Below are 230,686 nucleotides of genomic sequence, written 5' to 3'. Positions count from 1 at the left end.
GATGGCGGCCCTGTACGCGGCGGGGCCGCTCGCCTCCTCCGTACAGCCCGGAAGCCGGGCGGGAGCCGTGTGGCTGGCGGGTCTCGGCGCCCTGTGGGCCGCGCTGCTGGTCCTGTCGCCGGACGCCCTGTGGGTGGCCTTCCCTCTCTACTTCCTCCAGCTCCACATCCTGCCGATGCGGTGGGCGCTGCCCGCCGTCGTGGTCACCGCCGGCGCCGCGATCACCAGCTTCGTCGTGCACCGGCAGGAGATCGAGCCCGGCGCGTTCATCGGGCCGCTGATCGGCGCGGCGGTCGCCGTCGCCACCGTCCTCGGGTACGACGCGCTCTTCCGGGAGAGCGAACGGCGGCGCGAGCTGATCGTGGAGCTGGTCGCCACCCGTGCGGACCTGGCCGAGGCGGAACGCACGGCCGGGACCCTCGCCGAGCGTGAGCGCCTCGCCCGGGAGATCCACGACACGCTGGCCCAGGGCCTGTCCAGCATCCAGTTGCTGCTGCGCGCCGCCGAGCGTTCGCTGCCCGAGGACGCACCGGCCGCCGCGCATGTGCGGGCCGCCCGCGAGGCCGCGCAGGCGAACCTCGCCGAGGCCCGTTCGTTCGTCCGCGCGCTGACGCCGCCGGACCTGGAGCACGGTTCGCTGGCCGCCGCGCTGGAGCGGCTCTGCGCCCGTACGACCGCACCGGACCTGACCGTACGGTTCGCGGTGAGCGGCACCCCGGTGGAGCTGCCGACGCCGTACGAGGTGGCGCTGCTGCGGACCGCGCAGTCGGCGCTGGCCAACACCGTGCGCCATGCGCGGGCGGGACGGGCGGAGATCACCCTGAGCTTCATGGACACCTCGGTGGCGCTGGACGTCGTGGACGACGGGCAGGGCTTCGACCCGTCGGGGGCGCCGGTCCACGAGCGCGGCGACGGCGGCTTCGGACTGCCGGCGATGCGGGCGCGCGCCGCGTCGCTCGGCGGTGCGCTGAGCGTGGAGTCGGCGCCGGGACAGGGCACGGCGGTGGCGGTCACCCTGCCGCTGCCCGTCACGGAAGCGGAGCGTGCGGCATGAGCGGGAGCGGGGACGGGGACGCGATTCGGCTGCTGCTCGCGGACGACCATCCGGTCGTCCGGGCGGGGCTGCGCGCGGTCCTGGACACCGAGCCGGACTTCCGGGTCGCCGGTGAGGCCGCCACCGCCGAGGAGGCCGTCGCCCTGGCCGCGGCGGGCGGCTTCGACGTGGTCCTGATGGACCTCCAGTTCGGTGCGGGCATGCACGGCTCGGAGGCCACGGCGACGATCACCGCCGCACCGGACGGCCCCCGGGTCCTGATCCTCACCACCTACGACTCCGACGCGGACATCCTGGCGGCGGTCGAGGCGGGTGCGAGCGGCTATCTGCTCAAGGACGCGCCACCGCAGGAGCTGGCGGCGGCGGTGCGCACGGCGGCGGCGGGCCGCTCCGCGCTCGCACCGTCGGTGGCGCACCGGCTGATGGACCGGATGCGCACCCCGGCCGAGGCGCTGACCCGGCGCGAGCTGGAGGTGCTGCAGCTGGTCGGGGAGGGCCTGTCGAACCTGCAGATCAGCAAGCGGCTTTTCCTGAGCCAGGCCACGGTGAAGTCCCACCTGGTGCACATCTACGCCAAGCTGGGCGTCGACTCCCGTACGTCGGCGGTCGCGGCGGCCACGGCCCGCAGGCTCATCCGCCGCTGAAGCCGGGCTCGCGCACCGCGGGTCAGCGGCGCGGGGGCTCCCCGAAGAGGTCGACCGCATTGCGCACCTCGCGGAGGGCCGCGGCCACCGCGCTCACCGAGCCGATCGCCCCCGCGATCAGCAGCAGGGAACGGCGCATGCGGGGGATCTCCGGCACGCCGCTGACGGCCATCGCGTCCAGGGCCGCCAGCTCGTCCTCGGCGATCGGCCGGTCCGGGAATTCGGTGCGCAGCCCGGCCAGTTCGCGGCGCAGCCGGGAGACGGCCATCCGCAGCTCGGCCACTCTCGGGTCCTCGTCGCTGCCGGTCAGCCGCTTCTGCCCCACGCTTCGCAACACAGCACTCCCCCTCCGCACATCCTTGTGCCGGTGTGACCCCCGACCCGGGCTGTGGCCAAGTCCCCGGGTGTGCCCGCAAGTTAACGCCATGACAGGCAGTGCGCGCCAGCCCACGGAAAGAAATCGGGGTTACCCCTGAGGGTGACATGCGTGTCGCATGTGCGAAGGGCTCAGTGGTATCCAGACCCCATGGTTACGGACACGACTCAGGGCACGGCGACGGAGAGGACCGCGGAGATGGCTTCCGCCGCGAAGAACCCCGAGGTCGCGGGGGTACTCCTGGCCGCCGGAGGGGGCCGTCGGCTCGGCGGGCGCCCGAAGGCGCTGCTGGAGCACCGGGGCCGCCCGCTGATCGAGCACGCGGTGCGCTCCCTGCGCAACGGCGGCTGCGGCCCGCTGCACGTGGTGCTGGGTGCGGCGGCCGAGGAGGTACGGGCCCGCGCGGACCTCTCGGGCTGCGCGGTGACGGTGAACCCGGGCTGGGAGGAGGGCATGGGCTCCTCGCTCCGCCTGGGCCTGGCCGCCCTGAGCCCGACGGACGCGGACGCGGCACTCGTCCTTCTGGTCGATCAGCCAGGGATCGGGGCGGAGGCGGTGGCGCGGGTGCGTCTCGCGTACCGCTCGCGGACGAGTCTGGCGGCCGCCTCGTACGGCGGGGAGCGGGGACATCCGGTGCTGTTCGGGGCAGAGCGGTGGGCGGACATCGCGGCGGGGGCGGTGGGCGACCGGGGCGCGCGGGCGTATCTGCGGGAGCACCGCGATGCGATCACGCTCGTGGAGTGTTCGGATGTGGCCGAGGCGTACGACATCGACACCTCGCAGGATCTGCGGCATCTGGAGTGACCGTGCGGAGCCCGCCCGTCGCGAACAGTCCGTGGCCGCGGCGGCACGCTGCGCCGCCACCGGCCCGTTTCTGTCGACCCGGAGAATCTCGACATCAACAAACCATTGAACTTCCACCATGAGGAAACTACTATCCACTGGTCAGAAGCCCTCTGAACCTCAGACGGCACCCACGGCCGTATCTCGGAGCCATGGCACGCCGTGCCGTCTCAGGCGACCCGGCGGCCATGAGACGCCGCCGCCCGCTGAAGGAGTGACAGCTCATGTCCGCACCAGCGCCGTCCACGCTGGCCATCGTCGATGCCGAGCCCCTGCCCCGGCAGGAAGAGGTCCTGACCGACGCGGCCCTCGCGTTCGTGGCCGAACTGCACCGCCAGTTCACCCCGCGCCGCAATGAGCTGCTCGCCCGGCGCGGTGAGCGCCGCGCCGAGATCGCCCGCACCTCCACGCTGGACTTCCTGCCCGAGACGGCGGCGGTCCGCGCGGACGACTCCTGGAAGGTCGCGCCGGCTCCGGCCGCGCTGAACGACCGCCGGGTGGAGATCACCGGTCCGACCGACCGCAAGATGACCATCAACGCCCTGAACTCGGGCGCGAAGGTCTGGCTCGCCGACTTCGAGGACGCGTCCGCTCCCACCTGGGAGAACGTGATCCTCGGCCAGCTCAATCTGACCGACGCCTACGAGCGCCGCATCGACTTCACCGACCCGAGGTCGGGCAAGTCGTACGCGCTGAAGCCCGCCGACGAGCTCGCCACGGTCGTCACCCGCCCCCGCGGCTGGCACCTGGACGAGCGCCACATCCAGCTGGACGGCACCCCGGTGCCCGGCGCGCTGGTCGACTTCGGCCTCTACTTCTTCCACAACGCCCAGCGCCTGATCGACCTGGGCAAGGGCCCGTACTTCTACCTGCCGAAGACGGAGTCGCACCTGGAGGCCCGCCTCTGGAACGACATCTTCGTCTTCGCCCAGGACTACGTCGGCATCCCGCAGGGCACGGTCCGCGCGACGGTGCTGATCGAGACGATCACCGCCGCGTACGAGATGGAGGAGATCCTCTACGAGCTGCGCGACCACGCCTCCGGGCTGAACGCCGGACGCTGGGACTACCTCTTCTCCATCGTCAAGAACTTCCGTGACGGCGGGGCCAAGTTCGTCCTCCCGGACCGCAACGCGGTGACGATGACCGCCCCGTTCATGCGGGCGTACACCGAACTCCTGGTCCGCACCTGCCACAAGCGCGGCGCGCACGCGATCGGCGGCATGGCCGCCTTCATCCCCTCGCGCCGCGACGCCGAGGTCAACAAGGTGGCCTTCGAGAAGGTCAAGGCGGACAAGGACCGCGAGGCGAACGACGGCTTCGACGGCTCCTGGGTCGCCCACCCCGACCTGGTCCCGATCGCCCTGGCCTCCTTCGACGCGGTCCTCGGCGAGAAGCCCAACCAGAAGGACCGGCTGCGGGAGGACGTCTCGGTGGCCCCGGGCGACCTGATCGCCATCGACACCCTCGACGCCAGCCCGACCTACGACGGCCTGCGCAACGCCGTCGCGGTCGGCATCCGCTACATCGAGGCCTGGCTGCGCGGCCTGGGCGCGGTCGCCATCTTCAACCTGATGGAGGACGCCGCCACCGCGGAGATCTCCCGCTCGCAGATCTGGCAGTGGATCAACGCGGACGTGGTCTTCGAGAACGGCGAACACGCCACGGCGGACTTGGCCCGCAAGGTCGCCGCCGAGGAACTGGCCGCGATCCGCGAGGAGATCGGCGAGGAGACCTTCACCGCCGGCAAGTGGCAGCAGGCCCACGACCTCCTGCTCCAGGTCTCCCTGGACCAGGACTACGCGGACTTCCTGACCCTGCCGGCGTACGAGCAGCTGCGCTGACCTCTCCGCACGAGCCCCGCCCCCGGCACCGCGAGGCGCCGGGGGCGGTGGTGTGCCTGCGTCTGCGCGGCACGGGCCTCGCCCGCAGTGCCGGTGATACGAGAGGGTTCTCTCGGTCCACGTCACCGGGATGTGCCCAGGGAGGAGCGTACGGAACGTGCTGCGACGACAACGGCCAGGCATCAGAGTGCCGGTGGGGCGCGCTGTTCCCCCTCCTCGCTCCGGTGCCGCGGGCCCGCCCGGCGAGCCTGCGGAAACGGCGTCCTTGCCGGTCGAGCCGTTCAACCGCCGGGTCGAGGTGCTCATCGCGGTTGTGGACAGTCCTGACGAGACAGTGCTCGCAGCACAACTCCTGGAAGGCCGGGGCTGGACGGTACGGCCATGGCTCCCGGAGGCCGAGCAGCAGGCCGCCGAAGGAGGGCGGGATACGGCAGCCGCGCTCGGTTTCGGCAGAGCGGGACTTCTCGTCGAGGTACGTCTTCACGGGGCACGATTCGGGGCTGTACGGGCGGCGACCTCCGAGATCGAGGCCCTGGCCCGCCGTCATCACGCGGGCATGTGGGTGGTGGACGCAGCACTGATCGAGCACGATCTGTCACACGACTACCGCACCGAGCTGCACGCTCATCGGCGTCTGCCGAACACATCGGCCCGTTCGGGTTTCGGCGGCCGGTTCGCCGCCTTGCGTACCGCTCTGGGACTCATCACCACCGTCCGTATTCTCAAGTTGCCCGGCCGCCCGTCCGTCGAGGAACTCACCCGGCGCTTGGAACGCGGAACGTTGACCGGGCGTCACTTCAACGCGGAAGATCTGCGCCTGCGTATTCCGATGGGGATGGAGGGCAGGGCCGCCGACGCCCCGCCGCCGGCTCCCGTGCCCGCCTGGCGTCTGGCCGGGCCGCTTCTCGCGGGGCTGGGCATCGCCACCGCGAGCGGTTTCGCGACCGCCACGCTCGACGGTCTCCAGATGCTCGTGCCGCTGATCTTCACGTGCGCGCTGGTCCGCCCCGTAGGCCGTCAGCTGACCGACCGGCGGCAGGGCCGGCCATCGATCGTCGTCGCCGCCTGGGGTACCGCATCCGTCGGCACCTCAGCGGCTCTCGGTCTGATGCTCGCTCTGACGGCGCCCGGGCCACCCGAGCAAGCCGGACGCATCCTCGCGTACACCGTGGGCGTCGGCAGCGCCCTCGCTTTCGTCCTCTACGGACTGGGCTATGCCCTCGTCCACTCCTGGTTCAGCAGAAACGCCAACTGGGCTGTACCGGCGCTCGTTCCCGCACTCGCTCTGAGCCTGCCCTGGTTCGGTGGGCTGCTGCACACGATGTACCTCCAGTCCGGATTCGGGGTTCCCTCCGACGCGATCCATATCTCGGTGTACTGGACCTACGCGGCCTCACTCAAGCCGGTCGGCCTCGCTCTCGGGCTAGCCGCCGTGGTGCTGGCCCTTGCCGGTTGGATGCGCCACTACCACCAGTGGATCCACGCGCGGGGCATGGTCCGGATCGGTGTCCCCCTGATGAGCCTCTTCGTCATCGGCATCTCGCTGGCAGCCGGACTCGCCGAAGCAGAAGCAGCGGCGAACCGTGCGCGAGCCGCCGCGACGGCAGGGACTGTACCGGCGGCGTACTACGGGGCTCGGGCCAGACTTGTCTGCGTCACACCCCTGGCCGAGGAGACTCCGGTCTTCAACGGTCCGCTCGCTACCACACGCCCTCTGCTCACCTTCGGGACGTCCGGTGATCGCGTATGGCTGTGGGACCCGCGGCGCGGGGAATCCCTGTCCGTCCGGCTCGAGGATGTGTCGGTCACCGAGGCCCGGGCAAGGACAGTGAGCAGGGCGGCCCCGGACGGACCGGGGAAGTGCCCGGGCATCGCTATCGACAGCGGCACCCCGTGGGAAGGGTCGCGGGCGCGAGGTCCCGCATCGCCGTCTGCTGGGACTCCGTCAGACACGGCAGCTGACCGGCCATGACGTCGAAGTGTGGAAGACCGCGCCAGGGGTCGTGGTCACCGACGACGAACAGGCGTCGCCGTGCACGGCTGACCGCCACGTTCAGCAGGTTGGGAGCGGAAGCCGCCCAGGACCGAGGGCCGGACTTGTCGCCACCCGCTCCGAGAACGAGCAGGACGACGTCGGACTCCTTTCCCTGCGTGGTGTGCACGGTGCCCACCCGGTCCCGGGGTACCACCGAACAGAGGTGCCGGCGCAGCCCCGTCACCACGTCCCGGAACGGGCTGATGACAAAGAGCCCTTGTTCCGGGTCCAGGCCCTGATCGACCAGCCGGTGCACAATGACGTTCGCGCACTCTCCCTCGTCGGGTGACCACTTGCCCTGGGCCGCGCGCCCGCCGCTCACCGGCCACCACACGCTGCGGCGTGCCACCGTGTAGTCGTCCGTGCGGTGGACACCGTGCACCATGAGCCCGTCGTAGGCGATGTCGTTGCTGATCGTGAACATGGGATCGTCACAACGGCGGTGGACGCGCAGCGGCGATCCCACCCACACCCGATCCGCCTCCGCACCCTGGGGAGCGGGAAGCCATGTGCCGTACGTGTTGAGCCGGTCGGCCACACGCTGGGCCGAGGTGCGAGAAGGCTCCCACTCCTCGGCGACACCGAACGTGCGGCGCAGGGCCTGCTGGCCTGTATGCGGCAGGGTGACCACAGGCTCCAGCTGGAGCGGGTCGCCCACGATGACGCCTCTGCGTGCCCGCCACAGCGCGCCCACCGGCATCTGCGCGGTCGCCTGTCCGGCCTCGTCGATCAGCATCCAGCCCAGGGACCGTGGCCCGAGGCCTGTGAACATCCGGTCCAGTGACGCGAAGGTCGTGGAGACCACGGGCAGGGCGAGGAACAGGCTCTGCCAGGCGGCCTGTACCACATCGGGCCCAAGGGTCCTGGGAGCTTCGCCGCACAGCACGTCCATCGCGGCGTCGAGGTTCTTGCGCATCCGGTCGGCGGCACCCTCGATGAACGCACGGTGCAGGTCCATAGCGGCGAGGAAGAGCCGGGTACGGGCCCGGGTGAACTCCGGATCGGACCAGGGTGAGGAGAGCTCGCGCGCCTCTTCCCGCGTACGTCCGTCCAGGTCCTCGCCGCCAGGCAGATGCGGCCCCCACCGTTCACGGGCGTCGCGCAATCGCTCCTGGAGACGTGCGTGGTGGCGGTCCGCCGAGCTCAGGGCCCGCCTCGCCTCGCCCAGAAGGCGCCGACGCTCGCCCTCGGCCCGGTCGAAGGCCGCGGTCGCCCGCGTGTGTTCCTCGTACGCCGTGCGGGCGCTCTGTTCGGCCGCGGCCAGCAGACGGTCCTCCGCCTGCCAGTCACGTTGGGCCGCGCCGAAGGTGAACAGGCCCGCGGCGAGACCAGGGCGGTGCTCTCGGTGTTCCGCCCTGCGTTGTGCGGGCCCGGCCAGGGCATGCTGCGCCTGGTCCCGGGCTGCACGGACCTCCCGCGCGGGTTCCACGAGCGCCGTCAGCTCCTGCTCCGCCGCTCGGACCGCCCGTCGGGCCGCGGTGACCGCTTCCTGGGCACCGCTGAGATCCCGCAGGGCCTCGAATGCGGGCTGGCGCTCCTGGCGCAGGGTGAGCACCTTCTGTCGGGCCTCGCGGAAGCGGACCACGGACTGCCGCCAGGCCGTCTCACCCCCGGGTCGACCCGCGGCTGCCCGAAGCAGGTCCCGCATTCCCTCGCCGCGCTCGGCCCGTTCCTCGAGCGGCGGGCCGAACCAGTATTGACTGCGGAAGTCCGAGCGGTTTCCCTTGTTGCCGAGCTTCGCGGCAATGGTTCCCCACGCGGGTGCGCCGTCCAGGATGAGACGACCCTGTTCCGGAAAGAAGGCAGCCTCCTCACGCCACTCCTCCGCAATGGAGTCGAGGGCGGGAATTTCCGTGGAGATGTTCTCGACCGCCCCGTTGTTGGCGGACGCGATCACCATCTCGTAACCGGTCAGCTCGGCTTTCAGCGGGGCAACGGAACGCTGGTACGTACCGGTGTTCCAGCGGTACGCCGTGCTGGCGAACGCGTCCTCCGGCCGCCCCAGTCCGGACAGGGCCTCCGCCCTCATGACCAGGATCGCGGCGATGAGGTCGCGCAGCTGGGTGGTCTTGCCGGTGCCGGGCGGGCCGTTCACCGCGTACAGACCGTCCTTGTCCGCGAGCTGCTCCACGATCCGGTTGACGGCGAACTGCTGGCTCAGCACCAGGGGATGTTCCGTCTTCGCGGGCCACCGGCCCAGCGGGATGTTCACGGGCTGCACACCGTTCAGCACCGCGTCCGGGTTTTCCTTGAGATCGACCCTGGTGCGGCCGAGCAGCGCGGTGGCCGAGGTCAGGTAGTCGCGCAGGGCCGCTCCCGGCTCCTCGCCACCGAGGCGGTCGGAGACCAGCGAGAGGTCTGACGCGATGAAGCTGTTCAGGAAGTCCGTGCCGCCCGACCGCCCTGCTTTGCGACGCGCCACCGTGCGGGTCTGCACCCGGATCGCCTCGGAGCGAAGGTCGTCGCCGACACCGAAGTGTTCCGTCACCCACCGGGTGACGGCGGACAGATCACGGACGGTCAGAGGCATCTCCCCGAGCCGCGGCGGAGCGTCGTCCCCGGTAGCGTCCGTGTCCGGCTGGCCTCCGCCGGGCTCCGCATCCGTTGCCCGTCCGCCGGACACCGCGTCGGCCGCGCCGGACAGGGCTCCGGCCGCCAGATCGCCGAGGACAGGCCCGAGGGCCGCGTTCAGCGCGCCACCGACCGCACCCATCGCGATCTCGCACACCAGCCCGGCGAACGGCCGCGACCGGCTGCCGGGCGCCGTGTCCACGATGGGCAGGTCGCCGTCCCCGACGCCGAGGACGACCCGCTCGCACACGGCGACCGCCTCGTCGAAACCGTCCAGCCACCCCCGGGCCCCGGGTCCCGGCTTGCGACTGCGTCCCACGGCCCAGCCACAGGCCGAGAAAACCAGGGAGTCCTGGACCAGCAGTCCCTCGTCCGTGACCTCGAAGGCCAGCAGGGCGCTGTCCCCGTTCACCCGGCCGTCGTGGTCCTCGTCGCTGCCACCGAAGACATCGAGGAGGACGTCCCGTACGGCAGCGACCGGATACACACCGCAGTAGACGGTGTGCTGCCTGACCATGTTCCGGGCCGGGAGCCGCCGCCGGACGGGGTGGCCCTCCTCCCAGGGCAGCGGGGCCCCGGACTCGACGGGGTACATGTCCTTCGGGCGCGAGACCGGCTCCACCTTCTGCGGGCTGAACATCTCCACCGCCCGCCAGTACCGCACAACATCCGACCTGCGTCGACGCTCACCACCAGCCGCCATCCGGCCCGCCCCCTCGTTCCGGTTCGCCAGGAACAGCCACCTTAACCAGCGCGGTCCGACGTGCCGAGTACGCCCGCCGACGCTGCGGGCTTCCCCTGTGCGGTAGCGCCTCTACGCCCTCATTCGCTCGGGTTACCTCCGCTCGGGTTACCTCCGCGCACGACGCTGATGCGGTCCGGCCCTCCCTGAAGGCGGCCCTGCCGGTACAGGTCCGAGATGTCGCTCTCCAGGGCGGTGCGGATGTCCGCACCAGTCCTGCGCCATCCGAAGAACTCGCAGGCCTGCCGGATCAATTCGTCCTGAGACATGCCGGGGCATTCGGCCGCGAGCTCACTCAGGGCGAGCTGCCGCTCGGCGGGAGCGATGAGCGTGACCTTGCGCGGGGTTTCCCCGGCCTCCGGCGTCCGTGCCGTGTCGGGGCTCCGCCCGCCGGCCCGGTAGAAGCCGTCGTCGCAGGCGAGCCTTCCCGAGCGGACGAGTTTCTGTGCCACCGTACGGACATTGTCGCGAATGCGGTTCCCGGCTCGTGCGACGCCCCATGCCTCACGGGCCCGCTGTACCAGCAGCTCCTCGTGGACGGGTCCTTCGGCGGCGACGATCCGGTCGAGGGCCTGTTCCAGTTCCCTCCTGGCCTCCGGCGTGTGGAGCTCGTGAGGGGAATGGACCGTGATCCGGCAGGCCCGGTAAGGAGCGCTCCACTCACGGCGCGGCGCGGTGTCGACCAGCACCCTTTCGTAGGTGGTCCCGGTCGGCCCCGTCGCCTGAGCCGGCACGCGGACCGCAGCCTGATCCCCGGATGCGGTGCCGAACGCTTCCCCATCGACAGCAGGCGACGGAACGGCCGGAGACGGTTCGAGGTCCGGCTCGACAGGGGCCGGAGGCCGCGCTGTCTCCGCCGTGAGGGGGCCCTGCTCGATGGCCTGCTCGACCGCTTCCTTCAGCCGCAGTTCGGCTGCCGCGCGTCCCCGGTACCAGTCCGTGCCCCAGATCCGGTAGAGGCGCCAGCCGAGCCCGTTCAGCACCTGCTCCCGCAACCGGTCGCGGTCCCGGGCGGCCTTGGAGGAGTGGTACATCGCGCCGTCGCACTCGATCCCCAGTGCATACGCGCCAGGGTGCTGCGGGTGGCGCAGCCCCAGGTCAATGCGGTACCCAGCGACGCCGACCTGCGGCTGCACCGTGTAGCCCCAGCCGTCCAGAACGGCGAGCACCGACTCCTCGAAGGGGCTGTCCGGCTCCGCGTCAGACTGGACGACGTCGCGGGCCAGCACCGCCGGCCCGTTCTCCGCGTATTCCAGGTAGCGCTTCAGGTGCTGGACGCTCTTGTTGGCGCTGTCGGGCAGGCTCGTGCCACGGAACGAGGCGACGACCTCCATCCGGTAGCGCGCCCGGGTGACCGCCACGTTCAGACGTCGCCAGCCGCCGTTCTTGTTGATCGGGCCGAAGTTGAGCCCGAGCTTTCCGTGTTCGTCAGGTCCGTATCCGACAGACATGATCATGACGTCGCGCTCGTCGCCCTGCACCGATTCGAGGTTCTTGACGAAGAAGCCGTTCAGACGGTCCTCGGTGAAGCAGTGGTCGAGGTCGGGCCGGTCCAGCCGGGCCTGCTGCACCGCGAGGTCGATGGCCGAGGCCTGCGCCTGGGAGAGGGCCACCACGCCAAGGGACCGGCCGGGGCGGGTGTCGAAGTGGTGGATGACACGGTTGGCGACGTACTCCGCCTCCGCCCGGTTGTCCCGGCGTCCGCCGCGGTCGTACGTGCCGTCGGCCTCCAGGAAGGCGACGCCCACGTCATTGCCCTCGTCGAAAGCGCCGGGGAAAGTCACCATCGAGTTCCGGTAGAACGACCTGTTGCTGAAGGTGATCAGGTCCTCGTGCCGGCTCCGGTAGTGCCAGCGCAGCGGCAGCTCCCGCATGGCGCCCGCCTTGCAGGCGTGCAGCAGCGATTCGAAGGAATCGGGGATGTCCGCCTCGTACTCGTCGCCCTCCTCCTCCCCCGCGGAATCGAAGAACGAGGTGGGCGGCAGCTGCTTGTCGTCGCCGGCGACGATCAGTGTCTGCCCCCGGTAGATGCAGTTGATCGCGTCACTGGGACGGACCTGCGAGGCCTCGTCGAACACGACGACGTCGAAGCGGTAGTCAGCAGGCAGCATTTGACTGACCGTCAAAGGGCTCATCATGAAGCATGGCTTGACGGACTGCACGACTTCACGGGTACGGTCGAGCAGTTCCCTGACGGGCATGTGCCGGGTCTTCTTCTCCGCCTCCCTGATGATCACTGCGGCGCCTCCACCGCCGATGCCCCTGGGCCGCCGGTTGTTGCAGGCCTCGATCACGGCACCACCTGCGGCGGCGATCAAACGGCGGTCGGCTTCCCGGTAGTCGGCCACCCGGGCGTCGAGGTCGTCCGAACGGGTCGTGCGCAGCCGGCTGTCGGTGGCAAGGATCCCGTCCGCCCAAGAGGTGAGCACGGCCCGTTCGACGATCTCCGGCAACTGGTCCGGCTCGATGCAGCGCTCGGCCGCGCCTGCCACGAGCGCGTCGGCGCCCTGGCGGGCGAGGACTGCGATGCCGTCCCGGTACGCGTACCACTCCTCGGGGCCCTGCTGGTCGGCGAGCAGCGCTCCGACAGCTTGCCCTGCCTGGTCCAGAGGTCCCATCAGCAGAGGGGAGAGCTGGACCTGGCGCTGCGTGCCGAAGAGGCCAAGCAGTGCCGTCACGGACGCGGACCAGCGCTCGGCCCGGCGCTCGGCGACGGCACACCAGTCACCGAGGGAGCGTCGCGCGTTCTCCGCCAACAGGGCGGGAAGGCGGTCGGTGTCGACGCCGTCGGCCAGCTGGTCGACCAGCAGATCGCGCCGTCCCACCCCGCCGGCCAGCTCGATGATGCGGTCGGCGGTCGCCAGAGCGTCGGTGAGGGCGGGTACGTCCTCCTGGGTGCGGGGCATGTACCGGCCCAGCAGCACGGCGTGCTCCCCGTGAAGCCTGCGCACCTCGGCAGCGGTCCGATGCCACTGAAGGGCGTCGCCCAGGCGCCCGACCAGCGACTTGGTCCAGGTGCCGTCATGTGTGAGGCTGGCGACGGCCGTACGGTCGGCCTTGTACTGGGCCGAGAAGCGGGCCATCAGCTTGGCGTGCGGGCCCTCGAAACGGACGACGAGCTCGGGCAGGTCCGTCAGTTCCACCGTCTGCTCGCCGAACACACCCTCGGCCGCCGCCCGCGCTTCGGCCTCCGCGGTCAGGGCTTCCCGCAGTTCCTGTGCGGCCCGATGCGCTCCACGAAGCTTTGCGTCGTCGAACCAGTCGCCCGGCGGGGGGTTCCCGGCCGTCGTGAGGTCGGCGAGTGCACACAGGGCTGCGGCCGCCTCGCCATCGTCCGGCTTGGGCATCCCGAACAGGTCTGCGAGCTGAGCCAGCTGGCCGGAGGCGTCTTCCTGCAGAGTTGCGTCTCCGGAGCCGAAGCCGTCGGGCAGGCCGGCGCGGATTGAGCGTACGGTCTGGTGAAGTTCGCGGACGGACCGGGGCTCGCCCTGCGTACCGTCGAACGGACGGCGGGCGGTCGCCGCACGCAGGGCGCCGAGGGCATCGGACGCCTCGGTGGCCGCCTGGTATGCGGAGGCACCCACGAGCCCATGCCAGGCAAAGGAGTTGCCCTCTACTACAGGACGCCACGCCCTGCTTACGGCTTTGGCCGCCACGGAAAGGTCCTGCAACGCCCCGGCGCTCAATGTCCGGACGGTCTTCGCGTTCTCCGCGGACAGAGAGAGTTGTGGCGTTCCCGCCTGATCCAGCTGGACCAGGCGCCCGAGGACGTCGTGCAGAGTCCGCCCGAGAGGCTCCCTGACCTGGTTCATGCCCGCCGCATAGGCGGAGAGTTCCTCACGCAGATGCCGGGCGCGCTCACGTTCGTGTTCCGCGGCTCCGTTGACCCGGGCAACTGTGGTCAGTACCCGGGCGAGCTCGGTGGCGACAGCCTTCTTGCTCGTATCACCGCTGTGCAGGGTCAGCACGAAATCTCCGAGTCCTACCCCGCGCAACCGGTTGCGCACGACGTCGAGCGCCGCGGCCTTCTCACTGACGAACAGCACACTGCGCCCTGCGTGCATCAGAGCAGCGATCAGGTTGGTGATGGTCTGGCTCTTGCCGGTGCCGGGCGGGCCACTCATCACGAAGGAGCGGTGCTCCAGAGCCGCCGCGATGCACTGGCGCTGGGAGGCGTCCGCGTCCAGCACGAGCGGCGTCCGCTCAGGCAGCTGGACCTCGTCGATCCGGTCCAGCTCCGGGGGCTCGAACCCGATGAGGTCATCGGGCAGACCCGCGTCCGGTCCCAGGGCGACGGCGCGCACCAGAGGATGGGCGAGGATGCGGTCCTCGTTCTGCTCCAGGTCCTTGTACATGGCCTCCCGGTGTGAGGCGAACAGACCCAGCACGGCGCGATCGTCGACCGTCCAGCCCTGTTGTCCGGCCGCGACGGCGCGAGCGGCCGCCATCAACGCCGGCAGATCACCGACGTCGGTGCCGGTGACCGGGGACCAGTCGGCCCCCAGACGTTCCGCCTTCACGGCGAGAGCCGGGTTGTGCACGCGGTCCTGGCCGTCGGCCGGACAGAGGCGATAGCGGCGGCCGCTCTCCCTCCGCAGTTCCACCGGGACGAGAAGCAGCGGCGCCGAACTGGTCTCGTGCGCCCCCTCCTCACGCCAGTCGAGCATGCCGACGCCCAACCAGAGCACCCACAGACCGTAGTCGTTGAACATCTGGCCGGACTTCTGGCGGAGCTGGTAAAGGGCCCGGTCCAGTGTCACCTGCGTGGCCTTCTGGGTCACCAGTCCGGGACGGCCGCGGGGAGCGGGCACCGCCGGGGCCTCCTCGCCGTCCGGGGCCTCCGCCACCGGGGCGAAATCCCAGCCCCTGGCCAGCTCGGCCAGTAGAGGGCCGGTCTCCGGAGAGGTGATTTCCAGCGTCGACGTACGGGTGTGGCGGAAGTTCAGCAGGCGGTTGCGGCCGCCCATGTCCAGCAGCGAGGATCGCCAGCCGTCCAGTACGGCTCTCAGCCTGTCGAGACCGGGGTCATGGGCTGCCGAGGGCTGGGAACGGGGCGGTCGGGGCATGGGGCGAGTACCTCCTGAGCACGGCGCACAGGGGTATCCACGCTCACAGGTCCCCCCTGGAGATATGTACTTATCAGCCCGCGACCATCGACACGCCAGGGATCAGCCACACGATATGTATTTGTTGTGAAGGCCCAGGTGAATGGCGGGAAATGGTCAGCTCCTGGCCTGAGTCAGCCGCCGCTGAAGGCTCTCGGCCGACGCCCGGTACCCGACAGACTCCGCTCTCACGTCCACACCGCCCCCAGCGCCACGAACCCGCAGATGAGCGCGAACAGGATCGCCAGCAGCGGCCAGACGAACCGCAGGTACTTGTCGTAGCCGATCTTCGCCAGGGCCACCCCGCCGATGGTGACCGCCGTCGTCGGGACCCAGAGGTTCATCCAGCCGCTCGCCGCCTGCCACGCCGTGACGACCACGGCGCGGGAGACGCCCGCGAAGTCGGCGAGGGGGGCCAGGATCGGCATCGCCAGGGTGGCGTGGCCGGAGGTGGAGGGGATGAGGAAGGCGAGCGGCAGGTTGACGATGAAGACGAAGACCGCGAAGAGTGCCGACGAGGTGCCCGAGACCACGCCCTCGATGGAGTGCAGCACCGTGTCGGTGATCTGCGAGTTGTTCATGATGACGGTGACGCCGCGCGCGAGGACGATGACCAGCGCCGGGGAGATGAAGTCCGCCGCACCCTGGATGATCGTCGCGCTGAGCCTCTGCTCGCCGAACCGGGCGACGACGCCGACCAGGACCGCCGCGACCAGGAACAGGGCGGCCAGGTGGGGGAAGGACCAGCCGAGTTCGAAGCCGTACGGGGTGGCGTCGGCGTCGCCCGTGAGGGCGCTGGACCAGGGGACGACCGAGAAGATCATGAAGCTGAAGACCAGGGCGACCAGGACGAGGATGGTCCGGTGGAGACCGGTCAGCTCCGGGGGTTCCTCGGCGTCCGCCGCGTTGTGCTCGCGGTCGCCGGGCAGGAAGCCGGAGAGCGAGCGCTCGGGGTTCTTGCGGACCCGGCCCGCGTACCGGATGACGTAGGCGATCGTCACCGCCGTCAGGACCACCCACATGATCGCGCGCAGCACGATGCCGTCGCCGAGCGAGATGTCGGCGGCGGAGGACGCGACTCCGGTGGCGAAGGGGTTCACCGTGGAGCAGAGCACTCCGATGCCCGCGCCGAGGATGATCGTGCCGGTGGCCACCATGCGGTCGTAGCCGAGGGCCAGCATCAGCGGGATGATCAGGCCGTAGAAGCCGAGCGTCTCCTCCGCGAACCCCTCGACGGTGCCGAGGAGGGCGAAGACCAGCATCACGCCGGCGATGAGCAGCGCTCCCCGGTCGCGCAGCCGGTGCGCGAGGCGGCCGATGCCCCGGTCCAGGGCGCCGGTCGCGAACACCACCGTGATGAACGCGCCGATGGCGAGCACGAAGAGGAACACGCCCGCGCTGCCGTACAGCTCGCCGGCCAGGTCCGGGCCGACCTCGCCCGTCTTCGCGTCCTGGACGCCGTAGAGGCCGTTGACCGGGGAGAGGAAGAGGTCGTTCAGGCGGTCCACGAAACTCTGGTCGGAGTCGACCCGGTGGTACGTGCCCTGGACCGGGGCCCCCTCCTCGTTGCGGTCGTAGGCCCCGGGCGGGATCAGGAAGGCCAGCGCCCAGACGGCCAGCGTGACGACCGCCAGGATCGTGAGGGCGCTGGGGAAGGTGAACTTCTTCTTGGCCGGGGGCTCTTCCTCCGGGGCGGGCTTCGTGTCGGCCGCGCTACTCATGCCGCGCCCCCGCGGAATCGGCGTGCGTGGCGGTGTCGCCGTACGTCTTCGCGTACTCCCGCAGGAAGGCGGCCTCCGCGATCACCGCCGACCGCAACTCCGAGAAGAGGACGCGCTCGTTCGGGGCGTGCAGGTTGCACATGCCGTCCTGGGCGCCGAAGAGAAGGACCTCGGCACCGGGGACAGCCTTGGCCAGGCCGTTGACCAGGGGGATCGAGCCGCCGCTCGCGACGAAGGCCGGTTCGCTCCCCCAGCCCTCCCGCAGCGCGGTACGGGCGGCGCGGTACGCCGGACCGTCGGTCGCGGGTTCGAATCCGGGGCCCGTGTCGCCCGGCGTGACGGAAAGCGGGATACCGAACGGGCGCAGGGACTCCAGATGGGTGACGAGGAGGTCCCGGGCCTCCCTCGGGTCCTGCTCGGGGTGGAAGCGCAGGTTCAGTTTGGCGCGGGCGTACGGGACGACGGCGGAGGCCGCGTGGTCGACGCTCGGGGCGTCGATGCCGATGACGGTGATCGCCGGTCCGCTCCAGAGGCGCTCGCCGAGGCCCCCGGAGCCGATGAGGGGCATGCCCTCCTGGACACCGGCGAGGGAGCGGAACTCCTCCTCCGTATACGTGGTGCCGGTCCAGTCCTCGCGGCGCAGGCCCTCCACCGCCGCATCGCCGTGGACGTCGTGGAGGGTGGCGAGTGCCTTGAGGAGGGCGAGCAGGGCGTCGGGGGCCGCGCCGCCGAACTCGCCGCTGTGCCGGGGTTCGGCGAGGGTACGGACCTCGACGAAGACCTCCGCCGCGCCGCGCAGCCCCGTGGTGAGGGTGGGGCTGCCGGGGCGGAGGTTGCCCATGTCCGCGATGACCATCGCATCGCAGGCGAACCGGTCCGGGTCGGTGGGCGGGTAGTCGTCGAAGGCGCTCCCGTACTCCTCCTGGCCCTCCAGGACGATCTTCAGCCCGACCGGGGGGCGTCCCGTGAAGGCGCGGAGCACCCCCAGGTGGACGATGATGTTGGCCTTGTCGTCGGCGATGCCCCGGGCCCGCAGCCCGCCTTCGACGGGGGTCGGTTCGAAGGGCGGTGAGAGCCACAGCGCCTCGTCGCCGGGCGGCTGGACGTCGTAGTGGCCGTAGAGCAGGACGGTCGGCGCACCGGGCTCCGGCGGCGGGACCTCCGCGACGACGACCGGCGCGGTATCGGGGAGGTCCAGCCTCTCCACCTGCTCCACGCCCGCGCCGCGCAGCAGGTCCACGAGGAGGTCGTGGGCCTCTCGCACGGGCTCGGGCGGGAAGCCGGGGAAGGCGACGGACGGGATGGCCGTCAACCGCTTCAGGTCGGCGACGAGACCGTCCATCAGTGCGTCGACCCGTGTGCTCAGGTCGTCTCCCAGGTCCATGGTTCAGCCCCTTCGGTCCGCCGGCTTCTGGGACCACGGGACCATGGGAGGCGGCGCGCCGCACGCCTGGGAAACGGCGGTCGGGCGGGCCTCAGCCCGTAAGGACGACCGTCCGCTGGGCCGAGAAGTCACCCCACTTGCCGTCCGGAAGCTTGGCCCTGAGCTTCACCGAATAGCGGGTGCCCGCCGGGTCGGAGAGGTCCAGCCGGTAGGTGGCCCGCCCCTGGGGAGGTGTACCGCCCCAGACGATGGTGGTGGTCAGCCTGCCGTTCAGATAGAGCTCGTAGGCGGGAACCACTCCGCCCGTCTCGGGCTGGTCCCAGGACAGGTCGAGGGTGAACTCGGCGCCCTCCTTGCCGACCTCGGTCCGCAGACCGGTGGGGGCGGTGCTCGCGGGGGCGCCGGGGGCGGACTCGGTGGTCAGGTCGAACGTGTTGCTGTCGGCCGAGGACTTGTCGGAGGCGTCCCGGGCCCGGACGGTGAAGGTGTAGACGGTCCCCGGGCGCAGCCCCGTGAGCTTCGCCGTGGTCTCGGAGGCCGGGACGCTGTGGATCCGGGAGTCCTCCTGGTAGATGTCGTACGAGGTGACGCCGACGTCGTCCTTGGACGCGCCCCAGCTGAGGGTGGCGGCACGTTTTCCGTCGGCGGTGCCTGTCAGCTTCGCCGGGACGGTGGGGGGCGTGTCGTCCTTGGGCGGGGTGGCCTGGGTGGTGACGGGGACGGCCTTGCTGGGGGCGGAGAGGTTCCCGGCCGTGTCCTTGGTCCGGACGCTGAAGGTGTAGTCCGTCGAGGCCGTCAGCCCGTTGACGTCGATCATGGTCTTCGTCGCCGGGACGCTCTTGACCTTGGCCTTGCCGCGGTAGACCTCGTATCCGGCGACCTTCTTGTTGTCGGAGGCGCCCTCCCACATGACGTGCACCGAGGTGGAGCTGCTGGCCTGAGCGGTCACGCCCTTGGGGGTGCCGGGAGGCTGCGTGTCGGCTTCGGCGGTCCCACCGCAGGCGGAGAGGAGGGGGGTGAGAAGCAGGGCGGAACAGGTCAACGCGGCAGAGATGTGGGGGCGTTGCACGGTGGTGCCTTCCATCCGGACAGCAATGGTCCAGACCTGTATGCCATGGCGCGGGGGTCGCCGACAAGAGGACGGCGCGGAACCTTCCGCTATGTGATGGTGTGCGCCCGCCCGCGCGTCATGGAGCGATGAGTTTTCGGTGGTCGAGGTGTCTTCCCTGTATGGACGCTCAGGAGAACCCCGTGTCTGAAGCCGCCGCCCTTCCGGACCTGGAGCCGGCCACCCGGCGGATCGCCGCGCTGCTCGGTCAGGTCGACGACGGCCGGCTGGACGGCCCCACCCCCTGCCCCGACTACGCCGTGCGGGAGCTGCTCGGCCATCTCACCGGGCTGGCCACCGCCTTCCGCGACGCGGCCCGCAAGGATCTCGGGGCGAGCACCGCCGTCTCCCCGGACGCCGCCCTCCCCGTCCTCGACGACGACTGGCGTGAGGTGCTGCCCCGGCGGCTGGAAGAAGTGGCGGCTGCCTGGCGCTCGCCCGACGCCTGGACGGGCATGACCCGGGCGGGCGGGGTGGAGCTGCCCGGCGAGGTGGCGGGGGCCGTCGCGCTCAACGAACTCGTCGTCCACGGCTGGGACCTGGCCCGGTCGACCGGGCAGCCGTACGCGGCGGACGAGGCCGAACTGCGGTCCTGCGAGGCCCTGCTCGCCCCGGCGGAGGACGGCCCGGACGGCTCCCCGGAGGACGGCTCGGGTGACTCACCTGAGGATGGCCCTGACGGCGACAGCCTCTTCGGGCCGCCGGTCCCTGTGCCGGGTGACGCCCCACTGCTGGACCGGGTGATCGCCCTCAGTGGCCGCCGCCCGGGCTGGCAGCCGGGCAGCTGAGAGGGAGCGGTCCCGCCACCTCACCGGGCCGGACGCACCGCTCGGTTTCCTTCAGGTTCCTCTCTCACCGAAAAGTGCGTTCTTCCCGTTCAGCACCGAGCTCGCCTACGGTTTTCCGCAGACCGGACGAGACGGCTGGGAGCGCCCTCATGACCATTCTCAAGACGTACGCACGCCTGTGGGCCGACGACCTCGACCAGGCGCTGCCGCTGCTGGAGGAGCTCACCGGCGAGCGGCCCCATCTGCGGATGGCGTTCCAGGAGATCGCCCTCGCCGCCATCGGCGATTTCCTGGTCGTCGCGGGCCCGGCCGAGGAACGCGCCCGCTACAGCCATGCATCGGCGACCGTCGTCGTGGACGACCTGGAGGCCCTGCAAGCCACGCTGAAGTCCGCCGAGGCCACGATCACCACTCCCGCGACCGGCGGTCCGACGGGGCGGTTCCTCTACGCCCGCCACGCAGGCGGAGCGGAGATCGAGTACGTCGAGTGGACTCCGGATCTGATCCGCAGGATCATCGGCTCCTGATCCTTCGCCCCTGATCCTTCGCCCCTGATCCTTCGCTCCTGATCATTCACCCTTGGCCATTTGTCCTTGGCCATCGTCCTTGGTCATTCGTCCTTGGTCATTCGCCCCTGACCGCCGCCCGCACCCGGGCGCGCAGCCGTTCGTCGGCGATCTCGACCGTGCCGTCCAGCCCGGACCTCACCACTCTCCTGTCCCGCTCCCCCAACGCCGTGAGCCGTGCCCGGTGCTCGTCGGACAGGGCGTCCGTGCCGAAGGCCACCAGCGCGTCCACGGCCTCGAAGGGGGCCGTGCCCGCTTCCGCCGCGTCGAGCAGAAGACCGGCCACGTGCCCGGCGTCCAGGTCGTCGGGGGCGACGGCACGGAGGGCGAGGACGGCCGACGGCGTCTGCCAGGGGTCGCCGAGCAGCGCCTTCAGTTCGGGGACGAGCGGTCGGGCCGCCGGGCCGAGGCTCCCCGCGGCCGCCGCGGCGCGGACCAGCGTCCAGCGTCGCCAGAGCCCGTCGCGGTCACCGAGCACTCCGGCCAGCACCGGCACCGCCTCCGCCGCGTCGCCGGTGATCCGGTGCAGGGCGACGGCGAGGGCGACGTCGTCGTCCATCTGCGGGTTGTTCCGTTCGGCGCCGGGGCTGTTGAGCGCGGCGAGCAGTGCGGGTACGAACGACACGGCGGCGGGCCCGACAGCGGCGGCGGCCTCCGCCGTCTCGCGTACCTCCTCGGAGGATCCCCCGCCTCCCCCGGCGCTCCCCACGAGCCGCTCCGCCAGCAGGGGCAGCAACGGCCCGTGGTCACCGGTCAGTTCGTGGAGCGCACGGGCCGCCTCGATCCGCTCGCCGGCCGGGCCCGTCCCGGTCCGCGCCCGCAGCGCGTCCGCCACCTCGGCCCGGCGCCCGGGCGGGCAGACGGCGACCAGTGCCTTCGGCAGCACCCGGGGGTGTGCCGGCAGTGCGGCGAGCAGTTCGGGCACGGCGTCGGACGCGTCCGGGCCCCAGGACGCGAGCAGCGCCGTGAGCCGGAACGGGGTGGTGCCGCCGGGTTCCATCGTGGCGAGCCGCCGCCGGACCGCGGCCAGCAGCTCCGGGTCGTACGGCACGACGGGGAGCGAGTCGGCGAGCCCGCCGGACGCGGCCTGCAACGCCCGGGGCCACCGCTCCAGGTCCCGGGCGAGCAGGGACGCGGCCCGCACCGGATCGACGGCGACCAGGGCTTCCAGCGCGCGGTCCGCCGTGTCACCGTCGCCGCCCGCGCGGGCCGCCAGCAGGTCGGCGGCGGGAGCACCGGACGGGCCGAGCCGGCCGAGCGCCGACAGTGCGCCGGTCTCGTCGTCGGGCCCGTCCTCCGCGGCCGCCGATATCAGCGCGGGAGCAAGCCGTGCGGGTGCGGACCGGGAGAGCTCGCACGCCGTCGTGACCACCCATACCGCCTCGGTGCGGGCTTCGGGATCAGCGCTGCGCAACGCGGCGTCGAGCAGCGCGAACACCGCCTCGCGGTCCGCCTCGGTGTCCCGGTCCAGCAGGGTCAGGCAGATGTCGTGCAGGGGTTCGTTCCGGGAATGGTCGTACCGGTCGGCGGCGAGGCGGTCCAGGGGAAGCAGGTCCAGCACCGCTGCGTGGTGGTCGCGGGTCCAGGGAAGCCCGATGTCCGCGCAGGCCATGACGGCGGCGATCCGCAGCTCCGGCGGGCTGTCCGGGCCGACCGCTTCCGCCGCCGCGGAGGCGCTGCCCTCGGGGTCCAACTCCACCAGGGACATGAGCAGTTCGGCGCGGACGAGGGGATCCGTCTCGATCGCCGCCCGGTCGCGGAGGGCCGGCACGGCGAGGGCGGCTCCGGCCGTTCCCGTCCACCCTGCGGCCCACGCCGCCGCCTGGCGTACGGCACGGTCCTCATGCTCCACGGACGCCAGCAGCAAAGGCAGTTGCGCGACGACGGCCCGCCGGCAGGCCGCCTCGTCGCTCTCCCGGACCGTCCCGCCCCCGGCGGGGTCCGGCCCGGGTTCCTGCCCGGGTTCCGGGTCCGTGCCGCCCTCCGCGATGCCGCCGATCAGCAGGAGCACATCGGCCGTGCGGATGCCCGCCGCGGCGATCCGGGCCAGGAACGGCACCGCCTTCGCGGAGGCTTCGTACACCGAGCCCTGGTGCAGGATGCTGCCGTACAGCTCGCTCTGCGCCTCCTCCGCCGCCGCGTCGTCGTCCCCGGCGAGTGCGCGCAGGCAGCCGGGAACGTCCTCGGCGCTGCCGTAGGCGTGGGTGTACGACGCCCAGGGCCGGGCGTCCAGCTCGGCGCGGAACAACTCGGCGTGGAACAGCTCGTCGCGGAACAGGGCACGGTCGAAGTCCATGGCGTCGATCATGGCAGCCGCCACTGACAACGCCGCCGGCGCGGGAGCGCCACGGCCGCCGAGGAACTCCGTGGCGGCAGCCCCTCGGCCGGTGACGAACTCCGTGACGAAAGAAAGCGCCTCAGCTGGTGAAGAACTCCGTGATGTGCGCGGCCACCTGGTCCGCCCGGGTCTCGTGCATCCGGTGGCCGCCCGGGACCGTGATCAGCCGGCAGTCCGGGATCAGGGAGGCCACGTCGGCCTGGCGGTGCTGTTCCATCGTGCTCTCCGGGCCGCCGGTGATGATCAGCGTCGGGGAGACGATGTCGCCGAGGGCCTCGTCGGCGTCCGGTCCGGGGTCGGCGAGCTGATCGCGTACGGCGGGCACCGCGTTCTCGTCGTAGTCCACCGGGCCCTCGGCCCGGCCCGCCGGACCCGGGTCGCCGGGGAACGGGGCCGGGGTCTCCACCAGCACCAGCCGCTCCACGCGGTCGGAGTGCTCCTGGGCCACCAGCCGGGCGACGACGCCGCCCATGCCGTGGCCGACGAGGCCGACCCGGTCCAGCTCCAGTTCGTCGAGGAAGCCCACGACGTCCTCGGCCATCAGGTCCAGGTCGTAGTCGTCGGGCCAGTCGCTCTCACCGTGGCCGCGCAGGTCCAGGGCGAAGACCCGCCACTCCTGGCCCAGCAGGGGGCCGGCCGCCTCCCAGTTCGCGGCCGAACCGCCGAGGCCGTGCAGCAGCACGACGGGCGAGCCGAACGCGTCGCCCCAGGTCCGGTACGCGAGGCGCACATCGCCGACATCCACAACAGACTGATCTTCCATGCCCCTGACGCTACAGCCGACCGGCGCCGGCCGGCTCCAGGGGCCCGGGCCCGGCCTGGCAGGCTGGGCGGGTGAAGCACACCGTCCGGGCCCTCCGCCTGCCCCTCGCCGTCTCGCTCCTCACGGCCGCCGCCCTGTCCGGCTGCTCCGGCCCCGCGCCCGGAACCCCGGACGTGGGGCTGAACGACCCGGCGAAGAAGCGGATCGCGATGCGGCTGGTCTCCAGCGCGGAGAACTCCTCGCTGGACTGGGAGGCGCAGTACCCGTACATCGAGGACATCGGCGACGGCCGGGGGTACACGGCGGGCATCATCGGGTTCTGTTCCGGCACCGGTGACATGACGGAGGTCGTGGAGCGGTACGCGAAAGCGCGCCCCGGCAATCCGCTGGAGCGGTTCCTTCCGGCGCTGCGCGCGGTGGAGGGCAGCGACGCGCACACCGGGCTCGGGAAGCCGTTCACCCGGGCCTGGGCGAAGGCGGCCGAGGACCCCGCCTTCCGGGCCGCGCAGGACGCGGAGCGCGACGCCGTGTACTTCGGCCCGGCGGTGCGGCAGGCGGAGGAGGACGGGCTCGGCGCGCTCGGCCAGTTCATCTACTACGACGCGTACGTGATGCACGGCGCGGGCGACACGGAGGGCACGGTCGGGTTCCGGACGGTGCGCCGCGAGGCGATGGCCGCGGCCCGGACGCCCGCGCGGGGCGGCGACGAGAAGGCATATCTGAACGCGTTCCTCGACGCCCGGGTCGCCGCGATGGCCGAGGAGCCCGCGCACAGCGACACCAGCCGGGTGGAGACCGCCCAGCGGGTCTTCGTACGCGAGGGGAAGCTCGGGCTGGAGACACCGTTGCGGTGGAAGGTGTACGGGGACGCCTACCGGATCGAGAAGGGCTGAGGCACGCCGCGGGCCCGGTGGAGCCCGCACGGGGCTTCACCGGGCCGCGGTGGCGGACAGGGGCGGTGGATTCCGACGTCAGGGGAATCCGAGTCGGTGGACCCCACGTCAGTGGAATCCGATGTCGGTGGACCCGGACGTCGGTGGAATCCGACGTCAATGAACTCCGACGTCAGTGGACCCCGACCCCGGCGGCGGCCGGCACCACGTGCTCGCCCGGCGCCTGTTCCTCGTCCGCCGCGTCGGGCTTGCCGCCGAAGTGGTTGAAGGCGAGGTTCAGCGCGATCGCCACCACGCAGCCGGTGGAGATACCCGAGTCGAGGACGACCAGCAGGCTCTCCGGGAAGGCGTGGTAGAACTGCGGCGCCGCGATCGGGATCAGGCCGATGCCGAGGGCCGCCGCCACGATCAGCGCGTTCTCGCCCTTCTCCATGGCGGCGGTGGCCAGGGTCTGGATGCCGCTGGCCGCGACCGTGCCGAAGAGGACGATTCCCGCGCCGCCGAGCACCGGCAGCGGTACGAGGGCGATGACGGAGGCCGCGACCGGGACCAGGCCGAGCACGATGAGGATGCCGCCGCCCGCGGCGACGACGAAGCGGCTGCGGATCTTCGTCATGGCGACGAGGCCGACGTTCTGGGCGAAGGCGCTGCACATGAACCCGTTGAAGAGCGGGCTGATGGCGCTGCCGAGGGTGTCGGCGCGCAGGCCGCCCTCGATGATCTTCTCGTCCGCCGGGCGGCCGACGATCTTGCCGAGGGCCAGCATGTCCGCGGTGGACTCGGTCATGCAGACCAGCATCACGATGCACATCGAGATGATGGCCGCGATCTCGAACTGCGGGGCGCCGAAGGCGAACGGCGTCGGGAAGCCGACCACGTCGGCGTCCTTGATGGCGCCGAAGTCGGTGATGCCGGCCGGGATGGCGATGAGCGTGCCGATGACCAGGCCGAGCAGGATGGCGATCTGCTGGAGGAAGCCGCGCAGGAGCTTGCGCAGGGCCAGCACGATGACCAGGGTCACGGCGGCCATGGTGATGTTGGTCATCGAACCGTAGTCGTCGGCCGTGGCGTTGCCGCCCTGGGACCAGTTGAAGGCGACCGGGAGGAGCGAGACGCCGATCAGGGTGATCACGGTGCCGGTGACGACGGGCGGGAAGAAGCGCACCAGTTTGCAGAAGTACGGGGCGAGGACGAAGCCGAGAAGACTCGCGACGATGATCGCCCCGAATATGACGGCTATCCCGTCGTGTCCCCGGTCCTTGCCTATCGCGATCATCGGAGCGACCCCGGCGAACGAGACGCCGTTGACGAAGGGCAGCCGGGCGCCGACCTTCCAGAAGCCGATGGTCTGGAGCAGGGTGGCGATCCCCGCGGTGAACAGACTCGCCCCCATCAGGAAGGCGGTCTCCTTGGCGGTGAGGCCGACGGCCGGCCCCACGATGAGCGGCGGGGCCACCACGCCCGCGTACATGGCGGCCACGTGCTGGAGGCCGCTGGTGAACATCTTCAGTGGGGGGAGCGTTTCGTCGACCGGATGTTTCCGGTCGTCTCCCGCTTCGGCGGCCGTGTCGGCCGTCGTGTCGGGGGCGGCTGCATCTGCGTCTTTGCGAAACCTGGGCTTGGCGGCCACGGCGGTTCCTCCGGTCGGTTACACGTCGTCGGCGACGTGGGATTCAGGGAGGTGGTGCGTAAGTGGTGCTGCGGTGCGGCTCTCTCAGGTGGTGCAGGTCGTGCAGGTCGTGCAGAGGGGGGTGCGGGGTGGGCGCGCACTGGGGGTGTGTGCGGGCAGCGTTCATCACCGGTCCGGCGGGCGCGCACCATGCGCGCGTCCGCCGGACCGGCTGCCGTGGACCCCGCTCGGGTCCACGGCGGCCGGTCTCGGGCCGTCCCCCTCGACCGGCCGGTCGGGGTCACCGCGCGGAGTCGGGCTCCGGCGGGGATACCGCTCGGAGTCGGACTCCGGCGGGGTCACCGCCCGGAATCAGGCTCCGGCGGCGATCTGCGCGAGGCGGCGGGCCTCGTCGCGGGTGACACGGGCGATGGCGTCCTCGTCCACCGTGGTGAGGTGGTTGCCCTCGACGACCGGCTTGCCGTCGACGAGGGAGAGGGTCACCGGGGCGGCCGCACCGAAGATGAGCGCGGTCACCGGGTCGGCGATCGAGGAGTGGGCCAGGGTGTCCAGCTTCCACAGGACGAGGTCGGCGAGCTTGCCGGCCTCCAGGGAGCCGATCTGGTCGGCGCGGCCCAGTACTTGGGCTCCACCGAAGGTCCCGAGGCGCAGGGCCTGACGGGCGTTCAGGGCGGCCTCGCGGTGGGCGCCGAGGCGGTTGATGAGCAGGGCGTTGCGCAGCTCGGTGTGCAGTTCGCCGGACTCGTTGGAGGCGGTGCCGTCCACTCCGAGGCCGACCGGGACGCCGGCGGCGAGCATGTCGGGGACCCGGGCGATGCCAGCGGCGAGGCGGGCGTTGGAGGACGGGCAGTGGGCGACGCCGGTTCCCGTACGGGCGAAGGCGGCGATGTCGGAGTCGTTCATGTGGACGCAGTGGGCCATCCACACGTCGTCGCCGAGCCAGCCGGTCGACTCGAAGTACTCGGTCGGGCCCATCCCGAACAGTTCCTTGCAGAACTGCTCCTCCTCGACGGTCTCCGAGCCGTGGGTGTGCAGCCGTACGTTCTTGCGGCGAGCCAACTCCGCGCCCTGGCGCATCAGTTCGGTGGAGACCGAGAACGGCGAGCAGGGCGCGACGGCGACCTGGGTCATGGCGTCGAAGGAGGCGTCGTGGTGGGCGTCGATGGTGGCCTCGGTGGCGGCGAGCGCGCCCTCCAGGGTCTCGACGGCGAAGTCCGGGGGCAGGCCGCCGTCCTTCTCGCTGCGGTCCATGGAGCCCCGGGCGAGGGTGAACCGTACGCCCATCTCACGGGCGGCGCCGATGATCGCGCCGGACAGGTCGCCGGAGCCCTTCGGGAAGACGTAGTGGTGGTCCATGGCGGTGGTGACACCGCCGCGGGCCATCATGGCGAGCGAGCCCTGCGCGGCGGCACGGGCCATCGGCTCGTCGATGCGCGCCCAGGTCGGGTAGAGCGCGACCAGCCAGTTGAAGAGGTTGTGGTCGGTGGCCAGGCCCCGGGTGATCCACTGGTAGAAGTGGTGGTGGGTGTTGACCAGGCCGGGTGTCGCGAGGTGCCCGGTGGCGTCGATGCGCCGGACGACCCCGGCAAGGCCCTCCGGCGCCTTGCCGGCGCCGATGGACTCGATGCGGTTGTCCGCCACCACGATGTACCCGGACGCGTACTCCGTGTCGTGGGCGTCGACGGTGGCGATCGAACAGTTCTCGATGATGGTGCGCTGAGGGTCTGCCGAAGCTGCCATGGTGCTTCCTTCTTCTCTCATCGGCGATGTGGGCACGGCAGGACCCTAGGAGGATTTGAGTGCCACAGCGGTGCGGCTGTGGGTGCCGAGATGGTGGAAGAACAGATTGAGCACGACCGCGACCAGTGCTCCCGCGCTGATCCCGGAGCCGAGGACGGTCTGCGCCCAGGCGGGGAATCCGGCGTAGAAGGTGGGCGCGGCGAGCGGGATGATGCCCGCGCCGAGCGCGACGGCCACCAGGATGATGTTGGAGCTGTCGTCCAGGCCCGCCTCGGAGAGCGTACGGATGCCGCTGACCGCGATGGAGCCGAAGAGGACGATGCCGGCGCCGCCGAGGACGGGCATCGGGACGAGCGAGACGACCGCGCCCAGCACCGGGAAGGCTCCGAGGATCAGGAGCGCTCCCCCGGCGGCCGCGACGACATACCGGCTGCGTACGCGGGTCAGCGAGACGACGCCGACGTTCTGGGCGAAGGCGCTGGTGGGAAAGCCGCCGAAGACCGGGCCGAGGAGGGTCGCGATGCCGTCGGTGCGCAGGCCGCGGGTGATGGTGCGCCCGTCGGTGCGGCGGTCGCAGATCTCACCGAGGGCGAGCATCCCGGCGGAGGACTCCGTCATCAGGACGAGCATGACGATGCAGAGCGAGAGGATGGCGGCCGGCTGGAACTCCGGCGCGCCGAAGGCGAAGGGGGTCGGCAGGGCGGCGAGCGGTGCGGACTTCAGCGCGGAGAAGTCGGCGAGTCCGAACGGGATCGCTGCCAGCGTACCGACGAACATGCCCATGAGCAGGGCCACCTGCTTGAGGAAGCCGCGGCCGAAGCGCTGGATGAGCAGGATGACGACGAGCGTGAAGGCGGCCAGCGCCAGGTACTTCATGGCGCCGAAGTCGGCGGCGGTGGCGTCGCCGCCCTGCGCCCAGGCGACCGGCACCGGCATGAGGGTGACGCCGATGAGGGTGATGACCACACCGGTGACGAGCGGCGGGAAGAAGCGCAGCAGTCTGCCGAAGAAGGGGCCGACCGCCAGACAGAAGACTCCGGCGACGAGCACCGCCCCGTAGATCGCGGGGAGTTGGTGGCCGGGTGCGCTGGTCTCGGCGATGGCGAGCATCGGCGCGATCCCGGCGGAGGAGGCGGCGTTGACGAAGGGGAGCCGGTTCCCGGCGAAGGGGCCGAGACCGATCGTCTGGAGGATGGTGGCGAGTCCGGCGATCAGGAGGCTCGCCGCGATGAGCCGGGTCATCCCGGCGGTGTCCAGGCCGACGGCCTGGCCGATGATCAGCGGAGGGGTGACGACGCCCGCGTACATGGCGGCGATGTGCTGGAGTGCGGCGGGGACGAGCCGCGCGGGAGGAAGCTTCTCGTCGACCGGGTGAACCGCCGTGTCGGCGGCGGTGGCCGGTGAGGTGGTGCATGGGCCTTCTGCCGGCCCCGTTGCAGGCTGTGCCATGGGTGTTCCCTCCGGGATGACCGGCCCCCGCCCGTCGTTGGGCGGACGGGGGCCGGTTCAGTGCCGCGTCAGAGGTTGGTCATGTCGACCGGGATCTTCGGCTCGACGCCGTCCCGGAGCACGGTGGCCTCGATCAGACCGTAGGGACGGTCCGCCGCGAAGTAGACCTCATTGTCGTTCTTGAGGCCGAACGGTTCGAGGTCCACCAGGAAGTGGTGGTTGTTCGGCAGCGAGAACCGGATCTCGTCGATCTCGCTGCGGCTGTTGATGATGCGCGAACCCATCTGGTACAGGGTCTGCTGGAGCGAGAGGGAGTACGTCTCGGCGAAGGCCTGGAGCATGTGCTTGCGCGCCTGCTCGTAGGACTTCTCCCAGTTCGGCATGCGCTGCTCGTCGCTGGTCCAGTTGTAGCGCCAGCGGGCGGAGACGTCCGTCGCCAGGATGCGGTCGTACGCCTCCTTGAGCGTCGTGTACTTGTCCTTGACGTAGCCCCAGAACTCGGAGTTGGTCGAGTTCATCACCGTCAGGTCCTTGAGGCCCGAGATGACCTCCCAGTTCTCACCGTCGTAGGTGATCTGGGAGACGCGGGTCTCCATGCCCTTGCGGGCGAAGGAGTGCCTGACCTCGTCGGCGCCGATGAACTTGGAGTTGCCGTCGGAGGTCGCGATGCGCTCCCAGCTGTACTCCTCGATCCGGATCCGGGCGCGGTGGATCGGCTCCTGGGAGGAGACGAAGTGCCGGGCGAGGTGGATGCCGAACTGCTCGGCGGACTCGATCCCGTGCTCCTTGGCGAACGCGAACACCGTGTTCTTGGTGGTGTCGGTCGGCAGGACGTTGGCGTTGGAGCCGGAGTAGTGCACGTCGTCCATGTCGCCGGAGAGGGCGACCGAGACGTTCAGGTCCTTGATGTGGTGGGTGTCGCCGTCCCGCGTGATCTTGACGACGCGGTTCTCTGCTTTGCCGTACTGGTTCTGGCCGAGAATCGTGGGCATGTCGGTGCTAGCTCCCTCGGTAAACGGAGTAGCCGAACGGGTTGAGCAGCAGCGGTACGTGATAGTGCTCGCCCGGGGCGACCGCGAACGCGATGGTCACCTCCGGGAAGAACGCGCCGCTGTCCCTTACGCGGGGGGCGTCCTGCTGCGCCTCGGCTTGCTTCTTGGAAAAGTACGTCTCGGTGTCGAACGCGAGACGCACGTGGGTGGTGCCCTCCGGCAGTGCCGGGAGGTCCTTGCAGCGCCCGTCCGCATCGGTCGCGGACGCTCCGAGCGTCACGTACGGCGCGTCGCTTCCGCTGCGGGCGGCGAGCGAGACGGCGACGGACGCGGCGGGGCGGCCGATGCTGGTGTCCAGGATGTGGGTGGACACCGATGCGGTCGTGTCGGTACTCAAGACCGTCACTCTCCTAGATCTCAAGAGTCCTGTGCAGGAGCGCCCTCTGCGAGGGTCTCCGTCACGAGACGGGTCAGCCGGATGCGGTTGATCTTGCCCAGTTCGGTGCGCACGATCTCCTGCTCCTGCTCGGGCGAGTTCCCGATCCGGGACTTCACCGCGTCGCGCATCTGCTCACCGGTGGCGCCGGTGGCGCAGATCAGGAAGACATGTCCGAACCGCTCCTGGTAGGCCAGGTTCAGTTCGAGCATCTCGGTCTTGAGCTCCTCGGAGGCGCCGGCCATCCCCCGCTGCTCGCGGGAGGAGGTCGGGTCGCCGGGCTTCGGGCGGCCGATCGGCGGGTGGCCCGCCATCGCTTCGGCCAGGTCCTCCGCGGTGAGCTCCGCCATGGCGGCGTCACTCGCGGAGAGCAGGGCTTCTTCGGTGGCGTACGGGCGCCCGGCGAGGATGGTGTTTCCCCAGGTCGCACTGGCACACACCTCGTGCAGTGCGGGAGTGGCCTCGCCGTCCGCCAGGGTGTTGAACCGGGTGAGGCCCGGTGTGGAGCTCGAAGTCACGGGAGCCTCCGTGGCTGTTTTTCGCTGTGCGTTGTTCGGGCTGCGGATAGCTAACGCCCTCCGCAACACGACGTCAACACTTTGTTGAAATCTCGCGAACGAAGAAAGCCGCCGTCCCGGCATGCGGACGGCGGCTTTCCTGTGTGTTCGGTGTGTTCGGCCAACTACTCACCCTTGGCCGCATGTTCCCGGTTCAGGTAGTTGTACACGGTGAACCGGGAGACGCCCAGGGCGCTCGCCACCGTCTCCACTCCGTGCCGTACGGAGAAGGCACCGCGTGCCTCCAGGGTCCGGACGACGCTCTGCTTGGCCTTGCGGTCCAGGTCGGCGAGCGGCATCCCGTGCCGTCGTTCCATCGCAGCGAGGATGTGGTCCAGCGAGTCGGAGAGCTGCGGCAGGCGTACGGCTATGACGTCCCGGCCCTCCCAGGCGAGCACGACATCGTCCGGCTGGGCCTGATCCGGACCCAGCAGCTCCGCGCCCATCGCGTCGACGAGCGGCTTGACCGCGGACACGAGGGGGTGGTCGACCGTTGCCGAAGGGTTATCCGCCGCTGCCGGAGGGGCGCCGGCCGCTGCCGCGAGGGTGTCGGCCGCCGCCGGAGGGTGATCGACGGATTCGGTCATGATGCGTCCCCCTCGATCACGTTCACCTGGAGCGAGACCCGGGTGGCGCCCGAGGCCAGGGCCCGCCGCAGCAGGGAGTCCACGGCGGTGAGCACCTCGTCCGCGCCCCCTTCCGCGGTGTTGCCGAAGGGGCCGACGTCGACGGCGTCGAGCCCGGCGCCCTGGATCACCTCGCGGGCCACCACCGCATGGGTGGGCGCCTCGTCGAGATCGAACGGCTCGGTGGTGAATTCCACCCTCAAGCGCACTGTGCCTCCATGATGTCCTCGCCCCGGGTGCGGGCTCCCGCGGCTCGGCCACGACTGTAACCGCTGGACGGGACCCCGCTCCGGTGCGCGCGGGGCCCCGGCCGCGGGGCTCACGGGAGCGGCAGGACGCAGACCGCGACCGGCGCCGGGAAGGGGGCGCCCGCGCCGGTGAGAGAGCCGTCGGGGCCGACCCCGAAAACGGTGACGGTGGAGGAGCGCTGGTTCGCGGCGAAGAGCAGGGAGCTGTCCGGGGACAGGGCGAGCTGGCGGGGCCAGTCGCCGCCGACGGGCACGGTGTCCAGCAGCCGCAGGACCGCCCCGCCGCCCTCCACGGCGTAACGGGTGAGGCTGTTGTGGCCCCGGTTGGCGAGGTAGACGTACGCCCCGTCCCCGGTGACCACCGGCTGGGCGGGGTAGTTGACGCCGGACCCCGTGCCGGTGGACTGCCCGGGCCCCGGGGTGAGGGCGCCGGTTGCGGGGTCGTACGCGCAGACGACCATGGTGTTGTCCAGTTCGCAGGCCAGGTAGGCGAAGCGCCCGCCGGGGTGGAAGGCCAGGTGGCGGGGGCCGGAGCCGGGCGCCAGAGCAGCCCGGGAGACCTCGGTGAGCGTCCCGGCGGACGCGTCGAGCGCGTACGTGTACACGGTGTCGGTGCCCAGGTCGACGGCGAGGACGTGACCGCCGTCGGGCGAGGTGACGATCTGGTGGGCGTGCGGTCCGCCCTGGCCGGGTCCGGGCGGCGGCGAGCTGTGGGTGACCAGGTCGGTGCACTCCCCCAGTGAGCCGTCCTCCGCGATCGGGTGCACGGCGACGCTTCCGGAGGTGTAGTTGGCGCTCAGCAGCCAGCGTCCGGACGGGTGGACGGAGAGGTGGGTGGGGCCGGAGCCGCCGGTGGGGCGGCTGCCGAGCACCTCGTACGTCCCGTCCGGCCCGACCGCCACGGCGGTGACCGCGCCCGCGCCCTGCTCGGCGACCGCGTAGACGGTGGCGCCGGAGGGGTGCGGGGCCAGGTAGGAGGGGTTCTCGACGCCGGTGATCACCGGCCCGGGGGTGATCGCGCCGGTGCCGGTGTCGTACGCGGCGGTGCCGATGCCCGTACCGCCTCCCCCTTCGGAGGTGTACGTGCCGAGCAGCAGCGGGCGGGTGGCGCGCGGGCCGGCGGGCGCGGGGGCCGGGCGGGCCCCCGCGCGGGCGGGCGCGGCGAGGGCGGGGACGGCGGCCAGGGCGGCTCCCGCCAGCAGACCGCCGAGGAGACCTCGGCGGCCGGGGAGGCCGGGAGCGGGACGCGGGTGGGGGGCTGGGTTCATGCGAGGCACCTCGTGTGGGGGGTCGGCTGCTTCGGATGCGTCCGCCACCCTGGCCCGCCGACGCCTGTTCGACAAGAGGTGCAACCGGAGTTGCACCCTGCGCAACGCGGTCGGCGGCCGGTGATCAGCCGCCCGTCTGGATGTCCCCCCTGGTCGAGGAGGCGATGGCGTCGCCGTGCGCGAAGTCGCCGGGCGGGATGCCCGGGTGGTGCCCCTCCGGGTCGGGGGCGACCTCGGCCGCCGGGCCGAGCGCGAGCCGGGAGACGATCCGGTAGCGGTCGCCCCGGTAGAGCGAGTGGACGTACTCCACCGGGCGGCCCGTGGTGTCGGAGGTCAGCCGCTCGAAGAGCAGCGCCGGCGACAGCTCCGGAACGTCGAGGAGCCTGGCCTCGGCGCGGGTGACGACGGTGGGCTCGATGGCCTGGACCGCCTCGCGGACGTGCACCCCGTGCGTGGAGCGCAGATGCTCGTACAGGTCGCCGCTCTCCAGCTCCTGGGCACTGAGGCCCGGCACCAGCTCGGCGCGGATGTGCAGGTGCTCGATGGCCATCGGCGCACCGTCGACCAGCCGCAGCCGCGCCACGTAGACGATCTCGGCGGCGGGCGACATCCGCAGCTTGCGGCCGACGCGGGCCCCCGCCTGGAGCGTGGTGAACTCCAGCAGCCGGCTCGACCAGGCGCCCGCCGCCTGCGGCACGCTCAGCGCCCGGTCCCCGGCGACCAGTTCCTGGGTGATCTTGGCGGGGGCGACGAACATGCCCCGGCCGTGCTCGCGCACCAGGAGCCCGGCGGCGACCAGCTCGTCGGCCGCCGCGCGCACGGTGGGCCGCGACACGCCGAGCAGGGCGCACAGGGCGCGTTCCGAGGGGATGGCGTCCCCGGGGCTGCGCGACTCGATCAGCTCCAGTACGGCATCGCGGGTCCGCTCCCGTTTGAGCACCGTCCCCGGCACGTCCGCGTCCACGTGTTCCCCTTCCGACGGATCGAATTTTCTTACCAGTTGACGACCACTGCGGCCGAACTGGCTTGCTGGTCAGGCGAAGTGTAGCTCCATCTGCAGGCGACATCAGTGGCCCGGCTACGGGCAGATCATCAACTCGCCCTGATACGCAGGGGGTTGACGACCTCATTGGTCTATGCCACCTTCAACCCCCATCGAGAGGCGAACTGTCCAGTGGAGACAACTGGTCAGGTGGTCAGGCCTCGTCGGGTCCGTCCGATCCATTCTGCTTCCGAGGTGAACCGTGAAGTACCGCTTGCTCGCCGGTGGGTCCGTGCTCGTCCTGACCGCCGCGCTCAGTGCCTGCAGTTCGTCGTCCGGAACGGACTCCGGCAACGGGGACGGCCGGACGACGGTGGACGTCTGGCTGATGCGCGACAGCGTCTCGGACGGGTTCCAGAAGGAGTTCACCGCGGACTTCGAGAAGCGCCACCCGGCGATCGACGTGAAGATCCAGATCCAGGAGTGGGACGGGATCGGTCAGAAGATCACCGCCGCCCTGGCGAGCAACGACGCCCCCGACGTCATCGAGGCGGGCAACACCCAGGTGGCGCAGTTCGCGGAGAGCGGCGGGCTGCTCGACCTCAGCGACCGCACCGAGGAGCTGAACGGCGAGGACTGGCTGACCGGCCTGGCCGAGCCGGGGTCGTACGAGGGCAAGCAGTACGGCATCCCGTACTACGCGGCGAACCGGGTGGTGGTCTACCGCACCGACCTCTTCGAGAAGGCGGGCGTCGACGCGTCGGCGATCACGACCCGTGAGCAGTGGATCGACGCCACCGCCAAGCTCGACAAGGGCGGCACGCAGGGCATCTACCTGCCCGGACAGATGTGGTACGCGCTGGCCGGGTTCATCTGGGACGAGGGCGGCGACCTCGCCGTCGAGTCCGGCGGGAAGTGGTCCGGCGCGCTGGACAGCCCCGAGGCGCTGCGCGGCATGGCGTTCTACAAGAAGCTCCAGGCGCTCGGCAAGGGGCCCAAGGACTCCGACGAGGACGATCCGCCGCAGGCCGAAGTGATGGCCCAGGGGCAGGTGGCGCAGATCATCCAGACCCCGGGCGCGGCCGGGGTCATCGCGGAGCAGAACCCCGGGCTCAAGGACAAGCTCGCCTTCTTCCCGATCCCGGGCAGGACGGCGGACACGCCCGGCGCGGTCTTCACCGGCGGCTCCGACCTGGTCGTACCGGCCGCCGCGGCCCACCCCGACGAGGCGGTCGCCTTCATCAAGGAGCTGACCGGGGACACCTGGCAGAAGAAGCTCGCCGTCGCCATGAGTTATGTGCCGAACCGGACCTCGCTGGCCTCCGCCGTGGCCGACGACCCGGGGGCCGCCGCGATGGCGGCCGGCGCGGCCAACGGGCACGCGACGCCCAACACCCCGGGCTGGGCGGCGGTCGAGGCGGAGAACCCGATCAAGGACTACATGACGGCCGTGCTCACCGGGGGCGATCCGGCGAAGGAGGCGGCGAAGGCCTCGGCGGACATCACCCGGGCCATGAACGCCGGTTCCTGACCCGATCCGCCCCACAGCGGCACGAGCCGCAGCAGCACGAGCCACCCCAACCGCACGAAAGGAGGCCTGCCATGCCGGTCGTCGACCAGCGGAGCGCACCGCCCGCACCCCGGCGGCGCCCCGCCCCGCGCCCCGCCGGGCGCAAGGCCCCGTCCCCGCGGGGCAGGGTGCACGGCCTCTGGCCGTACGCCCTGATCGCCCCCGCCGTCGGCGGCATGCTCTATCTGCTGGTCTACCCACTGGTGCGGGCCGTCCTGATCTCGTTCCAGGACTTCCGGCTGCGCCAGCTGATCGCCGGTGAGGCGGAGTTCGTGGGGCTGCGGAACTACCGGACGCTGCTGTCGGACCCCCGGTTCTGGGAGGTGGTGCGGCGCACCTTCCTCTTCATGGCGGTCAACGTCGTCCTGATCATGGTGATCGCCACCCTGGTCGCGCTGATGGTGGAGCGGCTGGGCCGGATCGGGCGGACGGTGGTGCTGTGTTCGCTGGTGCTGGCCTGGGCGATGCCGGTGGTGGCGGCCACCACGGTCTTCCAGTGGCTCTTCCACTCGGAGTTCGGCATCGTCAACCGGTCGCTGACCTCACTCGGCCTCGACTCCTTCGACCGCTATCCGTGGTTCGCGAACGGGACCGCCGTCTTCGCGATCCTGGTGACGCTGATCGTCTGGCAGTCGGTGCCGTTCGCCGCGATCACGCTCTACTCGGCGCTGACCACCGTGCCCCTGGAGCTGTACGAGTCGGCGCGGCTGGACGGGGCGGGCGCGGGGCGGGTCTTCCGCTCGGTCACCTTCCCGATGCTGCGGCCGATCTTCCTGCTGGTCATCTCGCTGGAGGTGATCTGGACGTTCAAGGCGTTCGTCCAGATCTGGGTGATGACCCGGGGCGGCCCGGGTGACGCCACGACGATCCTGCCGGTCTACGCGGTCCAGACCGCCCTCTCCGGTCAGCGGTACGACCTGGGCTCCGCCGCATCCATGGTCACCGTGGTCCTGATGTCCGGGGTGCTCGTCCTGTACTTCCGCCAGATGCTCCGCCAGGAGGACGAGACCCGATGAGTCCCCGTACCGCACGTCCCCGCAAGCCCGTACGCCCCCGGCTGCGGCGCCTGCCACTGAACATCGCCGCCGCCGTGACCGTCGCCGTCTGCCTCTTCCCCGTCTACTGGATGATCGCCACGGCCTTCAAGCCGTCCAAGGACATCCGGTCCGCCGACCCTCAGCTCTTCCCGCACACCTGGACGCTCGACCACTTCCGACGGGCCGTGGAGGCCGACGGGTTCGCCCTGTTCTGGCGCAACAGCATCCTGGTCACGCTGGGGGCCGTCCTGCTGGCGCTGCTGGTGGCGCTGGGCGCGGCGTTCGCCGTGGCGCGGATGCGGTGGAAGGGCCGGCGGCAGTTCATGCTGATGATCTTCATCGCGCAGATGGCGCCCTGGGAGTCGTTGATCATCCCCGTCTACATCATCTCCCGGGACACCGACATGCTCGACCGGCTGCCGACGCTGACGTTGATCTACTTCATGATCACGCTGCCGTTCACCGTCGTGGTGCTGCGCGGGTTCATCGGGACGATCCCGCCGGAGCTGGAGGAGGCAGCGCAGGTCGACGGCTGTACGCGGACCGGGGCGTTCCGGCGGGTGGCGATGCCGCTGCTGGCGCCGGGGCTCATGGCGACGTCGCTGTTCGGCTTCATCACCGCCTGGAACGAGTTCGCCTACGCCAACTTCCTGATCATCAAGCAGCAGGACAATCGGACGCTCCCGGTCTGGCTGTCGTCCTTCCAGAACACCTTCGGCACCGACTGGGGCGCCACGATGGCCGCCTCCACCCTCTTCGCGCTGCCCGCACTGGTGATCTTCCTGCTGCTCCAGCGCCATGTCACGTCCGGCTTCGCCGCCGGCGCCGTCAAGGGCTGAGCGGTGGAGGAGGCCCGCCGCCGCCCGCCCGCGAACCGCATCCGGAGGCCCCCCGTGCCCGCATCGCGTCCCGATCTCGCCCTTGTCCCCCGGCCCACCAAGGTCTCCTCGCTCGGCGGCCGGCTCACCCTCGACCGCGACACCGCCGTCCGGGCGCTGCCGGGCGCGGAACCGGCGGCGGACCTGCTGCGCTCGCTGGTCGGCCGGGCGGCCGGGCTTCCCCTCGCCCCGGCGTCGGACGGCCGGGTCGTCATCGCCCTGGACGACCGTCTCGGCGGCCTCGGCGAGGAGGGGTACGGGCTGACGGTCGCCCGGCAGGCCCTCCAACTGCGTGCCGCGCACCTCACCGGGCTGCTCCGGGGCGTCCAGACGATCCGCCAACTCCTGCCCGCCGAGGCCCTGTCGGGGAGCTCCTCGGCCACGGGCACCTGGGAGCTGCCCTGCGTCGAGATCACCGACGTGCCGGACCGGCCGTGGCGCGGGGCGATGCTGGACGTGGCGCGGCGCTTCCAGCCGGTCGGCTATCTGCGCCGGTACGTGGACCTGCTGGCGCTGCACAAGCTGAACGTCCTGCATCTCCACCTCACCGACGACCAGGGCTGGCGGATGCCGGTCGACGCCTACCCCCGGCTGATCTCGGTCGGCTCCCGGCGGGCCCGGTCGCAGAAGGGCCCGACCGGCCCGGACGGGGCCCACTTCGACGCGGTGCCGCACGAAGGGGCGTACACCAAGGCGGAGTTGCGGGACCTGGTGCGGTACGCGGCGGAGCGCGGGGTCGCCGTCGTACCGGAGATCGAGATGCCCGGCCATGTGCGGGCGGCGCTCGCCGCCTACCCGGAGCTGGGCAACCGCCCCGGCCGGGAGCTGGACGTGTGGACCCGCTGGGGGGTGTGCGACACGATCCTCGGCGTGCACGAGGGGGTCTTCGACTTCTGCCGGGCCGTGCTGGAGGAGGTGCTGGACGTCTTCCCGTCGCCGTACATCCACATCGGGGGCGAGGAGTGCCCGACCACCGAGTGGGAGGAGAGTCCGGCCGCGAGGGAGCGCGCTGCGGCGCTGGGGCTCGCGGACCCGGCGGCGCTGCACGGCTGGTTCATGGGCCGGGTCGGGGCGTTCCTGGTGGAGCGCGGGCGGATTCCGCTCGGCTGGGTCGAGAACGGCGCCGAACTCCCGCCGGAGTTCACGGTGATGACCTGGCGCGACTCCTCGCACGCGCGGGCCGCCGCGCTCCGGGGCCATCAGGTGATCGCGGCTCACCACCGGGCGACCTATCTCGACTACGCCCAGTCCGGCGATCCGTCCGAGCCGGTCGCCCAGCCCGGCGCGCCGGTCCCCCTGCACACGGTCCACGGTTACGAACCGGCGCCGGGGGACTGGCCGGAGGCGGACCGGGCGCGGGTGCTCGGCACCCAGGCCCAGGTGTGGACCGAGTACGCCCGCACCCCCGAGGAGATCGAGTACCTCAGCTACCCACGGCTCTGCGCGCTGGCCGACCGTTCCTGGTCCGGCGGGCGCGGCGACTGGCCGGGGTTCGTCGAGCGGCTGCGTCACCACACCGCCCGGCTGGACGCCCTGGGCGTCCCCTACCGCCCGCTGGACGCGCGGTCGCTCGCGACGGCCGCGTACGCGTCCCCGTCCTCAGGAACAGCGCGACCCCACTCGTAGCCACTCCCCCACCACCGTTCCGGAGAGGAACACGCCCGTGAACACATCACGCAGGAATCCGCGCAGGTCCAGGCTGCGCACCGCCGCCGCCTCGGCCGCCGCCGTGGCGCTGGCCGCCACCGGTCTGGCCGCCCTGCCCTCATCGGCGTCCGCCGCGGCGGACGGGATCGTCGTCCAGTACCGTACGAGCGCGTCCGGCGCGAGCGCCGACCAGAGCGAGCCGTGGCTGAAGGTCCGTAACGCCGGCTCCACCTCCGTACCGCTGAGCAGCGTCAAGGTGCGCTACTACTTCAAGGCCGACTCGGCGTCCGCCGCCTACCGGTTCGCCTGTTCCTGGGCGGTGAAGGGGTGCGCGAACATCACCGGTACGTTCGGGACCCTCGCCGAACCGACGGCCACCGCCGACCGCTACCTGGAGATCGGCTTCACCGCCGGGGCGGGCTCGCTCGCCCCGGGCGCGGACTCCGGGGACATGCAGCTCCGGTTCCACCAGGCGTCCTGGGCCTCGCTCGTCCAGTCCGACGACTACTCTTTCGGCGCGGACAGGACGGCGTACGGCGACTGGTCCAGGGTGACCGCTCACGTCTCCGGGGCGACCGTGTGGGGCGAGGTGCCCGGGGGCAACGGCCCGACCGACCCGCCGGACCCGACGGACCCGCCGGGGGACGCGCCGACGCTGTTCGACGACTTCGACTACAGCTCCCACACCGACCCGGAGATCAACGCGAACGGCTGGAGCGTACGGTCCAACTCCGGCGGTCCGGGGGTGCCGGGCGCGACCTGGGCGCCCGAGAACGTCACGTTCGCCGACCAGGGCGGAAACTCGGTGATGAACCTGGAGACCTCGACGGCCGGGACCGGGGCCTCGACGAAGCACACGGAGATCCTGACGCGGTCGATGAAGTTCAAGAACGGGACCTACGCGTCCCGGGTGAAGTTCAGCGACGCGCCGCGCTCGGGCCCGGACGGCGACCGGATCGTGCAGACGTTCTTCACGATCAACGACCTCAAGGCGCCGATGGCGGACGACTACGCGGAGTACGACTTCGAGTATCTGCCCAACGGCGGCTGGGGCGAGCCGGCGAACATCCTCTACACGACGTCGTGGGAGACCTACCGGCCCGACCCGTGGGAGGCGGTCAACGCGCACAGCGAGGTCCGGCAGTCGTACGCGGGCTGGCACGACCTGGTGGTGACCATCGACGACAACCGGATCACGTACTACGTCGACGGTCAGCACTTCGGGACGCACGGCGCGGCCTATCTGCCCGAGCGGCCGATGTCGATCAACTTCAACCAGTGGCTGATCGACCTGGAGGGGCAGCCGAGCACCACGCCCCGCGCCTACGACCAGCAGGTGGACTACGTCCTGCACGTGAAGGACCAGGTGCTCACCCCCGCGCAGGTCGACGCGATGGTCGGGGCGTACCGGGGTGCGGGGACGAGCTTCGAGGACACGGTTCCGGCCGGATAGCGAGGCGCACACGGCGTGGGAGCCGGGCGGGGCGGGGGCCGAGGGCGGCCACCGCCCCGCTTTCGTATGCCCGGAGGCACCCGTGCCACCGATTCCGTACGCCGGCGGCCGGGGCGAATTTTCCGGCACCCCCTTGACAGCCCCACCACCCTCCGGGCAATCTTCCGTTAAGCAGAAACTAACTTCCGCAATACGGAAGGAGCGCCGACATCCTCATGGGATACCCGGACCAGCGCTTCGATGTGAACCTTTCGATCCTCTTCACGGAACTCCCGCTCCTGGAGCGTCCCGCGGCAGCCGCCGCGGCGGGCTTCACGGCGGTCGAGCTGTGGTGGCCCTGGATCGAGACCCCCACCCCTCCGCAGGCGGAGCTCGACGCCCTCAAGAAGGCGCTCGACGACGCCGGCACCCAGCTGGTGGGGCTGAACTTCTACGCCGGACAGCTGCCCGGCCCCGACCGCGGCGCGCTCTCCGTGCCCGGCACGGAGTCGGACCGCTTCCGGGCCAACATCGAGGTGGCGGCCGACTTCGCCGCCTCGGTCGGCTGCACGGCGCTCAACGCGCTGTACGGCAACCGCGTCGAGGGCGCGGACCCGCAGGTACAGGACGCACTCGCCCTGGAGAACCTGGTGCTGGCCGCCCGCTCGGCGGACCGGATCGGGGCGATCCTCCTCGTCGAGACCCTCAACAAGCCGGAGTCGCCGCTCTATCCGCTGGTCGGCGCACCGGCCGCGATCGAGGTCGTCGACAAGGTCAACGCGGCGACGGGACTCGGGAACGCCAAGTTCCTGCTGGACCTGTACCACCTCTCGATGAACGGCGAGGACCTGAGCCAGGTCATCAAGGCCTACGCGGCGAAGACCGGCCACGTCCAGATCGCCGACAACCCGGGACGCGGCGCGCCGGGCACCGGCTCGCTCCCGCTGGAGCGGCTCCTCGACGAGCTGAAGGACGCCGGGTACGCGGGCTGGGTCGGCCTGGAGTACAAGCCGGGCGACCGGCCGAGCGCGGAATCCTTCGACTGGCTCCCGGCGTCGGCCCGAGCGGCCCGCTGACCGGCTGCGGACGGGCCGGGCCGACCTCCGGTCGAGCCCAACCCCCTTACGTACAAACGTTTTTCAGGAAGGCACCCTCATGAGCAACAACCTCCCCAAGGTTGCGTGGATCGGCCTCGGCATCATGGGCTCCCCCATGTCCGAGAACCTGGTCAAGGCCGGTTACGACGTCACCGGATACACCCTGGAGCAGGACAAGGTCGACCGGCTGGTCTCGGCCGGCGGCAACGGCGCCTCCTCGATCGCGGACGCGGTCAGGGACGCGGACGTCGTCATCACGATGGTGCCCGCCTCCCCGCAGGTCGAGGCCATCGCCTACGGCCCCGACGGCATCCTGGAGAACGCCCGGCGCGGCGCGCTGCTGGTGGACATGTCCTCCATCACCCCGCAGACCTCCGTGGACCTCGCCAAGAACGCGGCCGAGAAGGGCATCCGGGTCCTGGACGCGCCGGTCTCCGGCGGCGAGGCCGGCGCCATCGAGGCGGTCCTGTCCATCATGGTCGGCGGTGAGCAGGCGGACTTCGACGCCGCGAAGCCGCTGCTGGAGGCGCTGGGCAAGACCATCGTGCTCTGTGGCCCGCACGGCTCCGGCCAGACGGTGAAGGCGGCCAACCAGCTGATCGTCGCGGTCAACATCCAGGCCTGCGCCGAGGCCGTGGTCTTCCTGGAGAAGTCCGGGGTCGACCTCGCCGCCGCGCTGGACGTCCTCAACGGCGGACTGGCCGGCTCGACCGTGCTGACCCGCAAGAAGGACAACTTCCTGAAGCGGGACTTCGCCCCCGGCTTCCGGATCGACCTGCACCACAAGGACATGGGCATCGTCACGGACGCCGCCCGCAACGTCGGCGCGGCCCTGCCCGTCGGCGGCGTGGTCGCCCAGCTGGTCGCCTCGCTGCGCGCCCAGGGCGACGGCGGACTGGACCACTCGGCGCTGCTGCGCTCGGTCGAGCGGCTGTCCGGCTCCCAGGTCTGACCATCCCCCGGCCCCGCGAAGGGGCGGCCGGCCACGATCGCCGGTCCGCCCCCGGGGCCACGGCCCGCACGACGGGCCCCCTGATCTCCGGGCCGCGGTGGCGCTGACACCTGTCCTGTCGCGCCCAGGCGCTGCCGCGGCCCGGAACCACATACTTCGTTTTCAACAAACTGTTGACGTTGCCTCGCGGCGAATCTACGCTCCTCAAGCCGTCAGCAGCTCGTACGAAAGGTCATCCCGCCACATGGCTAAGCGTGTGCTCACGACCGAGTCAGGCGCCCCGGTCGCCGACAACCAGAACTCCGCCACCGCCGGTGTCGGTGGACCGATCCTCCTCCAGGACCAGCACCTCCTGGAGAAGCTCGCCCGCTTCAACCGTGAGCGCATCCCGGAGCGCGTGGTGCACGCCCGCGGCTCCGGCGCGTACGGCTACTTCGAGGTGACCGACGACGTCACGGGCTTCACCCGCGCCGACTTCCTCTCCGAGGTGGGCAAGCGCACCGAGACGTTCATCCGCTTCTCGACCGTCGCCGACTCGCTCGGCGGCGCGGACGCGGTCCGCGACCCGCGCGGATTCGCCCTCAAGTTCTATACCGACGAGGGCAATTACGACCTGGTCGGGAACAACACCCCGGTGTTCTTCATCAAGGACCCGATCAAGTTCCCCGACTTCATCCACTCGCAGAAGCGCGACCCGTTCACGGGCAAGCAGGAGCCGGACAACGTCTGGGACTTCTGGGCGCACGCCCCCGAGGCGACGCACCAGATCACCTGGCTGATGGGCGACCGAGGCATCCCCGCCTCGTACCGTCACATGAACGGCTACGGCTCGCACACTTACCAGTGGACGAACGCCGCGGGCGAGGCCTTCTTCGTCAAGTACCACTTCAAGACGAACCAGGGCGTGCGGTCCCTCTCCGCCGACCAGGCCTCCGAGCTCGTCGGCAAGGACGCCAACTCGCACCAGACGGACCTGCTCCAGGCCATCGAGCGCGGCGTCAACCCCTCCTGGACGCTGCACGTCCAGGTGATGCCGGCCGCCGACGCCGCCGACTACCGGTTCAACCCGTTCGACCTCACCAAGGTGTGGCCGCACAGCGACTACCCGCTCCAGCGGGTCGGCCGCCTGGTCCTGGACCGCAACCCGGACAACGTCTTCGCCGAGGTCGAGCAGGCCGCGTTCTCCCCGAACAACTTCGTGCCCGGCATCGGCCCCTCCCCGGACAAGATGCTCCAGGGCCGGCTGTTCGCCTACGCGGACGCGCACCGCTACCGCCTGGGCGTCAACCACACCCACCTGCCGGTGAACGCCCCGAGGACCGCCGTCGTCGACAACTACGGCCGCGACGGCGTCCACGCGACCCGCAACGGCTCGCGCCACGACAAGAACTACGAGCCCAACTCGTACGCCGGTCCGGCGCAGACCGACGCGGCGCTCGCCGCACCGCTGGCGATCCACGGCTGGACGGGCACGCACGAGGCGCCCGCCCACACCAAGGACGACGACTTCTTCCAGGCGGGCGAACTCTTCCGGCTCATGTCGGAGGACGAGAAGGGCCGCCTGGTCGCGAACATCGCCGGAGGCCTCTCGCAGGTCACCCGTGACGACGTGATCGAGAAGAACCTCGCCCACTTCCACGCCGCCGACGCCGACTACGGCAAGCGCGTCGAGGAGGCCGTCCGCGCCCTGCGCGAGGACTGAGCCTCCCCCTGGACCCTGCCCGTACCGCGCACCCGGATGAGGGGTGCCGCGCGGCACGGGCAGGACGACGAGGCCGCGGCGGTCGAGCGATGCCAGTGCGGTGGTGAAGGACCCGGGGACCGTCTCCTGACCTGAAGGAGACGCCCTCCCCCGGGCCGATCGCCGCCGCCGCGGTCCCTGTCACCCGGCGACACCTCTGTCGCTCCCTGAACGAGGGCGCGGAGTACGGATACGGTCCCGTACTCCGCGCCCTTTCACGTACCCGCACCTGGCGCATGCCGGCCCGGTGGGCCCTCACCTCGCAGCCCGTCCGGTGAGCCAGCACCTTCCAGCCCGTCCGGCGCTTGAGGAACCGTGGCCGTGGCCCGGCTGTGCCCGCACCTCGCAGCCCGTCCGGCGCTTGAGGACGGAACCGTGGCTTAGGTGTGCCGGCACCTTTCTCAGCCCGTTCGGCACTTGAGGACCGAACTGCGGCTTAGGTGTGCCCGCACCTCTCTCAGCCCGTCCGGCGTTTGAGGACGGAACCGTGGCTCCGGAGCAGGCCGCCCCCTGTGGGAGGGACACGCCCTGACGCCCTGCCGGCGGAGTTCGGCCCCTCCCGCGCGAGGGTTCCGTCCTCAAACGCCGGACAGGCTGGGATGGCACGGGACCACCGTCCCGCGGGTTCCGTCCTCAAACGCCGGACGGGCTGGGACGGTGCGGGACCACCGCCCCGCAGGCTCCGTCCACGCCGGACGAGCTGGGGCGGTGCGGGTGGAAGGGCCCGTACGCAACGACGCAGGCCCCCGCCCCGGAGCGGAATCCGGGGCGGGGGCCTGCGGTCGGTGCGGGTGGGTCAGGACGCCGTCAGGGGGCGGATCGCGGTGGGCGCGTGGGACGCGTCCGTGGCGATGTCCTCGAACTCGTTGACCGACGCGATGTCACTGCCGCTCATCGCGATGTTCGTGACCCGCTCCAGGATCGCCTCGACGACCACCGGCACCCGGAACTCCGCGGCGAGCTTCTTCGCCTCCTCGAAGGCCGGCAGCAGCTGGTCCGGCTCAGTCACCCGGATCGCCTTGCAGCCGAGGCCCTCGACGACCTTGACGTGGTCGACGCCGTAGACGCCCAGCTCCGGGGAGTTGAGGTTCTCGAACTCCAGGTTGACCTGGAAGTCGATGTCGAAGTTGCGCTGCGCCTGGCGGATCAGCCCCAGGTAGGAGTTGTTCACCAGGACGTGGACGTACGGGATGCGGTGCTGCGCGCCGACGGCCAGCTCCTCCAGCATGAACTGGAAGTCGTAGTCGCCGGAGAGGGCGACGACCGTGCCCTCCGGGTCCGCGGTGGCGACGCCCAGCGCGGCCGGGATCGTCCAGCCGAGGGGGCCCGCCTGGCCGCAGTTGATCCAGTGGCGCGGCTTGTAGACGTGCAGCATCTGCGCGCCGGCGATCTGGGAGAGCCCGATCGTGGTGACGTAACGGGTCTCGGGGCCGAACGCCCGGTTCATCTCCTCGTACACGCGCTGCGGCTTGAGCGGCACGTTGTCGAAGTGGGTACGGCGCTGGAGGGTCGCCCTGCGCTCCTGCGTGGACGCGGCCCAGGCGGAACGGTCCTTCAGCTCGCCCGCGGCCTTCAGCTCGCGCGCCACCTCGACGAAGAGCTCCAGCGCGGCCTTGGCGTCGGAGGCGATGCCGAGGTCCGGGGCGAAGATCTTGCCGAGCTGGGTGGGCTCGATGTCCACGTGGACGAAGGTGCGGCCCTGGGTGTAGACGTCCAGCTTGCCGGTGTGGCGGTTGGCCCAGCGGTTGCCGATGCCGAGGACGAAGTCGGACTCCAGGAAGTTCGCGTTGCCGTAGCGGTGCGAGGTCTGCAGGCCCACCATGCCGGCGTTCAGCTCGTGGTCGTCGGGGAGGATGCCCCAGCCCATCAGGGTCGGGACGACCGGGACGCCGGTCAGCTCGGCGAACTCCACGAGGAGTTCGGAGGCGTCGGCGTTGATGATGCCGCCGCCCGCGACGAGCACCGGGCGCTCCGAGGCGTTCAGCATCTGGAGCGCCCGCTCGATCTGCTTGCGAGAGGCCGCGGGCTTGTGGACCGGGAGGGGCTCGTACAGCTCGGGGTCGAACTCGATCTCGGTGAGCTGGACGTCGATCGGCAGGTCGATGAGGACCGGGCCGGGCCGGCCGGTGCGCATCAGGTGGAAGGCCTGCTGGAAGACGCCGGGGACCTGCGCGGCCTCCAGGACGGTCGTCGCCGCCTTGGTGACCGGCTTGGCGATCGACGCGATGTCGACGGCCTGGAAGTCCTCCTTGTGCAGGACGGCGGTCGGGGCCTGGCCGGTGATGCACAGGATCGGGATGGAGTCGGCGATGGCGGAGTACAGACCGGTGATCATGTCGGTGCCCGCCGGGCCCGACGTGCCGATGCAGACGCCGATGTTGCCGGCCTTGGCCCGGGTGTAGCCCTCGGCCATGTGGGAGGCGCCCTCGACGTGCCGGGCCAGCGTGTGCTGCACCCCACCGGAGGCCTTGAGGGCCGCGTAGAAGGGGTTGATCGCCGCACCCGGCACACCGAACGCGTTGCTGACGCCTTCGCGCTTGAGGATCTCAACTGCCGCTCGGGCAGCGGTCATACGAGGCATTGAGTGCTCCTGCTCGGGATTGGTGGAGTCGGGCTCTGTCGCGCCACCTGAGAGCACCAATTCCGCATTACGGAAATTCAGTTCTGCTATACGGAAGCAATCTAAAACGTGGGGCGACCCCCGTCAAGGGCGTGGACGCCCGCCCGCCCCTATGAAGTCCGCCAACCCCCTCCCCAGAGCCTCGCTCCTGGTGGACGATGGTGTGACGAGGGAGGCACGGAGCGCAGTCGGCCGCGCGTCCGTGCCGGAGGGAGACGATCGTGGAGTCCGTGCCGGTACGGTGCCCTGTCTGCAGCCGGGACCACGCCTACAGCACACCGGCCTACCCCTGCCCGTGCGGGACGCCCACCGCCCCGCCGCTGCTGCGGGACGCCCCGGCGGTCCTGGTCGGCCACCGCAGCTGGAACGACGTGTGGGTCACCGTTCGCTGCGCGTCCTGCGAGCGGGAGAACCAGTGGCCCCAGCCCGAGCTGTGCTGCCCGTGCGGGACCGTTCTGCGGATACCGGTGCGCCCGGTGGCCACCGGGCCTGCCCCGGCCGCGCCGGTCTCCCCCGCCCACATCCCCCTGCCGCGCACCGCCGCGCACCCACGCCCGGCCTTCCGGCCGATGACGATCCGCACGGGCCACGACGTGGTGAGCGCGGCCGGTCTCTATCTGACCTGGCTGGGCTTCCGCGACGTCGGCCGGCCCGGAGCCGGCCCGGCCTCCGGGATCGACCTGCGGGCGGACGGCCTGATCGCGCGGGTCGACTCCAGCACCCGGCCGACGACGCTGCGCGCGGTCGAGACCCTCTGGCTCAACGCGCTGGGCGCATCGACGACCGGGGTGTTCTTCTCCCTCGCCGGATACGCGACCGACGCCCGGGCCCGCGCGGACGGCGTCGGACTCCCGCTCTTCGTCATGGATCTCACCGGGGCCCCGCGGCCCGTGAACAGCCCTGCGGACGAACTGGTGAGCACGGGCGCCTGAACGTCGCCGTGCGCGAGAAGCCCTGGGGCTCCGGGAAGCGCGTGCCGGGCCATCGGCCGGACATCCTGATCCGGCCACCGCGTACCGGACCGGCGTCCGGCGCGGCACACTGAGTACATGCGTATCCGCTCCGCCAGACGCTCGGATCTACCGCTTCTCCAGGACATCGAGCGCGCCGCAGGGGAACCGTTCCGGGCCCTGGGCATGGCCTTCGTGGCCGACGACGATCCGCCCCCGCTCGACCTGCTGGAGAGCTACCGGCTGGCAGGCCGCTGCTGGGTGGCCACCGACCCCCTCTCCGCCACCGGCGACCGGCCGCTCGGCTATGTGCTCGCCGACCCCGTCGACGACGCCCTGCACATCGAGCAGGTCTCGGTCGACCCCGCCGCCGCCCGCCGGGGCATCGGCCGGGAGTTGATCGCCCACCTCGCCGCGCCGGCCGCGACCCGGGGCATGGCGGCACTCACCCTGACCACCTTCACCGATGTGCCGTGGAACGCCCCGTACTACGCCCGTATCGGCTTCCGGGTCCTGACCGAACGCGAACTCACCGAAGGACTGCGCGCGATCCGGGCCGAGGAGGCCCAGCACGGCCTGGACCGCTGGCCCCGCGTCTGCATGCGGCGCGAACTGGCCCCCACCGTCCGGCCGTCGGGTGCCACGGGGACCGTGAAGATTCCGCGTATGCCGGATACTTCGGGGGCCCCGGACACTTCGGAAGCCGTGGCTGTCAGTGGTGGCACGTAAGCTGTGCGCATGGCTTTACTCCCGGACAGCTCCCTCCCCGCAGACCGCCCCGCGCCCGCCGCCGAGCACGCCAACGAGGCCATCCGCGCGCTCGTCGACGCCTCCGGACAGGACTGGTCCGCAGTGGAGGCGGCGACCTACGAGGTGCTGCTCATCGAGTGGGCGGCGGCGACCCGGGGCGACCCCGACATCGTCGAAGCCGCCTGACCCGCCCGCCCGGCCCGCCCCCTCCGCTCAGTCCGCGTAGGCCTCGCGCAGTTCGATCTTGCGGACCTTTCCGCTCACCGTCATCGGGAAGGTCTCCAGGATCCGCAGCCTGCGCGGGATCTTGTAGTGCGCGAGCCGCTCACGGCAGTACGCGGCGATCTCCTCCAGAGTGGGCGGGTCGGCGGGGTCCCGGGGGATGACGCAGGCCAGGATCTCCTCGCCGTAGCGCTCGTCCGGCACCCCGACCACCTGGACGTCGGCGACCTTCGGATGGCCGTACAGGAACTCCTCGATCTCCCGTGGGTACACATTCTCGCCGCCCCGGATGATCATGTCCTTGATCCGGCCGACGACCTGGACGTATCCGTCCTCGCGCATCACCGCGAGGTCCCCCGTGTGCATCCACCGTCCGGCGTCGACGACTTCGGCGGTGCGGTCGGGCTGGTCCCAGTAGCCGAGCATCACGCTGTAGCCCCGGGTGCGCAGTTCGCCGGCGCTGCCGCGCGGCAGCGTGACGCCGGTGACCGGGTCGACGACCTTGATCTCGATGTGCGGCAGCGCACGGCCCACCGTGCCGGTGCGGCGGTCCAGGTCGTCGTCGCGGCGGGTCTGGGTGGAGACCGGGGACGTCTCCGTCATCCCGTAGCAGATGGACACCTCGGCCATGTGCATCTCGGCGACGACCCGCTTCATCACCTCGGCCGGGCAGGGGGAACCGGCCATGATCCCGGTGCGCAGCGAGGAGAGGTCGTACGCGGCGAAGTCCGGGAGATTCAGCTCGGCGATGAACATGGTGGGCACCCCGTACAGCGAGGTGCAGCGCTCCTGCTGGACGGCGGTCAGCACGGCGGCGGGCTCGAAGGAGGGGCCGGATATCACGATGCAGGCGCCGTGCGAGGTGCTGGCGAGGTTGCCCATCACCATGCCGAAGCAGTGGTAGAAGGGCACCGGCAGGCAGATCCGGTCCTCCTGGGTGTAAGCGATCGTCTCCCCGACGAAATATCCGTTGTTGAGGATGTTGTGGTGGGAGAGCGTCGCCCCCTTGGGGAAGCCCGTGGTGCCCGACGTGTACTGGATGTTGATCGGGTCGTCGCAGGACAGCTCCGCCTCGCGGGCGGCCAGTCGCTCCCGGGTGACGGCGGGCGCGGCGGCGGTCAGCTCGTCCCAGGACGGGTCGCCGATGTAGTGGACGGCGCGCAGGCCGGGGCAGTCGGCGCGGACCTGTTCGACGAGGGCGCGGTAGTCGCTGGTGCGGTGGGAGAGGGAGGCGACCAGCAGGGAGACGCCGGCCTGCTTGAGGACGAACTCCACCTCATGGGCGCGGTAGGCGGGGTTGATGGTGACCATGACGGCCCCGATCCGGGCCGTGGCGTACTGGACGAGCACCCACTCGGGGCAGTTGACCGCCCAGATGCCGACCCGGTCGCCCTTCGCCACGCCCGACGCCATCAGGGCGCGGGCCAGCACGTCGACGTCCGCGACGAATTCCGTGTAGGTCCAGCGCCGCCCGGAGGCCATGTCGACCAGCGCCTCGCGGTCGCCGTGCGCCGCGGCCGCCCGGTCGAGGTTGCGGCCGATGGTGTCGCCGAGCAGCGCGGTGTCACCGACGCCGTGTGCGTAGGACAGGCTGCTCACGTGAAGTCCCCCTCGACGAACTCGGCGCCGGATCCCAGGGCGGTGCGTTCGCGCAGCTCGATGCGGCGGATCTTGCCCGAGACGGTCTTGGGCAGGTCCGCGAACTCCAGCCTGCGGATGCGTTTGTACGGGGCGAGGACCGCCCGGGAGTGCTCGAAGAGGACCTTCGCGGTGTCCGGCCCCGGCTCCCAGCCCTCCGCGAGCACGACGTACGCCTTCGGGACGGAGAGGCGGAGCGGGTCGGGGGCGGGCACGACGGCGGCCTCGGCGACCGCCTCGTGCTCCAGCAGGGCGCTCTCCAGCTCGAACGGGGAGATCTTGTAGTCGGAGGCCTTGAACACGTCGTCGGCGCGGCCCACATAGGTGATGTAGCCGTCCGCGTCACGTGCGCCGATGTCCCCGGTGCGGTAGTAGCCGCCCGCCATCGCCTCGGCGGTGCGGTCCGGATCGCCGTGGTAGCCGGTCATCAGGCCGACGGGGCGGTCGGAGAGGTCGATAGCGATCTCGCCCTCCGTCGCGCCGGGCTGTCCCGTCACCGGGTCGAGCAGTTCGACGGTGAAGCCGGGGCTCGGGCGGCCCATGGAGCCGGTCTTGAGGAGCTGGCCGGGGGTGTTGGCGACCTGGACGGCGGTCTCCGTCTGGCCGAACCCGTCCCGGATGGTGACGCCCCACTCCCGCCGGACCGTCTCGATGACCTCAGGGTTCAGCGGCTCACCGGCCGCGACGACCTCACGCGGCGGGACCTTCAACTGGCTCAGGTCGGCCTGGATGAGCATGCGCCAGACGGTGGGCGGGGCACAGAAGCTCGTGATGCCCGAGCGGTCCATCTCGGCCATCAGCCGGCCCGCGTCGAAGCGGGTGTAGTTGAAGATGAAGACGGTGGCCTCGGCGGTCCACGGGGCGAAGAGGTTCGACCAGGCGTGCTTGGCCCAGCCGGGCGAGGAGATGTTCAGATGGACGTCGCCCGGCCTGAGCCCGATCCAGTACATCGTCGACAAGTGGCCCACGGGGTAGGACACATGGGTGTGCTCGACCAGTTTGGGGCTGGCGGTGGTGCCGGAGGTGAAGTAGAGCATCAGCGGCTCGTCCGCGTCCGTCTCGCGGCCCGGTGTGAACGCGGCGGACGCCTCGGCCACCCCCGCGTACGGCAGCCAGCCCGCCACCTCCTCGCCCACCGCGATCCTGGTGTACTCCCCGGGGACCTCGTCGAACTTCGCGGTGTCCGCGTCCCGCACCAGCACATGGCGCACCCGGCCGCGCTCCACCCGGTCGCGCAGGTCGGCCGGGCCGAGGAGCGGGGTGGCGGGGATGACGACGGCGCGCAGCTTCATCGCGGCGAGGGCGGTCTCCCACAGCTCGACCTGGTTGCCGAGCATCACGAGGATGCGGTCGCCCTCCCGTACGCCCTGTGCCTTCAGCCAGTTGGCGGCCCGGTCGGACCGTTCGGACATCGCCGCGAAGGACACCTCGGTGCGCCGGCCGTCCTCCTCCACGATGTGCAGGGCGGTGCGGTCGTTGTTCTCGGCGATGACGTCGAACCAGTCCAGCGCCCAGTTGAAGTGGTCCGCCCGGGGCCAGCGGAAGCCCGCGTACGCCCGCTCGTAGTCCTCGCGGTGTTCCAGCAGGAAGTCCCGGGCGGCCCGGAACGTCTCGGTAGCGCTGGTTGCCGACATGTGCCCTCCTCATTACGAACCGGTCGCCTAACATCATGTAAACAGTGACCCAGGTCTCACCACCCCCGGACGGGGGTGGTCCGCTCCCCCGTCCGGGGGACGGCACGGGCCGGGCGGAGGGGCGTCGGAGTGCCGGAACCGGTCGATGCGGTCGAGATGCAGGCAGCGCTGTTGAGGCTGCGCCGCACGAGCGGGCTTCCCGTGGTGTTCGGCGGCCTGCTGTCCGACGCGCGCCATGCGCGGATCGCCGAGCTGAACGGGGCGCAGACCAGTGCGCTGCGGGGTCTGGTCATCTCCGCCGGGAGCGGTCTGGGCGGCAAGGCCATCGCACTGTCCCGGCCGTGCGCGGTGACGGACTACGCCTTTTCCCGCCACATCAGCCACGAGTACGACGCGGCGGTGGCGGCGGAGGGGCTGCGCTCGGTCGTCGCGGTCCCCGTCGTCGTACGGCGCGCGGTGCGGGGCGTGCTGTACGGGGCGCTGCGCACGCCCGTCACGCTGGGCGACCGGACGTTCGACGCGATGGTGGCGGCGGCCCGTGACGTGGAGCAGTCGCTCGCGGTGCGGGACGAGGTGCGGCAGCTGCTGGCGGCGGGCCGGGCGCAGGTGACCGATCCGGACGCGGCGCCCGGGGCCTGGGAGGACGTGCGCGAGGCCCATCGTGAACTGCGAGCGCTGGTCCCGAGGGTCGTCGATCCGGCACTGCGTGACGAGCTCCTGGAAGTCTGCGGGCGGCTGGCCTCGGCGGCGGGGCCCAAGGTGCCCGCGGCCCGGGAGGTCCGCCTCGCGCCGCGCGAGCTGGATGTGGTGGCGTGTGTGGCGGCGGGCGCGACGAACGCGGCGGCGGCCCAGCGGCTGGGGCTGCGACCGGAGACGGTGAAGGGGTATCTGCGGTCCGCGATGCGGAAGTTGGGGGCGCACACGAGGCTGGAGGCCGTGGTGGCGGCCCGCCGGGCGGGGCTGCTGCCCTGACCTCGATGCCTGCCCGGAGGGCCGCCGGAGTCCGGAGTCCGGCCGGGCTCCCGCAGTTTCGGTCGGGCTCCGTAGTCCGAGCGGGCTCCGCAGTCCGGTCAGTCCCCGTAGTCCAGGAAGGTGCCGAACCGGACGTCGTGGTCCGTCGCGTCCGCCATCGCGGCCAGCATCCGCGCCGCCTCCTCGGTGATCTCCGTGCGCTCGTCGCGGACCAGGTTCCGGAGCGGCTGGACGGTCAGGATCGCGGTGCCGCCCTCGCGTTCGACGCGCCAGACCGCGTCGAAGAACCCGTCGATCAGCACGGACCCGTACGCCTGGTTGCCCACCCCGTTGCGCCCCTTGTTCACCGCGGGGATCACCCGGGTGCGGTCGGCGTGGCCGAGGAGGAGGTTGTCGAACTCGGGCAGGAAGCGCGGCGGGGCCGGGGTGCCGGGGTCGGGGCGCGGGGCGTCCGGGAGGTCGAAGAGCTCGACGCCCCTCTCGTCCCGGAAGGTGAGCAGCCGGGGCCTGAGCCGTTCGAAGACCTCCTTCGTACGGGTGAGCCCCGCCCAGGCCTGGAAGTCCATCACCGAGGCGGGGCCGAACGCGCCCAGGTAGCGCAGCACGGTGGCGTCGGGTGCGGGCACCGGTTCGGCGGGCCGGCCCAGCCAGTGCTCGACGGTGGTCAGGGCGACCTGTCCGCCGCGTCCCCACATCCCACGCGGGGTGACCTGGACCAGGGGCAGCAGACAGCGGGCGGCGACGGTGAGCGCGAGGGGGTCGGCGTCCGGCCAGTGGGCGAGGAGCTCCTCCCGCAGCTCCTTCACCGGGCGCGGGCGCTCCACGACCAGTTCCTCGGCCACCGCCGCGAGCCGGTCCAGGTCCACCCCTTCCAACCCGCGCCGGAAGTTCTTCAGCTCCCGCTCGCGCGCCGCCTGCACCAGGGGGCGCAGGGTGAGCGCGTCGTCCGCCGTATGGGTGTGGAGGGTGGAGCGGAGGGTGACGATCCGGACCACCTCGCGGGACTCCATCAGGGCGGACAGCTCCCCGGGGTCGAAGTCCGTGAGCCGGGCGTACAGCTGGAAGTACGGGGGCTTGGTGTTCTGGGCCTGGAGGCCGAGGAGGTGGGCGACCGCGTCCTTCGCGGACATCGCCGACCGGCGCAGCAGGAGCTGACGGTCCAGGGTCGCCCGGTTCAGTGCGCGGGTGGAGAGGACGGTGGGGTGTGCGGCGGTGCGGTGCGTCTTCGCTGCCATGGGCCGCACGTTACCGGGGCTTGCGGACAGCTACGGTCCGCAAGTGGTGGCGGGCGTGCGTTAGGCCCACCGGACCCGTGCGCCGAGCGCCCCGGCCGGGCCCGGCTCCATGATGAACCGGTGATCAGTGTCCTGTTCGCCGTCCTCACCGCGCTCAGCAACGGTTCCGCCTCGGTGCTCCAGCGCCGGGCGGCGATGCGGGTGCCCGACAGCGAGGCGATGCGGCTCTCCCTGATCGGTCACCTCCTGCGGCAGAAGGTGTGGCTGGCGGGGATCGGGCTGGTGATCGTGGCGGCCGTCTGCCAGGCGGTCGCCCTGGCCACCGGGCCGATCGCGGTGGTCCAGCCGATCTTCGTGATCGAGCTCCCGGCGACGCTGCTGATCGCCGGGCTCGTGATGCGGGTCCGGGTGGACCGGGCCGTCTGGTACGGCGTCACGGCCGTCACGGCCGGTCTCGCGCTGGGCATGGCCTCGGCGGCGCCGGTCGGGGGCAGCGACACGGTCCGGGACGCGGCGTGGATTCCGGCGCTGGTGCTGACCGGGCTGTTCGAGGCGGCGCTGATCGGGGCGGCGCTCCGGACGCGCGGCAACCCTCGGGCGGCCCTGCTGGGGCTGGCCGCCGCGTGCGGTTACGCGTTGACGGCCGCGCTGATGAAGGACGCGATGGCGAACCTCGACGACGGCGGGGCCCTCGCGCTGCTGGCGTCCTGGCAGCTGTACGCGACGGCGGCGGCCGGGGTGGGCGCCCTGTTCCTGCTCCAGAACGCCCTCCAGGCGGGCAGTCTGGTGGCCGTGCAGCCGATGCTCACCCTGGGGGACGCGCTGATCAGCATCCTGTACGGGGTGACGCTGTTCGGCGAGGAGCTGCGGACCGGCTGGTGGCTGCTGCCCGAACTGGCGGCGCTGGCCCTGATCGCCGCGGGGTGCGTGCGGCTGGCCCGTACCCCGCTGGCGGCGGGCACGCTCGCACCGCAACCACCACCGCCCTCGCCTCGGTGAACGCCCGGGTCAGGCGGCGGCCACGGGGGTGACGCGCTCGCCCGGGGGCACGGGGCCCGGGGGTGTGCCGTCGCCGAACGGGCGCCCGCCGAGCTGTTCGCGGTGGTGCGGAGCGGTCCAGCCGGAGAGGTCGGGGCCGACGGGGACGATGCCGGTGGGGTTGATGCCCGTGTGCACCTGGTAGTAGTGCCGCTTGATGTGGTCGAAGTCGACCGTGTCGCCGAATCCGGGCGTCTGGTAGAGGTCGCGGACGTAGCCCCACAGGACGGGGTCCTCGGTCAGCTTGTTCCGGTTGCACTTGAAGTGGCCGTGGTAGACGGAGTCGAAGCGGACCAGGGTGGTGAAGAGCCGGATGTCGGCCTCGGTGATGGTGTCGCCGACCAGGTAGCGGCGGTCCGCGAGGCGGGCGGAAACCAGGTCGAGGCGGCGGAACAGGGCGGCGTACGCCTCCTCGTACTCCTCCTGGGAGCTGGCGAATCCGGCCTTGTAGACGCCGTTGTTGACGTCCCGGTAGATGCCCTCCATGACCTCGTCGATCTCCGCGCGCAGCGGTTCGGGGTAGAGGTCGGGGGCGCCGGGCCGGTGCAGGGCGGTCCATTCGGTGGCGAGGTCGAGGGTGATCCGCTGGTAGTCGTTGGTGACCAGCTTCCCGCTCGGTACGTCCACGATCGCGGGCACGCTGACGCCGCCGGGGTAGCCGCGCTCCCGGGCGTCGTAGGCCTCGCTGAGATAGCGGATGCCGAGGACCGGGTCCTCGCCGCCCGGGTCGAGGGTGAAGCGCCAGCTGCGGTCGTCCTGGATCGGGTCGGCGACGGCGAGCGACAGCGCGTCCTCCAGCCCGAGGAGCCGCCGGGAGACCAGCGCACGGCTCGCCCAGGGGCAGGCGCGGCTGACGACGAGCCGGTAGCGGCCGGGCTCCACGGGCCATCCGTCGCGTCCGTCGGCGGTGACGCGGTCGGCGAAGTGGCTCCGGGACCGCTTGAACGGCTTGTGGCCGTAGGAGGTGTTGCCGTCGGTCCCGGCGCTGTCCGCTGTCGTGTCGTTCATACCGTGCTCCTCGATGCGTCGCTCGGTTCGTGTGCCGTACGTCGTCTGCCCCGTCGGTCGGCTCCGACATCGGCCAGCGCCACGATCAGGGCGGCCAGCACGAAGGCGACGGACACGACGAGCCCGTGGTCGTAGGCGTCGGCCCAGCCGTCCGGGCCGACCTGGGCGAAGAACACCGCGCCGACGGCGGCGATCCCGATCGCGGAGCCGACCCGCTGGCCGGTCTGCAGGGTGCCGCCGGCGCTTCCGGCCCGGTTCACCGGCACCTCCGCGAGGGTCAGGGTCTGGTTCGGGGCGATGACCAGGCCGCTGCCCAGGCCGGCGAGGAGCAGCGGGGCGGCCATCGCCCAGCCCGCGTCGGTGCCCGGGACCAGGTGGACGGCGAGTGCGGTGCCGGCGAGGCCGAGCGCGACCATGGCCAGGCCCACCACCACGAGGGGGCGGCCGAAGCGCCCGACGAGCCGGCCGCCGATGGACGCGGCGACGCCGGAGCCGAGGGCGAACGGGGTGATGGCGAGTCCGGCCACGAGGGCGGAGTAGCCCAGGCCGGACTGGAGGTAGAGGGTCGTGACGAAGAAGATCGAGGTGAACCCGGCGAAGTAGAGCAGGATCAGCAGGCAGCCCAGCCAGTAGGAGCGCAGCCGGAACAGCGACAGGTCCAGGACCGGGTGGGTGCGTCCGCCCGTGCACCGTGCCTCCCAGATCACGAACGCGGCCAGCAGGGCCCCGGCCAGGACGAGCAGCAGCCACTTGCCGTTGCCGGGCCACTGCTGGGCCTGGACGAACGGCAGCAGCAGCGCCAGCACCCCGGCCCCGAGCAGGGCGACGCCCACCGGGTCCAGGTCGCGTGGCCTCACCCGGCCGGCGGACGGGGTGTCCGGGAGCAGCCGGTGGGCGAGCAGGAGGCAGACGGCGCCGAGCGGGAGGTTGACGTAGAAGACCCAGCGCCAGCCGTGGTCCGGTCCGGCGGCCTGGATGAGCAGGCCGCCGAGCAACGGGCCCACGGCCGTGGAGATGCCGACGACCGTGCCGAACATGCCGAAGGCCCGGCCGCGCTCGCGCCCGGAGAACATCTGCTGGATCAGGGCGGAGATCTGCGGGGAGATCAGACCGCCCGCGACGCCCTGCACCAGCCGGGCGATCACCAGCCACATGCTGGACTGGGCGGCCCCGCAGGCGGCGGAGGCCAGGGTGAAGAGGGCGAGTCCCGCCATGAAGACCGCCCGGCGGCCCCGCGCGTCGCCCAGGCGCCCGGCGGGGATGAGGAAGAGCCCGAAGGCGAGCGCGTAGCCGGAGAGCACCCATTGGAGGTCGGACTCGGGGGTGTTCAGGCCCTCCTTGATCGAGGGGAGGGCCACGTTGACGATGGAGACGTCCAGCAGGGTCATGAAGCCCGCCACCAGGCAGACGGCCAGCGCCTGCCAACGCCGGGGGTCGGGGCCGCCGGGGTCGGCGTCGCGCCCGGCCGGACCGGGGTGCGCCGCGCTCTGAGCCATGGTTCGCACCTTAGGTCGCGTGCGGTGTTTCCTCACCCGGGACGCGTCCGCGCCGGTGGCACGGATTCCGGTTTTGCGGCCGGGCCCGGTGCGGCGTGTCCGCGCCCGGCGGGGGTACTCGTTCCCGCATGACTGTGGAGAAAACGAGCGTCCTCGTCCTTGACTGCGCAGAGCCCATGGAGCTGGCCGAGTTCTACGCCGGTCTGCTCGACGCGGAGATACGGATCGGCTCCGACCCCGATTTCGTCGAGATCGTCGGCAACGACGGCGTCCGGCTGGCGATCCGCCGCGACCACGGCTACGCCCCACCGAGCTGGCCGCGCCCGGAGGACTCGCAACAGGCTCATCTGCGGATCCTGGTCGGCCCCGAGAACATCGACGAGGCCGAGCGGGAGGCGATCGGGCTGGGCGCCCGGCCCGTCGACACCGGCGACAGCAACAGCGGCCCCCGGGACGTGAGGGTGTACGGGGACCCCGCGGGCCATTCGTTCTCGCTGGCGGTCTATCCGCTGCCACAGGGCTGAGCGACCCGGGAGGACCGGGCGGCACACCGACATACCGGCGCACAAGGGTGCGCGCGTGGCGGGAGGGTCCCAACAGGCCCTTCCGCCACGCGTGTTAATAGGCAAGAAAGTTTACCAACGCTGTTGACGACAATTGGAAGGAAGCTTTACTTTCAGTTCTGCCGACATGGCGCCTCCCACCCCCTCCGAAGGGAGCACCACCATGCACCAGCGCACCACTCCCCCCACCGGCTCCACCCCCACGACCGGCCGCCGCAGAATGGCACGCAAGGCCCTGCTCGCCGCGTCCGCGCTCGGTGTCGTCACCGCGCTGATGGCTCCCGTCCGGGCGGGAGCCGCACCGGCCCCCGTCTCCCCCACCGCCGCCACCCCGCTCGCCGCCAACGGACAGCTCTCCGTCTGCGGCCGTCAGCTCTGCAACGACTCCGGCCAGGCGGTCGCCCTCAACGGGATGAGCACGCACGGCACCCAGTGGTACGCCCAGTGCGTCACGGACGGATCGCTCAACGCCCTGGCCCAGGACTGGCGTGCCGACGTGCTGCGCGTCTCCACCTACGTACAGGAGGGCGGGTACGAGACCGACCCGGCCGGATTCACCGCCCGTGCGCAGAAGTTCGTCGACGCGGCGCACGCTCGCGGCATGTACGCGGTCATCGACTGGCACATGCTCTCCCCGGGCGACCCGAACGCGAACCTGTCGCGGGCGAAGACCTTCTTCACGGCGATGGCGAAGAAGTACAAGAACCACCCGGGCGTGCTCTACGAGATCGCCAACGAGCCCTCGGGGGTGAGCTGGTCGGGCATCAAGTCGTACGCCGAGCAGATCATCCCGGTGATCCGGGCCCAGGACCCCGACGCGGTGGTGCTCGTCGGGACGCGCGCCTGGTCCTCCTTCGGGGTGTCCGAGGGCTCCGACGAGAAGGAGGTCGTGAACAACCCCGTCCGCGCCTCCAACATCATGTACACCTTCCACTTCTACGCGGCCTCGCACCGCGAGGAGTATCTGAACGCACTCGACCGGGCCTCCGACAAACTGCCGGTGTTCGTCACGGAGTTCGGCACGCAGAACTACGCGGGCGAGGGCGCGAACGACTTCACCATGTCGCAGCGCTACCTCGACCTGATGAAGCGCAAGAAGATCTCCTGGACCAACTGGAACTACTCCGACGACCACCGCTCCGGCGCCGTCTTCAAGACCGGCACCTGCAGCGGGAGCAACTGGACGGGAACCGGGGTCCTGAAGGAGGCCGGGGTCTGGATCCGCGACCGCATCCGCCAGTGACCCCGGCCCGCTTCCCGCGCCGTCAGGCCGAACGGCGGCGCAGGGAGGCGTCGGTGAGGACCGCCGGGGTGTAACCGGCGTCCAGCGCCGACAGGTTGACGCCGGGCGGGACGATCTCGTCGATCCGGTCGAGAACGTCCCGGCCGAGCTTCACCTTGTCGGCGCCGAGCTGGCTCTCCAACTGCCCGAAGGTCCTCGGCCCGATGATCGCCGAGGTGACCACCGGGTGCTCCAGTACGAAGGCCAGGGCGAGTTGGACCAGCGTGAGACCGGCCTCGTCGGCGAGGACGGCGAGCGCCTCGGCGGCGGCCAGCTTGGCCGCGTTGCCGGGCGCGGCGATGTCGAACCGGGCGGCCTGGCGCTCGGCACGGCTGGAGGCGGGCTGCTCGGCGCCCGTACGGTAGCGGCCGGTGAGCCAGCCGCCGGCGAGGGGGCTCCAGGACAGCACACCGAGCCCGTACCGCTGCGCCACCGGCAGCACCTCGCGCTCGATGCCCCGGGCCAGCAGCGAGTACGGGGGCTGCTCGGCGACGACGCGCTCGCGGCCCCGGCGCTCGGCGGTCCACTGGCCCTCGACGATCGCGGAGGGCTCGAAGGTGGAGGTGCCGATGTAGCGGATCTTGCCCTGGTGGACCAGGTCGGAGAGCGCACCGAGGGTCTCGTCGAAGTCGGTGTCGGGTTCGGGGCGGTGGACCTGGTAGAGGTCGATCCAGTCGGTGGAGAGCCGGCGCAGACTGTTCTCGACCTCGCGGATGATCCAACGGCGGCTGTTGCCGGACTCGTTGGGGTCGTCGCCGAGCCGCCCGTGGAACTTGGTGGCCAGCACCACGTTGTCGCGGCGGCCGCCCGCCAGCGCCTTGCCGACGATGGTCTCGGACTCGCCACGGGAGTAGACGTCGGCGGTGTCGACGAAGTTGATGCCGGAGTCCAGGGCGTGGTGGATGATCCGGATGCTGTCGTCGTGATCGGTGTTGCCGCGCGCACCGAACATCATGGTGCCCAGCGCGAGGGGGCTGACCTGGACGCCGGTGCGGCCGAGGTTGCGGTATTCGGTCATGCGGCACTCTCCTCGACGAGCCGCTCCGGGGTGCCGACGGCGTCGAAGAGGCGGTTGGCGGGGCGCGGCAGGCCGTAGTGCCCGCGGAGGGTGGAGCCGGTGTACTCGGTGCGGAACAGGCCGCGTTCCTGGAGGATCGGGACCACCCGGTCGACGAAGACCTCCAGGCCCGAGGGGAGCACCGCGGGCATGATGTTGAAGCCGTCGGCGGCCCCTCTGTCGTACCAGTGCTCGATGGTGTCGGCGACCTGTTCGGCGGTGCCGGCGAAGGTGCGGTGGCCGCGTCCGCCGCCGAGCCGCCCGATGAGCTGCCGTACGGTCAGATGCTCGCGGCGGGCCAGCTCCACGATGAGCGTGTAGCGGCTCTTGGCGCCCTCGATCTCGTCCTCGGTCGGGATGTCGTCGGGCAGTTCGGCGTCGAGGTCAAGGTCGTCCGGGGCGATCCTCAGGCGCAGGGCGAGCTGCCGCTTGGCGTACTCGGGGACGATGAGGCGGTCCAGTTCGGCGTCCAGTTCGTGCGCCTCGGCCTCGGTGTCGCCGATGACGGGGACGATGCCGGGCAGGATCTTGATGGAGCCGGGGTCCCGGCCGAGGGCCGAGGCCCGCGCCTTGACGTCCCGGTAGAAGGCGGTGCCCTCCTCCAGGGTCTGCTGGGCGGTGAACACGGCCTCGGCGTACCGGGCGGCGAAGTCCTTGCCGTCCTCGCTGGACCCGGCCTGCACGAGCAGCGGGTAACCCTGCGGCGGGCGCTGGACGTTGAGCGGCCCGTCGACGCGGAAGAACTCGCCCCGGTGGTGGATGGCCCGGACCCGTTCGGCGAGCGCGTGGACGCCCTTCTCCTTGTCGGCGACGACTGCGTCGTCCGCCCAGCTGTCCCACAGCTTGGTGGAGACCTCGACGAACTCGGCCGCGCGGCGGTAGCGCTCGTGGTGCAGCGGGGTGTCGTCCAGGCCGAAGTTGCGGGCGGCGTCGGCCCCCGCGGTGGTGACGATGTTCCAGCCGGCCCGGCCGCCGGAGACGTGGTCCAGGGAGGCGAACCTGCGGGCCAGGTTGTAGGGCTCGTTGTAGCTGGTGGACGCGGTGGCGATGAGCCCGATGTGCTCGGTGGCCCCCGCGAGCGCGGTGAGCAGGACGGTGGGCTCCAGCTTGGCGGCGGGGCGGCGTCCGGGGTCGCCCATCAGGACCGGGCTGTCGGCGAGGAACAGGGAGTCGAGGCGGCCGCGTTCGGCGATCCGGGCGAGGTTCTTGTAGTGCGCGATGTCGGAGTCGGCCTCGGCGGGGCTCTCGGGGAGCCGCCAGGACGCCTCGTGGTGCCCGGTGGACATGAGGAAGGCGTTGAGGTGGAGCTGCTTGCGGGGTCGGGCGGAGGACATGGGTGTCTCCAGGGAGGTGCGGGAGGTGATCCCGGACGGGTACGGGGAGGTGAAGCCGTACGTCGGGGGCCGCCGGGGTCCGCGACGTACGGGGTCGGGTGGGTGGCGGGCGGCCGGCGGTTCAGCCCGTCGTCGGCAGCGGAGGCTGAGCCACCCCGAGGGCCGTGAGCAGGGTGTCGCGGTACTCCTGGAAGCGGGCGTCCCGGCGGGAGCGCGGGGTCGGCAGGTCGATGGCGAGGTCGACGGAGATCAGACCGTCCTCCAGGACCAGGACCCGGTCGGCGAGCTCCACGGCCTCGTCCACGTCATGGGTGACCAGGAGCACCGCGGGGCGGTGGCGCTCGTACAGTTCGCGCAGCAGGCCGTGCATCTTGATCCGGGTCAGGGCGTCGAGCGCCCCAAACGGCTCGTCGGCCAAAAGGAGTTCGGGCTCACGGACCAGGGCGCGGGCGAGTGCGGCGCGCTGTTGCTCGCCGCCGGAGAGCTCGTGCGGCCAGGAGCGGTCCCGGCCGGCCAGGCCCACCTCCTCCAGGGCGGTCAGGCCGCGCTCGCGGGCGCCGGGGCCGCGCAGCCCGAGGGTCACGTTGTCCAGGACGCGGAGCCAGGGCAGCAGCCGGGAGTCCTGGAACGAGAGGGACACCCGTTCGGGGACGACGAGTTCACCGGATCCCTCGACGGTGTGGTCGAGCCGGGCGACGGCCCGCAGCAGGGTCGACTTGCCCGAGCCGCTGCGGCCGAGGAGGGCGGTGAACTCCCCCGGCGCCACCGTCAGGTCCAGCTCCTTCAGCACGACCCGGTCGCCGAACCTCCGTACCAGCCGGGTGGTGCGGACGGCGGGCGGGGCCGTGGTGATCAGCCCGCCAGGGTGCGTCGCCATGACAGGACCTTCCTCTCGATCGCACGCACTCCCGCGTCGGAGGCGAAGCCGAAGATCCCGTAGGCGACCAGGCCCACGATGATCACGTCGGACTGGGCGTACTGCTGGGCCTGGAACATCATGTAGCCGATGCCGCTGGTGGCGTTGATCTGCTCGACGACGATCAGGCCGAGCCAGGACGAGGTGACGCCGAGCCGCAGGCCGACGAAGAAGCCGGGCAGCGAGCCGGGGACGACGACCTTGCGCAGGAACTGGGCGCGGCCGAGGTCGAGCCCCTCGGCGAGTTCCACGTACCGGCTGTCGATGGAGGTCAGCGAGGCGTAGGTGTTGATGTACATGTTGACCGCGACGCCGAGTGCGATCACCGTGACCTTCATCTGTTCGCCGATGCCGAGCCAGAGGATCAGCAGCGGCAGCATGGCGAGCGAGGGGATGGCGCGCTTGATCTGGAGGGGGCCGTCGAGCAGGTACTCCCCGCTGCGGCTGAGCCCGGCCGTGACCGCGAGGACCACTCCGGCGGTGACGCCGAAGAGGAGACCGAGTCCGGCGCGCTGGAGGGAGATGAGGACGTTGTCCTGGAGCCGCCCGGTCGATACCAGGTCGGCGGCGGTGGAGAGGACGCTGCCCGGTCCGGACAGGATGCGCGGGTCCAGGTGGCCGGAGGCCGAGGCCGCCCACCACAGGGCGACGAGCAGGACGGGGCCGATGAGCCGGCCGAAGGGGACCGCCCGCCCGGGGCCGAGCCGCCTGCGGGTGCCTCGGGCGACGGTGGGCCCCGCGTGAGCGGTGTCCTCGGCGGGCGCGCCCTTGATGAGCAGGGCGGGGCCGGAGCGGGCGGTGGGCAGCAGGTCGGTCATGTCGTCCCCCACGCGGCTGTTACGGACTGATCGTTCACGGCGTCTCCCGGTACGCGGCGGGTACGGACTCGGCCGCCAGGCCCTCGAAGCGGCGGTCGAAGAGGTCGGAGACGTCCTGCTTCGGCACGAACCCGCCCTCGGCCATCAGGTCGGCGGTCTCCTGCTCCCATGCGATGGCCTTGTCCCAGCTGACGGGGAACTGCGGCTGGTGGTGGGAGGAGACGATGCGCCGGCCGTCGGCCTCGGAGACGCCCTGGTCCTTCACGTAGTAGGTGTCGATCCACTCGTCGGAGTTCTCCCAGGCCCAGACCAGGCCCTTGGCCCACAGCGGGACGAAGCTGCGGACGGCGGCGGCCCTGGCGGGGTCGTTCAGGACCTCCACCGGGGCCCACAGCACGGTGAGCAGGTCCACGACGTCGGTCTTGAGGCCGATGGCGCCGTCCTTGCCGTACTGGTCGAGGTACTTGGTGAGGGTCGGCTCGCCCAGCGGGGCCACGTCGACCTGTCCGGACTGCAGGGCGGTGAGGAACTGGGTGCTGGGCAGGGCGACGAGTTCGACGTCGCTGTTCTTCAGCCCGGCCTCCTTCAGGGCGCGCAGGACGACGACGCCCTGGGCCTGGCCCTGCGAGAAGCCGATCTTCCTGCCCCGGAAGTCGGCTGCCGACGCGATGGAGGAGCCGGGTGCCGTCGCGAAGGTGTAGATGGGCCGGGGCCGCACCTGTATCGCCACGATCTTCGTCTTCACACCGATGGCCTTGGCCTGGATCGGTGGAATTCCGGCGTTGGAGGCAAGGTCGATCGACTGCGCCCGGAATCCCTGGATGATGTCGGGTCCCGCGGTGAGGTTCGGCCATGCGGAAACGGTGAAGGCGAGATCCTTCTTCAGACCGGCCGGTTCGAGCTGGAGTCGGGTCGTGCGGACCGCGACGGCCAGTTTCGTGCCCGGCGGTGGGGCTCCCGAGGGGAGTTTTCCGGTGGGTTCGGAACTGGCCACCGTCGCGACCCCCGGGGAGCAGGCGGCGAGGCCGAGAACCGATCCGGTGGCGAGGGCGAGAAAGGACCTGCGGTCCACGGTTCGCGCGGTGGTGGCGGAAATATCGTTGGTCCGGTGACGAGGCATGGGGTGCGTTCCTTGGTCTCAGAGGGAGTGGTAGGCGCCGTCGTGGAACAGCAGCGGGGCCCGATCCTCGTCCAGCCAGGAATCGGTGACCCGGGCGATGACGATCCGGTGGTCCCCTGCGGGCACGATCCGCTCGGTCTCCAGGCGCAGCCAGCCGGCCACTCCGTCGAGCACCGGCTCGCCCTCCGGCAGTCGCCGCCAGGCGGTGGGGGCGGCGAACCGGTCGATGCCGCTGGTGGCGAAGGTACGGGCGAGTGATTCCTGGTCGGCGCCGAGGAAGTTGACGACGGTGGAGGCCGCCGCCTCGACATGGGGCCAGGAGGAGGCCGCGACACCGATGCCGTACGAGACCAGGGGCGGGTCCAGGGACAGCGAGGTGAGCGAGGTGGCGGTGAATCCGACGGGTCCGCGGCCGGAGTCGGCGGTGACGACGACCACGCCCGCCGGATAGCGGCGGAACACCTGCTTGAAACGGTCGGGGGCGTAGACGGGGGCATAGGAAGGCACGGTGATGGTCAACATCTCTCCCGGAGTGGAAGGAGGGGAATGCGGAAAAGGGCACACAGAAGCACCGAAGCGCGAAACACAGGCGAACAGGCGCACAGGCACACAGGCGCACAGAGGAACGGGCGGGCAGCACGGATCACACAGCGGGAAAGGAAATTCCCCGCGCGGGTCGACCAGTGACAGAAGCCGCCTGGAAGTCAGCCGGGTTTATCGGGAACCCGGACAGCGGAGACAACGACAGGCCCGGGAGAGGAAACTCACCGGCGCAGCCGTGCGACAGCGGCGAGCCGTGCGGGGCACGCTCTGCTGAATACGCTGTCGGCTGGTCATGAATCCATTGTCCTTTGAGGTCATCGGGCCGGTCAACAATGCAACGTTCTGAATTAAGTCGGCTTCCGCGCCGGCCGCGGACCGGGGTCGGCCGGTGCGGTCAGGACACCGCGGGCAGTGCGGGCCAGGGCCCCAGCGGGTCGTCGTACAGCGCGCCGAGCGCCACCGCGCCGCCCGCGGTGGCCAGCACCGATCCGGTGAAGCTGCTCGGCACCACGGTCCGTTCGGGGTCGTCGCAGACCCACGAGCGTCTCGCCACCTCCGCCCGCAGGTCCGCCAGACACTCCGGCAGGCGGCCCGCTCCCGGCTCGACGACCACGAGGACCTCCGGGTCGAACATGTCCAGCAGCAGGGCCGCCGCCCGGCCGACGAGCAGGGCCCGGCGGCGGAAGAGTCCGAGGGCCCGCTCGTCCCCGGCCAGGGCTCCGTCGAGCAGTTCGGCGAACGAGCCGACGAACAGGCCCTGTTCGGCAGCCCGGCGCACCATGGCCCGCTCGGAGACCTCCGACTGGAGGCAGCCGGTCCGGCCGCACGAACAGGGCTCGGCACCACCCGATCCGCCCGAACCCAACGGCAGATGGGCCACACTGCCCGCACCGGAGCGGGGGCCCAGATGCATGTTCCCGGAGCTGGCGAACGCCGCGTCCACCACGGCGCCGACGAAGAGCAGGACCGTGCTGACCCGGGTCGACGCCTCGCCGAACAACTGCTCGGCGCGCGCCAACGCCCTTGAGTGGCTGTCCACATGGACCGGCAGACCGGTGGCGGTTTCGAGGATCTCGCGCACCGGGACGTCCCGCCAGCCCAGATGCGGATGCTCGACGACGACCCCGGCGGCGGGGTCCACCCGGTGCCCCGTGGCGAAACCGAGGGCGAGGACGGTCCGGCCGGCGGCATGCTCCTCGACGAGCCGGGGCAGCCGGTCGGCGAGGTCGCGCAGCAGGGCCGGGCCGCTGGAAAGGCCGCGCGGGGACCGGCCGAGGACGGTGGCGTACGGACCCGTCGCCCCGAGGGCGTGCGGCTGCCGGTCCTCGGCGACGACCCGGCCGCGCAGGTCCATCAGCGAGACGGTGGAGTGCGCGACGGCGACGTGGGCCCCGGCGACCAGATAGCGGCCGGTGTCGATCTCGACGGGGATGTGGGGACGGCCGAGCCCGGTGGGCCCGGCGGTCTCCGCGCCCTCCCGTACGAGCCCGCGCGCCAGCAACTGCCCGACGTGCCCGGTCACCGCCGCCGGGGAGAGACCGGTGAGCCGGGCGACGTTGGACCGGGCGACGGGCCCGTGGTCGAGGATCGCGCTCAGCACGGAGCCGGTGCCGGAGACTCGGCGGGCGGGGCCTGCCGCCGGGATGTCCGAGCGGCGCAGCGGGGCAGGACGGCGGGCGGGCACGGGCGGACGCTTCACAGGTGTCTTCACAGGTCCTCGATGGCAGCGGGCCGTGCGGGAAGGCGTCCGGACGGAGCCTCGTGCCGGGGACCCGCAGGCGCCGGGCCGGAGCGGGTTCGGCTTCTCCCGTGGAACGGTCGCCCCGGGTACGCACACCGGAAGGGCTCCGGCGGCGGTCGCGCCGGGGCGGATTGCGGTCAGACCCGGTGACACGCCGCGGAGCACACGCGCTTCAGGTCGACATGACCTCGCGTCGTCAGGTGTGCGGATCGCTGCATGGCGCGCAACGTAGCCGGAACGGCCTAACCCGGTCAAACCGCTGACCGCATCGTGGACGGCCGTCTCAGCAGGGCGTGTTGCCCATCATTGCCGCACGTGACAGGCGTGTGGCGGGCACGCGGCAGGCGCGCGAAGCGGGCGTCCGGCGAGCCGTGCGGGGCGGGTGTACCCGCCCTCCATCCGGATGATGCCGGGAATTAACCGATGATGCCTTGTCACGCCCTGTTCTACGCGCATAGTTTTTGGCCCTACTACTCAGTTGGGGGCACCTCCCGTGCAGATACACAGATCCGGTTCCGTTCTGCTGACCGGCGCCGTCGCCGTCGCTCTCGCGGTGACCGCCCTGCCCGCCGCCGCCCAGGCGGCCCCGTCCGCCACCGCCGTCATCTCCGAGGTGTACGGCGGCGGGGGCAACTCCGGCGCGACGCTGACCCGGGACTTCGTCGAGCTGGCCAACGCCGGCTCCGCGCCCTTCGAGGTCGGCGGCCTCAGCGTCCAGTACCTGCCGGGCAGCCCGTCCGCCGGCTCGCAGTGGCAGGTCTCCGAGCTGTCCGGGGCGATCGCACCCGGCGGCCGCTACCTGGTCGCACAGGCCGCGGGAACCGGCGGAACCGTCGCGCTGCCCACCGCCGACGCCACCGGCACGGTCGCCATGGCGGCGGGGAGCGGCACCGTCGCCCTGGTCTCCGGGACGGCCCCGCTCACCTGCAAGTCGGCGGCGGACTGTGCGGCGGACACCCGGATCGTCGACCTGGTCGGCTACGGCTCCGCGGTCGTCCGGGAGGGCAGCGGCCCGGTCCCCGGCGCGTCCGCCACCGCGTCCGTCGCACGGGCCGCCTCGCTCGCCGACACCGACGACAACGCGGCCGACCTCGCCGCGGGCGCCCCGACGCCGGTCAACACCAAGGGCGAGACGTCCGGCGGCGGGCAGGAGCCCGAGGAGCCCGGCCCCACCGAGCCCGGCGACGTACGGATCCACGACATCCAGGGCACCACCCGTGTCTCCCCGCTCGACGGCACGTCGGTGACCGGCGTCCCGGGCGTCGTCACCGGGGTGCGGGCCAGTGGCTCGCGCGGCTTCTGGATCCAGGACACGGCCCCCGACGGCGACCCGCGCACCGGCGAGGGCCTGTTCGTCTACACCGGCTCCACCGCACCGGCCGTGAAGGTCGGCGACGCGGTCCTGGTCAGCGGCAAGGTCGCGGAGTACTACCCGGGCACCGGCACCCAGTCCCTCACCCAGATCACCGCGCCCCGCTTCACCGTCCTGTCCTCCGGCAACGCGCTGCCCGCCCCGGTCGTCCTCGACGCCCGTTCGGTGCCCGGCCGTTACGTGCCCTCGGCGGACGGCGGGGCGATCGACGCGCTGCCCCTGGACCCGTCCCGGTACGCGCTGGACCTGTACGAGGCGCTGGAGGGCTCCCGGGTCGAGTTCGCCGACACCCGGGTGACCGGGGCGACGACCGCGTACGACGAGATCTGGGTGACCGTGAAGCCGAGGGAGAACCCGACCCGGCGCGGCGGCACGCTCTACGCCTCGTACGAGGACCAGAACACCGGCCGCCTCAAGGTGATGTCGCTGGACCCGGCGCGGCCGGTCCCGACGGCGAACGTCGGGGACGTGCTGAAGGGCCGCACCACCGGCGTGCTCGACTACGCGAGCTACGGCGGCTACAACGTGCAGGCCACCGAGCTGGGCACGGTCGTCGACAAGAAGCTGCGGCGCGAGGTGACCCGCAAGCAGAAGAAGGACGAGCTGGCGGTCGCCACGTACAACGTGGAGAACCTCGACGCGCGCGACGACCAGGCCAAGTTCGACACCCTGGCGGAGGGCGTCGCGGTCAACCTGTCCTCCCCCGACATCGTCTCGCTGGAGGAGATCCAGGACGACAACGGTGCGGTGAACGACGGCACGACGGGTTCCGAGGCGACGCTGAAGCGGTTCACCGACGCGATCGTCGCGAAGGGCGGGCCGCGCTACGCCTGGCGCTACATCGCCCCGGAGAACAACAAGGACGGCGGCGAGCCCGGCGGCAACATCCGTAACGTCTTCCTCTTCAACCCGCAGCGGGTCTCCTTCACCGACCGCGCGGGCGGCGACGCCACCACCCCGGTGCGGGCCGTCGACACCTGGAAGGGCGTCGAGCTCTCCGCGTCCCCGGGCCGGATCAACCCGGCGAGCCCGGCGTGGGCGGACAGCCGCAAGCCGCTGGTGGGCGAGTTCGTCTTCCGCGGCAAGCCGGTCTTCGTCATCGGCAACCACTTCGCGTCCAAGGGCGGCGACCAGCCGCTGCACGGCCGCTACCAGGAGCCGACGCGTTCCTCGGAGACCAAGCGGATCCAGCAGGCCGCCGAGGTCAACACCTTCGTCGCCGCGCTGCTGAAGGCGGACAGGTCCGCCAGGGTCGTCGCGCTCGGGGACTTCAACGACTTCGAGTTCTCCCCGACGATGAAGGCGCTGACCAAGGGCAGGGCGCTCAAGCCGCTGATCGCGACGCTCCCCCCGTCGGAGCGGTACAGCTATGTCTTCGACGGCAACTCGCAGACGCTGGACCACATCCTGACGAGCCCCGGCATCCGGCGCCCCGACTACGACGTGGTGCACATCAACGCCGAGTTCGCCGACCAGGCGAGCGACCACGACCCGCAGGTGGTGCGGGTCAAGGTCGGCGGCGGCTTCTGGCACTGAGGTACTGAGGCACGTCCTCGGCGGGGCGGACCGGATCGCCGGCCGGCCCCGCCGAGGTCGCGTTCAGGTCCGGCCCGCCGGGGCCCCGCTCAGGTCCGCCCGGCCGGGGCACCCGCCTGGCGCGGCAGGGTGACGGCACCGGCCTCGTCGGCCACCGGCTCCCGCCCGATGAAGAACCGGGAGACCAGCGAGGCCACTTCGTCGGCCCGCTCCAGGACCACCCAGTGGTCGGACTCCCCGATCGTCAGGAACCGGCTGCCCTCGATCGTCGCGGCGAACTCCCGCTGCCGCGCGGGCGGCGTCACCGTGTCGTGCTCCCCGGCGAAGACCAGCGCCGGTACGCCGGTGAGCCCCCCGGAGAAGTCGGGCCGGTCGGCCAGCGCCCGGTACAACGAGTCCGCCGCGTGCGGCGAGTGGGTGAGCGCGTGCAGGAAGGAGCGCCGCACATACCGGCGGGCCAGTTCCCGCCGGTGTACGTGGCGTTCGGGGTCCAGGCACATCAGCGCGTCGGCGGCGGTCGCGGCGAACCCCTCGCGGTCCCCGGCGGCCAGTTGCTGCCGGGCCCGCTCCCAGCAGGCGACCTGGACCGCGTCGATGTGGACCGGGACCCCGCCGAGGGCCAGGCGCGCCACCCGCTCCCGATGGCGGCGGGCGAAGCCGAAGGCGATGGCGGTGCCGTAGGAGAACCCGAAGATGTTCAGCCGGGGCGCGCCGATGTCGTCGGCGATGCCGAGCACGGCCCGGCGCAGCAGATCGGCGCTGGGGCCGGGCGGGAGCGGGTCGGCGCTGCCCATGCCGGGCAGATCGGCGGTGACGACGTCGGTCGCCGGGCCCAGGTGGTCGTCCATCTGGGGCCAGCCGAACATCCCCTGGAGCGCGCCGCCGAGAATGAGCGTCGGTTCGGTGGCCGGGGGCTCACCGGGGTGGGCGCCCGGCAGGACGCGGTAGCTGTAGCGCACTCCGTCGACCGACAGGGTCCGGATGATCTCCTCGGGCATATGCTCCTGCGTTCCCTTCCGCTCAGGCCCTGGTGAGGACGAGTGCCGCGTTGTGGCCGCCGAAGCCGAGCGAGGTCTTGACGGCGCAGTCGAAGGAGGCGCCGCGGGCCTCCTTGGCCACCACGTCGATCGGGATCTGCGGGTCGGGTGCGTCCAGGTTGACGGTGGGCGGCACCAGTTGATGCTGGAGGGCGAGCACGGTGAGCGCGGTCTCGATGCCGCCCGCCGCGCCGAGGGTGTGGCCGGTCATGGCCTTGGTGGAGGTCACCAGGGGGCTCTCGCCGAGGACCCGGCGGAGCATCGTCGCCTCGATCAGGTCGTTGGAGAGCGTCGAGGTGCCGTGCGCGTTGACGTGCCCGACGTCGGCCGGGGAGAGGCCGGCGTCGGCGAGCGCGGTGCGCAGGGCGCGTTCGATGCCGAGGCCGTCGGGGTCCGGTGCGACGGCGGAGTGGGCGTCGCTGGAGGCCCCGTAGCCGCTCACCCGGGCGCGGACGGTGGCGCCCCGGGCGCGGGCGTGGTCCGGGTGTTCCAGGACGATCAGCCCGGCGCCCTCGCCGACGACGAAGCCGTCCCGGTGGGTGTCGAAGGGGCGGCAGGCGCTCGCGGGGTCCTCGCGGCGTGTGGAGACGGCCTTGAGGCTGCAGGCGCTGGCGATCAGGAGGCGGGTGCAGGTGGATTCCGCGCCGCCCGCGACGACGATGTCGCAGGCCCCGGAGCGGAGCATCTGGTGGGCGGTGCCGATGGCGACGGTGCCGGAGGAGCAGGCGGTGGAGACGGCCTGGCTGGGCCCGTGGACGCCGAGGTCCAGGCTGACGCTGCTGGCGGCGCCGTTGACGACGCTGAGCGGGGCGAGCTTCGGGGAGACCCGGCGGGGCCCGCGCCCGGCGAGGGCGGCGTGCTGCTCGTCGTAGAAGGGCAGTCCGCCGTGGGCGGAGCCGATGACGACGCCGACCCGGCCGCTGTCCCAGACGGCCGGGTCGAGTCCGGCGTCGGCGACGGCCTCACGGGCGGCGATGACGGCGAGCTGGGCGAATCGGTCCATCAGCCGCTGGGCTGCCACCCCGAGGACCGCTGCCGGGTCGCAGTCGGTGACGGAGTAGAAGAAGTCGCAGGGCAGACCGTCCAGTTCGGGCCGGGGGCCGACGGCCGGCACGAGGCCCTCGGTGACGCCGTGCCAGGCGGCGTCCGCTCCCGTACCGGCCGCGGTGACCAGGCCGACGCCGGTGACGGCGGCGGCGAACGGGGCGAGCGGCGCCCGCCGGTAGGACCGGCCGGTGGCCGCGCTCACGCCGAGACCTTCCCGTGAACGGCCTCGACGAGGCGGCCGACGGTGTCGCGCGAGGTGAGCGCGACATCCTCCAGGTCCACGTCCAGCCGGTCCTCGATGAGCAGCCGCAGCTCCTCCAGCGCGAGGGAGTCCAGCCGCAGCCGGTGCAGCGGAACATCGGGGCGGATGGCCCCGGGGTCGGTTCCGAACTTCGTCACCAGCAGGGCGCTGATCTCTTCCGAAGTGCTCATTCGGCTCTCCTGGGCTCGGTGACGCGGTGACGCCGGCCGCGTTGTGAGGGGAGGTGGGGGGAGGGGCCATCGGGGGACGCCGGCTGCTCCGGAAGGACCCTTTATACGCCTTCCCGGGCGGGTTCCCGGTCCGCGTTCCCCCGTGCGGTGGGAGGGCTGTCCAGGTGTACGAATCCCGGGTGCGGCTCGGGCGGATGCCAGGATGGGGGCGCAGCCCGTACGGGACGGCACGAGAGAAGGAGAAACCGATGACGGCCGAGCAGGACGGCGACGCGGAGGTCGCGTCGAGCCCCGCCGACTGGGTCGCCCGGCAGGCCGAGCTGTACGAGTCCTCCGGCGGCACGAAGGGCACCACCCAGCTGGGCGTGCCCTGCCTGCTGATGGACTACGTCGGCCGGCGCAGCGGGACGGTGCGGCGCACCGTGCTGATGTACGGGCGGGACGGCGAGGACTATCTGATCGTGGCGTCCAACGGCGGCTCGGACCGCCCGCCGCTGTGGTACCTGAACCTCCAGGCGAACCCGGAGGTCGAACTCCGCGTGGACACCGAGCGGTTCGGCGCCGTCGCGGCGACGCTCCCGGCCGAGGAGAAGGCGCGGGTCTGGCCGGGGCTGGTGGAACTGTTCCCGCGTTACGGGCAGTATCAGGCGGGCACCGAGCGGGACATCCCGGTCATCCGGCTGACGCGGCGCTGAGACGGCGGGGTGACCCGGCGCCGGCCCGTGCCGAGCGCCGGGTTCACCGCTCCGGGAGCAGGTGGGCCAGCAGCAGCTTGATCACCAGGACGGGGGCGAACCAGGCCAACTCGCCGGGGACGGCCACCGAGGTCGTCGCGGCGGTGATCGCCAGGGCGGAGACGGCGAAGGCGACCGGTCGCCGGAGATCCGCGGGGGCGAGCAGGACGCAGGCCGCCCCGGCGAGCGTGAGGGCGTAGACGACGGCGGCGGAGATCCAGCCGAACCCGGGGACGAGCAGGGCCAGGGCGAACGGCTGGACGTGGGCGGCCACGAACGCGAAGTGGTGGAGCCGGGAGCGCCCCGGCCGGTGGAACCGGCGCTTGGCGGACCGGGTGGCGTTGACGACCGTGCCACCGAACAGATCGAAGGCCACCACCGCGATCACGGTCAGCGCCGGCCAGGCGTACGGGGCGCGCAGGGCGAGGGCTGTCGCGAACACGGTGCCGGCGAGCGCCCCCGCGTAACAGATGATCCGCTCGCCCCGCTCGGCGTCCGGGGCCACCAGCAGGGCGTCGATCCGACGGGCCGCCGTGACCCCCGCGGCCCTCATTCCGCTCCCCCGCGTCGCAGCCCCGCTACGCACACGTCGAGGAGAGGCGCCGTCAGCTCCGCGACCGGCAGCGTGGGATCGACGATCCACTGCACCAGACAGCCCTCGATCGCCCCGACGACGACCGTCGCGTGCCCCGCGCCCACCCCGGCTCGGCAGACCCCCTCCGCCTCGGCATCGGCGAGCAGCTCGGCGATCACCGCGCGGTACTCCCGGTACACGGCCGCGATGTCCACCCCGGAGGCGGCTCCCTGCCGTCCGGCGGCCCACAGGTCGATGAGGATCCGGGCGAGTTCGGGCTCGGCCACGACCATGTCCAGCACCGACCGCACCAGCCGGGCAAGCCGCTCCAGTCCGTCTCCCGGGCCGGTGCGGGCCTGCTGGATCACCGCCCGCGAGTGGGCTCTGTACTCCTCGAAGGCGGCCGTGAGCAAGGCGTCCCGGCTGTCGAAGTGGAGATAGACGCTGCCCTTGGCTACGCCCGCTTCCCCGGCGACGTCGTCCACCCGGGTCGCGGCGAATCCCTGCCGGGCGAACACCCGCACCGCGGCCTTCAGGATCAGGTCCCTGCGCGCCGCCGGATCGACTCTTCTGGCCATGCCGTAGCCCCCTGCCGAATGACTGACTGGTCAGTCATTCTAAGGCACGGTGCGACCCCAACTACCGCTGCCGCAACGGAAATCGGATCGGGCCGCACCTTCGCACGCGGGGTGGGGAGACACCGGCGGAGGAACCTGCCTAAACTCCGCGATCATGACCATGAAAACGGTTCAGGCCGACCCGTCCGCCCTCGGCGGCCCCGCCCTCTTCGACACCATGTCCACGATGCGCGCCATGCGCCGCCTCAAGCCGGACGCGGTGCCCGACGAGACGATCGAGCAGCTGATACAGGCCGCCGTCTGGGGGCCCAGCGGCGGCAACATGCAGTGTTACGAGTACGTGGTGGTGACCGACCGCCAGGTGATGGCGCGGCTCGCCCCGCTGTGGAAGCGGTGCGTGGACGCGTACCTGGCGACGACCGGGAAGTACGCCCCGGAGGGCATGGACGAGGCGGCGTACGGCCGGATGGTGGCGGCGATCGAGTATCAGCGCGACCACTTCGCCGACACCCCGGTGCTGATCGTGCCGTGCTACCGGTTCCCGGAGCCGCGTCTGGACGAGGAGGGTCTCGCCGCTTCGGCGCGGGCGCTCGGCCCGGCGGGCACGGAGCACATGATGAACACGCAGACGCGTTTCCAGGCGCTGGCCGAGGGCTCCTGCGTCTATCCGGGGGTGCAGAACCTGCTGCTCGCGGCCCGGGGGCTGGGGCTCGCGGCGAACATCACCATCTGGCATCTGATGCTGGAGCAGGAGTGGAAGCGGGAGCTGGGCATCCCGGAGGACATGGCGACGTTCGCCGCCGTGCCGGTGGGGTGGCCCGCGGGCAACTTCGGCCCTGTACGGCGGCGGCCGGTGGCGGACGTCATCCACCGCGACCGCTGGTAGGGGCCGACTCCACGTCAACCCGTGCCGACACCCCTGTCGGGTGATGCTCCACGTCACCCGACAGGGCTAGCGCTGCGATCAACTCCCGTTATTTTGCAGGATGTTGCCAGCACAATCAGCTCTTCAACTCTTTGTCATGCCCACCCCATGTCGATAGCCTGACCGTGCTCGGCACCCCTCTGGCCCACCCCGGGCCCGAGGGCTTTTCTCTTCCCCCACACCCGTTTACCCCCCACCCCACCCCCACCCCCACCCCACCCCCACAGAGCAGGAGCCCTCATGCCCCTCCGCACCGCCGCCCGAACCCGCGCCCGCGCCTGTGCCGTGGCGGCCCTCACCGCCACGGCCCTCCTCGCGACCGGGCACCCGGCGACCGCCGCCCCGCAAGCGGACACGACCGACCCGATGAACCGCGCGTTCGCCGAAGCGGCACACGAGTACGGGGTACCGCGCGATCTGCTGGCCGCCGTCGGCTACGGAGAGAGCCGTCTCGACGGCCACGCGGGCACGCCCAGCCAGGCGAACGGCTACGGCGTGATGCACCTGGCGAGCAACCCGGCCAACCGCTCCCTGGAGAAGGCCTCCGAGCTGACCGGCGAGAGCGCGGCCCGGCTGCGCCGGGACACGACGGCCAACATCCTCGGCGGCGCGGCCGTCCTGCGCGACCACGCCGACGCGCTGGGCCTGGACGCCGCCGAGCGCCGGGACGTGAACTCCTGGTACCCGGCGGTGGCCCGCTACAGCGCCGCCGAGGGACCGGCCGCCGCGCTCTACGCGGACTCGGTCTTCACCTTCCTCGCGGAGGGCGTGGCCGCGACGGTGTCCGGCGGCGAGCAGGTTCTCGTGCCCTCCCGGCCGGTCTCCCCGGACAAGGGCGCGGTGTCGGCGTCCGACGTCTACGCGCAGAGCGCGGACTACCCCTCGGCCCGCTGGGTTCCCGCGTACTCCGGGAACTTCGTCGTCGGCCGCAAGGCCGCCATCGACAAGGTGGTCATCCACACCACCCAGGGGTCGTACGCCGGTTCCATCAGCTGGTACCAGAACCCGGCGTCGCAGGTCAGCGCGCACTACACGATCCGCTCCTCGGACGGTGAGGTCACCCAGTCGGTCCTGGAGAAGGACACCGCCTGGCACGCCGGCAGCACCAACTCCTCGTCCGTCGGGATCGAGCACGAGGGCTATGTCGACAACCCGGCCTGGTACACGGAGGCGATGTACCGGTCCTCCGCCGCCCTGACCAAGCACCTCGCGACCCGGTACAACATCCCGAAGAACCGGTCGCACATCATCGGCCACAGCGAGGCGCCCGGCGCCGATCACACCGACCCCGGCCCCAACTGGGACTGGAACCACTACATGGAGCTGATCGACGGCGACCCGGGCAGCGGCGGCGACGGCCTGACCTTCCCCACGTATACGACCCAGCAGTCCGGCTCCACCGGTCCGCAGGTCAAGGCCGTCCAGACGCTGCTCAACGCCCAGGGTTACGAGGCGGGCGCGGCGGACGGCAGCTTCGGGCCCACCACCAGGAGCGCGGTGCAGGTGTTCCAGCGGGCCCGCACGCTGGAGGCCGACGGGACGGTCGGCCCGAAGACCTGGACGGCCCTGCTGTCCGCGGGCACCACCCCGGCGCTGGCCAAGGGCGCTTCAGGTGAGGCGGTCAAGCGCCTCCAGCGGGCCCTGACCGCGGCGCTCGGCACCACCGTGAACGCGGACGGCAGCTTCGGCCCGGCCACGGAGACGGCGGTGCGCAGCTACCAGACCAGCCGCAAGCTCTCGGTCGACGGCAAGGTGGGCCCGGCCACGTGGGGGGCTCTGCAGAGCGGAAAGTAGGCACGGACCCGGGCGGGCCCCCCGACTCCGGAGGCGCCCGCCCGGGGCTGCCGGCCGCCGTCCCGACCCGGTAGCTTCGTCCCGTGTGCTATTACGCGGAGACGGACGGCGTCCGGGGCGCGGCCTACTTCCCGACGCCCGCCGGATACCCGATCTCCTTGATGTCCTCGGCCAGTTCGGCGGGGATCCGCTCGGGGGCGAGGGCGGTGATCACGTCGTCGGTCAGCGGTCGCAGCGCATAGATGTGGCGTACCGCTTCGAGGTCGACGGGGATCTCGAAATAGTCCTCGGCCCACTCCTGGTAGGACTCGGGTGTGCCCGTGACCAGGAGTTGGAAGAGCCAGTCGGCCCCGTCGGAGTCCTCGCCGTCCTCCGGGAACTCGATGGTTCCCGCCCGCCAGCGGTCGTCGTCGCTCGCGCGCCAGAGGCAGGCGGTGACGACGGGCATCCCGAACTCGTCGGTGAACGAGGGCTCGTCGACGTAACGGCGGAACACGGCGGGCACCTCGTCGAGCACCCCGGGCCAGGGGGCGTCGTCCACGTACGGGCTCATCGGCGACTCGTGGTCGAAGCCCCGCGCGTACGCGCCGTCGGCGGAGAGGACCACGGAGTACTCCCCGCCCGACCCGTCCCGCATCGAGGCCATCGCCTCCGTCGGCGACCACTGCGCGTCGAAGCTGTGCCAGCGGTGGTCCCACTCGGGGCACAGGATCGCGTCGAGCATCGCCAGGGAACGGCAGAGGTCGGTGAGGGCGGATATGTCCGGCAGCCTGCGGGCCACGTCGTGAACGCTCATGGGCTCATCCAACCGCACCGGCCGGAGGCCGACGCACGTGGTCCCGCACCCCCGGGGGAGTGCGGGACCACGTCAGCAGGTCACTTCAGGCCGAAGGCCCGGATGATCTCCTGGTCGACGACGAGCCCGCCGGGGCCCTCCGCGTGCGCCTTGAGCGAGACCGACGTCGCGCCCTTCGACGGGGTGCGGAACTTCGCGGTCCACTCACCGGTCTTCTGCCGGCGGAGCTCCACCTTCGACCAGTGCTTGCCGTCGTCGTAACTCACCGACAGCGCGGCCTTGTCCGCCTTCACCGCGCCCGGCAGCCATTCCTGGGTGCCGGAGGAGAGTCCGATCTCCGTCGTGCGGCCGGCCCGGACGTCGCCCGCCAGGTCGGTGTCGACGGCGTAGTCCAGCTGGAGCATCGGGATGTCGGCCTGCTGGGGGCCGCCCGGCTCCAGGGCGCCGGAGACGAAGCCCCACTCGGAGTGGGTGCGGGTCGACGTCTTCCAGGTCTCCGCGTCCCGCTCCGAGTCGATGACCAGACGGTACGGGAGCTTCTCGGCGGCGAGGTCCCAGACGTATCCGGCCCTGCCCGCGCCCTTCTTCAGCTCCTTGTCGCCCTGGTAGAAGGCGTAGGAGGTGGTGTCGTACTCGTTCTCGGGCATCGAGCCGGAGTGGCCCGCGCCCGCGTCCGTCCACGGGGTGATGTTGAACTGGACGTCGTTGTGGACTGTGCGGAACGGCCCCCAGTAGCCGGTGCCGAGGCGGGGCCGGGTCACCGGGGCGAACCACTCGGCGCGGTAGTCCTTGCCCGCCCGGTAGTCCAGCTCCGCGCTGCGCATCTCGTGCGCCGTGCCGGACTGGTCGGCGCCCAGGACCGCGTGGTTCTCGTACCAGAAGGAGTCGCCCGGCAGCGGGTTGACCCATTCGGTGCGGACGTCCGGGAACTGCTCGTACTCCTCGAAGCCGAGGCCGGGCCCGTAGTCCGGGATGTCGTAGCGGTAGCCGCCGCCGAGCGTCTTCTTGTGGCCGTAGAAGGTGTTCTCCACCTTCGCGAGCTGACGGGCCGAGGGGGCGAAGGCCAGCGAGCGGTCCGGGATCGTGCCGTCGTGGCGGTCCACCAGGTCGTACACGTAGTCCGCGAACTTCTTCTGGTCGACCTGGACCTTCTTGCCGCGCTGCGCCGCCCTGATCAGGCTCTCGCCCGCGGACGTCTGGACGGAGGCGACGGGGATCGTGGTCTGCTCGCCCCACGGGGTGTAGCTCTCCATCGCCACGCCGCGCTCGTCGTTGACGACGAACAGCGCCTCGGCCCCGGCCGCCAGCGCGGCCGCGAGGCGCTCGGCGGGCGCGACGTCGGCGCTGCGGGTGATGACGACCGCCTTGCCGCGCGCGTCCACACCCCGGTAGTCGGCCGGTGCGCCCTTGCCCGCGTACACCGCTTTCAGCTTCTGCCTGCGGTCCTCGGCGACCGCCGCGCCGCCCTGGACGAAGACCGGCACGTCACGGCCGTCGGCCTCGACGTCGATCAGCTTCTCGCCCTGACGCCAGCGGGTCAGGAAGCTGAAGCTGCCCTGGGTGACCTTCTTGGTGGGGCTCGCCCACAACTGGTCGTAGGTCAGCGGGATTTGGAACGCGTCACGCTGGACGGTGCCGTCCGGGGCGGTGCGCGCCATGTCGTAGCGGAGCTGGCGGGTCTCGGTCTCCTTCGGGGTCCGCACGTCGATCTTGCGGGCCTTGGAGGCGTCGAGGGTGACGGTGGTGGAGCCGGTGAGGATCGTCTCGGGGGCCGCGAGGAACGCGACGGCCCTGGAGTCGGGGCGGTCGCCGTCGATGTCCACGGAGGCCCAGGCGGTGTAGTTGCCGGGCGGCAGGCGCAGGGTGGTCTCGCCGCCGCTGACCTGGACGAGGCCGAGCTGCGGATCGCCCAGCTCGGCGAGGACGACGAGGCCGTCCATCGGCTTGCCCGACCGGTCGCGGAGCTTCACCGTCAGGTCGTGCAGCTCCTTCTCCTTGGTGAGCGCGAAGCCGGTGTGCGCGACCGTCGCGCCCGCCGCGTCGGTCGCGACGACCTGGCCGGAGAAGGTGGTGTCGTTGGCGACCTCGGCCGGGTCCAGGGACAGGACCGCCTCCGCGGTGCCCCCGGCCGGGACGGTCAGCGTGTCGGTGGACAGCGTGTACGCCGCCTCGTCCGTGTCGGTGGCCAGGTTCAGCGTGACGTCCGTGTCACCCGCGTTGCGGTAGGTGATGGTGCGCTCGGCGACCTGGTCGGACGGGCTGTGCGGCCAGTCGTAGGAGGCCACCTGGACCGAGCCGGTGGCCTCGATCGTCGTGTCGATCGCCGCCTTCACATCCAGCCGGCCGGTGCCCTGCTCGTACGGGGTGTACGCGTCGAGCTTCTTGGACGAGGTCATCAGCGCGTCCTTGATGCGCTGACCGGACCAGTCGGGGTGACGCTGCTTCAGGATGGCCGCCGCGCCCGCGACATGGGGCGTGGCCATCGACGTACCGGACATCGACTGGTACATGCCCTCGATGCCGGGGACGGACTGCGAGGCGGCGGCGTTGATGTCGACGCCGGGGGCCGACAGATCGGGCTTCAGGCCGTGCGAGCGGACCAGCGGGCCCATCGAGGAGAAGGCGGCGCGGCCGTCCTGCTTGTCGACGGCGGCGATGGTGAGCGCCTGCTCCGCCGAGCCGGGCGAGCCGATGGTGCCCGCCCCGTACGCGTTGCCCGCCGCGATCACGAACAGCGGACCGCCGTCCGCCGAGAGGGAGTTCACCGCCTGGGACATCGGGTCCGTGCCGTCGTCGGGCACCGGGGAGCCGAGGCTCATGGAGACGACGTCGGCCCCTTCGGCCTTGGCCCACTCCATGGCCTCGATGATCCCGGAGTCCGCGCCGGAGCCCTCGTCGCTGAGGACCTTGCCGACGAGCAGGTCGGCCGCCGGGGCGACGCCCTTGTTGGCGCCCTCGGAGGCGGCGCCGGACCCGGCGATGGTGGAGGCGACGTGCGTGCCGTGACCGTTCTTGTCGTCGACCTCCTCGCCCGGGACGAAGCTGCGGGCGCCGACGACGCGGTCCTTGACGTCCGGGTGGTCGGCGTCGATGCCGGTGTCCAGGACGGCGACCTTGGCGCCCTTGCCGTCGAAGCCGGCGGCCCACGCCTGCGGGGCGCCCACCTGCGGCACCGACTCGGTCAGCAGCGCCTCGGAGCGGCCGTCCAGCCAGAGTTTCGCGATCCCGCCGTCGAGCGAACGGGCCTTTTCCGTACGGGTGATGGCGCTCCAGAACGTCCGAGCGTCGTCCTTGTCGGCCGTGAGGGCTGCCCCGTTGACGGATTCGAGGGTGCGGACCTTCTTCGCGCCGCGCGGGGCGGCGGGCAGCGCCTTGCCCCGTGCGGGCGGGTAGGTGGCGATGAGCGGGACGGAGCCGGTGCCCTCGTCGTCGTATCCCATCCGCACCAGGGCCGAGACGTTGAACAGCCGTCGGTCCAGGGTGCCCGCAGCGATCAGCGTGGTGGCCTCGTCGGGCAGGACGTACACGTCCTCGCCCGCCTGCTGGATGCGCACGCCGCCGCTCGCGCCGTCGGGGCGGTCCACGGTGACGGTGTCCTGGTCGCCGGGGCCGTCCACGTAACGCACGACGTCACCGGTGATCAGAGTGACGGTGTGGCTCTCGGTGCGTACGTCGGAGCGCGGGGTCTCGGAGCGGGGTGCGGGGGCGGCGCCCGCGGTGCCGGCGAAGGGGACCAGCATGCCGCCCATCAGGGCCGCCGAGGTCGCCAGGAGCAGGGCTCTGCGTCCTGGGCGGGCGGATCTCGCCCGGCCGGGAACGGAGGAGGGGGAAGAAGTCATGCAGTTGATCTACCGGCAAATCCGGGAAGACCGCTGCGTTGCGGTCGGGCGGGAAACCGCCGTGGCGGTAACCCGCCCGAGGTGGACAGGCTGTTGACGGACGTTTCAGGCCACCGAGGCGAGCGGCTGTCCGCTGCTGTCGTGATGAATGGGGGTATGGGCCCCGGTGAGCGGTACGCCGCTGCCGCCGCGCCGGACCGCGACGATCTCGGCGGCGATGGACAGGGCCGTCTCCTCCGGCGTACGGGCGCCCAGGTCGAGCCCGATCGGCGAGTGCAGCCGCGCCCGTTCACGGTCGGTGAGGCCGACCTCGCGCAGCCGGTCGTCGCGGTCCAGGTGGGTGCGGCGGGAGCCCATCGCGCCGACGTACGCGACCGGGAGGCGCAGGGCGGCCTCCAGCAGCGGTATGTCGAACTTGGCGTCGTGGGTGAGGACGCAGAGCACGGTGCGCGCGTCGGTCGCGGTCCCGGCGAGGTAGCGGTGGGGCCAGTCGACGACGATCTCGTCGGCCTCGGGGAAGCGTGCCTCGGTGGCGAAAACCGGTCGGGCGTCGCAGACGGTGACCCGGTAGCCGAGGAACTTCCCGGCGCGGACCAGCGCGGCGGCGAAGTCGATGGCACCGAAGACGATCATGCGCGGCGGCGGAACGCTGGATTCGACCAGCAGCTCGATGGGCCGTCCGCAGCGGGATCCCTCCGCGCCGATGGCGAGCGGCCCGGTGCGGCCCGCGTCGAGCAGGGCGCGGGCCTCGGCGGCGGCGGTCCGGTCGAGCGCCGGGTGGCCGCCGAGCCCGCCCTCGTGGCTGCCGTCGGCGCGGACCAGGAGCGGGAGTCCGAGCAGTTCCCCGGGTCCGTCCGTGACGCGTGCCAGCGCGGCCGCCGTCCCCTCGGCGGCGGCCGCGAGCGCGGCGGCGAACACCGGGCGGGCGGGGTCGTCCGTCCGTACCGGTGTCACCAGGATGTCGATGACGCCGCCGCAGGTCAGACCGACCGCGAAGGCGTCCTCGTCGCTGTAGCCGAAGCGCTCGCGAACGGATTCCCCGTCGTCCAGAGCCTGTTGGCACAGTTCGTAGACAGCCCCCTCCACGCATCCGCCGGACACCGAACCGATGGCCGTGCCGTCGCGGTCGACGGCGAGGGCGGCTCCTGGCTGCCGGGGCGCGCTGCCGCCGACCGCCACCACGGTGGCGACGGCGAACTCGCGTCCCTGCGAGACCCACCGGTGCAGCTCCTCGGCGATGTCCAGCATGGCGTGTCTCCTTTGGGCGTGAAGGGGGCTCGGGCGTCAGTGGACGCCCAGCCAGCTCTCGATCGGGTTGAGGGCGAAGAAGACGATGAAGATCACCGTCAGCCCCCACATGAAGGCCCCGACCTCGCGGGCCCGGCCCTGGGCGAGCTTGATGGCGCTGTACGCGATGACACCCGCGGCGACACCGGTGGTGATGGTGTACGTGAAGGGCATCAGGACCACGGTCAGGAAGACCGGGATGGCGACCGAGCGGTCGCTCCAGTCCACGTGCCGGGCGTTCTGCATCATCATCGCGCCGATGACGACGAGGGCGGCGGAGGCCACCTCGGTCGGCACGATCGCGGTGAGCGGGGTGAAGAAGAGACAGGCGGCGAAGAAGAGGCCGGTGACGGCGGAGGCGAGCCCGGTCCGGGCCCCTTCGCCGACGCCGGTGGCCGACTCCACGAAGACCGTCTGGCCGGAGCCCGAGGCGACACCGCCGATCACGCCGCCGGCGCCGTCGATGAACAGCGCCTTGGACAGGCCCGGCATACGGCCCTTGTCGTCGGCGAGCTTGGCCTCGGTGCCGACGCCGATGATGGTGGCCATCGCGTCGAAGAAGCCGGCCAGCACCAGGGTGAAGACGATCATGCCGACCGTCATCACCCCGACGTCTCCCCAGCCGCCGAACTCGACGTTCCCGAAGAGCGAGAAGTCGGGGGCGGAGACCGCGCTGCCCTCCAGCTCCGGCGGGCCGCTGCTCCACGTCTTGGGGTCGATGTCGACGATCGCGTTGATGACGATCGCGACCACGGTGCCGACGGCGATGCCGATGAGGATCGCGCCGGGGATGTTGCGCGCCTGGAGCATGAAGATGAGCAGCAGGGTCACGCAGAAGATGAGGACGGGCCAGCCGGCGAGTTCACCGGCCGGGCCGAGGGAGACGGGGGTCGCCTCGCCCTGGTGGACGAATCCGGCCTTGTAGAGGCCGATGAGGGCGATGAAGAGCCCGATGCCCATGGTGATGCCGTGCTTGAGCGCGAGCGGGATCGCGTTCATGATCATCTCGCGGAGGCCGGTGACCACCAGGAGGCAGATCACCACACCGTAGATCACACACATGCCCATGGCCTGCGGCCAGGTCATGTTGGGCGCGACCTGCGAGGCGAGCACGCCGGAGACGCTGAGCCCGGCGGCGAGCGCCAGGGGCACCTTGCCGACGAAGCCCATGAGCAGGGTCGTCGCGGCCGCCGCGAAGGCGGTCGCGGTGATCAGGCCGGGCTGGCTGAGGAGGTTGCCGTTGAGGTCCTCCCCGCCCAGGATCAGCGGGTTGAGCAGAAGGATGTACGCCATGGCCATGAAGGTCGTGACGCCGCCGCGCAGCTCGCGCGCGACGGTGGATCCTCGTTCGGATATGTGGAAGTACCGGTCGAGCCATGATCTTCCGGCGGGGACGCGCGAGCCGGGGCCCGCGGCCTCCGCGCTGGTCTTCGGTTCCACTGACTGCTGGGTCATGATGCCTGACTCCCAAGGTTCACAGGGGCACCCGCTTGGAGATTCCTGAATGCGGGATTTGGGATGACTGCGTCGGCTGCACGACCCGGGGACGGCCGGGACGGACGGTGAAGCAGAACGGATGTGCCGGCGGCACGGATGGTCCGTGAGGCGATGCCGTGCGCTCGGCACGGTGAAGAACCGCGAGCGGTGCGGTACTTGGTGCCTCCGGACGGTGCGGGGTGCGGAAAAGTGTGACGTTCTCGGCGCTGCGCACCGCCCGGAGAGTTCGGGGGGGACCGCTCGGAGACTGCCGGGCGGCGACCGGTGGGAGGCCGCCCGGCAGGATCTCAGGCGCCGGTGAGGTGTTCGGGCCGCACCGGTGTCCTGTTGAGCTCAAGACCCGTCGCGTTCCGGATCGCCGCGAGGACGGCCGGGGTGGACGACAGGGTGGGGGCCTCGCCGATGCCGCGCAGCCCGTACGGGGCGTTCTCGTCGGCGAGTTCGAGCACGTCGACGGGGATGGTCGGCGTGTCGAGGATGGTGGGCAGGAGGTAGTCCGTGAAGGACGGGTTGCGCACCTTCGCGGTCTTCGGGTCGACGATGATCTCCTCCATCACGGCGACCCCCATGCCCTGGAGGGTGCCGCCCTGGATCTGGCCGAGGACGGAGAGCGGGTTGAGCGCCTTGCCGACGTCCTGGGCGCAGGCCAGTTCGATGACCTTGACCAGGCCGAGCTCGGTGTCGACCTCGACGACCGCGCGGTGCGCGGCGAAGGAGTACTGGACGTGGCCGTTGCCCTGTCCGGTGCGCAGGTCGAACGCCTCGGTGGGCCGGTGGCGCCACTCCAGCTCGATGTCGATCGCCTCGTCCTCCAGGACGTCGGCGAGGTCGGCCAGCACCTCGCCGCCGTCGGTGACGACCTTGCCGCCCTCCAGGAGGAGTTCGGCGGTGGCCCAGGCCGGGTGGTAGGTGCCGAACTTGGTGCGGCCCAGCTCCAGGACCTTCTCCCGTACGGCTTCGCAGGAGTTCTTGACCGCGCCGCCGGTGACGTACGTCTGGCGGGAGGCGGAGGTGGATCCGGCGGAGCCGACCCGGGTGTCGGCGGGGTGGATGGTGACCTGGTTGACGCCGAGTTCGGTACGGGCGATCTGGGCGTGGACGGTGACGCCGCCCTGGCCGACCTCGGCCATCGCGGTGTGCACGGTCGCGACCGGTTCGCCGTTGATGACCTCCATCCGGACCCGGGCGGTGGAGTAGTCGTCGAAGCCTTCGGAGAAGCCGACGTTCTTCAGGCCGACCGCGTAGCCGACACCCCGCACGACGCCTTCGCCGTGGGTGGTGTTGGAGAGCCCGCCGGGCAGCGCGCGGACGTCGACGGAGGTGCCCTCGCTGCCCGCCGCCAGCCACTGCTGCTCGGGCGGCAGCGGCCGGGACTTGACCAGGCGCAGCAGCTCGGCGACCGGGGCCGGCGAGTCGCACGACTGTCCGGTGGGCAGCAGGGTGCCCTGTTCCATGGCGTTGAGCTGCCGGAACTCCACCGGGTCCATGTCCAGCTTCGCGGCGAGCTTGTCCATCTGCGCCTCGTAGGCGAAGCACGCCTGGACCGCGCCGAAGCCGCGCATCGCGCCGCAGGGCGGGTTGTTGGTGTAGAGCGCGATCGCCTCGATGTCGACGTCCTCGACGACGTACGGGCCGACCGAGAGCGAGGAGGCATTGCCGACGACGGCCGGGGAGGCGGAGGCGTAGGCCCCGCCGTCCAGGACGATGCGGCACTTCATGTGCGTGAGCTTGCCGTCCTTGGTGGCGCCGTGCTCGTAGTGGAGCTTCGCCGGGTGCCGGTGGACGTGTCCGAAGAAGGACTCGAACCGGTTGTAGACGATCTTGACCGGCTTGCCGGTGCGGAGCGCCAGCAGGCAGGCGTGGATCTGCATCGAGATGTCCTCGCGGCCGCCGAAGGCCCCGCCGACGCCGGAGAGCGTCATGCGGACCTTCTCCTCGGGCAGGCCGAGGACGGGGGCGATCTGGCCGAGGTCCGAGTGCAGCCACTGGGTGGCGACGTACAGCTCGACGCCGCCGTCCTCGGAGGGCACCGCGAGGCCGGACTCGGGGCCGAGGAAGGCCTGGTCCTGCATGCCGAAGGTGTAGTCGCCGGTGACGATGACGTCGGCCCGCTTCGCGGCCTCGTCGGCGTCGCCTCGGATGATCGGCTGGCGGTGCACGATGTTGGGGTGCGGGACGTGGCCGATGTGGTGGTCGTCGCGGCCCTCGTGCACGAGCACGGCGTCGGGAGCGGTCGCCGAGGCCTCGTCGGTGATGAGCGGCAGCTCGCGGTACTCGATCTTGATCTTGGCCGCGGCGCGGCGCGCGGTCTCCGGGTGGTCGGCGGCCACGATCGCGACCGGCTCACCGTGGTGACGGACCTTGCCGTGGGCGAGAACCGGGGTGTCCTGGATCTCCAGGCCGTAGTTCTTCATCTCGGCGGGCAGGTCGTCGTAGGTCATCACGGCGTAGACGCCGGACGTCGCGAGCGCCTCGGAGGTGTCGATGGAGACGATCTCGGCGTGTGCGACGGTGGAGCGCAGCGTCTGGCCCCACAGCATGTCCTCGTGCCACATGTCGGAGGAGTACGCGAACTCGCCGGTGACCTTGAGGGTGCCGTCGGGGCGGAGCGTGGACTCGCCGATGCCGCCCTTGGTGGGCGACCCCTGGGTGATCTTGGTGGGGGTGCCGGCCGGTACGGTCTGGGCCTTGGGGGGCGTCGTCATGACTGGACCGCCTCTTCCTGACGGGCGGCCGCGAGGCGGACCGCGTCGAGGATCTTCTCGTAGCCGGTGCAGCGGCAGAGGTTGCCGGAGAGCGCCTCACGGATGTCCTGGTCGGACGGCGAGGGGGTGTTCTCCAGCAGTTCGTCGGCGGCGACCAGCAGGCCGGGGGTGCAGAACCCGCACTGGACGGCTCCGGCGTCGATGAACGCCTGCTGGATCGGGGAGAGCGGGGCGGCCTCGCCGGCCTGCCCGTCGGTGGGCCTGGACTGCCAGCGCTTGGCGGCGTCCAGTGTGGTGCCGCAGGATCCGGCGGCGCAGCCGCCGCCGGGGTGGGCGTCCTCGCGGTGCTTGGCGTAGTCGGCCAGCCCCTCGACGGTGACGACCTCGCGGCCCTCGACCTGACCGGCGGCGACCAGGCACGCACAGACCGGGACGCCGTCCAGGCGGACCGTGCAGGAACCGCACTCGCCCTGCTCGCAGGCGTTCTTGGAGCCGGGCAGGCCCATGCGCTCACGCAGGACGTACAGGAGGGACTCGCCCTCCCACACGTCGTCGGCTTCCTGCTGACGGCCGTTGACCGTGAAATTGACTCGCATGGTTACGCAGCTCCTTCCAGCGTGCGGCCCGCGCCGCGGTACTGCTCCCAGGTCCAGCCGAGCGTGCGGCGGGCCATGATGCCGACCGCGTGCCTGCGGTACTTCGCCGTGCCGCGCACGTCGTCGATCGGGTTGCAGGCGCCGGACGCGAGGGCGGCGAACTGCTTGGCGATCGCGGGGGTGATGATCTTGCCGTTCTCCCAGAACCCGCCCTCTTCGAGCGCGGCGTTCAGGAAGTCCTCGGCCGCCTTGGCCCGGACGGGCGTCGGGGCCGCGGAGCCGATGCCGGTGCGCACGGTGCGGGTCTCGGGGTGCAGCGCGATGCCGAACGCGCAGACGGCGATGACCATGGCGTTGCGGGTGCCGACCTTGGAGTACTGCTGGGGTCCGTCGGCCTTCCTGATGTGCACGGCGCGGATCAGCTCGTCCGGCTCCAGGGCGTTGCGCTTGACCCCTGTGTAGAAGGCGTCGATGGGAATCAGCCGCGTTCCGCGTACGGATTCGGCCTCGACCTCGCAGTCGGCCGCGAGCAGGGCCGGGTGGGCGTCACCGGCCGGCGAGGCGGTGCCGAGGTTGCCTCCGACGCCGCCCCGGTTGCGGATCTGCGGGGAGGCGACGGTGTGCGAGGCGAGCGCCAGGCCGGGCAGCTCGGCGCGCAGGTGCTCCATGATGCTGCTGTACGGCACGGAGGCGCCGAGCCGCACGCTCTCCTGGCCCACCTCCCACTCGGACAGCTCACCGATGCGGTTCAGGTCCAGGAGGTACTCGGGCCGCCGGTGGTCGAAGTTGATCTCGACCATCACATCGGTGCCGCCCGCGATGGGCACAGCTGTGGGGTGCTCGGCCTTGGCGGCGAGCGCCTCCTCCCAGCTGGCGGGGCGAAGGAAGTCCATGAGTGGCTCTCTTCTTCTCAATCGGGTCGTTCGCTGGGGCTGGGGGACGGCCGGCCCTCGACTGGCTCGTTCATATGGTGTTCACGTGGTGTGTGGCCCAGTACACAAGCCCTGCTCCTGCCGGTGCAGTCACCGAAACACTGAAGGAGTTGGCTGGTGTCCGTCCTCGTCTTGTAGATTCGAACGAATGGCGGGAATCGGTAACCTCTCCGCAATCCACAGATACCCGTTCGCCCCATGGCTCCCCCACCCCACGGCCTCCTTCACCCACTTCCACCTTCACCTGCACTTCCACGAACCTCACCTGCTCCCTACGGAAAGATCGGCGGCGACGAGATGCGGCTGCGCGCACTGCTGGAGACCGACGCGCTGGGCCTGCGGCTGCTCGGCGGCGAGGACGAGCTGGACCGCACGGTCCGGGGCGTCATGACGACCGACCTGCGCGATCCCAGCCGCTATCTCTCCGGCGGAGAGCTGGTGCTCACGGGGCTCGCCTGGCGCCGGGACGCGGCGGACTCCGAGCCGTTCGTCCGGATCCTGGCGGGCGCCGGGGTGGCCGGTCTCGCGGCCGGTGAGGCGGAGCTCCGCGACATCCCCGCCGATCTGGTCGAGGCGTGCCGGCACCACCGCCTCCCTCTCTTCGCCGTGAACGAGACCGTGGCTTTCGCAACGATCACCGAGCACGTCGTACGCCAGGTCTCCGGCGAGCGGGCGGGCGATCTGGCGGCCGTGGTGGACCGGCACCGCCGGCTGATGACCTCGGGCCCGGCGGGCGGCGGCCCCGAGGTGGTCCTGGACCTCCTCACCTCCGACCTGGACCTGCGGGCCTGGGTCCTGTCCCCCACCGGCCGCCAGATCGCCGGGGCGGGCGCCCCGCTGCCCGGACCGCTGGGCGCGGCGCTGGCCGGGCACCACCTGGCCGCGACCCGTACCGGCCGCCGGGGTCCGCACCGGGCGGCGGTCGCCGGCACGACGTATTCGCTCTTCCCGATCCGGAACACCGGCCGGGGCGCGGTGCCGGCCGCCCGCGACGTACGGGAGTCGGTGCTGTCCGACTGGCTGCTGGCGGTCGAGGCGGACGCCTCGGACTGGCCCGCCGCGCGGCTCGATCTGCTCCAGGGCGTCACCCAGCTGATCGCGGTCGAACGCGACCGCCGCGACGCGGCCCGTACGGTACGCCGCAGGCTCGCCCAGGAGGTGCTGGAGCTGGTCCAGGCGGGCGCCGCCCCCGCCGAGATCGCGGCCAGGCTGCGGGTCGCCGCACCGGTCCTGCTGCCCGGCCTCGGCGTGGCCCCGCAGTGGCAGGTCGTGGTGGCCCGGGTCGACTGGGGCGCCACGGGCCAGACGGCCGCCGCGGGCGACATCGCGAGCGGTCCGGTGGCCCAGGCGCTGCTGGAGGAGATCCTCGTCGACCCGGCGGTCAGCGGCCCCGACTCGGCCGACCGGATCGCCGTCGCCCACACGGGCGAGGAGGCCATCGCCCTGGTGCCGCTGCCCACGGCCACCACCGCGGCCCCGGGCCCCGAGGAAGGCGCTTCGGGCGAAGCGGCGCGGGCGGACGTCGAGGACGCCGACGCCCTCGACGAGGAGCCCGGGCTGCACGCCGACGCGCTGCTCGCCTCGGTGCGCGAACCGCTCGCCGCGGGGCTCGCCGACGACGGCCGGCTGACACTGGGTGTCAGCGCGGCCGTGCATTCCGCCGAAGGGCTGCGCGGCGCGCTGGAGGAGGCCCGGCACGCCCGCCGGGTGGCCGCGGCCCGTCCGGGGCGGGTCTGCGCGGCCGGTCACCACGAGCTGGCCTCGCACGTGCTGCTGCTGCCGTTCGTCCCCGACGACGTCCGGCGCGCCTTCACCGCCCGGCTGCTGGACCCGCTGCGCGACTACGACCGGCGCCACCGGGCGGAGCTGATCGAGACGCTGGAGGCCTTCCTGGACTGCGACGGGTCCTGGACCCGCTGCGCGGCCCGGCTGCACCTGCACGTCAACACGTTGCGCTATCGCGTCGGACGAATCGAGCAGTTGACGGGGCGTGACCTTTCGCGCCTGGAGGACAAGCTCGACTTCTTCCTCGCCCTGCGCATGAGCTGATCTTCCGGCCGCGCACGGGGCCCGGCGGCGACCCGTCGCGCTCCGGCCGATTGTGAAATCTTTCACCTGACATTGTCCGGACCCCTTGGCCCGGCGTGCCATTCCGTGCTGAGATGCGCCGTACCCAACAGCACAATGGCGCGCTCGGGGAGGGCAATGTGGCGCATACCGCCATGTCTGGTTCCGGAACGACAGCAGATGACGATCCGCCGCTCCAGACCGCGGTATGGCGGCTGCGGTCACGCGCCTGCTGGACCGACGCGGCCGCGCTGCTGGAGCGCCACGCGAGCACCGATCCGGCTTCCGCTCTCCAGCGCACCGCGCTGCTGACCGAGCGGTGTCTCTACACCGGACAGGGCTGGACCGACGCCGAGGACGCCCTGCGCACGGCGGAGGCCATCGCCCGCAGCGACGACGAGCGCGGTTCGGCCGCTTCCGAGCGGGGCCATCTGGCGTACGCCTCGACCCTCCTGGCGGTACGGGACCGGGCCGACGAGGCGAGCGTGGCGCTGAGCCGGTCGGCGGCGCTGCTGGCCCCCGCGTCCCCGGCCCGGCCGCTGCTGGACTTCCGGCGCGGGCTGATCGCCCAGAACATCGCGGAGTCGCCGCAGTCGGCGCGCGCCGCCTTCCGCCGGGCGCACGCCGGTGCGGCGACCCGGGGCGACGAGCTGCTGCTTTCGTCCACCTGGCGGCATCTGGCGGCGCTCGCCCTGCGCGAGGGGGAGCTCGCCGAGGCCCGGCACGGCTTCGCGGAGTCGCTGCGGATCCGGGAGGAGCTGGGGTTCCTGGTCGGTACGGCCCCGGCGCTGATCTCCCTCGCGGAGGCGGTGGAGGAGCCGGAGGCGGTGCGGCTGCGCGCCGAGGCGGGCCGGCTGTTCCGGCTCCTCGGCGGTGTGCCCACCTGGCTGGCCCCCTACCTGGGGCCGCCGGCCCCGCGCACCGCCGAGGCGAGCTGAGGCAGGGCGTCCGACGCCCTCCTCCCGGCCGCGGACTTCACCCGGTCAGCGGTCCGCGCCGGCGAAGTGTTCGCGGACCAGGGCCTGGACGACGGCGAGGTCCTGGGAGACGAGGGCGTCGAGCAGGGCGGTGTGCTCGGAGGCGTCGGCCAGCAGATCGGCCCGGCGGGTGGCGGGGCCCGACACCAGCGGCCACTGGGAGCGCCGGTGCAGTTCGTCGGCGACGGCCACGAGCTGCTCGTTGCCCGACAGCATGAGGACCGCGCGGTGGAAGGCCCGGTCCGACTCGGCGTAGGCGGCCCGGTCGCCCACGGCCGCCGCCGTGACCGTGGCCTCCGCCAGCGGGCGCAGGCCGCACCAGCGGTGCGCCGGGACCGTACGGGCCAGGCCGAGCATCACCGGCACCTCGATCAGGGCCCGCACCTCGGCCAGTTCGGCCAGCTCGCGGGGGCCGCGTTCGCTGACCCGGAAGCCCCGGTTCGGCACGACCTCGACGGCTCCCTCGACGGCCAGCCGCTGCATGGCCTCGCGCACCGGCGTCGCGGAGACCCCGAAGCGGGCGCCGAGCGCGGGGGCGGAGTACACCTGGCCGGGCACCAGCTCGCCGTCGACGAGGGCGGCGCGCAGGGCGTCCAGGATCTGGCCGCGCACGGAGTGGCGCTGGACGACACGCGGCGCGGGAGGCTCACTGTGGGTGTGCTCGCCCCTGGCCTGCTCCCCGTCGGCCGGTCGCCCCCCGGCCCGCTCGGCCCCGGCCTGCTCGCCCCGGGCCTGTTCCGGCACCCGGGCCTCCGGCATCCGGCCGTCCGCCGGAGCACGCGAGAACGCTCCGGGGGCGTACGCCGGACGTACGCCCTCACGCGCGCTGCCCTGCTCCACCCGGACCTCCTCCGCCTGCCGCGGGCCGACTCGCGTGCGCCGGACCTCCTGTGCACGATAGAGGGAGGAGGCTGCGGTTCAAACATCGACGGCATCGGGTAAGGTAAGCCTTACCTGCAAACGATCCCGATTCGGTGGTCCCCTGCATGACCCTCTCCCCGCCGTTCACCGGCACCGCGACGTCCCCCGTGACCGCCGCGTACGCCCGCCTGACCGAGGTGTTCCCCGGTCTGCGGGCCGACGTGCTCGACGGCGACGCCGTAGCCCCGTCCGGAGCGGGCTGGGTCGGCGCGGCGGAGCTGGCGGCCGGCGGTCACGCCGTGGACGCCTTCCTCGCCTGGGACAACGCCCAGGTGCTGCGCGACTACGGGCAGCAGGCCCGTCCGGACGTGGTGGCGAGCTTCGGTCTGCACCGGTACGCCTGGCCCGCCTGCCTGCTGGTGACGGTGCCGTGGTTCCTGCAGCGCCGGGTGGTGCGGATCCCGGTCGAGGACGTGGCCTTCCAGCGAGCCCTGGGGCACCTGACCGTGCGGGTCCGGGAGTTCGCCTGCCTGCCGGACGACCCGGCCGCCACACTGCCCGGGGCCCGGGTCGTCGCGGACGAGGCGGCGCTGCGGGCCGAGGTCCTGGCCTCCCTGACCGAGCACCTCGGTCCGGTGCTGGAGGGCTTCGGGCCTCGCATGCGGCGCGGGAAGCGTGCCCTGTGGGGGATGGCGACCGACGAGATCGTCGAGGGCCTCTGGTACATCGCGCATCTGCTGGGCGAGGAGCGCCGCGCGATGACGGAGCTGGAACTGCTGCTCCCGGGCACGACCAAGCCGTACGCCGGCGGGGCCGGCTTCCGCGAGCTGACCGGACCCGACGGCCGGTCGCTGCCGACCCGGGACCGGGCGAGCTGCTGCCTCTTCTACACCCTGCGCCCCGAGGACACCTGTGTGACCTGCCCGCGTACCTGTGACGCGGACCGGGTACGCAAGCTCGCGGCCGCTTCCTGATCCACACCGCCCGTCCGGATGACGCGGAATCGAACGCAACTCGGCTGCACCGGGCGGCCGTTCGACAAGATTCCACCCATCGATAGCCTCTCCCACCCCCATGGCGTGCTCTTGTCCCGAAACCACCGGAGCGGGACGGGAATTCCGTCACGATGGCGCACGAAACGCCCTACGTGACGCAAGGGACCGCGCATGAGACTGACCGACATATCGCTTGACTGGCTGCTTCCGGGCGCCGTACTGCTCGTGGGAGTCATGGCGGCGGTGACGGTGGTCGCACGCGGCAAGCGTGCCGCCGGCAAGGCCGCGGCCGACGACTCCTGGGAACGCAGCGAGGAACGCCGCAGACGCAAGGAGGCGCTGTACGCCACCGCCAGTTACGTCCTGCTGTTCTGCTGCGCGGCGGTCGCCGCCGCGCTCTCCTTCCACGGGCTCGTCGGCTTCGGCCGGCAGAACCTGAACCTCACCGGAGGCTGGGAGTATCTGGTCCCGTTCGGACTGGACGGGGCCGCGATGTTCTGTTCCGTGCTGGCCGTACGGGAGGCGAGCCACGGAGACGCGGCACTCGGCTCCCGGCTGCTGGTGTGGACGTTCGCCGGGGCCGCCGCCTGGTTCAACTGGGTGCACGCCCCCCGGGGCATGGACCACGCGGGCGCACCGCACTTCTTCGCAGGGATGTCCCTCTCGGCCGCGGTGCTCTTCGACCGCGCGCTGAAGCAGACCCGCCGCGCCGCGCTGCGCGAACAGGGCCTGGTGCCCCGTCCGTTGCCGCAGATCCGGATCGTCCGCTGGCTGCGGGCCCCCAGGGAGACCTTCGGCGCCTGGTCGCTGATGCTCCTGGAGGGCGTCCGCACCCTGGACGAGGCGGTGGACGAGGTGCGGGAGGACCGCAGGGAACGTGAGCAGGACCGGCTGCGCCGACGCGACCAGGAGAAGCTGGACCGGGCCCGCATCAAGGCCCTGAACCGGCAGAACCGGGTCTGGGGACGCGGCGGACGGGGGGATCGGCAGGTGGACGTGCCCGCACTCGCCCCGCCCTCGGGCGGCGCGCCGCCGGCCGTCGCGGAGCCCGCCATAGCAGAGCCGGGTCAGCTGCCTCTGCGACCCCGGCCATCCCTGCAAGCCGTCGGCCCGAAGCAGGCGGACGGTTCGAGCTCGAAGAGCCTGGACGCTTCGAGCCGGGGAAGTGACCCGAGGACCGTCGACCTCACCGCCGAGGACGACACCCAGACACTCCCCCGGCTCGACTCGCTGGAACAGAAACTGAAGGATCTGGAACAGCAGTTCGGCTGAGCGCGCATCGCGGCGGAGGGCCCTCAGGACCTTCCGCCGTGCAGCTCGAACCAGACGACCTTGCCCAGGCCCTGTGCCTCCACGCCCCAGGCGTCGGCCAGGCTCCGGACCAGGATCAGGCCCCTGCCGTGCGTACCGTCGTCGGCGTTCGGTACGTACGGCGCGGGCAGATCCTCCGACGCGAAGTCCTGGACCTCCACACGCAGTCGGGCGGGCGTCGCCGTAGCGGTGACCACGGCCCCGTGCCGCGTATGGATGAGAGCGTTGGTCACCAGCTCGCTCACCAGCAGCTCCGCCGCCTCGGTCTGCTCCTCGTCGGAGCGGTGCCGGAGGAACTCCCGCAGCTCCCGGCGGACTTCGCCCACCGCCGACCGCTCGGTGTGGCCCACCCTCCGGCGCATCCGGGCCGGCGGTATGGCCTCGCCCGGTCTCCGGCCCCGGGGGCCCCGCCCCTCGATGACCGTGGCCCTTCTCTGACGCTTCGCCATTTCCCCCGCCCGCACAGTGAACCGACCTCCTCTGATCCGGCCGCCCGTCGAACAGCCTCACGGGATGCATGCCCCTGTACGCACACGGTCACGCTTGTCGAAGCGTCAAGAGGTGAACGGTCGGGAGCGGCGAGGGGCGCACGGAACATCCCACCCGCGCACGCCATCACCACATAGGCGCAGCTCCGGTTAACGTCCGGCGAATACAACTGAGTTGACGTTGACGACCCAACTTCTACGCGCGTCATCATGATGGTATGCGCATCCCCCCACGCATCACCCGGCTAGGCGGCTCGGCCGCCCTCCTGTCCGTTCTCCTCGCCTCGGGCCCGGTCACGGCCCAGGCGGCCACCCCGGCCGCCGCCCCCACCGCCCACTCCGCGACCGCCTTCCGGGCAGCCGCGGTGGGCAGCGTCTGCTACTCCGCGCTGCCGTCCCAGGCGCACGACACCCTGGATCTCATCGAGCAGGGCGGACCGTTCCCGTTCGAGCAGGACGGGACCGTCTTCCAGAACCGGGAGGGCCTGCTGCCCGGCCAGTCCACCGGCTACTACCACGAGTACACGGTCATCACCCCCGGCTCCGACACCCGCGGCGCCCGCCGGATCGTCACCGGTGAGCAGGTGGAGGAGGACTACTACACCGCCGACCACTACGCATCCTTCGATCTGGTCGACCACGACTGCTGACCCTCCGCGCGAGGGGTGTTCCCGCACGCTCCGAGCGAAGGGGACATGACGACCGGACCCTGGTGGAGGGCCGCCCGGAGAGGGCCCTCCACCGGTCCGGCCGGCTCAAGGACGGGGCACGTTGCGGAGGTTGGAGCGGGCCATCTGGAGCATCCGGCCCACTCCGCCGTCGAGCACGATCTTGCTGGCGGAGAGCGCGAAGCCGGTGACCATGTCGGCGCTGATCTTCGGCGGGATGGAGAGCGCGTTCGGGTCGGTGACCACGTCGACGAGCGCGGGCCCCTTGTACTTGAAGGCGTCCTTGAGCGCGCTCTGCAACTGCTTGGGCTTCTCCACGCGGACGCCGTAGGCGCCCGCAGCACGGGCGATGGCGGCGAAGTCGGGGTTCTTGTTGGTCGTCCCGTACGAGGGGAGGCCCGCGACGAGCATCTCCAACTCGACCATGCCGAGGGAGGAGTTGTTGAACAGGACGACCTTCACCGGCAGGTCGTGCTGGACCAGCGTGAGGAAGTCGCCCATCAGCATGGAGAACCCGCCGTCGCCCGACATCGCGACGACCTGCCGGTTCAGGTCGGTGAACTGGGCGCCGATCGCCTGCGGCAGGGCGTTCGCCATCGAGCCGTGGCTGAACGAACCGATCACCCGCCGCTTGCCGTTGGGCGTCAGATAGCGGGCGGCCCACACGTTGTTCATGCCCGTGTCGACGGTGAACACGGCGTCGTCGTCGGCCATCTCGTCCAGCACGGAGGCGACGTACTCGGGGTGGATCGGAACGTGCTTCTCGACCTTGCGGGTGTAGGCCTTGACCACGCCCTCCAGGGCGTTCGCGTGCTTCTTCAGCATCCGGTCGAGGAACTTGCGGTCGGACTTGGGCTTCACCCGGGGCGTCAGGCAGCGCAGGGTCTCGCGCACATCGCCCCAGACCGCGAGGTCGAGCTTGGAGCGACGGCCGAGGTGCTCGGGGCGCACATCGACCTGGACGATCTTCACATTGTCCGGGAGGAAGGCGTTGTACGGGAAGTCCGTGCCGAGCAGGACGAGAAGGTCGCACTCGTTGGTCGCCTCGTACGCGGCGCCGTAGCCCAACAGTCCGCTCATCCCGACGTCGTACGGATTGTCGTACTGGATCCACTCCTTGCCGCGCAGCGCGTGCCCGACCGGGGACTTGATCTTCTCGGCGAACTCCATGACCTCGGCGTGCGCCCCGGCCGTGCCGCTGCCGCAGAACAGTGTCACCCGTTTGGCCTCATCGACCATGCGGCAGAGCTTGTCGATCTCGTCGTCGCCGGGCCGTACGGTCGGCCGCGTGGTGACGAGGGCGTGCTCGATGCTCTTCTCGGGGGCGGGTTTGGAGGCGACGTCGCCCGGCATCGAGACGACGCTGACGCCGCCGCGCCCGATGGCGTGCTGGATCGCCGTCTGGAGCAGTCTCGGCATCTGCTCCGGGTTGGAGATCATCTCGTTGTAGTGGCTGCACTCCTGGAACAGCAGCTCCGGATGGGTCTCCTGGAAGTAGCCGAGGCCGATCTCGCTGGAGGGAATGTGCGAGGCGAGGGCCAGCACCGGGGCCATGGAGCGGTGGGCGTCGTACAGGCCGTTGATGAGGTGCAGGTTGCCCGGACCGCAGGAGCCGGCGCAGGCCGCGAGCGAACCGGTGATCTGCGCTTCCGCGCCGGCCGCGAAGGCGGCGGTCTCCTCGTGGCGGACATGGATCCAGTCGATGGCCGAGTTACGCCGGATGGCGTCCACGACGGGGTTCAGGCTGTCGCCGACGACGCCGTACATGCGTTTGACGCCTGCCCTGGCGAGGATGTCGACGAATTGCTCCGCCACGTTCTGCTTGGCCATGGGTGTGCACCCTTCCTTGCCCGTGCTCCGTGCACTTCGACTGTCCGGACTCCGGAGCCCGAAACACCCGTTTCGCCCGGCTCCGGAGTCCATCAACCCACGGCGTGCGCGGTTACGCCTCCCAGACGGCGGCGCAGGTGCGGTCGTCGGCGTACCCCTTGATCCGGAGCTGGGTGTCGGCGAGGAAGGCGGGCAGTCCGGGCGGTCCGGCGCTCCCCCAGCGCTCGGCGAGCTCGCCGGGGAGCGCGGCCTCGCCGCGCATCGGCTCGGCGAGGCCATTGCTGCACAGCAGCAGCGTGTCGCCGGGGCGCGCCACGGAGGCCCGGAAGCGGAAGGGCTCGGCGGCCGGGCGGGCGGGGCCCTCGGCGTTCGGGGAGGGCGGCGCGGCGATCTGGAGGTCCATGGTCAGCCGGTCCCCGTCCGCGCCCTCCTCCTGCTCGTCGCCCGGCTGCGGGGCGCCGCCGTCCGGGACGAAGGGCTCCAGGTCCTGCCAGAGTCCGTCGCGGAGGCGGAAGAGGCCGCCGCTGCCGACGCCGAAGAAGACCCGGGTGCGGCAGTCGGGGTCGGCGGACAGCAGGAGGCAGCGGAGGCTCGCGGTGTACGCGTCCGGCTCGACGCCGAGTTCGGCGGCACGGGCACGCAGCTTGCCGTACGTCCGGTCGGTGAGCCGGTGCAGTCCGGCCTTCAGGTCGCCCCGGCGGCCCGCTCTTATGTCCTCGGAGAGCCGGATGTGGCTGCGGGCGACGGCCCCGCCGATCCAGCGGCAGGCGTCGGCCGCGGCGAGGTGCGCCGCTTCGCCGGCCCGTCTGCCGCCGGCCACGGCGACCAGGACGAGGGCGCTCTCGGCGGCCCCGAAGCGGGCGGTGAGCAGCCCGTCGCGCCGGGGTTCTCCGCGGAAGCGGGCGGAGTCGCCGCGTACGGAGGCGGCGCGCAGGGTGTACGTCCCGTACCGCGCGCCGTCCAGGACGGTGTCGGGGCCGAGGCCGTCCAGATTCTCCGAGGTGGCGGAGGGCAGGGCGGCGGGCTCGGCGTCGTAGGTGGGCGGCCGGTCCCCGAGGTGCCCGACGGCCGGCCGGTCGTCGGTCGCGTCCGCCGCGGCGGAGTCCGGTGGAAGTTCGTGCAGGGCACCGGGGGCGGGCGCGAGGGCGGGCTCGGGCTCTTCCGGCACGCGCGGCGCGGCGAACGTCCGGGGCCCCGACTGCCCGGCGGGCACCTCCCAGGGGGCGGGAAACGCGGTGGTGCGCGGTGCGACCGGAAGGGAGGGCGGAGCCTGCGGCGGTACGGGCGGGGCGGCCGGCCCCGGCGGTACGGGCGGGACGGCGGACGTCGGCGGAACGGGCGGGACGGGCGCCTCGGGACCGCCAGCCCGTTCGGGACCGGCGTGAAGCTCCGGCTCCGGTACGGCGTAAGCGGCCTGCTCAGGCTGTCGGTCGCGCTTCGCATACGGATACCGGGCCGACCGAGGGTCCGGCACGCCCGGGGCCGTGGCGGGAGCCGTCGCCGGATCCGCGGCGGGGTCGGGCGACGGCTCCCGCCGCGTCACCTCGGTCCGGCTCTGCCCGGGCGGCCGGTACGCCTCCGCGTACGGGTTCTCATAACGGTCGGCGTCCGGCTCCTCGTACCGGTCCGCGAACGGGTCCTCGTACGCGTCCCCGTACGGGTCCCGGACGGTCTCGCGCGCGGTGTCCCGGTGGCCGCCCACCGGGTTGTCCACCGGGCTGCTCACCGTGTCCGACACGGAGTCGAAGCGGTCGTCGAGGCTGTCGGCCGCCCGGCCGGGACCGGTGTCCTGCGCGGTCTCGTCGTACAGCTTGCGCCACCAGTCGTCCTCGTGGGCGGCGGGCTTCTCCCCCTGCTGACTCATGCCCATATTGTCCACCGCGGAGGCGGCCCGAAAACGGGACATCGGGAAAATGTGGCCCGCAAAGGGTCCGCCGGGCGGCCCCACCCCCCACGGGAAGGACGCCCGGCGGACCGGTCGGAATGATCGGCAGGTCGGCGTTGCAGCCGTTCGTGCGTTCGGCCGATCACGGATTCAGCGGCTCAGCGGCTCAGCGATTCGTCCGTTCTCCCGGCGGCCCCGTCGCTTCAGCGCACGACGTACGCGTCGTTGACGGTCTGGACCACGGAGTTGCCGTTCGCATCGCTCAGTTCGGTCCGCAGTGTGACGGACTTCCCGGTCGCGTCCGCGTGGTCGACGGTCGCGGTCCAGCGGCCGGCCTGCTGTGCGGTGGTGGCCGTGTGCCAGGTCTCGCCGCCGTCGTAACTGAAGGAGACCTTCGCGCCGGTGAGTTCGCCGGGGGTGTACCCGGCGTGCCCGGTCGCGCCGAGCCCGATCTTCTGGCCGTTCTTCGCGGGCACGGTCTTCATGCCGTCGGACGGCACGTCGTAGCGCGGGAAGAGCAGCGGAAGGCCTTGGGACGCCACGTCCGGCTTCCGCTCGGAACGGAACGCCCAGGTGGTCTCCGTCCGCGTGGACCGCTTCCAGACCTCGGCGGGCGAGCCGATCTTCGTGGTCATCAGCGTGAGTTCGTACGCGGCGTCCTCGGCGGGCACGGCGAAGGCTCCGAACGGATAGCCGCTGCTGCCGACGAGCTCCCCCTCACGCTCGAGTCGCATTCCGCCGATGTCACCGAACGATCCCTGCTGGCCGATGTGTTCGGAGTCGGTCATGAACGCGGGGGCGGCGCCGATCATGTTGTCCTGGCGTTCACCGGCGAGCAGCTCCGCACCCTCCGCGTCGCGCGGGGCGCCGGGCACCAGCAGGCCCCGGTACCACTCCTCCTTCATGGCCCGGCCTGCCTGGTACGTGCGGGCGTCGCCCATCATCATCTCGCCCCAGGGGAAGCTGGAGGAGAGCATCTTCTGCCAGACGGTGTCGCCCGCCGTGTAGTACTCGGTGCGCTTTCCGGGGGCGGCGACCACGGCGAGCGAGGACGCGCCGAAGGTGGCGCCGTAGGGGCGGGACACCAGGAGCGTGTCGACGAAGTCGGCGGCCACGCCCATCGACTCATGCGTGGAGACGACCGAGCCGAGCTTCTTGTCCCGGACCTTGTAGGTGCGGTCCGAGGTGACCTGCTGCTCCGGGAACGACAGGTTGTACACGAACGGGCTGACGGCCGTGGCGGTCCAGGAGACCTCCGTCTTCCCCGTGCCGAGGGCCGTCCTCAGCACGGCGGCCTCGTCCGCCGGCAGGGCGAGGACCGGAAGGGGCGCCGCCCCGTAGCCGATGGACGGCTTCCAGTCGCCGGCCGAGGGACGGTGCACCAGGAGCGCCGTCGCCCCGGCGGCCCGCGCGGCCCGCGCCTGGACCAGGACGTTCGACGCGTCGTCGCCCACCTTCACCAGGGCGATCCGGCCCTTGGCGCCGGCGGCCTCCAGTTCGGCGGCGCTGCCCGCACCGGCGTCGACGACCTCGGCGCGGCCGGTGCCGTCCAGGTTGACCGAGCCCGTGGTGGCGGGCCGGGGGTGCAGGTCCGCTCCGCCGACGAGGGAGAACTTCTGGATCTGCGGGGCGTAGGCGCGCCAGACGGAGGCGAACTCGAAGTCACCGTCGCGTGCCTTGCCCTGGACGTCGACCAGGTAGTCCTTGATCAGCCCGGTGCCGGCGATGGACCCGGAGTGCAGCCAGGTGTCGTCCCACGAGCGCCCGAACGCGAGGGTCGCGCCGCGCGTCTCGGCGGCCCGGTCCTCGGTCCGCACCTTCAGCCGGTGGGCCTTGCGGGCGTCGAGGACGAGCGTGGTGTCCTTGGTCACGTTCAGCTGGGGGCGCGCCAGATAGCCGACGGATCCCACGAGTTGACCGGTCGCGTCGGCGGGGTCGGGCGAGGCGATGAAGCTGGAGACGAAGTACGCGCCGGGACGGACCCGGAAGGTCTGGTCGGTGGCGCCCTCGTTGAAGCGGCGTTCGCCGGATGCGGTGTCGGTGCCGATGAGGTCGAGGGAGGAGACGCCGTCCGCGGGCTTACCGGTGCGGTCCACGAGCTTGACGCGCAGGGTGACGGTCTCCGGAGCCACGTACAGGGAGAACGGAGTGGATGTCTTCACTCCCCCGGCGCCCGTGGCGAGGACCCGGCCGGTGACGTCACCGTACTGGGCGGCGGTCAGCCGGGCGTCGGGAGCCAGCGCGAGGGGCACCTCTACGGTCGCCCCGGCGGGCACGGTGACGGACTTCCGGCCGAGCGAGGCGATCGTGGAGCGGACGGCCGAGCCGTCGTTCCCGGTGACGCCCGCGACCTTCAGCGAGAGGGTGACCGGCTTGCCGCTCGTGTTGGTGTAGGGCACGGCGACGGTGGTGCGGTCGCTCTTGTCCTGCGGCCAGTTGAAGGTGCCGCCCTGCACGGCCGGTGCGCCGAGCACGGGCGTACGGATCGCGCGGTCGACGTCGAGACGGCCGCCTCCGGTCTCGCGTACGTCGCCGGGGACGGCGCTCCGTGCCGAGGAGACGAGGGCCGCCTTGATCTGCTGGGCGGTCCAGTCGGGGTGACGCTGCTTCACCACGGCGGCGGCGCCCGCGACATGCGGGGTCGCCATCGATGTGCCGGACATGGACCGGTACGCCTCCGAGCCCCGGCCGCCCGCTGCGGCGGCGGAGATGGCGACTCCGGGCGCGGCGATCTCGGGCTTGAGGGTGTGCGAGACGATCGCGGGGCCGCGGCTGGAGAAGTTCGCGGTGGTGTCGTCGCGGTCGACCGCTCCGACGGTCAGCACACCGGGTGCGCAGCCGGGCGAGGAGACGGTGTTCAGGGACGGGCCGAGGTTTCCGGCGGCGACCACGAAGAGGGTGTCCTTGTTCTTGCCGAGTTCCTCGGCGGCCAGGCTCATCGGGTCGGTGCAGTCGGTGGGTTCGGCGCTGCCGAGGCTCATGGAGACGACGTCGGCCTTGCTGTCGACCGCCCACTGCATGCCCGCGATGATCCAGGAGGCCGCGCCGGATCCGCTGTCGTTCAGGACCTTGCCGACCATCAGGTCGGCGCCGGGTGCGACGCCCTTGTTCTTTCCTCCGCTCGCCGCGCCGGAGCCGCCGACGGTGGACGCGACATGGGTGCCGTGGCCCTGGCGGTCGTCGGTGCTGTCGGCGTCGGTGAAGTTCTCCGATGCGGTGATCCGGCCCTGGAGGTCGGGGTGTTCGGCATCAGCCCCGGTGTCCAGGACGGCGACCTTGGCGCCGGTCCCGTCGTAGCCGGCGGCCCAGGCGAGGTCGGCGCCGACCTGTTTCGTCGACTTGTCGAGACTGGCCTGAACCTTGCGGTCGAGCCAGAGCTTCTTGAGTCCGGCGCCCGAACGGGAGCGGGGGGCGGTGAGGTCGGCCCAGAACGCGGCGGCCCGCTTCTTGTCGGCCTTCAGCGCGAGTCCGTCGATGACGTCGAGAGCCGCTCCGCGCTCGGCCCCGCGCGGGGTGAGCGGGGCGCGGCGGGCGGTGTCGCCGGTGTAGGTGGCGATCAGCGGGACGGCGTCGGCGTGGCTGTCGTCGTACCCCTGGCGGATGAGCCCGGTGACGTTGAACAGCTCCTCGTCCACGGTGCCCTCGGCGAGCGCGGACACGGCGGACTCGGGATAGACGTACAGGTCCGGGCCGGACTGCCGGGTCTGCACGAGCGGCACGCTGCCGTCCGTTCGGGGCAGGGCGGTGGCGGCGGACGCCCCCGAGGCGTCCGTGGTCACCAGCACCGTGTCACCGGTGACGAGCGTCACGGTGACGGGCTTCGGGGCATCGGCGGCGGTGGCCGCGCTCCCGGTGATCGGTCTGTTCGGGTCCCGCTCGTCCGGTGGCGCGGCCACCGACGGCGCGATCACCGTGACGGCGAGCACGGCGGCGGTCGCCGCTCCGAGTGCCGTACGCGATATCGGGCGCATCGCTCTCCCCAGGTCATTCCGGAACGAAGCAGCCCAAGAGGCCGCATCCCGGAGGTTGTTGGTGCTGCGGTGGCGCCACAGTGGCAGAGGGGTCGGGGGTACAGGGGATGATGTGGGCGGCGGGTTTACGCCGTGGCCTCTTCCCGCCACCCGGGACCCGCCGCAGGGGCGCCTCGATGCGCGATCACCACACCCGGGGAGGTCGGAGAATGCTGGGGGCCATAGGTCTCGACGAGAGACAGGAAACCGCGTACCGCGCGCTCGTCGCGGCGGGAGCCGCGGAGCTCGCCGATCTGGCGCACCGGCTGGCACTGCCCGAGGCGGACACCGAACGGGTGCTGCGACGGCTGGAGCAGCAGGGCCTGGCCGCACAGTCCTCGGCCCGGCCGGGCCGCTGGGTGGCGGCGCCGCCCGGCGTGGCGCTCGGCGCGCTGCTGATCCAGCAGCGGCACGAGCTGGAACAGGCGGAGCTGGCGTCCGCGCTGCTCGCCGAGGAGTACCGGGCCGAGGCGAGCGAACCGGCGGTGCACGACCTGGTGGAGGTGGTGACGGGGGCGAGCGCCGTCGCCCAGCGCTTCCACCAGCTGCAGCTGGGAGCGGTGTCGGAGGTGTGCGCCCTGGTGACGGGCAAGCCGATCGCGGTGACCGGGATGGAGAACGAGTCCGAGGAGCGGGCGACGTCGCGCGGGGTGAGCTACCGGGTGGTGGTCGAGCGCGATGTGCTGTCGACTCCGTTCGGGATCATGGAGCTGTCGGCGGCGCTGAGCCGGGACGAGCAGTGCCGGGTGGTGGACCGGGTGCCGACGAAGCTGGTGGTGGCCGACGGGAGCCTCGCGATGGTCCCGCTGACCGCTCGGGGCGCGGAGCCCGCCGCTCTGGTCGTGCACGCCAGCGGTCTGCTGGAGTCGCTGATGGGCCTCTTCGAGGCGGTGTGGCGGGAGGCGATGCCGCTGCGGCTGGGCGAGGGCGGCGGAGTGCACGAGGACGGGGTCGGGCCGGATCCGACGGATCTGGAGATCCTGTCGTTGCTGCTGGCGGGGCTGACAGACGCCAGTGTGGCCAAGCAGCTGGATCTGGGGCTGCGGACCGTGCAGCGCCGCGTCAAGGGCCTGATGGAGCTCACCGGGGTCTCGACCCGCCTCCAGCTGGGCTGGCATGCGTACGAGCGTGGCTGGGTGGCCCGTACCGAGTCGGCCTGAGGTCGCATCGGCGCAGGTCGCCGCAGGTGGCCGGGGTCCGCTGACGGGCGGAGCGGGGCACTCTCCGGCAGGCTGGTCAGATGAGTGTGTGGCAGCTCGTCGCCGTGGGCCTGGTCATGCTGCTGGGCCTGGTCGGGGTGCTGGTGCCGGGCGTGCCGGGTCAGGCGATCGTCTGGGCGGCGGTGCTGTGGTGGGCGCTGACGGACATGACGCCGGCCGCCTGGGGCGTCCTGATCGGCGCGACGGCGCTGATGCTGCTGAACCAGGCCCTGAAACCGCTGCTGTCACCGCGCCGCCCGGGCGAGTCCGGGGCGCCTCGCCGGACCCTGATGATCGGCGGGGTCGCGGGGATCGTGGGCTTCTTCGTCGTGCCCGTGGTCGGGGGGATCCTCGGGTACGTGGGGGCCATCTTCGGCGCGGAGCGGCTGCGGCTGGGGAGCCGCGGCGCGGGCTGGGCGTCGGTGCGCTCGGTCATGCGGGCGACGGGCTACGCGGTGCTGGTGGAGCTCTTCTGCTGTCTGCTGGTGGCGGGCGCCTGGCTGGGGGCGGTGCTCTGGGGCTGACCGAAGCGCCTTCGGCGGCCGGGGTCAGCTCAGCACCGCCGCCCCCTCCGCTTCCAGATGACGTACGGCGTAGGAGCGCCAGGGCCGCCACCGCTCCGCGCCCGGCGTTCCGTACGGGTCCACGTCCGGGTCGCCGAGCGCCCGCATCCGGATCAGGGCGGCGGTGCGGCGGCCGATCCCGGGCAGCGTCAGCAGCGTCCGTTCCGCCTCGTCGCGGTCGGCCCCGGCGTCCAGCCGCAGCCCGCCGCCGGCGAGCGCGGCGGCCAGCGCCGCGAGGGCCGGGTCCTCGACGGAACCGGCGAGCACGTCCGGCTCCGGGAACACATGGGTGAGCCCGCCGCACGGCACGTCCAGCGCCTTCCCGTACCGCTCGACCAGCTCCCCGGCGGCCTCGCGCCCCACCAGGGTCCGCACGGCGGCCTCCTCCGGGTCGGCCGCGCCCGGCGACCGCAGGCCGGGGCGGGCGGCGACCAGCGGGGCGAGCCGGGGGTCGGCGGCCAGCGCCTCGTCCACCGCGTACGGGTCGGCGTCCAGATCGAACAGGCGGCGCACCCGCTGGACGGCGGTGGTCAGGTCGCGGAGGTCGGTGAGCTGGATCCGGGCCTCCAGCCAGGGGCCGCCGGGCGGGGCCTCGTCGACCGCGACGAGCCCGGCCCCGTACGGCAGTCGCAGGGTGCGCCGGTAGGTGCGGCGGCCGGGCGGACCCGTCACCTCCTCGACCCGGGCGACCGCTCCCGCCGCCAGCAGGTCGAACAGGGCGGCGGTGGCGTACGGGCCCCGGTGGGCGAGCCGCAGCGGGATCCCGGCCCGGGTCCCCTCGCGGCGTCCGCCGCCGAGCCCCGTACCGGCCTCGGCGCGCAGGGCGCTGGGCGTGCGGGCGTAGATCTGCCGGATGGTGTCGTTGAACTGCCGGACGCTGGCGAACCCGGCGGCGAAGGCGATCTCGGTGACCGGCAGCCCGGTGGTCTGGAGGAGCACCCGGGCGGTGTGGGAGCGCTGGGCGCGGGCGAGCGCGACAGGTCCCGCGCCCAGCTCGGCGTTGAGCTGGCGCTGGACCTGCCGGGCGCTGTAGCCGAGCCGCCCGGCGAGTCCGGGTACGCCTTCGCGGTCCACGACGCCGTCGCCGATCAGGCGCACGGCCCGGCCGACGACGTCCGCGCGGACGTTCCACTCGGCCGACCCGGGCACGGCGTCCGGCCGGCAGCGGCGGCAGGCCCGGAAGCCGCCCGCCTGGGCCGCCGCCGCGGTGGGGTAGAAGCGCACGTTGACGCGCTTGGGCGTGACGGCGGGGCAGCTCGGCCGGCAGTAGATGCCGGTGGTCACGACGGCGAAGAAGAACGCGCCGTCGAATCGGGCGTCGCGGCTGCTGACCGCCTCGTACCTGGTCCGTTCGTCCATCACACCGTCCAGTGTGCGGCAGCCGGGGCTGCCGCACTCGCGGCTTTCGGACGTCGAGCCGGTCGCCCCGGGCTACCGCACCCGGCCGCGCTTGGCCTGCATGGCGGCGCGCCCCTCCGCGCCCTTGCGCTTCCAGTCCCGCAGGATCTCGGAGCGCACCCGGGCGTCGGTCTTGGCGACGATCCGCTGGTTCTCGCGGATCAGCTTGCGGTAGCTGTCGAGCCGCCGCTCGGGCAGGACCCCGTCCTCCAGCGCACCGAGGACGGCGCACCCCGGTTCGGCCTCGTGGGCGCAGTCGTGGAACCGGCATCGGGTCGCCAGCTCCTCGATCTCGGAGAACACCTCGCCGACCCCGGTCCCGGCGTCGTACAGGCCCACTCCGCGGAGCCCGGGGGTGTCGATGAGGACGCCCCCGTGCGGCAGGACGAGCAGGTTGCGGGTCGTGGTGGTGTGCCGGCCCTTGCCGTCGACGTCCCGAGCTGCTCGCACCTCCATGACGTCCCTGCCGAGCAGGGTGTTGGCCAGGGTCGACTTGCCCGCGCCGGAGATGCCGAGCAGCACGCTCGTACCACCGGAGACGACGGCGCCGAAGACGTCGAGTCCCTCGCCCGTGGTGGAGCTGACGGGCAGCACCTGGACGCCGGGGGCGATCGCCTCGACGTCCTGGACGAGGTGGGCCAGCGTGGCCGTGTCGGGCACCAGGTCCGCCTTGGTGAGCAGCACGATCGGTTCGGGGGTGTGGCCCGCGTCCTGGCCGTCACCGAGCAGTGCGGCGCCGCTGGAGCTGGACAGGGCGAGCGCGAGGAAGCGCTCCAGACGGCCGAGGTCCAGCTCGACGGCGAGCGAGACGCAGATGGCGATGTGGTCGATGTTGGTGGCGAGCACCTGCCCCTCGGACCGCTGGGAGGAGGTGGAGCGGACGAAGGCGGTGCGGCGGGGCAGCAGCGTACGGACGAAGCGCGGATCGCCGTCCGCGTCGAGCGCCACCCAGTCGCCGGTGCAGACGATCCGCATCGGGTCGCGGGGCACCACGAACGCGGTGTCGGCGCGGACGGTGCCGTCGGCGGTGATCACGTCGCACTGACCGCGGTCGACCCGCACGACGCGCCCCGGCACGAGCCCCTGCTCGGCGTACGGGGAGAAAGCAGCCGCCCAGTCCTCGTCCCAGCCGTACGGAGTCAGCGGGTGCGAGGAGGAAGGAGCGGGAGAGAACGAGAAAGACAAGGGAAACCCTTCACAGGGTGGCCCCGGCACGCGCGCTCGGGCGCGGGAAGGTCGAGAAGTCGGTCAGCCGGTGGCCACGGGGATGAGGACGATGCTCTTCCGGTTGTGGGCAGTGCCCATCGCAACGACAGTCATCAATGTCCTCACCTCCTGGTTCTTTCCGTCTCCGTGCCGCGGACGTCATGTCGACGCCCGGAACAGTGGCCAGATTAGCCGGGCCCCCGGGAGCGGCGTCAACAGCTTTTCCGCGCACCTTCGATGGAGGCGGCCGGACCGGGGTGTTCGCCGGAGTTGGGCACAGATCTCCCTCGATCGGGTGATACGCATGCATAGAGCCTGGTCCGGGGCCGTTAGGGTGCCGAGCATGACCACACCCCAGGCCTCCACCGGCACGTTCACCCAAGCCCAGTTGGGCACGCAGATCCTGATCGGCTGGAGCGGCCGGCAGCCCGACGCCGACCAGGACACCGCCTTCCTCCTCGCCTACTCGCTGGGCGACGGGCAGGACGGTCCGGAGGTCGGCCGCGAGGCCATGCGAGCCATGCTGGAGCGCGCGGGCTTCCGCGTCGGCGGCCCGATCCAGGACGCGGGCGAGACCCCGTCCATCCAGGCGAAGCTCCTCGTCCAGGCAGGGCAGGCCGTCCTGACACTGCCTCACCTCTCGGCGCAGTACCCGGCCCCCGAGGAGTGGCTGGCCGCGGCGCAGGCGCAGGGCCAGGTGTACGGGATGTTCGCCACCAGCCCGTGGCCGGACGCCGTGCCCGGGCAGCCGGTCAGCGAGGACCGGCTGCGGGCCTTCGCCACGGACGTGGAAGTCGTCCGCACCGCCGCCCACTGCCTGCTCCCGGTCCGTTCCCTGGGCTGAGAAGCGCTCCCGCCGCCCCGGACGCACGACGAGGCCCACCACCCCCCGTGGAGTGGTGGGCCTCGCCCGTGCGGCTGTGCGGCGGGCGACGACGCCGTGCCGTGCGGTGCGGTGCGGTGCGGTGCGGTGCGGTGCGGTGCGGTGCGGTGCGGTGAAAACGAGGACGGGCGGTCCGGAGTGTGATCTCCGGACCGCCCGCACTCAACACTTCAGGCTGTGGTGCGTCAGTTGTTGCCGACGCCGTTGCCCGAGAGGACCGGGATGTCGTCCAGGATGTGCGACAGCGGCTCGTCACCCTTGGCCTGGGTGGAGTTGTCGGCGCACTGCTGGTTCTGCGGGTTGGACAGGACGTTGACGTCCTGGACCGCGATCGGCACGACGCCGATGAGCGAACCGACGTTGGCCTTGAGGGGCAGGCCGACGCAGAGCTTGTTCAGGGTGCCCTGGACGAGCTGGTTCTGCGGGCTCCAGTTGCCCTCCGTCTCGGCGTTGCCGATCTCCGACTCGGCACCGTTGCCGTTGAGGGTGGTGGTGCCACCGTCGTTGCCGATCGCCATGGCCGTGGGAGCCGCGACTGCGGACAGACCGAGCAGGGACACGGCCACTGCAGCGCCGGCCATCATCTTCTTCATCAACTTCACCTTTCGGAGCGTCCCGTTGTGGAACGTACTGATCAACTGCCACCACCCCTGATCGGTTGCGCAGCACCACTCAAATGGGTTCGTTCCGGCGCAAGGTCGACGCCGCTCCCCCGTCCTCAGGGCCTCACCCTCCGGGTGCCTCGGGTCCGGAACCCTCGTCCGAGGTACGCGCCGAGGGCACGAAACCGCCGCGCCGGGGGGCCTGGTCCTGGTGCGGCTCCGCGAAGGGGTGACCGCCTCCGGCCGCCTGCCACTCGGCGACGAGCCGGTCGTAGATCGGTGTGCCGCCCGCCGCGGGCCACCGCTCCGCGCCCTGTGGGGTCTGACTGTCGTACGGATCCATACAGAGGCCCTACCCGGCCCGGCCGGGATCGTCAGCCGGTGCTACGGCATCCGGCCCAACCGGACAACCCGGCCGGAGGCGTTGCACACGACGAAGGGCCAGTCCGTCCGGTCCGGCGAAGGAACGATCGCCGTACGGATGGACTGGCCCCAAGCGGGTCGGCCGGAGCGGACCCGGACTACCCGGTCTCAGCTGTTGCCGGCACCGTTGCCGGAGAGGATCGGGATGTCGTTCAGCAGGTGCGACAGAGCCTCGTCACCCTTGGCCTGGGTGGAGTTCTCGGTGCACTGCTGGTTCTGCGGGGAGGACAGGACGTTGATGTCCTGGACCGAGATCGGCACGACGCCGAGAAGGGAGCCGACGTTCGCCTTGGCCGGGAGGGCGATGCAGGGCTTGTTCAGCGAGCCCTGGATGAGCGCGAACTGCGGGCTCCAGTCACCGTGGGTCTCGGAGTTGCCGTAGGCCTGCGAGGCGCCGTTGCCGTTGACCGTGGTGGTCCCGCCGTCGTTGGCGATGGCCATGGCGGACGGGGCGGCAGCGGCGGAGATACCGACGACCGAGGCGGCGACGGCAGCCGAGGCCATGATCTTCTTGAACATGTAAGGGGCCCTTCTGGGGAGTGATGCGGATCGGTGAAAGAACCAGGTGGAACGGTCGTGCTACGGCGATCAGCCGCCGAGGGGAACTCCGCCCAGCAGCGGAGCGGCGCCCTCGGCCACCCCGGTTGCCTGGCCCGCCAGCTTGCCGACCGTGCCGTCCTTCGAGACCGTCTCGGCGGTCTCGGCGACCGTGCCCACCACCGGGTCCACGACCTGCGGGGCACTGGCCATCACCTGGTTGAGGCCGCTGTCGAGGCTGAAGTTGGGGGCCGTGGGCGTAGCAGCGGCGAAGGCGGGAGCGGCCGCTCCGAGGGCAGCCACGGAACCGGCAACAAGGGCGGCGGTCTTCGCGTACTTCACTTTTCTGGTTCCCTTCTGCGCGGCATCTGTTTCGGTCACGTTCCCGTGCCGCACACAAGCTTTCTTTACCTGTGACTTCTGCCGCTTTCTCCCTGATCAACGATCAGGCCGCTTTCGGGAAACTGTGGAGCGACGACTTTCTCCGCGCCTTCCACGATTCCGGCCCGTGGAGCCGGGTCACGAAAAGGCCCCGGACGGCGTTCACCGTCCGGGGCCCACCGGTTACGGGCAAACGGCCCGGCCGGTCAGGGAGTCACTTGTTGATGCAGGTGTTGCCGAACGCCGGGTTCAGCGCGCCGATCACGTTGATGGTGTTGCCACACACGTTGACCGGAATGTGGATCGGGGCCTGGATGATGTTGCCGGACAGCACGCCCGGGGAGTGCGCGGCAATGGCCTCGGCACCCGAGTCGGCCATGGCCGGCGCGGCGGCGCCCATCGCCATGAGCGTACCGGCGGCGACTGCGGCAACCTTGGTGAACTTCACGTTTCGTCCCTTTCCTTGGCGGAGTCCGGTGCGGTCACGCCCTTCGTGCCCGCCCGAGCCAAGTCCTGATCGCTCGCGACTCCGGCACTGTCCTGCGTAACGATGAACGCCCGGGACGGGAACTGTTCGACGGGCGAATTCCCGGATGTCCGCCCGAATGCCGCAATGCCCCGTCGGGCAGGGGCGGAGAATGCGGACAAGGAAACCGTGTCCGCGTTCCGGGACGGCAACGGGCCCGAGCCGTTCGGTGGAGGAACGCCGAGGGCTCGGGCCCGAGTAGGGCGGCTGCGGATCAGTTGTTGCCGGCGCCGTTGCCGGAGAGGATCGGGATGTCCTCCAGGATGTGCGAGAGCGCCTCGTCACCCTTGGCCTGGGTGGAGTTCTCGGTGCACTGCTGGTTCTGCGGGGAGGACAGGACGTTGATGTCCTGGACCGCGATCGGCACGAGGCCGATGAGGGAACCGACGTTCGCCTTGGCCGGGAGGGCGATGCAGGGCTTGTTCAGCGAGCCCTGGATGAGCGCGAACTGCGGGCTCCAGTCACCGTGGGTCTCGGAGTTGCCGTACGACTGCGAAGCACCGTTGCCGTTGACCGAGGTGGTGCCGCCGTCGTTGGCGATGGCCATGGCCTGCGTCGCGCCGAGACCGAGGATGGAGGCGGCGACAGCGCCCGTAGCCAGAACCTTCTTGATCACGATTAACCCTTCTCGTACTGGTCGCCCCGTAAGCGGAGCCCCCTGGTCAACTCACCGCGCGGCATTAGGTTCCGCCCATTCACCCGAATGCCGGACACGGCGGCCGACCCCCGCCCCTGTTCGTACGACCGCCCGTTCGTGAAGGAATTGCACGCACTCCCCCGAGGAGCCTCGCCCGAACGGGTGGACGAGGCCGGACGGCCCCGAGGGCGCTTCATCTACCGGGCAGGGCGCCTCCTTGCCGTCAACACGGGCAATACTCACCGCAGTTGAGGGCGAATCGTTTTTCTTTGTCTGCGATCCGGGATGTGCGGGATCCGGCAGCACCACCCGTTCGGGTGATTACACAATTTCCACGCAACTCCAAGTTTCCCGCGCGGACCTGAGTCGTTATGGCAGTCGTCCAGCGCGCACGTTTTCACCACTTTCACCATGGCTTCGCCGCAGGATCCGGCTGTGCAGCGGCTCCTCCCGATGGCTGCCCGTTCCTCCGCGCGCGAAGCACCCACGCGAAGTCCTCGCGAATGTCCTAAGGAAGGGCAAGTAATGCGACAGGTCTTGAACAAAAGCATTATCGTCATGGCGGCCGCATCGGGCCTCTTGGCGGCGGTCGGCGGCACCGCTCACGCCGACGCGTCGGCCGAGGGCGCGGCCGTCGGTTCGCCGGGGGTCGGTTCGGGCAACGCCGTGCAGGCGCCGGTGCACATCCCGGTCAATGTGTGCGGCAACACCGTCAATGTGATCGCTCTGCTCAACCCCGCCTTCGGCAACAAGTGCGTGAACGCCGACGGCCCGAAGCACAACCACCCGCCGGTGAAGCCCCCGGTCGACGAGCCGCCGGTGGACGAGCCGCCGGTCGACGAACCGCCCGTCGACGAGCCGCCGGTGGACGAGCCCCCCGTGGATGAGCCCCCGGTCGACGAACCGCCGGTGGACGAGCCGCCCGTGGACCAGCCGCCGGTCGACGAGCCGCCGGTGGACCAGCCGCCCGTCGACGAGCCGCCCACCGACACGCCCGGTACCGACACCCCCGGCTCGGGCACGCCCGGGTCCGGCACGCCCGGGTCCGACTCCCCGGACGCGCACCTCGCCGACACCGGTGCCGCCGATCTCGGTCTGGCCGCCGGCGCGAGCGCCGCGCTGCTGCTCGGCGGTGCGGTGCTGATGCGCCGTACCCGCAACGCGCGGGACTGATAGACCTCCTGCGGGAGAACGAGGTCCGGCCGGACAGCGGGGACTGTCCGGCCGGACCTTATGTGTGTGCGGGATGCCGATGTCGGGGTACGACCGGGACCACGGGAAGGGGCCGGGGACGTGGCAGCGCTGCGCATCGGAGTGATCGGCGGCAGCATCGCGGGGTGCGCGGCAGCCGTCGCGGGCTCGCGGGCCGGGGCGGACGTCACCGTGTACGAGCGGAGCCAAGCCGAGCTCCAGGACCGGGGGTTCGGCATCGTGATCCCGCCGCAGCTGCACGCGGAGCTGCTCGGGTCCGGGTATCTGGACGCGGCGATGCCGACGGCCCCGGTGGGGACGCGGGTCTGGCTGACGCGGCAGCCGGGCGGCCGGTCCGTACGGGAACTGGCCCGGCAGCCCTCCCCCGTGACCCCGTGCAACTGGGGTCTGCTCTGGCGGTCGTTGCGCGCGAGTGCCGGGGCCGTGCGGTATCTCCGGGGGCAGCCGGTGACCTCGGTCGGCCGGGACGGGGTCGGGCGGGCAGTGATCACCACCGCGCGGGGCGAGGAACCGTACGACGTGGTCGTGGGCGCCGACGGGCACGCGTCGGCCACCCGGCGGCTGCTCGCCCCGGGGCTGCGCCCGGAGCCCGCTCCGTACACGGTCTGGCGTGGTGCGATCCCGCTCGGCGCACCGGCCGGACGCCCCCGGGAGCTGGAGCTGCTGCGCGACGCGTGGGTGACCCTGGGCTTCCCCGGCGGGCACGGCATCTTCTATCTGATCCCGGGCGGCCCGCGGGACGGCGGCACCGGTCCGGGCAACCGGCTGCTGGCGTACGCCATTTACGGCCGTGCGCCCGAGGGGGCCGAGCCCGGACCGTACGTGCACGAGCTGGCGAAGGAGCACTTTCCTGCGGCCTGGGCGGACATCGTCGCCCGGGGTGGGCGGCGGGCGGCGGTCTGCCACCCGGTCGCCGACGCACAGGCACCCCGGGTCGCCCGCCCGCCGCTCCTGCTGGCCGGGGACGCGGCCGGGGTGACCAGGCCGCACACCGCCACCGGCGCGGTCAAGGCGCTGCAGGACGCCCTGTGTCTGGAACGGGTCCTGCGCGAGGAGCCGGACGTCTCCGCGGCGCTGGAGCGGTACGCGGACGAACGCACGGCTGCGGGCGCGCACTTGGTGGAGCTGGGCCGCCGGATGGGGCGCGCCCTGGTCGAGGAGACCCCCGACTGGCCGACGATGGGACAGGGCGAGGTGGACGCCTGGTACCGCGGGGTGCTGGCGGGGACGCGGCACTACCTCTACGAGGAGGCGCGGGAGACCGGCGAGCCGGTCGGCTCCGCGTCGTCGGCCCCGCCCCGCCCCGGCACGGGGGCGTCGGCCGTCCGGTAGGTGGTTCCGCGCGAACCGCCTTCAGGGCGCGATGCGTTCGAAGACCGCGGCGAGGCCCTGGCCGCCGCCGATGCACATTGTCTCCAGGCCGTAGCGGGCCTCGCGGCGGTGGAGTTCGCGGGAGAGGGTGGCGAGGATGCGGGCTCCGGTGGCGCCGACCGGGTGGCCCAGCGAGATGCCCGAGCCGTTGACGTTGATCCGCTGGTCGTGGTCCTTCTCGCCGAGGCCCAACTCCCGGGTGCAGGACAGCACCTGGGCCGCGAACGCCTCGTTCAGCTCGATCAGGTCGAGGTCGGCGAGGGTGAGGCCCGCCCGGTCCAGGGCGGTGCGGGTGGCGGCGACGGGGGCGATGCCCATCGTCGCGGCGGGGACGCCGGCCCGGGCGAAGGAGACGAGGCGGACCAGCGGGGTGAGGCCGAGGCGTTCGGCGGTCGCGGCGCTGGTGACCAGGCAGGCGGCGGCCGCGTCGTTCTGACCGCTGGCGTTGCCCGCGGTGACCGTGGCGTCCGGGTCGGACCTCACCATCACCGGCCGGAGTGCGGCGAGTTGTTCGGCGGTGGTGTCGGGGCGGGGGTGTTCGTCGGCGGTGACGGTCGTCTCGCCCTTGCGGGTGCGTACGGTGACGGGGACGGTCTCCGCGTCGTAACGGCCCTCGGCGGCGGCGCGGCCGGCGCGCTGTTGGGACCGCAGGGCCAGGGCGTCCTGGTCGGCGCGGCTGATGCAGTACTCCCTGCGCAGGTTCTCCGCCGTCTCGATCATGCCGCCGGGGACCGGGTGGTTGACGCCTCCGGCGGTGACACGGCCCCGGGCGAGTGCGTCGTGGAGCTGGAGGCCGGGGCCCTTGATGCCCCAGCGTCCGTCGTGGGTGTAGTAGGGGGCGGCGCTCATCACGTCGACGCCGCCGGCGATCACGACCTCGCTGAATCCGGCCCGGATCTGCATCGCGGCGTCCAGGACCGCCTGGAGTCCGGAGCCGCAGCGGCGGTCGGTCTGGGAGCCGGTGACCGTGGTGGGCAGCCCGGCGTCCAGGGCGGCGACCCGGCCGATGGCGGGGGCCTCGCTGGTCGGGTAGGCGTGGCCGAGGATCACCTCGTCGACCCGGGCGGGGTCGATGCCGGTGCGGGCGACGATCTCCGCGATGACGTGTGCGGCCAGCGCGGCCGGGGTCTGCTGGGCGAAGGCCCCGCCGAAACGGCCGATGGGGGTGCGCAGGGGTTCGCAGATGACGACGTCGATCGGCACGGCGGGGCCTTCCTTCAGGGCGACGGGCTGGGCGCGGGTGGTGGGGTGACGGGTGGTGGGGTGACCTTCGCATCCGGCGACTGAGTCGGTCCAATACCGGACGCGCCCCGTATCGAGAGGCCAGGCGTCTCAATGGGTGCTCCGCCCGGTCCGCGTACGGGGGTCGGCAGGGCGTCCCGGGCGACGGCGAGCACGGCGTGCAGGGCGGCGGAGGGGTTGTCGGCACGCCAGGCCAGGGCCGCCTGGCGGCGGATGGGCGGTCCGGTGAGGGGCCGGTAGACCAGGCCGCTCTGCTGGATGTGCCGCACGGAGGTGACCGTGAGGGTGATGCCGACGCCGGCGGCGACGAGCGCCATGATCGTGTACGAGTCGGGGGCCTCCTGGACGACGCGCGGGGTGAAACCGGCGCTCTCGCAGGCCTCGGTCATGGCATCGCGCACGGTGGAGCCGGAGTTGGCGGGGAAGGAGACGAACGGTTCGTCCGCCAGCTCGCCGAGCGGCACCGCCTCGTACCGGGCGAGCGGGTGGTCGAACGGCAGGGCGCACAGCAGCTCCTCCTCGTCGATCACCCGGTGTTCCACTCCGGGCCGGGTCACCGGCAGCCGGACGAATCCCAGGTCGAGGGAGCCGTCGGCGACCCGGGACAGCGCGACGTTGGCGTAGGTCTGGCCGGTCATGACCAGTTCGAGGCCGGGGTGCGCCGCGCGCACGGCGCGGGTGAGGCGGGGCAGCGTCTCGTGGCTGGAGGCTCCGGCGAAGCCGATGGTCACCCGGCCGTACTCGCCCCGGCCCGCCGAGCGGGCGGCCCGGACGGCGGTGTCGAGATCGTCGAGGACGGTCCGTACGGGGTCGAGGAAGGTCTCGCCCGCGCCGGTGAGCCGGACGGAGCGCGTGTTGCGGCGGAACAGCTGGACGCCGAGTTCCTTCTCCAGCTGCCGGATCTGCTGGCTCAGGGGCGGCTGTGCCATCTGGAGGCGTTTGGCGGCCCGGCCGAAGTGCAGCTCCTCGGCCACGGCGAGGAAGGCCTTCAGGTGGCGCAGTTCCATGGGGACACCCCTCGCGTCATTGATATGCCCCGTGTCTCGATCCGACCTTAATTCGGTATTGGACAGCCATCAATGGGTGCTGACACCGTGGGGTCCGCGTATGCGGACGATGAGGAGAACCGTGGACCGGACGGCCGGCAAGGTCATGTCGATGAGGGAGGCCGTCGCCGCCTTCGTCCGCGACGGGGACACCGTGAGCCTCGAAGGGTTCACCCATCTCATCCCGACCGCCGCAGGTCACGAGATCATCCGGCAGGGCCGCCGGAATCTCACGGTCGTCCGGATGACGGCGGACATCGTGGTGGACCAGATGCTGGCTGCCGGGTGCGTGACGCGGCTCGTCTCGTCCTTCGTCGGGAACTCCTCCGCCGGTTCGCTCGGGGAGCTGCGGCGGCGGATCGAGCACGCCGACCCGGAGCCGCTGGAGTTCGAGGAGTACAGCCACTACGGGATGGTGTGCCGCTATCTCGCGGGGTCGCAGCGGCTGCCGTTCTACCCGTTGCGCTCGTACGCGGGCAGCGACCTGCCGTCCGTCAATCCCGGTATCCGCAAGGTCGCCTCGCCCTACCCGGCCGCCGACGGGTCCACCGAGCAGATCTACGTCGTACCGCCCGTCAACCCGGATGTGACGATCGTCCACGCGCAGCGCGCCGACCGCCGGGGCAACACCCAGATCTGGGGGCTGACCGGCATCCAGGCCGAGGCGGTGTACGCGGCGGAGAAGGCGGTCGTGGTGGTGGAGGAGCTGGTGGCGGACGAGGTGGTCCGCTCGGACCCGAACCGCACGCTGATCCCGGCGCACGCGGTCGACGCGGTGGTGGTCTGCCCGCGCGGGGCGCACCCCTCGTTCGCGCAGGGCTACTACGACCGGGACAACGCCTTCTACCGCTCCTGGTCCGCGATCAGCAAGGACCCGGCGCGGCTGCGGGAGTGGCTGGAGGAGTGGGTGTACGGCACGGCCGGCCACGCGGAGTACGTGGCGAAGCTCGGCGAGGAGTTCTGGGCGGGGCTGGCGGTCGGCGAGGCACTGAGCGAACCGGTGAACTACGGGAGACGGCTGTGAACGAGCAGGACCCGGAAACCACGCGGCCCGCCACCTCCTCCGAGCTGCTGTCCGTCGTCGCCTCGCGCGAACTGGCCGGACGCCGCACGGTGTTCGCGGGCATCGGGCTGCCGACGCTGGCCGCCGAGCTGGCGCGGCTGACCGTCGCGCGGGACATCGAGGTGGTGTACGAGTCCGGGGTCTGCGGGGCGCACCCCTCCCATCTGCCGGAGACCATCGCGGACGCCGTCCTGATCACCGGGGCCGAAGCGGTGGTGTCCATGCCCACGCTGTTCGGCTCGGTGCTCCAGGGCGGGCATATCGACGTGGGTTTCCTCGGGGCCGCGCAGATCGACCGGTGGGGCAGCCTCAACACCTCGGTCATCGGGGACTGGGACCGCCCGTCGGTGCGGCTGCCGGGTTCCGGTGGCGCGGTCGAGGTGATGGCGAACGCCCGGGAGGTGTTCGTGGTGATGCGCCGCCACACGCCGCGTTCCTTCGCCGACGCCCTGGACTTCTGCACCACGCCGGGCCCGGACCGGGCGCTGGCGGACGGGATCCGCCCGCTGGGCGTCGGCGTCACCCGGGTCGTCACCGAACTGGGCGTCCTCGCCAGGAAGGGCGTCGGCGACGAACTGCGGCTGGTCGCCGTGCATCCCGGGGTCACCGTCGAGCAGGTGCGGGCCGCGACCGGCTGGGACCTGAGGACGGCGGCCTCGGTGGCGACGACGGCCCCGCCCACCCCCGCCGAGCTGCGGCTCCTGCGGGACGATGTCGACCCCGACCGTGTCTACCTCCGCTGAAAGGGCTTCCACCGCCATGCGTATCAGGATCGTCGGAGCCGGGGCCATGGGCCGCGGCATCGCCCAGTGGGCGGCGAGCGCCGGACACACCGTCGAGCTCGGGGACGTACGGCCCGAGGCGGTGACGGACGCCCTGGACTTCGTCGCCTCGATGCTGGACCGGGCCGTCGCCAAGGGCCGGATGTCGTCCGCCGGGCGGGACGGGGCCGTGGCCCGGCTGGTGCCGCTCGCCGAGCCGTGGGCGGCGGGCCCGGAGGTGGAGCTGGTGATCGAGGCCGTACGGGAGGACCTGGCGACCAAGGCCGAGGTGTTCGGGAAGCTGGAGCGGGCGCTGCCCTCCTCCGCCGTCTTCGCGACCAACACCTCCTCCCTGTCGGTGACCCGGATCGCCGCGACGCTCCAGGACCCCTCGCGCCTGGCCGGGCTGCACTTCTTCAACCCGGTGCCGCTGATGAGGATCGTCGAGGTGGTGCCGGGCGCGGCCACCCGCCCGGAGATCCCGGCCCTGCTGACCGGGCTGGTGGAGGGCTGCGGGCACCGTGCGGTGACCGTCGCCGACACCCCCGGCTTCCTGGTCAACCACGCCGGGCGGGGGCTGGTGACCGAGGCTCTCGCGCTGCTGGAGGAGTCGGTGGCGGACCCGGCGGAGATCGACCGGATCGCCCGGGACGTGCTGGGGCTGCGGATGGGCCCCTTCGAGCTGATGGACCTGACCGGTCTCGATGTGACGGCCGCGGTGATCGACTCGATCTGGGAGGGCTTCCGGTACGAGGCCCGGCTGCGCCCGTCCTTCCTGACCCCGAACCGGGTGGTGGCGGGGCTGCACGGCCGTAAGACGGGCCGGGGCTGGTACGCGTACGGCGACGGGGTCTCCGGCCCCGCGCCGGAGAGCGCGGTCACCGGGGACGCGGAGCGCCCGGTGTTCCTGGTCCCGGGCGGACGGCCGGAGACAGCCGCGTACGAGGAGGCCCTGGCCGGGTCCCTGGAGGCGGCGGGGGTCCGGGTCGAGCGGGGCGCGGGGCCGTCCGTGCGGGCCGTGGTGCTGGTGCCCGTCTGGGGGACGCCGGTGTCGGCGGCGGTCGCGGCGGGCGTGGGGCCCCGGGAGCGTACGTTCGGCGTGGAGGTGCTGCCGTCGGCGGGGCGGCGCCGGGTCCTCGCGGTGACGGCGGCCGGCGACCCGGCGGCCGCCCGGGACGCGCGCGCGGTGCTGGCGCGGGCCGCCGAGGGCGACGAGCCGTACGCGGTGTCGGTGGTGCGGGACACCGCGGGCTCGGTCGCGCAGCGGCTGCTGTCCTCCGTCGTCGCGGTCGGCTGCTCGATCGCGGAGCGCTCGCTCGCCGCGCCCGGTGACATCGACCTGGCGGTGACCACCGGGCTCGGCTACCCGTACGGACCGCTGGCCTGGGGCGAGCGCGTCGGGGCCGCGAGGATGCTGGAGCTCCAGCGGTCGCTGCACACGACGACGGGCGACCCGCGCCACCGGCCGACGCGGTGGATCACGGAACGGGCCGCCCTGGGCCTGGCGCTCACCGACCCGGGGACCTCGCCCGCCGACTGCCTGGGGTGAGGGCCGCACGGCCGCCCGGGGCGCGTCACGCGTCCACGGGCGACCGATTCGTACAAGACCGTCGGGCCCCGCGTGCGTACGGTCGGGGCATGACTCCACGACTTGACGCGATCAGCATCATCACGGCGGACCTGGCGGCCTCGCTCGCCTTCTACCGCAGGCTCGGCCTCGACATCCCCGAAGGGGCGGAGTCCGCGCCCCATGTCGAAGTGACCCTGCCGGGCGGGCAGCGGCTGCTGTGGGACACGGAGGAGGTCATCGCCTCGTTCGATCCGGACTGGAAGCGCCCGGCGGGCGGTGAGCGGGTCGCCCTGGCCTTCGTCTGCGACGGCCCGCAGGAGGTGGACTCGTTGTACGCGGAGCTGGTCGATGCCGGGTACACCGGGCATCTCAAGCCCTGGGACGCGGTGTGGGGGCAGCGCTACGCGGTCGTCCTGGACCCGGACGGCTGCGGGGTGTCGCTGTTCGCCTCCGCGTCGCCCGCCGAGAAGTAGGCCCCGAGCGTCGTCCCCGCTAGGTCGCGCATCTCGCGGGCCAGGTGCGCCTGGTCGACGCAGCCCGCCGCGCAGGCCGCCTCCGCGTACGGCAGGCCGGTGCGGACGAGGGCCAGGGCGCGCTGGAGGCGGAGGATCCGGGCCAGGACCTTGGGGCCGTAGCCGAAGGCCGCCAGGGAGCGTCGGTGCAGTTGGCGGGCCCCGAGGCCGACCTCGGCTGCCGTCGCCGCGACGGAGCCGCCGCGCCGCAGCCGGTCGGCGACGGCCGCCGTGAGCGGGTCCGGCGGGCCGGTCTCGGCGGCCAGGCCCAGGGCGAAGTCCTCCAGGGCGGTGGCGGGGTCGGCGGCCCGGTCGATGCGCCCGGTGAGTTCCCGGACGGCGGTGCGGGACCAGAGGTCGGCGAGTTCGACCCGGTGGTCGCGCAGTTCGTGCGCCGGTACGCCGAGGAGCACGGGGGCGGTTCCGGGCGGGAAGCGGATCGCGGCGCGGGAGGCGCGGTCGCGGGGGTCGACCTGGAAGGCGTGGGTGTCGGGTCCGGCGACGACCAGCCGGCCGGCGGACCAGATCAGGTCCATGCAGCCGTCCGGCAGGACGGACCGGGCGGCCTGCGGGGGGCCGGGCGGGACGTCCAGGGTCCAGACGACGGCCCCGTCCAGCCGGGACGGGCGCTCCTGGTACCGCTGGTGTTCCCGGGGCATGCTTCCAGGCTAGTGCCGGGAGGGGCACGGGCGCGGTCAGCGGGAGTGCGGTTCCTCCGCCGGCCCGGACGCCCCGGGGCCCGTGGTCTCCCCGGGCTCCTTCACGTCCTTGGACTCCTTCGCGTCCTTGGGTTCCTTCTCCCAGGTCGCGTGCAGCCGGGACTTCACGTCGTCGGGCGGCAGGAAGCGGGACCAGCGCTCGGGGAACTCGGAGGGCATGTACGCGGGGCCGCCGTCCTCGTCATCGTCGTCGTCCGGGGCGGCGTAGGCGGCCGAGCGGGTACGGGCGACGAACTCGGCGGCCTGCGCGGCCCGGACGCGTTCGGTGGCCTCACGGGCGGCGGCGGTGGCGAGCGAGGGCCACACCCGGTCGATGGCCGCGTTGACCGCGGCGCCGACCAGGACCGCGAAGGCGGAGATGCCGATCCACAGGAGCACGGCGATCGGCGCCGCCAAGGAGCCGTAGATGGTGGGGCCTTCGACCGTGTTGGTCAGGTAGATCCGGAGCAGGAAACTGCCGAGGACCCACATGCCGAGCGCCATCAGCGCCCCGGGAACGTCCTCGATCCAGGGCGAACGCACCGGCACGGACACGTGGTAGAGCGTCGTGAGGAAGGCGACGCCCAGCAGTATCACGAGCGGCCAGTACAGGACGGCTATGACCTCGGTGCCCCACGGCACCAGCTCGACCACCCGGTCCGGGCCGACGACCAGCAGCGGCAGCACCACCGCTCCGATCAGCAGGGCGACGACGTACAGCAGGAAGGCGAGCAGCCGGGTCTTGACGATGCCGCGGTGGCCGTCGAGTCCGTACATGACGGTGATGGTGTCGATGAAGACGTTCACCGCGCGGGAGCCGGACCACAGGGCGATGGCGAAGCCGATGGAGATGATGTCGGGGCGGGCCCCGGTCGTGACGTCGGCGAGCAGCGGTTTGGCGAAGTCGTTGACCCCGCGCTCGGACAGCACCGTCTGGGCGGCGGAGAGGATGTTGCGCTCGATGGAGGCGACGGTGGTGGTCGTCGTCCACTCGTCGACGTAACCGAGCAGTCCGATCATGCCGAGCAGCAGCGGGGGCAGCGAGAGCAGGGTGAAGAACGCCGCCTCGGCCGCGAGTCCCAGAATGCGGTACTCGATGCACGAGTTGACGGTGTCCTTGAGCAAGTGCCACGCCATCCGCCGTTTGGAGACGTTGCGGTAGAGCACTCGCGCCCGGTGGAGCCGGCCCGGTGGCCGCTCGGGTGTTTCATTTGCTGCCTGCACGTCCTTACCGTATCGGCATGGCAGCCACCACCCACACAGTGACCAATCAGGTTCCGCCGCTGGTCGGCTATGACGTCTTCGCCGCCGACCGGGCCCTGTCCGAGGCGGTCGAGCGGCATATCGCGCCCGGGGTCCTGCCCGTGGCGCTGGAGGAGCTCGGCGAGCTCGGCCGGGCCGCGGGCTCCGCCCAGGCCCAGGAGTGGGGTGCGCGGGCGAACGCGTATCCGCCCGTACTGCGCACCCATGACCGTTATGGGCATCGCATCGACGAAGTCGAGTTCCACCCGTCCTGGCACCGGCTGCTGAGCCATGCCGTGTCGGCCGGGCTGACGGACGCCTGGGGGCGGCCGGCCGGTCATGTCCGGCGCGCGGCGGGGTTCCTGGTCTGGACGCAGGCCGAGGCGGGGCACGGCTGTCCGCTGTCTATGACGCACGCCGCGGTGCCCGCGCTGCGGACCGATCCGGCACTGGCCGCCGAGTGGGAGCCGCTGCTGACCTCGCACACGTACGGGGAAGGGCTCGGGGTTCCGCGGCGGAAGGCCGGGGTGCTCTTCGGGATGGGCATGACCGAGAAGCAGGGCGGCACCGACGTGCGGTCCAACACGACGCGTGCGGAGCCGCTGTCCGGCGAGGGCGAGTATCTGCTCACCGGCCACAAGTGGTTCTGTTCGGCGCCGATGTCGGACGGCTTCCTGGTGCTGGCGCAGGCGCCGGGCGGACTGACCTGCTTCCTCCTGCCGCGCGTGCTCCCGGACGGCACGCGCAACGTGTTCGCGATCCAGCGGCTGAAGGACAAGCTGGGCAACCGTTCCAACGCGTCCGCCGAGGTCGAGTTCGACGGCACCTGGGCCCGCCGGGTCGGCGAGGAGGGGCGCGGGGTGCGCACCATCATCGAGATGGTGGCGGCCACGCGGCTGGACTGCGTGGTGGGTTCGGCGGCGCTGATGCGGCAGGCGGTGGCGCAGGCGCTCCACCACAGCGCGTACCGCGGTGCGTTCGGCGGGCTGCTGATCGACAAGCCCCTGATGCGCAACGTGCTGGCGGATCTGGCGCTGGAGTCGGAGGCGGCGACGGTGCTGGCGATGCGGCTGGCCTCCGCGTACGACACGGACACGGCGCAGGAGCGGGCCTTCCTGCGGCTCGCGGTGCCCGCCGCGAAGTACTGGGTCACCAAGCGCTGCTCCGCCGTGGTGGGCGAGGCGCTGGAGTGCCTGGGCGGCAACGGGTACGTGGAGGAGTCGGGGATGCCCCGGCTGTTGCGCGAGGCGCCGCTCAACTCCATCTGGGAGGGCTCGGGCAATGTGCAGGCGCTGGACGTGCTGCGGGCGTTGCAGCGGGAGCCGCAGGCGCTGGACGCGTTCCTGCGCGAGGTCGGCCACGCGCGCGGGGCGGATCACCGGCTGGACGCGGCGATCAGGGGTCTGCTGACGGAGCTGGCCGATCTGGAGGGCATCGAGGCGCGGGCGCGGCGTGTGGTGGAGCGGATCGCCCTGGTGCTCCAGGGTTCCCTGCTGGTGCGCTGGGCCCCGCCGGAGGTGTCCGACGCGTTCTGCGCCTCGCGGCTCGGCGGGGACTGGGGCTCGGCGTTCGGGACGCTGCCGCACAGTCTGGACCTGGCGTCGGTGGTGGCACGGGCCCGGCCGGCCGACGCGTAACGGCGGCGGGGCGGCAGTGGGGCGGGGAAGCGACGGAGAGTGGTGCTGCGCCGACACGGCACCACCCTCCATGCTTCTGCACCACCGGGCGACCGGGACAGGCCCGGCGCACAGTGTTCTGCCAGTCTTGTACGGCCCGCAGGGCACCGCCAGAGTTGCAAAGGGTTGCAACCATTGTGTGGACTGATCGGCGGTCCGGCCTGGTGAACGGCAGGATGAGCCGGGAGCGGGAAGCGTTCGGGGGGAACGGGGACCATGAAGGACACAGGTTCTGCGGGGGTGGTGCGGGTGACGGGCCAGGGGGCGGGCCGGCAGGCGACCCGATTGCTCCACCGGGCGCGGGAGTCACGGCTGACGGGGACCCGGTCCCAGGTCGCGCCCCGGGCGGAGATCGACGCCTCCTGGGACCGGGTGGTGCGCAGCGGCATCGACCCCGACCAGTCGCCGGAGAGCGAGCTGCTGCAGGCGGACGAGATCGAGCACCGGCGCCGGAGCACGGCGCTCGGCGAGCTGATGCCGTTACTGCGGGCGGGGCTGGCCTCGATAGCGGATGCCGCGCAGCAGATCATGGTGGTGACCGACACCGAGGGCCGGGTGCTGTGGCGGCAGGGCAATACGGGGGTGCTGCGCCGGGCCCAGGACATCTGTCTGGAGGAAGGGGCGGCCTGGGCCGAGGCGGCGACCGGGACGAACGCGATCGGGACGGCGCTGGCCGCCCGGGTCCCCATCCAGGTCCACTCGGCCGAGCACTTCATCCGGGCGCTGCACGGCTGGACCTGTGCGGCGGCCCCGGTCCGGGATCCGCGCGACGGGCGGCTGATCGGGATCGTGGACATCAGCGGGCCGGCGTCCACGTTCCATCCGGCGACGATGGCCCTGGTCGACTCGGTGGCCCGGCTCGCCGAGGCGGAGATCCGCACCCGTCATCTGGCGGAGATCGAGCGGCTGCGCGCGGTGGCCGCGCCGATCCTGTGCCGGATCGGCGGGCGGGCGCTGGCGGTGGACGTGCACGGGCGGCTGGCGGCGGTGACCGGGATGGCTCCGGTGGACCGGCTGCCGCTGCCGAAGTCGATCGGGCCGGGTCCGGTGTGGCTGTCCTCGCTCGGCATGTGCCGGGTCGAGCCGCTGCCGGGCGGCTGGCTGGTGCAGGTGGACGACGGCGGCGCGGAGGGGGCCTCGCGACGGGTGGTGCTGGACCTGAGCCGGCCCCGGGCGCTCGCCGTGCATCTGACCGGGCCGCTGGGGAGCCGTACGCAGCGGGTCTCGCCGCGTCATGCGGAGCTGTTGTACGCGCTGGCGGTGCATCGGCAGGGGCGGTCGGCCTCGGAGCTGGCGCGGGACATCTTCGGGGACGCGACCCGGACGGTGACGGTCCGGGCCGAGGTCTCCCGGCTGCGGCGTCATCTGGCGGAGGTGCTGGCCCACCGCCCGTACCGCTTCGGGGACGGGGTGGAGGTGGAGGTGATCCTCCCGGAGGAGCGCGCGGATCTGCTGCCGCACTCCCGGGCGCCGGTGGTGGCGGAGGCCCGCAGGGCGGCTCCGCCCGCTTGAGCGGGACGCGGGGCGCACGCGGCCGGTCCCCGCGGAGGGGCCGCCGTGCGGGGGCGGGCGGCGGCATGGTTTTCTGGCCGTCATGAGCGACACCCCGCAGCCCGCAGCCCAGAGCGCCGAGGCGACCACCGAAGTGACCAGCGAGGTGACCGTCTGGTTGCTGGAGCAGACCTCGCCCGCCGATCTCCGGCCCGCCGCCGTACCGGAGGGCGATCTGCGCATCGTCCGGTCCGAGGTGGTGCTGCCGGAGTTCAGCCGGTTCCTCTACTCCGCCGTGGGCGGCGACATCCACTGGACCGACCGGCTGGGCATGTCGTACGCCCAGTGGCAGGAGGCTCTGGAGCGGCCCGGGGCGGAGACCTGGGTGGCGTACGAGAACGGGACGCCTGCCGGGTACGTCGAGCTGGACCCGCAGGACGACGGCGTGGTCGAGATCATGTACTTCGGGCTGATCCCGGCGTTCCGGGGGCGGCGGATCGGCGGCCACCTCCTCAGTTACGGAGTGGCGCGCGCCTGGGACCTGGCGGAGCGCTGGCCGGACCGGCCGGCGACGAAGCGGGTCTGGCTGCACACCTGCTCGAAGGACGGCCCGCACGCGATGGACAACTATCTGCGTCGCGGCTTCCGGCTCTTCGACACGAAGACCGAGGTGGAGCCGGACGTGGCGACGCCCGGCCCGTGGCCCGGAGCGTACGCCTCCTGATCATCCGTACCCACATGGCCGTGCTGAGGGCGGTGGAGCGGTCGCTCCACCGCCCTCAGCACGGCCATGTGGGCGTTTTGTCGCCAATGCCGATGCCGTATTCCGTGATCAGCGCCACAGCGTCCCACTCTTCGAGACCCAGTCGTCCACATAGCGGATAGTGGTGGACTGCCCAGAGATGCGCGTGACACGCTTCCGTCATGTCTGGAACTGGGATTGCCTTGGTGAGTCGACGCCACGTCGACCTCTGCCGCATGTCCAGCGCCATCTGTCCGGCGAGCTGAGAGTCCCAGCGCCGCCGCACCCCTCTTCCCTCTGAACCGCCCTGCGCACCGCCGCGCCTCAGCGCGAGTGTGCCGCTCAGAGCCGCCCTCCCGCAGTCCCGAAGGACGTATTGTCATGGCCGCTACCCCGGAACAGCCTGCGACCACCACGCCCCGCCGCAAGGCCGGACGCCACCGCGGCGAGGGTCAGTGGGCCGTGGGCCACCACACCCCCCTGAACGGGAACGAGCAGTTCAAGAAGGACGACGACGGTCTCAACGTACGGACACGTATTGAGACGATCTACTCCAAGCGCGGCTTCGACTCCATCGACCCGAACGACCTGCGCGGACGCATGCGCTGGTGGGGGCTGTACACCCAGCGCAAGCCCGGCATCGACGGCGGCAAGACGGCCGTGCTGGAGCCGGAGGAGCTGGACGACGAGTACTTCATGCTGCGCGTCCGCATCGACGGCGGGCGGCTGACCACCCAGCAGCTGCGGGTGATCGGGGAGATCTCCCAGGAGTTCGCGCGCGGCACCGCCGACCTCACCGACCGGCAGAACGTGCAGTACCACTGGATCCGCATCGAGGACGTGCCGGAGATCTGGCGGCGGCTCGAAGAGGTGGGCCTGTCCACCACCGAGGCCTGCGGTGACACGCCCCGCACGATCCTCGGCTCGCCCGTCGCTGGCGTCGCGGAGAACGAGATCATCGACGGCACGCCCGCCATCGACGAGATCCAGCGGCGGTTCATCGGCAACCCCGACTTCTCCAACCTGCCCCGCAAGTTCAAGACGGCGATCTCCGGCTCCCCGCACCTGGACGTGGCGCACGAGATCAACGACATCGCCTTCGTCGGCGTGAACCACCCGGTCCACGGCCCCGGCTTCGACCTCTGGGTCGGCGGCGGCCTCTCCACCAACCCCAAGCTCGGGGTGCGGCTCGGCGCCTGGGTGCCGCTGGACGAGGTGCCCGACGTGTACGGCGGGGTCATCTCGATCTTCCGCGACTACGGCTACCGGCGGCTGCGCACCCGCGCCCGCCTGAAGTTCCTGGTCGCGGACTGGGGCCCGGAGAAGTTCCGCCAGATCCTTCAGGACGAGTACCTCGAGCGCGAGCTGATCGACGGCCCCGCGCCCGAGGAACCCGCCCAGACCTGGCGCGACCACCTCGGGGTGCACCGGCAGAAGGACGGCCGCTTCTACGTCGGCTTCGCCGCACGGGTCGGCCGGGTCGACGGCTCCACGCTCACCAAGATCGCCGAGCTGGCCGACGCGCACGGCTCCGGCCGGGTGCGGACCACCGCCGAGCAGAAGATGATCGTCCTCGACGTGGCCGAGGAGCAGGTGGAATCCCTGGTCTCCGGACTGGAGGCGCTCGACCTCAAGGTCACCCCGTCGCCGTTCCGGCGCGGCACGATGGCCTGCACCGGCATCGAGTTCTGCAAGCTGGCGATCGTCGAGACGAAGGCGCGCGGCGCCGCTCTCATCGACGAACTGGAGCGCCGCATCCCGGAGTTCGACCACCCGATCACCATCAACATCAACGGCTGCCCGAACGCCTGCGCCCGCATCCAGGTCGCGGACATCGGCCTCAAGGGCCAGTTGATGCTGGACAAGAGCGGCAACCAGGTCGAGGGCTACCAGGTGCACCTCGGCGGGGCGCTCGGCCTGGAGGCCGGGTTCGGCCGCAAGGTCCGTGGTCTGAAGGTCACTTCGGCCGAACTGCCCGACTACGTCGAGCGGGTGCTCGGCCGTTTCCAGGAGGAGCGCGAGGACGGCGAGCGCTTCGCGACCTGGGCGGCGCGCGCCAGTGCGGAGTCGCTGTCATGAGCGAACGAGCCGCCCCGTTCTACTGCCCGTACTGCGGCGACGAGGACCTGCGCCCCAACGAGACCGGTCACGGCGCCTGGGAATGTGCTTCCTGCAACCGTGCGTTCCAGCTGAAGTTCCTGGGTCTGCTGACCCGGGGCGTTCAGCGCAACGACGGTGAAGGGGACCGGATATGACGGACACTCTGCTGAGCAGCGAGCTGACGGACCGCGAGCTTCAGGAGCTGGCCGAGCGGGCGGGCCGCGAACTCGAGGACGCCTCCGCCACCGAGATCCTGAAGTGGGCGACCGACACCTTCGGGCCGCGCTTCTGCGTCACCTCCTCGATGGAGGACGCCGTGGTCGCGCATCTGGCGTCGCGGGTGATGCCCGGCGTGGACGTGGTCTTCCTGGACACCGGCTACCACTTCCCGGAGACCATCGGGACCCGGGACGCGGTGGACGCGGTGATGGACGTCAACGTCATCACGATCACCCCCCGGCGGACCGTGGCGGAACAGGATGCCGAGCACGGCGAGAAGCTGCACGACCGCGACCCCGACCTGTGCTGCGCGCTGCGCAAGGTCAAGCCGTTGGAGGACGGCCTGACCGCGTACGCCGCATGGGCGACGGGCCTGCGCCGCGACGAGTCCCCGACCCGGGCGAACACCCCGGTCGTCGGCTGGGACGCCAAGCGCCGCAAGGTGAAGGTCTCCCCCATCGCCCGCTGGACCCAGGACGACGTGGACGCCTACGTCGCCGAGCACGGGGTGCTCACCAACCCGCTGCTGATGGACGGCTACGCCTCCGTCGGCTGCGCGCCCTGCACCCGCCGGGTGCTGGAGGGCGAGGACGCACGGGCCGGCCGCTGGGCCGGACGGGGCAAGACCGAATGCGGGCTGCACGGCTGATGACGACTGATCAGGAGATTTCGATGAGCGTGACGGAGACGGGAGCCACGATCTGGCTGACCGGTCTGCCGAGCGCGGGCAAGACCACCATCGCGTACGAGCTGGCGGGCCGGCTGCGGACCGAGGGACACCGGGTGGAGGTGCTCGACGGCGACGAGATCCGCGAGTTCCTCTCCGCGGGCCTCGGCTTCTCCCGCGAGGACCGGCACACCAACGTGGCCCGGATCGGCTTCGTCGCCGAACTGCTCGCCGCCAACGGCGTGAAGGTGCTGGTCCCCGTCATCGCCCCGTTCGCCGACAGCCGCGAGGCCGTCCGCAAACGGCACGCCACCGAGTCCACCACCTATCTGGAGGTGCACGTCGCGACCCCCGTCGAGGTGTGCTCCGTACGCGATGTGAAGGGTCTTTACGCCAAGCAGGCGGCCGGCGAGATCAGCGGTCTCACCGGGGTCGACGACCCCTACGAGGCCCCCGAATCGCCCGACCTGCGGATCGAGTCGCACCAGCAGACCGTGCAGGAGTCCGCAGCGGCGCTCCACGCGCTGCTCACCGAGAGGGGCCTGGCGTGAGCACCGTCGCCACCGTGCCGGAAGGCACCGTCAACCCGTACGCGCTCAGCCACCTGGACTCCCTGGAGTCGGAGGCGGTCCACATCTTCCGCGAGGTGGCGGGCGAGTTCGAGCGGCCGGTGATCCTGTTCTCCGGCGGCAAGGACTCCATCGTGATGCTGCACCTGGCGCTCAAGGCGTTCGCGCCCGCGCCGGTGCCCTTCACGCTGCTGCACGTGGACACCGGGCACAACTTCCCCGAGGTCCTGGAGTACCGCGACCGCACGGTGAAGAAGCACGGTCTGCGGCTGCACGTCGCCTCCGTGCAGGAGTACATCGACGCCGGGAAGCTCCGCGAGCGCCCCGACGGCACCCGCAACCCGCTCCAGACGGTCCCGCTCACCGAGGCGATCCAGCAGCACCGCTTCGACGCGGTGTTCGGCGGCGGGCGGCGCGACGAGGAGAAGGCGCGCGCCAAGGAGCGGGTCTTCTCGCTGCGCGACGAGTTCTCCCAGTGGGACCCGCGCCGCCAGCGCCCCGAGCTGTGGCAGCTGTACAACGGCCGGCACGCCCCGGGCGAGCACGTGCGGGTCTTCCCGATCTCCAACTGGACCGAGCTGGACGTCTGGCAGTACATCGAGCGCGAGGGCATCGAGCTCCCGGAGATCTACTTCGCCCACGAGCGCGAGGTCTTCGACCGCAACGGCATGTGGCTCACGGCCGGTCACTGGGGCGGGCCCAAGGAGCACGAGTCCACCGAGACCCGTCTGGTGCGCTACCGCACGGTCGGCGACATGTCCTGCACCGGGGCCGTCGACTCCGACGCCACCACGCTGGACGCCGTGATCACCGAGATCGCCGCCTCCCGGCTCACCGAGCGGGGCGCGACCCGCGCCGACGACAAGATGTCCGAGGCCGCGATGGAAGACCGCAAGCGCGAGGGGTACTTCTAACCATGACCACCCAACTCCAGTCGGCCGAGCAGTTGTCGGCCACCACTCTGCTGCGGTTCGCCACGGCCGGGTCGGTCGACGACGGCAAGTCCACCCTCGTGGGACGCCTGCTGCACGACTCCAAGTCGATCCTCACCGATCAGCTGGAGGCCGTCGAGCAGGCCTCGCTGAACCGGGGTCAGGAAGCGCCGGACCTGGCGCTGCTGACCGACGGGCTGCGGGCCGAGCGCGAGCAGGGCATCACCATCGACGTCGCCTACCGCTACTTCGCCACCACGCGCCGCCGGTTCATCCTCGCGGACACCCCGGGCCATGTGCAGTACACCCGCAACATGGTGACCGGCGCCTCCACGGCGGAGCTGGCCGTGGTCCTGGTGGACGCCCGCAACGGGGTCGTCGAGCAGACCCGCCGGCACGCCGCCGTCGCCGCGCTGCTGCGCGTCCCGCACGTGGTGCTGGCGGTCAACAAGATGGACCTCGTCGACTACGCGGAGCCCGTGTTCGCCTCGATAGCCGAGGAGTTCACCGCGTACGCCGCTTCGCTCGGCGTCCCGGAGATCACCGCGATCCCGATCTCGGCACTGGCCGGGGACAACGTGGTGGAGCCGTCCGCGCACATGGACTGGTACGGCGGGCCGACCGTCCTGGAGCACCTGGAGACGGTGCCGGTCAGCCACGACCTCACCGCCTGCCACGCGCGCTTCCCCGTGCAGTACGTGATCCGCCCGCAGAGCGCCGAGCACCCCGACTACCGGGGCTACGCCGGTCAGATCGCGGCCGGGGTGTTCCGGGTCGGCGAGGCCGTCTCCGTACTCCCCTCGGGGCGTACGACCACGATCACGGGCATCGACGCGCTCGGCGAGAGCGTGGACATCGCCTGGGCCCCGCAGTCGGTGACGATCCGGCTGGCCGACGACATCGACATCTCGCGCGGTGACCTGATCGCCCCGGCCGACGACTCCCCCGCCGTCACGCAGGACGTCGAGGCGACCGTCTGCCACGTCGCCGACCAGCCGCTCTCGGTCGGCCAGCGGGTGCTGATCAAGCACACCACCCGTACCGTCAAGGCGATCGTCAAGGACATCCCCTCCCGGCTCACCCTGGACGACCTCTCCCAGCACCCGGCACCCGGGCAGCTCGTCGCCAACGACATCGGCCGGGTCGTCGTGCGCACCGCCGAGCCGCTCGCGCTCGACGCCTACGCCGACTCCCGGCGCACCGGTTCGTTCCTCCTGATCGACCCGGCGGACGGTACGACGCTGAGCGCCGGCATGGCGGGCGCCTCGTTCGCCGCGGCCGCCGAAGCCGCGGCCCCGGCCGCCGACGACGACGCCGAGTGGGACTTCTGATGGCCACCGACTTCTTCTCCTCCTTCGCGAAGGAGGGCGGCCGGGTGGGCAGCGGCGCCCTCGGCAGCGGCCAGGGCGGGGTCGGGCGATGTGCGTGATGACGTACGCGCACCGCTCGCGCGCCCTGAACCCCCCGCACCCGTACCGCCGTAGACCTGCCGACCTCCCGGCCGCGCCCCCCTGAGCAGACAGCGGGGCGTGCGTACCGGGCCAACGAGAGGAAAGCCTCCCGTGCCTGCCCCCCGTTCCACCGTTCGCCGCTCCATCGCCGCCGTCGCGGCGCTGCCGCTGCTCGCCCTGGCGGCCACCGCCTGCGGCTACGGCTCCGAGGCCAAGGACGACGACGCCAAGAAGGCGAACGCCTCCGCGAGAGGGAAGAAGCTCTCCACGGACACCGTGAAGATCGGCTACTTCCCGAACCTCACGCACGCCACCGCCCTGGTCGGTATCCAGGAAGGCACCATCCAGAAGGAACTGGGCGGCACCCAGGTCGAGTCCACGACCTTCAACGCGGGCCCCTCCGAGATCGAGGCGCTGAACGCCGGGTCCATCGACATCGGCTTCATCGGCCCCTCCCCCTCGATCAACGGCTTCAGCAAGTCCCAGGGCAAGGGACTGCGGATCATCTCCGGTTCGGCCTCCGGCGGGGTGAAGCTGGTCGTCAACCCGGACAAGATCAAGACCCTGGACGACCTCAAGGGCAAGAAGATCGCCACCCCGCAGCTCGGCAACACCCAGGACGTGGCCTTCCTCAACTGGATCTCCGAGAAGGGCTGGAAGGTCGACGCCCAGAGCGGCAAGGGCGACGTCTCCGTGGTCCGCTCGGACAACAAGGTGACGCCCGACGCCTACAAGTCCGGTGACCTGGACGGTGCCTGGGTGCCCGAGCCGACCGCGTCCAAGCTGGTCTCCGAGGGCGCGAAGGTGCTCCTCGACGAGAAGGACCTGTGGCCGGACAAGAAGTTCGTGATCACGAACATCATCGTGTCGCAGAAGTTCCTCGACGAGCACCCGGACGTGGTCGAGGCGGTGCTGAAGGGTTCGGTCGCCACCAACAAGTGGATCAACGCCAACCCCGACGAGGCGAAGGCGTCCGCCAACAAGGCGCTGGAGAACCTGAGCGGCAAGCCGCTGCCCAAGGAGATCCTCGACCCGGCGTGGGAGTCCATCGAGATCACCGACGACCCGCTGGCCGAGACGCTCAAGACGCAGGCCGGGTACTCGGTGAAGTCCGGTCTGCTCAAGGAGCCGAACCTCCAGGGCATCTACGACCTGGGGCCGCTGAACAAGATCCTCAAGGCCGAGGGCCGGCCCGAGGTCGCCGACGCCGGTCTCGGCGTCAAGTAACCCCGCCCATCCGTACCAGGACGTAAGGATCCCCAGGAGGTGACGACCATGGCGACCACCACCCTCACCAAGGCCGAGGACCGTACGACGGTCGAGCACGCCGCCCGTCTCGCGCACGTCTCGAAGTCCTTCGCCGGACCCACCGGTCAGCAGCTCGTGCTGGACGACATCACGCTCGATGTCGCTCCGGGCGAGTTCGTCACCCTCCTGGGAGCCTCCGGGTGCGGAAAGTCGACGCTGCTCAATCTGGTGGCCGGACTCGACCGCCCGTCCGCGGGGTCCATCGAGACCCCCGGCGGGCGGCCGGCCCTGATGTTCCAGGAGCACGCCCTCTTCCCGTGGCTGACCGCAGGCAAGAACATCGAACTGGCCCTGCGGCTGCGCGGGGTGCCCAAGGCCGCGCGCCGCACCGAGGCGGAGCGGCTGCTCGAACTCGTCCGCCTCGGCGGGGCGTACGGCAAGCGGGTGCACGAGCTGTCCGGTGGCATGCGGCAGCGCGTCGCGATGGCCCGCGCCCTCGCCCAGGACAGCCAACTCCTGCTGATGGACGAGCCGTTCGCGGCGCTCGACGCCATCACCCGCGATGTGCTGCACGACGAGCTGACCCGGATCTGGCGGGAGACGAACGCCTCGGTCCTCTTCGTCACGCACAACGTGCGTGAGGCCGTACGGCTCGCGCAGCGCGTCGTGCTGCTCTCGTCCCGGCCGGGCCGGATCGCCCGGGAGTGGACGGTCGACATCGAGCAGCCGCGCCGTATCGAGGACACCGCCGTGGCGGAGCTGTCCGTCGAGATCACCGAAGAACTGCGTGGGGAGATCCGCCGACATGGCCAGCACTGACATCACGTCCGACCGGAAGCGGCCGGACGGGGCGGCCGGACCGGTCGACGCGAAGCCCGACGATCTGGCGGGCCTGGAGGCCGGGCTCGACGCCCTGGACGCCGTGCAGATCCGCCGCACCCCGGTGCGCGAGGTCCTGCTGCGCAAGGTGCTGCCGCCGGTCGTGGCGGTGGCGCTCGTCCTGGTGGCCTGGGAGCTGCTGGTCCGCGCCCAGGTCACGGAGGTCTACAAGCTGCCGCCGCCGTCCGCCGTGTGGGACAGCGCGCGGGAGATGTGGCTGGCGGGCACGCTGCTGGAGGTCGTCTGGACCAGCGTCTCGCGCGGTCTGCTCGGCTTCCTGCTCGCGGTCGCCATCGGTACGCCGCTGGGTCTGCTGGTCGCCCGGGTCAAGCTGGTCCGGGCCGCGATCGGCCCGATCCTGTCCGGGCTCCAGTCGCTGCCGTCGGTGGCGTGGGTGGCCCCGGCGGTGATCTGGCTCGGGCTGAACGACCAGATGATGTTCGCGGTGATCCTGCTGGGCGCGGTGCCCTCGATCGCCAACGGGCTGGTCTCCGGCGTCGACCAGGTGCCGCCGCTGTTCCTCCGGGCGGGCCGCACCCTGGGCGCGACCGGGCTCCGCGGGACCTGGCACATCGTGCTCCCGGCGGCGCTGCCCGGCTATCTGGCCGGCCTCAAGCAGGGCTGGGCGTTCTCCTGGCGCTCCCTGATGGCCGCCGAGATCATCGCCTCCTCCCCCGAACTGGGCCTGGGGCTCGGACAGTTGCTGGAGAACGGCCGCAGCAACTTCGACATGCCCGGGATCTTCCTCTCGATCCTGCTCATCCTGTTCGTCGGCATCGCGATCGACCTGCTCATCTTCAGTCCGCTGGAGCGGTGGGTACTGCGCAGCCGCGGTCTCCTCGTCAAGAACTGAGCTCTCCCATGACGCACCCCACGCTCCTCGTCATCGCCCACGGCAGCCGCGACCCCCGGCACGCCGCGACCGTGCACGCCCTCACCGAGCGGGTCCGGGCCGAGCGGCCGGGGCTGCGTGTGGAGACCGCGTACCTGGAGTTCAACGCCCCCTCCGTACCACGGGTGCTGGAGCGCCTGGCGGCGGAGGGGGCGGACGAGGTCGTCGCCCTTCCGCTGCTGCTCACCCGGGCGTTCCACGCCAAGACCGATATCCCCTCGGTCCTGCGCGAGGCCCGCGCCCGGCTGCCTCGGCTGCGTATCCGGCAGGCCGACGTGCTCGGCCCGTCCCCGCTGCTCAACGCCACCCTGGGGCGGCGGCTGCGGGAGGCCGGGATCCGTCCCGGCGACATCCCCCGGACCGGGCTCGTCCTGGCCTCGGCGGGATCCACAGACCCGGAGGCGATCGCAGTGATCGCTGAAATCGCGCGGGAGCTGCGGCACACCGGTTGGTGCGCCGTGCGGCCTGCGTTCGCCTCCGCTGTTCGTCCCGGTGGCGTCTCCCGCACCGAGGAAGCCGTACGGGCGCTGCGCGCCGACGGCGTCCGCCGGGTGGCGGTGGCCCCGTACGTCATCGCACCCGGCCGGCTCCCCGACCGCATCGTGGCGGGCGCCGAGGCGGCCGGGGCCGACGTGCTCGCCGATGTGCTGGGCCCCGCCCCGGAGTTGGCCCGGCTGCTGCTGAACCGCTACGACGAGGCGCGGGTGACGGTGGGGGCGTCGCTGTCGGCGTGAGGGGCGGGGAGTCACGGGGTGGCCGGGAAAACCGGAGGCGGTGCTGCCCGCGCGTCTCCTATCATCGGCCCGCACCGACCTGTCGAGTATCACCGAGGACTCCGTGAACCGCCCCGATCTCCCGGCCAGGGCACCCTCGCTCGCGGCCGCCATGGCCGCCGCCGATCACAGCCCGGCCGACCAGCTCGTCCAGACACGCCACCGGGCCGCGCTCGTGGCGAGCTGGGACATCGCGCCCGGCTCGACGGTCCTGGAGCTGGGCTGCGGTCAGGGCGACATGACCGCCGTCCTCGCCGAGGCGGTCGGGCCCGAGGGGCGCGTGGTGGCCATCGATGTGGCCGACCCCTCCTACGGGGCACCGGTCACGCTCGGGGAATCGGCGGACCGGCTCATGTCGGGCCCGCTCGGAGCCCGCATCGACTTCCGCTTCGGCACCGACGTCCTCGACCCCTCGGTCGACTTCCCCGACCGCGCTTTCGACCATGTGGTGCTCGCGCATTGTTCCTGGTACTTCGCCTCGCTCGGGCAACTGCGGGACACCCTGGCCCGGGTACGGCGGTGGGCGCGGCAGCTGTGGTTCACCGAGTGGGACCTGACGCCCGCGTCCGGCGACCAGTTGGCGCACCTGCTCTCCGTGCTGATCCAGGGGCAGATCGAGGCCGCGGGGTCGAGTGGCCGGGGCAACGTCCGCACTCCCTTCTCCCGTGAGGAGTTGCTGCGGCTCCTGCCGGAGACCGGCTGGGCGGCCGAAGGCGGCGGGCCGGTCGATACGGAAGGCCTTCAGGACGGGGACTGGGAGGTCGCCGCCTGTCTCGACCTGGTCGGAACGGCGGAGCGTCTGGCACCGCTGTCCGAGCCGGTGCGCCGGCTCGTCCTCAGCCAGGCCGACGTGCTCCGGGCCCTTGCCGTGCCGCGCGGCAATCGTCCGCTCGCCGCGTACGCGGTCACCGCGCGCTGACCCGCGTCTCACCCGGCGGATCAGTCGTAGGACAGCCCGCCGGACCGGGCGCGCTTGAGTTCGAAGAAGCCCGGATGGCCGGCGAGGACGCGGAAGCTGTCGAAGAGTTCGGCGGCCTCCTCGCCGCGCGGGATCGCGTTCAGGACCGGGCCGAACCAGACCGTGCCATCGACGTGGATCGTCGGCGTGCCCACGTACCCGTCCTGCTCCGGGTCCCTGCCCAGGTCGTGGCTGCGGGCAACCTGTTCGTCGTACGTCGTGGAGTGCGCGGCCTCCGCCAGCTCGGGCGGCAGGCCCAGTTCGGCGAGGGAGGCGGCGATCACCGCGTCGAAGTCCTCCTCCTTGTACTGGTGGATGCGGGTGCCGAACGCGGTATAGAGGTCCCGCAGGATTCCGTGGCCGTGAGCGGCGGCAGCGGCGACGGCCACCCGGACCGGGCCGATCGACTTGTCGACGAGCTCGCGGTACCAGTCGGGCAGCTCGTTGCCCTCGTTGTGCAGGTACAGACTCATGGGGCGGAAGCGCAGCTCGATGTCCCGATGATGCTCCACCTCCAGCATCCAGCGGGAGGTGATCCAGGCGAACGGGCATGCGGGGTCGAAGAAGAAGTCGACGACGGTGCGGGCGGCGGGCCCGGGGGCGGGGTGCTGTGTGCTCATGCGTCTGAGCCTAGGCAGCGAGTGGCGCGCACTCCCGGGCCAATCGGCAGCTGGTGCGGTGGGCCATTTCCCCTGGTGAAGGACGATCGCACCTACCGTGCGTGCGGCGGCCCGTCAGGCGAACGTCTTGATGGGCTCCTCGGGACCCGGGTCCGGGTCCGGGGTGTGGTGCCGGCCGACCGGGATCACCAGCGGGGTCCGGCTCACCGGGTCCGTCGCCACCTGGCAGCGGAGGCCGAAGACGTCCTCGACCGTCCCGGCGGTGATGACGTCGGCGGGGGCGCCCTCGGCGACGATGCGGCCCGCCTTCATCGCGATGACGTGGTCGGCGTACCGGCAGGCCTGGTTGAGGTCGTGCAGGACCATGACGATCGTGCGTCCCTCGCGCCGGTTGAGGTCGACGACGAGGTCCAGGACGTCGACCTGGTGGGCGAGGTCGAGGTAGGTGGTCGGCTCGTCGAGGAGGAGGACCGGGGTGCCCTGGGCGACGGCCATGGCGATCCAGGCGCGCTGGCGCTGACCGCCGGAGAGTTCGTCGACCGCGCGGTCGGCGAGATCGGTGGTGCCGGTGGCGGCGAGCGCGTCGTGCACCGCCTGCTCGTCGGCCTTGGTCCACTGCCGCCACCACGTCTGGTGCGGGGAGCGGCCCCGGTTGACCAGGTCGATGACGGTGAGTCCCTCGGGGGCGACCGGCGACTGCGGGAGGATGCCGAGCTGCTGGGCCAACTCCCGGGTGGGGATGGTGTGCAGGGCCCGGCCGTCCAGGCTGACCGCGCCTTCGCGGGGGGCCAGCAGCCGGGCCAGGGCGCGCAGCAGGGTCGACTTGCCGCAGGCATTGGCGCCGACGATGGCGGTGATCCGGCCCGGCGGCACGGCCAGGTCGAGGCCGCTGACGACGGCCCGGTCGTCGTAGCCCAGGTGCAGGCCCTCGGCCCTCAGGTCGGGTTCGGCGGTGGACATCGGTCAGCCTCCTGAGCCCGCGCGGTTGACGCGGATGAGCAGCCAGAGCAGCACCGGGGCGCCGAGCACTCCGGTGACGATCCCCACGGGCAGTTCGGTGCCGGGGATCAGTTCGCGTGCGAGGACGTCGGACGCGAGGACGACGAGGGCGCCGGTGAGTCCGGCGGCGAGCGGCGGCGGCCAGGCGGTGCGGCACAGCCGCTGGGCGATCTGCGGGGCGGCGAGCGCCACGAAGGCCACGGGACCTGCGGCCGCGGTCGCGAAGGCGACCAGGCCGACTCCGGTGAGCAGGACGGTGAGCCGCACGGCCTGGACGCGGGTGCCGAGCCCCTTGGCCACGTCGTCGCCGAGTTGCAGCGTACGCATCAGCCGGCCGATCAGCAGGGCCGCGGGGACCAGGACGACGAGGGCGTAGGCGAGGGGCGCGGCCTGCTGCCAGTCGCGGCCGTTGAGGTTGCCGACGAGCCAGCCGAGGGCGGCCTGCGCCTGGAAGCGGCCGCCCCGGGCGAGCAGGAAGTCGGTGGCGCTGAGGCAGACCCAGGAGACGCCGATGCCGACGAGGATGATCCGGTAGCCGGTGGTACCGCGCCGCCAGGCGAGCCCGTAGACGAGCAGGGCGCTGGTGAGGGCGCCGAGGAGGCCGAGGGCCTGGGTGCCGAGGCCGAAGTCCCAGCCGAGCACGAGGCCCGCGACGACGGCTGTTCCGGCGCCCTGGGTGAGGCCGATCATGTCGGGGCTGGCCAGCGGGTTGCGGGTCATCGTCTGGAACAGTGCGCCGGACATGCCGAACGCGATGCCCGCGAGGAGGCCCGTCATGGCGCGGGGCAGCCGCAGTTCCTGGACGACCAGGAGGGTCCCGGCGTCCCCGGAGCCGGTCAGCGCGCGGGCGACGTCGGCGAGCGGGATCCCGTACTCGCCGATGGAGACGTGCCAGCACAGTGCCGCGAACACGGCGACGGCGAGTCCCGCGCAGACGGCGAGCTGACGGGGGCGCAGGGTGCCGGAGACCGGCGGGAAGGCGAGGCGGAAGGGCCGGGCGGCGGCCTTCGTGAGCGGGGCTCGGGCCCCGGTGGCCCCGGCGGTCTTCTCGGGCACGGTGTCGGTGGTCATGGTCAGATCTCCGCGAGGCGACGTCGGCGGACCAGGGCGATGAAGAACGGTCCGCCGATGAAGGCGACGATGATCCCGGCCTGCACCTCGACGGGCCGGGCCATCACCCGTCCGAGGATGTCCGCGCCGAGCAGCAGGGCCGCGGCGAGCGCGGCCGAGAGCGGCAGCAGCCAGCGGTGGTCGGGGCCGAGTCCGGCGTACTGGGCGAGGACCCGGGCGACGTGCGGGACGACGAGACCGATGAAGACGACGGGGCCGATCACCGCGACCGCGGCGCCGGTGAGGAGGGTGACGGCCACGACGCCCTGGAGGCGGACGAGGCCGAGCCTGCGGCCGAGCGAGGCGGCGACGTCGTCGCCGAGGGCGAGGCTGTTGAGGGCGGGGGCGCTCGCCAGGGCGAGGAGGGCGCCGAGCCCGAGGAAGGGCAGGACGCGCAGCACGGTGGAGGCGTCCTGGTCGGCGAGGGATCCGGCCGACCAGAAGCGGAAGCGGTCCAGGGCGGCCGGGTCGGTGAGGACGACGGCGCTGGTCAGCGAGGACAGCACGGCGGTGACCGCGACTCCGGCGAGGGCCAGTTTCACCGGGGTCGACCCCGAACGCCCCAGCCGCCCCAGCAGATAGACGACGACGCTCGCCGCCATCGCCCCGGCGAACGCGAACCAGATGTAGCCGAGCAGCGAGCCGATCCCGGCGACCCCGGCGGCCAGCACGATGGCGAACGCCGCCCCGGCGCTGACCCCGAGGATGCCGGGGTCGGCCAGCGGGTTGCGGGTCAGCGCCTGCATCACGCAGCCGGAGAGGCCGAGCGCCGCCCCGGCGGCCAGGCCCAGCGCCGTGCGCGGAACGCGCACCGACCAGATGACGTCCTCGATCCGGGGCCCGGTCGGACGGCCCAGGAGTGCGTCGATCACCTCGCCGGGCGGGATGTGCAGCGCGCCGAGGCCGATCGAGAGCAGGCAGAACAGGACCAGCAGGGCGCCGAGCGCGGCCACGAGCAGGGCGGGTCGCCATCGGGCGGGGCGGGTCACGGGGCTGGCTCCACGGTCCGGTTCCTCACGAGTGAGCGGTCAGTCGGTTGGTCGGTCGGTCAGTAGGTCGGTAGGTCGGTCGGTAGGTCCGCCTGTCCGCCTGTCTGTCTGTCGCCAAAGGGGGTGGTCCGTCCCGCCGGCGGCGGGACGGACCGGGAACGGCGTCAGGACGCGGGCTGTTCGACCTTCGTGTCCGTCTTGCCGTCGACGGCCGCCGCCAGCATCGGGACCAGGCGGTCGACGGTGTACGGGAGGCTGAGCGGGCTCACGAAGGAGATCGCGCTGCCGAAGTGGCTGCTCTCCTTCACCATGACCTCGCGGCCCTCCTCGGCCACGCCGAGCTTGCCGTAGAGCGGGTCGGCGTGGAGCTTCTTCGTGTCCTTCGCCGGGTCGGTGACGATCCAGACGACGGCGTCGGTGTCGAGGAGGTCGGTGCGCTCCTTGCTGATGTTCGCGCCGAACGCGTCGCCGACGACCGTGCTCAGGTCGGTGGGGAGCTGGAAGCCGAGGCCGTTGAGCAGTCGGGAGCGGTTGTCCTGCGGGCCGTAGACGTACATGCCCTGGTACGGGGTGGCCATGACGGCGCTCTTGCCCTGGAACTCGGGGTGCGCGGCCGCGGCGTCGGTGATGTGCTTCTCGGTCTTCGCGACCAGTGCCGCGGCCTCCTCGTTCTTGCCGAGGGCCTTGCCGACCTGCGTGGTCTGGTCCTGCCAGGAGATGGACCAGTCCGGGCCGTCCTTGGGCTGGGCGACGACCGGGGCGATCTTGGAGAGGGTGCGGTACTGGTCCTTGGTGAGGCCCGAGTACAGGGCGAGGATCAGGTCGGGGCGCAGGGAGGCGATCTTCTCGACCTGGGGTCCCGTGCCGTCGTCGTGCAGGACGGTGGGCCGCGGCTTGTCACCGAGTGCCTTCTCCGCCCAGGGTCCGACGGCGCCCTTGAACTCGCCGAGCCACTCGGTCGTGCCGACCGGGACCTTGCCGAGGGCGAGCACGGCGTCCTGGTCGGAGAGGCCGACGGTGACGATGCGCTGCGGCTCGGACTTGAGGGTGGTGTCGCCGTACTTGTGGTCGAGGGTGACCGGGTAGGCGCCCTTCTGCGCGTTGTCGGCGGGCGCGGCGGCGTCGTCGCTCTCGCCGGACCCGCAGGCCGCGGCTCCGAACAGCAGCAGGGCGGACGCGGCCACGGCGGTCAGCCGGGTGCGCTGGAACATGCGGAACATGACGGATTCCTTCGGGAGGGTGGGCGTACGCCGGGGACGGGGACGGGAGGTGTGCCTCTGGGGGTGGTCAGGGGTGCGGTGCGGTACGGCTGCCGGACCAGGCCCGCCACAGTGCGGCGTACGGGCCGTCCGCGTCGCGCAGTTCTTCGTGGGGGCCGCTCTCGACGACGCGGCCGGCCTCCAGCACGACGACCCGGTCGGCGGCGACGGCCTGGGTGAGGCGGTGGGCGACGATCAGGGCGGTGCGGCCGGACAGGGCGGCCTCGGCGGAGCGTTCCAGGACCCGGGCGCCCGCGCTGCCGGCCTCGGCGGTCGCCTCGTCGAGTACGGCGAGGGCGGGGCCGGCCAGGACGAGCCGGGCGAGGGCGAGTTGCTGGGCGCGGGCGGGGTCGAGGCGGTGGCCGCCCTCGCCGACCACGGTGTCGAGCCCGTCCGGGAGCGCTTCGGCCCAGTCCAGGGCGTGCACCGTGGACAGGGCGCCGCGCAGTTCGGCGTCGGTGGCGTCGGGGCGGGCGAGCCGGAGGTCCTCGGCGAGGGAGCCGGTGAACACGTGGACCTCCTGGGTGACCAGGACGACCGACGGCTCCCCGGCGCCCGCCGGAGCGGTGACCGTGCCCGCGGTGGGCTGCTGGACGCCCGCGACGATCCGGGCGAGGGTCGATTTCCCGGCCCCGCTGGTCCCGACGAGCGCGACGTGTTCGCCGGGCCGCAGGGTGAGGGAGACCTCGTGCAGCACGGGCCGGCCGGGTCCGTAGGCGTGGCTGACGGCGTCCACGGCGACGGCCGCCCCGGGCGCGGTCCGCTGCTGCGGTCCGGTCCGCTGGTGCGGTACGGGGGCGGGCTCGGCGGCCCCGGCGGGCTCGGCCTTCCCCGCGACGGGCTCCGTCGGCCGGGCGAGGTCGGTCACCCCGACGAGCCGGGCCAGCCCGGCCGCCGCCGACTGGGCGTCGTCGAGCAGCACCAGGGCGGCGTTGACGGGTCCGAAGAGGCTGTGGAAGTAGAGGGCGGCGGCCGTGGCCGTACCGATCGACACCGCGCCGTCGCGGACCAGCCAGAATCCGGCGATCAGGACGGCTGCCAGGCCGATGTACTCGGCGATGTGCAGCCGCCCGTAGAAGCCCAGCACCAGGTTGACGCTGCGCATGGTGAGGTCGACGGCCTTGCGCGAGCGTCCGGCGCCGCGCTCGGTGTGCTGCCGCTCCAGCCGGTGACCGCGTACGGTCACGGCGCCGCCGATGGTCTCCAGGAGCTGTTGCTGCTGGGCCCCGTTGGCGACCCGCTGGTCGGCGTAGAGGGTGAGGGCCCGGGTCACGTACCAGCGGGCGGTGAGCAGTTGGACGGGGACGGCGAGGAGCGCGGCGAGCAGGAACCGTACGTCCAGGAGGGCCAGCGCGCCGAGGGTGAGCAGGATCGCGAGGACGGAGCGGGCCATCTCGGGCAGCGCGGAGCGGACGGCCTCGGCGACCCGGGCGACGTCGCCGGTGACGCGGGCGGTGAGGTCTCCGGCCCCGGCGCGTTCCAGCCGGTCGGCGGGGAGGTCCAGGGCGCGTTCGACGAACTGCTCGCGCAGCCGGGCCAGTACGGTCTCGCCGAGCCGGGCGACGCGGGTCAGCCCGATCGTCGTGGTGACGCCCTGGACGGCGGCGACCGCGACGAGCAGGACGACCGGGAGGGTCAGGTCCCCGGCGGGACGGCCGTCGGCGACGATGTCGACGATCCGGCCCAGCAGCGGCTGGACGAGGAGGCCGACGGCGGTGGCCGCGACCAGGACGCCGATACCGGTCAGGGCGAGACCACGGTCGGGGCGGATCAGCGCGCGCAGGGCGGCCCGGGTGCGGGCGGGGGTGGCGACGGGGAGCAGTTCGGCGCTGTCGTCGGCCGGGTGCGAGGGCGTGGTCATGTGAGCACCGCCGTGCGGTAGACGGGATGGTCGCGTACGAGGTCCTCGTGCGGGGCCTCGGCGGTGATCGTGCCGCCGTCGACGAGGACGACGCGGTCGGTCGCGGCGAGCAGGGCGGGGCTGCTGGTGACCAGGACGGTGGTGCGGCCGGTGCGGGCGCGCCGGATGCCGGCGGCGATCCGGGCCTCGGTCGCGGCGTCGACCGCGGTGGTCGGGTCGTGGACGACGAGGACGCTGCGGTCGGCGGCGAGTGCGCGGGCCAGGGCGACGCGCTGGCGCTGGCCGCCGGAGAGCGAGCTGCCGCGCTCGCCGATCCGGCCGCCGGTGCCGCCGGACAGGGCGGAGGCCACCTCGTCGACGGCGGCGGCGTCCATCGCGGGGCCCGGGTCGGCCCCGGCGGGGGCCGCGGCGGTGACGTTCTCCAGGAGGGTCCCGTCGAAGAGCTGGGCGTCGTGCTCGGCGACGAGCAGCACGGACCGCAGGGCGTCGGGGGCCAGTTCGGTGACGGGTACGCCGTCGAGTTCGACGCTCCCCCGGTCCGGGTCGCAGCGGCGGGCCAGGCAGTGCAGCAGGGTCTGGGCGTCGGCCGGGTCGGTGACGACGATGCCGAGGTGTTCGCCGGGGCGGACGGTCAGGTCGAGGGCGTCGAGTCCGGCGTGACCGAGCCCGTTCAGGCGCAGTTCGCCTGGGGCGGGGGCGGCCGGTTCGGCGGTGCCGCCGGTGGTCTCGCCCGGGGCGGCCAGCACGTCGGCGATCCGGGCGGCGGAGGCGCGGCCCTTGGCCAGCTCGGCGCCGACCCAGGCCAGCATGCCGATCGGGCCGGGGAGGAAGAGGGCGAGGCCCACGGCGGAGACGAGGGCGCCGAGGCCGATGGAGCCGCTGAGGACCAGACGGCCGCCGACGAGGGCGACGAGCGCGATGAACGAGCCGGTCAGGGTGAGCATCAGGCCGGTCTGGAGGGCGGCGGCGCGGGCGGCGCGCACATTGGCCTCGCGGGAGGCCTGGCTGGTCGCGCGATAGCGGTCGACGGCGGCGCGCTCGGCCCGCAGGCCCTTGAGCACCCGGACCCCGGCGACCAGGTCGGCCGCCACCCCGGAGGCGTGCGCGGCCTGTTCCTGCTCGGCTTCGCTGCGGTGCTGCAGGGGTCGGGCCAGGAAGTGGCCGAGCGCCATCAGGACGGGGGCGCCGATCAGGACGAGGAGCCCGAGGGGCAGGGAGGCGCGGAGCAGGAGCACCGCGCCCGCGACGACGCCGACGACGGCGGCGATGCCGAGGGTCAGGGCCATGTTGACGGCCCCCACCCGGCGGGCGTCCTCGGTGGCCACGTTCACCAGCGCCCCGGGCGGGCGTCCCGCCTCCGCTCCGCCGTGCGGGGCGAGGACCCGGCGTACGACGTCGAGGCGCAGTTGGTGCGCGGCCTGCTCGGCGGCGCGTTCACCGGCCCGGGCGCCGAAGCGGAAGCCGAAGGAGAGGAGGGTGTAGACGACGGCGAGGACCACCAGCCAGATCGCCAGCGCACCGCCGTCGGGTCGGACCACGGCGCGGTCGACGATCAGCCCGATGAGTACGGGGACGAGCGCCTCGCCGATCTGGTGGCAGGCGCCCAGGAGCGATCCGACGGCGACGTCCCGCCGCTGCCCCGCGACGGCTCGGCGTATGACGCCGCGCCCGGCGGTATCAGCCCCCACTTCATCTGCTCCTCAGCGTGTCCACGGACAGCGGAGGTGGCGACTTCCGGCCACCTGCCTACAGCCAAACGAAGGCAAGGCTAACCTGCGTCCGCCGTGGCCGGGCCCCCCGCCCCCGCACCGCGGGATCCGAGCGGGCGCCGCCCCGGGGCCGGGGCGGCGCCCGCTCCCCCGCGCCGTGCTCCGCGGACCCCTCGGGTGGGATGATAGGAAGACGCTTACCGCGCAACCGAGTTGGACTCTCAGGGGGAGCTCATGCTGGCGGAGGGACTCGTCGCCGTGGCGGCGACGGCCGGGTCCGGTCTGGTGCAGGCCATGACCACGGACGCATGGCAGCAGTGCAGGGACCGGGCGGCCCGGCTGCTGGGCCGGGGCGACGCCGGGGAGGAGTCCCGGCAGCAGGCGCGGCTGGACCGGACCCGGGCCGAGCTCACGCAGGCGGCCGCGGCGGGGGACGAGGAGGGCCGGCAGATCGTCGTGCGGCAGTCCGCCGCGTGGCAGACCCGGTTCGAGGATCTGCTGGAGACCTCACCGGACCAGGAGGCTCCGATGCGGGAGCTGCTGGGCTTCCTGCGGGAGCAGCTTCCGTCGGGCACCGCCGCCGGGACGGTCACCGTGCACGCGACCGCGTCCGAGCAGGCGCAGCAGGCCGTCCAGGGGCAGGGCACCCAGCACAACTCCTTCGGCCCGGGGCAGCCGCGGTGATGCCGGAAGGCCACGGAACCGCCGGACCCGACGAGCCCGCCGTGAGCGGTGGCGACGTCCGCGCCTCCGCGCGGGGGCACGCGCAGCAGGCGGTGATCGGCCGGGGCGTGCAGCACAACTACTTCTACGGCGCCTCGGGCTCCGCCCGGCCCGGGGTGGTGCTGAGCACCCTGATTCCACCGCCCTCCATCCTCGTCGGCGGCCATGACCGTCCGGCCTCGCTCGCTGCCGGCTTGCGGGCGGGGATCGCTCCCGGCAAGCCCGCCCTGGCGCTGCTGTACGGCCCCGGAGGTGCGGGCAAGTCGGCGACGGCGCGGGCCCTCGCGGCGGAGCTGGCACCGGAGTTCACCGATGCCCGGCTCGAAGTCGACCTGGCGGGATTCACGCCCGGGAGCGCTCCCCGGCCGGCGGGCGAGGTACTGACCGAGCTGTTGCGACTGGCCGGGTTCGACGGGGCCGACATCCCCGGTGAGACGGCCGGGAAGAGCCAGCTCTGGCGGGCCTGGGCGGCGGACAAGAAGGTGTTGCTGCTGCTGGACAACGCGCGCGACGCCGGGCAGATCGCACCGCTGCTGCCGAGCTCCTCGTTCCACGGCCGGTGCGCGGTCATCGTCACCAGCCGCAACCGGCTGAACGGCCTGGACACCACGCTCGACGTCCCCGTCGAGCTGCTGGAGCCCGAGGCCGCCGTCGAGCTGCTGGTACGCGTCGCCGGACGCGGGAGCGACGAGCCGTCCTCGGGCGCCCTGGCCGAGCTGGCCCGCCTGTGCGGTTACCTCCCGCTGGCCCTGCGTCCGGTGGGCGCCCTCCTCGCCGACCTCGATGCCGGGACGCTCGTGCGCGTCATGCGCTCGGCGGACCGGCCCCTCGAACAGCTGGCCGAGGCGGACCAGGAGGCCGCGGCCGCCTTCACCGTCTCCTACGAAGCCCTGACCGCGGATCTCCAGCGCACGCTGCGTACGTGCGTCTGGCATCCCGGACCGGACTTCGACGCCGGTTCCATCGGCGCGCTCGCCGGCATACCGGCGGAGCTGGCCACCGTGCAGCTCGTCCGTCTCCTCCAGCGCAGCATGCTGACCGCCCTGCCCCACCGCAGGTACGTCTTCCACGACCTGTTCCTGTCCTACGCCCGTCAGCGGCTGGCCGCCCTGGACCACGAGGACGCGATGCGGATGAGCCGTCGCGGTCTCTACCGGCATCTCGCCCAGGTGGTCGTGACGGTCCACGCCCTGTTGTCGGCGGCGGAGGAACCCACGGCCGGCACGGGCCCCTTCGACAACCCCGAGCACGCCCGCCTCTGGCTGGAGGCGGCAGCGGGGGAACTGGTCGGGGCGGCGGTCGGCGCCCTGTCCGACAGCTGGGAGCTGGGTGGGGACTTCGCCGTGCGCACCGCACAACTGCTCTACGTCGAGGGGCAGTACGAGCGCGCCGGCATCCTGTACGAGCAGGTGTGCGCGGCAGCGGACCGGGCCGGCGACGAGCGGGCCCGGGGGCGGGCGTTCGCCGCGCTCGGCGACCTCGCGCGCAGCACCGGGCGGCACGACGAGGCCGACGCCCTGTTCGGGACCGCTCTGGAGATCCTGGGCGGCGTCGCGGACACCGCCGGGGAGGCGGACGCGCTGCGCGGTCTCGGGGAGACGGCGCGGGCGCGGGGCGATCAGGACTCGGCGTCCGCCCACTTCACCTCGGCGCTGGCGCGCGCCCGGCAGGCCGATGACGCCGCTGGGCAGGGATACGCGCTGACGGGCCTGGCGCACATCGCGCGGCAGCGCGGAGAGCTGGACGCGGCCGGGAGCCTGTTCGCCGAGGCCGCGGAGTTCCAGCGGCGCGCGAACGACGGGGTCGGTCTGGCCTACGCCGTGCGGGGACTCGGACATGTCCGGCGCGCCCTGCGGGAGTTCGATGCCGCCGAGCGCTGCTTCCGGGACGCGATGGCCCTGCACCAGCGGGCCGGCAACCGCTTCGGCCAGGCGTACGCGCTGACCGCCCTGGGGGGCGTGACCGGAGAGGCCGGCCGGTTCGAGGAGGCCGCGGCCCATCTGGACGACGCCCTGAACCTGCACCGTGCGGCCAACGACCGCACGGGGCAGGCCCGGACCCACGCGGAGCTGGCGGCCCTGGCCCACGTCCGCGGGGACGGCGTCGCGGCGCGTCGCCACGAGAGTGCCGCCGCCTCGCTGCTCGGGCGGAGCGACGGCGCGTAGCTCCGCGGCCCACCGGCGCGTCCGGCCTCCCCGGTCGGCTCAGGCCTCGGCGAGGGGGCCGGCGAACGGGTCGCCGAAGGCATCGTCGTCGAACGGGGTCCCCTGGTGGAAGTAGAGCCGCCAGCCCTCCGGGGTCAGCCGCCACAGGGAGCTGCGGTGCGAGTGGACGCCCCTGGACTCCGTGTCGAAGGTGAGGTGCACCAGGTCGGCGGCGAGCTGCGCCCCCCGCATCCGGGAGGCCGTGAGCGGACCGGGGCTCGCGGCGTCGTCCGCGGTGAGCGAGGCGATGATCGCCTCCCGGGTCCAGAGCCGGCCACTGGTGCCGATCTCCCGGAACTCGGGGTGCAGCAGCGAGGCGAGGAGCTCGGCGGAGGCCCGTACCACCGGGTCCAGCAGCCGTAGCTCGCCCTCGATCGCTGCGGCCACGGCGGGCGACGTCTCAGGCATGGGTCATCTCCACGAGTTTCGCCACGGTGTTCCAGTTGCGGCTGGTGGCGGTGAGGCCCTTGAGGTGGCGGGGGCGTCCCAGCGCGACCGCCAGCTTGGAGCGGCCGAGCCCGTCGGGGGCGTACAGGTACAGGCAGCGGTCGCCGAGCCGGAACTCCTCCGGCAGGAAGTCCCCCGCTTCCAGGTCCGCGAAGCGGTCCGCGTCCACGGGCCGGTCGAAGTAGGTGACGTGAAGCTGCTTGCCCTCCAGCTCGGCGGCGGGGAAGGGGCAGGCTTCGGCGACGGCGGCGAGATAGCCGGCGTCGCGGACGAGGCAGTCGACGTCGAAGCCGAACTGCCGGCGCAGGGCCTGTTCCAGGGCGGCGGCCAACGCGTCCTCGTCGTCGCTGTCGCTCCGGAAGACGGCGTTGCCGCTCTGCAGATAGGTGGCGATGGCGGTGTGTCCCAGTTCGGTGAGCACAGTGCGCAGTTCGGGCATCGGGACCCTCTTGCTGCCGCTCACGTTGATCCCCCGCAGCAGCGCCGCGTACATCGTCGTCATGGCCACCCACCCTAAGGGCTGTCGCGGGCCCGACCGTGGAGCGGGCCCGGAACGGCGCAGCCGCCGCGCCCCGTGGGGGAGAGCGCGGCGGCTGCTGTGCGCGGGGGCCGGGCGGCGGGGGTGGGTGACCACCGCCGCCCGGCGTCCGGCCGGAACCGGGGTACTACTCGACGACCTTGAGGAGCTTGTTGGCCGTGCCCTCGGTGGCGTTGCTGATGGCGTCCGGGGTGGCTCCCTCGGTGAGCGCCGTGGCGACGGCCTCCGGGGTCGCGTCCGGGTTGCCCGCCAGGTAGACGGCGGCCGCGCCGACGACGTGCGGGGTGGCCATGGACGTACCGGAGATGGTGTTGGTGCCGGAGTCGCTGTCGTTCCAGGTGGACGTGATGTCCGAGCCCGGGGCGTAGATGTCCACGACCGGACCGTAGTTGGAGAAGTCCGACTGCTCGTCGGCCTCCGTGGACGAGGCGACGGTGATCGCCTCGGGGACGCGGGAGGGCGAGCCCTGGCCGGCGTCGCTGGACTCGTTGCCGGCGGCCACGCCGAAGGTGATGCCCGCGGCGATGGCCTTCTGGACGGCCTCGTCGAGGGCCGGGTCGGCCCCGCCGCCGAGGCTCATGTTGGCGACGGACGGGCCGGTGGCGTTCTCGGCGACCCAGTCGATCCCGGCGATGACCTGCTCGGTGGTGCCCGAGCCGTTGTCGTCCAGGACGCGGACGGCCACGATGTTCGCCTTCTTGGCGACGCCGTGGGCGGCCCCGGCTATGGTGCCCGCCACGTGGGTGCCGTGCCCGTTGCCGTCGTCGGCGTCGTCGTCGTTGTCGACGGCGTCGAAGCCGGAGGTGGCCCGGCCCTCGAAGTCCTCGTGGGTGACGCGGACACCGGTGTCGATGACGTACGCGGTGACGCCCTCGCCGCCGGCGTCCGGGTAGGTGTAGGCGCTGTCGCCCGCGGTCTCGGTCTGGTCGATCCGGTCCAGACCCCACGACGGCGGGTTGTCCTGGGTGGCGTCGATGCTGAACTTCTTGTTCTGCACCACCTTGGAGACGGCCGGGTCGGCGGCGAGGCGCTTGGCCTCGGTCTCCGAAAGGCCGCTGGCGGAGAAGCCGTTGATGCTGGAGGAGTAGTTGCGCTTGAGCTTGCCGCCGTACTCCTCGGCGAGCTTGGACTTGTCGGCCTTCTTCTCGTCCAGCATCACGATGTAGCTGCCGGACACCGCGGTCGCGGCGTCAGCACCGTAGACCGTGCCCATGGGAGCCGGTGCGGCTCCCGCGTACGAGGTACCGAGAAGGGTGACTCCGGCGGCGGCCGCCACTGCGGTGATCGCGGCGGTCAGCTTGATGCGACGGGTGCGCTGGTGCTTGGCCATGAAGAGGGGTCTCCTCGTCAAACTCTGTGGGGGGATTGGCCCTCGGCCGGAAGATCTCCGGGGGCTGGCTCGAAACCCTGACCGATTGACGAGCACAGATCAAGGCCTTCATGAGGGTGTGACTTGTTCAACAAGGTTTCTTAATAAGAAATCGGCCATGGCTGGTCACAACGTCCGCGGAGGGCCGCCGGGCGTCCGGCCCGCCCGGATCGACCGGTCGCGAGCCGCCCCACGAGAGCACCGCTCCTCGCATACCGCCTGCTCAGAGCGGTACTTGCAGCGCCGGAAGCCAACTGTCCAGCCGTCGCCGGGGCGCCGCCGGGGCCCGTGGGGCCGGAGTGACCACGCGTGAAGACCCGTGAAGATCGGTGAAGGAGTGCGCGAGGGGGGTGAACACCCCGCCCCCGGTGTGAAATCGCGAGGGCGTGCGTGCAGATGCGCCGACCGGACCCGTCGCGGCAGAGGGTTCACAGAGCCGAAACACGAACGTCCCGCCCCGGGAAACCGCTGCGCGCGGCACTCGGGGCGGGACGGAGAACGTCCGGATAGCAGTCAGGCGATTCCGCTCAGCGCGACAGTTCGGCCTCGATGAGGTCGGCGGCCCTGGGGGTGCCGCCCTCCCGCGCCATCTGCTCGCTCAGCCGCCCGCACCGGGCGGCCACTTCGGGGTCGTCCACCAGAGCGAGGACCGCCTCGCGCAGGCTCGCGGCGTCGGCCTCCTCCATCGGGAGGTGCCGGGCCACGCCCAGCGACTGGAGCATGTCCGCGTTGCCGAACTGGTCGACGGCCTGAGGGACGGCGACCATCGGGGTGGCGGTGGCGAGCCCCTCCTGACTCCCGCCGGCGCCGGCGTGGGTGATGAAGGCGTCGGCCTGCTTGAGGACGGACAGCTGCGGAACCCAGGTGCGCACCTCCACATTGCCCGGTACGTCCCCGAGTTCGGCGGGGTCGACGTGCGCGCCGATCTGGAGCACCACGTGCCAGCCGGGCCGCCCGCCGAAGGCTTCGACGCACTCCCGGTAGAAGGCGGGCTGCTTGGTGAAGGAGGAGCCCAGCGACACCAGCAGCACCTGCTCCGCCCCGGCCGGGCGGGCCCACTCCCCCTGGTCCGCGCGGTCGCCCTGACAGGCCCCGACGAAGGTGTACATCTCGCGGTTCACCCGGTCCGCGTTCGGCTGGAGCGCCTCGGGGATCAGGACGAGACCGAGGCGCGGGCGGGCGACAAAGTCGTCGCTGGAGACATGGCCGAGGCCGTTCCCGGCGAGCCAGTCGTCGAAGCGCGCGTAGTACGCCTTGCCGCGCTCGGTCTGCTTCAGCTCGGCGGTCATCGGCTCGCCGACCTCCTCCTCGTACCCCTCCCAGGGGACCAGGTTGGGCCAGAGGGAGACGGCGGGGACGCCCCAGCGGTGGGCGAGGACCCGGGCGGGATAGGAGGTGATGTCGTGCAGGACGAGATCGGGCTCGTCCCCCGCGAAGGCCTCGGCGAGCTGCGGGAGCGCCTGGATCGCGTCGTCGAGGAAGGGTTCGATGTTGTCGATCAGCTCGGTGCCCCAGGCTTCGGGGTCGTCGTCGGTCGGCAGGGTCGAGGTGTAGATCACCGGCCGGGCGCCGGTGGCGGCGACCTTCTCGGCGAAGGAGGCCGGGACGGCGTAACTGACGCGGTGTCCACGGTCGACGAGTTCGCGGATGACGTCGAGGCTCGGGTTCACATGTCCGTGGGCGGCGATGGAGAACATGGCGATGTGGGCACGCGGGGATTCCGTCATGCCGCTCACCGTAGACGAGACGAGACGTCTCGTGCAACCTCTTTCCGGGTAAGGATCAGCGTTGGTAGCGGGCCAGCACCCGGTTCCCGTCCTCCACCAGCCGTTTCCGCAGTTCGTCGGTGTCGATCGCGCCGCTGTAGTACTCCTGGAGCGCGGGGGTCGCCACCTTGTCCTTCCACTCGGGGTAGCCGCGCACCGACTGGGCGGGCGCCGGCCGCAGCCCCCGTGCGAGCGCGGTGCCGACGGCCCAGCCGTGCTCGGTCTCACGCAGCGACGGGTCGGTCAAGGCCTCCGTACCGGTGGGCAGCATCCAGTCGCCCCGGGCGAGGCGCACCATGTTCGGGGGGCGCAGCAGGAAGTCGATGAACGCGACGGCCTCCTTCTTGTGCGGGCTCTCCTCGGCGACCGACAGCGTCTGCGGGCTCACGCCCTGGACCGCGCCGCCCTCGCCCGCGGGCATCGGCAGAACCGTCCAGTCGAACCCCTCGGGGGCCTGCTGGATGATCTGCTGGCGGTAGGAGAATCCGAGCGGGAGCATCGCGTACTTGCCGCCGAAGAACCCGGGCAGCGCGTCCGACCCGCCCATGCCCAGCGCGCTGCGGGCCGCGCTGCCGTCGGTGTTGACCTGGTCGCGGATGGTGCCGGTCACCACGCCGTCGCCCGGTTCGAAGCGCAGGACCGCCTTGCCGTCGTCGTCGCGGTGGAAGAGCTGTCCGCCGCCCGACAGGCCCAGGTTGAGGGTGACGGAGACCGGCTCCTTCAGCGGCCAGGCGACCCCGTACCGCCCCTTGCCCGTCAACGCGTCGGTGACCTGTCGGAACTCCTCCCAGCTCCAGGGGCGCTCCGGGGTCGGGATGCGCGCGCCCGAGGCCTTCAGCAGCTTCGTGTTGGCGATCAGCACCCGGGGTTCCTGGAGGAAGGGCACCCCGTACACGCCCTCGCCGAACGTGGTGGTGCGCCAGGACTGTTCGGGGATGTCGGCCCTGAGCCGGCCGGGGAGGAGGGGGCTCAGGTCGGCGAGGTAGCCCCCGTACGCGAAGTCGGCCAGGTCGTCGGACGCGTCGTGGATGACGTCGGGGGCCTCGCCGCCCTCGAAGGAGGTGAGCAGTTGGTCGTGGACGCTGTCCCAGCTGCCCTGGACGTAGTCCACCTGGACGTCGGGGTGGGCCGCGTTCCACTCCTTCACCAGTTGCTCGTTGGCGTCGACGGACTCCTTCTGCCAGGCCAGCGACTGGAACCGGAGACGGATCGTGCCGTCCGCGTCCCGCCCGTCGTCGCCGTCGCCGGAGCAGCCGGTGAGCAGCAGGGCCAGTACGGCGACGGCGGTCGCCGCCCGCCGGATCGCGCCGCGCATCAGCTCTTCACCGCCCCGGCCGTCATCCCGCCGGTGATCCGCCGCTGGATGAGGGCGAACAGGACGAGGGAGGGGAGCGTGGCGAGGAAGGCGGCCGCGGCGAGCGGACCGAGGTCGGCCACGCCCTCCGCGCCGAGGAAGTGGGTGAGGACGACCGGCAAGGTCTGCTTCTCCGGGGTCTTGAGCAGGACGAGCGCGAAGAAGAACTCGTTCCATGCGGTGATGAACGCGAACAGCGCGGTGGCGACGATCCCGGGGGCGAGCAGCGGGGCCACGACCGAGACGAGCGTCCGCACCCGGCCCGCCCCGTCGACGGCGGCGGCCTCCTCCAGCTCGGCCGGCACGGCCCGTACGTAGCCGGCGAGCATCCACAGCGCGAAGGGCAGCGACCAGACGACGTAGACCATGATCAGCCCCCACAGGGTGTTGATCAGGTGCAGGTTCTTCAGGACCAGGAAGAGCGGAATGATCACCAGGACGAACGGGAACGCCTGGCTGACCACCACCCAGCCGGTAGCGGCGGTGGCGAGGCGGCCCCGGTGGCGGGCCATCACATAGGCCATCGGGGTGGCGATCACGACGGCGATCACGGCGGCGCCGACGGCGGCGATCAGGGAGTTGGCCGCGGCCTGGAGCAGCGGCTGCTCGTCGAAGGCCTGCCGGAAGTTGTCCAGGGTGGGCTGCTCGGGGATCCAGGTGGGGTGCAGCGATCCCAGTTCGCGGGCGGGCTTGAAGGCGGTCGAGATCAGCCACACGAACGGGAACGCGAGGAAGACCAGATACGCCAGAAGGGCCAGGTACTGAGCGGCCCGCGCGGGCCTGCCGGTGCGCAGCCCCGTCGATTCGCGCCTCGCCGGCCCTCGCCCCAGCAGCGGCCCTCGTCCCACCAGCGGTCCTCGCTTCATCGGTCCTCGCCTCCCCTGAGCCGGCCGACGAGGTAGAAGGCGAGGAGCACGGAGATCACCGCGACCATCACACAGCCCATCGCCGCGGCGTAGCCGAACTGCCCGTAGCGGAAGGCCTCCTCGTAGGCGAAGAGCATCGGCAGCCGGGTCCGGCCGCCGGGTCCGCCGCTGGTCAGGACGTAGACCAGGGCGAAGGAGTTGAAGTTCCAGATCAGGTTGAGTGCGGAGATCGCGAGCGCGATCGGTTTCAGGGCGGGCCAGGTGACGTGACGGAAACGGCGCCACGCGCCCGCTCCGTCCAGGGCCGCCGCCTCGTGGAGTTCGCGCGGGGTGTTCTGGAGTCCGGCGAGCAGGGCCACGGTGGTCTGCGGCATGCCCGCCCAGATGCCGACGAGGATCACGGCGGGCAGTGCGGTGGCGAGTCCGGTCAGCCAGTCCCGGCCGTCGCCGAGTCCGAGGTCCCGGATGGTCTCGTTGAGGATGCCGGCGTCCGGGTTGTAGACGAGCCGCCACATGATGCCGACGACGACCTCGGGCATCGCCCAGGGGATGATCGCCAGCGCCCGGGCCAGCCAGCGCATCCGCAGGTTCTGGTTGAGCAGCAGGGCGAGGCCGAGGGCCAGCAGGAACTGCGGGACGGTGACGCCCACGGCCCAGATCAGGCCGATCCGGAACGAGTCCCAGAACAGGGTGTCGTGCAGCAGGTCCTGGAAGTTCAGGGTGCCGATCCACTGGGTGGAGCGGGTGCGGCCGGACTGCGCGTCGGTGAAGGCGAGCGCGATGCCGTAGAGGAGCGGTCCGACGCTGAGGATCAGGATCGGGATGAGCGCGGGCAGCACCAGGAACCAGGCGGCCCGGTCCCCGAACGCCCTGCGTTCCGGACGGCCCGGACGCCCGGTGCCCCCCGCGCGTCCGCCCCGCCCGCCCTGCCCGTCCCGTCCGTTGTGCCCGCTGTGCGGGCCGTCCGGTCCGGGCCGCTTCGCCGCGGTCACCGATGTCACGAAGTAGACCCCTTTGCCCCGTATCTCCCTGATGCGCCTGAGATGGACTTCGTCCCGTTCCGGCTGCCCGGGAGGCCTCCGTCATCGTGCTGACGGGTCATCGGTTCGTCAAGGTGGCCTGCGGGGATGCAAAATCGCACCCATGGACGAGATGCGAGCGCGCGAGGTGCTGACGGCCGCCGGTTTCCCCGGCCCGGCGGAACTGCTCGCGCTGGGCGAGAACGCGGTCTTCACCGTCGGCGACCTGGTGCTCAAGGTGGGCCGGGACGCCACCGGCCACCCCGAGCTGCGCGAGCGGGCCGAGCGGGAGGTGGCCCTCGCCGACTGGCTCGCCGCGTCCGGTGTCCCGGCCGTCCGCGCCGCCGAGCGCGGGCCCCGCATGGTCGAGGGCCACCCCGTGACGCTGTGGCACCGGCTTCCCGACCCCGTACGCCCCGCCGAGCCGCGCGACCTCGCACCGCTGCTCTCCCTGGTGCACGCGCTGCCCGCACCGGCGGACTTCACCCTGCCGCGCCGCGAGCTGCTGGGCGGCGTGGAGCGCTGGCTGAGCCTGGCGGGAGCAGCGATCGACCCGGCGGACGCCGACTACCTCCGCGAGCGCCGCGACGGCTTCGAGGCCGCCGCCGCCGCGCTCGTCCCGCATCTGCCGCCGGGGCCGATCCACGGCGACGCGCTCCCGCGCAACGTCCACGTCGGGCCCGACGGCCCGGTCCTGGTCGATCTGGAGACGTTCTCCGCCGATCTGCGCGAACACGACCTGGTCGTCCTCGCCCTCTCCCGCGACCGCTACGGCCTCGACCCCGCGGCCTACGACGCCTTCACCTCCGCGTACGGCTGGGACGTCCGGGAGTGGGAGGGGTGCGCGGTGCTCCGCGGCGCGAGGGAGACGGCCAGCTGCGCCTGGGTCTCCCAGCACGCCCCGGCCAACCCGAAGGCGCTCGCCGAATTCCGCCGCCGGGTCGCCTCGCTGCGCGAGGGGGATCCCGAGGTCCGCTGGTATCCCTTCTGAACGGCCCGGCATAGGTTGACCCCATGGGATTCTTCGACATGCTGACCGGCACCAGGCGCCCCGAGGCGGGGACGGCGCCACGATCGGCCGAGGAGTTGCGCACGGCCCTGCTCGGTCTCAACCGGGCGGACGTCCCGTACGTCATCGGCGACGGCGCGGCGCACGGCGCCGATCTGGTGGCGGAGTGGCGGATCGCCGAGCCCGCGTGGCAGACCTTCTTCATCGGGTCCCAGTTGACGCACGCCATCCGGATCCGGATGCGGCTGGCCGAGGACGTCCCCGAGGTGCGCGCAGTCGAGGAGAGTTGGGAAGTCACCCGGGTCGGGAATCCGCCGCGGCTCCGGACCTCGGCGGAGTACGCGCGCGGCGGGGGCAGGACCGTCTCGCGCCGGTACACCCTCAAACGGGGGGAGAGCGGTCGCCTCGAAGCGACCGAGTCCTTCAGCTTCGACAGCGCGCAGCTGACGGACCCCCTGCGGAACACCACTCTCGAAGCGGGCTGGACCTGGCGCGGAGTGGTCTTCGGCAAGCTCTGAGCGGTCCGTCGGGGCCGCGCTCCGCGTCCTGCCGACGGCACCGGCCATGTGCGCTTCCGCCGCGAACCGCCCCGGGCCCTTCCGCCGCCCGGCTCAGCGGCTGCGCGGGATCACCGGCCAGGACGCCTCGACCACGGCCGCCGGGTCCGAGCGGCGCAGATAGGCCTGGAGGGACGCCGACTGCTCGGCGGCCGCCCGGATCTGAAGGGCGTGCAGTTCGGCGGGCGGCAGGGTGCCGACGGGCCGGTGCCGCTCTCCCATCCGGCGCACCACGCGCACGGCGGCCACCGCGTCGGCGCTCGCCTCGTGGGCTCCGTCGAGCGTGACCCCGTAGTGGTCGCACAGCGCCTGGAGGGCCCGCTTGCCCTTGCGGTACTTGTCGACGTGCTTGTCGATCACCAGCGGGTCGATGACGGGCGAGGGCGCGCCGCCGACCCGCTCGTCGACCGACGGCAGCCCGTGCCTGCGGCATTCGCGGTCCAGCAGCGAGAGGTCGTAGCGCGCGTTCATCACCACCAGCGGGACGCCGGAGCGGAGCACATCGGCGACCGCGTGGGCGATCTCCTCGACCGCCAGGACGGCCCGCGCCCCGTGCTTGCGGGCGTGGTCGGTGCCGATTCCGTGGATCGCGGACGCCTGTTCGGGTATCGCCACCCCCGGGTCGAGCAGCCAGGTCCGCTGCTCGGCGATCGCCCCGTCCGCGTCCAGCCGGACCAGTGCGGCGGTGACGATCCGGTCGTTCTCGACGTCGGTCCCCGTCGTCTCCAGGTCGAAGCCGACCAGTGTTCCCCGGTGCCAGCTCATCCCGATTCCTCCTTCGTGGTGCGCTCCCCCATGTGCTGAACACCTTCGCACGGGCCACTGACAGAGCCCCGGGGAGGTCCGCGGCGCACGGCCCGCCGGAAGGAGAGCCGCCGGGACCGTCAGGAGACCGGCCGGGAGTCCGTCCAGACCGACTCGAACTCCTCGCGGTACGTCTCGAAGAGGCCGTGCTCGCTGTCCTGGCCGGCCCGCACCACCGTGCGCCGGCCCCCGCCGCGCAGCACCAGCACGGGCGCCTCCATGCCCCGGGCCCGCCGCAGATAGGGCTGGACGACGCCCACGGCGTCCGGTCCGTCGCCGTCCACCAGGTAGGCGGTGAAGCGCGGGGTCTCGTCGAAGACCTGGATCTCGAACGCGCCCGGGTCGCGGAGCTTGGAGCGCACCCGGCGCATGTGCAGGATGTTCATCTCCACCGAACGGCTCAGCTCGCCCTTCTTGAGGCCGAGTTCCCGCTCCCGGCGGCGCACCGCGCTGCTGGCCGGGTTGATGAACAGCAGCCGGACCCGGCAGCCCGATTCGGCGAGCCGGACGAGCCGGCGGCCGGAGAAGTTCTGCACGAGCAGGTTGAGCCCTATGCCGATGGCGTCCAGCCGCCGCGCCCCGCCGAACAGGTCCTCGGCGGGCAGCTGGCGCTGGAGCCGGACCCGGTCGGGGTGGACGGAAACCACGTCCGCGTACCGGTCGCCGACCAGCTCCTCCACCGCGTCCACCGGCAGCCGGTCCGCCGATGGCACCCCCGCCCCGCTGCCGAGGATGTCCAGGAGCCGGGCGGAGGCGCGCTCCGCCTGGGCGAGGACCGCCTCGTTCAGCGCGCGGTTGCGGGAGACGACGTTGCGCGCGACCTCCAGCTCGTCCAGGGCCAGCTCGACGTCGCGCCGGTCGTCGAAGTACGGCTCGAAACAGGGCCAGTGCTGGACCATCAGCTCCCGCAGCTGCGGCAACGTCAGGAAGCTGAGGACGTTGTCGTCGGCCGGGTCCAGCAGATAGCCCTTGCGGCGCGAGACCTCGCGCACGGCGACGGCGCGCTGCACCCACTCCTGCCCGGCCGGCCCGGCCGCGGCCACCACCCATTCCTCGCCGTGCACCGGCTCGTAGATCGGCCGGAGCACGGCGGCGACGACGGCCCGGAGCCGCTGTTCGACCAGATTCAGCCAGATATAGGCGCGTCCGGCCCGCTGGGCGCGGGTGCGCACCTCGTTCCAGGCCTCGGAGCCCCAGTCCAGCTCGGCGCCGATCTCCATGGGCTGCGCGAGGGACACCGCCCCGGGCGGGGCATCGGTCGATTCCCCCTCGTGACCTGCGTCACCTGGGGGCAGCTCGAACCCTCCCGAGCTCACCCGCGTACCGCCTTCCACTCCCCCACCCAACGATCAAGGAAGGGTACTCCGGGAGCACGATCCGACGCAGCCCGATGCGCAGGCGACTTTCTCAACTCCCGTGCGCGTAAGGCTTGTTCCTTGTGGCGAGATCGGGTGGAGTGAGCTGATTCATAGTGATTAGGCCCCCTGCCCCGGGGCGGGAACCGGACGCCCGCCGGGTGACGGGGCCCGGAAGCACGTCCGGGGCGGCACGGGAGTGTCCGAAGTTGACCGGTGCGGCCCGGGCGGGGCGACGGGACCCGGCCGCACCGGGCGACGTCCTAGGTGAGCGCCCCGTTTTCGGGAAGTATCGGACCGAGAAGAACCACCGCAGCCGGATCAGAAGTGGAAGAGTCTTCATCATGCAGGTCTGGCCGGGACACGCTTACCCCCTCGGCGCCACGTACGACGGCGCCGGCACCAACTTCGCGGTCTTCTCCGAGGCCGCCCACCGGATCGAGTTGTGCCTGTTGCACGACGACGGTTCGGAGACGGCGGTGGAGCTCCGCGAGACCGACGCCTTCGTACGCCACGCCTATCTGCCCGGGGTGATGCCGGGTCAGCGGTACGGCTTCCGGGTGCACGGCCCCTACGAACCCCAGCGCGGGCAGCGGTGCAACTCCGCGAAACTGCTGCTGGACCCGTACGCCCGCGCGGTGGCCGGAAAGATCGAGTGGGGCGAGGAGGTGTACGGCTATCCGTTCGGCAGGCCGGACGCCCGCAACGACCTCGACTCGGCCCCGCACACCATGAGCTCGGTGGTGGTCAACCCGTACTTCGACTGGGGCGACGACCGCCGCCCCCGGACGGACTACCACCGCACGGTGATCTACGAGGCCCATGTGAAGGGCCTGACGATGCTGCACCCGGGCCTCCCGTCCGAGCTGCGTGGCACGTACGCGGGGCTCGCGCACCCGGAGGTGATCGCCCATCTGACCGAACTGGGCGTCACCGCCATCGAGCTGATGCCCGTTCACCAGTTCGTGCAGGACCACCGGCTGTCGGACATGGGGCTCGCCAACTACTGGGGCTACAACACCATCGGCTTCTTCGCCCCGCACAACACGTACGCCTCCTGGGGCGACCGCGGCGAACAGGTGCTGGAGTTCAAGCAGGCGGTGAAGGCGCTCCACCAGGCGGGCATCGAGGTCATCCTCGACGTGGTCTACAACCACACGGCCGAGGGCAACCACCTCGGTCCCACGCTCTCCTTCCGCGGTCTCGACAACGCCTCCTACTACCGGCTCACCGACGACCAGCGCTACTACATGGACACCACGGGCACCGGGAACTCCCTGCTCATGCGGTCCCCGCACGTCCTCCAGATGATCATGGACTCGCTGCGGTACTGGGTGACCGAGATGCATGTGGACGGCTTCCGCTTCGACCTCGCGGCGACGCTCGCCCGGCAGTTCCACGAGGTGGACCGGCTCTCCTCGTTCTTCGACCTGGTGCAGCAGGACCCGGTCGTCAGCCAGGTGAAGCTGATCGCCGAGCCGTGGGACGTCGGCGAAGGCGGCTACCAGGTGGGCAACTTCCCTCCGCTGTGGACCGAGTGGAACGGCAAGTACCGCGACACGGTCCGCGATCTGTGGCGGGGCGAGCCGCGCACCCTGGCGGAGTTCGCCGGGCGGCTCACCGGCTCCTCCGACCTCTACCAGGACGACGGCCGCCGCCCGCTCGCCTCGATCAACTTCACCACCTGCCACGACGGTTTCACCCTGCACGACCTCGTCTCGTACAACGACAAGCGCAACGACGCCAACGGGGAGGACAACCGGGACGGCGAGAGCCACAACCGGTCCTGGAACTGCGGCGCCGAGGGCGAGACCGACGATCCGGAGGTCCTGGAGCTGCGGGCCCGCCAGATGCGGAACTTCATCGCCACGCTGATGCTCTCGCAGGGCGTGCCGATGCTGAGCCACGGCGACGAGTTCGCCCGTACGCAGAACGGCAACAACAACGCCTACTGCCAGGACAACGAGCTGGCCTGGGTGCACTGGCCCGACCCGGACGAGAAGGCGGACGCCCCCGCCTCGACGCTGCTGGAGTTCACCCGGGCCATGGTGTGGCTGCGCCGCGACCACCCCGTCTTCCGGCGGCGACGCTTCTTCCACGGACGGCCGGTGGAAGGCACCCACGACGAGCTCTCCGACATCGCCTGGTTCACCCCGGAGGGCGAGGAGATGACGCAGCAGGACTGGCAGGCGGCCCATGCCAAGGCGATGACCGTGTTCCTGAACGGGCACGCGATCTCGGAGCCGGGGCCGCGCGGCGAGCGGATCTCCGACGACTCGTTCCTGCTGATGTTCAACGCGAGCGCCGAGACGCTGGAGTTCGCCGTCCCGGTCGGCCACGGGGAGCAGTGGCAGGTCGTCGTCGACACGGCACGGCCGGACGGGGTGGAGCCGGGGGCGGGGCCCAAGGTCGCCGAGGGCGAACGGGTCACGCTGATCGGGCGCAGCCTGACCGTGCTGAAGCGGCCCGCCTGAGGGGTGGGCCGGGAGAAGCACCTGGAGTGAGTGTTCCGCCCGGGGTGACACGGATCGCCCCGGGCGGGGTACGTAGGAGTCCATGACGCCCACCGCCACGTACCGGCTTCAGCTCCAGCCCGACTTCCCGTTCGCCGCCGCCGAGAAGGCCGTGCCGTACCTCGCCGCGCTCGGCGTCTCGCACCTCCACCTGTCGCCCGTCCTGGAGGCGGTCCCCGGCTCCCCGCACGGCTACGACGTGGTCGACCACAGCCGGGTCCGGGCCGAGCTGGGCGGCGAGGAGGGGCTGCGCTCGCTCGCCTCGACCGCCCGGGAGCACGGGCTCGGCCTGGTCCTGGACATCGTGCCCAACCACATGGCGGCCGCGCCCCGGTACAACCGCCGGCTGTGGGACGTGCTGCGCGAGGGCCCCACCTCCCCGTCCGCACGCTGGTTCGACATCGACTGGGCGGCCGGCGGGAACCGGGTGCTGCTCCCGGTGCTCGCCGGACCGCTCGGCCAGGAGCTGGGGCACCTCGCCGCGGACGGGGAGGTGCTGCGCTACCACGACCTGGAGTTCCCGCTCCGCGCCGGCACGGCGGAGCTCCCGCTGCCGGAGCTGCTGGACGCCCAGCACTACCGGCTCGGCTGGTGGCGCCTGGCCCGCACCGAGCTGAACTACCGGCGGTTCTTCACTGTGTCGGAGCTGATCGGGGTCCGCGTCGAGCACCCGGAGGTCTTCGACGCCACCCACGCCAAGGTCCTCGAACTGCTCCGCGACGGGGTGCTGGACGGGCTGCGCATCGACCATCCCGACGGCCTCGCCGCGCCCGCCGCCTATCTGGAGCGGCTGAACGGAGCCACCGGCGGCCGCTGGACGGTGGTGGAGAAGATCCTCACCGGCGACGAGCGCCTCCCGGCGGACTGGGCGGTTGCGGGCACCACCGGATACGACGCGCTGCACCGGATCGACGGGCTGTTCACCGACCCGTCCGGCGCGGCGGAGCTGCTCGGCCGCTACCGGGAGTTCGCGGGCCCGCCCGCCGACCGGGGCGGCGACTGGACGGCAACGGTGCGCCGGGCCGCGTACCGGGTGGTGACGCATGAGCTGGCCGCCGAGACCGCGTGGCTGACCCGGCTCGCGGCCGGGGTCTGCGGCCGGGATCCCGCGCTGCGCGACCACGCGCCCTGGGCGCTGGAGACGGCGGTCCGCGAGCTGCTGGTGCGGATTCCGGTCTACCGCCCGTACGTCACGGCGGGCGAACCGCCGACGCGGATCGCCGAGGAGACGCTGACCGACCGGGCGGCACGGGACGCGAAGGCGGTGTTCTCCGTCCCGGAGGAGGCGACGGCCGTGGACGTCGTACGGGATCTCGCGCTCGGGCGGCTCGGCGACGGGGAGGAACAGGCGGCGTTCTGCGCCCGGTTCGCGCAGACCGCGTCCGCGCTGCACGCCAAGTCGGTGGAGGACACGGCGTTCTACCGGTACGTCCCGCTGATCTCGGCCACCGAGGTGGGCGGGGACCCGGGCCGGCCCGCGGTGTCGCCGGAGGAGTTCCACGCCTTCGCGGCCCGGATCGCCCGCGACCGGCCCACCACCGGCACGGTCCTGACCACGCACGACACCAAGCGCAGCGCGGACGTGCGGGCCCGGATCGCGGTGCTGTCCCAGTGCCCGGAGCGGTGGGCCGCACTGGTGGCGGAGCTGACGGCGGTGACCGGTGTAGCGGCCCCGGATCCTCAACTGGCCTGGTCGGCCTGGCAGTCGGCGTACGGCTGCGCGGAGCTGCCGGCCGATGAGCTGTCCGCGCGGCTGGAGCCGGCGTTGCTGAAGGCGGTGCGGGAGGCGGGCCTGTTCACCAGCTGGACGGAGCCGGATCCGGTGTACGAGCGGGCGGTGACGGACTTCGTCGCCGCCGGTCCGGGCAGCGCGGCGGGCGCGGCCCGGACGCAGGTCGCCGAGTTCGCCGACGCGCTCGCCCCGCATGTGCGGGCCCAGGTGCTGGGGGCGGCGCTGGTGCATCTGACGATGCCGGGGGTGCCGGACCTCTACCAGGGCACGGAGAGCGAGTACCTGGCCCTGGTCGACCCGGACAACCGGCGGCCGTTCCGGCGGCCGGAGGTCCCGGACGAGAAGCAGGCACTGACGGCGGCCGCGCTGGTGCTGCGGCGGGAACTGCCGGAGGTGTTCGGGGAGTCGGGGACGTACGCGCCGCTGACGGCCCGGGGCCCGGCCGCCCCGCATCTGCTGTCCTTCTGCCGTTCGGGCGAGGTGATCACGGCGGTGACCCGGCTGTCGCTGCGGCTGGCCGAGGGCGGGGGCTGGCGGGACACGGTGCTGGAGCTGCCGGACGGGGGCGCCTGGCGGGACCTGTTGTCGGCCTCGCCGGACCGGGAGTTCACGGGCGGTGCGGTGGCGGCGGCCGAGCTGTTCGCCGAGCGGCCGGTGGCGCTGCTGCGGCGGGTGCGGGACTGAGGGGCCGTGTACGTCAGGACGGGCGTACGAGGAGGGTGCGCGGGCCTCGGGTGAGCAGGCCGCCCGCCGCCGGGCGGAAGCCATCGGCCCAGCGGATGCCGGGCATCGCCGTCAGCAGGGCGCGCAGGCCGTGTTCGGCCTCCAGTCTGCCGAGGAGGGCCGCGGGGCAGCCGGCCGGGCCGATGAGCAGCGGGTCGGCGTCGGCGCGCAGCGGGTCGAAGCGGTCGGGCGCGCCGAACCGGACCGGGTCGCGGCCCGCCGCGCCGATGAGGCAGGCGACGGGCGCGTCGGCGGGGAGCGTGCCGCCGCTGACGGCCACCTCGGTACGGGTGCGGCGCAGCACGATCTGGACGGGCGGATCACGGCGCAGCGTCTCGGCCCAGGCCCTCCCGAGCAGCGCCCCGGACCCTTCGCCGGCCGTCGCGGCGGCCAGCAGATCGGGGTCGTCGAGCATGTTGGCGAAGAACGAGGCGAGGGCGCGCTCACGGAGCGCGGTGGACCCGGCGCAGTCCCCGGCTCCCCCGCCGCCCCGCAGGTGGGGGGCGCCCCGGGGCAGGGTGCTCAGGTCCGGGTACGAGAGCCCGGCCGTCGCGGCGGCGGCGCCGGCGGGCAGCCAGCGGCAGAAGTCGGCGACCAGGTCCGCCCGGTCGCGCCCGGCGATCCGGCGGGCCAGGACGTAGGCGGTCCGCTCGACGGCGGGTTCGGCGGTGCGGTACGGCACGGCCGGCGGGACGCAGACCAGGCTGCCCCGGCAGAGGCCGAGCGGCACGGGGGCCCGGCCGCGCGGGGCCCCGTCGTGCGGGTAGCCGGTGAACCGGGGGTCGGTGAGGGCCAGGGCCACGTCCGCGTACCGGCTCAGCAGCCAGGCGCCGAGCCCCGGGTCGTAGCCGAGGGGATAGTCGGTGCGCAGCAGGCGGTAGAGGCGCAGCCGGTACGGGTCCGTCGTGGCCCCCGGCGCCAGCAGGCCCGGCTGCCCGCCCGCCAGCCGGTGGGGACGCCGGGCGGCGGGCAGGGCGTCGGGGCGGTCGACCGGCATCCCGCGCCCCCTGGAGTCGGTGCGCCAGCGGTCGGCGCGCGCTCTCTCAGCGGACCACCGCCGGGGGCCCACCGCAGTCGGCGTGCGGCCGTTCGGGTGAGAGTGCGGTGGGGCGGAGGGGGTGGAGCGGAGGGGGTGGGCCGGTGAAGGCGGGCCGGAGGGGCCGGCCGGGCGCGGGCCGCACCGGCGGCACCGAGCGGAGGGCTCAGGCGGGCGGGTGGCCAGGAGCGGGGCCGGGCGGCGGCGGCAGTTCGGGCGGATGCGCGGACGGCCGGGGCGCGGGCGGCGGAAGCTCGGGCGGGCGGAGGGCCGGGGCGGTGAGACGGAAGCTCATCCGGCCGAAGCTCACCTGGTCCCCGTCCCGCACCGGGATGGAGCCGACGAGCCGCTGGCCGTTGACGCAGGTGCCGTTGGTGGAGCCGAGGTCGCGCAGCACCCAACGGCCGTTCTGCGCGGAGAGTTCGGCGTGCAGCCGGGAGACCGTCTCGTGGTTGAGGCGCAGTCCGTTGGCCGGGTCGCGGCCGATGAGCAGCGGATACGGGCCGGGCGCGGGGAGCAGCAGCTTGGGGAGCCGTTCGGTCTGCCAGGCGCGGCGCAGTCGCCCGGGGAAGGCGGAGATCCCGCCCACCGCGCGGACCAGTCCCTGGGACCAGTTGCCGCCGGCCTCCAGGTCGGCGGTGAGGACCGCCAGCTCCTCCGGGCGCCGTGCGACCAGGGCGAGCTCCATGCGCCGCATGAAGGTGTCGTGCGACAGCTTGCCCTGTGCCGCACCGTCTCTGAGCACGCCGAGGACACGGTCGCGCTGGGCGTCCGACAGCCGCGCGGGACTCGTGTGGAACTCGAAGGAGGACGTCACGTTGACGATTGTCGGGCCGAGGGGCCCGGGGTGTCCAGACGAGGCCGCGTTTCCTCCCGCGCTGACCTGCGCCGCTCCCCGGCGGGGCCCCTTGCTAGGGTCTGCCGCTCATCCACCACGAGGAGACTCTGTGACCTCTGTTCCACCCCGGTTGACGGTCCGTCCGCTGTCCGGGCCCGATGAACTCGACCTGTTCTGCGCCCTTTCGTACGTTCTCGACCATGAGCTGGCCGACGACCTCGCCACCGGGCGCCGCGTCCCGGAGTGGATGTGGGTCGCCCTGGACGGGGAGCGGGTCGTCGCCAGGGCGGCCTGGTGGACCGACGCGGCGGGCAACAAGCCGCTGGCGCTGGACTTCTTCGACCTGGACGACACGCTGCCGGTCCCGGAGCGCGTCGCGATCGGCGTCCGGCTGCTGGAGACGGCGACGGCGGCCGTGCTGCCCGCCGGTGCGGAGCGGCCCGAGTACGGGCGGTTCGTACCGCCGGACTGGCACGAGGACCCGGTCGCCCGGGACGTCGTCGAGGCGCGAATCCGGGTGATGGAGGAGACCGGGGCCCGGATGCTGGTGGAGCGGCTGCGGCTGGAGTGGCGGGCCGGTACGCCGGTGCCCGAGGACTCCGGCCGGCTGGTGTTCCGTCCGGTCACCGGGCGGGAGGACCTGCTCGCGCTGATGGCGCCGGTGATGGAGGGCACCCTCGACGCCCACGGGCAGGCGGACCTGGCGTCCGGGCTCGATGTCCGCAAGGCGGCCGAGAAGCAGTACGACGAGGAGCTGGCGGGGTACTCCACCCCGATGGGCTGGTGGCGGATCGCCGAACTGCCCACCGGTGAACCGGTCGGCTTCGTCATCCCGGCCCGTAACAACTACAACCCGATCATCGCGTACATCGGAGTGCTGCCCGCCCGGCGCGGCCACGGGTACATCGACGACCTCCTCGCCGAGGGCACCCGGGTGCTGGCGGCCGAGGGCGTGGACCGGATCCGGGCGGCGACCGACCTCGGCAACGTACCGATGGCGAAGTCCTTCGAGCGTCTCGGGTACGTCAACTTCGAGCGGGCGTTCAACATGGTCTGGGACGCGGAGGAAGGCGCGGCGGTGAACGCCTGACAGACGCCGGGCCGCGCTCCGCAAGCGCCGGGAGCGGGGTGTGGGAAAGGGCGCGTCCCGGGCACTCCCCGAATATCCGGTGGACGGCGGGCGCGGCGGCGGCTACGGTCGACACCGACATCGGCACCGGTCGTGGAAGGAGGCGAGAAACGTGCGCAGGAACAGCCGCACCACCATCCGCAGTACGTCACTTTCGCGCTCCCGCCCCGTCCGCCGGGCGGTGTCGGACCTCGTCTGACCGGGAGCGCGGCAATCCTTCCCGGAGGACACCTTCATGACCGATCTGGTCATCCGCGCGCTCACCCCGAGCGACGCCGCACTGTTCACCACGTTCCAGGACAGCCCCTTCGTCGGCCGGGCCGCCTTCGGCCACGCGTACACCTCGACGGCCGACGGCGGCGAGTACCGCCCCGACTGGTCCTGGGTCGCGCTTCGCGAGAACACCGTGATCGCCAGGGCCGCCTGGTGGGGCGCGCCCGGCGACACCGAGCCCGTCGTGCTCAACTGGTTCGACTTCGCGGACGGGGAGGCGGAGGCGGGCGCCGAACTCCTGCGCCGCGCCCCGTTCGACAAGGAGTACGAGGTGATCGCACCCGCCGGGTGGCGGGACGACCCGGCGGTGCGGGCCGCCGTCGAGGCACGGGTCGCCGCCGCGACGGCGGCCGGTATGAAGCCGCTGGTCGAGCGCTACCGCTATCGGTGGACCCCCGGCTGCCCGCTGCCCGAGCGGACGGGCCGTCTCACCTTCCGCCCGGAGCCGGACGACGAGGTCGTCCTCGAAGTCCTGCGCCGGGTCCACTCGGCCACGCTGGACGCCCACGCCCGCAAGGCCATCGAGGGCCCCGGGGGTCTGGATGCGGCGGCCCAGGAGGAGTTGGACTTCTTCCACTGGTGCCCCTCGCCGAGGGAGTGGTTGCGGCTCGCGTACACGCCGGACGGCGAGGTGGCGGGCATCCAGGTGCCCGCGCACAACCCGTCGGGGCCCTGCGTCGGCTTCATCGGGGTCGTCCCCGAGGCGCGCGGGCACGGTTACGGCTACGACCTGCTGGTGGAGTGCACGCACTTCCTCGTCGAGCAGGGCGCCGAGTTCGTCGCGGCCGCGACGGACCGGGGCAACGTGCCGATGGCCGCCGCGTTCGCCCGCGCCGGGTACCCGATCAGCCAGGAATGGGTCCATCTGGCGTGAGGGCCCCGGCCTCCTCGGCCAGCCACTCCAGGCGGAGGCGCTGCTCGGCGGGGATCGTCGCGTCCTCGCCGCGCGGCCCCACGTTGAGCAGGACGTTCCCGCCGTCGGCCGCCGTGTCGCGGACCAGTGAGGTGAGGGCGTCGCGGCCGATGAAGGCGTCGGCCCCCGAAGCCCGGTTGTAGCCGAAGCTGTGGTCGACGCCCCGGGTGATCTCGTACGGGTCGGAGCCCTCGTAGCGGGCGTACTCCGGGGTGCGGAAGTCGAAGACGGGCGGTGTGCGCGGGACGAAGCCCTCGCCCTGCGCCACCGTCCGGCGGTCCCACCAGTTGTACAGCGCCTTCGCTCCCGGCAGGTTCAGGCCCCGCCAGTGCGGGGCGTAGGGCAGCAGGCGGTCGTTGACGACACCGTGCGGGACGGTGAAGCGGTAGAAGTCGACCAGCGAGCGGATCTCGCCGGCGGAGGCGGGCCAGGCGATGTCGTTCCAGAGGATGTCGGGCCGGTAGCGGCGGATCAGCTCCCGCAGCTGCGCGTCGGCGTAGGCGGGGTAGCTCCCGCGCGGCACGGCGGAGAACATGTCGGCCGCGGTGCCGATGGGCCGGTCGTCGAAGGTCCAGTCGAGCCCGCCGGAGTAGTAGACGCCGAAGCGCAGGCCCTCGGCCCGTACGGCTTCGGCGAACTCGCCCACCACGTCCCGGGTGGTGTGCCAGCCGGAGCGGTGCGGGTTCTTCGTCTCCGAGGGCCAGAGGCAGAACCCGTCGTGGTGCTTGGTGACCAGGACCGCGTAGCCGGCCCCCGCCTCGCGGAAGGAGCGGGCCCAGGCGGCCGGGTCCCAGCCGGCGAGCCCGTCCTCGAAGTCACGGCCGAACTCCGTGTAGGGGCGGGTGCCGTAGGTGGCGCGGTGGTGGGCGGCGACCGGGGAGCCGGGGAAGCGGAGCGCGTTCTCGTACCACTCCGCGTACGAGGTCCAGCCCAGCGGCGCGCGCCGGCCCGCCGCCGGGAGTTCGGCGACGGGGACGTGGGGCGGGGCCCAGCCGGGAACGGATGCGGGTGTCCAGTGAACGAAGATCCCCAGTTGGGCCCGGGACCACCATGAAGCGACCATGGCGGGAAGTATCGATCACTCGGGTGGCGTCGCGAAAGCCCTTTCGAGCGCCGGATTCCGCTTCTGGGCCACCTGGGTCTCCCCCGTGCTCTGCGTCTTCTGGGCGCGGATCAGGTCGCGGTACCAGGCGTAGGAGCGCTTGGGCGTACGGGTCAGGGTCTCGTAGTCGATGTGGACCAGGCCGAACCGCTGCGAGGCGCCCTCAGTCCACTCCACGTTGTCGGTGAGCGACCAGGTGAAGTAGCCGCGTACGTCCGCCCCGGCGTCCATCGCCGCGCGCAGGGCCCTCAGGTGGCTCTCCAGGTAGGCGATGCGACGGTCGTCCGCGTGGGGTTCCTCCAGGGCGCAGCCGTTCTCGGTGATGTACAGCGGCGGAAGGCGGTCGCCGTAGCGGGTGTGGAGCGCGGTGACGATCTCGGTCAGCCCCTCGGGGACGACGGGCCAGCCGAAGCCGGTCTTCTCGTACCCCTCGATCTCCCGTATGCCGAAGGGGAGTTCGGCGGGCATCGTGAAGCCGGAGAAGGTCTCCAGCGCCTCCGGCCTGGGCGCTCCGACGAGGGTGGGGTTGTAGTAGTTCACGCCGTACCAGTCGAGCGGGGTGGAGATGACCTTGAGGTCGTCGGCGACCGGGCCCGGCATCAGCGCGGCGAGGTTCTCGTCCGGGTAGCGGCCGGTGAGGAGCGGATCGGCGAAGAGCCAGTTGGTGAGCGTGTCGTACAGCTCCGCGCCGAAGCGGTCCTCGTCGGTGTCCCCGGCCGTCCAGACCGGGGCGTGCGAGAGGGCGACGCCGATGTTGTCCGCGCCCGCCGCGCGCAGGGCGCGGACGGCGAGGCCGTGGGCGAGGAGCTGGTGGTGGGCGGCGGGCAGGGCGTCGAGGAGCAGGGTGCGGCCGGGGGCGTGCTCGCCCAGCGCGTAGCCGAGCATCGTGACCTCGGCGGGCTCGTTGACCGTGATCCACATGGGGACGCGGTCGGCGAGGCGTTCGGCGACGATGCCCGCGTACTCGGCGAAGCGGTAGGCGGTGTCCCGGTCGAGCCAGCCGCCCGCCTCCTCCAGCGGGAGCGGGGTGTCCCAGTGGTAGAGGGTCGGGGCGGGGGTGATGCCGCGGGCGCAGAGCTCGTCGACGAGCCGGTCGTAGAAGTCGAGCCCGTCGGCGTTGACGGCTCCGCTGCCGCCGGGCACCACGCGGGGCCAGCTGACGGAGAACCGGAAGGCGTCGGCGCCGAGCCCGGCCAGCAGGGCGACGTCCTCGCGGTAGCGGGCGTGGAAGCCGGTGCCCCGGGTGGTGTCGGTGCCGTCCTTGATCCGGCCGGGCAGCGCGGCGAAGGCGTCCCAGCCGGAGGGGCCCTTGCCGTCCGCGTCCACCGCCCCCTCGGTCTGGAAGGCGGAGGCGGAGGCTCCCCAGAGGAAGCCGGGAGGGAACATCGGCAGGGTCATCGCGGCCTCCAGCAGCCGTACGTATGAGCAGAACCAGTACGTGTGAGCAGAACCTGTATGAGCGGGAACCTCGCCGGGCAATGATCAGGACCAGACCTTAATCGCCGGTGACGGGCGGCAACAGAGCCTGTCGCGTGGATCGTGGAGCCCGCCCCCGGGCGGCCGCGCGCCCCGCCCAGGGACGAGGAGTGGTGGATGCAGTTCGAGGTGTGGGCCCCCGAGGCGGACTCGGTCGTGCTGGAGGCGGCGGACGTCCGGTGCGCGATGGAGCGCGACGCGGGGCGCGAGGGGTGGTGGACGGCCGGGGCTGAGGCCTCGGACGGGGACCGGTACGGATTCCGGGTGGACGACGGGCCCCTGCTGCCGGACCCCCGTTCGCGGCGTCAGCCGGACGGGCCCGACGGCCCGAGCGCGGTCGTCGACCAGGAGGCGTACGCCTGGCGCGAGGCGTGGGAGGGGCGGCGGCTGAACCGGGCGGTGCTGTACGAGCTGCATGTGGGGACCTACACCCCCGAGGGCACCTTCGACGCGGCGGCGGCACGGCTGGGCCATCTGGCCGAGCTGGGCGTCACCCATGTGTCGCTGATGCCCGTCTGCCCGTTCCCGGGCGTCAACGGCTGGGGGTACGAGGGCGTCTCGCTGTGGGCGGTGCACGAGCCGTACGGCGGGCCCGAGGGGCTGAAGCGCTTTGTCGACACGGCGCACGGGCTGGGGCTCGGGGTGATCCTGGACGTCGTCCACAACCACCTGGGCCCGTCCGGGAACCACCTGCCCGCCTTCGGCCCGTACTTCACCGACACCCACCACACCCCGTGGGGCGCGGCGGTCAACCTGGACGCGCCGGGCTCCGACGAGGTGCGGGCGTTCCTGCTGGGCAGCGCCCTGGCCTGGCTGCGCGACTACCGGCTCGACGGGCTGCGGCTCGACGCGGTGCACGCGCTCGCCGACACCCGGGCGCTCACCTTCCTGGAGGAGCTGTCGGCGGCGGTCGACGCGCTGGCCGTCGAGGTGGGCAGGCCGCTCGGGCTGATCGCCGAGTCCGACCTCTGCGATCCACGCACGACGACCCCGCGTCCGGCCGGCGGCCTCGGGCTGCACGCCCAGTGGAACGACGACTTCCACCACGCCCTGCACACCGCGCTCACCGGCGAGTCCCAGGGCTACTACGCCGACTTCGCCCGCGCCCCGCTCTCCGCCCTCGCCAAGACGGTGACGTCCGGGTTCTTCCACAACGGGACCTTCTCCAGTTTCCGGGGCCGCACCCACGGCCGCCCGGTCGACGTGACGCGCACCCCGGCCCACCGCTTCGTCGGCTACGCGCAGACGCACGACCAGATCGGCAACCGGGCGCTCGGCGACCGGCTGGCCACCTCCCTGCCCCCCGGCCTCCAGGCGTGCGCCGCCGCACTCGTGCTGACCGGCCCTTTCACCCCGATGCTGTTCATGGGCGAGGAGTGGGGGGCGCGCACCCCCTGGCAGTTCTTCACCGACCACACGGACCCGGAGCTGGCCGAGGCCGTGCGCAACGGCAGGCGGCGGGAGTTCGGCGCGCACGGCTGGGATCAGGAGGAGATCCCCGACCCCCAGGACCCCGCGACCCGGGACCGGTCCTGTCTCGACTGGTCCGAGCCCGGGCGCGAACCGCACGCACGGCTGCTCGCCTGGTACCGCGAACTGATCGCGCTGCGCCGCACGTTGCCCGACCTGCACGATCCCGACCTGGCCTCGGTGAAGACGGCGTTCGACGAGGACGCGCGCTGGCTGGCGTACCGCAGGGGCGATCTGCGGATCGCGGTGAACCTCGCGGACGGGCCGGCCGCGATCCCGCTGGGCTCCGGCCGCCACCGGCGGGCCGGCGGGCGGGTGCTGGCGGCCTGGGAGCCGGTGGAGGCCCCGGGGGCGGACGGGGTCCTGCACCTGCCGCCGGAGTCGTGCGTGGTACTGGCCGACGACTGAGCGACCGTGATGGATCGTCAGTCTCCTTGCCTTCGCGTGCACTTCAACTCGTAGCGTTCGGGACAACGCACGAAACCACGAGAGGAACACCATGAAGCAGCGATTCCTGGGGCGTTCGGGGCTGCGCGTCAGCGAACTGTGCCTGGGCGCGATGACCTTCGGCCAGGACACCGACGAGACGGCCGCCCATCGGATCCTCGACACGTTCACGGAGGCGGGCGGCACGTTCGTCGACACCGCCGACGTGTACAACCAGGGTGTCTCCGAGGAGATCGTCGGCCGGTGGCTGAAGGGCCGCAGACGCGACGACCTCGTCATCGCCACCAAGGTGTTCGGGACGATGGGCGAGTCCCCGAACGCGGGCGGGCTGAGCCGCAAGCACATCGTGTCGGCGGTGGAGGCGAGCCTGCGCCGCCTCGGCACGGACCACATCGACCTGTACCAGACGCATGTGTGGGACGCGACGACGCCGGTCGAGGAGACCCTGTCCACCCTGGACACGCTGGTGAAGGCGGGCAAGGTCCGCTACCTCGGCGCGAGCAACGTCTCCGCCTCCCAGCTCCAGCGCTCCCAGGACCTCGCGGACCGGAACGGCTGGGAGCGGTATGTGTCCCTCCAGCCGCTGTACAACCTGCTGGCGCGCGAGATCGAGTGGGAGCTGGTCCCCGTCAGCGCGGCGGAGGGCGTCGGCATCATCCCGTGGAGCCCGCTCCAGGGCGGCTGGCTGACCGGCAAGTACCGGCGCGGGATGACCGCCGCCGCACCGGGCACCCGGGAGGCCCGCTACCAGGAGGAGCTGGGCCGGGAGGCCTGGCGGGAGCGGGACAACGAGGAGACCTGGCGGGTCGTGGAGGCGGTCGTCGAGGTGGCCGAGGAGGCCGGCCGCACCCCGGCGCAGACCGCGCTGCGCTGGCTGCTCGGCCGGCCCGGCGTCACCGCGCCGATCGTCGGGGCCCGGACGCCGGAGCAACTGGCCGACAGCCTCGGCGCGGTGGGCTGGGAGCTGACGGCGGAGCAGGCCGAGCGGCTGGACACGGCGAGCGCCCGGCCGCTGCCCTACCCGTACGACATCCTGCACCGCTTCCGTGACCGGGAGCCGCGCGACGACTGAGCCGGGGAGGACCGGGGCCGCCCGAGGGCTGCCCCTACTCGACGACGGCCAGTTCGCGGGCGGTGGTGTTGAGCCGCCGCCCGCCGTCCTCGGTGACGGCCACGATGTCCTCGATCCGGACGCCGAAGCGGCCCGGGAGGTAGATCCCCGGCTCCACGGAGAAGCACATGCCGGGCACGAGCGGCTGCTCCTCGCCCTCGATCATGTAGGGCGGCTCGTGGGTGGTGACGCCGATGCCGTGGCCGGTGCGGTGGATGAACCGTTCGCCGTAGCCGAATTCGGTGATCACCGCGCGGGCGGCACGGTCGATCTCCTGGCAGGCGACGCCGGGCCGGACGGCGGCGCAGCCCGCCTGCTGGGCCTCGCGGACGATGTCGTGGACGCGCTGCTCCTCGGCGGTGGGCTCGCCGACGTGGACCGTACGGGAGGTGTCGGAGCCGTAGCCCTGCTTCAGGCCGCCGAAGTCGAGGACGACCATGTCGCCGCGCTCGATGGTGCGTTCGCCCGCCTCGTGGTGCGGGTTGGCCCCGTTCGGGCCGGACCCGACGACGGTGAAGTCGACCTGGGAGTGCCCGAACTCGCGGAGGAGGGCGGCCAGATCAATGGCGACGTCGACCTCGCGGCGGCCGGAGAAGCGCACCTTGAGGATCTCCTCGTACGTGGCGTCGGCGGCGGCCCCGGCGGCGGTGAGCCGTTCCAGCTCGGCCGCGTCCTTCACCGCGCGGAGCATCGGGAGCGCTTCGGTGAGCGCGGTGTAGGAGGTGCCGGGCAGCTGCCGCTGGAGGCCGAGCAGATGCATCGCCCAGGCGTTGTCGCTGACGCCGAAGCGGCCCTCGGCGTCCAGCAGCGGGGCGGTCACCTCGTACGGGTCCTTGCCGTCGGTCCAGTCCCGCAGGGTGAGGGCGGGCGCCCCGGTGGCGGCGGCCGCGTCGGGGGCCTCCAGGGTCGGGACCACCAGGACCGGGTCCTGTCCGGCCCGCAGCACGAGGAGCGTGAGGCGTTCGGTGCTCACGGGGCGGTAGCCGGTGAGGTGGACGAGGTCGGGGCCCGGCGCGACGATCACCCCGGCGAGCCCGGCCTCGGCGGCGGACTCGGCGGCACGCGCCATCCGGGCCCGGTAGTCGTCGGCGGTGAAGGGCGGCGGGGCGGAGTGCTGGGCGGACGGGCTCGGGCTGGACATCAGGGCCTCCTGGCGGTGCGACACGGCACACAGCATCCTGCCCGTCCGGCGGGACGCGCGCGACCGGCTTGCCGGAGTGCGTCAGTGGGTCGTCGGGGACGACCGGCGGGTCGCCGGAAACGCCCGGCGGATCGTCGGGGAACACCCACAGCGGGTCGTCGGAAGCGCCCGGGCGGATCGTCGGGAGCACCCCGTCGCGGCGGCGCTGTCCGGCCGGCTCGCGGGCACCGTGCCGGCGGATCAGAGCCGCACGATCAGGTCCGCCCGGTCCCGGCCCCGCTCCACCAGCCGGGCGTTCGCCTCGTCGGACCGGGTCACCCACTCCTCCGCGCGATGCCGGGGCCTGCCGTGGCGGACATGGCGGTCGACGAGCCGGCGCACCCGCACCTCCGGGTCGAGGTCCAGGAACCACACCTCGTCCAGCAGACCGCGCACCGGTGCCCAGGGGCCGTCGTCGAGCAGCAGGTAGTTCCCCTCGGTGACGACGAGCGGGACGTCCGGCGGCACGGGGAGCGAACCCGCGACCGGCTCCTCCAGGGACCGGTCGAAGGCCGGGGCGTAGACCGCGTGCACCGGGTCCGGTGCCCGCAGCCGCCGCAGCAGAGCCGTGTACCCGGCCGCGTCGAAGGTGTCGGGCGCGCCCTTGCGGTCGGCGCGGCCGAGACGCTCCAGCTCGGCGGCGGCGAGGTGGAAGCCGTCCATCGGGACGAGGGCGGCGCGTCCGTCCAGCGCCGTGACCAGTTGTTCCGCCAGAGTGGACTTCCCGGCTCCGGGCGGACCCGCGATCCCCAGCACACACCGCCCGCCGGTGTCCGCGAGGGCGCGGGCCCGGTCCGTCAGCGCGGCCCGGCCGCCGGTGGTCGTGCCGTCCAGGATGTCCATGCGGGCATTGTGCGGGGGCGGGGAGCTCCGGCGTTAGTGTTACGTATAACCGCATCGCTGGAAGGACTCCCCGCCATGTCCCACATCGCCCTGGTCACCCTCGTCGTCCGCGACTACGACGAGGCCCTCGCGTTCTACCGCGACGCGCTCGGCTTCGAGCCGGTGGAGGACACCGACCGGGGCGACGGCACCCGCTGGGTGGTGGTGCGCCCGCGCGGCGCGGCTCCCGGCACGGGGCTGCTGCTGGCCCGCGCGAAGGACGGGGCCCAGAGCGGGGCGGTGGGGGCGCAGACGGGCGGCCGGGTCGGCTTCTTCCTGCACACCGAGGACTTCGCGGCCGACCACGCCCGGATGACGGCGGCCGGGGTGCGGTTCCTGGAGGAGCCCCGGCACGAGACGTACGGCTCGGTCGCGGTCTTCGAGGACCTCTACGGCAACCGCTGGGACCTGCTCCAGCCGGCCGCCTGACCCGCCCGTCCCCGGCGCGGCCCCCTCACGGAGTGAACCGTCCCGGCCCCCTCACGGGGTGAACCCGTCCCGGCCCTCCAGGTAGGCCAGCACCGCGAGGACGCGGCGGTGGACGGCGCCGTCGTCCGGTTCCAGGCCGAGCTTGGCGAAGATCGAGCCGATGTGCTTGCTCACCGCCCGCTCGGAGACGGTGAGTTCGGCGGCGATGGTGCCGTTGGCCTTGCCCTGCGCCATGTGTTCCAGGACTTCGCGCTCCCGGGCGGTGAGGCTCTGGAGCGGGCCCGCCGAGGACTTGCGGGTGAGCAGCTGGGTGACGACCTCCGGGTCGAGCGCGGTGCCGCCCGCCGCCACCCGGTCCAGGGCCTCCAGGAACTGCTCGACCCGGCCCACCCGGTCCTTGAGCAGATAGCCGATGCCCCGGGCTCCCCGCGCGAGCAGCTCGGCGGCGTACGTCTCCTCGACGTACTGCGAGAGGACCAGGATCGGCAGATCGGGCAGTTCGGCGCGGGCGGCGAGCGCGGCCCGCAGGCCCTCGTCGCGGAAGGTGGGCGGCAGCCGTACGTCCAGGACGGCGACGTCCGGGCGGTGTTCGAGCAGGGCGGGCAGGATCTCCGGGCCGGCCGCAGCGTCGGCCACCACCTCGTGCCCCGAGCTGGTGAGCAGGAGGACGAGGCCCTCGCGCAGGAGGGCGTTGTCCTCGGCGATCACGATCCGCACGGCAGCTCCACTTCGATGTCCGTCGGCCCCCCGGCGGGGCTGCTGACGCGGGTGGCGCCGTCCAGCGCGGCGACCCGCCGCCGGATGCCCACCAGCCCGCTGCCGGCGCGTTCGTCCGCGCCGCCGTGACCATCGTCGCCGATGGTCACCCGCAGGAGGCCGGGGGCCGGTCGATGCGGACCCGGGCCGCGGTGGCGCCGCTGTGCTTGCTGATGTTGGTGAGCGCCTCGGCGACCACGAAGTAGGCGGCGGCCTCGATCGCGGCGGGCAGCCGCCGCCCGTCCTCCACCCCGTCCAGGTCCGCCGTGACGGGTACGGCGACATCGGCGGCCAACGCCCGTACCGCACCGGCCAGTCCACGGTCGGTGAGGACCGGCGGGTGGATGCCGCGCACCACGTGCCGCAGCTCGGCGAGCGCGGCGTCGGCCCCGTCCTGCGCCTCGTCCAGGCGGGCCCGCGCGGCGGCCGGATCGCGGTCGAGGAGCTGTTTGGCGAGCCCGATCCGCATCGACAGGGCGACGATTCTGGCCTGGGCGCCGTCGTGCAGATCCCGTTCGATGCGCCGCAGTTCGGCCCCGTGCGCGGCGACCGCGCCGGCCCGGCTCTCGGTGAGGTGGGCGATCCGCTCGGTGAGTTCGGCGGCGGGCGGCGGGGCGAGCAGCGCCATGGTCCAGCCCGCCGAGAGGTCGGCCAGCACCGGGTGCCAGCGCAGTGCCCAGCCCGGCCTTTCGGGCGGCTCGATGCCGTACTCGTCGGCCCGCCGCCGGTCCACCAGGCCCACGACGGACAGCGCGATGCCGTCCACCAGCAGGGCGACGGGCCACAGGATCATCGTGAGGTAGCCGAGGCCCATGCCGAAGAGCGTCTGGAGGGGCAGCCAGAGCGCGAGCCGCCAGGTGGTCCGGTCGGTGAGCGTCCGCCGGACCCGTTCGGGCAGCTCGCCGCCGCCCAGGGGCGGATACGAGGCGGGCCGGTGTCCGGGCCCGAGCCGGGCCGCCGCCCTGCGGCTCTCCGCCGAGGCGGCCCGGCGCAGCAGCGTGGCGGCCTCCGGCAGCGCGGGCAGCCCGATGATCGCGACGGCGAACAGAAGGGCCGCCACCAGCAGGAACGCGCCGACGTAGGTCAGCATCGCGACCCCGATGCCGAGGAGGAGGTAGCGCGAGGCGTCCCAGGAACGCCGGACGGCGACCGTGAGGGGACCGGGTGGGGAGCTGCTCATGGCAGCCCACGGTACGGGGGCGGTCCCCTCGCCGGAGGGGGGCGGCCCCCCGGGCGGGGGTGGAGCTGGCTGCACCCCCGGTCCGGTAGTGCGCACCCTCGCCCGGAAGCTGCCCGGCTCATAGCGTTCTAGCAGGTCAAACGGTACGGGGACGGTGGAGGCGAACAGTGGGTACGACGATGGTGGAGCAGGGGGCCGCGCTCGGTCTGGAGGGGGTGAGCCGGAGCTACGGGCGGCGCGGGAGCAGCCGGAGGACGACGGCGCTCGACGCGGTCAGCTGTTCGGTGCCGGCCGGGAGTTTCACCGCGGTCGTCGGGCCGTCGGGTTCGGGCAAGAGCACCTTCCTCCAGGTCGCGGCGGGCCTGGACCGGCCGACCTCGGGGACGGTCAGGATCGCCGGCACGGATCTCGGTTCGCTCTCGGAGGCGGCGCTGACCCGGCTGCGCCGGGACCGGATCGGGTTCGTCTTCCAGTCGCACGCGCTCAATCTGGTGCCGTCGCTGTCCATCGAGGAGAACGTGGTGCTGCCGCTGGTGCTGGGCGGCGCGGACCCGGGCGGCACCGATGTGCTGGCGCGGGGGCGGGAGTTGCTGGCCCGGGTGGGTCTCGCGGGGCGCGGCGGCGACGGGCCGTCGATGCTGTCGGGCGGCCAGCAGCAGCGGGTCGCGGTGGCGCGGGCGCTGGTGACGGAGCCCGAGGTGATCTTCGCGGACGAGCCGACCGCCTCTCTCGACCCGGAGTCCGCCGCGCTGGTGCTGGCACTGCTGCGCGACGCCGTACGGATCGAGGGCCGCACGGTCGTGATGGTCACCCATGACCCGGTGGCGGCGAGCTGGGCGGACACCGTGCTGACGATGGACGGCGGTCGGCTGCGATGAAGAGGCGTACGGGCACGACGGCCCAGGAGCCGTCGGAAACACGGAGCACACGGAACAGACGTACGGGCGCGGCGACCCGGGAGCCGCTGGGGATGCGGCAGGGGTCTCGGCGGGCGTCGGCGTTCCTGGCCCGGCGGTCGCTGGCCACGCACCGGCGGGCCTGGGCGGCGGTGATCGTGGCGACGGGCGCCGCCGCCGCGCTGATCGGCGCGTTCGCGTTCGTCATCGGCTCGCTGCTGGTGGCCGCGCCGCCGGTGCAGCGGTACGCCGGCGCGGACGCGGTGGTGGCGGCGGACCAGAAGGTGTCGTACACCGCGAAGCCCTGGGGCAGCGAACCGAGGACCACGACGGCGTACCTGCCCGAGCGGGCCCGCCTGGACCGGTCGGTGCTGGCCTCGGTGGCGGGGGCCGACGGGGTGGCGAAGGCCGTCGCGGACGATTCCGTGCCGGTGTCCACGGGCGACGGGCGGCCCGCCGTGGGCCGCTCCTGGCCGTCCGCCGTCCTCACCCGGTACGAGCTGGCCGAGGGCCGGGCCCCGAGGGACGCGACCGAGGTCGTCCTGGACGGTTCGCTCGCTGCGGGCGGCCCCGCCCCGGGCGAGCGGGTCGTGCTGCGGGCCGACGGAACCGCCCGGACGTACACCGTCAGCGGGATCGCCCACACCGGGCACGGGGGCGACGCGCCCCCGGCCGTGTTCTTCACCGAGCCCCGGCTGACCGCCCTGGCCGGGCACCCGGGCCGGATCGACGCGATCGGCGTGGTCGCGGAGCCGGGCGTCACACCGGATGCCCTGCGCGACGCGATCGGCGCTGTCCTGCCGGAGCGTTCGGGCGTCCCCGGGTCCGACCGGGCGGTGCGGGTGCTGACGGGTGCGGAGCGCGGGGAGGCCGAGCAGGTCGACGCGCTCGGCGGACGCGGCGACCAGCTGGCCCTGCTCGGTTCGATCGGCGGCACCGTGCTGATGGTGGCGCTCCTCGTGATCGCCTCGACGCTGTCCCAGGCGATCCATCAGCGGTCAGGGGAGCTGGCCCTGCTGCGGGCGGTGGGGGCCTCGCCCCGTCAGCTCCGGTCCGCGATCGGCCGGGAGGCGGGCCGGGTGTCCGCGGCGGCGGCGCTGCTGGGCGGCATCGGGGCCGTACCGCTGGGTCTCGCGATGCGTTCGCTGCTGACGACCGGGACCCTGCCGCTGCCGGTGCCGTGGTGGCTGCCGCCCGCCTCGGCGCTGACCGGCGGGCTGGTGGTCGCGCTGCTCGCGCGGCCGGTCGCGATGCTCGCCGCCCGGTCCATCACCCGGCTGCGGCCCGCCGCCGCGCTGGGCGCGGCGACGGCGGACGAGCCGAGCGAGCCGGGACGGTTCCGTACGGTCGCGGGGGTGGTGCTGGCCTTCGCCGGGATCAGCTCGGCGGGTGTCGCGACGACGCAGAGCGGTCAGGCGGCGGGCGCCGCCGCCTCGGGTGCGGCGATGTCCCTGGTGATCGCGGTCGCCCTGCTGGGGCCCCGGATCTCCCGGATCGCCCTGGGCGTGCTGGGCCGTCCGCTGCGCCGGGTGGGCGGGGTGTCGGGGTTCCTGGCCGAGCGGGCCGCCTCGGCGCACACCCGGCGGCTCGCCACCGCGTTCACCCCGATCGTGCTGGTCGTCGCGTTCGTCTGTGTGCAGCTCGCCTCGGGTCCGACGATGGAGCGGGCCGCCGGCCACCAGGCGTCCGCGGCGCTGCGGGCGGACCTGGTGGCGACGGGCGGCGGGGCGGGGCTGCCCGCCGGGGCGGCCCGGGCGGTGCGGGAGGCGCCGGGGGTCACGGCGGCGACCGGGGTGCTGCGTTCGGCGGTCGTCCTGGCCGACCGGCAGGCGGGCGAGCCGGTGCTGACCCGGCTGCCCGTGCTGGGCGTGGAGGCGCGCGGCCTGTCCGGCACGCTCGATCCCGGCGTCACGGCGGGCGACCTGGACCGGCTCACGGGGCGGGACGCCGTGGCGGTCGGGGCGGACCGGGCGAAGAGCCTGGACGTCGGCCCCGGGGACCGGGTCGCGCTGCGGCTCGGCGACGGTACGCGGGTGGAGCCCCGGGTCGTCGCGGTGTACGAACACGAGCTGGGCCTGGGCGAGTTCCTCTTCCCGCGCGAGGCGCTGGCGGGCCATGTGTCGGCCGCGCGGGACCAGGTCGTACTGGTCAGGACCGGGGACGGGGCCGGTGCGGACCCGGCGGCCCCGGTGCGGGAGGCGCTGGCTCCGTACGGCGGCGGGGTGACGGTGCGGGCCGCCACGGGCGACGACGTGGCGATCGCTCCGCCGGTGTCGGACGGCGACAACGCCGTGATCGTCATCGGCGTCGGGGTGATCGGCGGCTTCGCGCTGCTGGCCGTGGTGAGCACGCTGGCGCTGATCACGATCGGCCGCCGGGGCGAGTTCCGGCTGCTGCGGATGGTCGGCACGGGGCGTCGGCAGCTACGGCGGATGCTGGTGCTGGAGACCGGCCTGGTCACGTTCGCCGGCCTGGTGATCGGCACGGCGGTGGCCGCGGTCCCGCTGACCGCGTTCGCCGTCTCGATGGCGGGCACGGCCCCGTATCTCCCGCCGGCGCACTACGGGGTGATCGCGGGTGCGGTGGCGCTCGCCGCGGCGGCGGGGACGCTGATCCCGGGCGCGGTGGCCGGGGGACGCTTCGTCCTGGGACGCCGGGCGGGCTGAGGGACTCCGGGGGGGCTGAGGGGCGGAGGGCGGACCGGGTGGACGGAGGAGCGGGCCGAAGGGCGGCGGGGGCAGGGCGCGTGCCGGGCTCAGATCCGCGCCAGGCCCGCTTCCCGTACGGCCACCGCCTCCATCGCGTCCAGCACCGGCCGGATCAGCGGATGGCCCTCGGCCCCCTGCCGTACGGCCGCGAAGACACGGCGGGTGGGGGCGCTGCCCTCGACGGGGCGGACGACCACCCCGGTCAGTTCCATCCCGCGCAGCGCGGACCGGGGCACCAGGGCCACTCCGGCGTCGGCCCCGGCCAGGGCGACCACGGCGCGGAAGTCGTCCGAGGAGTGTTCGAGGCGGGGGGCGAACCCGGCGAACTCGCAGGCCAGGACCACCACGTCATGGCAGGGGTTGCCCGGGTAGGGCCCGATCCACGGGTCCTCCGCGAGGTCGGCGACCGCCACCTGGTCCCGGTCCGCGAGGCGGTGGTCCACCGGGAGCACCGCGTCGAAGGGCTCCGAGTACAGGGGGACGCGGGTCAGGCGGCGGTCGTCCTCGGCGGGCGCGCCCCGGTATTCGACGGCCACCGCCACGTCGACCTGCCGGTCCAGCACCATCGGCACGCTGGCGTCGCCCTCCGCGTCCTGGACCTTGACCCGGATGCCGGGCGCGGTGCGGGCCAGCTCGGTGAGGGCGGGGGCAAGGACGAGGCCGATGCCGGTGGCGAACGCGGCGACCGTGACCGTGCCGGCGACGCCCGCGCTGTAGTCGGCGAGCTCCGCCTCGGCCCGCTCCAGCTGGGCCAGGACCACGTTGGTGTGGTTCAGCAGGATCTCCCCGGCGGCGGTGAGCCGGGCGCCGCGCGCACCGCGTTCGACGAGGCGGTGGCCGGTCTCCTGCTCCAGGGCGGCGAGCTGCTGGGAGACGGCGGAGGGCGTCAGGTACAACGCGGCGGCGGCCGCGGTCACCGTGCGGTGGTCGGCCACCGCACGGAGGATTCGCAGCCGCCGCGCATCGATCATGTGCCCATTGTCCCAGGTCGCGGCGAGTGCCCGACCCGGTGAGCGGTTACGCCTCCGCGTCCAGGGCGGCCCGCGCGTCGACGAACGCGTCCACCGCGCGGTCGACGTCGGCCGTGGAGTGCGCGGCGGAGAGCTGGACCCGGATACGGGCCGCGTCCTGCGGGACGACCGGGTAGGAGAACCCGATCACGTACACCCCGCGCTCCAGGAGCAGTTCCGCCATCCGGCCCGCCCTGCCCGCGTCCCCGATCATGACGGGGGCGATGGCGTGGTCGCCGGGCAGGATGTCGAAGCCCTCCTCGGTCATCCGGGTGCGGAAGAGCGCGGTGTTGGCGTTGAGCTGCTCGCGCAGGTCCCCGGCGGACTCCAGCAGGTCGATGACCTTGAGGGAGGCGGCGGCGATGACCGGGGCGAGGGAGTTGGAGAAGAGGTACGGGCGCGAGCGCTGGCGCAGCAGGGCGACGATCTCCGCGCGGGCCGCGACGTAACCGCCGGAGGCTCCGCCCAGCGCCTTGCCGAGGGTGCCGGTGATGATGTCGACCCGGTCCATGACGCCGTGCAGTTCGGGCGTACCGCGTCCGCCGGGGCCGACGAAGCCGACGGCGTGCGAGTCGTCGACCATGACCATGGCGTCGTAGCGGTCGGCCAGGTCGCAGATCTCCTGGAGCGGGGCGACGTAGCCGTCCATGGAGAAGACGCCGTCGGTGACGATCAGACGGCGGCGGGCCCCGGACGCCTCCTTGAGCTGCGTCTCCAGTTCGGCCATGTCGCGGTTGGCGTAGCGGTGGCGCTTGGCCTTGGAGAGCCGGATGCCGTCGATGATGGAGGCGTGGTTGAGGGCGTCGGAGATGACGGCGTCCTCGGGGCCCAGCAGCGTCTCGAAGACGCCGCCGTTGGCGTCGAAGCAGGAGGAGTAGAGGATCGTGTCCTCCTGGCCGAGGAAGGCCGAGAGCCGCTGTTCCAGCTCCTTGTGGACCTCCTGGGTGCCGCAGATGAAGCGGACCGAGGCCATCCCGTAGCCCCAGCGGTCCAGTGCCTCGTGGGCGGCGGCGATGACCTCGGGGTGGTCGGCGAGGCCCAGGTAGTTGTTGGCGCAGAAGTTGAGGACCTCGCCGGCGCGCCCGCCGGAGGTGACGGCCACGGTCGCGGACTGCGGGGTGCCGATCACGCGCTCGGGCTTGTGCAGCCCGGCGGCGCGGATCTCGTCGAGGGTGGTGCGCAGGTCGTCGCGTACGGAGTCGAACATGCGGATTCCTTAAGGGATCAAGGGCGGAGGCCGGAGAGCGGTCGGAAGGTCAGACGGTCCAGTCGAGGATGACCTTGCCGCCGAGGCCGCTCGCGGCGTCGTCGAAGGCCGCTTCGAAGTCGCGGAAGCCGTACCGGCCGGTGATCACGGGGGCGAGGTCGAGGCCGCCCTCCAGCAGGACGGACATGGCGTACCAGGTCTCGTACATCTCGCGGCCGTAGATCCCCTTGATGGTGATCATCGAGGTGACGATGCGGGACCAGTCGACGGCGAACTCCTCGGCGGGCAGGCCGAGCATCGCGATGCGGCCGCCGTGCGTCATGTTCGCGACCATGTCGCGCATCGCCTCGGGGCGGCCGGACATCTCCAGGCCGATGTCGAAGCCCTCGCGCAGGCCGAGTTCCCGCTGGCCGTCCGCGATGGTCCGGTCGGCGACGTTGAGGGCGAGGCTGACGCCGACCTTCCGGGCGAGGGCGAGGCGGGCCTCGCTGACGTCGGTGATGACGACGTTGCGGGCCCCGGCGTGCTTGGCGACGGCGGCGGCCATGATGCCGATCGGTCCGGCGCCGGTGATCAGGACGTCCTCGCCGACGAGCGGGAAGGACAGCGCGGTGTGGACGGCGTTGCCGAACGGGTCGAAGATCGCCGCGATGTCGAGGTCGACGGGGACCCGGTGCACCCACACGTTGGAGGCGGGCAGCACCACGTACTCGGCGAACGCCCCGTCCCGGCCGACGCCGAGGCCGACGGTGGAGCGGCAGAGGTGGCGGCGGCCGGCGAGACAGTTGCGGCACTTGCCGCAGACGAGGTGGCCCTCGCCGCTGACCAGGTCGCCGATCGCGATGTCCGCCACGTCGGAGCCGGTCGCGGCGACCTCGCCGGCGAACTCGTGGCCGAGGATCAGCGGGGTGGTGACCGCCTGCTGGGCCCAGCCGTCATAGGCGCGGATGTGCAGGTCGGTGCCGCAGATACCGGTGCGCAGGACCTTGATCAGGACGTCGGTGGGGCCGTACTCCGGCTCCGGCACGTCCATCAGCCACAGTCCGGGTTCGGCCTTCTGCTTGACGAGTGCCTTCACGGCTGCTGCTCCCTGACGTCGGTACGCGAGTGGATACCCCGGGCCTCGGGGCATGTCGGAAGAACCCTGCGGCCCGGGGTGGTTTTCGGGTGGTCGCCCCCATGGCGGGGGCGCGGCGGGACGGACGGAGCTCGTCGTACGACTTCCGCGTCGTACGGCTCCACGCGCCATCCTCGGCCGTCACGGAGAAATCTGCCGTACGACGGGGCCCGGGTCCATCGAGGATTTCTTAAGCGCGGTCGCAGGAGATCTTCACGCCTGGCCCCGGCTTCACCGACCGCTGCCGTCGCGCGCCCGCCGGGATTCGCGGGACAGCCCTCATACGTCGCCGAACGGGCCCAGGAAGCGGGGGCGGCCCTTCTCGATCCGGTAGAGGAAGATCCCGTCCGGGATGCGCACCCGGCGGGTCGAGGCGTCGAAGGCGAGGGTGCGCACGATCCCCCGGTGCTCGGTCCGCACGAGCCGCCGGGCGATGCCGTTGCGCACCTCCCCCGAGGCGCTGGTGGTCCCGGCGGCACGGGCGATCAGGCCGACCGCGTCGTACGCCTCGGCGGCCCAGGTGGCCGGGGGTGCCCCGAAGCGCCTGCGGTGCGCGGCGGTGAACGTCCGGGCCGAGGGGAGGGCCGTGGGGTCGGCGTACGCCTCGGCGAAGACCCAGCCGTCGGCGGCGGGGCCCGCGCCCGCGAGGAAGGCGGGCCCGAGGGCGGGTCCGACGGCGACCCGGGAGCCGGTGTATCCCTCGCCCGCCAGCGCGGTGGCCAGGCGGGCGGCCCGGGACGCGTCGCCGCCGCCGAGCACCACGGCGTCGGCCCGGCCGGTCATGGCCTTGCGGGCGACGGCGCCGAAGCCCGCGTTCCCCCGGACGAGGGGATGTTCGAGGAGGGTGGCGCCGGTGAGGGCGGCCTCGCGGAACGCGACCCCGACCTCCGCCGCGAGCACGGGGTCGGCAGCGTCCTCGACGAGCAGGACGCGGGTCGCGGGACGGGTACGGGTCAGATAGCTGATGAGGCCGGGCGAGAGCACGCGGTCGAAGGGGCGGGTCACGCAGAGGTGGAGGGCGGTGCCCGACTCGGCGGTGGTGGAGCCGGCCGCGACGACGACGGTGGCAAGCCGCTCCGTCCCGTACCGCTCGACGAGGTCCTCGCGAAGCAGCCTTCCGGTGGGGCCGACGACCGCGATGACCTCGGGGTCCGCCGCCAGCCGCCCGGCCACCCGCAGGGCCTTCGCCGGATCCCCCGCGTCGTCCTCGGTGCGCAGGGCGAGCCGGAACGCCTTGTCCTCGCGGGCGTTGTGGTCGGCGACGGCGAGCTGGACGCCGCGCTGGTGGGCCAGCCCGGTGGCCCGGCCGGGTCCGCCGAGGTCGGCGTGGAGCCCGATCGTGTACGTGGGCGGCTCCGCGGAACCCGCCGACGGGCCGCCCGCCCCCGCGCCGCTCCCCCGCAGGGCGATCCAGGTCGCGGTGGAGCCGCCGGCGAGGAGGACGGCCCCGGCCGCGCCGGCGGTCAGCAGCCTCCGGCGGGTGGGACCGGACGCGGCGCCGTCCCCGGCCGGGGTGGCGAGTGTGACGGGCAGCGGCTCGGGGTCCGGGAGCGCGAGGGCGGCGGCGGACCGCTCGGCGATCAGCGCGGGGAGCCCGGCGGGCATCTGCCAGGGGGCGGGGGACGTACGGGGGAGCTCGGGCTGGTCCGGGGCCCCTCGCCGGCCCGGGTACTCCCTCGGGTCCCGCACCCGGCCCGGGTCCCCGGGGCCACCCGGGGCCTTCGCCGTCAGGGCGTCGCGGACCCGGCTCGCGGTCGGCCGGGCGGCCGGGTCCTTGGCCAGGCAGGCGGCGATCAGGGGGGCCAGGCCGGGCTCCACGCCCGTCAGGTCCGGCTCCTCGTGGATCGTGCGGAACAGGGCGCCCGCCCCGCCGCCCTCGCCGAACGGCCGCCGCCCGGTCGCCGCGTACACGAGGACGCAGCCGAGCGAGAACACGTCGCACGGCGGTCCCAGCGGGCCGGCCGACGCCTGCTCGGGGGCCAGATAGCCGGGCGTCCCGATCACCGCGCCGGTGGTGGTCAGCGCGGTGGCTCCCTCGTGGCGGGCGATCCCGAAGTCGATGAGGCGGGGGCCGTCGAGGGCGAGGAGTACGTTGCCGGGCTTCACGTCGCGGTGGATCAGCCCGGCCTCGTGGACCGCGACGAGGGCATCGGCGAGCCGGCTCCCGAGCGCCCTGACGGTGGCCGTGGGCAGCGCGCCGCCAGCACCCACCACCTCGGCCAGCGAGGGCCCGGGGACGAACGCGGTCGCCAGCCACGGCTCGCGGTCCTCGGTGTCCGCGCCGAGCACGGGAACCACCCAGGGGCCGGTGATCCGGGCGGCCGCCTCGGCCTCGCGCCGGAAGCGGGCCCGGAACCCGGGATCCTCGGCGTGCTCGGCCCGGATCACCTTGACGGCGGCGAGCGTGCCGCCCGCCGAGCGCGCCAGGTAGACCACGCCCATGCCGCCCGCGCCGAGCCGGACGAGGGTGCGGTACGGGCCGACGGTGCGGGGGTCCTCGGAGGTGAGGGGCCGCACGATCAGCTCTTCGGCTTCGGGGCCGGGCCGAGATAGCGGTGCCGGCCCTTCTCCACCCGGTACAGGTAAGCGTCCCGGCCGACGAGTTGCTGACGCTTCTCGTCGAAGGCGTACGTGCGGGAGATCCCCTCGTACCGGGCGGCGGCGATCGCGGCGGTGAGCGCGGACCGGGTGGGCCGGCCGTCGCCGGAGGGCGTGGCGCTCGCCGTCGCCTTCTTGGCGGCGGCGTCGGTGAGGGCGGCCAGTTCGCGGGCGACGAGCCCCGCCACGTCGTACGCCTCGGCCGACCAGGCGGCGGGGGCCGCGCCGAAGCGCTTGCGGTGGGCGGCGGCGAACGTCGCAACGGCCGGGGCGCCCGCATCGGTGAACGGTGTGACGAACTCCCAGCCGTCGGCCGCCGCGCCCGCCTGTTCCAGGAACTCCGGCCCCATGACGGTGTGCTGGGCCATGCGCGGCCCGGTGAAGGAGAGGTCGGCCAGGATGCGGGCGACCCGGGCGGCGCCGGCCGCGTCACCGGCGTAGAAGAGGGCGTCGCTCCGGTGGGAGAGGAGGTCGGTGACGACCGGGTCGAAGACGGTCGTCCCGGCGGGCACCACCCGGGGGTGGGTGGTGCCGGTGGTGAGTTGGGGCGTCATCAGGTTGGCCGCGTAGCCCGCCTGGTAGGCCGTCTGCCCGCCGGCCCGGTCGATCAGGATGCCCAGCCGTTCGACGTCGGGGCGCAGCAGGAGGCGGTTGACGATGGGGAGGGAGAGCGAGGCGTAGGAGGGGGCGGCCTGGAAGAAGGAGCCGTTGGCCCGGGCGGGGAAGGCGATCTGGAGGGCCGACACCGTCAGGACCGGCAGCACCGCCTCGTCGTACGCGGCCAGGGCCGCCCCGGCGGCCTCGTCGCCCGTGGGGCCGATGACCGCGACGACCTCCGGGTCGCGGGCGAACTCCTCGGCGACCCGGGCGGAGCGGGCGGGGTCGCCCTGGTCGTCGAGGACTTTCACCGCGAGCCGGAAGGGCTGGTCGTCGAGGGAGTTGAAGCGGTCGACGGCGAGCCGGGCGCCGCGTTCCTGGGCACGTCCGGCGGCTCTCAGGGGGCCGGTGAGGTCGGCGTGCACGCCGATGATCCAGCGCCGTCCGCCGGGAGCGCCGTCCCCGCCGCCGTCGGACTCGTCGCGGGTGAGGCGTACGGCGGCGAAGGCGCTCGCGCCGAGGGCCACCGCGCCGCCGGCCGCGAAGAGCAGGAACCGCCGTCGGCCGGGGGCGGGTTCCGGAGGGCCGTGCCCCTCGGTGACGGTGGCGTCGATGTCGGGCAGGGCCAGCAGGGCGGCGGACCGTTCCGCGATGATCCGGGCGACGTCCTCGGGCAGCCAGTCGGCGGTGGCCCCGGCCGGTACGTCCTCGGCGATCAGGGTGTCGAGGGCGGCGGCGGCCGGACGGTCGCCGGGGTCCTTGGCGAGGCACCGGTCCAGGAGCGCGCGCAGGTGGGCGTCGTCGATGCCGTCCAGGTCGGGTGCGTCGTGCACGGTGCGGTAGAGGACGGCGTCGACCGCGCCGCCGCCGAAGGGCGGCCGGCCGGTGGCCGCGTACGCCAGGAGGCAGCCGAGCGAGAAGACGTCCCCGGCGGGCCCCGCGGTGTTCCCGGACGCCTGCTCGGGCGGGAGGAAGCCGGGGGTGCCGACGACGAGTCCGGTGGCGGTCAGGGCGGTGGCGTCGGCGGTGCGGGCGATCCCGAAGTCGATCAGCCGGGGGCCGCCGGCCGTCAGCAGGACGTTGCCCGGTTTGACGTCGCGGTGGACGAGCCCGGCGGCGTGCACGGCGGCCAGGGCGCGGGCGAGGAGCCTGCCGAGGACTGTGACGCTGCGCACGGGCAGCGGCCCGCGCCGGGCGACGACGTCGAAGAGCGTCGGTCCGGGAACGAACTCCGTTGCCAGCCAGGGGCGTTCACCCTCGGTGTCGGCGCCGGTGACGGAGACGGCCCAGGGGCTGTCGACCCGGCGGGCGGCCTCGGCCTCGCGGCGGAAGCGGGTCCGGAAGTCCTCGTCCCCGGCGTGCTCGGGCAGGATCACCTTGATCGCGGCGAGCGCTCCGGCATCGGTGCGTCCGAGGTAGACGACGCCCATGCCGCCCGCCCCGAGGCGGCCGAGGAGCCGGTGGCCGCCGATCCGGGCGGGGTCGGTGGGTCGCAGGTCATCCATCGCCCGGCCTCAGCTCTGCTTCTCGACGGCGGATTCCAGCCGGACCAGCATGGCGGCCTGCGCCTGGACGACGAGGTCGTCGATCTCCCGCTGGGTGCGCCCCTTCGCCCCCTTGCCGGTCACGGCGACGGTGAACTGCAGGGTCTGCGCCTGCTGCCAGGCGTAGTGGTGCGGTCCGCCGAGCTCGGAGCTCTGGTACTGCCCCATCTCGCTGAGGGAGTCCTCGGAGGTGGTCTGCGTGGCCTCGCCGCCGAGGAGCGCGGCTGCGACCATGGAGCCGATCAGTTCGCCCTCGCGCAACTGCTGGGTGGGGCAGCGCATGCTCTCCTCGATCGACTCCGCCATCTCCCAGGCCGCGTCCTCGCGGGTGCGGTGCACGGTGACGACGGCGCCGAGACGCACCGGCCCCTTGCCCTGCTCGGCGGGCAGTTCGAACGACCGGGTGAGGGTGGCCAGGACGCTGTACGCGGGCTTCTGCTGCTGCCAGACGCAGTCCTCGCCGAGCACGGGCCAGGTCGCGGGGTCGCTCTCGTACGGGCTCCGCTTCACCACTCCGGGGCCGAAGCTGTCGGGACCGGCGATGACGCGGTCGATGAAGTCGCGTGCCTCGGCCCGGGTCTTCGGGAGCCGGGCGGGGTCGGGTACGAGCGACTGCTCGGGCGACGGCCCGGAACCGGTGCCTCCGCCGGGGTCCGGGCTCGCGCTCGCACGCGTCGAGGCGTCGCGCTTCTCCGTCTCCCCCCGGTCGTCCGCCGCGCCGGAGCAGCCGGCGAGCAGCACGGTCACCAGGGCCAGGGGCAGTCCGTACCGGGCCCCCCTTAACGGCACGTGACAGGTCACAGCGTTTCCCCGTTCCTCCTCGACGCCGCGTCGATCATAGGTTCGCCGGGCATGGCCGACGGGTGCCGAGGAGGGACTGTTACCTCGTCGGGACATGCGTGGCGCGACGGCCGGCGGCCTCCTCCGGCCGCCCCCCTCGGCAGGAGTCCGGCGAGGCGTCGTCCCGTCGACGTAGCACGGCGGCCCTCTGGGCAGCACCTGACGCAGCGTAGGGATTCCGTCCCCGTCCTTGATAACGTCGCCTCCGCGGCTGCGTACTTCTCCCCCGACCCAGCCGTACGGGGTGGGCACGGGGATCGGGCGCGGCAGGACGAAGAGGGCCGACAGATGAGCCTTGCACAGGTGCACTACACCTCCGCCGCGCCGGGGGACGAGGGAACGGCGGGCCGGTTCACGGCGGTCGGCCCCGGGGTGTCGGGGGCTCTGCTGGCGGAGATCGAACCCTTGGTGCGCTACGAGCTTCCCGGCGGCGTTCCCGAGCGGCCGTCCGACGGCGAACTGCGCTCACTGCCGCAGGCGTTCGGGTATTTCGCCCTGTCCGACGGCAGCCGGCTGGTGGCGCGTTCGGCCCCGGTACGGGACACGGGCGGCACGGGGGCGGGCGTCCGGTTCCACGCGCACGCGGTGCACCTGCCGCCGGGGGTTCCACTGCCGGGCGACCGGCTGCCGGTCGAGGCGTGGCGTTCGCCGCACTGGGTGGCGGTGACGCCCGGTGGCGCGACACCGGATCCGCTGGCGCTGCCGCCGGGTCCGGCGGCGGTCTCCGAGGGCCTGGACGACTTCGCCGTCTCGCGCGGCCCCTGGCTCGCGGCCGTGCTGGCGGATCTGCGCCGGGCGAGCGACGCGGAGGCGGCCGGACGGCCGGTGGCGCTGGTGGAGCGGCAGTGCGCGGACGTGGCCCGGTGGCTGGGGCTCGCGTCGGTCACCTTGCCGAGGGAGAACGCGGAGCGGCTGACGTTCACGACGTACACCCGCCGGCCGGGGAGTTCGGCGTCGCGGGTGGTGGGGGTGCTGCCCGAGGACGCGGGGGCGGCACGAGCGGCGGGCCTGCGGGTGCACGCGTGCGCGGGCCCGGCCCCGGCGGGCGGCACCGAGGACGTGTGGGCGACCACGGCGGCCCGGGTCTGGCGGAGCCGGTCGCCGGAGCTGTTCCGGGAGGCGCGGGAACTGCCCGGGGAGCCGTTCGCGGCGGGTCCGTTGGCGGTGACCGCGCTCTGCGCGGGAATCGCGCTCGGGCCGGACGGGCGTGCGGCGGCGGCCGGGTGGGCCGCCGATCGGCCCTACGCGCTGGACGCCCAGCGCACGGGCCGGTTGGTCGAGGCCATCGCCTCCCCCGGCATCGACGACCGTACGGCGGCCGAGTTCGACGCCGCGGGACGGCTGTTCGGCGCCCTGGAGGGACGCTGCCCGGCATCGGTGACCGCCCCGCTCGCGGCGATGCTGGTCACGGAGGCGGTGCGGGGCGGCAACGGCTCGCTGGAACTGCCGCGCCGGGACGCGTTCGCCGGTCCGGAGGGGGCGGAGGTCGCCGAGCGGCTGGGTCCGGAGATCCTGACCGAGCTGGCCGACACGGTCGGTTCGCGCTCGGTGGCGCGCACCGTACAACTGCTGCGGGTGGCCCGCCTGCTGGGCGTGGACGGCACGGAGTCGCTGCCGGGGGTCGTGGACCGCCTGGCGCCCGCGCTGCTGGCGGAGGCGTCGGTGGCGCAGGAGGGGCCCCCGGGCTTCGCACCGGCCCTGCTGGAGCTGCTGGACGAGCAGTTCGAGGTGCGGACGGCGTTGCTCGGCGCGCTGGACCGGGTCGCGCCGCAGGACCCCGGGGCGGTGGCCCGGTTCCTGGAGCGGGTCGCGCTGCCGTTCACGGGTACGCAGGCGCTGCCGCATCTGCGGATGTGCGCCGAGGTGCCGGAGGCGATGGCGACCCTGGGCGGTGACCGGGCGGCGGTGTGGCACCGGGTGCTGCGGGCGGCCGGCCTCTCCCCCTTCGCCGAGCCCCTGGTCCTGCGCACGGCGGTCGGCCTGGTGTGGGAGGACCGGGCCCCGACGGTCGAGGAGGCCCGGCTGCTGCTGGACGCGGCCACTTCGGACTCGCACCGCGTGGCCGGCACCTGGGCGCGGCTGGTGGACGCGGCGCTCAGCACGTCCGCGGCCGGCACGTCCGCCACCGGGACGTCCGCCACGGGCACGTCCGCCACCGGCACGGACGAGGCGGCCCGGCTCGCCCACGACCTCCTGCGCGGCTTCCCCGGGGAGATCGGCGGCCGGGAGCGGGCGGGCCTCCTGCTGCTGGACCTCGTACGCGAACTGCGCACGGGCGCGCCGGAACCCGGCTGGGCGGAGCGGGTCCGCACCCTGTGCGCGCAGGCGGAGCCGGTCGAACCGGCGCTCCGGGAACGGGCGCACGCGGCCCTGGTGGAGCGGCTGCTCGCCCCCGACCGCCCGGGGGCCGAGCTGTACGACTTCGTCCACGGCGCGGACGCCGAGCTGATCGCCGCGTACGACCGCACGGCCCGCACCGCGTCGGTGCGGTCCCGGCTGCGCACCCAGCCCGCTTACGCGGCGGACTGCTTCACCGTCTGGACCGCCCACCCGCACGCGGGCCGCGCCTGGCCGCCGGTGGCCGCCGCCCTCCTCGACGACGTCCTGCGCCCCGCCGTACGCGGCATGTCGGCCGAGGACGTCGCGGAGGTCGAGGCGACGGTGGGCCGCACGGGCAGCAGCGGCCGGGCGGACGCCTTCCGGGACTGGAACCGGTCGAGCACCCTGGGACGGCTGGGCCGCCGGATCGCGGGGCGGGTACGGCGAGGGTGAGCCGGGGTCAGGGCGGCCCTGACCTCAACCCGAGGCTCACGGCGACGGCGCATCCGGCATCCGGCATCCGCGGGCAACGCATCCATCACACCTGGTCGCCCGGGGTCTCCGCCCCGCTCAGAACGGTCTTCACCGCGTACACCGGGTTGAGGGGCTCCACGAGTTCCCTGGTGGAGACGGCCACGAGGCGGGCCGGCACATCACCCGCCAGCAACGCGCTCACGTACTCGATGGCCTCAGCGGGCGAGAGCACGGGGACCCTCCGGCGCAAGGTCCGCACAGCGTGCACGCGTCCGCGCGTGAGGGCGACGTCACGGAGCGCATCGTGCAGATCATCCACGGCGGTGCGAACCGGCAACCCCCGTATACGGCCCCGGTAGTCGTCCTCCCACGCCCCCGTAACCGAAGAGACGACGCCGATCTCATGCAGTCCCCCGTCAACACGGTCGACCAGGTACGGCCCGTTGCCCGCCAACATGAACGCCGGATCCCCGGTGCGCACGAACGTCTCGGACGTCCAGTGGACGATCCACACCAACGCGTGCTCCTCGACATCCACCACAGCCATGCGGAGTGCCGCTTCATCCATGGCACGCCACCGCTGGTAGTCACGCTCCAGTTGTGCCTCGACGGCCCTGACGGCGGATTCTCGATCGATCACATCCGCAGCATTCCGCACCGCCCAGGGGCCGTCCAGCACGCCGAGGCGCCCAAGTGGCCGCCGCCCTCGGTTCGCGGGGGCGGGGCAGGGCGGGACGGCGAAGGTGAACCGGGGGCAGGGGCGGAACGCCTGGCCCCGCGACTGTCTCGAACTCGCACATGCATACGTTGCTCATGTTCGTCCGGGCTAGATTGGCGTCCGGGGGCGACTCCACCTCGCCACTCTCCGACCAGCCGTTCATGGGGGAACCGTGCTGACTTTCGACGATGTGGTGCACGCACCCGTCGGCCAGCTGAAGACTGCGGCCGACGACTGGGCCACGATGGTGACCAGGTTGGAGAAGCTCGCCGAGGAGGCCCGGACCGGTATGAAGTCGAAGGCGGGCAAGGCGCGGTGGGAAGGTGTCAACGCCGGTGTCACCAAGGAGTTCATCGGGAAGACGGCGGCAGAGTTCGACGACGCCGTGTCCCAGGCCCGGGGTATCAAGTCCCTTTTGGCGGATGCCCACACATCCTTCGCGTACGCCAAGAAGACGCTGATCGGCATGCGCGATGAAGAGGGACCCGCAGCAGGTGTGGTGATCAGCGCCAGGGGCAAGGTGTCGGCACGGCACGACCTGGAGGACGACCATACTGCGCGGCGGGATCCGGACTATCCGGAGGCGTTGCGGAAGCAGAAAGAGGCCGTCGCGTCCTGGCAGCGGAAGGTCGACCGGATCGTCGAGGACTGCTCCGATGCCGACGAGTCGCTGAAACGCGCCCTCGAAGCGAATATGAAGAGCAAACACGACTTCAGCAAGCCTGTATACAAGACCCTCGACGCAGAGCAGGCGGGTCACGCGGCGGAGCTGTTGAAGACGGTCACAGGAGAGGGCGGCACGGCCCGAAATCTGGACGCGCTGCGCAAACTTGAAGACATCATCGACGACAACCGCCGCGATCCCGAGTTCGCCACCGCCTTCTACCGCCGACTGGGCGCGGAGGGGACGCTGGAGGCGTACACGCGGATGTCCCTGGACTCCACGTCCCTCGGCCCGGCGGGAGCGGACCGCGTCGGCATGGTCCGCAACATCCAGAGCGACATGGGGGCGATGCTCGGCTTGGCCACCACCCCGTCGGTGCCGAACCACCTGGACGCCGCCTGGACCGACCAGCTGCTGAAGGCGGGCCGCCAGGAGATCGACGTCTCCGGATTCGCGGGGGTCGGCGCGAAGGTGTACGGCTACCAGGCACTCGGAGCGCTGCTGCGGGAAGGCACCTACGACCAGCAGTTCCTGACGTCGGTCGGCCGGGACATGATCGCCATGGACAAGAAGGACCCTGAGATCTGGTCCCGGAACCTGCCGTACAACCAGGGCATGGCGATCAACCTCGACGCGGACGGAGGGAAGGGCTTCAACCCGGTCACCGGCCTCATGGATGCGATGAGCAGGCATCCCGCGGCGGCGGCGGAGTTCTTCAACGAGAACCTTCGGTCGGACACCAACAACGACGGCATCGTCACCATGCTGGACGTGGAGACCAGCGGCAAGGACGCGCAGAGCGTGGTCGACTACATGCTCGACAAGAAGCCTGCGGACGACTGGTACGACACCACCGCCGACAGTGGTCCCACGCTCGGGCAGAAGACCATGGGCAACGCCCTGGAGGCAGCGGTCACGGGCCGCGTCCCCGGCGACGACGACGCACCGCCGGTGCGTCACACCTCGGACATGAGCGGCGTCATGGAGAAGGTCGTCGAGAAGATCGGCACGAACCCGGAACTGGTCTCGGCCAAGGCCGGCGACCCGCCCGGCCCACTGAGCGCCCTGGCCCCGCAGTTCGGCGAGATGGCGGCGGAGTACATGCCGGACCTGCAGGCGACGGCCGAGAACGCGGCGGGCCAGATCAAACCGTTCGGCGAACCGGCCGAATTCGAGAAGCACTTGATGACCCGGTTCCTCGGCTCCGTCGGCCAGGACCCGGACGCCTACGGTGCGATCACCCATGCCCAGCAGGCCTACACGACGGCGCTCGTGGGCGACGCGTTCCGCCACCCCGAGCGCCATGCGGACATGGGCGAGGCGATTCGTAACGCGGTTCACCCGGGCGGGGAGATCGCAGGGATGATGGGCGAGGCGAGATCACACGCGGTCATCGATCTGAAGACGCACGAGAACAACGAGTACAACAAGGGCGTCGAGGACAATGCCAAATGGACAAACCGGATCATTGACCTCGTTGGCGCGAAGTATCTCGAACTACTCCCCGTGGGTGGAGACGTGGTCGGATGGATTCAGGAGGATGTCACCGACACAGTCATCGAAAAGTCAATGAGAGAAAACACGGAAGAAGCCGTACTCGCATCAGGAGAAAACTACACTCGAGCGGAGACATCGACCAAAGAAGCTGCAGCAGCCGCCGTTGCAACAGGAGGAAAGGCGGCCGGACTGGCACCGAATGAATACCAAGCTTACAAAGGTTCCGCATCCACAGCAACTGCAGATGCCTACTCTGTCGGCCATAATATGTCCGAGAAGAATCGCCCCTGAGGGAGTATCGGCTCATGCATCACATCAGAAGAATCTCGGCAGCCGTCACCCTTTCCCTGACTCTCGCAGTGGCCACGATCGGCTGTTCCAAGAATGAAGTAAAAGCCGCACCAGAACTGCCGGACGGATTCTGCTGGAACGCCTTCGAGAAGACGGACGTCCAACCCTATATCATTCCCGGCGAAAAGATGACCCAGGATGCCGACACTTTCTACTTCGCGGAACGAAAAAGAAGCGCACGCTGTCTCATCCACGTTGACGGAAAAAGCGCATTCAGTGCGTTTGCGCGTTTCCAGGACGACAAGCTCGGGTTCGATTGGAGCTCCTTCGATCGACTCAAGCCGAACCCTGTAAAAATCGGAGAGAAGGGAATTGTCTGGAACACCGGAGCACGCACCTATTTCCCCTGCAAGGCAGCAGCAAACTCCGACGCCTCGACCGCTAAATACCTTGAGCTCGAAATATTTCTCAGCGGCGCACAAGTCGAGAACCACCGAAAGACCCTCCCCGACCTCCTCAAGCAGTTCACCTCTTTCGCCCAGAAGGAACTCAGGTGCGGATGAACCGGGGTGCGTGATGCGGCCACCCGCGCCCGGCCGCCGGTGGCCGCCGGATCGCGGGGCGGGTACGGCGGGAGTGAGCCCCGGGGGGCGTCGATCGCCTGGACGGCTGTGCGTGACCGCGAAGGACCACAGCGGTGACGCGCCCCCGGAGAGCTCTGGAACCGGAGGCCTCCGCTTCCTGTGACACCCGGGCATCCTCGCGGCCATGCCGGGTAGGCGGATGACACCTACGCCCCGAGGAGGAACCATGTCGCAACTGTTCGCCCGTCTCACCCGGTTCACCCGCAGCCCCCAGGGTCGGCGGACGATCGCGTCGGCCCGACGTGCCGCAGCCGACCCGCGCAATCGTGCCCAGGCGCGCCGCCTCTTTGGCCGGCTGCGCGGACGCCGGTGAAACCGGTGACGCCGGTGACGCTTCGGCGGGAGCGTCATGTGACGTCACGTCACGTGCTCGTCTGATAGGTCATGAACCAGTGGGTGTCGAAGTAGTGGGCCATGGTGAAGGGGTGGTCCTTCTCGATGAGGATGCGGCAGACGAATTCTGCGGTCGAACAGTCGAAGGTGGTGTCCTCACCGTCCACCGTCCGTACGGTGACGGGCCAGCGGTCAGGGTCTTCGTCGGCGGTCTGCCAGCAGTACAGGTCCTCGTGCTCGGTTCCCGCCCAGACGAGCAGGCCGTCCTTCTGGAAGTCGTCCCACGGTTCCTGGTTCAGATTGAGCCACTGGTCGAACGCGCCCTCCCCGAACGTCTCCACCATGCGCTTGTAGTCGGTGGGAAGACGCGTACCCAAGCGCGCCTCCGTCTTCGCCCAGTCGATGTCCGGTCGCCGGGGCGGCAGGGTCCAGCCGGTGACAGCGATGAGCCGCTCGACCCAGCCCCCGTCCTGGCCGGCGGTCCTCGATGACAGCGCGTCGATCCGGCGCGGGGTGACCGCCAGCACCGGAACGATGTCGCCCTGCGCATCCAGTGCGGTACCCGCACCGAGCCACTCTCCCCCATGGGCCCAGGCCACTACCGTCTCGGCGTGGCCTTCGAGGAGGTCCAGGAGACCGGTGCCGTCGATCCCGTTCACTCCAGGGGCCACTATGCCGTCCAGGGCCAGGCCCTGCGGTTCCCCGTGCCGGGAAGCCAGATCCTCGACGAGCGCGTGCGGGTCGGTGTCCTGCGAGAGGTACAGAACCCCGCTCGGCCGTGGGATCCGGTCCAGCAGGTCGTTGAGCATCGTATGAGTGAACTTCATGGGGAAAGGAAAGCGCACCCCACTGACAGGCCCCCGGCCGTGGTCAGCCGCGCTGGATCCCCGACGTGTCGAGCAGGACTCCTCTGTGGCCGTCCTGCGTCTGTGCAAGGAGGCCCCGCTCTCGCTGCTCGACGGCCAGATACCAGGTGCCCGGGAGCAGTTCTCCCACCCCCTCGTGCTCCTCGGTCACGCTCATCAACTGTCGACGCACCGGTACCGCGAACCAGAACGGTGCGAAGCCCGGGGTGGCCGGGATCTCGATCTCGTCCCCTCGCTGAATCCCTGTCATGTCGAGGAGGAACCCCCGCCTCGTTCTGTCCTCGGAGAGCACCACCATGCCCACACCTCTCCGCTCGACGGCCAAGTACCAGATACCGGGCACCAGCTCGGCCACCGGATCCAGGGAACCGTCCTCGCCGTACAACGGACGCGGGACCGGCACCGCGAACCAGAACGGCTCGAAACCCGGCTCTGCCGTGGCCATCACCGCACTCGCCAGGCGTTCGGCCTCGCGGACCGTCCGTTCGGTACGCCGCTTCGCGGCCGCCACGTCGCTCGGGCTCTGCCCGGACGAGAGCTCCGCGGCCTCCTCGGCGACCCCTCGCTGAATCCCGGTCGTGTCGAGGATGAAACCCCGCTTCTTCCCATCCGCGTAAAGCACGACCATGCCCACACCTCTCCGCTCGACGGCCAAGTACCAGATGCCGGGCACCAGCTCGGCCACCGGATCCAGGGAACCGTCCTCGCCGTACAACGGACGCGGGACCGGCACCGCGAACCAGAACGGCTCGAAACCCGGCTCTGCCGTGGCCATCACCGCACTCGCCAGGCGTTGCGCGGTCTCCACCGTCTCGCGGGCGCGGCGTTGCGCCTGCTGGTGCAGCCGTTCGCTTTCCAGCCGCAGCTGTTCCGCCTGCCGCTCGGTCCGCGCAAGCCGCTCCTCGGCGTCGCTCTGCCGGAGCAGCAGGTCCGACGCGTCCGGCGCGGGCATTTGCGGCGGGTTCGGGTGCGCCACCGCGCGGTTGCGCGCGATGGCGATGAGACCGCCGAGATTGCGGTTGCGCTGCTGCGGCAAGGGGCGGGACTTACCGGCGAGCCTCCGGTGCACATGCCGGTAGAGGGTGTCCATGTCGAGGGGATCGGGTCGGTCGGGCACGCCCTCCGTCAGGGCGGTGATCAGCTCGCCGGTGAACGCGGTGTAGCGCTCCCCCGGCGGAGACAGCGCGGGCCGAGTCTCCGACGAGGCGGTGAGGAGGCAGGTGCCCTCGACCACAGCCTGGTCGGCGATGTGCGTACTGGCGCTCATCTTCCCGAGAAGGGCGCGTCCGCTGTAGCAGCAGTCGAGGATCACCACGGTGCTCTGGACGGTGGCCTGTTGGTCCAGAATCGCGCGGCGCAGGTACTCGTAGCGCAGCGAGGTGTATTCGCGCTCGCGGTCCGAATCCGGCAGGGCGAGGTACAGCTCGTCGGTGTGCGGGTCCGTCAGCCCGTGTCCCGCGTAGTAGACGAGCAGGGTGTCCTCGGCGCGACGGGCCTTGTCCCGCACGGTGTCGAGGACGTCACCGACGCTTCTCGGCTGGGAGATCACCGTGCAGGCGGTGTCCGGCAGCCCCCACACCTCGGGATCGGTCAGCGCCGCGCGCAGCCCTTCCAGGTTCTGGGCGACGGCGGGCAGGCTCTCCAACGAGGTGTAGTCGTGGACGCCGATCAGGACAGCCTCGGAACGGTCAGGGTCGGACAGCAGGCCCACGGCTACTCGTCGTCCCCGGCAGGGAGAGCTGACGCACTGCCGGCCGGGGTCGACGGCAGGGCGGAGGCGCCGGCGGCCGACGCGTTCCACATCCGCAGGATCTGCTCGACCTGTTCCGGGGAGTTGTCCCGCAACGTCACCACGACGCCGTCCCGTTCGAGCCGCACCTGCGGTGGTCGCGAACGTGAGCCGCGCCAGGCGGCAATCGCCGTGATCAGGCTGCCCAGGGCGATGCTGTTGGCGAGCACGACGTTGACGAGTTCGAGACCATCACCCATGTGGCCCGCGGCGGGCGGTTCCGCACCAGGAGAGAACCTCGCCCGGCCACGGAGTTCGGGCTCTGCCATGAGCCAGCGGCGCAGGGACGAAGCGGCCTCGGCACCGCCCGTCTCCCCGTCGGCCGTGCCTTCGCCGAATGTGACGTTGACCCGCATGCCCGGTTCCTCTCCCCCGTTGCCGACCGGCGGTGTTCATCGTAGGGGCCGGTAGACAGTCGCACCGGGTCTTCCGGATCTCCTGGCACTTCCGGGGCCGGGCTCGCGGGCGACGCCGAGAACCCTCAGTACAGCAGGTCCAGCTCTGCCCGCACCGTCTTGCCCGGCCTCCGGTCGAGGACCGCCCAGCGGTCGGCCAGCGCGTCCACGATCAGCAGCCCGCGCCCGCTGTCGGAGCTGTCCTCCGGCGTGGTGATCTCGCCGGGTCCCGGCGGCCGGCGCTCGCCCCGGGTGTCGGACACCTCGATCCGCAGGAGGCCGGGCGTCTCCGGGTCGCCGGGCAGGTGCGACAGGCGCAGTTCGAAGTTGCGGCCGGGGACGCGGCCGTGGGTCGCCGCGTTGGCCGTCAGCTCGCCGATGATCAGGGCCGCCGACTCCGAGGCGTCACTGAGGTACGGGACGCCCCAGGTGTGCAGCTTGTACAGCCCGACCCGGCGGGCGAGCCGGGCACCGCGCGGATCCGCACCGAATTGACGGTTGAACACACGTACGGTTACGGGAGGTTGGGTCTTCGTAGGTGCTTCCATGCCCCCAGATTCCGGGCTTCGCACCCCTTCGGCCAGGTCAGAAACCCGTACGCTGAGTCAGCGTACGGGCGCGAAGGGTAGACGGTACGGGTCACGTTCCGTGAGCATGGACGGGTCGCGAACCAGGACAGGCGCACGGGGAGGTGGCCGTACATGACGCACGGCACGGACAGCATCGACAGCCCGATGTACGGGACTTTCGGCAACGGCAGCGGGCGCAGCCCCGAGCCCGAACCGCAGTACAGCCTCAAGATGTTCGGGGAAGTCGTCAAGACCTTCCGCAAGCGGGCGCGGCTGACACAGGAGCAGTTCGCGCCACTCGTCGGGTACTCACCCGAGACCGTCGCCTCCATCGAGCAGGGCCGCCGCCTCCCGCCGCCGGACTTCGCGGAGCGCGCGGACAGCATTCTCGACGCGTTCGGGGTGATCCTGGCGGCGGCGAAGCATCTGACGCGGCGGAAGGGGCTGGCGAGTTGGTTCCGGCAGTGGGCGGAACTGGAGCTGTTGGCGCTGAGTCTGTACACGTACGAGTGCCGGTTGATTCCGGGGCTGTTGCAGACACCGGCGTACGCGCGGACGCTGTTCGCCGACCAGCTACCGCCGCTCGCCGACGAGCAGATCGAGGCCCAGCTCGCGGCTCGGCTGGATCGTCAGCGGCTGCTGCACGAGCGGCCGAACACCGCGTTCAGCTTCATCCTCGAAGAGCATCTGTTCCTGCGGGACTTGGGCGGCGAGGACGTCACCAGGGAACTGCTCGACCACATCCTCGACCTGTCCGAGCTGCGCAATGTGGACGTCCAGATCATGCCGCTGGTGCGGCATCACCACGCGGGACTCGGCGGTCCCGTACAGCTACTGGAGACACCGGGTCACCAGTGGTTCGGCTATCTGGAAGGGCAGGCGCACGGGCAGCTTGTCTCCGATCCCAAAGCGATCAGCGTGATCCAGATGCGGTGTGCCAGTATGCGTTCACAGGCTCTCTCGTTGGACGACTCCAAGAGCCTGATGCGGCGGATGCGAGGAGCGAGATGAGCACCACACCCCTGGCCTGGTTCAAGAGCAGCTACAGCAGCGGCGACGGCGACTCCTGCGTCGAGGTCGCCCTGGAGTGGCACAAGTCGAGCTACAGCGGCGGCGACGGCGACTCCTGCGTCGAGGTCGCCGCCTGCCCCTCCACCGTCCACGTCCGCGACTCCAAGCTCGACGAGAGCCCGCGGCTCGCCCTCGCCCCGGCCTCCTGGACCCGCTTCCTCACGTACGCCGCCCAGGGCTGAGCCCCCGGGCGGGTCGTGGAGCGCGCGGCGGTGACCCGCCACCCCGACCGCCCGTGGACGTCGGCGGAGGCCGGGACGGGGGCGGGGGCGGGCGCTGTGCGCGGCACCGCCCCCGGTGGGGCACGTCAACGCCAGGGCGCTGCCCTGGCATGGAAAGCCAGGCCCGGCCACGCCTCGACCGGTGTGGGTGAGTACACGATCCGACCCGGGCACAAGCCCCGCTCGGCCAGCCCTTGGACGATCTTCGGGATGGCCGCGAGGGTCGTCGGCAGACCGTCGTGCATCAGGATGATGCCGCCCGGCTTCACGGTGAGCGCGTTCGCCACGATCGTCTCGGTGGGAATGCCGCTCCAGTCGACGGTATCGGCCGTCCAGATCACCTCGGTCATCCCCAGTCGGGCCGCGTCCCGCCGGGTCCGTACGTCGGTGCTCCCGAAGGGCGGCCGGAACAGCGTGGGCGCCCGACCCGTCTGGGTTCGGATGACGCGGCTGGTGTCGCGCAGTTCGGCGAACGCGGCGGTCGCGTCGAGCTCTACGAGATTGGCGTGGGTGTAGGAGTGGTTTCCGACCTGATGGCCCTCGGCGACGATCCGCCGTGTCCCGGACCGCTGCCCGTCGGCCAGGTTGCCGGTCACGAAGAACGTCGCCCTGACGCGTCCGGCATCCCGCAGCGCCTTCAGGTACTCGGGCGTGGCGTCCGTCGGACCGTCGTCGAAGGTCAGGGCTACGTAACCGCCGGAACAACGGCTCCCGGAGGCCGTCGCCTGTGCGACCGCCGGCGGTAACGCGAACGACGTCATCAGCATCGCCACAGCCGCGCTGAACCATATGCGCGATCTGTATCGGTTTCTCATACGGAGATCCTCTCCAGGGGTGGACTGGTGAACGAGCAAGGCACCGGAGCGCCACGAAACAGCGGCTCACTCACCCATATCCGCCCTGGGTATGGCTGCAGCCGGACGTCGCACACGTTGCGCAGGACAGGTCTGTCCCTCGGAAAGATGCGGCAAACGCCGGCAGGCTCTGTATAGATCCCGACAGAGCCCGGCAAGTACGTCCGTACAGGTTCAGCTCGGCGAAGACCGCCTCGGGTGTCACCGCGCAGCCCAGCTGAAATCCCGGCAGCAACGCGGTTCACCGGTCCGGTGGTGGCACCGGACCATGAGATCGCGGGTGGTCCACCGACCAGGACGGGGCTGTCCACTGACGAGGACAGGGCTGTCCGGCCCGAGGCCGGACAGCCCTGCAACAAGATCTTCGGCTGCCTCTTCCGGAGGATGCCTCTGCCAGGGCTCAGCGGCCGGAGAAGGGGAGGCGGGCCGGTGCCGTGGCGGGGCCCGGCGCGGCGGAACGGGATTCGGCCGCGGGGAGCGGGTCGGCCGCGCAGGTGACGTCCCGGGCCGGAAGCCTTCCGGTGATCAGATACCGCGTGGTGACCTCGTCGGCGCAGGCGCTGATGCCGAGCGAGTACACGCCGTGGTCCTGCCCCTCGTCCACGGTGACGAGCCGGGAGCCCTTCAGCGCACGGTGCAGGCCGAGTGCGGCGGCCAGGGGGGTCTGCGAGTCCCATGCGTTCTGGACGATGAGTGCGGGGACCTTGTTGTCGATCTTGGTGGCCGCTTCGACCGGGCGGTCCCAGTAGGCGCACGGGAAGATGTTCGAGACGGAGTCGCCGTACAGGGGGTAGCGGACGCTGTCGCGCCGGGAGTCGGCCCGGTAGACGGCCGGGGAGGTGGGCCAGCGGGTGTCACCGCACATGATCGCGAGGTAGCTCGCCAGCTCGTTGTCGGTCGGCACGAAGGTCGGGAAGGTCGGGACGGGCTTGCCCGCGACGGCGTCCCGGAGCAGTCCCAGGGTCCTGGCGGCGACGGAGGGGTGGGTGATCTCCCAGCGTATGTACTCGCGGACCTCGGCACCGTCGAACATGGTGCCGCCGAGGTCGAGCGGCTCCCGGTCGGCGCGCGCGACGATGTCCCAGAACAGCCTCTCGACCTCGGCGGGCGTGTCACCGAGTCCGTACCGTGCCGCATGACGAGCGGTCCAGTCCGTCCACCGGTCGAACGCGGGCTCGGCCTGTTCCGCCCAGGACTGCGCCATGCTCCGCCAGACCCGCTTCGGGTCGACCGCGCTGTCCAGGACGAACCGGTCGACCCGCTGGGGGAACAACTGGGTGTACACGGAACCGAGATAGGTCCCGTACGACAGTCCGAAGTAGGAGATTCTGCGCTCCCCGAGGGCCGCGCGGATGACGTCCATGTCTCGTGCCGTGTTGCGGGTGGTGATGTGCCGGAGCGTTTCCTTGTTGCGGTCGCGGCACCGGTCCGCGATGTCGCGCGCCCAGGCGACGTCCTTGGCGAACGTCGCGTCCTTGAAGGGCCGGTATGTCAGCCGTTCGTCGGCGGTGGTCGTGCCGCAGGCGAGCGGACTGCTGGCGCCGACCCCGCGCGGATCAAAACCGATCAGGTCGTACCGGTCCTTCACGGACTGCGGCAGAAGACCGCTGAGCGCCAGGGGGTAGAAGAGCCCGGAACCGCTGGGGCCGCCCGGGTTGAAGAGCAGGACACCGCGGCGCTCGGCCGGGCCGGCGGCCTTGATCCGCGACAGCGACACATCGATCTTTCTGCCGCCCGGCCAGCGGTGGTCCAGGGGCACCTCGATGGTCGCGCACTCGACGGTGGCAGGGAGGTCACCACCGCACCCCCGCCAGGTCGGTGAGGAGGTGGACGGCGCGGCCACCGGCGAATCGGGACCGGCCGCGGGCGCAGCCGTGGCGGTGGCCGTGGTGCCGAGGAGCGCGGGGGCGAGCAGCGCGGCGACGCCCAAGGCGATCTTGGAGATCGATCTTCGTCTCAGGAGCAATGGAGTGCCTTCGTTCGCTGGGATGGTGAATGGGGCGCTCAGTGGTCCGGAGGGACGGACCGCAGGGTCGTCGCACAGGCTAACGACCTTACGGAACAGGCGAGTTCGGATGCGCGATTTCAGCGAGGCGTCCGGCTGAGGATGCGGATGCCATCCTCGGGGATCGAAACGGACCACCGGTTCGCGCGCCGGGTTCTCGTCGGGGACTATCACGGTCGCGAGCGCCCGCTGATCCCGGACGAGATCCGGTTCCAGGTACCGGGCATCGTCGGGTACGGAGTACACCTCGGTGATCGCGTCGTCGCCGCCCGGGTGCGCGAACATCAACCTCGGGCCTTCCTCCCGGTCCGGGCGCCGGTGCCGGGCGGGTAACGTAAAGAGGTACTGACTGATTGACTCATGGGCCTCCTGGCGGGCTGCGTGAACCCAGGAGGAGCAAGCATGACGACCAACCGTGGACGCAAGGACGTCATCCGTGACCGGATGGCCGCCACCGGCGAGTCGTACAACGTCGCCGCCCGCAACCTCAAGGCCATGAAGGACATGGGCGCGACCCGCGAGGCCGTCCTCGTGCAGCGCTGGAAGCCCGCCGACAGTTTCGACGTGCCGTGCCCGTGCGGCGGGACCTGCGAGCCGGGCGAGACCTGCGATCACTGCCACGCCCGCCACCGGCACGTGAAGCGCTACCCGGGCTCCACCACCGAGGTCGAGACCTGGGCCGACCGCTACGAGTGCACCGGCTGCTCCTCCTCGTACACCCTGACCATCCACCTGGCCGGGCGGCCCTGGGGCGTCGCCGAGACCGTCGTCCAGGGCGGGTCGGCCGAGGAGGTCGTGCGGGCCCGGGTCTTCCCCGGCGTGATCCACCCGCTGCTGCGGTCGGAAGCGGGCGGGAGCGACGACGACGAGGAGTGATCGTCGGGGCCGCACCCCTGTGGTGGAATCGGCCCCATGACCGCTCAGGACGTCGCCCGCACACTGCCGGGCATACCCACCCTTCGCGACCGCTGTCGCTCGATGGCGATGCTGGACGCGATCATGCAGCCGGACAAGCCGCATCTGCGCCGCCACAGTTTCGACGCGCACTGGTCCCCGGGCCGCGAGCTGGCCTCCATGGACAACGGGGGCGGGGACACCTACTCCATCGTCTTCTCCGCCGCGGGCGCGTACGTGATCGGCTTCGACCACACCTCCCCGCTGAACCCGTACGCGAGCGACGACGAGGTGCCGTTCCCCGGGGTCCTGGACTCCGTTCCCGAGGTGTTCCGGTCCTGTGTGGAGGAACCGTCGTTCCGCCTCGACGACATCTCCCTGGTGACCGCCTGCCTGTGGCGGGAGACCGGCGACACGGCCTGGCGCACGGGCGACGTGGACCCGGACCTCGGCGACGACGGGGCGGACTGGCTGTTCGGGATGCTGATCGACGGGACGCCGAAGACCTACGCCGACTGGGCCGCGTACTACTTCGACGCCCGGGTCGACCTCGATGCCGTGCAGGACGTCTACGAGCTGCGGCCCCTCACACCCGAGGTGGTCGAGGCCCTCAACCCGGCGGTGACGCCTGAGCGGCTCGGCGACGCCGCCGCCGCCATCGGGTATCCCCTGGCCTGATGACAGCACTGTGCCCCCGCCTCCACCCGGCACACGCGGGGAGGGGGCGGGGGCACACGCGAGCCGTGCGGCTCAGCTCTCGTCCGGCGCCAGGGTCAGCGAGATCGAGTTGATGCAGTAGCGCTGGTCCGTGGGGGTCGGGTAGCCCTCGCCCTCGAAGACATGGCCCAGGTGCGAGCCGCAGCGGGCGCAGCGCACCTCGGTGCGGACCATCCCGTGGGCGCGGTCCTCGACCAGCTCGACCGCGTCGGTGTCCTTCGGGTCGTAGAACGACGGCCAGCCGCAGTGCGACTCGAACTTGGTGTCGGAGCGGAACAGCTCCGCCCCGCAGGCCCGGCAGGAGTAGACGCCCGCCGTCTTGGTGTCGGTGTACTCACCCACGAATGCGGGCTCGGTGCCGGCCTGGCGCAGCACCGCGTACTCGGCGGGGGTCAGCTCTTCCCGCCACTGCTCGTCCGGCTTCTCGACGTCGTACGACACGTCCCGCTCCTCAGTTCGACAGGTGGTCCAGGATGCGCGGGCCGAGGTCGGTGACATCGCCCGCTCCCATGGTGAGAACGAGATCGCCGGGCTTCGCCATTCCCGCGACGGCGGCGGGGACGTCGGCCTGGTCGTGGACGGCGGTGACCTCGGCTCCGGCCTCCTTCGCCGCGTCGATGATCAGGGCGCTGGTGATGCCCGGGATCGGGTCCTCGCGGGCCGGGTAGATGTCCAGGACCACGGAGGCGTCGGCCAGGGCGAGGGCCTGGCCCATCTCGGTGCCCAGCTCCTGCGTACGGGAGAACAGGTGCGGCTGGAAGACGACCAGGATGCGGGCGTCGGCGGCCGCGCCGCGCATGGCCTCCAGGTCGGCGGTCATCTCGGTGGGGTGGTGCGCGTACGAGTCGATGACCTGCACGCCCGCCGCCTCGCCCTTGAGCTGGAGGCGGCGCTTGACCCCGGTGTAGCTGCCGAGTGCGGAGGCCAGGTTGTGCGCCGGGATGCCGAGGGCGACCCCGGCGGCGAGGGCGGCGACCGCGTTGTGGGCGTAGTGGCTGCCGGGGACCGAGACGGTGAAGGTCAGGAACTTGCCGTTGAGGAGGACCGTGACCTCGCTGGTCAGTCCGCGCGGGGTGACCTTGTGGACGCGTACGTCGGCGTTCTCGGCGGAGCCGTAGGTGACGACCTTGAGGTCGGAGAGGTCGCGGACCCGGCGGGTCAGCTCGACCGCGCCGGCCTGGTCGGCGGAGATGACCAGGGTGCCGCCGGGGACGACCTTGCCGACGAACGTCTCGAAGGAGTCGTAGATCTCGTCCATCGAGGCGTAGTTCGCGTGGTGGTCCAGCTCGACGTTGAGGACGATCGCGACCTCGGGGTCGTACTTCTGGAAGCTGCGGTCGCTCTCGTCCGCCTCCGCGACGAAGATGTCCCCCTCACCGTGCGTGGCGTTGGTGCCGGGGCCCTCCAGGTCGCCGCCGATGGCGTACGAGGGCGACAGGCTCAGCGAGGAGAGGGCGACGGCCAGCATCGACGTCGTGGTCGTCTTGCCGTGGGTGCCGGCGACCGCGATGGCGCGCAGGCCGTTCATCAGGGAGGCCAGCGCGTCCGAGCGGTGCACCACGGGGATCGACAGCTCGTTCGCCCGGAGCAGCTCCGGGTTGTCGGCGCGGATGGCGCTGGAGACGACCACGCAGGACGCGTCGTCGGCCAGGTGGCCCGCCGCGTGCCCGATGTGCACGGTCGCCCCCAGCGCCCGCAGGGACTCGGCGGTGGCGGACTCCTTCGCGTCGCTGCCCGCCACCTTCGCTCCGCGCTGGGCGAGGATCTTCGCGATGCCCGACATTCCGGCGCCGCCGATGCCGATGAAGTGGGGTCGTTCCATGGCGGCGGGAATGCCGGGTGCCATTTGTGCTCCTGCGGTTTCGAGTGCGTGGGCCGCGGACCGGTGCCACCCCGGACCGCGCGCCCAGCCTATTCGCTGTGCGCGAAGAGCTTGAGCACCGGGACGCCGACCTTGTGCCGGGCGCGGGAGGCCCAGTCGCGGTGGAAGAACTCCTCCACGTAGTGCGGGGCGGTCAGGACGATGACCTCGTCGGCTCCCGCGTCCTCGACCACGGACTTGAGCTTGTCGAGGGGGTGGTCCTCGATCACCTGTCCGACCGCTTCGGAGCCCGCCTCGCGCAAGGCCCGTAGGGAGTACTCCAGGCCGATCTCGGCGGGTTCGCGGGCCTCGTTGCCCTCCGGCTCCTCCCCCTCCCGGACCGCTTCCTTCAATTCCCCCATCGCCACGTCGTCGATCGCGCGCAGCAGGACATCGGCCTGGTCACCGCGCGGCTGCAACAGAACGACGAACGAGATCCGCTCCTCGCCGTGGAGGGTGGTGACGAAGTCCACGTCCTCGGGAGTGAGCGGCTTCTCGATCATCAAAACGCTTGTGAACACGACAGGCGCCCTTCCGCTTCTTCGTCTCGTCGACGACCGGCTCGACCGTCGACGGTCGTTTGCTGAAACCATCCTTCCCCGTGCTTCCACGGGGACTGCAGGGGTAAGTGTGCCCAGCCGGAGCTAAGCGGAACGGTAAATTCCGCTATCTGTCGGTCCGACGGTACCGAGTGAAGAGGAACCCGGCCTCTTCCAGCAGTGATGCCAGGAAAAAACGTTCCGGCACGGCGACCCCGGGACCCCCCGCGATCCGCTGGGCGTCCCCGGCGGTCAGCATCGGGGACACCGTCAGGCACAGCTCGTCCAGCACGCCGGCCGCCACGAACTGGCCGAGCAGCCGGGGCCCGCCCTCGGTGAGCTGCCGGGTCAGCCCCCGGTCGGCCAGCTCGCGCACGACACGGGCCGGGTCCACCCGGCCGCCCTCGCCCGCGATCACCACCTCGGCGCCCGCCTTCCGGGCCGCCGCGATCCGGTCGGAGGGGGCCCCGGCACCGGTGACCACGAGTGTGGGAACCAGCGGCTCGGTGAACAGCGGCAGCGAGAAGTCCAGGTCCATCGAGCCGGTCACCACCGCGACGGCGGGAGCGGGGCCCTGTCCGGCGGCGGCCCGCCGCGCGGCGAACGCCTCCCGGGCGCGGGCCGGACGGTACCCCTCCAGGCGTACGGTCTCGGCCCCGGCGATCACCACGTCGGCCAGGCCCCTCAGGGTGCCGAAGATCCGCATGTCGGCCGCGCAGGAGATGCCCTGCGAGCGGCCGTCGTGCTGGGCGGCCCCGTCGAGGGTGGAGACCATGTTGGCGCGCAGCCAGGGGGTCCCGGCCCCGTCGGCCCGGAGGGCCGGGGGGTAGGCGTAGGCGTCCGCCAGCTCGTCGAGGCTCCACTCGCGGTCGATGGGCGGCCCGGACGGGTCGGGGGCGGTTCTTGTCAGGTCCGTCACAGGGAACAGGCTTCGCATGGGTTGCAGTCTGGCACGGGCCTTAGGGTGGAGAGTTGTGTCGTCATCCACCGCGTTTCCGGGGCAGAGCCCCCTTGCCGAAACAGCCCCGCTGTCCCTGTGCGCCCGCGAGCCGCACGTTCCCGCAGACCGTCTGGTCGCCGAGATGGTGCCTCCGCCGCGCTTCGACTCGGTGCGCTTCGACACGTACGTCCCCGACCCGAACCAGCCCAGCCAGAGCGAGGCGGTCACGGTCCTGGCGGGCTTCGCCGCCGGGCTCGGCGGGTCGCACGCGACGGGCGCCGGGCGACGCAGGTGGTTCAGCAAGAAGCCGGCCGCTCCGACCGGGCCGCGCGGCGTGTATCTCGACGGCGGCTACGGCGTCGGCAAGACCCACCTGCTGGCCTCCCTCTGGCACGCCACGCCCGCCGAGCCGTCGCTGAAGGCGTTCGGCACGTTCGTGGAGCTGACGAACCTGGTCGGCGCCCTGGGCTTCCAGCAGACCGTGCGGACCCTCAGCGGACACCGGCTGCTGTGCATCGACGAGTTCGAGCTCGACGACCCGGGCGACACCGTGCTGGTGTCCTCGCTGCTCAGCCGGCTCGTGGAGGCCGGGGTGGCGCTCGCCGCGACCTCGAACACGCTGCCGGGCAAGCTGGGCGAGGGCCGGTTCGCCGCCGCCGACTTCCTGCGCGAGATCCAGGGCCTGTCCGCGCACTTCCGCCCGCTGCGCATCGACGGCGAGGACTACCGGCACCGCGGTCTGCCCGAGGCCCCGCCGCCGTACGACGACGAGCAGGTCACCCGGGCCGCGTACGCCACTCCGGGCGCGTCCCTCGACGACTTCCCCGGGCTGCTGGACCACCTGGCCCGGGTCCACCCGAGCCGGTACGGCGCGCTCACCGACGACATCGGCGCGGTCTGCCTGACCGGGGTGACGGCGGTGCCCGACCAGTCGACCGCGCTGCGCCTGGTGGTGCTGGCCGACCGGCTGTACGACCGGGAGGTTCCGGTGCTCGCCTCGGGTCTGCCCTTCGACCAACTGTTCAGCGACGAGATGTTGAACGGCGGGTACCGGAAGAAGTACTTCCGGGCGATCTCCCGGCTGACGGCGCTGGCGCGTGACGCGAAGGGGCTGGTGGCGCAGTAGGTTCGGGGGCGTAACGCGACGGGGCACGGCACTTCGTGAGGTGCCCCGACTTATGCCGTACCACCACGCACACCGTTCGAAGGGATCCAGCATGGCTACCACGCGTCAGGCGCACACGAACTGGGAAGGCAACCTGATCGAGGGCAAGGGGGTCGTCACCTTCGACTCCTCCGGCATCGGCGACTACCCGGTCTCCTGGCCGGCCCGCTCGGAGCAGGCGAACGGGAAGACGAGCCCCGAGGAGCTCATCGCCGCCGCCCACTCCAGCTGCTTCTCGATGGCGCTCTCCCACGGCCTCGCCGGGGCCGGTACCCCGTCGACTCGGCTGGAGACCAAGGCCGAGGTGACCTTCCAGCCCGGTACGGGCATCACCGGCATCCACCTCACCGTCGTGGGCGAGGTGCCCGGTCTCGACGAGGACGCCTTCCTGAAGGCCGCCGAGGACGCCAAGGCGAACTGCCCGGTCAGCCAGGCGCTCACGGGCACGACGATCACCCTGACGGCCTCGCTCGCCTGACCTTCCGGGCACGGCTGCTCCCATCGGGGCCGCCACAGCGGCAACACGGGGCGCGGGGGCGCGCATGGTTCCCCCGCGCCTCTGTGCGTGCTACACACGTGCGGGTCACTTCACCTGTCCGCCAACAGGGAGTCACCTCATGTCATCCGCACCCCGCACCACCGCGACCCGACGCCAGGTCCTGGCAGGCAGCGGCGCAGCCGCCGCGATCGCCTTCACGGGAGCCTTCTCCGAACTCTTCGCGGGCACGGCCGCCGCACGCGGCCACGACGGCTACGGCCCCCTCGTCCCCGACCCCGACGGCCTGCTCGACCTGCCGAAGGGGTTCCGCTACCGGGTGCTGTCCCGGGAGGGCGACCCCCTGCGCTCCGGCGAGGGGCCGGTACCGGGCAACCACGACGGGATGGCCGCCCTGCCCGGCCGCAACGGCCGGGTCCACCTCGTCCGCAACCACGAGAACCGGCACACCGCCAGGATCGGTGTACCGACCGTCGAGGGACTGACCTACGACCCGATGGCCAAGGGCGGCTGTACGTCCCTGGAGCTGGACGGCCGCAACAAGGTGCTCGGCGAGCGCGTCGCCATCGCCGGCACGGCGGTGAACTGCGCGGGCGGGCCCACGCCTTGGCGCACCTGGCTGACCTGCGAGGAGAACGAGGACAAGGCCGGGACCAACGGGTACACCAAGGACCACGGCTTCATCTTCGAGGTGGACGGCGCCGATCCGCGCCGCACCGGGGCCGTCCCGCTGACCGCGATGGGCCGCTTCCAGCACGAGGCCATCGCCGTCGACCCGAAGTCCGGGATCGTCTACGAGACGGAGGACGCGTTCGACAAGCCGTTCGGGCTCTTCTACCGCTTCCTTCCCGAGAAGCCGCTCGGCGGCACCGGCTCGCTCCGGGCGGGCGGGGCGCTGGAGGCGATGCGGGTGCCGGGCGTGCCCGACCTCTCCGCCGTCCGGGAGACCGGTACGAGCTTCGACCGGATCGAGTGGGTCCCCGTACCGGATCCGCTGGCCGCGGAGACCCCGATCCGCTTCCAGGACTTCGGCCCGAAGGGCGTCACGCACGCGCAGAAGCTGGAGGGCTGCTACTGGGGCGGCTCGTCCGTCTACTTCGTCTCCAGCTTCGCCCGCAGCGACGAGGGCTCGGCGGCCGACCACTACGGCCAGGTCTGGCGCTACGAGCCGAAGAAGCGGCGGCTCACCCTGGTCGTGATCTTCGGCCCGGACACCGACATCCATCTGCCCGGCGAGTCCCCCGACAACATCTGCCTGGCGGCCGACGGCGGCCTGATGGTCTGTGAGGACGGCGGCGGCGCGCAGCACGTGCTCGGGGTCACCCGGCGCGGCGAGGTGTACACCATGGCGCGCGGGCGGCAGAACATCGGCACGCCCGAGGAGCCGGAGTGGGGCGAGTTCGCGGGGGTGGCCTTCTCCCCGGACGGTTCGACAATGTACGTGAACTGCTACACGCCGGGGACGACGTTCGCGGTGACGGGGCCGTGGTGCTGAGGTAGCTCTCTCCACCGGGACGCCGGGACGCCGGAGCGCCGTCAGATGATATGACCAATTTGTCGGATATTTTCCGTGGGTGATCACTACTGCGCGGAAGATGACGACGCTGACGGTCCTGGGGGTGCTGGCCGGCGCCGCCCTGGCCGGGTGCGGGGGCGTGTCCCCCGCACCCGCTCCCACCCCCGGGGCCTCCACTCCCGGGGCCTCCACCCCCGCCGCTCCGGAGAAGCCGCCCACGATGGCCCCCGGCCCCGCGGGCCGCACCCCGGTCTTCGAGCGGAGACCGACGGGAGGGGGCGCGGCCGGCCGGCCGGTGGAGAAGGTCGTGGCGCTGACGTTCGACGCCGACATGACGGCCGATCAGGGCCCTCGGGCGGCCTCCGGCGAGCGTTTCGACAACCCGGAGCTGGTCGCGCTGCTGCGCCGGCTGAAGGTGCCTTCCACCGTTTTCATGACCGGGCGCTGGGCCGAGGAGTATCCGGCGCAGGCCAAGGCCATCGGCACGGACCCGATGTTCGAGATCGCCAACCACTCCTACAGCCACTACGCCTTCAGCTCCCCCTGCTACGGCCTGCCGGTGGTCGGCAGGGCCGCGATGGCCCGCGAGGTGGAACGTGCCTTCTCGGCGTTCCGGAAGGCGGGGGCGCGGAACGTGGTGCCGTACTTCCGCTTCCCCGGCGGCTGTTACGACGACACTGCGCTGCGCGCGCTGGCCCCGGCGAACGTGACGGCCGTGCAGTGGGACGTGGTCAGCGGCGACGCCTTCGCCACGGACGCGGACGCGGTGGCCGAGCAGGTGCTGGACGGGGTGCGGCCGGGCTCCCTCGTGGTGATGCACTGCACCCGCAGCGCCGCCCCGGCCACCGAGGCGGCCGTACGCCGGATCGTGCCGGAACTGCGCGAGCGCGGCTATCGCTTCGTGAAGGTGTCGGAGTTGATGGAGGACCGGCCCCGGGGCGTGCTGCGAAAGTAGCGCCGTCCGACCCCCTGGGCCTCTTCCTAGCCGGAGCAGGCCGTGCGGCCCGCCTCCTGCCAGGCGCAGACCGGGCAGAGCGTCGCGCCCTTCGTCGACTCCGGGAATTCGGTCGGCTCGCGGCACAGCACGCACTCGGCGTACGGAGGGCCTTCGGCAGCCCCGCCCGACGGGTCCGGTGCGATCGGCCCCGGGGTCTCGCAGTACGTGTCGTCCGTACCCGTGTCCGTGTTTGTCTCCGTGTCCGTCTCCACGCCCACGAGCCTACTCACCCGCGCCGGGCGGCAATCCGGCAGACGAAGAACGCCGCCGCCGCGGCGAGGGCCGCCGCCCCGAGCAGGGGCAGGACGGACGGCTGGACCGCCCCGGTCCGCGATCCCGTGACCAGGGCGGTCACCGCGAGGCGCGCCGGGGATCCGGTGGTCACGAGCGCGAGGAGCGAGCCGAGCACGGCCGCCGCGACGGACCAGCCCCGGTCGAGCGGCACCGGGCGGGTGCTGAGCGCCCCCACGGCCGCGCCCAGCAGCACACAGCACAGGACGGCGAGCAGGCCGGCGAGCGCGGCGGACGGCCGGGAGACGGCGCGGGCGCCGTCGTCGGTGACCGGGCTGCTGATGAACAGGACGACGGCGCCGGTCACCACGGCGAGCGCCGCCGCACAGCCCGTGGCGGTCAGCAGCGCGGCCAGGTGGACCCGCCGGGGCCCCGCGGCGGCCGAGGCGACCGTCCGGGCGGCGGGCGGCTCCTGGGCGACGCAGAGGTGTACGGCCCACGCGGTGACGGGCAGCACGGCGGCGGCCGCCACGCCGAGCGAGCCCAGCAAGGGCTGCCCGCTCCGCACGCCGACGGCGAGGACGGCCGCGTACAGCAGGAGGGGCGCCAGCCAGCGCTGGGAACGGGCGAGCAGGGCGGCCTGGTAGCGGAGGAGGGCGGTCATGGCGCTTCGGACACCTCGGGGGCCTCGGGGGTCCTGGCCTGTACGGGAGCCTGCGCGGGCACCACATTCCCGGCCGGCCTGAACGGTGCTTCCGCCGGGGCGACCTGCCGGATGTGCCAGGGCGGACGGGCCGTGAGCAGGGCCGCCAGGACGGCGTCGGAGTACGGGGCGGGGACGGTGAGACGTACGAGGCCGGGGACCTCGCCGGTCCGCCGGTCCCGGGCCGGGTCGCCCGGCAGGTCCTCGGGCAGCGGTGCGCCCGGCGGGCCCACGGCCTCGATCAGGACGTGGGGGCCGGAGGCGGGTCCCGTCGACGCCGGAGCCGTCACCCTGTGCACCCCGCCGCCCCCGGTCCGCAGGGTGAGGTCCGCCGCCCCGGCGAGGCGTCGCGGGTCGTGGTCGACGAAGACCACGGTGGCGCCCGCCGCGACGCGTTCCGCCACCGCCCGGTCGAGTTCGGCGCGGGCGGCGGTGTCGAGGCCGGTCCAGGCCTCGTCCAGGACCAGCAGTTCCGGTTCGGCGAGCAGCGCCTGGGCGACGGCGACCTTCTGACTGGTGCCCTTGGAGAGTTCGGCGAGCGGTGTACGGGCGTGGTCCGCCGCCCCGAACCGGGTCAGCCACTCCCCCGCCCGCCGCTTCGCCTCGGCGCTCCGCAGTCCGTGGATCCGGCCGAGGTGGACGAGGTAGCCGGTGGCGGTCAGGGGCAGCGCCGCCGGGAAGCGCTCGGGGACGTACGCCGTACGGGCCCGGCGGCCGGTGATCCGCCCCTCGGCGGGGGCGTCGATCCCGGCGAGCAGCCGCAGCAGGGTCGACTTCCCGGCGCCGTTGCCCCCTTCGACCCGGACGAGGGTCCGCGCGGGCAGCGTGAGGTCGACCCCGCGCAGCACCCAGGCGCCGCGGAGGCCGTACCGGTGGCCCACGCCCCGTAGGTTCAGGGTCAGTTGGAGGTCTTCTCGGGCCTGGCCTCGCTGGGCCGCACGATGACGAACCCCTCGCCCTGGAGCATCAGCTGGACGGCCTCGCCGGATCCGCCGCGCACCATCGAGCCGACGCTCTGCGAGCGGTTCAGGCTGGTCGTGAGCTGCTGGCTCCAGCCGACGACCGCGTCCGTGTCCACGTACACCGGCTGGGCGGCCGTCACGGGGATCACGATCGGGGTGCCCTCGCACATCAGGCCGAGCTTGCCGTAGCCCGTGAAGACGCTGTTGAAGAGGCCGCCGCCGACCATCCCGGCGCCCTTCACCGTCTTGATCTCGTAGGAGAGCGTGGGGTCGAAACAGAGGACGTTGCGGCCGTTGATGGTGATGGAGTCGCCCTGATCCAGCTCGACGATGAAGCAGTTGGCCGCCTCGTGCGCGAACCACGCCTCGCCCTGGCCCCGGACGGCCATGAGAGCCAGGCCCTCGCCGGTGACCGCACGCTTGAGCATGCCGCCGATGCCCTGGCCCTTGCGTTCGAACTGGAGGTTGCCCCGGAAAGCGATCATCGAGCCCTGCCGGGCGTGCATCTCGCCGTTGACGGCGTACTTGATCGATTTGGTGTTCTGCAGGGTCATGCCGGGGGCGGTGGCCGGCTGGGCCATGTGGTCGCTGGAAAAGAGATCGCTCTTCATGCGGAGCATCCTCACCCGGACCCGGTCGTTCCGCCAAGCAGGTGACGGCTTCGGCCTGGCAGACTGGGACGGTGACCAGCAATGACAGCCCCGCCCCCGTCCCCGAGAGCCCGTTCCACGACGGTCCGACCGACCGCGACCAGGCGCAGCAGTTCGTGCTGCCGCTGGTGCTCCACCTGGAGAAGACGGACCCGCCCGCCCGCACCGACGCACTGCGGACCGCCGCCCGTGCGGTGCTGACGATCCTCTCCGACGAGCGGTCCCTCGGGGACGGCGAGTGGGCCGGGGCGATGCGGGACTGGCAGGACGCCCGGATCCGTAAGGTCGTGCGCCGGGCGCGCGGCGCGGAGTGGCGCAAGGCCGCGGCGCTGGACGGCATCACGGTGACCGGCGAGGACGGCGCGGAGGTACGGGTGTTCCCGCCGATCCCGCTGGACGGCTGGCCCAAGGAGCTGGCCAAGCTCCAGGTTTCGGGCACCGATCTGGAGGACCCCGAGCCGCCCGCCGCGCCCGACCCGGCCAGCCCGGTGCTGTGGCTCAACCCGGATCTGGACATGTCGGCGGGCAAGACGATGGCGCAGGCGGGGCACGGGGCGCAGCTCGCCTGGTGGGAGCTGTCCGACACCGAGCGCAAGGCCTGGCGCGAGGCCGGGTTCCCGCTCTCCGTCGCCACCCCCGGCGCGGAGCGCTGGCGGGAGCTGACGGTGAGCGGGCTGCCGGTGGTGCGGGACGCGGGGTTCACCGAGATCGCCCCGGGGTCCTGCACGGTGGTCGCCGACCACCCGGCGCTGCGCCGCTGAGCGGAAGGCGTTGCCGAGCGGACGGCGTTGCTGAGCGGAAGCGGAATCGCCCGCGCCGCTGAGCATTTCTGCGTCCGTCTACGTATCTCCCGGTACTGCCGCATCGGCATTACCGCCAAGTAGCCTGCACAGCCGGTCGATTGGCGGTTGATTGACGCCTGTTCGATCGACGCTGTCACGCCTCGGCCCGGGAGACACCTTGTTGCGACGCATCAACGGAACGGCCCTCATCATCGCGGCGCTGGTCGCCACGCTCGGCGCGCTCGCGTTCCCCGTCTGGTCCTACGCGGACCGTTCGGGCACCGGCGAGGCGCATCTCAACGCCTCCAGCGTCGCCACCCAGTGGGGCCCGCTCTCCGCGACGGACCGGGACTTCCTGGTCAAGGTGCGGCTCGCCGGACTGTGGGAGCTGCCCGCCGGGCAGCAGGCGATCGAACGGGCCCCCAGCGAGGCCACGAAGGCCGCCGGGGACCACCTGGTCGTCGGGCACACGGACCTGGACCGGCGGGCCCGGGACGTGGCGGCGAAGCTCGGGGTGGAGCTGCCCAACCAGCCGACCGCCCAGCAGCAGGGGTGGCTGCGGGAGCTGACGGCGGCGAGCGGGGACGCGTACGAGCGGAAGTTCGCCAACATCCTGCGGGCCGCCCACGGCAAGGTCTTCGGCCTGATCGGCCAGGTCCGCCACACCACCCGGAACACGCTGATCCGGCAGCTCGCGAGCGACGCCAACCAGACCGTGCTGGACCACATCACCATGCTGGAGGCCACCGGCTTCGTCGACTTCGACGCCCTGGCGCGCGAGGCGGCGAGCGGGTCGACGGCCAGCCCCTCGGGCCCGTCGATGCCCCAGGACGGGCAGGCGCCGCAGGTCCCGCTGCCGGTGACGCCGACCGGTGACCAGTCCTTCACCTCACGCCCGGTGCCGCCCACGATGATGCCGATGCCGTAACGGGACCGGCGGTACGGGAACCTCAAATCCAGCTCTGAACGTCCCCTGGTCGGGTTCATCGCCGCGTGACGGGGCCATGACCCCTGGACAGAACGAGGTGAGCAGGGGGGACGGGGGCGTCATGGAACTGGGTATCGGTATCGGCTGGCGGCCGGAGATCGCGGCCGAGGTGGAGTCGCTGAGCGGAATCGACTGGGTGGAGGCGGTCGCGGAGAACCTCTGCGCCGACCACCTCCCGGACTCGCTGGTGCGGCTCCGGGAGCGCGGGGTGACCGTCGTGCCGCACGGGGTGGCGCTCGGCCTCGGCGGCGCCGACCGCCCGGACCCCGTGCGCCTCGCCTCCCTCGCGGCGCGCGCCGAGCTGCTGGGGACGCCCCTGGTGACCGAGCACATCGCGTTCGTACGGGCCGGGGGGCCGCTGACCGCGTCGCCGAGGCTGGAGGCGGGGCATCTGCTGCCGGTTCCGCGCACCTGGGACGCGCTGGACGTGCTGTGCGAGAACGTGCGGATCGCGCAGGACTCGCTGCCGGTGCCACTCGCCCTGGAGAACATCGCGGCGCTGATCACCTGGCCGGACGAGGAGCTGACCGAGGGGCAGTTCCTGGCGGAGCTGGTCGAGCGGACCGGGGTACGGCTGCTGATCGACGTCGCCAACCTGCACACCAATCACGTCAACCTCGGCCAGGACCCGGCGAAGGCGCTGGACGAGCTGCCGGTGGAGGCCATCGCGTACGTCCATGTGGCGGGCGGCGTCGAGAGGAACGGCGTCTGGCACGACACGCACGCCCACCCGGTGACCGCTCCGGTGCTGGAGGTGCTGGCCGAGCTGCGCTCCCGGGTCGACCCGCCGGGCGTGCTGCTGGAGCGCGACGACGCCTTCCCGCCGGCCGCGGAGCTGGCGGGCGAACTGGACGCGATCCGGGCGACGCTGCGGAAGGCAGCACCCCCGGCAGGCCCGCGTCCGGGCCCGGCTCCCGCGTCCGACGACAGCGCAGGCACCGGCGCCGGGACCCGTACGGCCGCCCCCACCCCCGTACCGGCCGGAACCCGCGACCGTACCGCCGTAGCACAGACCGCCCTGCTCTCCGCCCTGGTCGCCGGAACGCCTGCCCCCGAGGGCTTCGACCACCGGCGGCTGCGGGTGCAGAGCCGGGCGCTGGCCGCCAAGCGTGCCGACGTCGTCGCCAAGGTCGCCCCCGAACTGCCGGAGATCCTCGGCGACGGCTACCGCGCCGCGTTCCTCGCGTACGCCGGGAACCGCCCGATGTCCGGCGGGTACCGGCGCGACGCCCTCGGCTTCGCGGAGCACGTGCTCATCGCGGGCGGTCCCGCCGATCCGGTGGCGCAGCGCCGGCTGACGTACTGGTGGCAGGACCGGTCGGGCGCCCGGCCGCCGCGTCGTACCACCCGCCTGGTCCGGGCCGCCCGTGCCGCCCTCGTGAGGAAGTGAACGCCGTGAACGTGCTCGCACTGCTGGCGACCCTCGCGGTCGTCGTCTCATCGGTCCTGCTCATCGTCAAGGCGGTGGCCGAGCGGTCCCGCCGCCCCTCTCCGGGCCCAGGCGTCGCCCTTCACGACCTGTACGAGGTCGCGTTCCTGAACGGCGGTCCGGCCAGGGTCGTGGACACCGCCCTGACCGCCCTGCACGCGGACGGCCGGCTGGCCGTCGGCGGGCCCGGCATCGTCGCCGTACTGCGGGCACAGGCGAACGACCCGGTGGAACGCGCGGTGTTCCAGGAGCTGGCCGCCGCCCCGAACGGCGCCCTGCACGTCCTGCGGGAAGCGGTGATGCGGCACCCGGCCGTCCAGGAGGTCGGCGACGGGCTCGCGGCGCGCGGGCTGCTGGTGCCGCCCCACCGGCTCCGCCCGCTGCGGCAGTGGGGCCTGACCCAGGGGATCGCGTGCATGATCGCCCTGCCGCTGAGCCTGCTGCTGACGTTCGTCCAGTTCGCCACGGACGACTCCCTGGACTTCTCGGTCCCGTTCATCGTGAAGATGCTGCCCGCGATCGTGATCGGCTCGTTCACCGGGATGATCGTCGCCAGCTCCTCCGCAGGCCGCCTCACGGCGTCGGGACGCCACGCCGCCCAGTCGTTCCGGACCGTTTACGCCTACGTGGTGACCCCCGCCCATCTCGTCGCCACCCTGGGCCTGCGCGCGCTGCCGGACCCGGTGTTCCAGGCCCAGTTGATGGCCGCGGCACGGCTGAGCGCTCCGCGCCGACGGTCCTCCGCGCGCGTCGCCGGGTCCACGGCGACGGGGGTCACCGCCGTCGGCGCGACGACCGTCTGGTGCGCCGCCTCCGGCCCCGGCGGATCCAGTTGCGGGGGGTCCAGCGGGGGTGGCTCCGGATCGAGTTGCGGAGGCGGCTCCGGGTGCTCCTCGGGCTCCGGGTGCGGCGGCGGCAGCGGCAGCGGCAGCGGGTCGAGCTGCGGAGGCGGCTCCAGTTGCGGCAGCTCCAGCGGCTCCAGCTGTGGGGGCGGGGGCGGCGGATCCAGCTGTGGGGGCGGGGGCTCCTGAATCGGTCTCCCGCGACCTGAATCAGGTTCGCAGGTACGGTTCTTGAGCGTCCATCAGTGTGGATTCCGGCGACCCTCCGGGGCGGTGCTCGACATATCCGTCCGGCCGCCCGACTCTTCCTCTCCGCATCCGCAGAGAGGCCACCGCGCGTGAGAACTGCTGCGCTGTACACATCGATCGGCTCCCTGGTCCTGTCCGCCCTGGCCGCCGCTCCCGCGGGAGCCTGGGAGGGCCGGGGCACCGCCGAGGCCCGGGGCACCGCGATCGCCGCCGCCCGCGCCACGGCCGCCGGGATCGATTTCGTCTCCTGCCCGGAGAAGGAGATGCTCCCGGACTCCCTGAAGTGCGGCACGGTGAAGGTGCCCCTCGACTACGCCGAACCGGACGGGAAACAGCTCGAACTGACCGTCAGCCGCACCGGGGCCACCGGCCCGGCCGACGCCCGGCAGGGCGCGTTCGTCTACAACCCGGGCGGCCCCGGCGCGTCCAGCATCACCTTCCCGATGGCCGGGGAGCTGCCGGAGTGGAAGGAGATCGCCGAGGCGTACGACCTGGTCGGCTACGCCCCGCGGGGGGTGAACGGCTCCTCCGCGCCGCTGACCTGCCAGGACCCGACGGCGTACACGAAGGGCCCGACCGACGCGCCGACCCACCCGACGCAGGAGTACAAGGAGCGGCGCGTCGCCCGTGCGAAGGCGTACGCGGAGGGCTGCGCGACGCACGCGGGCGAGACGCTGCGGCACTACACGTCGCTGAACAACGCCCGTGACCTGGACGTCCTGCGGGCCGCTCTCGGCGAGCCGCGTCTGACGTTCATGGGGGCGTCCTACGGGACGTACTTCGGCGCGCTGTACGCGACGCTGTTCCCCTCCCACGTACGGCGCATGGTCTTCGACTCCGTGGTCGACCCCGACCCGGAGCAGATCTGGTACCGCTCGAACATGGGCCAGTCGCTGGCCTTCGAGAAGCGGTGGGAGGACTTCCGCCGCTGGGTGGCGAAGCACGACGACGTCTACCGCCTGGGGGACACACCCGAATCGGTGCAGCGGCACTACGACGAGGTGCGCGCCGAGCTTGCGGAGAAGCCCGCGGGCGGGAAGGTCGGGCCGGGGCAGCTGCACTCGGCGTTCCTGGGGGCCGGTTACTACGACGACTACTGGGCGATGCGGGCGACGGCCCTCTCCGAGTACGTCCGGGGCAACCCTGAGCCGCTGGTCGCGCAGGCCTCCCCGCGTGCGGTGGCGGCCAAGGACAACGAGAACGCGCAGGCGGTGTACACGGCCGTCGAGTGCAACGACGCGCCCTGGCCCGAGGACTTCGAGGTGTGGGACCGCGACCACACGGACCTGGCGCGCGTCGCACCGTTCGAGACCTGGGACAACGCCTTCGCGAACCTGCCGTGCGCCTTCTGGCCCGCGCCCCGGCAGCGGCCGCTGGAGGTCGGGACGCGGTGGGGCGAGCTGCCGCCGGTGCTGATCCTGGCGGCGGAGCGGGACGCGGCGACCCCGTACAAGGGGGCGCTGGAGCTGCGGAAGCGGCTGCCCGGGTCGTCGCTGGTGACCGAGCGGGACGCCGGGACGCATGGCATCGGCGGGGCCGGGAACACCTGCGTCGACGATCATCTGCGCCGGTATCTGCTGACCGGTGAGGTGCCGGGGCGGGGTGCGGACTGCGCCGCGCACCCGGAGCCGAACCCGGTGTCGCTGGACTGATCCCCCGGCGGGGGGCGGTACGGAGCGGGGGCCGCCGCACCATGACGGTGCGACGGCCCCCGAAGCCGAACCCGGTGTCGCTGGAGGAGCGGACGGCACGATCGGTGCCCGGTGCCCGCCCTTCTGATCTTCCGGGTTGGGGTGGTGCGGGACTCGCTGGTTATGCGAGCCCGGCCACCAGGTCTGCGACGCTCTTCCTGCGGCCCGTGTAGAACGGGACCTCCTCGCGCACGTGGAGACGCGCCTCGGAGGCGCGCAGGTGACGCATCAGGTCGACGATGCGGTACAGCTCGTCCGCCTCGAAGGCGAGGACCCACTCGTAGTCGCCCAGCGAGAACGAGGCGACGGTGTTGGCGCGGACGTCCGGGTAGCCCCGGGCCATCTTGCCGTGGTCCGCGAGCATACGGCGGCGGTCCTCGTCGGGCAGCAGGTACCAGTCGTAGGACCGGACGAAGGGGTAGACGCTGATGTAGTCGCGCGGCGTCTCGTCGGCGAGGAACGCCGGGACGTGGGACTTGTTGAACTCGGCCGGCCGGTGCAGCGCCATGTTCGACCAGACCGGGTCGAGGGCGCGGCCGAGCTTGGTGCGCCTGAAGAGGTTGTACGCCTCCTGGAGCTCGTCCGAGGTCTCGGCGTGCCACCAGATCATGAGGTCGGCGTCGGCCCGCAGACCGGACACGTCGTAGGTGCCTCGGACGGTGATGTCCTTGGCCGCGAGCTGGTCGAACAGCTCCTGGACCTCGTCGGCGTATCCCGCGCGGTCCAGCGGGAGCACGTCGCGCAGTTTGAAGACCGACCACAGGGTGTAGCGGATGACCTCGTTGAGGTCCTTGGCCTTCTTGCCGGCGTTCGGACTCTTGCTTGATGTCACAGTCTCAGGAGCACTCATACGGCTATTGTCCCGCCTCGCTCCCCGTGCCCCGAACCAGGGTCGACGTGGCGATGATCTCTCCCGCGATCTCCCCCGTGAGCTCCCCCGCGATCTCGTCGGCCGCCCGGCGCGCGCTCGCGATGCAGGCGGGGATGCCGACCCCGTCGTAGACCGCGCCGCAGACCCGCAGGGCGGGGAGCTTGGCGACCTCGTCGCGGATCCGGGCGACCCGGGCGAGGTGGCCGACCGGGTACTGCGGCAGGCCGCCGATCCAGCGGGTGACCTCGGTGTCCACGGGCCGGGCGGTGAGTCCGGTGGCCGCGGCGAGGTCGCGCAGGGAGACGGCGACGAGCTCCTCGTCCTCGCGGTGCAGATGGTCCTCCTCGCCGTACCGGCCGACGGAGGTGCGGAGCACGAACAGGTCGGGGGCGCTGTCCGCGACCCACTGCCATTTGTTGCTGGAGAACGTGGACGCCTTGATCGTGTGCCCGTCGACCGGCGGTACGAGGAAGCCGGAACGGCCGCGCAGGGCCTCGTGGCGCTCGATGTCGGCCCGCCGGAAGGCCAGGGTGACCAGGGCCATCGAGGCGTACTCGACGCCGGACAGCTCGGCGGACGCGGCCGGGGACTCGGCGGCCAGCAGGGTGCCGGCGGACCAGGCGGGGGTGGCCAGGACGATGCCGTCGGCGGCGATCGTCCGGGTGTCGGTGCGGACCGCCCAGCCCGACTCCGTACGGGTCAGGCCGAGGACGGGGGTCCGGTCGAGGATCTCGCCGCCACCGGCCCGTACGGCGTCGGCGACGGCGGCCGGGAGGGTGCCGATGCCGCCCTCGATGCCCTGGAAGACGGGGCCGGTCTGCTGCCGGGCGGCGGCCCGCTCCTGGATACGGCGTACGCCCTCCAGCAGCGGCCCGCCCTCCTTCACCGCCTCGAAGAGCTGGGGGACGGCGGCGCGCATCGAGATCCGGTAGGCGTCACCGGCGTAGACCCCGCCGAGGAGGGGCTCCACCAGCCGGTCCACGACCTCGCGGCCGAGCCGGTCGGCGACGTACGCGCCGACCGCGACGTCGTCGCCGACGGGGGTCGGGGTGAGGTCGCGCTCCTCGGCGATCCGGGCCAGGCCCTCGGGGGACAGCACCTCGCCGAGCACCGCCGGGTCGCCGGGGACGCCCATGACGTGCCCCTTCGGCATGGGGCGCAGCGCGTCGCGCGTCCACAGCGAGGCGGTGGCGGTGGCGGGCGGCTGGAGGCGGTCGGCGAGGCCCACCTCGCGGGCCAGGGCGACCGCCTCGGGGCGCCGGGCGAGCATCGACTCGGCCCCCAGGTCGACCTGGACGCCCGCGACCTCGCCGGTCATGAGCTTCCCGCCGAGCCGGTCCGTCGCCTCCAGGAGGGTGACCCGCAGTCCGGTGGCGACCAGGTGGTGGGCGGCCGCCAGGCCGGCGATGCCGCCGCCGATGACGACGACGTGGCCCGGGGGCGTTTCCGCACGCTGTTGAGAACGCTGCATGGGTCCACTCTCTCAAACCCGTTCCGCGTCCTGACCGTGACCACTTCGAAACCGCACACCGGCAACCGGTCCCGGAGCGGCCGCGTCGAACCGGCACCATCAACCACCGTCCTGGGGGGACCAGTTATGGAATTGGACAGCAGAACCGATCGATCCTTCGCCCGCGCCCGCGGGCGGGCCGCGCTCGCGGCCGGGGTGCTCGGCCTCCTGCTCGCCGTCGGCGGGTGCGGGGCGTCGGGCGACTCGTCGGGCAGCAACGAGAAGGCGACGGACGGGAAGGCCGCGCCGCGCGAGGGGTTCGCGGACGGGCCGGAAGGCGCCGGGGCGGACGCCGACGGGGCCGCGTCGTCGGCCGAGGACCGGGCGGACGGGAAGCCGTCCGGGTCGAAGGCGGCGCCGAAGCCGGGGGCGGCGGCCACGCACGTCATCCGTACGGCCACGCTCTCCGTCGAGGTGAAGAGCGTGCCGAAGGCCGTCGCCGCCGCGCGCGGTGTCGCGGAGGGCGCGGGCGGCCTGGTCGCGACGGAGAACACCGAGCGGCTCGACGACACCTACGAGACCTCGCACCTGGTGCTGCGGGTTCCGCAGGACCGGTTCCAGGAGGTGCTGCGGGAGCTGGCCGGTTCCGGGAAGCTGCTGTCGCGCACCTCGAACGCGAAGGACGTCACCGACCAGGTGGTCGACGTGGACAGCCGGATCGCCACGCAGCGTGCGAGCGTGGCGCGGGTGCGGGAGCTGATGGACCGGGCGGAGAAGATCAGCGATGTGGTGGCCCTGGAGGGCGAGCTGAGCAGCCGTCAGTCCGACCTGGAGTCGCTGCTCGCCCAGCAGTCGAGCCTGAAGGACCGCACCTCGCTGGCGACGATCACCCTGGACCTGACGCCGCCGGACGCTCCGGACGACGAGGGGCGGGATGAGGACGCCGGGTTCCTGGACGCCCTGGGCGGCGGCTGGGGCGCGTTCGTGACGATGCTGCGGTGGGTCGCGGTGGCGTTCGGGGCCGCGTTGCCGTTCCTGCTCACCGGGGCCCTGGCGCTGCTCGTGTGGCGGGCGCTGCGCCGTCGTGGGGCGGCCCGTACGGCCGCCCCGGCGGGCACGCCGGAGAAGGAGGGGACACCGGCGCCTTGAAGCGCACCAGCGCCGTAGCGTGGGGACCTGACTCGCCGGATCGGCGAATCGCGAAAGGGGACCAGGCATGGCAGCGGAGCGACTGGTGGTCATCGGCGGTGACGCGGCGGGCATGTCCGCCGCGTCACAGGCCCGCAGGCTGAAGGGGGCGGACGCGCTGGAGATCGTCGCCTTCGAGCGCGGCCACTTCACCTCGTACTCCGCCTGCGGCATCCCGTACTGGGTGAGCGGCGACGTCGAGGCGCGCGACGACCTGATCGCCCGCACCCCCGAGGAGCACCGGCAGCGGGACATCGATCTGCGGATGCGGACCGAGGTGACGGAACTCGACGTCCCCGGGCGGCGGGTGAAGGCGCTGGACCGGGAGAGCGGGAAGATGTACTGGACGGGCTTCGACAAGCTGGTGATCGCCACCGGGGCCCGTCCGGTGCGCCCGGCGCTGCCCGGCATGGACGCGCCGGGGGTGCACGGGGTGCAGACCCTGGACGACGGGCAGGCGCTCCTGGACTCGCTGGACGCCGTGGGTTCCGGCGGAGAGCGCCGCGCGGTCGTGGTGGGCGCGGGCTACATCGGCGTCGAGATGGCCGAGGCGATGCTCAAGCGGGGTTTCGAGGTGACCGTCCTCAACCGTGGCGAGCAGCCGATGGCGACCCTCGACCCGGACATGGGGCGGCTCGTCCACGACGCGATGGACGGGCTGGGCATCACCACGGTCAACGGGGCCGCCGTCACCAGGATCCTCACGGGTCCGGACGGCCGGGTGAGTGAGGTGGCGACGGACGCGGGGACGTATCCGGCGGACGTGGTGGTCCTCGGTATCGGCGTGGAGCCGGAGACGGCGCTGGCGCGCGGGGCCGGGCTGCCGGTGGGCCCGCACGGCGGGCTGCTGACGGATCTGTCGATGCGGGTGGTGGGCCACGAGAACATCTGGGCGGGCGGCGACTGCGTGGAGGTCCTGGACCTGGTGGCCGGCCGCACCCGGCACATCGCGCTGGGCACGCACGCCAACAAGCACGGCCAGGTGATCGGTTCCAACGTCGGGGGCGGCTACGGCACGTTCCCGGGCGTGGTCGGTACGGCGGTGAGCAAGGTCTGCGACCTGGAGATCGCCCGGACCGGGCTGCGGGAGAAGGACGCCCGTGCGGTCGGGCTGCGCTACGTCACGGCGACCATCGAGTCGACGGGGCGGGCGGGCTACTACCCGGGGGCGAAGCCGATGACGGTGAAGATGATCGCGGAGTACCGCACGGGCCGGCTGCTCGGGGTGCAGATCGTCGGCCGGGACGGGGCGGCGAAGCGGGTGGACGTGGCGGCGGTGGCGCTGACGGCCGGGATGACCGTGGAGCAGATGACGGCGCTCGACCTGGGGTACGCCCCGCCGTTCTCGCCGGTCTGGGACCCGGTGCTGGTGGCCGCCCGCAAGACGGTGACGGCGGTGCGGGGCGCGGGGAGCTGACGGCGGTCCCGGGGCGCGGGGCCCCGGGACCGCTCGCTCAGCGCGCGGTCTGCGTGTGCACGTACTCCACGAGCCGGGTGAGCGCGTCCGGGTCCATGGTCGGCATGACGCCGTGGCCCAGGTTGAAGATGTGGCCCTCCAGACCGGCGGCGGCGTCCAGCACCTCGCGGGTCTTCTCCTCGACGGCCGGGGTCGGCGCGAACAGCACCGCCGGGTCGAGGTTGCCCTGGAGCGCCTTGCCGGGGCCGACGCGGCGGGCGGCCTCGTCCAGCGGGACCCGCCAGTCGACGCCGACGACGTCCGCGCCGGCCTCGCCCATCAGGCCGAGCAGTTCGCCGGTGCCGACGCCGAAGTGGATGCGGGGGACGCCGTAGGGGGCGACGGCGTCGAAGACCTTCGCGGAGGCGGGCAGCACCGCGCGGCGGTAGTCGGCGGGGGCCAGGGCGCCGACCCAGGAGTCGAAGAGCTGGACGGCGGACGCGCCGGCCTCGATCTGCACCTTGAGGAAGGCGCCGGTGATCTCCGCGAGCCGGTCGACGAGGTCGGCCCAGAGCTGCGGGTCGCCGTACATCATGGCCTTGGTGCGCTCGTGGTTGCGCGAGGGGCCGCCCTCGACGAGGTAGCTGGCGAGGGTGAAGGGGGCCCCGGCGAAGCCGATGAGCGGGGTGGCGCCCAGTTCGGCGGTGAGCATCCCGAT

General features: G+C 72.3%; 191 protein-coding genes and 5 pseudogenes (2 of these 196 running past the window's edge). 87 read left to right on the top strand and 109 right to left on the bottom strand.

All coding sequences use genetic code 11. The annotated features are described in order from the left end of the window. Both IE272_RS16110 and IE272_RS16105 read left to right on the top strand, forming a co-directional pair. Positions 1-1,054: the 3' portion of a sensor histidine kinase gene (locus IE272_RS16110; protein WP_190007146.1), read on the top strand. The gene continues 146 nt to the left of window position 1, outside the view; 1,054 of the gene's 1,200 nt are visible here — the last part of the coding sequence; its start codon lies beyond the left edge, outside the window; it ends in the stop codon at positions 1,052-1,054. Beyond that, a complete protein-coding gene (locus tag IE272_RS16105) occupies positions 1,051-1,698 on the top strand; it encodes a response regulator (RefSeq protein ID WP_073803984.1) in 648 nt (215 codons plus the stop codon). Before IE272_RS16110 ends, IE272_RS16105 begins: the two co-directional genes overlap by 4 nt. A gap of 22 nt (positions 1,699-1,720) precedes the next feature. On the opposite strand, the gene IE272_RS16100 is transcribed toward IE272_RS16105, so the two are convergent. Then, on the bottom strand, positions 1,721-2,023 hold the full coding sequence (locus tag IE272_RS16100; RefSeq protein ID WP_063804474.1) for a DUF5955 family protein: 303 nt from the start codon (positions 2,021-2,023) through the stop codon (positions 1,721-1,723). A 249-nt stretch (positions 2,024-2,272) separates the two neighbouring features. Here IE272_RS16100 and IE272_RS16095 point away from each other — a divergent pair, with 249 nt between their 5' ends. The 3 genes from IE272_RS16095 to IE272_RS16085 all read left to right on the top strand — a co-directional run bounded on the left by IE272_RS16095 (position 2,273) and on the right by IE272_RS16085 (position 6,733). Next, entirely contained in the window at positions 2,273-2,878 is a 606-nt protein-coding gene (locus IE272_RS16095; protein ID WP_190007145.1) for a nucleotidyltransferase family protein, read from the top strand. 263 nt (positions 2,879-3,141) lie between these two features. After that, a complete protein-coding gene (aceB, locus tag IE272_RS16090; protein ID WP_073959770.1) occupies positions 3,142-4,761 on the top strand; it encodes a malate synthase A in 1,620 nt (539 codons plus the stop codon). Positions 4,762-5,026: 265 nt separating this feature from the next. After that, entirely contained in the window at positions 5,027-6,733 is a 1,707-nt protein-coding gene (locus tag IE272_RS16085) for a hypothetical protein (protein ID WP_190007144.1), read from the top strand. Here IE272_RS16085 and IE272_RS16080 read toward each other — a convergent pair. From IE272_RS16080 to IE272_RS16060, 5 genes are all read right to left on the bottom strand, one after another. Then, positions 6,636-10,007, bottom strand: a complete 3,372-nt coding sequence (locus tag IE272_RS16080) for a DEAD/DEAH box helicase (protein ID WP_229897329.1) — start codon at positions 10,005-10,007, stop codon at positions 6,636-6,638. The genes IE272_RS16085 and IE272_RS16080 overlap by 98 nt on opposite strands. A gap of 182 nt (positions 10,008-10,189) precedes the next feature. After that, a complete protein-coding gene (locus IE272_RS16075) occupies positions 10,190-15,175 on the bottom strand; it encodes a DUF3320 domain-containing protein (protein WP_190007142.1) in 4,986 nt (1,661 codons plus the stop codon). Between the two features lie 227 nt (positions 15,176-15,402). Further along, positions 15,403-16,935 carry a YfcC family protein gene (locus tag IE272_RS16070; RefSeq protein WP_056697962.1) on the bottom strand — a complete coding sequence of 511 codons (1,533 nt, stop codon included), beginning with the start codon at positions 16,933-16,935 and terminating at the stop codon, positions 15,403-15,405. Then, a complete protein-coding gene (locus tag IE272_RS16065) occupies positions 16,928-18,319 on the bottom strand; it encodes a M20/M25/M40 family metallo-hydrolase (protein ID WP_190007141.1) in 1,392 nt (463 codons plus the stop codon). Before IE272_RS16065 ends, IE272_RS16070 begins: the two co-directional genes overlap by 8 nt. 91 nt (positions 18,320-18,410) lie before the next feature. Continuing rightward, entirely contained in the window at positions 18,411-19,403 is a 993-nt protein-coding gene (locus tag IE272_RS16060) for a fibronectin type III domain-containing protein (RefSeq protein WP_056697968.1), read from the bottom strand. Positions 19,404-19,549: 146 nt separating this feature from the next. Between IE272_RS16060 and IE272_RS16055 the strand changes: the two genes are divergently transcribed. Beyond that, a complete protein-coding gene (locus IE272_RS16055; RefSeq protein WP_050357325.1) occupies positions 19,550-20,215 on the top strand; it encodes a TIGR03086 family metal-binding protein in 666 nt (221 codons plus the stop codon). Positions 20,216-20,364: 149 nt separating this feature from the next. After that, a complete protein-coding gene (locus IE272_RS16050) occupies positions 20,365-20,742 on the top strand; it encodes a VOC family protein (protein WP_050357324.1) in 378 nt (125 codons plus the stop codon). 97 nt (positions 20,743-20,839) lie between these two features. Here IE272_RS16050 and IE272_RS16045 read toward each other — a convergent pair whose 3' ends face one another. Together IE272_RS16045 and IE272_RS16040 are read right to left on the bottom strand one after the other, a co-directional pair. Next, on the bottom strand, positions 20,840-23,089 hold the full coding sequence (locus IE272_RS16045) for a HEAT repeat domain-containing protein (protein WP_373304177.1): 2,250 nt from the start codon (positions 23,087-23,089) through the stop codon (positions 20,840-20,842). Between the two features lie 109 nt (positions 23,090-23,198). Next, on the bottom strand, positions 23,199-23,882 hold the full coding sequence (locus IE272_RS16040; protein ID WP_032793668.1) for an alpha/beta fold hydrolase: 684 nt from the start codon (positions 23,880-23,882) through the stop codon (positions 23,199-23,201). Positions 23,883-23,953: 71 nt separating this feature from the next. Here IE272_RS16040 and IE272_RS16035 point away from each other — a divergent pair, with 71 nt between their 5' ends. After that, positions 23,954-24,775 (top strand): chitosanase, encoded by an 822-nt coding sequence (locus IE272_RS16035; protein WP_073959777.1) that lies wholly within the window; start codon positions 23,954-23,956, stop codon positions 24,773-24,775. Positions 24,776-24,947: 172 nt separating this feature from the next. On the opposite strand, the gene IE272_RS16030 is transcribed toward IE272_RS16035, so the two are convergent. The 10 genes from IE272_RS16030 to IE272_RS15985 all read right to left on the bottom strand — a co-directional run bounded on the left by IE272_RS16030 (position 24,948) and on the right by IE272_RS15985 (position 34,685). After that, on the bottom strand, positions 24,948-26,405 hold the full coding sequence (locus IE272_RS16030) for a nucleobase:cation symporter-2 family protein (protein WP_050357320.1): 1,458 nt from the start codon (positions 26,403-26,405) through the stop codon (positions 24,948-24,950). Positions 26,406-26,756: 351 nt separating this feature from the next. Further along, complete coding sequence (locus tag IE272_RS16025) at positions 26,757-28,145, bottom strand: 8-oxoguanine deaminase (protein WP_190007139.1); 1,389 nt, start codon at positions 28,143-28,145, stop codon at positions 26,757-26,759. Between the two features lie 45 nt (positions 28,146-28,190). Next, positions 28,191-29,594 carry a nucleobase:cation symporter-2 family protein gene (locus tag IE272_RS16020; protein WP_190007138.1) on the bottom strand — a complete coding sequence of 468 codons (1,404 nt, stop codon included), beginning with the start codon at positions 29,592-29,594 and terminating at the stop codon, positions 28,191-28,193. A gap of 68 nt (positions 29,595-29,662) precedes the next feature. Beyond that, entirely contained in the window at positions 29,663-30,586 is a 924-nt protein-coding gene (gene pucL / locus IE272_RS16015) for a factor-independent urate hydroxylase (protein WP_030814575.1), read from the bottom strand. Positions 30,587-30,593: 7 nt separating this feature from the next. Continuing rightward, positions 30,594-30,983: a hydroxyisourate hydrolase gene (uraH, locus tag IE272_RS16010; protein ID WP_032793679.1), complete on the bottom strand. Its 390-nt coding sequence runs from the start codon at positions 30,981-30,983 to the stop codon at positions 30,594-30,596. A 20-nt stretch (positions 30,984-31,003) separates the two neighbouring features. Continuing rightward, complete coding sequence (gene uraD, locus IE272_RS16005; protein WP_050357315.1) at positions 31,004-31,540, bottom strand: 2-oxo-4-hydroxy-4-carboxy-5-ureidoimidazoline decarboxylase; 537 nt, start codon at positions 31,538-31,540, stop codon at positions 31,004-31,006. Between the two features lie 164 nt (positions 31,541-31,704). Further along, a complete protein-coding gene (locus tag IE272_RS16000; protein ID WP_047181087.1) occupies positions 31,705-32,025 on the bottom strand; it encodes a helix-turn-helix domain-containing protein in 321 nt (106 codons plus the stop codon). 137 nt (positions 32,026-32,162) lie between these two features. Next, complete coding sequence (locus IE272_RS15995; RefSeq protein ID WP_056698136.1) at positions 32,163-32,414, bottom strand: YkoF family thiamine-binding protein; 252 nt, start codon at positions 32,412-32,414, stop codon at positions 32,163-32,165. A 110-nt stretch (positions 32,415-32,524) separates the two neighbouring features. Further along, on the bottom strand, positions 32,525-33,721 hold the full coding sequence (locus IE272_RS15990) for a lactonase family protein (RefSeq protein WP_190007137.1): 1,197 nt from the start codon (positions 33,719-33,721) through the stop codon (positions 32,525-32,527). Between the two features lie 124 nt (positions 33,722-33,845). Further along, a complete protein-coding gene (locus IE272_RS15985) occupies positions 33,846-34,685 on the bottom strand; it encodes a GntR family transcriptional regulator (protein ID WP_057666612.1) in 840 nt (279 codons plus the stop codon). A gap of 280 nt (positions 34,686-34,965) precedes the next feature. Between IE272_RS15985 and IE272_RS15980 the strand changes: the two genes are divergently transcribed. From IE272_RS15980 to IE272_RS15945, 8 genes are all read left to right on the top strand, one after another. Beyond that, complete coding sequence (locus IE272_RS15980) at positions 34,966-36,234, top strand: extracellular solute-binding protein (protein WP_190007136.1); 1,269 nt, start codon at positions 34,966-34,968, stop codon at positions 36,232-36,234. A 71-nt stretch (positions 36,235-36,305) separates the two neighbouring features. Then, positions 36,306-37,289 carry a carbohydrate ABC transporter permease gene (locus IE272_RS15975; protein ID WP_190007135.1) on the top strand — a complete coding sequence of 328 codons (984 nt, stop codon included), beginning with the start codon at positions 36,306-36,308 and terminating at the stop codon, positions 37,287-37,289. Then, on the top strand, positions 37,286-38,149 hold the full coding sequence (locus IE272_RS15970; RefSeq protein ID WP_056698148.1) for a carbohydrate ABC transporter permease: 864 nt from the start codon (positions 37,286-37,288) through the stop codon (positions 38,147-38,149). Before IE272_RS15975 ends, IE272_RS15970 begins: the two co-directional genes overlap by 4 nt. Positions 38,150-38,203: 54 nt before the next feature. Further along, entirely contained in the window at positions 38,204-39,814 is a 1,611-nt protein-coding gene (locus tag IE272_RS15965) for a beta-N-acetylhexosaminidase (protein WP_057666602.1), read from the top strand. 37 nt (positions 39,815-39,851) lie between these two features. Beyond that, complete coding sequence (locus IE272_RS15960; protein ID WP_190007134.1) at positions 39,852-41,288, top strand: cellulose binding domain-containing protein; 1,437 nt, start codon at positions 39,852-39,854, stop codon at positions 41,286-41,288. A gap of 215 nt (positions 41,289-41,503) precedes the next feature. Beyond that, positions 41,504-42,343: a TIM barrel protein gene (locus tag IE272_RS15955; protein WP_190007133.1), complete on the top strand. Its 840-nt coding sequence runs from the start codon at positions 41,504-41,506 to the stop codon at positions 42,341-42,343. A 79-nt stretch (positions 42,344-42,422) separates the two neighbouring features. Further along, a complete protein-coding gene (locus IE272_RS15950; protein WP_073743287.1) occupies positions 42,423-43,316 on the top strand; it encodes a 2-hydroxy-3-oxopropionate reductase in 894 nt (297 codons plus the stop codon). A gap of 244 nt (positions 43,317-43,560) precedes the next feature. Next, on the top strand, positions 43,561-45,018 hold the full coding sequence (locus tag IE272_RS15945; RefSeq protein ID WP_050357306.1) for a catalase: 1,458 nt from the start codon (positions 43,561-43,563) through the stop codon (positions 45,016-45,018). Positions 45,019-45,853: 835 nt separating this feature from the next. Here the strand turns inward: IE272_RS15945 and gcl are convergent. Continuing rightward, positions 45,854-47,638, bottom strand: coding sequence for a glyoxylate carboligase (gene gcl, locus IE272_RS15940; protein ID WP_056698163.1), 1,785 nt, complete (start codon positions 47,636-47,638; stop codon positions 45,854-45,856). Positions 47,639-47,898: 260 nt separating this feature from the next. Here gcl and IE272_RS15935 point away from each other — a divergent pair, with 260 nt between their 5' ends. The 3 genes from IE272_RS15935 to IE272_RS15925 all read left to right on the top strand — a co-directional run bounded on the left by IE272_RS15935 (position 47,899) and on the right by IE272_RS15925 (position 49,563). Next, positions 47,899-48,609 carry a hypothetical protein gene (locus IE272_RS15935; protein WP_190007132.1) on the top strand — a complete coding sequence of 237 codons (711 nt, stop codon included), beginning with the start codon at positions 47,899-47,901 and terminating at the stop codon, positions 48,607-48,609. Between the two features lie 117 nt (positions 48,610-48,726). After that, entirely contained in the window at positions 48,727-49,356 is a 630-nt protein-coding gene (locus tag IE272_RS15930) for a GNAT family N-acetyltransferase (RefSeq protein WP_056698170.1), read from the top strand. Between the two features lie 9 nt (positions 49,357-49,365). Next, entirely contained in the window at positions 49,366-49,563 is a 198-nt protein-coding gene (locus IE272_RS15925; RefSeq protein WP_056698173.1) for a hypothetical protein, read from the top strand. Positions 49,564-49,590: 27 nt separating this feature from the next. Here the strand turns inward: IE272_RS15925 and IE272_RS15920 are convergent, their stop codons facing one another. Together IE272_RS15920 and IE272_RS15915 are read right to left on the bottom strand one after the other, a co-directional pair. Continuing rightward, complete coding sequence (locus tag IE272_RS15920; protein WP_190007131.1) at positions 49,591-51,198, bottom strand: AMP-binding protein; 1,608 nt, start codon at positions 51,196-51,198, stop codon at positions 49,591-49,593. Next, entirely contained in the window at positions 51,195-52,871 is a 1,677-nt protein-coding gene (locus IE272_RS15915) for an AMP-binding protein (RefSeq protein WP_190007130.1), read from the bottom strand. Before IE272_RS15915 ends, IE272_RS15920 begins: the two co-directional genes overlap by 4 nt. Positions 52,872-53,000: 129 nt before the next feature. Here IE272_RS15915 and IE272_RS15910 point away from each other — a divergent pair, with 129 nt between their 5' ends. Then, positions 53,001-53,843 carry a response regulator transcription factor gene (locus tag IE272_RS15910; protein ID WP_050357298.1) on the top strand — a complete coding sequence of 281 codons (843 nt, stop codon included), beginning with the start codon at positions 53,001-53,003 and terminating at the stop codon, positions 53,841-53,843. A gap of 98 nt (positions 53,844-53,941) precedes the next feature. On the opposite strand, the gene IE272_RS15905 is transcribed toward IE272_RS15910, so the two are convergent. Further along, positions 53,942-55,078 carry a winged helix DNA-binding domain-containing protein gene (locus tag IE272_RS15905; RefSeq protein WP_190007129.1) on the bottom strand — a complete coding sequence of 379 codons (1,137 nt, stop codon included), beginning with the start codon at positions 55,076-55,078 and terminating at the stop codon, positions 53,942-53,944. 120 nt (positions 55,079-55,198) lie between these two features. Between IE272_RS15905 and IE272_RS15900 the strand changes: the two genes are divergently transcribed. Continuing rightward, positions 55,199-56,077 carry a DMT family transporter gene (locus tag IE272_RS15900; RefSeq protein WP_050357296.1) on the top strand — a complete coding sequence of 293 codons (879 nt, stop codon included), beginning with the start codon at positions 55,199-55,201 and terminating at the stop codon, positions 56,075-56,077. 9 nt (positions 56,078-56,086) lie between these two features. Here IE272_RS15900 and IE272_RS15895 read toward each other — a convergent pair whose 3' ends face one another. After that, positions 56,087-57,124, bottom strand: coding sequence for a glutathione S-transferase family protein (locus IE272_RS15895; RefSeq protein WP_057666590.1), 1,038 nt, complete (start codon positions 57,122-57,124; stop codon positions 56,087-56,089). Then, positions 57,121-58,620: an MFS transporter gene (locus IE272_RS15890; RefSeq protein ID WP_050357294.1), complete on the bottom strand. Its 1,500-nt coding sequence runs from the start codon at positions 58,618-58,620 to the stop codon at positions 57,121-57,123. The genes IE272_RS15895 and IE272_RS15890 overlap by 4 nt, the downstream gene beginning before the upstream one ends. Positions 58,621-58,748: 128 nt before the next feature. On the opposite strand from IE272_RS15890, the gene IE272_RS15885 reads away from it, so the two are divergent. Both IE272_RS15885 and IE272_RS15880 read left to right on the top strand, forming a co-directional pair. Beyond that, positions 58,749-59,144 (top strand): VOC family protein, encoded by a 396-nt coding sequence (locus IE272_RS15885; RefSeq protein ID WP_032791032.1) that lies wholly within the window; start codon positions 58,749-58,751, stop codon positions 59,142-59,144. Positions 59,145-59,346: 202 nt separating this feature from the next. Next, positions 59,347-60,426, top strand: coding sequence for a glycoside hydrolase family 5 protein (locus IE272_RS15880; protein WP_056698989.1), 1,080 nt, complete (start codon positions 59,347-59,349; stop codon positions 60,424-60,426). A 22-nt stretch (positions 60,427-60,448) separates the two neighbouring features. Here the strand turns inward: IE272_RS15880 and IE272_RS15875 are convergent, their stop codons facing one another. The 7 genes from IE272_RS15875 to IE272_RS15845 form a co-directional block, all read right to left on the bottom strand. After that, the gene (locus IE272_RS15875) at positions 60,449-61,483 is read right to left on the bottom strand and encodes an aldo/keto reductase (protein ID WP_057666588.1); all 1,035 of its coding nucleotides are present in this window, start codon (positions 61,481-61,483) and stop codon (positions 60,449-60,451) included. Beyond that, positions 61,480-62,856, bottom strand: coding sequence for an LLM class flavin-dependent oxidoreductase (locus IE272_RS15870; RefSeq protein ID WP_057666586.1), 1,377 nt, complete (start codon positions 62,854-62,856; stop codon positions 61,480-61,482). Before IE272_RS15870 ends, IE272_RS15875 begins: the two co-directional genes overlap by 4 nt. A 121-nt stretch (positions 62,857-62,977) precedes the next feature. Then, the gene (locus IE272_RS15865; protein ID WP_050357289.1) at positions 62,978-63,733 is read right to left on the bottom strand and encodes an ABC transporter ATP-binding protein; all 756 of its coding nucleotides are present in this window, start codon (positions 63,731-63,733) and stop codon (positions 62,978-62,980) included. Beyond that, on the bottom strand, positions 63,709-64,590 hold the full coding sequence (locus IE272_RS15860; RefSeq protein ID WP_190007128.1) for an ABC transporter permease: 882 nt from the start codon (positions 64,588-64,590) through the stop codon (positions 63,709-63,711). Before IE272_RS15860 ends, IE272_RS15865 begins: the two co-directional genes overlap by 25 nt. 34 nt (positions 64,591-64,624) lie before the next feature. Further along, positions 64,625-65,710: an ABC transporter substrate-binding protein gene (locus IE272_RS15855; RefSeq protein WP_050357288.1), complete on the bottom strand. Its 1,086-nt coding sequence runs from the start codon at positions 65,708-65,710 to the stop codon at positions 64,625-64,627. An 18-nt stretch (positions 65,711-65,728) separates the two neighbouring features. Continuing rightward, on the bottom strand, positions 65,729-66,232 hold the full coding sequence (locus tag IE272_RS15850) for a flavin reductase family protein (RefSeq protein WP_057666584.1): 504 nt from the start codon (positions 66,230-66,232) through the stop codon (positions 65,729-65,731). Positions 66,233-66,647: 415 nt separating this feature from the next. Beyond that, entirely contained in the window at positions 66,648-67,952 is a 1,305-nt protein-coding gene (locus IE272_RS15845; protein ID WP_190007127.1) for an ROK family transcriptional regulator, read from the bottom strand. A 535-nt stretch (positions 67,953-68,487) separates the two neighbouring features. Here IE272_RS15845 and IE272_RS15840 point away from each other — a divergent pair. Continuing rightward, positions 68,488-70,902 (top strand): DUF8508 domain-containing protein, encoded by a 2,415-nt coding sequence (locus IE272_RS15840; protein ID WP_190007126.1) that lies wholly within the window; start codon positions 68,488-68,490, stop codon positions 70,900-70,902. 89 nt (positions 70,903-70,991) lie between these two features. On the opposite strand, the gene IE272_RS15835 is transcribed toward IE272_RS15840, so the two are convergent. The 3 genes from IE272_RS15835 to IE272_RS15825 are packed head-to-tail and all read right to left on the bottom strand — an operon-like array spanning position 70,992 to position 73,418. Continuing rightward, entirely contained in the window at positions 70,992-71,900 is a 909-nt protein-coding gene (locus IE272_RS15835; protein WP_007449082.1) for an alpha/beta fold hydrolase, read from the bottom strand. Between the two features lie 22 nt (positions 71,901-71,922). Then, entirely contained in the window at positions 71,923-73,188 is a 1,266-nt protein-coding gene (locus tag IE272_RS15830) for a beta-ketoacyl-[acyl-carrier-protein] synthase family protein (protein ID WP_050357283.1), read from the bottom strand. After that, positions 73,185-73,418 (bottom strand): acyl carrier protein, encoded by a 234-nt coding sequence (locus tag IE272_RS15825; RefSeq protein ID WP_032791027.1) that lies wholly within the window; start codon positions 73,416-73,418, stop codon positions 73,185-73,187. Before IE272_RS15825 ends, IE272_RS15830 begins: the two co-directional genes overlap by 4 nt. Positions 73,419-73,666: 248 nt before the next feature. On the opposite strand from IE272_RS15825, the gene IE272_RS15820 reads away from it, so the two are divergent. After that, on the top strand, positions 73,667-74,113 hold the full coding sequence (locus IE272_RS15820; protein ID WP_050357282.1) for a nitroreductase family deazaflavin-dependent oxidoreductase: 447 nt from the start codon (positions 73,667-73,669) through the stop codon (positions 74,111-74,113). A 43-nt stretch (positions 74,114-74,156) separates the two neighbouring features. Here the strand turns inward: IE272_RS15820 and IE272_RS15815 are convergent, their stop codons facing one another. Together IE272_RS15815 and IE272_RS15810 are read right to left on the bottom strand one after the other, a co-directional pair. After that, positions 74,157-74,705 carry a hypothetical protein gene (locus IE272_RS15815; protein ID WP_056698201.1) on the bottom strand — a complete coding sequence of 183 codons (549 nt, stop codon included), beginning with the start codon at positions 74,703-74,705 and terminating at the stop codon, positions 74,157-74,159. Further along, on the bottom strand, positions 74,702-75,304 hold the full coding sequence (locus IE272_RS15810) for a TetR/AcrR family transcriptional regulator (protein WP_056698203.1): 603 nt from the start codon (positions 75,302-75,304) through the stop codon (positions 74,702-74,704). Before IE272_RS15810 ends, IE272_RS15815 begins: the two co-directional genes overlap by 4 nt. Before the next feature lie 154 nt (positions 75,305-75,458). Here IE272_RS15810 and IE272_RS15805 point away from each other — a divergent pair, with 154 nt between their 5' ends. After that, positions 75,459-76,190: a nitroreductase family protein gene (locus tag IE272_RS15805; protein ID WP_190007125.1), complete on the top strand. Its 732-nt coding sequence runs from the start codon at positions 75,459-75,461 to the stop codon at positions 76,188-76,190. Between the two features lie 279 nt (positions 76,191-76,469). Further along, positions 76,470-78,023, top strand: a complete 1,554-nt coding sequence (locus IE272_RS15800) for a peptidoglycan-binding protein (RefSeq protein WP_050357280.1) — start codon at positions 76,470-76,472, stop codon at positions 78,021-78,023. Positions 78,024-78,147: 124 nt separating this feature from the next. On the opposite strand, the gene IE272_RS15795 is transcribed toward IE272_RS15800, so the two are convergent. From IE272_RS15795 to IE272_RS15765, 7 genes are all read right to left on the bottom strand, one after another. Beyond that, positions 78,148-78,819, bottom strand: a complete 672-nt coding sequence (locus IE272_RS15795; RefSeq protein WP_190007124.1) for a hypothetical protein — start codon at positions 78,817-78,819, stop codon at positions 78,148-78,150. Between the two features lie 80 nt (positions 78,820-78,899). After that, a complete protein-coding gene (locus IE272_RS15790; RefSeq protein ID WP_190007179.1) occupies positions 78,900-82,559 on the bottom strand; it encodes a S8 family serine peptidase in 3,660 nt (1,219 codons plus the stop codon). Positions 82,560-82,763: 204 nt separating this feature from the next. Then, the gene (locus IE272_RS15785; protein WP_190007123.1) at positions 82,764-83,906 is read right to left on the bottom strand and encodes an XdhC family protein; all 1,143 of its coding nucleotides are present in this window, start codon (positions 83,904-83,906) and stop codon (positions 82,764-82,766) included. A gap of 36 nt (positions 83,907-83,942) precedes the next feature. Further along, positions 83,943-85,400, bottom strand: a complete 1,458-nt coding sequence (locus IE272_RS15780) for an NCS2 family permease (protein ID WP_190007122.1) — start codon at positions 85,398-85,400, stop codon at positions 83,943-83,945. A 329-nt stretch (positions 85,401-85,729) separates the two neighbouring features. Beyond that, a complete protein-coding gene (locus IE272_RS15775; protein WP_190007121.1) occupies positions 85,730-88,147 on the bottom strand; it encodes a xanthine dehydrogenase family protein molybdopterin-binding subunit in 2,418 nt (805 codons plus the stop codon). Continuing rightward, positions 88,144-88,743: a (2Fe-2S)-binding protein gene (locus IE272_RS15770; protein ID WP_056698214.1), complete on the bottom strand. Its 600-nt coding sequence runs from the start codon at positions 88,741-88,743 to the stop codon at positions 88,144-88,146. Before IE272_RS15770 ends, IE272_RS15775 begins: the two co-directional genes overlap by 4 nt. 2 nt (positions 88,744-88,745) lie before the next feature. After that, entirely contained in the window at positions 88,746-89,636 is an 891-nt protein-coding gene (locus IE272_RS15765) for an FAD binding domain-containing protein (RefSeq protein ID WP_050357272.1), read from the bottom strand. A gap of 336 nt (positions 89,637-89,972) precedes the next feature. Between IE272_RS15765 and IE272_RS15760 the strand changes: the two genes are divergently transcribed. Both IE272_RS15760 and IE272_RS15755 read left to right on the top strand, forming a co-directional pair. Beyond that, positions 89,973-91,724, top strand: a complete 1,752-nt coding sequence (locus tag IE272_RS15760; protein WP_073959800.1) for a PucR family transcriptional regulator ligand-binding domain-containing protein — start codon at positions 89,973-89,975, stop codon at positions 91,722-91,724. Positions 91,725-91,897: 173 nt separating this feature from the next. Further along, positions 91,898-92,680, top strand: coding sequence for a hypothetical protein (locus IE272_RS15755; protein WP_050357270.1), 783 nt, complete (start codon positions 91,898-91,900; stop codon positions 92,678-92,680). A 45-nt stretch (positions 92,681-92,725) separates the two neighbouring features. Here IE272_RS15755 and IE272_RS15750 read toward each other — a convergent pair whose 3' ends face one another. Continuing rightward, on the bottom strand, positions 92,726-93,559 hold the full coding sequence (locus IE272_RS15750) for a GntR family transcriptional regulator (protein WP_050357269.1): 834 nt from the start codon (positions 93,557-93,559) through the stop codon (positions 92,726-92,728). 146 nt (positions 93,560-93,705) lie between these two features. Between IE272_RS15750 and IE272_RS15745 the strand changes: the two genes are divergently transcribed. Further along, positions 93,706-94,554, top strand: coding sequence for a (2Fe-2S)-binding protein (locus tag IE272_RS15745; protein WP_098893144.1), 849 nt, complete (start codon positions 93,706-93,708; stop codon positions 94,552-94,554). 192 nt (positions 94,555-94,746) lie between these two features. Further along, positions 94,747-95,847, top strand: a complete 1,101-nt coding sequence (locus tag IE272_RS15740) for a DUF2637 domain-containing protein (protein WP_050357267.1) — start codon at positions 94,747-94,749, stop codon at positions 95,845-95,847. Positions 95,848-95,870: 23 nt separating this feature from the next. Here IE272_RS15740 and IE272_RS15735 read toward each other — a convergent pair whose 3' ends face one another. Continuing rightward, the gene (locus IE272_RS15735) at positions 95,871-96,236 is read right to left on the bottom strand and encodes an ATP-binding protein (protein WP_050357266.1); all 366 of its coding nucleotides are present in this window, start codon (positions 96,234-96,236) and stop codon (positions 95,871-95,873) included. Between the two features lie 356 nt (positions 96,237-96,592). Here IE272_RS15735 and IE272_RS15730 point away from each other — a divergent pair, with 356 nt between their 5' ends. Then, the gene (locus IE272_RS15730; RefSeq protein ID WP_007449054.1) at positions 96,593-97,024 is read left to right on the top strand and encodes a guanyl-specific ribonuclease; all 432 of its coding nucleotides are present in this window, start codon (positions 96,593-96,595) and stop codon (positions 97,022-97,024) included. Positions 97,025-97,129: 105 nt separating this feature from the next. Here IE272_RS15730 and IE272_RS15725 read toward each other — a convergent pair whose 3' ends face one another. The 3 genes from IE272_RS15725 to IE272_RS15715 form a co-directional block, all read right to left on the bottom strand. Continuing rightward, entirely contained in the window at positions 97,130-98,872 is a 1,743-nt protein-coding gene (locus IE272_RS15725) for a pyruvate dehydrogenase (protein ID WP_190007120.1), read from the bottom strand. A 112-nt stretch (positions 98,873-98,984) separates the two neighbouring features. Further along, positions 98,985-100,736, bottom strand: a complete 1,752-nt coding sequence (locus IE272_RS15720; RefSeq protein ID WP_190007119.1) for a protein phosphatase 2C domain-containing protein — start codon at positions 100,734-100,736, stop codon at positions 98,985-98,987. A 224-nt stretch (positions 100,737-100,960) separates the two neighbouring features. Next, positions 100,961-104,728, bottom strand: coding sequence for a S8 family peptidase (locus IE272_RS15715; RefSeq protein ID WP_190007118.1), 3,768 nt, complete (start codon positions 104,726-104,728; stop codon positions 100,961-100,963). Positions 104,729-104,937: 209 nt separating this feature from the next. Between IE272_RS15715 and IE272_RS15710 the strand changes: the two genes are divergently transcribed. Both IE272_RS15710 and IE272_RS15705 read left to right on the top strand, forming a co-directional pair. Further along, complete coding sequence (locus tag IE272_RS15710) at positions 104,938-105,927, top strand: helix-turn-helix transcriptional regulator (RefSeq protein WP_190007117.1); 990 nt, start codon at positions 104,938-104,940, stop codon at positions 105,925-105,927. A gap of 80 nt (positions 105,928-106,007) precedes the next feature. Next, positions 106,008-106,490: a DUF456 domain-containing protein gene (locus tag IE272_RS15705; RefSeq protein ID WP_056698233.1), complete on the top strand. Its 483-nt coding sequence runs from the start codon at positions 106,008-106,010 to the stop codon at positions 106,488-106,490. Here IE272_RS15705 and IE272_RS15700 read toward each other — a convergent pair. Together IE272_RS15700 and rsgA are read right to left on the bottom strand one after the other, a co-directional pair. Further along, positions 106,415-107,888: pseudogene (locus tag IE272_RS15700) on the bottom strand (DNA-3-methyladenine glycosylase 2 family protein). The gene IE272_RS15705 and the pseudogene IE272_RS15700 sit on opposite strands and share 76 nt — an antisense overlap. A 72-nt stretch (positions 107,889-107,960) precedes the next feature. Then, positions 107,961-109,112 (bottom strand): ribosome small subunit-dependent GTPase A, encoded by a 1,152-nt coding sequence (gene rsgA / locus IE272_RS15695; RefSeq protein WP_050357259.1) that lies wholly within the window; start codon positions 109,110-109,112, stop codon positions 107,961-107,963. A 364-nt stretch (positions 109,113-109,476) separates the two neighbouring features. Here rsgA and IE272_RS15690 point away from each other — a divergent pair, with 364 nt between their 5' ends. Beyond that, on the top strand, positions 109,477-109,977 hold the full coding sequence (locus tag IE272_RS15690; protein WP_190007115.1) for a DUF5949 family protein: 501 nt from the start codon (positions 109,477-109,479) through the stop codon (positions 109,975-109,977). A 224-nt stretch (positions 109,978-110,201) separates the two neighbouring features. Here the strand turns inward: IE272_RS15690 and IE272_RS15685 are convergent, their stop codons facing one another. The 6 genes from IE272_RS15685 to IE272_RS15660 form a co-directional block, all read right to left on the bottom strand. Continuing rightward, positions 110,202-110,609 (bottom strand): rodlin, encoded by a 408-nt coding sequence (locus IE272_RS15685; protein ID WP_003965411.1) that lies wholly within the window; start codon positions 110,607-110,609, stop codon positions 110,202-110,204. Positions 110,610-110,742: 133 nt separating this feature from the next. Next, positions 110,743-110,961, bottom strand: a complete 219-nt coding sequence (locus tag IE272_RS15680; protein ID WP_190007114.1) for a hypothetical protein — start codon at positions 110,959-110,961, stop codon at positions 110,743-110,745. 188 nt (positions 110,962-111,149) lie between these two features. Beyond that, positions 111,150-111,560 (bottom strand): rodlin, encoded by a 411-nt coding sequence (locus IE272_RS15675; protein WP_050357256.1) that lies wholly within the window; start codon positions 111,558-111,560, stop codon positions 111,150-111,152. Between the two features lie 69 nt (positions 111,561-111,629). Beyond that, complete coding sequence (locus IE272_RS15670) at positions 111,630-111,920, bottom strand: hypothetical protein (protein ID WP_047179476.1); 291 nt, start codon at positions 111,918-111,920, stop codon at positions 111,630-111,632. Positions 111,921-112,173: 253 nt separating this feature from the next. Next, on the bottom strand, positions 112,174-112,407 hold the full coding sequence (locus IE272_RS15665; protein ID WP_050357255.1) for a chaplin: 234 nt from the start codon (positions 112,405-112,407) through the stop codon (positions 112,174-112,176). A 292-nt stretch (positions 112,408-112,699) separates the two neighbouring features. After that, the gene (locus IE272_RS15660; protein WP_050357254.1) at positions 112,700-113,101 is read right to left on the bottom strand and encodes a rodlin; all 402 of its coding nucleotides are present in this window, start codon (positions 113,099-113,101) and stop codon (positions 112,700-112,702) included. Between the two features lie 546 nt (positions 113,102-113,647). Here IE272_RS15660 and IE272_RS39215 point away from each other — a divergent pair. Then, positions 113,648-114,295, top strand: coding sequence for a chaplin (locus IE272_RS39215; RefSeq protein ID WP_190007113.1), 648 nt, complete (start codon positions 113,648-113,650; stop codon positions 114,293-114,295). 120 nt (positions 114,296-114,415) lie between these two features. After that, on the top strand, positions 114,416-115,666 hold the full coding sequence (locus tag IE272_RS15650; RefSeq protein ID WP_229897322.1) for an FAD-dependent monooxygenase: 1,251 nt from the start codon (positions 114,416-114,418) through the stop codon (positions 115,664-115,666). A gap of 21 nt (positions 115,667-115,687) precedes the next feature. On the opposite strand, the gene IE272_RS15645 is transcribed toward IE272_RS15650, so the two are convergent. Continuing rightward, positions 115,688-116,908, bottom strand: a complete 1,221-nt coding sequence (locus IE272_RS15645; RefSeq protein ID WP_190007111.1) for an acetyl-CoA C-acetyltransferase — start codon at positions 116,906-116,908, stop codon at positions 115,688-115,690. A gap of 14 nt (positions 116,909-116,922) precedes the next feature. Then, positions 116,923-117,954 (bottom strand): LysR substrate-binding domain-containing protein, encoded by a 1,032-nt coding sequence (locus IE272_RS15640; protein WP_229897321.1) that lies wholly within the window; start codon positions 117,952-117,954, stop codon positions 116,923-116,925. 109 nt (positions 117,955-118,063) lie between these two features. Between IE272_RS15640 and IE272_RS15635 the strand changes: the two genes are divergently transcribed. The 4 genes from IE272_RS15635 (at position 118,064) to IE272_RS15620 (ending at position 121,860) form a co-directional block, all read left to right on the top strand. Next, positions 118,064-119,017: a CoA transferase subunit A gene (locus IE272_RS15635; protein ID WP_050357800.1), complete on the top strand. Its 954-nt coding sequence runs from the start codon at positions 118,064-118,066 to the stop codon at positions 119,015-119,017. Further along, on the top strand, positions 119,014-119,799 hold the full coding sequence (locus IE272_RS15630) for a CoA-transferase subunit beta (RefSeq protein ID WP_190007110.1): 786 nt from the start codon (positions 119,014-119,016) through the stop codon (positions 119,797-119,799). Before IE272_RS15635 ends, IE272_RS15630 begins: the two co-directional genes overlap by 4 nt. A 16-nt stretch (positions 119,800-119,815) precedes the next feature. Further along, positions 119,816-121,366: a 3-hydroxyacyl-CoA dehydrogenase NAD-binding domain-containing protein gene (locus tag IE272_RS15625; RefSeq protein WP_190007109.1), complete on the top strand. Its 1,551-nt coding sequence runs from the start codon at positions 119,816-119,818 to the stop codon at positions 121,364-121,366. Positions 121,367-121,455: 89 nt separating this feature from the next. Continuing rightward, positions 121,456-121,860, top strand: a complete 405-nt coding sequence (locus IE272_RS15620; RefSeq protein ID WP_050357249.1) for a VOC family protein — start codon at positions 121,456-121,458, stop codon at positions 121,858-121,860. On the opposite strand, the gene IE272_RS15615 is transcribed toward IE272_RS15620, so the two are convergent. Continuing rightward, a complete protein-coding gene (locus tag IE272_RS15615) occupies positions 121,788-122,558 on the bottom strand; it encodes a helix-turn-helix domain-containing protein (RefSeq protein ID WP_190007108.1) in 771 nt (256 codons plus the stop codon). The genes IE272_RS15620 and IE272_RS15615 overlap by 73 nt on opposite strands. Positions 122,559-122,594: 36 nt before the next feature. Further along, positions 122,595-123,821, bottom strand: a complete 1,227-nt coding sequence (locus tag IE272_RS15610) for a YihY/virulence factor BrkB family protein (RefSeq protein ID WP_373304176.1) — start codon at positions 123,819-123,821, stop codon at positions 122,595-122,597. A gap of 17 nt (positions 123,822-123,838) precedes the next feature. Here IE272_RS15610 and IE272_RS15605 point away from each other — a divergent pair, with 17 nt between their 5' ends. The 15 genes from IE272_RS15605 (at position 123,839) to IE272_RS15540 (ending at position 138,397) form a co-directional block, all read left to right on the top strand. Then, positions 123,839-125,476, top strand: coding sequence for an acyl-CoA dehydrogenase family protein (locus tag IE272_RS15605; protein WP_190007107.1), 1,638 nt, complete (start codon positions 123,839-123,841; stop codon positions 125,474-125,476). Positions 125,477-125,731: 255 nt separating this feature from the next. Beyond that, positions 125,732-127,027, top strand: a complete 1,296-nt coding sequence (locus IE272_RS15600) for a GAF domain-containing protein (protein ID WP_050357245.1) — start codon at positions 125,732-125,734, stop codon at positions 127,025-127,027. An 82-nt stretch (positions 127,028-127,109) separates the two neighbouring features. Continuing rightward, on the top strand, positions 127,110-127,730 hold the full coding sequence (locus tag IE272_RS15595; RefSeq protein ID WP_190007106.1) for a GNAT family N-acetyltransferase: 621 nt from the start codon (positions 127,110-127,112) through the stop codon (positions 127,728-127,730). Positions 127,731-127,930: 200 nt separating this feature from the next. Further along, on the top strand, positions 127,931-128,014 hold the full coding sequence (locus IE272_RS39315) for a putative leader peptide (protein ID WP_316944184.1): 84 nt from the start codon (positions 127,931-127,933) through the stop codon (positions 128,012-128,014). Positions 128,015-128,129: 115 nt separating this feature from the next. After that, positions 128,130-129,827, top strand: a complete 1,698-nt coding sequence (locus tag IE272_RS15590; RefSeq protein ID WP_190007105.1) for a nitrite/sulfite reductase — start codon at positions 128,130-128,132, stop codon at positions 129,825-129,827. Continuing rightward, positions 129,824-130,003: a hypothetical protein gene (locus IE272_RS15585; protein ID WP_007449013.1), complete on the top strand. Its 180-nt coding sequence runs from the start codon at positions 129,824-129,826 to the stop codon at positions 130,001-130,003. The genes IE272_RS15590 and IE272_RS15585 overlap by 4 nt, the downstream gene beginning before the upstream one ends. After that, positions 130,000-130,716 carry a phosphoadenylyl-sulfate reductase gene (locus IE272_RS15580; RefSeq protein ID WP_050357240.1) on the top strand — a complete coding sequence of 239 codons (717 nt, stop codon included), beginning with the start codon at positions 130,000-130,002 and terminating at the stop codon, positions 130,714-130,716. Before IE272_RS15585 ends, IE272_RS15580 begins: the two co-directional genes overlap by 4 nt. Before the next feature lie 23 nt (positions 130,717-130,739). Next, complete coding sequence (cysC, locus tag IE272_RS15575) at positions 130,740-131,285, top strand: adenylyl-sulfate kinase (RefSeq protein ID WP_018956815.1); 546 nt, start codon at positions 130,740-130,742, stop codon at positions 131,283-131,285. Then, complete coding sequence (cysD, locus tag IE272_RS15570; protein ID WP_030592436.1) at positions 131,282-132,217, top strand: sulfate adenylyltransferase subunit CysD; 936 nt, start codon at positions 131,282-131,284, stop codon at positions 132,215-132,217. The genes cysC and cysD overlap by 4 nt, the downstream gene beginning before the upstream one ends. 2 nt (positions 132,218-132,219) lie before the next feature. Next, complete coding sequence (locus IE272_RS15565; RefSeq protein ID WP_050357238.1) at positions 132,220-133,566, top strand: sulfate adenylyltransferase subunit 1; 1,347 nt, start codon at positions 132,220-132,222, stop codon at positions 133,564-133,566. A gap of 231 nt (positions 133,567-133,797) precedes the next feature. Then, positions 133,798-134,913, top strand: coding sequence for an aliphatic sulfonate ABC transporter substrate-binding protein (locus tag IE272_RS15560; protein ID WP_098892784.1), 1,116 nt, complete (start codon positions 133,798-133,800; stop codon positions 134,911-134,913). A gap of 48 nt (positions 134,914-134,961) precedes the next feature. Beyond that, positions 134,962-135,753: an ABC transporter ATP-binding protein gene (locus IE272_RS15555; protein WP_050357236.1), complete on the top strand. Its 792-nt coding sequence runs from the start codon at positions 134,962-134,964 to the stop codon at positions 135,751-135,753. Beyond that, positions 135,740-136,666, top strand: a complete 927-nt coding sequence (locus IE272_RS15550) for an ABC transporter permease (RefSeq protein WP_057666552.1) — start codon at positions 135,740-135,742, stop codon at positions 136,664-136,666. The genes IE272_RS15555 and IE272_RS15550 overlap by 14 nt, the downstream gene beginning before the upstream one ends. 8 nt (positions 136,667-136,674) lie before the next feature. Then, positions 136,675-137,439 carry a sirohydrochlorin chelatase gene (locus IE272_RS15545; protein ID WP_056698269.1) on the top strand — a complete coding sequence of 255 codons (765 nt, stop codon included), beginning with the start codon at positions 136,675-136,677 and terminating at the stop codon, positions 137,437-137,439. Between the two features lie 103 nt (positions 137,440-137,542). Next, positions 137,543-138,397 (top strand): class I SAM-dependent methyltransferase, encoded by an 855-nt coding sequence (locus IE272_RS15540; RefSeq protein WP_190007104.1) that lies wholly within the window; start codon positions 137,543-137,545, stop codon positions 138,395-138,397. A 20-nt stretch (positions 138,398-138,417) separates the two neighbouring features. Here the strand turns inward: IE272_RS15540 and IE272_RS15535 are convergent, their stop codons facing one another. The 7 genes from IE272_RS15535 to IE272_RS15505 form a co-directional block, all read right to left on the bottom strand. Beyond that, complete coding sequence (locus IE272_RS15535) at positions 138,418-139,056, bottom strand: mycothiol-dependent nitroreductase Rv2466c family protein (RefSeq protein ID WP_190007103.1); 639 nt, start codon at positions 139,054-139,056, stop codon at positions 138,418-138,420. 114 nt (positions 139,057-139,170) lie between these two features. After that, the gene (locus IE272_RS15530) at positions 139,171-140,016 is read right to left on the bottom strand and encodes an ABC transporter ATP-binding protein (protein ID WP_190007102.1); all 846 of its coding nucleotides are present in this window, start codon (positions 140,014-140,016) and stop codon (positions 139,171-139,173) included. Positions 140,017-140,019: 3 nt separating this feature from the next. After that, complete coding sequence (locus IE272_RS15525; protein ID WP_050357230.1) at positions 140,020-141,126, bottom strand: FecCD family ABC transporter permease; 1,107 nt, start codon at positions 141,124-141,126, stop codon at positions 140,020-140,022. A gap of 2 nt (positions 141,127-141,128) precedes the next feature. Then, the gene (locus IE272_RS15520; protein WP_050357229.1) at positions 141,129-142,154 is read right to left on the bottom strand and encodes a FecCD family ABC transporter permease; all 1,026 of its coding nucleotides are present in this window, start codon (positions 142,152-142,154) and stop codon (positions 141,129-141,131) included. Positions 142,155-142,318: 164 nt separating this feature from the next. Next, positions 142,319-143,374, bottom strand: coding sequence for an iron-siderophore ABC transporter substrate-binding protein (locus IE272_RS15515; protein ID WP_056698273.1), 1,056 nt, complete (start codon positions 143,372-143,374; stop codon positions 142,319-142,321). Positions 143,375-143,441: 67 nt separating this feature from the next. After that, entirely contained in the window at positions 143,442-145,274 is a 1,833-nt protein-coding gene (locus IE272_RS15510) for an ABC transporter ATP-binding protein (protein WP_190007101.1), read from the bottom strand. Next, complete coding sequence (locus IE272_RS15505) at positions 145,271-146,962, bottom strand: ABC transporter ATP-binding protein (protein ID WP_073959816.1); 1,692 nt, start codon at positions 146,960-146,962, stop codon at positions 145,271-145,273. Before IE272_RS15505 ends, IE272_RS15510 begins: the two co-directional genes overlap by 4 nt. Before the next feature lie 255 nt (positions 146,963-147,217). Between IE272_RS15505 and IE272_RS15500 the strand changes: the two genes are divergently transcribed. Further along, positions 147,218-147,667: a hypothetical protein gene (locus IE272_RS15500; RefSeq protein WP_057666546.1), complete on the top strand. Its 450-nt coding sequence runs from the start codon at positions 147,218-147,220 to the stop codon at positions 147,665-147,667. A gap of 41 nt (positions 147,668-147,708) precedes the next feature. Beyond that, positions 147,709-149,871, top strand: coding sequence for a tetratricopeptide repeat protein (locus IE272_RS15495; protein WP_190007100.1), 2,163 nt, complete (start codon positions 147,709-147,711; stop codon positions 149,869-149,871). Positions 149,872-149,910: 39 nt separating this feature from the next. On the opposite strand, the gene IE272_RS15490 is transcribed toward IE272_RS15495, so the two are convergent. The 7 genes and pseudogenes from IE272_RS15490 to IE272_RS15460 form a co-directional block, all read right to left on the bottom strand. After that, the gene (locus IE272_RS15490; RefSeq protein WP_050357221.1) at positions 149,911-150,318 is read right to left on the bottom strand and encodes a nuclear transport factor 2 family protein; all 408 of its coding nucleotides are present in this window, start codon (positions 150,316-150,318) and stop codon (positions 149,911-149,913) included. Then, on the bottom strand, positions 150,311-150,859 hold the full coding sequence (locus IE272_RS15485; protein ID WP_056698292.1) for a DUF1697 domain-containing protein: 549 nt from the start codon (positions 150,857-150,859) through the stop codon (positions 150,311-150,313). Before IE272_RS15485 ends, IE272_RS15490 begins: the two co-directional genes overlap by 8 nt. A 163-nt stretch (positions 150,860-151,022) precedes the next feature. Beyond that, positions 151,023-152,225, bottom strand: coding sequence for a S8 family peptidase (locus IE272_RS15480; RefSeq protein WP_007448975.1), 1,203 nt, complete (start codon positions 152,223-152,225; stop codon positions 151,023-151,025). 566 nt (positions 152,226-152,791) lie between these two features. Then, positions 152,792-154,028 (bottom strand): annotated as a pseudogene (mgt, locus tag IE272_RS15475) (macrolide-inactivating glycosyltransferase). An 18-nt stretch (positions 154,029-154,046) separates the two neighbouring features. Continuing rightward, a complete protein-coding gene (locus tag IE272_RS15470; RefSeq protein ID WP_190007098.1) occupies positions 154,047-155,345 on the bottom strand; it encodes an ABC transporter substrate-binding protein in 1,299 nt (432 codons plus the stop codon). Beyond that, a complete protein-coding gene (locus IE272_RS15465) occupies positions 155,345-156,250 on the bottom strand; it encodes a carbohydrate ABC transporter permease (RefSeq protein WP_229897320.1) in 906 nt (301 codons plus the stop codon). The genes IE272_RS15470 and IE272_RS15465 overlap by 1 nt, the downstream gene beginning before the upstream one ends. Next, positions 156,247-157,251, bottom strand: a complete 1,005-nt coding sequence (locus IE272_RS15460) for a carbohydrate ABC transporter permease (RefSeq protein ID WP_190007097.1) — start codon at positions 157,249-157,251, stop codon at positions 156,247-156,249. The genes IE272_RS15465 and IE272_RS15460 overlap by 4 nt, the downstream gene beginning before the upstream one ends. A gap of 142 nt (positions 157,252-157,393) precedes the next feature. Here IE272_RS15460 and IE272_RS15455 point away from each other — a divergent pair, with 142 nt between their 5' ends. Both IE272_RS15455 and IE272_RS15450 read left to right on the top strand, forming a co-directional pair. Next, positions 157,394-158,260 (top strand): phosphotransferase enzyme family protein, encoded by an 867-nt coding sequence (locus IE272_RS15455; RefSeq protein WP_050357215.1) that lies wholly within the window; start codon positions 157,394-157,396, stop codon positions 158,258-158,260. Between the two features lie 23 nt (positions 158,261-158,283). Further along, on the top strand, positions 158,284-158,796 hold the full coding sequence (locus IE272_RS15450) for a hypothetical protein (RefSeq protein ID WP_056698301.1): 513 nt from the start codon (positions 158,284-158,286) through the stop codon (positions 158,794-158,796). 93 nt (positions 158,797-158,889) lie between these two features. Here the strand turns inward: IE272_RS15450 and IE272_RS15445 are convergent, their stop codons facing one another. Further along, positions 158,890-159,600, bottom strand: a complete 711-nt coding sequence (locus tag IE272_RS15445) for a 3'-5' exonuclease (RefSeq protein ID WP_056698306.1) — start codon at positions 159,598-159,600, stop codon at positions 158,890-158,892. 119 nt (positions 159,601-159,719) lie between these two features. Beyond that, on the bottom strand, positions 159,720-160,955 hold the full coding sequence (locus tag IE272_RS15440) for a DUF5919 domain-containing protein (protein ID WP_032790987.1): 1,236 nt from the start codon (positions 160,953-160,955) through the stop codon (positions 159,720-159,722). Positions 160,956-161,338: 383 nt separating this feature from the next. On the opposite strand from IE272_RS15440, the gene glgX reads away from it, so the two are divergent. Together glgX and treY are read left to right on the top strand one after the other, a co-directional pair. Continuing rightward, entirely contained in the window at positions 161,339-163,468 is a 2,130-nt protein-coding gene (gene glgX / locus IE272_RS15435; protein WP_190007096.1) for a glycogen debranching protein GlgX, read from the top strand. An 82-nt stretch (positions 163,469-163,550) separates the two neighbouring features. Next, positions 163,551-165,923, top strand: coding sequence for a malto-oligosyltrehalose synthase (gene treY / locus IE272_RS15430; protein ID WP_050357211.1), 2,373 nt, complete (start codon positions 163,551-163,553; stop codon positions 165,921-165,923). 13 nt (positions 165,924-165,936) lie between these two features. Here treY and IE272_RS15425 read toward each other — a convergent pair whose 3' ends face one another. Beyond that, positions 165,937-166,959: a cytochrome P450 gene (locus tag IE272_RS15425; protein WP_190007095.1), complete on the bottom strand. Its 1,023-nt coding sequence runs from the start codon at positions 166,957-166,959 to the stop codon at positions 165,937-165,939. A 205-nt stretch (positions 166,960-167,164) separates the two neighbouring features. Further along, a complete protein-coding gene (locus IE272_RS15420; protein WP_079044294.1) occupies positions 167,165-167,815 on the bottom strand; it encodes a DUF1707 and FHA domain-containing protein in 651 nt (216 codons plus the stop codon). A 130-nt stretch (positions 167,816-167,945) separates the two neighbouring features. Between IE272_RS15420 and IE272_RS15415 the strand changes: the two genes are divergently transcribed. After that, complete coding sequence (locus tag IE272_RS15415) at positions 167,946-168,926, top strand: GNAT family N-acetyltransferase (protein WP_373304175.1); 981 nt, start codon at positions 167,946-167,948, stop codon at positions 168,924-168,926. Between the two features lie 274 nt (positions 168,927-169,200). Next, positions 169,201-170,112 carry a GNAT family N-acetyltransferase gene (locus tag IE272_RS15410; protein WP_050357204.1) on the top strand — a complete coding sequence of 304 codons (912 nt, stop codon included), beginning with the start codon at positions 169,201-169,203 and terminating at the stop codon, positions 170,110-170,112. Here IE272_RS15410 and IE272_RS15405 read toward each other — a convergent pair. Together IE272_RS15405 and IE272_RS15400 are read right to left on the bottom strand one after the other, a co-directional pair. Further along, positions 170,084-171,214, bottom strand: a complete 1,131-nt coding sequence (locus IE272_RS15405) for an alpha-L-fucosidase (protein WP_056698327.1) — start codon at positions 171,212-171,214, stop codon at positions 170,084-170,086. The genes IE272_RS15410 and IE272_RS15405 overlap by 29 nt on opposite strands. Before the next feature lie 15 nt (positions 171,215-171,229). After that, positions 171,230-172,651: a GH1 family beta-glucosidase gene (locus IE272_RS15400; RefSeq protein ID WP_190007094.1), complete on the bottom strand. Its 1,422-nt coding sequence runs from the start codon at positions 172,649-172,651 to the stop codon at positions 171,230-171,232. 195 nt (positions 172,652-172,846) lie between these two features. Here IE272_RS15400 and treZ point away from each other — a divergent pair, with 195 nt between their 5' ends. Both treZ and IE272_RS15390 read left to right on the top strand, forming a co-directional pair. Further along, positions 172,847-174,607: a malto-oligosyltrehalose trehalohydrolase gene (gene treZ / locus IE272_RS15395; protein WP_190007093.1), complete on the top strand. Its 1,761-nt coding sequence runs from the start codon at positions 172,847-172,849 to the stop codon at positions 174,605-174,607. A gap of 91 nt (positions 174,608-174,698) precedes the next feature. Then, complete coding sequence (locus IE272_RS15390; protein WP_190007092.1) at positions 174,699-175,718, top strand: aldo/keto reductase; 1,020 nt, start codon at positions 174,699-174,701, stop codon at positions 175,716-175,718. A 34-nt stretch (positions 175,719-175,752) separates the two neighbouring features. Here the strand turns inward: IE272_RS15390 and IE272_RS15385 are convergent, their stop codons facing one another. Then, positions 175,753-176,898, bottom strand: a complete 1,146-nt coding sequence (locus IE272_RS15385) for an aminopeptidase P family protein (protein ID WP_190007091.1) — start codon at positions 176,896-176,898, stop codon at positions 175,753-175,755. Positions 176,899-177,138: 240 nt separating this feature from the next. Beyond that, positions 177,139-177,780: a nucleoside/nucleotide kinase family protein gene (locus IE272_RS15380; protein ID WP_190007090.1), complete on the bottom strand. Its 642-nt coding sequence runs from the start codon at positions 177,778-177,780 to the stop codon at positions 177,139-177,141. A gap of 75 nt (positions 177,781-177,855) precedes the next feature. Here IE272_RS15380 and IE272_RS15375 point away from each other — a divergent pair, with 75 nt between their 5' ends. After that, positions 177,856-178,248 (top strand): VOC family protein, encoded by a 393-nt coding sequence (locus tag IE272_RS15375; RefSeq protein WP_050357197.1) that lies wholly within the window; start codon positions 177,856-177,858, stop codon positions 178,246-178,248. 51 nt (positions 178,249-178,299) lie between these two features. Here IE272_RS15375 and IE272_RS15370 read toward each other — a convergent pair whose 3' ends face one another. Both IE272_RS15370 and IE272_RS15365 read right to left on the bottom strand, forming a co-directional pair. After that, positions 178,300-178,965, bottom strand: coding sequence for a LuxR C-terminal-related transcriptional regulator (locus IE272_RS15370; RefSeq protein ID WP_050357196.1), 666 nt, complete (start codon positions 178,963-178,965; stop codon positions 178,300-178,302). Beyond that, positions 178,953-180,184 (bottom strand): annotated as a pseudogene (locus tag IE272_RS15365) (sensor histidine kinase). Before IE272_RS15365 ends, IE272_RS15370 begins: the two are co-directional and overlap by 13 nt. Positions 180,185-180,363: 179 nt before the next feature. Between IE272_RS15365 and IE272_RS15360 the strand changes: the two are divergent. Together IE272_RS15360 and IE272_RS15355 are read left to right on the top strand one after the other, a co-directional pair. Beyond that, positions 180,364-181,062, top strand: a complete 699-nt coding sequence (locus tag IE272_RS15360; protein WP_190007176.1) for an ABC transporter ATP-binding protein — start codon at positions 180,364-180,366, stop codon at positions 181,060-181,062. A 92-nt stretch (positions 181,063-181,154) separates the two neighbouring features. Beyond that, a complete protein-coding gene (locus IE272_RS15355) occupies positions 181,155-183,746 on the top strand; it encodes an ABC transporter permease (RefSeq protein WP_229897319.1) in 2,592 nt (863 codons plus the stop codon). An 89-nt stretch (positions 183,747-183,835) separates the two neighbouring features. Here IE272_RS15355 and IE272_RS15350 read toward each other — a convergent pair whose 3' ends face one another. The 6 genes from IE272_RS15350 to IE272_RS15325 form a co-directional block, all read right to left on the bottom strand. After that, a complete protein-coding gene (locus IE272_RS15350; RefSeq protein WP_050357192.1) occupies positions 183,836-184,759 on the bottom strand; it encodes a LysR family transcriptional regulator in 924 nt (307 codons plus the stop codon). 46 nt (positions 184,760-184,805) lie between these two features. Further along, positions 184,806-186,005, bottom strand: coding sequence for a glycine C-acetyltransferase (locus IE272_RS15345; RefSeq protein WP_050357191.1), 1,200 nt, complete (start codon positions 186,003-186,005; stop codon positions 184,806-184,808). 49 nt (positions 186,006-186,054) lie between these two features. Continuing rightward, the gene (gene tdh / locus IE272_RS15340) at positions 186,055-187,083 is read right to left on the bottom strand and encodes an L-threonine 3-dehydrogenase (RefSeq protein ID WP_007457286.1); all 1,029 of its coding nucleotides are present in this window, start codon (positions 187,081-187,083) and stop codon (positions 186,055-186,057) included. Positions 187,084-187,401: 318 nt separating this feature from the next. Further along, on the bottom strand, positions 187,402-189,639 hold the full coding sequence (locus IE272_RS15335; RefSeq protein WP_190007088.1) for a bifunctional serine/threonine-protein kinase/ABC transporter substrate-binding protein: 2,238 nt from the start codon (positions 189,637-189,639) through the stop codon (positions 187,402-187,404). Positions 189,640-189,641: 2 nt separating this feature from the next. Further along, positions 189,642-191,822, bottom strand: a complete 2,181-nt coding sequence (locus IE272_RS15330) for a bifunctional serine/threonine-protein kinase/ABC transporter substrate-binding protein (RefSeq protein ID WP_190007087.1) — start codon at positions 191,820-191,822, stop codon at positions 189,642-189,644. Positions 191,823-191,831: 9 nt separating this feature from the next. Beyond that, on the bottom strand, positions 191,832-192,608 hold the full coding sequence (locus tag IE272_RS15325) for a hypothetical protein (protein WP_050357187.1): 777 nt from the start codon (positions 192,606-192,608) through the stop codon (positions 191,832-191,834). A 381-nt stretch (positions 192,609-192,989) separates the two neighbouring features. Here IE272_RS15325 and IE272_RS15320 point away from each other — a divergent pair, with 381 nt between their 5' ends. After that, complete coding sequence (locus IE272_RS15320) at positions 192,990-195,473, top strand: GTPase-associated protein 1-related protein (protein WP_190007086.1); 2,484 nt, start codon at positions 192,990-192,992, stop codon at positions 195,471-195,473. Positions 195,474-195,558: 85 nt separating this feature from the next. Here the strand turns inward: IE272_RS15320 and IE272_RS15315 are convergent, their stop codons facing one another. After that, on the bottom strand, positions 195,559-196,134 hold the full coding sequence (locus IE272_RS15315) for a YrhB domain-containing protein (protein ID WP_190007175.1): 576 nt from the start codon (positions 196,132-196,134) through the stop codon (positions 195,559-195,561). Between the two features lie 250 nt (positions 196,135-196,384). Between IE272_RS15315 and IE272_RS15310 the strand changes: the two genes are divergently transcribed. Next, positions 196,385-198,664, top strand: a complete 2,280-nt coding sequence (locus tag IE272_RS15310) for a DUF6571 family protein (protein WP_190007085.1) — start codon at positions 196,385-196,387, stop codon at positions 198,662-198,664. 14 nt (positions 198,665-198,678) lie between these two features. Further along, positions 198,679-199,227, top strand: a complete 549-nt coding sequence (locus tag IE272_RS15305) for a hypothetical protein (RefSeq protein ID WP_190007084.1) — start codon at positions 198,679-198,681, stop codon at positions 199,225-199,227. A gap of 443 nt (positions 199,228-199,670) precedes the next feature. On the opposite strand, the gene IE272_RS15300 is transcribed toward IE272_RS15305, so the two are convergent. The 5 genes and pseudogenes from IE272_RS15300 to IE272_RS15290 form a co-directional block, all read right to left on the bottom strand. Continuing rightward, positions 199,671-200,468 (bottom strand): hypothetical protein, encoded by a 798-nt coding sequence (locus IE272_RS15300; RefSeq protein ID WP_229897318.1) that lies wholly within the window; start codon positions 200,466-200,468, stop codon positions 199,671-199,673. 43 nt (positions 200,469-200,511) lie between these two features. Beyond that, a pseudogene (locus tag IE272_RS38725) lies at positions 200,512-200,712 on the bottom strand (caspase family protein); the annotation flags it as partial. Between the two features lie 843 nt (positions 200,713-201,555). Next, positions 201,556-202,218, bottom strand: a pseudogene (locus IE272_RS38710) (caspase family protein); the annotation flags it as partial. A gap of 2 nt (positions 202,219-202,220) precedes the next feature. Next, a complete protein-coding gene (locus IE272_RS38705; RefSeq protein ID WP_229897317.1) occupies positions 202,221-202,652 on the bottom strand; it encodes an effector-associated constant component EACC1 in 432 nt (143 codons plus the stop codon). 125 nt (positions 202,653-202,777) lie between these two features. Then, positions 202,778-203,239 (bottom strand): ATP-binding protein, encoded by a 462-nt coding sequence (locus IE272_RS15290; RefSeq protein ID WP_190007083.1) that lies wholly within the window; start codon positions 203,237-203,239, stop codon positions 202,778-202,780. A gap of 153 nt (positions 203,240-203,392) precedes the next feature. Here IE272_RS15290 and IE272_RS15285 point away from each other — a divergent pair, with 153 nt between their 5' ends. After that, positions 203,393-204,271, top strand: a complete 879-nt coding sequence (locus IE272_RS15285; protein ID WP_190007082.1) for a helix-turn-helix domain-containing protein — start codon at positions 203,393-203,395, stop codon at positions 204,269-204,271. Next, the gene (locus tag IE272_RS15280; protein WP_190007081.1) at positions 204,268-204,513 is read left to right on the top strand and encodes a DUF397 domain-containing protein; all 246 of its coding nucleotides are present in this window, start codon (positions 204,268-204,270) and stop codon (positions 204,511-204,513) included. Before IE272_RS15285 ends, IE272_RS15280 begins: the two co-directional genes overlap by 4 nt. A 125-nt stretch (positions 204,514-204,638) precedes the next feature. Here IE272_RS15280 and IE272_RS15275 read toward each other — a convergent pair whose 3' ends face one another. Both IE272_RS15275 and IE272_RS15270 read right to left on the bottom strand, forming a co-directional pair. After that, a complete protein-coding gene (locus IE272_RS15275) occupies positions 204,639-205,367 on the bottom strand; it encodes a polysaccharide deacetylase family protein (protein ID WP_190007080.1) in 729 nt (242 codons plus the stop codon). Positions 205,368-205,806: 439 nt separating this feature from the next. After that, positions 205,807-207,372 carry an alpha/beta hydrolase gene (locus IE272_RS15270; protein WP_190007079.1) on the bottom strand — a complete coding sequence of 522 codons (1,566 nt, stop codon included), beginning with the start codon at positions 207,370-207,372 and terminating at the stop codon, positions 205,807-205,809. Positions 207,373-207,813: 441 nt separating this feature from the next. Here IE272_RS15270 and IE272_RS15265 point away from each other — a divergent pair, with 441 nt between their 5' ends. Further along, positions 207,814-208,287 (top strand): hypothetical protein, encoded by a 474-nt coding sequence (locus tag IE272_RS15265; RefSeq protein ID WP_056698366.1) that lies wholly within the window; start codon positions 207,814-207,816, stop codon positions 208,285-208,287. 36 nt (positions 208,288-208,323) lie between these two features. Further along, entirely contained in the window at positions 208,324-208,983 is a 660-nt protein-coding gene (locus IE272_RS15260) for a hypothetical protein (protein WP_190007078.1), read from the top strand. Between the two features lie 72 nt (positions 208,984-209,055). Here IE272_RS15260 and msrB read toward each other — a convergent pair whose 3' ends face one another. From msrB to IE272_RS15240, 4 genes are all read right to left on the bottom strand, one after another. Further along, entirely contained in the window at positions 209,056-209,463 is a 408-nt protein-coding gene (gene msrB, locus IE272_RS15255; RefSeq protein ID WP_007452191.1) for a peptide-methionine (R)-S-oxide reductase MsrB, read from the bottom strand. A gap of 10 nt (positions 209,464-209,473) precedes the next feature. Continuing rightward, complete coding sequence (gene murC, locus IE272_RS15250; RefSeq protein ID WP_190007077.1) at positions 209,474-210,868, bottom strand: UDP-N-acetylmuramate--L-alanine ligase; 1,395 nt, start codon at positions 210,866-210,868, stop codon at positions 209,474-209,476. 65 nt (positions 210,869-210,933) lie between these two features. Beyond that, positions 210,934-211,386, bottom strand: coding sequence for an indole-3-glycerol phosphate synthase (locus IE272_RS15245; RefSeq protein ID WP_176739551.1), 453 nt, complete (start codon positions 211,384-211,386; stop codon positions 210,934-210,936). 163 nt (positions 211,387-211,549) lie between these two features. Further along, a complete protein-coding gene (locus tag IE272_RS15240; RefSeq protein ID WP_050357173.1) occupies positions 211,550-212,359 on the bottom strand; it encodes a pyrimidine reductase family protein in 810 nt (269 codons plus the stop codon). Positions 212,360-212,396: 37 nt separating this feature from the next. On the opposite strand from IE272_RS15240, the gene zapE reads away from it, so the two are divergent. From zapE to IE272_RS15220, 4 genes are all read left to right on the top strand, one after another. Then, positions 212,397-213,488, top strand: coding sequence for a cell division protein ZapE (zapE, locus tag IE272_RS15235; RefSeq protein WP_050357172.1), 1,092 nt, complete (start codon positions 212,397-212,399; stop codon positions 213,486-213,488). Between the two features lie 91 nt (positions 213,489-213,579). After that, positions 213,580-214,005 carry an OsmC family protein gene (locus tag IE272_RS15230; protein WP_018956892.1) on the top strand — a complete coding sequence of 142 codons (426 nt, stop codon included), beginning with the start codon at positions 213,580-213,582 and terminating at the stop codon, positions 214,003-214,005. 139 nt (positions 214,006-214,144) lie between these two features. Further along, a complete protein-coding gene (locus tag IE272_RS15225; protein ID WP_190007076.1) occupies positions 214,145-215,518 on the top strand; it encodes an alkaline phosphatase PhoX in 1,374 nt (457 codons plus the stop codon). A gap of 100 nt (positions 215,519-215,618) precedes the next feature. Beyond that, a complete protein-coding gene (locus IE272_RS15220; RefSeq protein ID WP_190007075.1) occupies positions 215,619-216,494 on the top strand; it encodes a polysaccharide deacetylase family protein in 876 nt (291 codons plus the stop codon). Positions 216,495-216,520: 26 nt separating this feature from the next. On the opposite strand, the gene IE272_RS15215 is transcribed toward IE272_RS15220, so the two are convergent. From IE272_RS15215 to IE272_RS15200, 4 genes are read right to left on the bottom strand one after another with little or no spacing between them, the layout of a single operon-like run. After that, positions 216,521-216,754 carry a hypothetical protein gene (locus tag IE272_RS15215; RefSeq protein ID WP_190007074.1) on the bottom strand — a complete coding sequence of 78 codons (234 nt, stop codon included), beginning with the start codon at positions 216,752-216,754 and terminating at the stop codon, positions 216,521-216,523. Between the two features lie 8 nt (positions 216,755-216,762). Next, positions 216,763-217,431: an ABC transporter gene (locus IE272_RS15210; protein ID WP_190007073.1), complete on the bottom strand. Its 669-nt coding sequence runs from the start codon at positions 217,429-217,431 to the stop codon at positions 216,763-216,765. Then, a complete protein-coding gene (locus tag IE272_RS15205) occupies positions 217,428-218,366 on the bottom strand; it encodes an ABC transporter ATP-binding protein (protein ID WP_229897327.1) in 939 nt (312 codons plus the stop codon). Before IE272_RS15205 ends, IE272_RS15210 begins: the two co-directional genes overlap by 4 nt. A gap of 2 nt (positions 218,367-218,368) precedes the next feature. Beyond that, on the bottom strand, positions 218,369-219,043 hold the full coding sequence (locus IE272_RS15200; RefSeq protein WP_050357167.1) for an AIM24 family protein: 675 nt from the start codon (positions 219,041-219,043) through the stop codon (positions 218,369-218,371). 71 nt (positions 219,044-219,114) lie between these two features. Between IE272_RS15200 and IE272_RS15195 the strand changes: the two genes are divergently transcribed. The 5 genes from IE272_RS15195 to IE272_RS15175 all read left to right on the top strand — a co-directional run bounded on the left by IE272_RS15195 (position 219,115) and on the right by IE272_RS15175 (position 225,024). After that, a complete protein-coding gene (locus tag IE272_RS15195) occupies positions 219,115-219,843 on the top strand; it encodes a peptidyl-tRNA hydrolase (RefSeq protein WP_190007072.1) in 729 nt (242 codons plus the stop codon). A gap of 202 nt (positions 219,844-220,045) precedes the next feature. Further along, positions 220,046-220,792, top strand: coding sequence for a DUF4142 domain-containing protein (locus tag IE272_RS15190; protein ID WP_179890675.1), 747 nt, complete (start codon positions 220,046-220,048; stop codon positions 220,790-220,792). A gap of 121 nt (positions 220,793-220,913) precedes the next feature. Next, positions 220,914-222,242 (top strand): MbnB/TglH/ChrH family RiPP precursor modification enzyme, encoded by a 1,329-nt coding sequence (locus tag IE272_RS15185; protein WP_057666480.1) that lies wholly within the window; start codon positions 220,914-220,916, stop codon positions 222,240-222,242. A gap of 5 nt (positions 222,243-222,247) precedes the next feature. Further along, positions 222,248-223,312, top strand: coding sequence for a TIGR04222 domain-containing membrane protein (locus tag IE272_RS15180; RefSeq protein WP_190007071.1), 1,065 nt, complete (start codon positions 222,248-222,250; stop codon positions 223,310-223,312). A 149-nt stretch (positions 223,313-223,461) separates the two neighbouring features. Then, a complete protein-coding gene (locus tag IE272_RS15175; RefSeq protein WP_190007070.1) occupies positions 223,462-225,024 on the top strand; it encodes an alpha/beta hydrolase in 1,563 nt (520 codons plus the stop codon). Positions 225,025-225,184: 160 nt separating this feature from the next. Here IE272_RS15175 and hemQ read toward each other — a convergent pair whose 3' ends face one another. Together hemQ and hemG are read right to left on the bottom strand one after the other, a co-directional pair. Continuing rightward, on the bottom strand, positions 225,185-225,913 hold the full coding sequence (hemQ, locus tag IE272_RS15170) for a hydrogen peroxide-dependent heme synthase (protein ID WP_026290345.1): 729 nt from the start codon (positions 225,911-225,913) through the stop codon (positions 225,185-225,187). A 4-nt stretch (positions 225,914-225,917) separates the two neighbouring features. Beyond that, positions 225,918-227,405, bottom strand: coding sequence for a protoporphyrinogen oxidase (gene hemG / locus IE272_RS15165; protein ID WP_056698394.1), 1,488 nt, complete (start codon positions 227,403-227,405; stop codon positions 225,918-225,920). A 126-nt stretch (positions 227,406-227,531) separates the two neighbouring features. On the opposite strand from hemG, the gene IE272_RS15160 reads away from it, so the two are divergent. Both IE272_RS15160 and IE272_RS15155 read left to right on the top strand, forming a co-directional pair. Next, the gene (locus IE272_RS15160) at positions 227,532-228,533 is read left to right on the top strand and encodes a DUF4349 domain-containing protein (protein WP_190007069.1); all 1,002 of its coding nucleotides are present in this window, start codon (positions 227,532-227,534) and stop codon (positions 228,531-228,533) included. Positions 228,534-228,600: 67 nt separating this feature from the next. Beyond that, a complete protein-coding gene (locus tag IE272_RS15155) occupies positions 228,601-229,989 on the top strand; it encodes an FAD-dependent oxidoreductase (protein WP_050357160.1) in 1,389 nt (462 codons plus the stop codon). Between the two features lie 37 nt (positions 229,990-230,026). Here the strand turns inward: IE272_RS15155 and hemE are convergent, their stop codons facing one another. After that, on the bottom strand, positions 230,027-230,686 hold the 3' portion of the coding sequence (gene hemE, locus IE272_RS15150) for a uroporphyrinogen decarboxylase (protein ID WP_056698400.1). Its footprint extends 438 nt past the window's final position; the window shows 660 of its 1,098 coding nt (coding positions 439-1,098); its start codon lies off the right edge, out of view; it ends in the stop codon at positions 230,027-230,029.

It is taken from the genome of Streptomyces anulatus (genome assembly GCF_014650675.1).
In the GTDB taxonomy this organism is placed as follows: Bacteria; Actinomycetota; Actinomycetes; order Streptomycetales; family Streptomycetaceae; genus Streptomyces; species Streptomyces anulatus.
The sequence above is the reverse complement of the archived record's forward strand: the minus strand, read 5'-3'. Positions and strand labels throughout refer to the sequence as shown.

Excerpts from the sequence above, each read along its gene's own strand:
- IE272_RS15595 (WP_190007106.1), top strand. The coding sequence starts at position 127,110 with ATGAGCGACACCCCGCAGCCCGCAGCCCAGAGCGCCGAGGCGACCACC.
- IE272_RS15585 (WP_007449013.1), top strand. The coding sequence starts at position 129,824 with ATGAGCGAACGAGCCGCCCCGTTCTACTGCCCGTACTGCGGCGACGAG.
- IE272_RS15885 (WP_032791032.1), top strand. The coding sequence starts at position 58,749 with ATGACTGTGGAGAAAACGAGCGTCCTCGTCCTTGACTGCGCAGAGCCC.
- IE272_RS15810 (WP_056698203.1), bottom strand. The coding sequence starts at position 75,304 with ATGGCCAGAAGAGTCGATCCGGCGGCGCGCAGGGACCTGATCCTGAAG.
- IE272_RS16070 (WP_056697962.1), bottom strand. The coding sequence starts at position 16,935 with ATGAGTAGCGCGGCCGACACGAAGCCCGCCCCGGAGGAAGAGCCCCCG.
- IE272_RS15775 (WP_190007121.1), bottom strand. The coding sequence starts at position 88,147 with ATGACGACGCCCCCCAAGGCCCAGACCGTACCGGCCGGCACCCCCACC.
- IE272_RS15245 (WP_176739551.1), bottom strand. The coding sequence starts at position 211,386 with ATGATCGAGAAGCCGCTCACTCCCGAGGACGTGGACTTCGTCACCACC.
- IE272_RS15425 (WP_190007095.1), bottom strand. The coding sequence starts at position 166,959 with ATGCCGGTCGACCGCCCCGACGCCCTGCCCGCCGCCCGGCGTCCCCAC.
- IE272_RS15405 (WP_056698327.1), bottom strand. The coding sequence starts at position 171,214 with ATGGTCGCTTCATGGTGGTCCCGGGCCCAACTGGGGATCTTCGTTCAC.
- IE272_RS15950 (WP_073743287.1), top strand. The coding sequence starts at position 42,423 with ATGAGCAACAACCTCCCCAAGGTTGCGTGGATCGGCCTCGGCATCATG.
- IE272_RS15635 (WP_050357800.1), top strand. The coding sequence starts at position 118,064 with ATGAGGAGAACCGTGGACCGGACGGCCGGCAAGGTCATGTCGATGAGG.
- IE272_RS15780 (WP_190007122.1), bottom strand. The coding sequence starts at position 85,400 with ATGACCCAGCAGTCAGTGGAACCGAAGACCAGCGCGGAGGCCGCGGGC.
- hemG (WP_056698394.1), bottom strand. The coding sequence starts at position 227,405 with ATGCAGCGTTCTCAACAGCGTGCGGAAACGCCCCCGGGCCACGTCGTC.
- IE272_RS15825 (WP_032791027.1), bottom strand. The coding sequence starts at position 73,418 with ATGAGCACTTCGGAAGAGATCAGCGCCCTGCTGGTGACGAAGTTCGGA.
- IE272_RS15390 (WP_190007092.1), top strand. The coding sequence starts at position 174,699 with ATGAAGCAGCGATTCCTGGGGCGTTCGGGGCTGCGCGTCAGCGAACTG.
- IE272_RS15510 (WP_190007101.1), bottom strand. The coding sequence starts at position 145,274 with ATGACCACGCCCTCGCACCCGGCCGACGACAGCGCCGAACTGCTCCCC.
- gcl (WP_056698163.1), bottom strand. The coding sequence starts at position 47,638 with ATGCCTCGTATGACCGCTGCCCGAGCGGCAGTTGAGATCCTCAAGCGC.
- IE272_RS16080 (WP_229897329.1), bottom strand. The coding sequence starts at position 10,007 with ATGTTCAGCCCGCAGAAGGTGGAGCCGGTCTCGCGCCCGAAGGACATG.
- IE272_RS15355 (WP_229897319.1), top strand. The coding sequence starts at position 181,155 with ATGCGGCAGGGGTCTCGGCGGGCGTCGGCGTTCCTGGCCCGGCGGTCG.
- IE272_RS15790 (WP_190007179.1), bottom strand. The coding sequence starts at position 82,559 with ATGCTGGTCCCCTTCGCCGGCACCGCGGGCGCCGCCCCCGCACCCCGC.
- IE272_RS16105 (WP_073803984.1), top strand. The coding sequence starts at position 1,051 with ATGAGCGGGAGCGGGGACGGGGACGCGATTCGGCTGCTGCTCGCGGAC.
- IE272_RS15605 (WP_190007107.1), top strand. The coding sequence starts at position 123,839 with ATGGCAGCCACCACCCACACAGTGACCAATCAGGTTCCGCCGCTGGTC.
- IE272_RS15535 (WP_190007103.1), bottom strand. The coding sequence starts at position 139,056 with ATGAGCACACAGCACCCCGCCCCCGGGCCCGCCGCCCGCACCGTCGTC.
- IE272_RS15590 (WP_190007105.1), top strand. The coding sequence starts at position 128,130 with ATGGCCGCTACCCCGGAACAGCCTGCGACCACCACGCCCCGCCGCAAG.
- IE272_RS15745 (WP_098893144.1), top strand. The coding sequence starts at position 93,706 with ATGACCCTCTCCCCGCCGTTCACCGGCACCGCGACGTCCCCCGTGACC.
- IE272_RS15380 (WP_190007090.1), bottom strand. The coding sequence starts at position 177,780 with ATGGACATCCTGGACGGCACGACCACCGGCGGCCGGGCCGCGCTGACG.
- IE272_RS15905 (WP_190007129.1), bottom strand. The coding sequence starts at position 55,078 with ATGGCAGCGAAGACGCACCGCACCGCCGCACACCCCACCGTCCTCTCC.
- IE272_RS15805 (WP_190007125.1), top strand. The coding sequence starts at position 75,459 with ATGACCATGAAAACGGTTCAGGCCGACCCGTCCGCCCTCGGCGGCCCC.
- IE272_RS15725 (WP_190007120.1), bottom strand. The coding sequence starts at position 98,872 with ATGGCCAAGCAGAACGTGGCGGAGCAATTCGTCGACATCCTCGCCAGG.
- IE272_RS15975 (WP_190007135.1), top strand. The coding sequence starts at position 36,306 with ATGCCGGTCGTCGACCAGCGGAGCGCACCGCCCGCACCCCGGCGGCGC.
- IE272_RS15815 (WP_056698201.1), bottom strand. The coding sequence starts at position 74,705 with ATGAGGGCCGCGGGGGTCACGGCGGCCCGTCGGATCGACGCCCTGCTG.
- IE272_RS15525 (WP_050357230.1), bottom strand. The coding sequence starts at position 141,126 with ATGACCACCGACACCGTGCCCGAGAAGACCGCCGGGGCCACCGGGGCC.
- IE272_RS15955 (WP_190007133.1), top strand. The coding sequence starts at position 41,504 with ATGGGATACCCGGACCAGCGCTTCGATGTGAACCTTTCGATCCTCTTC.
- IE272_RS15330 (WP_190007087.1), bottom strand. The coding sequence starts at position 191,822 with ATGGATGACCTGCGACCCACCGACCCCGCCCGGATCGGCGGCCACCGG.
- IE272_RS15685 (WP_003965411.1), bottom strand. The coding sequence starts at position 110,609 with ATGAAGAAGATGATGGCCGGCGCTGCAGTGGCCGTGTCCCTGCTCGGT.
- IE272_RS15225 (WP_190007076.1), top strand. The coding sequence starts at position 214,145 with ATGTCATCCGCACCCCGCACCACCGCGACCCGACGCCAGGTCCTGGCA.
- IE272_RS15600 (WP_050357245.1), top strand. The coding sequence starts at position 125,732 with ATGAAGGACACAGGTTCTGCGGGGGTGGTGCGGGTGACGGGCCAGGGG.
- IE272_RS15350 (WP_050357192.1), bottom strand. The coding sequence starts at position 184,759 with ATGATCGATGCGCGGCGGCTGCGAATCCTCCGTGCGGTGGCCGACCAC.
- IE272_RS15345 (WP_050357191.1), bottom strand. The coding sequence starts at position 186,005 with ATGTTCGACTCCGTACGCGACGACCTGCGCACCACCCTCGACGAGATC.
- IE272_RS15220 (WP_190007075.1), top strand. The coding sequence starts at position 215,619 with ATGACGACGCTGACGGTCCTGGGGGTGCTGGCCGGCGCCGCCCTGGCC.
- IE272_RS15200 (WP_050357167.1), bottom strand. The coding sequence starts at position 219,043 with ATGAAGAGCGATCTCTTTTCCAGCGACCACATGGCCCAGCCGGCCACC.
- treY (WP_050357211.1), top strand. The coding sequence starts at position 163,551 with ATGACGCCCACCGCCACGTACCGGCTTCAGCTCCAGCCCGACTTCCCG.
- IE272_RS15850 (WP_057666584.1), bottom strand. The coding sequence starts at position 66,232 with ATGTTGACCATCACCGTGCCTTCCTATGCCCCCGTCTACGCCCCCGAC.
- IE272_RS15385 (WP_190007091.1), bottom strand. The coding sequence starts at position 176,898 with ATGTCCAGCCCGAGCCCGTCCGCCCAGCACTCCGCCCCGCCGCCCTTC.
- IE272_RS15305 (WP_190007084.1), top strand. The coding sequence starts at position 198,679 with ATGCATCACATCAGAAGAATCTCGGCAGCCGTCACCCTTTCCCTGACT.
- IE272_RS15530 (WP_190007102.1), bottom strand. The coding sequence starts at position 140,016 with ATGTCCACCGCCGAACCCGACCTGAGGGCCGAGGGCCTGCACCTGGGC.
- IE272_RS15930 (WP_056698170.1), top strand. The coding sequence starts at position 48,727 with ATGCGTATCCGCTCCGCCAGACGCTCGGATCTACCGCTTCTCCAGGAC.
- IE272_RS15765 (WP_050357272.1), bottom strand. The coding sequence starts at position 89,636 with ATGGACTTCCTTCGCCCCGCCAGCTGGGAGGAGGCGCTCGCCGCCAAG.
- IE272_RS15820 (WP_050357282.1), top strand. The coding sequence starts at position 73,667 with ATGACGGCCGAGCAGGACGGCGACGCGGAGGTCGCGTCGAGCCCCGCC.
- IE272_RS15565 (WP_050357238.1), top strand. The coding sequence starts at position 132,220 with ATGACCACCCAACTCCAGTCGGCCGAGCAGTTGTCGGCCACCACTCTG.
- IE272_RS15710 (WP_190007117.1), top strand. The coding sequence starts at position 104,938 with ATGCTGGGGGCCATAGGTCTCGACGAGAGACAGGAAACCGCGTACCGC.
- IE272_RS15795 (WP_190007124.1), bottom strand. The coding sequence starts at position 78,819 with ATGAGCGTTCACGACGTGGCCCGCAGGCTGCCGGACATATCCGCCCTC.
- IE272_RS15770 (WP_056698214.1), bottom strand. The coding sequence starts at position 88,743 with ATGCGAGTCAATTTCACGGTCAACGGCCGTCAGCAGGAAGCCGACGAC.
- IE272_RS15470 (WP_190007098.1), bottom strand. The coding sequence starts at position 155,345 with ATGCGCGGCGCGATCCGGCGGGCGGCGACCGCCGTCGCCGTACTGGCC.
- IE272_RS15690 (WP_190007115.1), top strand. The coding sequence starts at position 109,477 with ATGACCACACCCCAGGCCTCCACCGGCACGTTCACCCAAGCCCAGTTG.
- IE272_RS15555 (WP_050357236.1), top strand. The coding sequence starts at position 134,962 with ATGGCGACCACCACCCTCACCAAGGCCGAGGACCGTACGACGGTCGAG.
- IE272_RS15675 (WP_050357256.1), bottom strand. The coding sequence starts at position 111,560 with ATGTTCAAGAAGATCATGGCCTCGGCTGCCGTCGCCGCCTCGGTCGTC.
- IE272_RS15320 (WP_190007086.1), top strand. The coding sequence starts at position 192,990 with ATGAGCCTTGCACAGGTGCACTACACCTCCGCCGCGCCGGGGGACGAG.
- IE272_RS15945 (WP_050357306.1), top strand. The coding sequence starts at position 43,561 with ATGGCTAAGCGTGTGCTCACGACCGAGTCAGGCGCCCCGGTCGCCGAC.
- IE272_RS15290 (WP_190007083.1), bottom strand. The coding sequence starts at position 203,239 with ATGGAAGCACCTACGAAGACCCAACCTCCCGTAACCGTACGTGTGTTC.
- IE272_RS15990 (WP_190007137.1), bottom strand. The coding sequence starts at position 33,721 with ATGAACCCAGCCCCCCACCCGCGTCCCGCTCCCGGCCTCCCCGGCCGC.
- IE272_RS15705 (WP_056698233.1), top strand. The coding sequence starts at position 106,008 with ATGAGTGTGTGGCAGCTCGTCGCCGTGGGCCTGGTCATGCTGCTGGGC.
- IE272_RS15160 (WP_190007069.1), top strand. The coding sequence starts at position 227,532 with ATGGAATTGGACAGCAGAACCGATCGATCCTTCGCCCGCGCCCGCGGG.
- IE272_RS15515 (WP_056698273.1), bottom strand. The coding sequence starts at position 143,374 with ATGTTCCGCATGTTCCAGCGCACCCGGCTGACCGCCGTGGCCGCGTCC.
- IE272_RS15760 (WP_073959800.1), top strand. The coding sequence starts at position 89,973 with ATGCGGCTGCGCGCACTGCTGGAGACCGACGCGCTGGGCCTGCGGCTG.
- IE272_RS16055 (WP_050357325.1), top strand. The coding sequence starts at position 19,550 with ATGGACGCTCAGGAGAACCCCGTGTCTGAAGCCGCCGCCCTTCCGGAC.
- IE272_RS15620 (WP_050357249.1), top strand. The coding sequence starts at position 121,456 with ATGACTCCACGACTTGACGCGATCAGCATCATCACGGCGGACCTGGCG.
- IE272_RS15835 (WP_007449082.1), bottom strand. The coding sequence starts at position 71,900 with ATGCCCGAGGAGATCATCCGGACCCTGTCGGTCGACGGAGTGCGCTAC.
- IE272_RS15260 (WP_190007078.1), top strand. The coding sequence starts at position 208,324 with ATGACCGCTCAGGACGTCGCCCGCACACTGCCGGGCATACCCACCCTT.
- IE272_RS15485 (WP_056698292.1), bottom strand. The coding sequence starts at position 150,859 with ATGACGACGATGTACGCGGCGCTGCTGCGGGGGATCAACGTGAGCGGC.
- IE272_RS16050 (WP_050357324.1), top strand. The coding sequence starts at position 20,365 with ATGACCATTCTCAAGACGTACGCACGCCTGTGGGCCGACGACCTCGAC.
- IE272_RS15800 (WP_050357280.1), top strand. The coding sequence starts at position 76,470 with ATGCCCCTCCGCACCGCCGCCCGAACCCGCGCCCGCGCCTGTGCCGTG.
- IE272_RS15715 (WP_190007118.1), bottom strand. The coding sequence starts at position 104,728 with ATGCGCCCGATATCGCGTACGGCACTCGGAGCGGCGACCGCCGCCGTG.
- IE272_RS16040 (WP_032793668.1), bottom strand. The coding sequence starts at position 23,882 with ATGGAAGATCAGTCTGTTGTGGATGTCGGCGATGTGCGCCTCGCGTAC.
- IE272_RS15680 (WP_190007114.1), bottom strand. The coding sequence starts at position 110,961 with ATGGATCCGTACGACAGTCAGACCCCACAGGGCGCGGAGCGGTGGCCC.
- hemQ (WP_026290345.1), bottom strand. The coding sequence starts at position 225,913 with ATGAGTGCTCCTGAGACTGTGACATCAAGCAAGAGTCCGAACGCCGGC.
- IE272_RS16060 (WP_056697968.1), bottom strand. The coding sequence starts at position 19,403 with ATGGAAGGCACCACCGTGCAACGCCCCCACATCTCTGCCGCGTTGACC.
- IE272_RS15550 (WP_057666552.1), top strand. The coding sequence starts at position 135,740 with ATGGCCAGCACTGACATCACGTCCGACCGGAAGCGGCCGGACGGGGCG.
- pucL (WP_030814575.1), bottom strand. The coding sequence starts at position 30,586 with ATGCCCACGATTCTCGGCCAGAACCAGTACGGCAAAGCAGAGAACCGC.
- IE272_RS15240 (WP_050357173.1), bottom strand. The coding sequence starts at position 212,359 with ATGCGAAGCCTGTTCCCTGTGACGGACCTGACAAGAACCGCCCCCGAC.
- IE272_RS15640 (WP_229897321.1), bottom strand. The coding sequence starts at position 117,954 with ATGGAACTGCGCCACCTGAAGGCCTTCCTCGCCGTGGCCGAGGAGCTG.
- IE272_RS16045 (WP_373304177.1), bottom strand. The coding sequence starts at position 23,089 with ATGATCGACGCCATGGACTTCGACCGTGCCCTGTTCCGCGACGAGCTG.
- IE272_RS15275 (WP_190007080.1), bottom strand. The coding sequence starts at position 205,367 with ATGAGAAACCGATACAGATCGCGCATATGGTTCAGCGCGGCTGTGGCG.
- glgX (WP_190007096.1), top strand. The coding sequence starts at position 161,339 with ATGCAGGTCTGGCCGGGACACGCTTACCCCCTCGGCGCCACGTACGAC.
- murC (WP_190007077.1), bottom strand. The coding sequence starts at position 210,868 with ATGGCACCCGGCATTCCCGCCGCCATGGAACGACCCCACTTCATCGGC.
- IE272_RS15785 (WP_190007123.1), bottom strand. The coding sequence starts at position 83,906 with ATGCTGGACATCGCCGAGGAGCTGCACCGGTGGGTCTCGCAGGGACGC.
- IE272_RS15490 (WP_050357221.1), bottom strand. The coding sequence starts at position 150,318 with ATGCCTGAGACGTCGCCCGCCGTGGCCGCAGCGATCGAGGGCGAGCTA.
- IE272_RS15925 (WP_056698173.1), top strand. The coding sequence starts at position 49,366 with ATGGCTTTACTCCCGGACAGCTCCCTCCCCGCAGACCGCCCCGCGCCC.
- IE272_RS15545 (WP_056698269.1), top strand. The coding sequence starts at position 136,675 with ATGACGCACCCCACGCTCCTCGTCATCGCCCACGGCAGCCGCGACCCC.
- IE272_RS38705 (WP_229897317.1), bottom strand. The coding sequence starts at position 202,652 with ATGCGGGTCAACGTCACATTCGGCGAAGGCACGGCCGACGGGGAGACG.
- IE272_RS16000 (WP_047181087.1), bottom strand. The coding sequence starts at position 32,025 with ATGGGCGCGGAGCTGCTGGGTCCGGATCAGGCCCAGCCGGACGATGTC.
- IE272_RS15185 (WP_057666480.1), top strand. The coding sequence starts at position 220,914 with ATGGAACTGGGTATCGGTATCGGCTGGCGGCCGGAGATCGCGGCCGAG.
- IE272_RS15730 (WP_007449054.1), top strand. The coding sequence starts at position 96,593 with ATGCGCATCCCCCCACGCATCACCCGGCTAGGCGGCTCGGCCGCCCTC.
- IE272_RS16065 (WP_190007141.1), bottom strand. The coding sequence starts at position 18,319 with ATGGACCTGGGAGACGACCTGAGCACACGGGTCGACGCACTGATGGAC.
- IE272_RS16075 (WP_190007142.1), bottom strand. The coding sequence starts at position 15,175 with ATGCCCCGACCGCCCCGTTCCCAGCCCTCGGCAGCCCATGACCCCGGT.
- IE272_RS15860 (WP_190007128.1), bottom strand. The coding sequence starts at position 64,590 with ATGACCGACCTGCTGCCCACCGCCCGCTCCGGCCCCGCCCTGCTCATC.
- IE272_RS15855 (WP_050357288.1), bottom strand. The coding sequence starts at position 65,710 with ATGCCTCGTCACCGGACCAACGATATTTCCGCCACCACCGCGCGAACC.
- IE272_RS15410 (WP_050357204.1), top strand. The coding sequence starts at position 169,201 with ATGACCGATCTGGTCATCCGCGCGCTCACCCCGAGCGACGCCGCACTG.
- IE272_RS16020 (WP_190007138.1), bottom strand. The coding sequence starts at position 29,594 with ATGGCACAGCCTGCAACGGGGCCGGCAGAAGGCCCATGCACCACCTCA.
- IE272_RS15480 (WP_007448975.1), bottom strand. The coding sequence starts at position 152,225 with ATGGCCAAGCACCAGCGCACCCGTCGCATCAAGCTGACCGCCGCGATC.
- IE272_RS16095 (WP_190007145.1), top strand. The coding sequence starts at position 2,273 with ATGGCTTCCGCCGCGAAGAACCCCGAGGTCGCGGGGGTACTCCTGGCC.
- IE272_RS15375 (WP_050357197.1), top strand. The coding sequence starts at position 177,856 with ATGTCCCACATCGCCCTGGTCACCCTCGTCGTCCGCGACTACGACGAG.
- IE272_RS15625 (WP_190007109.1), top strand. The coding sequence starts at position 119,816 with ATGCGTATCAGGATCGTCGGAGCCGGGGCCATGGGCCGCGGCATCGCC.
- IE272_RS15740 (WP_050357267.1), top strand. The coding sequence starts at position 94,747 with ATGAGACTGACCGACATATCGCTTGACTGGCTGCTTCCGGGCGCCGTA.
- treZ (WP_190007093.1), top strand. The coding sequence starts at position 172,847 with ATGCAGTTCGAGGTGTGGGCCCCCGAGGCGGACTCGGTCGTGCTGGAG.
- IE272_RS15455 (WP_050357215.1), top strand. The coding sequence starts at position 157,394 with ATGGACGAGATGCGAGCGCGCGAGGTGCTGACGGCCGCCGGTTTCCCC.
- IE272_RS15280 (WP_190007081.1), top strand. The coding sequence starts at position 204,268 with ATGAGCACCACACCCCTGGCCTGGTTCAAGAGCAGCTACAGCAGCGGC.
- IE272_RS15580 (WP_050357240.1), top strand. The coding sequence starts at position 130,000 with ATGACGGACACTCTGCTGAGCAGCGAGCTGACGGACCGCGAGCTTCAG.
- IE272_RS15755 (WP_050357270.1), top strand. The coding sequence starts at position 91,898 with ATGTCTGGTTCCGGAACGACAGCAGATGACGATCCGCCGCTCCAGACC.
- IE272_RS15615 (WP_190007108.1), bottom strand. The coding sequence starts at position 122,558 with ATGCCCCGGGAACACCAGCGGTACCAGGAGCGCCCGTCCCGGCTGGAC.
- IE272_RS15880 (WP_056698989.1), top strand. The coding sequence starts at position 59,347 with ATGCACCAGCGCACCACTCCCCCCACCGGCTCCACCCCCACGACCGGC.
- IE272_RS15300 (WP_229897318.1), bottom strand. The coding sequence starts at position 200,468 with ATGAAGTTCACTCATACGATGCTCAACGACCTGCTGGACCGGATCCCA.
- IE272_RS39315 (WP_316944184.1), top strand. The coding sequence starts at position 127,931 with ATGTCTGGAACTGGGATTGCCTTGGTGAGTCGACGCCACGTCGACCTC.
- IE272_RS16025 (WP_190007139.1), bottom strand. The coding sequence starts at position 28,145 with ATGGCAGCTTCGGCAGACCCTCAGCGCACCATCATCGAGAACTGTTCG.
- IE272_RS15875 (WP_057666588.1), bottom strand. The coding sequence starts at position 61,483 with ATGACCGAATACCGCAACCTCGGCCGCACCGGCGTCCAGGTCAGCCCC.
- IE272_RS15895 (WP_057666590.1), bottom strand. The coding sequence starts at position 57,124 with ATGAACGACACGACAGCGGACAGCGCCGGGACCGACGGCAACACCTCC.
- IE272_RS15285 (WP_190007082.1), top strand. The coding sequence starts at position 203,393 with ATGACGCACGGCACGGACAGCATCGACAGCCCGATGTACGGGACTTTC.
- IE272_RS15360 (WP_190007176.1), top strand. The coding sequence starts at position 180,364 with ATGGTGGAGCAGGGGGCCGCGCTCGGTCTGGAGGGGGTGAGCCGGAGC.
- aceB (WP_073959770.1), top strand. The coding sequence starts at position 3,142 with ATGTCCGCACCAGCGCCGTCCACGCTGGCCATCGTCGATGCCGAGCCC.
- IE272_RS15970 (WP_056698148.1), top strand. The coding sequence starts at position 37,286 with ATGAGTCCCCGTACCGCACGTCCCCGCAAGCCCGTACGCCCCCGGCTG.
- IE272_RS15870 (WP_057666586.1), bottom strand. The coding sequence starts at position 62,856 with ATGTCCTCCGCCCGACCCCGCAAGCAGCTCCACCTCAACGCCTTCCTC.
- cysC (WP_018956815.1), top strand. The coding sequence starts at position 130,740 with ATGAGCGTGACGGAGACGGGAGCCACGATCTGGCTGACCGGTCTGCCG.
- IE272_RS15230 (WP_018956892.1), top strand. The coding sequence starts at position 213,580 with ATGGCTACCACGCGTCAGGCGCACACGAACTGGGAAGGCAACCTGATC.
- IE272_RS15865 (WP_050357289.1), bottom strand. The coding sequence starts at position 63,733 with ATGGCGACGCACCCTGGCGGGCTGATCACCACGGCCCCGCCCGCCGTC.
- IE272_RS15465 (WP_229897320.1), bottom strand. The coding sequence starts at position 156,250 with ATGAAGCGAGGACCGCTGGTGGGACGAGGGCCGCTGCTGGGGCGAGGG.
- IE272_RS15445 (WP_056698306.1), bottom strand. The coding sequence starts at position 159,600 with ATGAGCTGGCACCGGGGAACACTGGTCGGCTTCGACCTGGAGACGACG.
- IE272_RS39215 (WP_190007113.1), top strand. The coding sequence starts at position 113,648 with ATGCGACAGGTCTTGAACAAAAGCATTATCGTCATGGCGGCCGCATCG.
- IE272_RS15720 (WP_190007119.1), bottom strand. The coding sequence starts at position 100,736 with ATGAGTCAGCAGGGGGAGAAGCCCGCCGCCCACGAGGACGACTGGTGG.
- IE272_RS15500 (WP_057666546.1), top strand. The coding sequence starts at position 147,218 with ATGCTGGCGGAGGGACTCGTCGCCGTGGCGGCGACGGCCGGGTCCGGT.
- IE272_RS15210 (WP_190007073.1), bottom strand. The coding sequence starts at position 217,431 with ATGACCGCCCTCCTCCGCTACCAGGCCGCCCTGCTCGCCCGTTCCCAG.
- IE272_RS15155 (WP_050357160.1), top strand. The coding sequence starts at position 228,601 with ATGGCAGCGGAGCGACTGGTGGTCATCGGCGGTGACGCGGCGGGCATG.
- IE272_RS15890 (WP_050357294.1), bottom strand. The coding sequence starts at position 58,620 with ATGGCTCAGAGCGCGGCGCACCCCGGTCCGGCCGGGCGCGACGCCGAC.
- IE272_RS15450 (WP_056698301.1), top strand. The coding sequence starts at position 158,284 with ATGGGATTCTTCGACATGCTGACCGGCACCAGGCGCCCCGAGGCGGGG.
- IE272_RS15265 (WP_056698366.1), top strand. The coding sequence starts at position 207,814 with ATGACGACCAACCGTGGACGCAAGGACGTCATCCGTGACCGGATGGCC.
- IE272_RS15400 (WP_190007094.1), bottom strand. The coding sequence starts at position 172,651 with ATGACCCTGCCGATGTTCCCTCCCGGCTTCCTCTGGGGAGCCTCCGCC.
- IE272_RS15915 (WP_190007130.1), bottom strand. The coding sequence starts at position 52,871 with ATGTCGGCAACCAGCGCTACCGAGACGTTCCGGGCCGCCCGGGACTTC.